This is a genomic window from Candidatus Pacearchaeota archaeon, from assembly GCA_038874355.1.
GTDB lineage: Archaea > Nanobdellota > Nanobdellia > Pacearchaeales > GW2011-AR1 > JAVZCO01.
The window spans coordinates 155,105-383,760 of the sequence record JAVZCO010000001.1 but is presented as its reverse complement, the minus strand read 5'-3'; the positions used below and the strand labels follow the sequence as shown (position 1 = coordinate 383,760).

At 23.3% G+C, this 228,656-nt stretch carries 268 protein-coding genes, 8 tRNA genes, 1 rRNA gene and 2 other RNA genes (1 of these 279 cut by a window edge); 171 read left to right on the top strand and 108 right to left on the bottom strand.

What is annotated here, in order from left to right; genetic code table 11:
• Positions 1-50, bottom strand: partial view of a hypothetical protein gene (locus QW117_02350; protein MEM3405792.1) — the 5' portion only. The gene continues 3,367 nt to the left of window position 1, outside the view; 50 of the gene's 3,417 nt are visible here — the first part of the coding sequence; the start codon lies at positions 48-50; the stop codon falls past the left edge of the window.
• A gap of 76 nt (positions 51-126) precedes the next feature.
• On the bottom strand, positions 127-2,094 hold the full coding sequence (locus QW117_02345; protein ID MEM3405791.1) for a C1 family peptidase: 1,968 nt from the start codon (positions 2,092-2,094) through the stop codon (positions 127-129).
• A 175-nt stretch (positions 2,095-2,269) separates the two neighbouring features.
• Between QW117_02345 and QW117_02340 the strand changes: the two genes are divergently transcribed.
• The 5 genes from QW117_02340 to QW117_02320 all read left to right on the top strand — a co-directional run bounded on the left by QW117_02340 (position 2,270) and on the right by QW117_02320 (position 4,438).
• Positions 2,270-2,518 (top strand): hypothetical protein, encoded by a 249-nt coding sequence (locus QW117_02340; protein ID MEM3405790.1) that lies wholly within the window; start codon positions 2,270-2,272, stop codon positions 2,516-2,518.
• Between the two features lie 358 nt (positions 2,519-2,876).
• Positions 2,877-3,317 (top strand): 30S ribosomal protein S19e, encoded by a 441-nt coding sequence (locus QW117_02335; GenBank protein MEM3405789.1) that lies wholly within the window; start codon positions 2,877-2,879, stop codon positions 3,315-3,317.
• Positions 3,318-3,452: 135 nt separating this feature from the next.
• The gene (locus tag QW117_02330) at positions 3,453-3,656 is read left to right on the top strand and encodes a hypothetical protein (protein MEM3405788.1); all 204 of its coding nucleotides are present in this window, start codon (positions 3,453-3,455) and stop codon (positions 3,654-3,656) included.
• 32 nt (positions 3,657-3,688) lie between these two features.
• On the top strand, positions 3,689-3,862 hold the full coding sequence (locus QW117_02325; protein MEM3405787.1) for a hypothetical protein: 174 nt from the start codon (positions 3,689-3,691) through the stop codon (positions 3,860-3,862).
• Between the two features lie 9 nt (positions 3,863-3,871).
• Positions 3,872-4,438: a 50S ribosomal protein L31e gene (locus tag QW117_02320; protein ID MEM3405786.1), complete on the top strand. Its 567-nt coding sequence runs from the start codon at positions 3,872-3,874 to the stop codon at positions 4,436-4,438.
• Between the two features lie 146 nt (positions 4,439-4,584).
• Here QW117_02320 and QW117_02315 read toward each other — a convergent pair whose 3' ends face one another.
• From QW117_02315 to QW117_02300, 4 genes are all read right to left on the bottom strand, one after another.
• Positions 4,585-5,079, bottom strand: a complete 495-nt coding sequence (locus tag QW117_02315; protein ID MEM3405785.1) for a L,D-transpeptidase — start codon at positions 5,077-5,079, stop codon at positions 4,585-4,587.
• Positions 5,080-5,086: 7 nt separating this feature from the next.
• A tRNA-Phe gene (locus tag QW117_02310) sits at positions 5,087-5,158 on the bottom strand.
• A 214-nt stretch (positions 5,159-5,372) separates the two neighbouring features.
• Positions 5,373-5,780, bottom strand: coding sequence for a hypothetical protein (locus QW117_02305; GenBank protein ID MEM3405784.1), 408 nt, complete (start codon positions 5,778-5,780; stop codon positions 5,373-5,375).
• Between the two features lie 100 nt (positions 5,781-5,880).
• Positions 5,881-8,958: a hypothetical protein gene (locus tag QW117_02300; protein MEM3405783.1), complete on the bottom strand. Its 3,078-nt coding sequence runs from the start codon at positions 8,956-8,958 to the stop codon at positions 5,881-5,883.
• Between the two features lie 134 nt (positions 8,959-9,092).
• Between QW117_02300 and rnpB the strand changes: the two genes are divergently transcribed.
• From rnpB to rnhB, 5 genes are all read left to right on the top strand, one after another.
• Positions 9,093-9,434, top strand: an RNA gene (rnpB, locus tag QW117_02295) — RNase P RNA component.
• Between the two features lie 139 nt (positions 9,435-9,573).
• Positions 9,574-10,329 (top strand): hypothetical protein, encoded by a 756-nt coding sequence (locus tag QW117_02290; protein MEM3405782.1) that lies wholly within the window; start codon positions 9,574-9,576, stop codon positions 10,327-10,329.
• 39 nt (positions 10,330-10,368) lie between these two features.
• Positions 10,369-10,848: a TspO/MBR family protein gene (locus QW117_02285; GenBank protein ID MEM3405781.1), complete on the top strand. Its 480-nt coding sequence runs from the start codon at positions 10,369-10,371 to the stop codon at positions 10,846-10,848.
• 46 nt (positions 10,849-10,894) lie between these two features.
• Positions 10,895-13,537 carry a cation-transporting P-type ATPase gene (locus QW117_02280; protein ID MEM3405780.1) on the top strand — a complete coding sequence of 881 codons (2,643 nt, stop codon included), beginning with the start codon at positions 10,895-10,897 and terminating at the stop codon, positions 13,535-13,537.
• Position 13,538: 1 nt separating this feature from the next.
• Complete coding sequence (rnhB, locus tag QW117_02275) at positions 13,539-14,228, top strand: ribonuclease HII (protein MEM3405779.1); 690 nt, start codon at positions 13,539-13,541, stop codon at positions 14,226-14,228.
• 27 nt (positions 14,229-14,255) lie between these two features.
• Here rnhB and QW117_02270 read toward each other — a convergent pair whose 3' ends face one another.
• The 4 genes from QW117_02270 to QW117_02255 all read right to left on the bottom strand — a co-directional run bounded on the left by QW117_02270 (position 14,256) and on the right by QW117_02255 (position 16,503).
• Positions 14,256-14,747 carry a hypothetical protein gene (locus tag QW117_02270; protein MEM3405778.1) on the bottom strand — a complete coding sequence of 164 codons (492 nt, stop codon included), beginning with the start codon at positions 14,745-14,747 and terminating at the stop codon, positions 14,256-14,258.
• 103 nt (positions 14,748-14,850) lie between these two features.
• Entirely contained in the window at positions 14,851-15,180 is a 330-nt protein-coding gene (locus QW117_02265) for a hypothetical protein (GenBank protein MEM3405777.1), read from the bottom strand.
• 280 nt (positions 15,181-15,460) lie between these two features.
• A complete protein-coding gene (locus QW117_02260; protein ID MEM3405776.1) occupies positions 15,461-16,321 on the bottom strand; it encodes a hypothetical protein in 861 nt (286 codons plus the stop codon).
• 106 nt (positions 16,322-16,427) lie between these two features.
• Positions 16,428-16,503 (bottom strand) — tRNA-Met (locus QW117_02255).
• A 98-nt stretch (positions 16,504-16,601) separates the two neighbouring features.
• Between QW117_02255 and QW117_02250 the strand changes: the two genes are divergently transcribed.
• The 9 genes from QW117_02250 to rbcL all read left to right on the top strand — a co-directional run bounded on the left by QW117_02250 (position 16,602) and on the right by rbcL (position 21,986).
• The gene (locus QW117_02250) at positions 16,602-16,838 is read left to right on the top strand and encodes a hypothetical protein (GenBank protein ID MEM3405775.1); all 237 of its coding nucleotides are present in this window, start codon (positions 16,602-16,604) and stop codon (positions 16,836-16,838) included.
• A 51-nt stretch (positions 16,839-16,889) separates the two neighbouring features.
• Positions 16,890-16,970, top strand: a tRNA-Ser gene (locus QW117_02245).
• Positions 16,971-17,159: 189 nt separating this feature from the next.
• On the top strand, positions 17,160-17,570 hold the full coding sequence (locus QW117_02240) for a secondary thiamine-phosphate synthase enzyme YjbQ (GenBank protein MEM3405774.1): 411 nt from the start codon (positions 17,160-17,162) through the stop codon (positions 17,568-17,570).
• Between the two features lie 183 nt (positions 17,571-17,753).
• Positions 17,754-17,975, top strand: coding sequence for a hypothetical protein (locus QW117_02235; protein MEM3405773.1), 222 nt, complete (start codon positions 17,754-17,756; stop codon positions 17,973-17,975).
• Positions 17,972-18,526, top strand: a complete 555-nt coding sequence (locus tag QW117_02230; protein MEM3405772.1) for a hypothetical protein — start codon at positions 17,972-17,974, stop codon at positions 18,524-18,526. The genes QW117_02235 and QW117_02230 overlap by 4 nt, the downstream gene beginning before the upstream one ends.
• Positions 18,527-18,697: 171 nt before the next feature.
• The gene (gene cysS / locus QW117_02225) at positions 18,698-20,080 is read left to right on the top strand and encodes a cysteine--tRNA ligase (GenBank protein MEM3405771.1); all 1,383 of its coding nucleotides are present in this window, start codon (positions 18,698-18,700) and stop codon (positions 20,078-20,080) included.
• Between the two features lie 36 nt (positions 20,081-20,116).
• Positions 20,117-20,329, top strand: coding sequence for a hypothetical protein (locus tag QW117_02220; GenBank protein ID MEM3405770.1), 213 nt, complete (start codon positions 20,117-20,119; stop codon positions 20,327-20,329).
• 31 nt (positions 20,330-20,360) lie between these two features.
• Positions 20,361-20,684: a hypothetical protein gene (locus QW117_02215; protein ID MEM3405769.1), complete on the top strand. Its 324-nt coding sequence runs from the start codon at positions 20,361-20,363 to the stop codon at positions 20,682-20,684.
• Between the two features lie 30 nt (positions 20,685-20,714).
• Entirely contained in the window at positions 20,715-21,986 is a 1,272-nt protein-coding gene (rbcL, locus tag QW117_02210) for a type III ribulose-bisphosphate carboxylase (GenBank protein ID MEM3405768.1), read from the top strand.
• Between the two features lie 20 nt (positions 21,987-22,006).
• On the opposite strand, the gene argS is transcribed toward rbcL, so the two are convergent.
• On the bottom strand, positions 22,007-23,689 hold the full coding sequence (gene argS / locus QW117_02205; GenBank protein ID MEM3405767.1) for an arginine--tRNA ligase: 1,683 nt from the start codon (positions 23,687-23,689) through the stop codon (positions 22,007-22,009).
• Between the two features lie 83 nt (positions 23,690-23,772).
• Here argS and ffs point away from each other — a divergent pair.
• The 13 genes from ffs to QW117_02140 all read left to right on the top strand — a co-directional run bounded on the left by ffs (position 23,773) and on the right by QW117_02140 (position 32,384).
• Positions 23,773-24,034, top strand: an RNA gene (gene ffs / locus QW117_02200) — signal recognition particle sRNA.
• 163 nt (positions 24,035-24,197) lie between these two features.
• On the top strand, positions 24,198-24,755 hold the full coding sequence (locus tag QW117_02195; GenBank protein MEM3405766.1) for a hypothetical protein: 558 nt from the start codon (positions 24,198-24,200) through the stop codon (positions 24,753-24,755).
• 12 nt (positions 24,756-24,767) lie between these two features.
• A complete protein-coding gene (locus QW117_02190) occupies positions 24,768-25,274 on the top strand; it encodes an archaellin/type IV pilin N-terminal domain-containing protein (GenBank protein MEM3405765.1) in 507 nt (168 codons plus the stop codon).
• Positions 25,275-25,329: 55 nt separating this feature from the next.
• On the top strand, positions 25,330-25,779 hold the full coding sequence (locus QW117_02185; protein ID MEM3405764.1) for an archaellin/type IV pilin N-terminal domain-containing protein: 450 nt from the start codon (positions 25,330-25,332) through the stop codon (positions 25,777-25,779).
• A gap of 42 nt (positions 25,780-25,821) precedes the next feature.
• Positions 25,822-26,310 (top strand): archaellin/type IV pilin N-terminal domain-containing protein, encoded by a 489-nt coding sequence (locus tag QW117_02180; GenBank protein ID MEM3405763.1) that lies wholly within the window; start codon positions 25,822-25,824, stop codon positions 26,308-26,310.
• A gap of 7 nt (positions 26,311-26,317) precedes the next feature.
• The gene (locus QW117_02175) at positions 26,318-26,854 is read left to right on the top strand and encodes a hypothetical protein (GenBank protein ID MEM3405762.1); all 537 of its coding nucleotides are present in this window, start codon (positions 26,318-26,320) and stop codon (positions 26,852-26,854) included.
• 1 nt (position 26,855) lies between these two features.
• Positions 26,856-28,376 carry a type II/IV secretion system ATPase subunit gene (locus QW117_02170; protein MEM3405761.1) on the top strand — a complete coding sequence of 507 codons (1,521 nt, stop codon included), beginning with the start codon at positions 26,856-26,858 and terminating at the stop codon, positions 28,374-28,376.
• A 56-nt stretch (positions 28,377-28,432) separates the two neighbouring features.
• Entirely contained in the window at positions 28,433-28,600 is a 168-nt protein-coding gene (locus QW117_02165) for a hypothetical protein (protein MEM3405760.1), read from the top strand.
• A complete protein-coding gene (locus tag QW117_02160) occupies positions 28,597-29,895 on the top strand; it encodes a type II secretion system F family protein (protein ID MEM3405759.1) in 1,299 nt (432 codons plus the stop codon). Before QW117_02165 ends, QW117_02160 begins: the two co-directional genes overlap by 4 nt.
• 1 nt (position 29,896) lies before the next feature.
• Positions 29,897-30,778, top strand: coding sequence for a type II secretion system F family protein (locus QW117_02155; protein ID MEM3405758.1), 882 nt, complete (start codon positions 29,897-29,899; stop codon positions 30,776-30,778).
• A gap of 11 nt (positions 30,779-30,789) precedes the next feature.
• Positions 30,790-31,524: a hypothetical protein gene (locus QW117_02150; protein ID MEM3405757.1), complete on the top strand. Its 735-nt coding sequence runs from the start codon at positions 30,790-30,792 to the stop codon at positions 31,522-31,524.
• Positions 31,525-31,564: 40 nt separating this feature from the next.
• Complete coding sequence (locus tag QW117_02145; protein MEM3405756.1) at positions 31,565-31,966, top strand: hypothetical protein; 402 nt, start codon at positions 31,565-31,567, stop codon at positions 31,964-31,966.
• Between the two features lies 1 nt (position 31,967).
• Positions 31,968-32,384, top strand: coding sequence for an archease (locus tag QW117_02140; protein MEM3405755.1), 417 nt, complete (start codon positions 31,968-31,970; stop codon positions 32,382-32,384).
• A gap of 40 nt (positions 32,385-32,424) precedes the next feature.
• Here QW117_02140 and QW117_02135 read toward each other — a convergent pair whose 3' ends face one another.
• The 3 genes from QW117_02135 to prtA are packed head-to-tail and all read right to left on the bottom strand — an operon-like array spanning position 32,425 to position 33,446.
• On the bottom strand, positions 32,425-32,547 hold the full coding sequence (locus QW117_02135) for a hypothetical protein (GenBank protein MEM3405754.1): 123 nt from the start codon (positions 32,545-32,547) through the stop codon (positions 32,425-32,427).
• Between the two features lie 22 nt (positions 32,548-32,569).
• Positions 32,570-32,923 (bottom strand): hypothetical protein, encoded by a 354-nt coding sequence (locus QW117_02130; protein ID MEM3405753.1) that lies wholly within the window; start codon positions 32,921-32,923, stop codon positions 32,570-32,572.
• Entirely contained in the window at positions 32,907-33,446 is a 540-nt protein-coding gene (gene prtA / locus QW117_02125) for a pacearchaeosortase (GenBank protein ID MEM3405752.1), read from the bottom strand. The genes QW117_02130 and prtA overlap by 17 nt, the downstream gene beginning before the upstream one ends.
• Before the next feature lie 51 nt (positions 33,447-33,497).
• Here prtA and QW117_02120 point away from each other — a divergent pair, with 51 nt between their 5' ends.
• On the top strand, positions 33,498-34,073 hold the full coding sequence (locus QW117_02120) for a phosphatase PAP2 family protein (protein ID MEM3405751.1): 576 nt from the start codon (positions 33,498-33,500) through the stop codon (positions 34,071-34,073).
• On the opposite strand, the gene QW117_02115 is transcribed toward QW117_02120, so the two are convergent.
• Positions 34,063-35,745, bottom strand: coding sequence for a putative S-layer protein (locus QW117_02115; protein ID MEM3405750.1), 1,683 nt, complete (start codon positions 35,743-35,745; stop codon positions 34,063-34,065). The two genes, QW117_02120 and QW117_02115, sit on opposite strands and share 11 nt — an antisense overlap.
• A gap of 179 nt (positions 35,746-35,924) precedes the next feature.
• Here QW117_02115 and QW117_02110 point away from each other — a divergent pair, with 179 nt between their 5' ends.
• From QW117_02110 to QW117_02070, 9 genes are all read left to right on the top strand, one after another.
• Complete coding sequence (locus tag QW117_02110; GenBank protein MEM3405749.1) at positions 35,925-36,275, top strand: hypothetical protein; 351 nt, start codon at positions 35,925-35,927, stop codon at positions 36,273-36,275.
• Between the two features lie 103 nt (positions 36,276-36,378).
• Positions 36,379-38,403, top strand: coding sequence for a minichromosome maintenance protein MCM (locus tag QW117_02105; protein MEM3405748.1), 2,025 nt, complete (start codon positions 36,379-36,381; stop codon positions 38,401-38,403).
• Between the two features lie 34 nt (positions 38,404-38,437).
• Positions 38,438-39,046 (top strand): OB-fold nucleic acid binding domain-containing protein, encoded by a 609-nt coding sequence (locus QW117_02100; protein ID MEM3405747.1) that lies wholly within the window; start codon positions 38,438-38,440, stop codon positions 39,044-39,046.
• Positions 39,047-39,167: 121 nt separating this feature from the next.
• Positions 39,168-39,575: a translation initiation factor IF-2 subunit beta gene (locus QW117_02095; protein ID MEM3405746.1), complete on the top strand. Its 408-nt coding sequence runs from the start codon at positions 39,168-39,170 to the stop codon at positions 39,573-39,575.
• An 11-nt stretch (positions 39,576-39,586) separates the two neighbouring features.
• Positions 39,587-39,793 (top strand): hypothetical protein, encoded by a 207-nt coding sequence (locus QW117_02090; GenBank protein ID MEM3405745.1) that lies wholly within the window; start codon positions 39,587-39,589, stop codon positions 39,791-39,793.
• The gene (locus tag QW117_02085; GenBank protein ID MEM3405744.1) at positions 39,771-39,914 is read left to right on the top strand and encodes a DUF5679 domain-containing protein; all 144 of its coding nucleotides are present in this window, start codon (positions 39,771-39,773) and stop codon (positions 39,912-39,914) included. The genes QW117_02090 and QW117_02085 overlap by 23 nt, the downstream gene beginning before the upstream one ends.
• 161 nt (positions 39,915-40,075) lie before the next feature.
• Positions 40,076-40,372 carry a DUF424 family protein gene (locus QW117_02080; GenBank protein MEM3405743.1) on the top strand — a complete coding sequence of 99 codons (297 nt, stop codon included), beginning with the start codon at positions 40,076-40,078 and terminating at the stop codon, positions 40,370-40,372.
• Between the two features lie 86 nt (positions 40,373-40,458).
• On the top strand, positions 40,459-40,785 hold the full coding sequence (locus tag QW117_02075) for a translation initiation factor eIF-1A (GenBank protein MEM3405742.1): 327 nt from the start codon (positions 40,459-40,461) through the stop codon (positions 40,783-40,785).
• A 10-nt stretch (positions 40,786-40,795) separates the two neighbouring features.
• Positions 40,796-41,311 (top strand): KH domain-containing protein, encoded by a 516-nt coding sequence (locus QW117_02070; protein ID MEM3405741.1) that lies wholly within the window; start codon positions 40,796-40,798, stop codon positions 41,309-41,311.
• On the opposite strand, the gene trmY is transcribed toward QW117_02070, so the two are convergent.
• The 6 genes from trmY to QW117_02040 form a co-directional block, all read right to left on the bottom strand.
• Complete coding sequence (gene trmY / locus QW117_02065) at positions 41,308-41,886, bottom strand: tRNA (pseudouridine(54)-N(1))-methyltransferase TrmY (protein ID MEM3405740.1); 579 nt, start codon at positions 41,884-41,886, stop codon at positions 41,308-41,310. The two genes, QW117_02070 and trmY, sit on opposite strands and share 4 nt — an antisense overlap.
• Positions 41,887-41,990: 104 nt before the next feature.
• A complete protein-coding gene (locus tag QW117_02060) occupies positions 41,991-42,236 on the bottom strand; it encodes a hypothetical protein (GenBank protein MEM3405739.1) in 246 nt (81 codons plus the stop codon).
• 19 nt (positions 42,237-42,255) lie between these two features.
• Positions 42,256-42,771 carry a hypothetical protein gene (locus tag QW117_02055; protein MEM3405738.1) on the bottom strand — a complete coding sequence of 172 codons (516 nt, stop codon included), beginning with the start codon at positions 42,769-42,771 and terminating at the stop codon, positions 42,256-42,258.
• Between the two features lie 35 nt (positions 42,772-42,806).
• Entirely contained in the window at positions 42,807-43,697 is an 891-nt protein-coding gene (locus tag QW117_02050) for an RNA-guided pseudouridylation complex pseudouridine synthase subunit Cbf5 (protein MEM3405737.1), read from the bottom strand.
• 158 nt (positions 43,698-43,855) lie between these two features.
• Entirely contained in the window at positions 43,856-44,284 is a 429-nt protein-coding gene (locus tag QW117_02045; protein ID MEM3405736.1) for a hypothetical protein, read from the bottom strand.
• A 69-nt stretch (positions 44,285-44,353) separates the two neighbouring features.
• Positions 44,354-44,707 (bottom strand): hypothetical protein, encoded by a 354-nt coding sequence (locus tag QW117_02040; GenBank protein ID MEM3405735.1) that lies wholly within the window; start codon positions 44,705-44,707, stop codon positions 44,354-44,356.
• Between the two features lie 136 nt (positions 44,708-44,843).
• Between QW117_02040 and QW117_02035 the strand changes: the two genes are divergently transcribed.
• On the top strand, positions 44,844-46,139 hold the full coding sequence (locus QW117_02035) for a tRNA (N(6)-L-threonylcarbamoyladenosine(37)-C(2))-methylthiotransferase (GenBank protein ID MEM3405734.1): 1,296 nt from the start codon (positions 44,844-44,846) through the stop codon (positions 46,137-46,139).
• A gap of 118 nt (positions 46,140-46,257) precedes the next feature.
• Here the strand turns inward: QW117_02035 and QW117_02030 are convergent, their stop codons facing one another.
• From QW117_02030 to QW117_02010, 5 genes are all read right to left on the bottom strand, one after another.
• Positions 46,258-47,064 carry a helix-turn-helix domain-containing protein gene (locus tag QW117_02030; GenBank protein ID MEM3405733.1) on the bottom strand — a complete coding sequence of 269 codons (807 nt, stop codon included), beginning with the start codon at positions 47,062-47,064 and terminating at the stop codon, positions 46,258-46,260.
• 97 nt (positions 47,065-47,161) lie between these two features.
• The gene (gene ileS, locus QW117_02025) at positions 47,162-49,993 is read right to left on the bottom strand and encodes an isoleucine--tRNA ligase (GenBank protein MEM3405732.1); all 2,832 of its coding nucleotides are present in this window, start codon (positions 49,991-49,993) and stop codon (positions 47,162-47,164) included.
• A gap of 34 nt (positions 49,994-50,027) precedes the next feature.
• Positions 50,028-50,639: a hypothetical protein gene (locus tag QW117_02020; protein MEM3405731.1), complete on the bottom strand. Its 612-nt coding sequence runs from the start codon at positions 50,637-50,639 to the stop codon at positions 50,028-50,030.
• Between the two features lie 62 nt (positions 50,640-50,701).
• Positions 50,702-51,418: a diphthine synthase gene (dph5, locus tag QW117_02015; protein MEM3405730.1), complete on the bottom strand. Its 717-nt coding sequence runs from the start codon at positions 51,416-51,418 to the stop codon at positions 50,702-50,704.
• A 281-nt stretch (positions 51,419-51,699) separates the two neighbouring features.
• Positions 51,700-52,206, bottom strand: a complete 507-nt coding sequence (locus QW117_02010; protein MEM3405729.1) for a hypothetical protein — start codon at positions 52,204-52,206, stop codon at positions 51,700-51,702.
• A gap of 53 nt (positions 52,207-52,259) precedes the next feature.
• Here QW117_02010 and QW117_02005 point away from each other — a divergent pair, with 53 nt between their 5' ends.
• The 5 genes from QW117_02005 (at position 52,260) to QW117_01985 (ending at position 55,989) form a co-directional block, all read left to right on the top strand.
• Positions 52,260-53,054, top strand: a complete 795-nt coding sequence (locus QW117_02005) for a TatD family hydrolase (protein MEM3405728.1) — start codon at positions 52,260-52,262, stop codon at positions 53,052-53,054.
• Between the two features lie 61 nt (positions 53,055-53,115).
• Positions 53,116-53,340 (top strand): zinc-ribbon domain-containing protein, encoded by a 225-nt coding sequence (locus tag QW117_02000; GenBank protein ID MEM3405727.1) that lies wholly within the window; start codon positions 53,116-53,118, stop codon positions 53,338-53,340.
• A gap of 57 nt (positions 53,341-53,397) precedes the next feature.
• Positions 53,398-55,128, top strand: a complete 1,731-nt coding sequence (infB, locus tag QW117_01995; GenBank protein MEM3405726.1) for a translation initiation factor IF-2 — start codon at positions 53,398-53,400, stop codon at positions 55,126-55,128.
• A gap of 9 nt (positions 55,129-55,137) precedes the next feature.
• On the top strand, positions 55,138-55,566 hold the full coding sequence (locus QW117_01990; GenBank protein MEM3405725.1) for a hypothetical protein: 429 nt from the start codon (positions 55,138-55,140) through the stop codon (positions 55,564-55,566).
• Between the two features lie 60 nt (positions 55,567-55,626).
• Positions 55,627-55,989 carry a hypothetical protein gene (locus tag QW117_01985; protein ID MEM3405724.1) on the top strand — a complete coding sequence of 121 codons (363 nt, stop codon included), beginning with the start codon at positions 55,627-55,629 and terminating at the stop codon, positions 55,987-55,989.
• Positions 55,990-56,023: 34 nt separating this feature from the next.
• Here QW117_01985 and kae1 read toward each other — a convergent pair whose 3' ends face one another.
• The 3 genes from kae1 to QW117_01970 are packed head-to-tail and all read right to left on the bottom strand — an operon-like array spanning position 56,024 to position 60,300.
• Complete coding sequence (gene kae1, locus QW117_01980) at positions 56,024-57,043, bottom strand: KEOPS complex N(6)-L-threonylcarbamoyladenine synthase Kae1 (protein MEM3405723.1); 1,020 nt, start codon at positions 57,041-57,043, stop codon at positions 56,024-56,026.
• A gap of 42 nt (positions 57,044-57,085) precedes the next feature.
• Positions 57,086-59,149 (bottom strand): AAA family ATPase, encoded by a 2,064-nt coding sequence (locus QW117_01975; GenBank protein ID MEM3405722.1) that lies wholly within the window; start codon positions 59,147-59,149, stop codon positions 57,086-57,088.
• Positions 59,146-60,300, bottom strand: coding sequence for a metallophosphoesterase (locus QW117_01970; GenBank protein ID MEM3405721.1), 1,155 nt, complete (start codon positions 60,298-60,300; stop codon positions 59,146-59,148). Before QW117_01970 ends, QW117_01975 begins: the two co-directional genes overlap by 4 nt.
• A gap of 136 nt (positions 60,301-60,436) precedes the next feature.
• Between QW117_01970 and QW117_01965 the strand changes: the two genes are divergently transcribed.
• Complete coding sequence (locus QW117_01965; protein ID MEM3405720.1) at positions 60,437-60,982, top strand: hypothetical protein; 546 nt, start codon at positions 60,437-60,439, stop codon at positions 60,980-60,982.
• Positions 60,983-61,022: 40 nt separating this feature from the next.
• Here QW117_01965 and QW117_01960 read toward each other — a convergent pair whose 3' ends face one another.
• The 3 genes from QW117_01960 to QW117_01950 all read right to left on the bottom strand — a co-directional run bounded on the left by QW117_01960 (position 61,023) and on the right by QW117_01950 (position 63,495).
• On the bottom strand, positions 61,023-61,586 hold the full coding sequence (locus QW117_01960; GenBank protein MEM3405719.1) for a methyltransferase: 564 nt from the start codon (positions 61,584-61,586) through the stop codon (positions 61,023-61,025).
• 1 nt (position 61,587) lies between these two features.
• A complete protein-coding gene (locus tag QW117_01955; protein ID MEM3405718.1) occupies positions 61,588-62,028 on the bottom strand; it encodes a hypothetical protein in 441 nt (146 codons plus the stop codon).
• A 129-nt stretch (positions 62,029-62,157) separates the two neighbouring features.
• The gene (locus QW117_01950; GenBank protein ID MEM3405717.1) at positions 62,158-63,495 is read right to left on the bottom strand and encodes an RNase J family beta-CASP ribonuclease; all 1,338 of its coding nucleotides are present in this window, start codon (positions 63,493-63,495) and stop codon (positions 62,158-62,160) included.
• 99 nt (positions 63,496-63,594) lie between these two features.
• On the opposite strand from QW117_01950, the gene QW117_01945 reads away from it, so the two are divergent.
• The 5 genes from QW117_01945 (at position 63,595) to QW117_01925 (ending at position 67,779) form a co-directional block, all read left to right on the top strand.
• Positions 63,595-63,990 (top strand): hypothetical protein, encoded by a 396-nt coding sequence (locus tag QW117_01945; protein MEM3405716.1) that lies wholly within the window; start codon positions 63,595-63,597, stop codon positions 63,988-63,990.
• 22 nt (positions 63,991-64,012) lie between these two features.
• Positions 64,013-65,242, top strand: a complete 1,230-nt coding sequence (locus QW117_01940; protein ID MEM3405715.1) for a S8 family serine peptidase — start codon at positions 64,013-64,015, stop codon at positions 65,240-65,242.
• The gene (locus tag QW117_01935) at positions 65,232-66,767 is read left to right on the top strand and encodes a hypothetical protein (protein ID MEM3405714.1); all 1,536 of its coding nucleotides are present in this window, start codon (positions 65,232-65,234) and stop codon (positions 66,765-66,767) included. The genes QW117_01940 and QW117_01935 overlap by 11 nt, the downstream gene beginning before the upstream one ends.
• 11 nt (positions 66,768-66,778) lie before the next feature.
• The gene (locus tag QW117_01930) at positions 66,779-67,051 is read left to right on the top strand and encodes a hypothetical protein (protein ID MEM3405713.1); all 273 of its coding nucleotides are present in this window, start codon (positions 66,779-66,781) and stop codon (positions 67,049-67,051) included.
• A gap of 83 nt (positions 67,052-67,134) precedes the next feature.
• A complete protein-coding gene (locus QW117_01925) occupies positions 67,135-67,779 on the top strand; it encodes a hypothetical protein (GenBank protein ID MEM3405712.1) in 645 nt (214 codons plus the stop codon).
• 178 nt (positions 67,780-67,957) lie between these two features.
• Here the strand turns inward: QW117_01925 and QW117_01920 are convergent, their stop codons facing one another.
• On the bottom strand, positions 67,958-68,335 hold the full coding sequence (locus QW117_01920) for a CBS domain-containing protein (GenBank protein MEM3405711.1): 378 nt from the start codon (positions 68,333-68,335) through the stop codon (positions 67,958-67,960).
• Positions 68,336-68,433: 98 nt separating this feature from the next.
• Positions 68,434-68,958 (bottom strand): dUTP diphosphatase, encoded by a 525-nt coding sequence (dut, locus tag QW117_01915; protein ID MEM3405710.1) that lies wholly within the window; start codon positions 68,956-68,958, stop codon positions 68,434-68,436.
• Positions 68,959-69,127: 169 nt separating this feature from the next.
• Here dut and pcm point away from each other — a divergent pair, with 169 nt between their 5' ends.
• Entirely contained in the window at positions 69,128-69,718 is a 591-nt protein-coding gene (gene pcm, locus QW117_01910; GenBank protein MEM3405709.1) for a protein-L-isoaspartate O-methyltransferase, read from the top strand.
• A 141-nt stretch (positions 69,719-69,859) separates the two neighbouring features.
• On the opposite strand, the gene QW117_01905 is transcribed toward pcm, so the two are convergent.
• From QW117_01905 to QW117_01860, 10 genes are all read right to left on the bottom strand, one after another.
• Positions 69,860-70,702: a hypothetical protein gene (locus QW117_01905; GenBank protein ID MEM3405708.1), complete on the bottom strand. Its 843-nt coding sequence runs from the start codon at positions 70,700-70,702 to the stop codon at positions 69,860-69,862.
• Positions 70,703-70,786: 84 nt separating this feature from the next.
• On the bottom strand, positions 70,787-72,202 hold the full coding sequence (locus tag QW117_01900; GenBank protein MEM3405707.1) for an RtcB family protein: 1,416 nt from the start codon (positions 72,200-72,202) through the stop codon (positions 70,787-70,789).
• 73 nt (positions 72,203-72,275) lie between these two features.
• Positions 72,276-72,755, bottom strand: coding sequence for a small multi-drug export protein (locus tag QW117_01895; GenBank protein ID MEM3405706.1), 480 nt, complete (start codon positions 72,753-72,755; stop codon positions 72,276-72,278).
• 11 nt (positions 72,756-72,766) lie between these two features.
• Positions 72,767-73,399 carry a hypothetical protein gene (locus QW117_01890; protein ID MEM3405705.1) on the bottom strand — a complete coding sequence of 211 codons (633 nt, stop codon included), beginning with the start codon at positions 73,397-73,399 and terminating at the stop codon, positions 72,767-72,769.
• Position 73,400: 1 nt separating this feature from the next.
• A complete protein-coding gene (locus tag QW117_01885; GenBank protein MEM3405704.1) occupies positions 73,401-73,982 on the bottom strand; it encodes a hypothetical protein in 582 nt (193 codons plus the stop codon).
• 38 nt (positions 73,983-74,020) lie between these two features.
• Positions 74,021-74,515 (bottom strand): hypothetical protein, encoded by a 495-nt coding sequence (locus QW117_01880; protein ID MEM3405703.1) that lies wholly within the window; start codon positions 74,513-74,515, stop codon positions 74,021-74,023.
• A complete protein-coding gene (locus QW117_01875; protein MEM3405702.1) occupies positions 74,512-75,024 on the bottom strand; it encodes a hypothetical protein in 513 nt (170 codons plus the stop codon). Before QW117_01875 ends, QW117_01880 begins: the two co-directional genes overlap by 4 nt.
• 1 nt (position 75,025) lies before the next feature.
• Positions 75,026-75,976, bottom strand: coding sequence for a hypothetical protein (locus tag QW117_01870; protein ID MEM3405701.1), 951 nt, complete (start codon positions 75,974-75,976; stop codon positions 75,026-75,028).
• A 152-nt stretch (positions 75,977-76,128) separates the two neighbouring features.
• Positions 76,129-76,641 carry a hypothetical protein gene (locus tag QW117_01865; protein ID MEM3405700.1) on the bottom strand — a complete coding sequence of 171 codons (513 nt, stop codon included), beginning with the start codon at positions 76,639-76,641 and terminating at the stop codon, positions 76,129-76,131.
• A gap of 4 nt (positions 76,642-76,645) precedes the next feature.
• Entirely contained in the window at positions 76,646-76,789 is a 144-nt protein-coding gene (locus QW117_01860) for a hypothetical protein (GenBank protein ID MEM3405699.1), read from the bottom strand.
• An 80-nt stretch (positions 76,790-76,869) separates the two neighbouring features.
• Here QW117_01860 and thrS point away from each other — a divergent pair, with 80 nt between their 5' ends.
• From thrS to QW117_01840, 4 genes are all read left to right on the top strand, one after another.
• Complete coding sequence (gene thrS, locus QW117_01855) at positions 76,870-78,612, top strand: threonine--tRNA ligase (protein ID MEM3405698.1); 1,743 nt, start codon at positions 76,870-76,872, stop codon at positions 78,610-78,612.
• A gap of 125 nt (positions 78,613-78,737) precedes the next feature.
• Entirely contained in the window at positions 78,738-79,235 is a 498-nt protein-coding gene (locus QW117_01850) for a hypothetical protein (GenBank protein ID MEM3405697.1), read from the top strand.
• The gene (gene tmk, locus QW117_01845; protein MEM3405696.1) at positions 79,232-79,843 is read left to right on the top strand and encodes a dTMP kinase; all 612 of its coding nucleotides are present in this window, start codon (positions 79,232-79,234) and stop codon (positions 79,841-79,843) included. Before QW117_01850 ends, tmk begins: the two co-directional genes overlap by 4 nt.
• Positions 79,844-79,908: 65 nt before the next feature.
• Entirely contained in the window at positions 79,909-81,279 is a 1,371-nt protein-coding gene (locus QW117_01840; GenBank protein MEM3405695.1) for a tRNA uridine(34) 5-carboxymethylaminomethyl modification radical SAM/GNAT enzyme Elp3, read from the top strand.
• 87 nt (positions 81,280-81,366) lie between these two features.
• Here the strand turns inward: QW117_01840 and QW117_01835 are convergent, their stop codons facing one another.
• On the bottom strand, positions 81,367-81,768 hold the full coding sequence (locus tag QW117_01835; protein ID MEM3405694.1) for an archaellin/type IV pilin N-terminal domain-containing protein: 402 nt from the start codon (positions 81,766-81,768) through the stop codon (positions 81,367-81,369).
• A gap of 108 nt (positions 81,769-81,876) precedes the next feature.
• Between QW117_01835 and QW117_01830 the strand changes: the two genes are divergently transcribed.
• From QW117_01830 to QW117_01820, 3 genes are all read left to right on the top strand, one after another.
• Positions 81,877-82,332, top strand: a complete 456-nt coding sequence (locus QW117_01830; GenBank protein ID MEM3405693.1) for a S6e family ribosomal protein — start codon at positions 81,877-81,879, stop codon at positions 82,330-82,332.
• A 1-nt stretch (position 82,333) separates the two neighbouring features.
• The gene (locus QW117_01825) at positions 82,334-82,537 is read left to right on the top strand and encodes a 30S ribosomal protein S27ae (GenBank protein ID MEM3405692.1); all 204 of its coding nucleotides are present in this window, start codon (positions 82,334-82,336) and stop codon (positions 82,535-82,537) included.
• A gap of 320 nt (positions 82,538-82,857) precedes the next feature.
• Complete coding sequence (locus tag QW117_01820) at positions 82,858-83,751, top strand: segregation/condensation protein A (GenBank protein MEM3405691.1); 894 nt, start codon at positions 82,858-82,860, stop codon at positions 83,749-83,751.
• 54 nt (positions 83,752-83,805) lie between these two features.
• Here QW117_01820 and QW117_01815 read toward each other — a convergent pair whose 3' ends face one another.
• The 7 genes from QW117_01815 to QW117_01785 form a co-directional block, all read right to left on the bottom strand.
• Positions 83,806-87,426, bottom strand: a complete 3,621-nt coding sequence (locus tag QW117_01815; protein ID MEM3405690.1) for a hypothetical protein — start codon at positions 87,424-87,426, stop codon at positions 83,806-83,808.
• 210 nt (positions 87,427-87,636) lie between these two features.
• On the bottom strand, positions 87,637-88,392 hold the full coding sequence (locus QW117_01810; protein MEM3405689.1) for a hypothetical protein: 756 nt from the start codon (positions 88,390-88,392) through the stop codon (positions 87,637-87,639).
• A 45-nt stretch (positions 88,393-88,437) separates the two neighbouring features.
• Positions 88,438-92,313, bottom strand: coding sequence for a hypothetical protein (locus QW117_01805; protein MEM3405688.1), 3,876 nt, complete (start codon positions 92,311-92,313; stop codon positions 88,438-88,440).
• Between the two features lie 224 nt (positions 92,314-92,537).
• Positions 92,538-93,329, bottom strand: a complete 792-nt coding sequence (locus tag QW117_01800) for a hypothetical protein (GenBank protein ID MEM3405687.1) — start codon at positions 93,327-93,329, stop codon at positions 92,538-92,540.
• Positions 93,319-93,543 (bottom strand): hypothetical protein, encoded by a 225-nt coding sequence (locus QW117_01795; GenBank protein MEM3405686.1) that lies wholly within the window; start codon positions 93,541-93,543, stop codon positions 93,319-93,321. Before QW117_01795 ends, QW117_01800 begins: the two co-directional genes overlap by 11 nt.
• A 1-nt stretch (position 93,544) precedes the next feature.
• On the bottom strand, positions 93,545-93,691 hold the full coding sequence (locus tag QW117_01790; protein ID MEM3405685.1) for a ribbon-helix-helix domain-containing protein: 147 nt from the start codon (positions 93,689-93,691) through the stop codon (positions 93,545-93,547).
• Between the two features lie 155 nt (positions 93,692-93,846).
• Positions 93,847-94,569, bottom strand: coding sequence for a hypothetical protein (locus QW117_01785; GenBank protein ID MEM3405684.1), 723 nt, complete (start codon positions 94,567-94,569; stop codon positions 93,847-93,849).
• A 55-nt stretch (positions 94,570-94,624) separates the two neighbouring features.
• Between QW117_01785 and QW117_01780 the strand changes: the two genes are divergently transcribed.
• Both QW117_01780 and cas4 read left to right on the top strand, forming a co-directional pair.
• Positions 94,625-95,857 (top strand): DNA primase small subunit domain-containing protein, encoded by a 1,233-nt coding sequence (locus tag QW117_01780; protein ID MEM3405683.1) that lies wholly within the window; start codon positions 94,625-94,627, stop codon positions 95,855-95,857.
• On the top strand, positions 95,854-96,654 hold the full coding sequence (gene cas4 / locus QW117_01775; protein MEM3405682.1) for a CRISPR-associated protein Cas4: 801 nt from the start codon (positions 95,854-95,856) through the stop codon (positions 96,652-96,654). Before QW117_01780 ends, cas4 begins: the two co-directional genes overlap by 4 nt.
• On the opposite strand, the gene QW117_01770 is transcribed toward cas4, so the two are convergent.
• On the bottom strand, positions 96,646-96,975 hold the full coding sequence (locus QW117_01770) for a hypothetical protein (GenBank protein MEM3405681.1): 330 nt from the start codon (positions 96,973-96,975) through the stop codon (positions 96,646-96,648). The two genes, cas4 and QW117_01770, sit on opposite strands and share 9 nt — an antisense overlap.
• A gap of 76 nt (positions 96,976-97,051) precedes the next feature.
• Here QW117_01770 and QW117_01765 point away from each other — a divergent pair, with 76 nt between their 5' ends.
• Together QW117_01765 and QW117_01760 are read left to right on the top strand one after the other, a co-directional pair.
• A complete protein-coding gene (locus QW117_01765; GenBank protein MEM3405680.1) occupies positions 97,052-98,944 on the top strand; it encodes a hypothetical protein in 1,893 nt (630 codons plus the stop codon).
• Positions 98,945-98,999: 55 nt separating this feature from the next.
• A complete protein-coding gene (locus tag QW117_01760) occupies positions 99,000-100,310 on the top strand; it encodes a hypothetical protein (protein MEM3405679.1) in 1,311 nt (436 codons plus the stop codon).
• A gap of 28 nt (positions 100,311-100,338) precedes the next feature.
• Here the strand turns inward: QW117_01760 and QW117_01755 are convergent, their stop codons facing one another.
• From QW117_01755 to QW117_01735, 5 genes are all read right to left on the bottom strand, one after another.
• Positions 100,339-100,863, bottom strand: a complete 525-nt coding sequence (locus QW117_01755) for a hypothetical protein (protein MEM3405678.1) — start codon at positions 100,861-100,863, stop codon at positions 100,339-100,341.
• A 1-nt stretch (position 100,864) separates the two neighbouring features.
• Positions 100,865-101,923, bottom strand: a complete 1,059-nt coding sequence (locus QW117_01750) for a hypothetical protein (protein MEM3405677.1) — start codon at positions 101,921-101,923, stop codon at positions 100,865-100,867.
• Between the two features lie 17 nt (positions 101,924-101,940).
• Positions 101,941-102,948, bottom strand: a complete 1,008-nt coding sequence (amrS, locus tag QW117_01745; protein MEM3405676.1) for an AmmeMemoRadiSam system radical SAM enzyme — start codon at positions 102,946-102,948, stop codon at positions 101,941-101,943.
• Between the two features lie 42 nt (positions 102,949-102,990).
• Positions 102,991-104,085: a cell division protein FtsZ gene (gene ftsZ, locus QW117_01740; GenBank protein MEM3405675.1), complete on the bottom strand. Its 1,095-nt coding sequence runs from the start codon at positions 104,083-104,085 to the stop codon at positions 102,991-102,993.
• A 73-nt stretch (positions 104,086-104,158) separates the two neighbouring features.
• Positions 104,159-104,779: a peptidylprolyl isomerase gene (locus QW117_01735; GenBank protein ID MEM3405674.1), complete on the bottom strand. Its 621-nt coding sequence runs from the start codon at positions 104,777-104,779 to the stop codon at positions 104,159-104,161.
• Positions 104,780-104,833: 54 nt separating this feature from the next.
• Here QW117_01735 and QW117_01730 point away from each other — a divergent pair, with 54 nt between their 5' ends.
• The 4 genes from QW117_01730 to twy1 all read left to right on the top strand — a co-directional run bounded on the left by QW117_01730 (position 104,834) and on the right by twy1 (position 108,015).
• Positions 104,834-105,226 carry a translation initiation factor IF-5A gene (locus QW117_01730; protein MEM3405673.1) on the top strand — a complete coding sequence of 131 codons (393 nt, stop codon included), beginning with the start codon at positions 104,834-104,836 and terminating at the stop codon, positions 105,224-105,226.
• Between the two features lies 1 nt (position 105,227).
• A complete protein-coding gene (locus tag QW117_01725; protein MEM3405672.1) occupies positions 105,228-105,392 on the top strand; it encodes a hypothetical protein in 165 nt (54 codons plus the stop codon).
• Positions 105,393-105,581: 189 nt separating this feature from the next.
• Positions 105,582-106,787 (top strand): site-2 protease family protein, encoded by a 1,206-nt coding sequence (locus QW117_01720; protein ID MEM3405671.1) that lies wholly within the window; start codon positions 105,582-105,584, stop codon positions 106,785-106,787.
• A 244-nt stretch (positions 106,788-107,031) separates the two neighbouring features.
• Positions 107,032-108,015 (top strand): 4-demethylwyosine synthase TYW1, encoded by a 984-nt coding sequence (gene twy1 / locus QW117_01715; GenBank protein ID MEM3405670.1) that lies wholly within the window; start codon positions 107,032-107,034, stop codon positions 108,013-108,015.
• Between the two features lie 159 nt (positions 108,016-108,174).
• Here the strand turns inward: twy1 and QW117_01710 are convergent, their stop codons facing one another.
• Complete coding sequence (locus QW117_01710) at positions 108,175-108,525, bottom strand: hypothetical protein (GenBank protein ID MEM3405669.1); 351 nt, start codon at positions 108,523-108,525, stop codon at positions 108,175-108,177.
• A gap of 242 nt (positions 108,526-108,767) precedes the next feature.
• Between QW117_01710 and QW117_01705 the strand changes: the two genes are divergently transcribed.
• From QW117_01705 to QW117_01690, 4 genes are all read left to right on the top strand, one after another.
• Positions 108,768-109,388 (top strand): hypothetical protein, encoded by a 621-nt coding sequence (locus tag QW117_01705; GenBank protein ID MEM3405668.1) that lies wholly within the window; start codon positions 108,768-108,770, stop codon positions 109,386-109,388.
• Position 109,389: 1 nt separating this feature from the next.
• Positions 109,390-110,157 carry a 50S ribosomal protein L10 gene (gene rplJ / locus QW117_01700; GenBank protein ID MEM3405667.1) on the top strand — a complete coding sequence of 256 codons (768 nt, stop codon included), beginning with the start codon at positions 109,390-109,392 and terminating at the stop codon, positions 110,155-110,157.
• A 10-nt stretch (positions 110,158-110,167) separates the two neighbouring features.
• The gene (locus QW117_01695) at positions 110,168-110,455 is read left to right on the top strand and encodes a 50S ribosomal protein L12 (protein ID MEM3405666.1); all 288 of its coding nucleotides are present in this window, start codon (positions 110,168-110,170) and stop codon (positions 110,453-110,455) included.
• Positions 110,456-110,568: 113 nt separating this feature from the next.
• A tRNA-Ser gene (locus QW117_01690) sits at positions 110,569-110,648 on the top strand.
• A 76-nt stretch (positions 110,649-110,724) separates the two neighbouring features.
• On the opposite strand, the gene QW117_01685 is transcribed toward QW117_01690, so the two are convergent.
• The 5 genes from QW117_01685 to QW117_01665 all read right to left on the bottom strand — a co-directional run bounded on the left by QW117_01685 (position 110,725) and on the right by QW117_01665 (position 115,844).
• Complete coding sequence (locus QW117_01685) at positions 110,725-111,300, bottom strand: hypothetical protein (protein MEM3405665.1); 576 nt, start codon at positions 111,298-111,300, stop codon at positions 110,725-110,727.
• Positions 111,300-111,572: a hypothetical protein gene (locus QW117_01680; GenBank protein ID MEM3405664.1), complete on the bottom strand. Its 273-nt coding sequence runs from the start codon at positions 111,570-111,572 to the stop codon at positions 111,300-111,302. The genes QW117_01685 and QW117_01680 overlap by 1 nt, the downstream gene beginning before the upstream one ends.
• 78 nt (positions 111,573-111,650) lie before the next feature.
• Positions 111,651-113,363: a cation:proton antiporter gene (locus QW117_01675; protein ID MEM3405663.1), complete on the bottom strand. Its 1,713-nt coding sequence runs from the start codon at positions 113,361-113,363 to the stop codon at positions 111,651-111,653.
• The gene (locus QW117_01670) at positions 113,360-114,829 is read right to left on the bottom strand and encodes a thymidine phosphorylase (protein MEM3405662.1); all 1,470 of its coding nucleotides are present in this window, start codon (positions 114,827-114,829) and stop codon (positions 113,360-113,362) included. Before QW117_01670 ends, QW117_01675 begins: the two co-directional genes overlap by 4 nt.
• 1 nt (position 114,830) lies before the next feature.
• A complete protein-coding gene (locus QW117_01665; GenBank protein ID MEM3405661.1) occupies positions 114,831-115,844 on the bottom strand; it encodes an AI-2E family transporter in 1,014 nt (337 codons plus the stop codon).
• A gap of 48 nt (positions 115,845-115,892) precedes the next feature.
• Here QW117_01665 and QW117_01660 point away from each other — a divergent pair, with 48 nt between their 5' ends.
• The 27 genes from QW117_01660 to pfdA all read left to right on the top strand — a co-directional run bounded on the left by QW117_01660 (position 115,893) and on the right by pfdA (position 130,152).
• Positions 115,893-116,555, top strand: a complete 663-nt coding sequence (locus QW117_01660; GenBank protein MEM3405660.1) for a hypothetical protein — start codon at positions 115,893-115,895, stop codon at positions 116,553-116,555.
• A 198-nt stretch (positions 116,556-116,753) separates the two neighbouring features.
• Positions 116,754-117,725: a 50S ribosomal protein L3 gene (rplC, locus tag QW117_01655; protein ID MEM3405659.1), complete on the top strand. Its 972-nt coding sequence runs from the start codon at positions 116,754-116,756 to the stop codon at positions 117,723-117,725.
• 1 nt (position 117,726) lies between these two features.
• A complete protein-coding gene (gene rplD / locus QW117_01650; protein ID MEM3405658.1) occupies positions 117,727-118,530 on the top strand; it encodes a 50S ribosomal protein L4 in 804 nt (267 codons plus the stop codon).
• A complete protein-coding gene (locus QW117_01645) occupies positions 118,520-118,762 on the top strand; it encodes a 50S ribosomal protein L23 (GenBank protein MEM3405657.1) in 243 nt (80 codons plus the stop codon). Before rplD ends, QW117_01645 begins: the two co-directional genes overlap by 11 nt.
• 1 nt (position 118,763) lies before the next feature.
• A complete protein-coding gene (locus QW117_01640) occupies positions 118,764-119,471 on the top strand; it encodes a 50S ribosomal protein L2 (GenBank protein ID MEM3405656.1) in 708 nt (235 codons plus the stop codon).
• Position 119,472: 1 nt separating this feature from the next.
• Positions 119,473-119,871, top strand: a complete 399-nt coding sequence (locus tag QW117_01635) for a 30S ribosomal protein S19 (GenBank protein MEM3405655.1) — start codon at positions 119,473-119,475, stop codon at positions 119,869-119,871.
• Between the two features lie 7 nt (positions 119,872-119,878).
• Complete coding sequence (locus tag QW117_01630) at positions 119,879-120,409, top strand: uL22 family ribosomal protein (protein ID MEM3405654.1); 531 nt, start codon at positions 119,879-119,881, stop codon at positions 120,407-120,409.
• A 3-nt stretch (positions 120,410-120,412) separates the two neighbouring features.
• Positions 120,413-121,087: a 30S ribosomal protein S3 gene (locus QW117_01625; GenBank protein ID MEM3405653.1), complete on the top strand. Its 675-nt coding sequence runs from the start codon at positions 120,413-120,415 to the stop codon at positions 121,085-121,087.
• Between the two features lies 1 nt (position 121,088).
• Positions 121,089-121,262 (top strand): 50S ribosomal protein L29, encoded by a 174-nt coding sequence (gene rpmC, locus QW117_01620; protein MEM3405652.1) that lies wholly within the window; start codon positions 121,089-121,091, stop codon positions 121,260-121,262.
• Positions 121,259-121,558, top strand: coding sequence for a stress response translation initiation inhibitor YciH (gene yciH / locus QW117_01615; protein MEM3405651.1), 300 nt, complete (start codon positions 121,259-121,261; stop codon positions 121,556-121,558). Before rpmC ends, yciH begins: the two co-directional genes overlap by 4 nt.
• Before the next feature lie 7 nt (positions 121,559-121,565).
• Entirely contained in the window at positions 121,566-121,952 is a 387-nt protein-coding gene (locus QW117_01610; protein ID MEM3405650.1) for a 30S ribosomal protein S17, read from the top strand.
• Positions 121,949-122,350 carry an uL14 family ribosomal protein gene (locus QW117_01605; protein ID MEM3405649.1) on the top strand — a complete coding sequence of 134 codons (402 nt, stop codon included), beginning with the start codon at positions 121,949-121,951 and terminating at the stop codon, positions 122,348-122,350. The genes QW117_01610 and QW117_01605 overlap by 4 nt, the downstream gene beginning before the upstream one ends.
• A gap of 1 nt (position 122,351) precedes the next feature.
• Positions 122,352-122,759 carry a 50S ribosomal protein L24 gene (gene rplX / locus QW117_01600; protein ID MEM3405648.1) on the top strand — a complete coding sequence of 136 codons (408 nt, stop codon included), beginning with the start codon at positions 122,352-122,354 and terminating at the stop codon, positions 122,757-122,759.
• On the top strand, positions 122,731-123,375 hold the full coding sequence (locus tag QW117_01595; GenBank protein MEM3405647.1) for a S4 domain-containing protein: 645 nt from the start codon (positions 122,731-122,733) through the stop codon (positions 123,373-123,375). Before rplX ends, QW117_01595 begins: the two co-directional genes overlap by 29 nt.
• Positions 123,372-123,878, top strand: coding sequence for a 50S ribosomal protein L5 (locus tag QW117_01590; GenBank protein MEM3405646.1), 507 nt, complete (start codon positions 123,372-123,374; stop codon positions 123,876-123,878). Before QW117_01595 ends, QW117_01590 begins: the two co-directional genes overlap by 4 nt.
• 65 nt (positions 123,879-123,943) lie before the next feature.
• Positions 123,944-124,105 (top strand): 30S ribosomal protein S14, encoded by a 162-nt coding sequence (locus tag QW117_01585; protein ID MEM3405645.1) that lies wholly within the window; start codon positions 123,944-123,946, stop codon positions 124,103-124,105.
• Positions 124,106-124,108: 3 nt separating this feature from the next.
• Positions 124,109-124,486, top strand: coding sequence for a 30S ribosomal protein S8 (locus QW117_01580; protein MEM3405644.1), 378 nt, complete (start codon positions 124,109-124,111; stop codon positions 124,484-124,486).
• A 2-nt stretch (positions 124,487-124,488) separates the two neighbouring features.
• Entirely contained in the window at positions 124,489-125,031 is a 543-nt protein-coding gene (gene rplF / locus QW117_01575; GenBank protein ID MEM3405643.1) for a 50S ribosomal protein L6, read from the top strand.
• A gap of 1 nt (position 125,032) precedes the next feature.
• The gene (locus tag QW117_01570; GenBank protein MEM3405642.1) at positions 125,033-125,398 is read left to right on the top strand and encodes an eL32 family ribosomal protein; all 366 of its coding nucleotides are present in this window, start codon (positions 125,033-125,035) and stop codon (positions 125,396-125,398) included.
• Entirely contained in the window at positions 125,388-125,786 is a 399-nt protein-coding gene (locus QW117_01565; protein ID MEM3405641.1) for a 50S ribosomal protein L19e, read from the top strand. The genes QW117_01570 and QW117_01565 overlap by 11 nt, the downstream gene beginning before the upstream one ends.
• Positions 125,783-126,268 (top strand): 50S ribosomal protein L18, encoded by a 486-nt coding sequence (locus QW117_01560; protein MEM3405640.1) that lies wholly within the window; start codon positions 125,783-125,785, stop codon positions 126,266-126,268. The genes QW117_01565 and QW117_01560 overlap by 4 nt, the downstream gene beginning before the upstream one ends.
• Before the next feature lies 1 nt (position 126,269).
• On the top strand, positions 126,270-126,998 hold the full coding sequence (locus QW117_01555) for a 30S ribosomal protein S5 (GenBank protein MEM3405639.1): 729 nt from the start codon (positions 126,270-126,272) through the stop codon (positions 126,996-126,998).
• A complete protein-coding gene (locus QW117_01550; protein MEM3405638.1) occupies positions 126,995-127,411 on the top strand; it encodes a 50S ribosomal protein L30 in 417 nt (138 codons plus the stop codon). Before QW117_01555 ends, QW117_01550 begins: the two co-directional genes overlap by 4 nt.
• A gap of 1 nt (position 127,412) precedes the next feature.
• A complete protein-coding gene (locus tag QW117_01545; protein ID MEM3405637.1) occupies positions 127,413-127,850 on the top strand; it encodes an uL15m family ribosomal protein in 438 nt (145 codons plus the stop codon).
• 53 nt (positions 127,851-127,903) lie between these two features.
• Entirely contained in the window at positions 127,904-129,310 is a 1,407-nt protein-coding gene (gene secY, locus QW117_01540; protein MEM3405636.1) for a preprotein translocase subunit SecY, read from the top strand.
• A 40-nt stretch (positions 129,311-129,350) separates the two neighbouring features.
• A complete protein-coding gene (locus tag QW117_01535; GenBank protein MEM3405635.1) occupies positions 129,351-129,755 on the top strand; it encodes an EMC3/TMCO1 family protein in 405 nt (134 codons plus the stop codon).
• 1 nt (position 129,756) lies between these two features.
• Positions 129,757-130,152: a prefoldin subunit alpha gene (pfdA, locus tag QW117_01530; GenBank protein ID MEM3405634.1), complete on the top strand. Its 396-nt coding sequence runs from the start codon at positions 129,757-129,759 to the stop codon at positions 130,150-130,152.
• Position 130,153: 1 nt separating this feature from the next.
• Here the strand turns inward: pfdA and QW117_01525 are convergent, their stop codons facing one another.
• On the bottom strand, positions 130,154-130,969 hold the full coding sequence (locus QW117_01525) for a hypothetical protein (GenBank protein ID MEM3405633.1): 816 nt from the start codon (positions 130,967-130,969) through the stop codon (positions 130,154-130,156).
• 50 nt (positions 130,970-131,019) lie between these two features.
• On the opposite strand from QW117_01525, the gene QW117_01520 reads away from it, so the two are divergent.
• The 8 genes from QW117_01520 (at position 131,020) to QW117_01485 (ending at position 139,729) form a co-directional block, all read left to right on the top strand.
• Positions 131,020-131,874: a stage II sporulation protein M gene (locus QW117_01520; GenBank protein MEM3405632.1), complete on the top strand. Its 855-nt coding sequence runs from the start codon at positions 131,020-131,022 to the stop codon at positions 131,872-131,874.
• 49 nt (positions 131,875-131,923) lie between these two features.
• Entirely contained in the window at positions 131,924-132,061 is a 138-nt protein-coding gene (locus QW117_01515; protein MEM3405631.1) for a rubredoxin, read from the top strand.
• Positions 132,062-132,112: 51 nt separating this feature from the next.
• Positions 132,113-134,875: an STT3 domain-containing protein gene (locus QW117_01510; protein ID MEM3405630.1), complete on the top strand. Its 2,763-nt coding sequence runs from the start codon at positions 132,113-132,115 to the stop codon at positions 134,873-134,875.
• Position 134,876: 1 nt separating this feature from the next.
• Positions 134,877-135,860, top strand: coding sequence for a glycosyl transferase family 4 (locus QW117_01505; GenBank protein ID MEM3405629.1), 984 nt, complete (start codon positions 134,877-134,879; stop codon positions 135,858-135,860).
• A gap of 12 nt (positions 135,861-135,872) precedes the next feature.
• A complete protein-coding gene (locus QW117_01500; protein ID MEM3405628.1) occupies positions 135,873-137,114 on the top strand; it encodes an oligosaccharide flippase family protein in 1,242 nt (413 codons plus the stop codon).
• Positions 137,115-137,179: 65 nt separating this feature from the next.
• Positions 137,180-137,968, top strand: a complete 789-nt coding sequence (locus QW117_01495; GenBank protein ID MEM3405627.1) for a glycosyltransferase — start codon at positions 137,180-137,182, stop codon at positions 137,966-137,968.
• Positions 137,965-139,038 carry a glycosyltransferase family 4 protein gene (locus tag QW117_01490; GenBank protein ID MEM3405626.1) on the top strand — a complete coding sequence of 358 codons (1,074 nt, stop codon included), beginning with the start codon at positions 137,965-137,967 and terminating at the stop codon, positions 139,036-139,038. Before QW117_01495 ends, QW117_01490 begins: the two co-directional genes overlap by 4 nt.
• A 1-nt stretch (position 139,039) precedes the next feature.
• Positions 139,040-139,729, top strand: a complete 690-nt coding sequence (locus QW117_01485; GenBank protein ID MEM3405625.1) for a class I SAM-dependent methyltransferase — start codon at positions 139,040-139,042, stop codon at positions 139,727-139,729.
• On the opposite strand, the gene QW117_01480 is transcribed toward QW117_01485, so the two are convergent.
• The 6 genes from QW117_01480 to QW117_01455 form a co-directional block, all read right to left on the bottom strand.
• Positions 139,726-141,276 (bottom strand): glycosyltransferase family 39 protein, encoded by a 1,551-nt coding sequence (locus QW117_01480; protein ID MEM3405624.1) that lies wholly within the window; start codon positions 141,274-141,276, stop codon positions 139,726-139,728. The genes QW117_01485 and QW117_01480 overlap by 4 nt on opposite strands.
• Positions 141,277-141,353: 77 nt before the next feature.
• Complete coding sequence (locus QW117_01475; GenBank protein MEM3405623.1) at positions 141,354-142,334, bottom strand: PfkB family carbohydrate kinase; 981 nt, start codon at positions 142,332-142,334, stop codon at positions 141,354-141,356.
• Between the two features lie 51 nt (positions 142,335-142,385).
• On the bottom strand, positions 142,386-143,267 hold the full coding sequence (locus tag QW117_01470) for a glycosyltransferase (GenBank protein MEM3405622.1): 882 nt from the start codon (positions 143,265-143,267) through the stop codon (positions 142,386-142,388).
• A 194-nt stretch (positions 143,268-143,461) separates the two neighbouring features.
• Positions 143,462-144,040 (bottom strand): class I SAM-dependent methyltransferase, encoded by a 579-nt coding sequence (locus QW117_01465; GenBank protein MEM3405621.1) that lies wholly within the window; start codon positions 144,038-144,040, stop codon positions 143,462-143,464.
• On the bottom strand, positions 143,982-144,140 hold the full coding sequence (locus tag QW117_01460; protein ID MEM3405620.1) for a hypothetical protein: 159 nt from the start codon (positions 144,138-144,140) through the stop codon (positions 143,982-143,984). Before QW117_01460 ends, QW117_01465 begins: the two co-directional genes overlap by 59 nt.
• 1 nt (position 144,141) lies before the next feature.
• Positions 144,142-145,257 carry a glycosyltransferase family 4 protein gene (locus QW117_01455; GenBank protein ID MEM3405619.1) on the bottom strand — a complete coding sequence of 372 codons (1,116 nt, stop codon included), beginning with the start codon at positions 145,255-145,257 and terminating at the stop codon, positions 144,142-144,144.
• A gap of 52 nt (positions 145,258-145,309) precedes the next feature.
• On the opposite strand from QW117_01455, the gene QW117_01450 reads away from it, so the two are divergent.
• Positions 145,310-146,338 (top strand): radical SAM/SPASM domain-containing protein, encoded by a 1,029-nt coding sequence (locus QW117_01450; GenBank protein MEM3405618.1) that lies wholly within the window; start codon positions 145,310-145,312, stop codon positions 146,336-146,338.
• Here QW117_01450 and QW117_01445 read toward each other — a convergent pair.
• The 3 genes from QW117_01445 to QW117_01435 are packed head-to-tail and all read right to left on the bottom strand — an operon-like array spanning position 146,324 to position 148,432.
• On the bottom strand, positions 146,324-147,091 hold the full coding sequence (locus tag QW117_01445; protein MEM3405617.1) for a polysaccharide deacetylase family protein: 768 nt from the start codon (positions 147,089-147,091) through the stop codon (positions 146,324-146,326). The genes QW117_01450 and QW117_01445 overlap by 15 nt on opposite strands.
• Positions 147,088-147,801 (bottom strand): class I SAM-dependent methyltransferase, encoded by a 714-nt coding sequence (locus QW117_01440; GenBank protein MEM3405616.1) that lies wholly within the window; start codon positions 147,799-147,801, stop codon positions 147,088-147,090. Before QW117_01440 ends, QW117_01445 begins: the two co-directional genes overlap by 4 nt.
• Positions 147,802-147,808: 7 nt before the next feature.
• Entirely contained in the window at positions 147,809-148,432 is a 624-nt protein-coding gene (locus tag QW117_01435; GenBank protein ID MEM3405615.1) for a CDP-alcohol phosphatidyltransferase family protein, read from the bottom strand.
• Between the two features lie 52 nt (positions 148,433-148,484).
• On the opposite strand from QW117_01435, the gene QW117_01430 reads away from it, so the two are divergent.
• Positions 148,485-149,096, top strand: a complete 612-nt coding sequence (locus tag QW117_01430; GenBank protein MEM3405614.1) for a peptidoglycan bridge formation glycyltransferase FemA/FemB family protein — start codon at positions 148,485-148,487, stop codon at positions 149,094-149,096.
• 92 nt (positions 149,097-149,188) lie between these two features.
• Here the strand turns inward: QW117_01430 and QW117_01425 are convergent, their stop codons facing one another.
• The 6 genes from QW117_01425 to QW117_01400 all read right to left on the bottom strand — a co-directional run bounded on the left by QW117_01425 (position 149,189) and on the right by QW117_01400 (position 154,448).
• Positions 149,189-149,839 carry a class I SAM-dependent methyltransferase gene (locus QW117_01425; protein ID MEM3405613.1) on the bottom strand — a complete coding sequence of 217 codons (651 nt, stop codon included), beginning with the start codon at positions 149,837-149,839 and terminating at the stop codon, positions 149,189-149,191.
• A gap of 24 nt (positions 149,840-149,863) precedes the next feature.
• Positions 149,864-151,366, bottom strand: a complete 1,503-nt coding sequence (locus tag QW117_01420; GenBank protein MEM3405612.1) for an oligosaccharide flippase family protein — start codon at positions 151,364-151,366, stop codon at positions 149,864-149,866.
• Positions 151,367-151,399: 33 nt separating this feature from the next.
• Positions 151,400-151,822, bottom strand: coding sequence for a hypothetical protein (locus tag QW117_01415; protein MEM3405611.1), 423 nt, complete (start codon positions 151,820-151,822; stop codon positions 151,400-151,402).
• 1 nt (position 151,823) lies between these two features.
• On the bottom strand, positions 151,824-153,344 hold the full coding sequence (locus QW117_01410; protein ID MEM3405610.1) for a hypothetical protein: 1,521 nt from the start codon (positions 153,342-153,344) through the stop codon (positions 151,824-151,826).
• Complete coding sequence (locus QW117_01405; GenBank protein ID MEM3405609.1) at positions 153,341-154,348, bottom strand: hypothetical protein; 1,008 nt, start codon at positions 154,346-154,348, stop codon at positions 153,341-153,343. The genes QW117_01410 and QW117_01405 overlap by 4 nt, the downstream gene beginning before the upstream one ends.
• Before the next feature lie 28 nt (positions 154,349-154,376).
• Positions 154,377-154,448, bottom strand: a tRNA-Gly gene (locus QW117_01400).
• A gap of 98 nt (positions 154,449-154,546) precedes the next feature.
• On the opposite strand from QW117_01400, the gene QW117_01395 reads away from it, so the two are divergent.
• The gene (locus tag QW117_01395; GenBank protein ID MEM3405608.1) at positions 154,547-155,032 is read left to right on the top strand and encodes a hypothetical protein; all 486 of its coding nucleotides are present in this window, start codon (positions 154,547-154,549) and stop codon (positions 155,030-155,032) included.
• Here the strand turns inward: QW117_01395 and QW117_01390 are convergent.
• A tRNA-Arg gene (locus tag QW117_01390) sits at positions 155,033-155,107 on the bottom strand. It abuts the gene before it with no gap.
• Positions 155,108-155,162: 55 nt separating this feature from the next.
• On the opposite strand from QW117_01390, the gene rrf reads away from it, so the two are divergent.
• Positions 155,163-155,276 (top strand): 5S ribosomal RNA (gene rrf / locus QW117_01385).
• 26 nt (positions 155,277-155,302) lie between these two features.
• Here rrf and QW117_01380 read toward each other — a convergent pair.
• Positions 155,303-157,723: a NosD domain-containing protein gene (locus QW117_01380; protein MEM3405607.1), complete on the bottom strand. Its 2,421-nt coding sequence runs from the start codon at positions 157,721-157,723 to the stop codon at positions 155,303-155,305.
• Between the two features lie 115 nt (positions 157,724-157,838).
• Here QW117_01380 and QW117_01375 point away from each other — a divergent pair.
• A tRNA-Leu gene (locus QW117_01375) sits at positions 157,839-157,922 on the top strand.
• Between the two features lie 28 nt (positions 157,923-157,950).
• Entirely contained in the window at positions 157,951-158,217 is a 267-nt protein-coding gene (locus tag QW117_01370; protein ID MEM3405606.1) for a hypothetical protein, read from the top strand.
• Between the two features lie 18 nt (positions 158,218-158,235).
• Here the strand turns inward: QW117_01370 and QW117_01365 are convergent, their stop codons facing one another.
• On the bottom strand, positions 158,236-158,433 hold the full coding sequence (locus QW117_01365; GenBank protein MEM3405605.1) for a DNA-directed RNA polymerase subunit N: 198 nt from the start codon (positions 158,431-158,433) through the stop codon (positions 158,236-158,238).
• Positions 158,434-158,542: 109 nt separating this feature from the next.
• Between QW117_01365 and QW117_01360 the strand changes: the two genes are divergently transcribed.
• From QW117_01360 to QW117_01290, 15 genes are all read left to right on the top strand, one after another.
• Positions 158,543-159,844: a serpin family protein gene (locus QW117_01360; GenBank protein ID MEM3405604.1), complete on the top strand. Its 1,302-nt coding sequence runs from the start codon at positions 158,543-158,545 to the stop codon at positions 159,842-159,844.
• Positions 159,845-159,946: 102 nt separating this feature from the next.
• Positions 159,947-160,141: a hypothetical protein gene (locus QW117_01355; protein MEM3405603.1), complete on the top strand. Its 195-nt coding sequence runs from the start codon at positions 159,947-159,949 to the stop codon at positions 160,139-160,141.
• A 20-nt stretch (positions 160,142-160,161) separates the two neighbouring features.
• On the top strand, positions 160,162-160,455 hold the full coding sequence (locus tag QW117_01350; GenBank protein ID MEM3405602.1) for a hypothetical protein: 294 nt from the start codon (positions 160,162-160,164) through the stop codon (positions 160,453-160,455).
• Between the two features lies 1 nt (position 160,456).
• Entirely contained in the window at positions 160,457-160,705 is a 249-nt protein-coding gene (locus tag QW117_01345) for a 50S ribosomal protein L21e (GenBank protein ID MEM3405601.1), read from the top strand.
• Position 160,706: 1 nt separating this feature from the next.
• On the top strand, positions 160,707-161,024 hold the full coding sequence (locus QW117_01340; protein ID MEM3405600.1) for a hypothetical protein: 318 nt from the start codon (positions 160,707-160,709) through the stop codon (positions 161,022-161,024).
• A 5-nt stretch (positions 161,025-161,029) separates the two neighbouring features.
• Positions 161,030-161,566 carry a DUF655 domain-containing protein gene (locus QW117_01335; GenBank protein ID MEM3405599.1) on the top strand — a complete coding sequence of 179 codons (537 nt, stop codon included), beginning with the start codon at positions 161,030-161,032 and terminating at the stop codon, positions 161,564-161,566.
• A gap of 4 nt (positions 161,567-161,570) precedes the next feature.
• Positions 161,571-162,056 (top strand): 30S ribosomal protein S13, encoded by a 486-nt coding sequence (locus QW117_01330; GenBank protein ID MEM3405598.1) that lies wholly within the window; start codon positions 161,571-161,573, stop codon positions 162,054-162,056.
• A 6-nt stretch (positions 162,057-162,062) separates the two neighbouring features.
• Positions 162,063-162,566: a 30S ribosomal protein S4 gene (locus QW117_01325; protein ID MEM3405597.1), complete on the top strand. Its 504-nt coding sequence runs from the start codon at positions 162,063-162,065 to the stop codon at positions 162,564-162,566.
• Positions 162,563-162,949: a 30S ribosomal protein S11 gene (gene rpsK / locus QW117_01320; GenBank protein MEM3405596.1), complete on the top strand. Its 387-nt coding sequence runs from the start codon at positions 162,563-162,565 to the stop codon at positions 162,947-162,949. Before QW117_01325 ends, rpsK begins: the two co-directional genes overlap by 4 nt.
• 34 nt (positions 162,950-162,983) lie before the next feature.
• On the top strand, positions 162,984-163,712 hold the full coding sequence (locus tag QW117_01315; GenBank protein ID MEM3405595.1) for a DNA-directed RNA polymerase subunit D: 729 nt from the start codon (positions 162,984-162,986) through the stop codon (positions 163,710-163,712).
• 41 nt (positions 163,713-163,753) lie between these two features.
• Positions 163,754-163,837, top strand: a tRNA-Leu gene (locus QW117_01310).
• A 5-nt stretch (positions 163,838-163,842) separates the two neighbouring features.
• Entirely contained in the window at positions 163,843-164,205 is a 363-nt protein-coding gene (locus QW117_01305; protein MEM3405594.1) for a 50S ribosomal protein L18e, read from the top strand.
• A gap of 2 nt (positions 164,206-164,207) precedes the next feature.
• Positions 164,208-164,624, top strand: coding sequence for a 50S ribosomal protein L13 (gene rplM, locus QW117_01300; GenBank protein ID MEM3405593.1), 417 nt, complete (start codon positions 164,208-164,210; stop codon positions 164,622-164,624).
• Positions 164,617-165,027 (top strand): 30S ribosomal protein S9, encoded by a 411-nt coding sequence (locus QW117_01295; protein MEM3405592.1) that lies wholly within the window; start codon positions 164,617-164,619, stop codon positions 165,025-165,027. The genes rplM and QW117_01295 overlap by 8 nt, the downstream gene beginning before the upstream one ends.
• 9 nt (positions 165,028-165,036) lie before the next feature.
• Positions 165,037-165,501: a hypothetical protein gene (locus QW117_01290; protein MEM3405591.1), complete on the top strand. Its 465-nt coding sequence runs from the start codon at positions 165,037-165,039 to the stop codon at positions 165,499-165,501.
• Here the strand turns inward: QW117_01290 and QW117_01285 are convergent, their stop codons facing one another.
• The 4 genes from QW117_01285 to QW117_01270 form a co-directional block, all read right to left on the bottom strand.
• The gene (locus tag QW117_01285; protein ID MEM3405590.1) at positions 165,502-166,065 is read right to left on the bottom strand and encodes a hypothetical protein; all 564 of its coding nucleotides are present in this window, start codon (positions 166,063-166,065) and stop codon (positions 165,502-165,504) included. It abuts the gene before it with no gap.
• A gap of 60 nt (positions 166,066-166,125) precedes the next feature.
• On the bottom strand, positions 166,126-166,725 hold the full coding sequence (locus QW117_01280; GenBank protein ID MEM3405589.1) for a recombinase family protein: 600 nt from the start codon (positions 166,723-166,725) through the stop codon (positions 166,126-166,128).
• Positions 166,726-166,727: 2 nt separating this feature from the next.
• A complete protein-coding gene (locus tag QW117_01275) occupies positions 166,728-167,543 on the bottom strand; it encodes a tyrosine-type recombinase/integrase (protein ID MEM3405588.1) in 816 nt (271 codons plus the stop codon).
• A gap of 445 nt (positions 167,544-167,988) precedes the next feature.
• Entirely contained in the window at positions 167,989-168,204 is a 216-nt protein-coding gene (locus QW117_01270; GenBank protein MEM3405587.1) for a hypothetical protein, read from the bottom strand.
• 554 nt (positions 168,205-168,758) lie between these two features.
• On the opposite strand from QW117_01270, the gene QW117_01265 reads away from it, so the two are divergent.
• Positions 168,759-169,394 carry a hypothetical protein gene (locus tag QW117_01265; protein ID MEM3405586.1) on the top strand — a complete coding sequence of 212 codons (636 nt, stop codon included), beginning with the start codon at positions 168,759-168,761 and terminating at the stop codon, positions 169,392-169,394.
• Positions 169,395-169,716: 322 nt separating this feature from the next.
• Here the strand turns inward: QW117_01265 and QW117_01260 are convergent, their stop codons facing one another.
• Positions 169,717-170,571: a hypothetical protein gene (locus QW117_01260; protein MEM3405585.1), complete on the bottom strand. Its 855-nt coding sequence runs from the start codon at positions 170,569-170,571 to the stop codon at positions 169,717-169,719.
• A gap of 54 nt (positions 170,572-170,625) precedes the next feature.
• Positions 170,626-170,886 (bottom strand): hypothetical protein, encoded by a 261-nt coding sequence (locus QW117_01255; protein MEM3405584.1) that lies wholly within the window; start codon positions 170,884-170,886, stop codon positions 170,626-170,628.
• 119 nt (positions 170,887-171,005) lie between these two features.
• Between QW117_01255 and QW117_01250 the strand changes: the two genes are divergently transcribed.
• From QW117_01250 to QW117_01240, 3 genes are all read left to right on the top strand, one after another.
• On the top strand, positions 171,006-173,597 hold the full coding sequence (locus QW117_01250; GenBank protein MEM3405583.1) for an ATP-dependent helicase: 2,592 nt from the start codon (positions 171,006-171,008) through the stop codon (positions 173,595-173,597).
• Between the two features lie 72 nt (positions 173,598-173,669).
• Positions 173,670-173,978, top strand: coding sequence for a hypothetical protein (locus tag QW117_01245; GenBank protein ID MEM3405582.1), 309 nt, complete (start codon positions 173,670-173,672; stop codon positions 173,976-173,978).
• 37 nt (positions 173,979-174,015) lie between these two features.
• Complete coding sequence (locus QW117_01240) at positions 174,016-174,762, top strand: metallophosphoesterase (protein ID MEM3405581.1); 747 nt, start codon at positions 174,016-174,018, stop codon at positions 174,760-174,762.
• On the opposite strand, the gene QW117_01235 is transcribed toward QW117_01240, so the two are convergent.
• From QW117_01235 to QW117_01220, 4 genes are all read right to left on the bottom strand, one after another.
• Entirely contained in the window at positions 174,731-175,810 is a 1,080-nt protein-coding gene (locus tag QW117_01235) for an aminopeptidase (GenBank protein ID MEM3405580.1), read from the bottom strand. The genes QW117_01240 and QW117_01235 overlap by 32 nt on opposite strands.
• 6 nt (positions 175,811-175,816) lie before the next feature.
• Complete coding sequence (locus tag QW117_01230) at positions 175,817-176,044, bottom strand: hypothetical protein (protein ID MEM3405579.1); 228 nt, start codon at positions 176,042-176,044, stop codon at positions 175,817-175,819.
• 171 nt (positions 176,045-176,215) lie between these two features.
• Entirely contained in the window at positions 176,216-176,623 is a 408-nt protein-coding gene (locus tag QW117_01225; protein MEM3405578.1) for a hypothetical protein, read from the bottom strand.
• Positions 176,624-176,745: 122 nt separating this feature from the next.
• Entirely contained in the window at positions 176,746-177,003 is a 258-nt protein-coding gene (locus QW117_01220; protein ID MEM3405577.1) for a PRC-barrel domain-containing protein, read from the bottom strand.
• A gap of 471 nt (positions 177,004-177,474) precedes the next feature.
• Between QW117_01220 and QW117_01215 the strand changes: the two genes are divergently transcribed.
• The 4 genes from QW117_01215 to QW117_01200 all read left to right on the top strand — a co-directional run bounded on the left by QW117_01215 (position 177,475) and on the right by QW117_01200 (position 184,123).
• Positions 177,475-178,680 carry an orc1/cdc6 family replication initiation protein gene (locus QW117_01215; GenBank protein ID MEM3405576.1) on the top strand — a complete coding sequence of 402 codons (1,206 nt, stop codon included), beginning with the start codon at positions 177,475-177,477 and terminating at the stop codon, positions 178,678-178,680.
• 1 nt (position 178,681) lies between these two features.
• Positions 178,682-180,265: a metallophosphoesterase gene (locus QW117_01210; protein MEM3405575.1), complete on the top strand. Its 1,584-nt coding sequence runs from the start codon at positions 178,682-178,684 to the stop codon at positions 180,263-180,265.
• A gap of 66 nt (positions 180,266-180,331) precedes the next feature.
• A complete protein-coding gene (locus tag QW117_01205) occupies positions 180,332-183,802 on the top strand; it encodes a DNA polymerase II large subunit (protein MEM3405574.1) in 3,471 nt (1,156 codons plus the stop codon).
• A 57-nt stretch (positions 183,803-183,859) separates the two neighbouring features.
• A complete protein-coding gene (locus tag QW117_01200; protein MEM3405573.1) occupies positions 183,860-184,123 on the top strand; it encodes a hypothetical protein in 264 nt (87 codons plus the stop codon).
• Between the two features lie 30 nt (positions 184,124-184,153).
• Here QW117_01200 and QW117_01195 read toward each other — a convergent pair whose 3' ends face one another.
• Both QW117_01195 and QW117_01190 read right to left on the bottom strand, forming a co-directional pair.
• Positions 184,154-185,368 carry a tripartite tricarboxylate transporter permease gene (locus QW117_01195; GenBank protein MEM3405572.1) on the bottom strand — a complete coding sequence of 405 codons (1,215 nt, stop codon included), beginning with the start codon at positions 185,366-185,368 and terminating at the stop codon, positions 184,154-184,156.
• Positions 185,365-185,706 carry a hypothetical protein gene (locus tag QW117_01190; protein MEM3405571.1) on the bottom strand — a complete coding sequence of 114 codons (342 nt, stop codon included), beginning with the start codon at positions 185,704-185,706 and terminating at the stop codon, positions 185,365-185,367. Before QW117_01190 ends, QW117_01195 begins: the two co-directional genes overlap by 4 nt.
• A 77-nt stretch (positions 185,707-185,783) precedes the next feature.
• Between QW117_01190 and QW117_01185 the strand changes: the two genes are divergently transcribed.
• On the top strand, positions 185,784-186,743 hold the full coding sequence (locus QW117_01185) for a tyrosine--tRNA ligase (protein MEM3405570.1): 960 nt from the start codon (positions 185,784-185,786) through the stop codon (positions 186,741-186,743).
• A gap of 94 nt (positions 186,744-186,837) precedes the next feature.
• Here the strand turns inward: QW117_01185 and QW117_01180 are convergent, their stop codons facing one another.
• Entirely contained in the window at positions 186,838-187,752 is a 915-nt protein-coding gene (locus QW117_01180; protein ID MEM3405569.1) for a GTPase, read from the bottom strand.
• A 32-nt stretch (positions 187,753-187,784) separates the two neighbouring features.
• On the opposite strand from QW117_01180, the gene QW117_01175 reads away from it, so the two are divergent.
• The 6 genes from QW117_01175 to QW117_01150 all read left to right on the top strand — a co-directional run bounded on the left by QW117_01175 (position 187,785) and on the right by QW117_01150 (position 192,309).
• Positions 187,785-188,498: a diphthine--ammonia ligase gene (locus tag QW117_01175; protein MEM3405568.1), complete on the top strand. Its 714-nt coding sequence runs from the start codon at positions 187,785-187,787 to the stop codon at positions 188,496-188,498.
• A 4-nt stretch (positions 188,499-188,502) separates the two neighbouring features.
• Entirely contained in the window at positions 188,503-189,060 is a 558-nt protein-coding gene (locus QW117_01170) for a hypothetical protein (GenBank protein MEM3405567.1), read from the top strand.
• A complete protein-coding gene (locus QW117_01165) occupies positions 189,057-190,271 on the top strand; it encodes a pitrilysin family protein (GenBank protein ID MEM3405566.1) in 1,215 nt (404 codons plus the stop codon). The genes QW117_01170 and QW117_01165 overlap by 4 nt, the downstream gene beginning before the upstream one ends.
• A gap of 2 nt (positions 190,272-190,273) precedes the next feature.
• The gene (thpR, locus tag QW117_01160) at positions 190,274-190,795 is read left to right on the top strand and encodes an RNA 2',3'-cyclic phosphodiesterase (GenBank protein MEM3405565.1); all 522 of its coding nucleotides are present in this window, start codon (positions 190,274-190,276) and stop codon (positions 190,793-190,795) included.
• A gap of 91 nt (positions 190,796-190,886) precedes the next feature.
• Positions 190,887-191,852: an aspartate carbamoyltransferase gene (gene pyrB / locus QW117_01155; GenBank protein ID MEM3405564.1), complete on the top strand. Its 966-nt coding sequence runs from the start codon at positions 190,887-190,889 to the stop codon at positions 191,850-191,852.
• A 1-nt stretch (position 191,853) separates the two neighbouring features.
• Positions 191,854-192,309 carry an aspartate carbamoyltransferase regulatory subunit gene (locus QW117_01150; GenBank protein ID MEM3405563.1) on the top strand — a complete coding sequence of 152 codons (456 nt, stop codon included), beginning with the start codon at positions 191,854-191,856 and terminating at the stop codon, positions 192,307-192,309.
• Here the strand turns inward: QW117_01150 and QW117_01145 are convergent.
• From QW117_01145 to QW117_01135, 3 genes are read right to left on the bottom strand one after another with little or no spacing between them, the layout of a single operon-like run.
• Positions 192,306-192,962: an ERCC4 domain-containing protein gene (locus tag QW117_01145; GenBank protein ID MEM3405562.1), complete on the bottom strand. Its 657-nt coding sequence runs from the start codon at positions 192,960-192,962 to the stop codon at positions 192,306-192,308. The two genes, QW117_01150 and QW117_01145, sit on opposite strands and share 4 nt — an antisense overlap.
• A 2-nt stretch (positions 192,963-192,964) precedes the next feature.
• Positions 192,965-194,551 (bottom strand): DEAD/DEAH box helicase family protein, encoded by a 1,587-nt coding sequence (locus QW117_01140; GenBank protein ID MEM3405561.1) that lies wholly within the window; start codon positions 194,549-194,551, stop codon positions 192,965-192,967.
• A 10-nt stretch (positions 194,552-194,561) separates the two neighbouring features.
• Complete coding sequence (locus tag QW117_01135; protein MEM3405560.1) at positions 194,562-195,515, bottom strand: hypothetical protein; 954 nt, start codon at positions 195,513-195,515, stop codon at positions 194,562-194,564.
• A 111-nt stretch (positions 195,516-195,626) separates the two neighbouring features.
• On the opposite strand from QW117_01135, the gene nth reads away from it, so the two are divergent.
• On the top strand, positions 195,627-196,292 hold the full coding sequence (gene nth, locus QW117_01130; GenBank protein ID MEM3405559.1) for an endonuclease III: 666 nt from the start codon (positions 195,627-195,629) through the stop codon (positions 196,290-196,292).
• Between the two features lie 67 nt (positions 196,293-196,359).
• Here the strand turns inward: nth and QW117_01125 are convergent, their stop codons facing one another.
• Positions 196,360-196,995: a hypothetical protein gene (locus tag QW117_01125; GenBank protein MEM3405558.1), complete on the bottom strand. Its 636-nt coding sequence runs from the start codon at positions 196,993-196,995 to the stop codon at positions 196,360-196,362.
• Positions 196,996-197,227: 232 nt separating this feature from the next.
• Here QW117_01125 and QW117_01120 point away from each other — a divergent pair, with 232 nt between their 5' ends.
• The 4 genes from QW117_01120 to QW117_01105 all read left to right on the top strand — a co-directional run bounded on the left by QW117_01120 (position 197,228) and on the right by QW117_01105 (position 199,364).
• Complete coding sequence (locus QW117_01120; protein ID MEM3405557.1) at positions 197,228-197,515, top strand: hypothetical protein; 288 nt, start codon at positions 197,228-197,230, stop codon at positions 197,513-197,515.
• 26 nt (positions 197,516-197,541) lie between these two features.
• Entirely contained in the window at positions 197,542-198,033 is a 492-nt protein-coding gene (locus QW117_01115) for a hypothetical protein (protein MEM3405556.1), read from the top strand.
• A 210-nt stretch (positions 198,034-198,243) separates the two neighbouring features.
• Complete coding sequence (locus tag QW117_01110) at positions 198,244-198,762, top strand: hypothetical protein (GenBank protein ID MEM3405555.1); 519 nt, start codon at positions 198,244-198,246, stop codon at positions 198,760-198,762.
• A gap of 128 nt (positions 198,763-198,890) precedes the next feature.
• On the top strand, positions 198,891-199,364 hold the full coding sequence (locus tag QW117_01105) for a hypothetical protein (GenBank protein MEM3405554.1): 474 nt from the start codon (positions 198,891-198,893) through the stop codon (positions 199,362-199,364).
• 1 nt (position 199,365) lies between these two features.
• Here QW117_01105 and QW117_01100 read toward each other — a convergent pair whose 3' ends face one another.
• The gene (locus QW117_01100; protein ID MEM3405553.1) at positions 199,366-200,073 is read right to left on the bottom strand and encodes a hypothetical protein; all 708 of its coding nucleotides are present in this window, start codon (positions 200,071-200,073) and stop codon (positions 199,366-199,368) included.
• Between the two features lies 1 nt (position 200,074).
• A complete protein-coding gene (locus QW117_01095) occupies positions 200,075-200,398 on the bottom strand; it encodes a hypothetical protein (protein MEM3405552.1) in 324 nt (107 codons plus the stop codon).
• 231 nt (positions 200,399-200,629) lie between these two features.
• On the opposite strand from QW117_01095, the gene QW117_01090 reads away from it, so the two are divergent.
• The 5 genes from QW117_01090 (at position 200,630) to QW117_01070 (ending at position 207,565) form a co-directional block, all read left to right on the top strand.
• The gene (locus QW117_01090; protein MEM3405551.1) at positions 200,630-202,912 is read left to right on the top strand and encodes an ATPase, T2SS/T4P/T4SS family; all 2,283 of its coding nucleotides are present in this window, start codon (positions 200,630-200,632) and stop codon (positions 202,910-202,912) included.
• 28 nt (positions 202,913-202,940) lie between these two features.
• Positions 202,941-205,109, top strand: a complete 2,169-nt coding sequence (locus QW117_01085) for a hypothetical protein (protein ID MEM3405550.1) — start codon at positions 202,941-202,943, stop codon at positions 205,107-205,109.
• Between the two features lie 117 nt (positions 205,110-205,226).
• Positions 205,227-205,352 (top strand): hypothetical protein, encoded by a 126-nt coding sequence (locus QW117_01080; protein ID MEM3405549.1) that lies wholly within the window; start codon positions 205,227-205,229, stop codon positions 205,350-205,352.
• Complete coding sequence (locus QW117_01075; GenBank protein ID MEM3405548.1) at positions 205,349-205,507, top strand: hypothetical protein; 159 nt, start codon at positions 205,349-205,351, stop codon at positions 205,505-205,507. The genes QW117_01080 and QW117_01075 overlap by 4 nt, the downstream gene beginning before the upstream one ends.
• Before the next feature lie 3 nt (positions 205,508-205,510).
• Positions 205,511-207,565 carry a phage tail tip lysozyme gene (locus QW117_01070; protein ID MEM3405547.1) on the top strand — a complete coding sequence of 685 codons (2,055 nt, stop codon included), beginning with the start codon at positions 205,511-205,513 and terminating at the stop codon, positions 207,563-207,565.
• Positions 207,566-207,571: 6 nt separating this feature from the next.
• On the opposite strand, the gene QW117_01065 is transcribed toward QW117_01070, so the two are convergent.
• The gene (locus QW117_01065; protein MEM3405546.1) at positions 207,572-207,874 is read right to left on the bottom strand and encodes a hypothetical protein; all 303 of its coding nucleotides are present in this window, start codon (positions 207,872-207,874) and stop codon (positions 207,572-207,574) included.
• 34 nt (positions 207,875-207,908) lie between these two features.
• Between QW117_01065 and QW117_01060 the strand changes: the two genes are divergently transcribed.
• Positions 207,909-208,505: a phage tail tip lysozyme gene (locus tag QW117_01060; GenBank protein MEM3405545.1), complete on the top strand. Its 597-nt coding sequence runs from the start codon at positions 207,909-207,911 to the stop codon at positions 208,503-208,505.
• Between the two features lie 5 nt (positions 208,506-208,510).
• Here QW117_01060 and QW117_01055 read toward each other — a convergent pair whose 3' ends face one another.
• Complete coding sequence (locus tag QW117_01055; protein MEM3405544.1) at positions 208,511-209,851, bottom strand: hypothetical protein; 1,341 nt, start codon at positions 209,849-209,851, stop codon at positions 208,511-208,513.
• 347 nt (positions 209,852-210,198) lie between these two features.
• On the opposite strand from QW117_01055, the gene QW117_01050 reads away from it, so the two are divergent.
• The 6 genes from QW117_01050 to QW117_01025 all read left to right on the top strand — a co-directional run bounded on the left by QW117_01050 (position 210,199) and on the right by QW117_01025 (position 214,465).
• Positions 210,199-210,750: a hypothetical protein gene (locus QW117_01050; protein MEM3405543.1), complete on the top strand. Its 552-nt coding sequence runs from the start codon at positions 210,199-210,201 to the stop codon at positions 210,748-210,750.
• Positions 210,751-210,942: 192 nt separating this feature from the next.
• Complete coding sequence (locus tag QW117_01045) at positions 210,943-212,151, top strand: hypothetical protein (protein MEM3405542.1); 1,209 nt, start codon at positions 210,943-210,945, stop codon at positions 212,149-212,151.
• 317 nt (positions 212,152-212,468) lie between these two features.
• On the top strand, positions 212,469-212,876 hold the full coding sequence (locus tag QW117_01040) for a hypothetical protein (GenBank protein MEM3405541.1): 408 nt from the start codon (positions 212,469-212,471) through the stop codon (positions 212,874-212,876).
• Between the two features lie 17 nt (positions 212,877-212,893).
• The gene (locus QW117_01035; protein ID MEM3405540.1) at positions 212,894-213,382 is read left to right on the top strand and encodes a hypothetical protein; all 489 of its coding nucleotides are present in this window, start codon (positions 212,894-212,896) and stop codon (positions 213,380-213,382) included.
• Positions 213,379-213,888 carry a hypothetical protein gene (locus QW117_01030; protein ID MEM3405539.1) on the top strand — a complete coding sequence of 170 codons (510 nt, stop codon included), beginning with the start codon at positions 213,379-213,381 and terminating at the stop codon, positions 213,886-213,888. Before QW117_01035 ends, QW117_01030 begins: the two co-directional genes overlap by 4 nt.
• The gene (locus tag QW117_01025; GenBank protein MEM3405538.1) at positions 213,878-214,465 is read left to right on the top strand and encodes a hypothetical protein; all 588 of its coding nucleotides are present in this window, start codon (positions 213,878-213,880) and stop codon (positions 214,463-214,465) included. The genes QW117_01030 and QW117_01025 overlap by 11 nt, the downstream gene beginning before the upstream one ends.
• A gap of 62 nt (positions 214,466-214,527) precedes the next feature.
• Here QW117_01025 and QW117_01020 read toward each other — a convergent pair whose 3' ends face one another.
• On the bottom strand, positions 214,528-215,373 hold the full coding sequence (locus QW117_01020) for a hypothetical protein (GenBank protein MEM3405537.1): 846 nt from the start codon (positions 215,371-215,373) through the stop codon (positions 214,528-214,530).
• A gap of 89 nt (positions 215,374-215,462) precedes the next feature.
• Between QW117_01020 and QW117_01015 the strand changes: the two genes are divergently transcribed.
• Positions 215,463-215,885: a hypothetical protein gene (locus tag QW117_01015; GenBank protein ID MEM3405536.1), complete on the top strand. Its 423-nt coding sequence runs from the start codon at positions 215,463-215,465 to the stop codon at positions 215,883-215,885.
• Positions 215,886-216,307: 422 nt separating this feature from the next.
• Positions 216,308-217,153 carry a prepilin peptidase gene (locus QW117_01010; protein MEM3405535.1) on the top strand — a complete coding sequence of 282 codons (846 nt, stop codon included), beginning with the start codon at positions 216,308-216,310 and terminating at the stop codon, positions 217,151-217,153.
• On the opposite strand, the gene QW117_01005 is transcribed toward QW117_01010, so the two are convergent.
• Complete coding sequence (locus QW117_01005) at positions 217,112-217,801, bottom strand: HIT domain-containing protein (GenBank protein ID MEM3405534.1); 690 nt, start codon at positions 217,799-217,801, stop codon at positions 217,112-217,114. The genes QW117_01010 and QW117_01005 overlap by 42 nt on opposite strands.
• Before the next feature lie 50 nt (positions 217,802-217,851).
• On the opposite strand from QW117_01005, the gene QW117_01000 reads away from it, so the two are divergent.
• The 3 genes from QW117_01000 (at position 217,852) to QW117_00990 (ending at position 219,731) form a co-directional block, all read left to right on the top strand.
• Complete coding sequence (locus tag QW117_01000) at positions 217,852-218,124, top strand: elongation factor 1-beta (protein ID MEM3405533.1); 273 nt, start codon at positions 217,852-217,854, stop codon at positions 218,122-218,124.
• A 70-nt stretch (positions 218,125-218,194) separates the two neighbouring features.
• Positions 218,195-219,148 carry a hypothetical protein gene (locus QW117_00995; GenBank protein ID MEM3405532.1) on the top strand — a complete coding sequence of 318 codons (954 nt, stop codon included), beginning with the start codon at positions 218,195-218,197 and terminating at the stop codon, positions 219,146-219,148.
• Between the two features lie 112 nt (positions 219,149-219,260).
• On the top strand, positions 219,261-219,731 hold the full coding sequence (locus QW117_00990; GenBank protein MEM3405531.1) for a metal-dependent hydrolase: 471 nt from the start codon (positions 219,261-219,263) through the stop codon (positions 219,729-219,731).
• 1 nt (position 219,732) lies between these two features.
• On the opposite strand, the gene QW117_00985 is transcribed toward QW117_00990, so the two are convergent.
• Positions 219,733-220,071: a hypothetical protein gene (locus QW117_00985; GenBank protein MEM3405530.1), complete on the bottom strand. Its 339-nt coding sequence runs from the start codon at positions 220,069-220,071 to the stop codon at positions 219,733-219,735.
• A gap of 176 nt (positions 220,072-220,247) precedes the next feature.
• Between QW117_00985 and radA the strand changes: the two genes are divergently transcribed.
• Entirely contained in the window at positions 220,248-221,258 is a 1,011-nt protein-coding gene (gene radA / locus QW117_00980; protein MEM3405529.1) for a DNA repair and recombination protein RadA, read from the top strand.
• Positions 221,259-221,270: 12 nt separating this feature from the next.
• Positions 221,271-221,522, top strand: a complete 252-nt coding sequence (locus QW117_00975) for an elongation factor 1-beta (GenBank protein MEM3405528.1) — start codon at positions 221,271-221,273, stop codon at positions 221,520-221,522.
• Positions 221,523-221,931: 409 nt separating this feature from the next.
• Here QW117_00975 and QW117_00970 read toward each other — a convergent pair whose 3' ends face one another.
• A complete protein-coding gene (locus tag QW117_00970) occupies positions 221,932-222,444 on the bottom strand; it encodes a nucleoside-diphosphate kinase (protein ID MEM3405527.1) in 513 nt (170 codons plus the stop codon).
• Between the two features lie 49 nt (positions 222,445-222,493).
• Here QW117_00970 and QW117_00965 point away from each other — a divergent pair, with 49 nt between their 5' ends.
• Together QW117_00965 and QW117_00960 are read left to right on the top strand one after the other, a co-directional pair.
• Positions 222,494-223,720 (top strand): endonuclease Q family protein, encoded by a 1,227-nt coding sequence (locus QW117_00965; GenBank protein ID MEM3405526.1) that lies wholly within the window; start codon positions 222,494-222,496, stop codon positions 223,718-223,720.
• A 167-nt stretch (positions 223,721-223,887) separates the two neighbouring features.
• The coding region (locus QW117_00960; GenBank protein ID MEM3405525.1) for a hypothetical protein at positions 223,888-228,656 on the top strand (4,769 nt) is incomplete at its 3' end.

Below are 228,656 nucleotides of genomic sequence, written 5' to 3'. Positions count from 1 at the left end.
AATATAAAAATTAAACTTGCACAAATAAAAAATCCTCTTTTTATTCTCATTAATATTTAGATATAAGAAAAATACTTTATAAATATTTTCTTTTTTTTATTTATATTTGTTTAAGAATTTTTCCTCTTATTTTATCTTTTTTATATCATCAATACACATACCTTTTTTCTCTATTTCTGTTTTTATAAAAGAAGGAATTTGAGATTCTGTCAATTTTTCTTCAGAGTTTAGACCGAGAGATATTCTTAAAATTAATATTGTATCATAAATATCAATAACTTTATCATCGTTTATATCGGCTTTATTAATCAGCCAATCGGGATATGGATACTCGTAGTTATTCCCTCTAATTGTTAAATTTAATTCAATTGCCATTCTTAATGTTAAGATAACATCAGAAATATCTACAATACTATCATCATTTATATCTCCTTTAATTCCACAATCTTCTTCATCTACTTCTCCATCACAATCATCGTCTATTTCATTAAAACATAATTCTCTTTTTGGGTCTCCTGGAATAACGTTACAAATTGTTTCTAAACCATTTGAAGAGCAAATAAAAATTCCTGTTCTTTTACAAAAACCAACTCCAACATCACAACTCTTTCCTTTATTTAAGAAAATTTCATCAATTAAGAAATTACAATCATTGTCTTTTTCATCGCATAATTCTTGAGCATTTGGATATATTGAACTATCATTGTCATTACAATCGCCAGAAATATAAGAATATCCTAATGGTAAATTATTTCCAGAACAAACATTGATAATATCTCCTGCCCCATAATTGTCTTTATCGTAATCTAGATATCCATTTAAGATTTGCCATTTACTTGAATCGTTATCATCACAATCATATTCACATTGAATATCATATCCGTCTAGGTCATTATCCGTTATAATATCTTGAGAAGAACAATAAGAATATTCTGTGTCTGGATTAATACAAGAGAATTTTTTATAAGTTCCATTATAACAATTATCTATTCCACAATCAGAATTTTTAGAACAAGTAATACTTCCATTTATTATTCCAGTAACAACTAAAAAAGTCCTATAGGATTCTATAATTCCATATTTAATCTTTCCATATCCATTCTCTCCCCAATAAGTCCCCCATGAATTTTTTACTATCCAGTATCCTTCTGTCATATTTGTTGTTTCATTAAAGCCAGTGTCATTCCATCCAACTAACACTACAGCATGATTCGCATATCCGGATTTTTCATCATTAAGAGGCTCATAAATTCCACCAATATAGAATAAAAAATCATCAGGAGCATACATAAGAACAGTTCCGGGTCCATATTTCATTAATATAGATTTCCAATATTCATTTGTGTGATTATAGAAACCGTAATTAAATCTTCCCTTTATTTTATATTTTTCTCCATTATAACATTTATTTGAACAATTATTATTTGTTGCAGTGTAAGGAAAACATGTCTCATTAACTATTCCTGTATTTATTGCATAAAGAAGCCCACCTCCTGCTGTTCCTCCGCCACAGCTTCCATATCCAGAACAAGAAATTACGTCTTGTTCAGATAAATCTAAATCAAGATCTGGATTGTTTTGATAAATATTGAAGGCAGCTTCAATAACTCCAACATCAGCAAATGCCCAACAGCTTCCACATAAAAACTGATTTTTAACAGGAGTCATCCAATTTACACCATCTTTATTTCTCCAATCAAAAGAAGAAGGTAAAGAATTTTCATAATATTTTAAATCAAAATTATTTATTTGTTCTTCTTCTGATTTTTCTATGTCTTTTACTTCTATGATTCCACTTAACAATTTTTTCCTTTGTTCTTTAGGTAATTTAGAAACTTCTGTTTCTCCAGCCTGCCAAGATAAATTTTTTTCTTTAATCTTTTTTTGTATTTCTGCTAGTTCATAATTATATTGTAATTTTTCATAATCAATAAAATAATTTTTATTTTTTATTAAATTGTTTATTGATGTAAGATAATTAATTTTATTTCTTGTTGTCTTTGCTTCAATGAGAATAAAATAGTGAAATAGAAAGAATACTAAGAATAAAACTAAGAAAATTATTTTTAAATTCTTTACTCTGTTTCTTTTCATCTTCGGGGTTTTTAGTTTTATTTATATTATCACCCCTTATTTTTAATAAAGATTATTATTTATAATTTTAAAAAAAGAAAGTACTATTTATAAATATTTTCTTTTTTTTATTTATATTATTTTTTATAAAAATATTCAGCAAAAACTTTATAATCTTATATTTTATCTTATAATAATGACAAAGGGACAAGTTTCTTTTAATATAGGAAAAGCAGGATATAAAGATAACTTAATTTTTACTTTAAAAAATGCTTTTAAGACAAGAGAAAATGTTAAAGTGGTTTTATTAAAATCAGCGGGCCATACAAAAGAAAATATAAATTTTATTGCAGAAAAAATAATTAATGAATTAGGAAAAAATTATAGTTATAAAGTAATTGGTTATACTATTTTTATAAAAAGATGGAGAAAGAAAATAAGATAAAAAATAAAAATCTTAAAAGATAATATAAAAATATTTTAATAAGTGTTAGGATTATTTTTTAAAATAACTTAAAAAAGATTTTTATGCATTGAGTATAATTAGATTCCTTCTTATAATTATTCAAGGGTTTTAAAAATATCATTCATCCTGTCAATTTTTATAATTAAATTCTTATTATTTCAAAAACGATATTTTAAAAATATCAAACAAAATATTTATAAACTCTCTGTTTGATTTAATTATGAGTTAAAAGCCAGTTTATGGCTTTTCTATTGCCGAAAGGCAAGCTCAAAATAGAAAATAAGGATATGAAAGGATAAAGTTTTTATAAATAAATAATTAAATAATAAAAATTGATATGGCAAGTATATATGAAATAGATCCTGCAGTTTATAATAAGTTTTTAGCAGAAGAATTAAAAAAAATTCAAGAATTTAAAGTTCCTAAATGGAGTTTATTTGTTAAAACATCTGTAGCGAGAGCAAGGCCTCCGGCAGAAAAAGATTGGTGGTATAAAAGAGCAGCATCTATATTAAGACAAATTTATATTAAAGGAGTTGTAGGAGTGAATAGATTAAAGACAAGATACGGCGGAAGAAAAGATAGAGGTATGAAGCCAGCTGAATTTAGAAAAGGTTCTGGTAAGATAATAAGAACTATATTACAACAAGGAGAAAAAGCAGGTTTTTTACAAAAATCACGAGGAAAAAGAAAGGGAAGAGAATTAACAAAAGAAGGAAAAAAATTTTTAGAAGATGTTGCAGAAAAAATAAAAAATAATAATCAAAATATTAAATAGGTAAGAATAAAAAAAATAAAAAATAAAGCTAAAAGATAAAACAAATGAAAATAAAAAAGCGAATAACTTTCGAAAAAATCAGCCGGAAAGTAGAAAATTAAATATGAAGATAAATAAAAAACAAATAAGCTTAAGATGGTAAAAAAATCAAGAACAAAAAAAATAAAATTAGCAGTATACAATAGGAGAACTAAGTGGGCTCCTATTTGGGCAGTTTTAAGAAAATATGGTGTAGGAAAAAAAATACACCCAAGTCAAATGACAAGATTAAAAAGACATTGGACAAGAACAAAATTAAAAATTAAACCAAGAAGAATTCATAAAAAACATTTAGGATAAAATTATATTAAAATGAAAGAAAAAATCAAAAAATGGTAATATCAAAAATTAGAAATAATTATGTTTATTTAGGAAAAATAGAAGGCAAAGAAATATATTATAACAAAAGAGACAAGATATTTTTAGAAGAAACAGATTATAGATATCTTATAAGAATAGAAAAATGTATGGGGTTATTAAATAAAATAATGGAAAATAGTATATAAAAAAATAAAATGACAGAAGAAAATATCATACTTGAAAGAGAGTATATTGTTAATTTAAGGAAATATTGGATAAAAAAAGCATATTACAAAAGAATCAATGCTGCTATAAAAGGATTAAAAAAATTTGTTGCAAGACATATGAGAGTAGAAGATAGAGATATAAAAAAAGTAAAATTAGATAAATGGTTAAACGTAGAAATTTGGAAAAGAAGCAGGAAAAAACCTCCTGCTAAAATAAAAATTAAAGCAAAAAAATTAGATTCTGGAATAGTTAAAGTTGAACTAGCAGAAATACCAGAATATTGGAAATATAGAATAGAAAAAGAAAAGAAAATTTTAGAAGAAGGAGAAAAAATAAGAAAAGAGAAAGAAGAGAAGAAAAAAGAATTAGAAGAAAAGGCAAAAGAAGAATTAAGAAAAGCAGAAGAAGAAGCAAAAGAAGAAATTGAAAAAGAAAAGGCAGAAGAAATAGCTAAGATAGAAGAAGCAAAAGAAAAACATAAAGAGATAAAACATGAAGCAAAAGTGAGCAAAATTAAAAAGCAACCTGTAACAAGAAAAGCATTACAAAAATAGATTGGATTTAAAATAAAAATAATAGAAAAGTCACAAAAGGAAGAAAGTGGAAAAATTATAGCAAAATCTTTTATTTTTCGGTTAATTTATATCAATAATTTTTTAGAATTTAATCTAATCGCACTATTTTAAATTTATTTTAAAATCTATTCTTGAATTATTACTTCGTCTCCAATAAAAAAATTATTTACAATGTACTCTAAACAATCTTTTTTTGCTCTGATACAACCATGAGAACTTTTTTTTCCTATTCCCATATCATTTCTATAACCATGAATTCCTATTCCATTTCCTAAATTAATAAAATAATACCTCAAAGGATTATAAGGATGATCATAAGGAATTACTCCTTTATCATTTACATACTTTTTTGCTTTTTTTGCCCAATCTTTTTCCGGAGGAATCCAATAAGGATCTTTTCTTATTTCTTTTATTTTAAATTTTCCAGTAGGAGTTTCATATTCTTCTTTTCCTATACCAACGAGAAAAGTTTTTATTATTTTATCATTTTCATAAACATATAATTTTCTATCGGATTTATCTATTACTATTCTTTTTAAATTTTTTCCCTTTAAATCTAAAGGAAGAAGGCTTGCTAAAGAAAAATAACCTAAAAACAACAAATTTAATATTTTTTTCATTTTATTATGGGAAGGGGGAGAATCGAACTCCCGACGCCACGGTCTTCAGCCGTGTGCTCTCCCACTGAGCTACCTCCCCATAAAATTTAAAAGAAAAAAAAGTTTTTAAATATATCTTAATAAGTTTATTTTTTAAAACTCTCATATCTTTTACAAAAATTTTTATAAACCTTTTTCACCATATTAATTATTTTTTGATGACTACTATATTAATTTCATTTGAAAAAATGTGATGGCCAATAAATTATTAAAATTTAGGATAGTAGAAATTTTATGTACTTTTATTATGCTTATTAATATATATTAATTTGAACTTCTTTTGTTATATCAATTCCATAAGTCTTTAATCTAACAACAACATACCATCTTACTAAATGAAAAGATCCTGTTAGAGTTCCTATAACATTTAGGATAGTTCTCCCTAAATTATCTTTAACTTGAGATATAATATTAGAAGGAATCATAATAGAGAAATTATAAGGTTCTGGGGTTGAAGTATATATTTTTTCTCCGTCTAATCTTTGGAAGAATTCAAAGACTTTATAACCATCAATATCATCTCCTTTCCTACTTCTTTGCTTTCCAGCAAGTCCAACTACTAGTTCCTCTGCTTTTACAGGTTTTTTTAAATTTAAAAATATTTGACCCTTTATTTCTTCTCCGGGTTTGAATTGAAACTTTTCTAAATTTATTGTTATCATCTTTTTCCTAGATTCAATAAATATAAAAATAACTATAAAAAATATAAAGATAGCAGCTAAAATAAAAATTCCAATCATTAAATCCTAATTCTATTTTTCTTTATAATGGTTCATAACCTACTTTTAATTTTGCTTTATATTTTCCTGATTGACGAAAAGTATGATTAAAATTAACACTGCTATAATAATTTTCATTCCAATCTCCATATATATTACCGTATAAGTTATTATCTTCTCTTAAAATAGTCCAATTAAACCATAAGTTATATCCTTGCAAAGGACTATTTATTGGCTGTGGTTTTGGCAAATCAAAACATTGTAATATTTCTGTATTGCTTGTTACATTATAGCATTCTTTATTAGAAGGACAATTTATACAGATATTATTTTCACATTTAGTACAATTTGATACATATGAAGAAGAACCGTCAAATTCTACTTTTGTTATATTTTGAATTATTATTTCTTTTTTAGGATCTGGTTTAGATATAACTGCAAATACATTTATTCCTTCTTTATAAATATATAAGGATATTGCATCTTCTGAATATTGTTCTCTATTCTTTTCTTTTGCTCTTACTTTTATTATCTTAACTCCAGGTGTATTAAAACTATGTTTTATTATATTACAATTATTATTTAAGCAATTAGTTAAAGTTGTTGTATTTTCATTATTGAAATTCCATGTTATTTCTAATTCGTCATCTACATCTTTATAGAAAAGATTAAAAGATATATCATTATTAACTAAGAATTTATCTTCATTTTCAGGAGATAATATTTTTATATATGGTTTTTCATTATTATAAGAAAGAATTTCTAGTATATCTGATTCATTTTTTATAGTATCATTTAATTTTGCTATAAAATAAACTCCATCACTTTCTCCATTAGAACAATATCTTGCTTTCCATAAAGCAATTGCTTTTCCATTAATAACATTTGCTTTTGCATATCTTGCTTCATTAGGCCAGTCACCAGAACAATCTACATCAAATAAACCTTTATCTACTTCATGAACTTCAAAATTAATTTCCTGTCCGTTATATTCTTCTCCTATATTGTATATCATTAATACACTATCATTTACATTAGTTTTATTTATATAATTTTGATTCATATCAGCCCAGTATGCTATTCCTTTTGGGATTTGTGGTATAGTTATATTACAATTATCTACAGTTATATATCTCACTAGAAGAGTAACATCAGATATATCTATTGTTCCATCATTATTTAAGTCACAAATTTTATTTGATGGACAGTTATTTAACTCTAAAGCAACCTTTAGTAAAAATCCTGTATCTGAAGCATCAATAACTTTATCATCATTATAATCATAAGGATGATTTTCACTAACATTACAACCAAATTCTGTTTGATTTGGTTCTTCTGTTTGATGATATGGTATATTTTCGGCTATTAATGACTTACAACAAATTTTTATTGGAAAAGTGTTATATAACAATAATTTTCCTAGAATATCTGATGCTATATTAGTTGTTTTATTTTCTTTCGTATCTGAAAAATAAACATTTACAAAAGGATTATTACTACTTACGATAAATTCTTGTGATAAATTAGAATTTTTTTCTAAATATATTTCTCCTCCTCTTAAATAAACGTCGCTTGTTCCAGCAACTTGAACGATAATAGTTTGATTACCAATAGGAGGATTATCTATTCTCATCTCTCCTATTCTAACCATACTCTTATCTAAAGAAGGCAGGTATAAATCTCCTCTGCTTTTATTATAATAATATCCTTTACAACCAAAATTATTAGGAATTATATAATCGCCGGTTTCATTATAATTTACATAATAAAGATGATGAAGAAACATATAATTGCTTTGATAACTTGAATTACATAATCCATTCGGTGTAGATATACACATTCTAACCATACCACAAATAGCAATTGTACTTGCTTTTTGAAATAATTTTATTGCTTTTGTATTATTATCTATATAAATATTAGCAGAACTGATTGTAACAAAATTATTAACATCTTTACTGCCACTATAAGAATAACCAACAAAATTATCCATTAAAGATTCGCTAATTACACTATCTGGAATTTTTCCAAATTTTTTTATTTCTTTTTCTGCATATTCTTTTCTTATTTCTTTTGATTCTTTTATTTTCTCAGAATATTCTCTTTTATCTTCTCTATATACTGCTGCTAATCCAACTTTGTTTGGTGTTCTAATTTGTGTAACATTATATATATTTATATCATTTTTGTATATACCGTAAGTAATGATAATATTACTTGATAATTGTTGTTTGTATAAAACTTTTATACTAACATTATCCCCTTTATTTGCTTGAAATGTTTTTGTAGTTTGCCGGTAAGGAAAATAAGAAAGATAATTAGAAGGAGGTTCCATAATATTTACATATGTATCGGTTTGTACAATCATGGTTTTATTTTCTATTTTATCTGTTAATATTATTGTTTTTTCATAATTTTTAACATGCGATATATTTTCTTTTGATGTTCCTTTAATCTCTAAAATAAATGAACTAAAATTAATTGGTATCTCTAAAAGAGCATTTGTCTCTTTAGATAATCTTATAATCTCTTTATAATTTGTGCCAAGAGAATCACAAGATTGATTTGTAGAGTTACATTCTAAATCTCCATAACAAACGTTAACCGGGTAATTATTTAGAGAGGGAATCTCTGCAAGAGCGTTTTTTGTCAAAGATAGCCCAATAACTTTATTATTTTTTATACATTCATGAGAATTTTGTTCAGGATAATTGACTCCGAATATATTTTGGTAACAGATTGGATAAAGATAATTTTCTGTTTCATTCCAAATTTCTGCATAAGCATTTGTTATATTAGAAACTTTCATTATGGTCTGATTATCTGAACAATTAAGTAAAGGACAGTTATTAGAATAAATCCAATTTTGAAGAAGATTAACATCAGATATATCTATTATTCCATCATTATTTAGGTCACAAATTTTATTTGATTGACAATTACTTAATTCAATAGATACTTGAAGTAAAGAATTAACATCATAAATATCAATTATATTATCATTGTTGTAATCATAAGAAGGATTAGAAGGAGGTATTAAACAAGTAGCTGTAATATTTTCTGGTAACAGTGCATATGAACAAATAAAACAAAATAATAACAATAATATCTCTTTTTTCATTTTATTATTATTTTAATAATAGAAAAATTAATTTATAAATTTTTGTTTTTTTATTTATATTATTTATTATACATTAAAAATACAAAGTCAAAAAAAAGAAAAACTTTTAAATGTAAAAGTACATTTTTTTATGCGAGTTGGATAGCCAACTTCGGAACCTGTTGTTAAATCAACAAGCCTTGAAAAAGTAATCAAGGCTGGTTCTGAGGAAAGTCCGCACACCTTGTCTCTTCTAAAAGAGACAACTCTTGTTAAAGAGGGCTGTCTTCCGAAAGGAAGATACTCGTGAGAGTAAGCTCTGGAACAGAAACGACACAGCTCTTGTAGAGTAATGAATTATGCAAAGAACTATGAAACAAGAGATATGATGAAACGGCCAACTCAGTCGGTGCAACTCTTTTAAGAGGCATAGTCGAATGTTGGCACAATCCGTCTGTTCAGGCAGGGATTGACAGAATGCGGCTTATATCCAACTCACATATTTAAATTTTTTATAATCATTTATTTTTGTAATATACAAAAGATGTATAAAAGTATCTTTAAGTTAAAATATATCTACAAAAGATAATATTGAAAATTAATAATTTTTTTAAAATCTACTTTATTTATTATTTTATGAAGAAAAATAAAAATGAAATAATAGAATTTTTTGATTATTTAATAAATACTCTCAACATTCCTGTATTAAGAAATAATAAACCAAATTTTATTATTGAAAGAGGAGATTTTTTGAATGTTATAGCCCAACCAATAAAAAAGCAATTAGAAGAAATAATAGAAAAAACTATAACAGAAGAAGAAATGGATTACATTATAAATTTTGGTGAAAGAATAAAAGAAATTTTAGAAAAGAATAATTCTCCTTATTTTTTTTATGAATTATTAAATAAAAATTTTTTAGGAATTATAGATAATGATTCTATTTTGAAAGATTATAATTTCTATAAATCAGAAATTTCTTCTATAGAAGAGGAAAAAGATATAAAAATAGTAAAAGTAAAAGTTTTAAATAGGTTAGAAAATGCAAAAAATATAAATTATATAAAAAAAGGGTCTAATTTAGAAAATTGTTCTAATACTTCTTGTTTAGTTGTTAATTCGGAAGGAAAAAATATTGAATATAGAATAGGAAAAGAATATGATGTACAAGTAACTGGAATAACAAAAATTGGAAATGTTTATGTAAGTTTTATAACAAAAGATTTGGGAAAAACTGTAGACAACAAAGAAGTAAATTTAAAAATAGTTTATAGATCTTATCCAAAGAGATTAAAATTTCCAACAAATATTAAAATAAAAGTAAAAAGAATAATAAATGAAAAAGATTTAATAAAAATAAAGGCATATCCTTCAAGAGAAGATTTATATTAATTAAAGAAGAATTTTTAAATAATAAAATCATTCAATAATATGGATAATAAAAAGAAAATTAATAAAATTTTTATATTTTTCTTTATTTTATTTATTGTTTTTTCTGTTGCTTTCATTGGAAGTGTATTCACTTCCTCTTCTGTTAAAACAGAATGGTATGAAAGTATAAAACCAGGAATAACTCCTCCTAATTTTATCTTTGTTATAGTTTGGAATATTCTATTTTTTTTAATATCTTTATCTATATATTTTTCTTGGATTTCTTCAAATAAAAATGAAAAGAAAATAATATTAATAGTATATGGAATTAATTTTTTTCTTAATATCTTATGGACTTTTATTTATTTTGTTTTAAAAAATCCATTATTATCTTTTTTTGAAATAATATTCCTCTTCTTTTCTATAATAATATTAATAAAAGTTTCTTATAAAATTAATAAAGTTTCTTCTTACCTTCTTATCCCTTACTTTTTATGGATAATTTTTGCTTCTTATTTAAACTTTCTTTCTATTAAATAATCATTAATTAGGTTAAATATTTAAATGAAAAATTTATTTTATGTATATGATTAATAAAAGAGGACTTAGTGAAGAACAAGCAAAAAAGAATTTAGAAATTTATGGATTTAATGAAATAAAAGAAACTTTTATCGTATCGCCAATAAGAATATTTTTAAGACAATTAATAAATAATTATATAATCTATTTATTATTAGTAGCGGCAATTTTATCTTTTATTGTAAATAAAAATATAACAGCATACACAATAATTTTTATAATTTTTCTTATAACATTAACTGGTTTTTTTCAAGAATTCAAAGCAGAAAAAGCAATAAAATCTTTGAAGAGCATATTAATGCCTGTTTCTATAGTAGTAAGAGATGGAAAGGAAAAAGAAATTCCTTCTAGAGAAATAGTACCTCAAGATATTCTTATATTAAGAAGTGGGGAAAAAGTTCCTGCTGATTGTATAATATTAGAAGAAAAAAATCTTTATGTTGATGAATCTATTTTAACTGGAGAATCAAAAGAAATTAAAAAATTTCCAATAAAAAGTGAAAAGAAATATTCTGAAAAAGAATGTCTATTTGCCGGTTCTTTAATTCTGAGCGGAAAATGTATAGCAAAAGTAATTCACACTGGAATGAACACAAGATTTGGAAAAATAGCAAATATGATCTCCAAAGCAGAAAAAGAATTGCCTTTACAAAAAAAAATAAATAAAATAGCAAAATATATGGTTTATGTTGCCATAATTTTTTCTGTCCTTACAGGAATTTTAATGATAGCGACACAACAAAAAACACAAACTCTTTTTATTGATGCTTTAATATTAATTATTGCACTTGCGGTTTCTGCTTTTCCAGAAGGATTTCCTGTTGTTTTAACTACAGCATTAGCGACTGGAGTTTATAGAATGTCTAAAAAAAATGCTATTGTTAATAGAATGTCTATAATTGAAACATTAGGAGAAACAACAGTAATATGCTCTGATAAAACTGGAACAATAACAACAGGAGAAATGACTGTAAGCAAAATATTTTGTAATAATGAAATTATTGAAGTTAGTGGAATTGGTTATGAAGGTAAAGGAGATTTTTTTATTAATGGAAAAAAAATAGATCCTCTAAATAATAATGTTTTATCTCTTTTGATAAAATCTTCTGTTTTATGTAATGATTCTTTTATTACAAGAACGGGTGAAGATTATGTATATAATATAAATGGAAGTGCTACAGAAGGCGCTTTATTGATTATGGCTGCAAAAGCATCTATTCATAAAGAAGATTTAAATGCAAAAAGAATAGAAGAGATTCCTTTTGATTCTAAAAAGAAAATGATGTCTGTTTTGTGTAATTTAGAAAATAAAAGTTATGTTTTTTCAAAAGGTGCCTTAGAAATAATATTGAGCAAGTGTAATAGAATACTAAGAGATAATGGAATTTTTAGTTTAACAAATATAGAGAAAAAAAATATTTTAAAAATGAATAAAAAATTTACTTCTTCTTCATTGAGGACTTTAGCAATTGCTTACAAAGAAATAAACTCTTTTGATAAAGACAAATTTGAAGGGGATTTAGTATTCTTGGGATTTGTTGGAATAGAAGATCCCCCTAGAGAAGAAGTAAAAGAGGCTATAAAATCTTGTTATAGGGCTGGAATTGAAGTAAAGATGATAACAGGAGATGATAAAGAAACCGCAATAGCAACAGCAAAAAAAATTAATTTAAGAGAAGGAAGAGTCATAACGGGTCAGGAACTCGAAGAAATTACAGACGAAGAATTAGAAAGAATAATAAAAGAAATAGTAATCTTTGCTAGAGTTAATCCAGAACATAAATTAAGGATAGTTAAAGCACTAAAAGCAAATAAGGAAATTGTAACAATGACTGGAGATGGTGTTAATGATGCTCCTGCTTTAAAAGAGGCTCATATTGGTGTTGCAATGGGAAAAAAAGGAACAGATGTTTCTAGGGAGGTTTCTGATTTAGTATTAAAAGATGACAATTTTGCAACAATTGTAGAAGCAATAAAAGAAGGAAGAACAATTTTCAAAAATATAAGAAAATTTGTTAGTTATCAACTATCTTGCAATCTTGCAGAACTTATGATTCTTTTTATTGGTGTTCTATTAGCACCTATTTTAGGATGGCAAATTCCTTTATTGTTAGCAATACAGATATTATTTATGAACCTAGTTACAGACGATTTACCTGCAATAACCTTAGCATTAACTCCTTACTCTAGTGATATAATGGAAGAGAAACCTAGAAAGAATAGAGATATATTAAATAAGGATTTGATAAAATGGTTTTGTAGTGCTGGTATTTTAATAGCGTTTTTTACATTAATCTCTTTTTATATTTCATTTAATATTTTAAAACAAGATGTTGTTTTTGCAAGAACAACTGCTCTTACTACTTTAATCTTATTAGAAATTTTTAATGCTTATAATTTTATGTCTTTTAGAAAAAAAGTTTCTTTTAAATCATTTAAAGCAAATATTTACTTATTTTATGCATCTATAATATCTTTGTTAGCGACTTTAGTTATAATTTACACTCCTTTAAATAAAGTATTTGAAACTATAAGTATAAAAAGAATAGATTGGATTATTTCTATTTTGTTTGGATTTTTACTAATTATTATATTTAATATTTTGAAAGAGCAAAATAATAAAAAATTATATTTTAAATTAGATAACTAAAATGTTAATTTTAGGAATTGACGATGCTGGAAGAGGTCCTGTTATTGGACCTATGGTAATAGCTGGTGTCTTAATAGAATGGGGGCAAGAAACTAAAATGAAAGAAATTGGAATAAGAGATAGTAAAATGCTAACTTCTAAAAGAAGAGAGTTTCTTTATGAAAAAATAAAAAAAAATGTTATTGATTATGAAATTATAAAAATAGAACCATTTGAAATAGACGGAAGAAATAGTGTGGGAATAAATCTCAACAAATTAGAAGCAATAAAAATGTCAGAAATAATAAATAAAATTGTAGACAGAGTTAAAAGATATGATGGAAAAGAAAAAATAAGAGTAATTATAGATTGTCCTTCTAATAATATAAAGCAATGGAAAGCATATTTAGAAAAATATATAGAAAAAAAAGAAATTTTAGAGATAAAGGCAGAGTGGAAAGCAGATGTGAATCATGTTGTTGTTGGGGCTGCTTCTATTCTTGCAAAGGTTACGAGAGATAAAGAAATTGAAAAAATAAAAAAACATGTAGGAATCGATTTTGGGAGTGGTTACCCAAGCGATCCTATAACTTGTAAATTTTTACAAGAACATTTTCAAAAGTACAAAAAAGACGGAATATTTCGAGAAACTTGGCAAACCTGGAAGGACTTATGTAATATTAAAAAACAGAAAAAATTGGATGATTTTTAAAAATTTTTAAGAAAAAATTATTGCTAATTATTTTTTCATACACATCTTGCATTTCCTATATCCTCTTTTCTTAAAAAATGATTCTGTGTTGCTATGCTCTTTATATTTATTCTTAATTAATTTTCCTAATTTACAATTTCTTTTATGGAATATTTTTGTCTGAGTTGAACCAACATAATCAAATTTAGGAATATTCAATTTTTTTGTTTTTTTGATATAAACATTTTTCCTAACAACAACTTTCTTTTCAACAGGTTTTTCAATTATTCTTGTTTCATAAACTTTCACTTCTCTTATCTTTTTTGTCCTGACTAATAAAGGAGAAATAATAAGATAAATTAAAATCAATATTCCAACAAATAACATTTTTTGAGCATCAGTAAAATCAAAAAGATAAAGAGTAATTATTGCTAGAAATATGAATAAACAAGCTACAAAAACAGATATAACAAATCCTATAAAATATCCAGAACTTTTTTCTCTCACTTCCGGTTCAGAATACTTAATTTCTTCACTCATGTAACTACTAAGTAATTACTATATTTAAATGTTTTGGTGAAGATAAAAGCCTAAATAGTGTAAATATTATATTGGAATTAAGAAATAATTGTTTGTTGAGTTCTTAATTTCTCGCCACGAATTCTTTTATTGGGAAATATATTATTCTCATGTATTTTAATTTATCAATCATATCGTCAACTTCTTTTTTGCTAAGTTTTGATGTTTTGTAAATCTCTTTAACAGGAACAAGATATCCATACTTATCTTCTAATTTTTTTATTAAATTAAGAATATCTTTTTCTTCTTTTTTCAAATCCGATTTTAATATTTTTTTGAATTTTATTTCCAGAAGTTTTCTCTCTTTAGATAGAAGCTTTTGCCATTTTCTTAAACTTTTGCTTGCTTCTATTCTTGTTTCTTTTATTTTTTTATTTAAGTTTTTCTCTTTCATTTTTTTATTATTCACAATTATTATCTTATAAACATTTTGTGATTATTATAGAGAGGTAGAAAGAAAAAATATATAAAAATAATTTTTATATTTATTAATTAATCACTTTTCAATTCAAGTATTCTTATATCTTTATCGTTTCTAATTTATTTTATAATTGAAAAATATTTATTAATAAGAATACTTTTCCTTCTTTTCTATTTTTTCAAAAAAATTTGAAGTTATTAATATATTTATGTATTTACTAATTTTAATTTATTTATGAATTAAATTGACACTTTTAATTTTTTTTCTTTAATTTTTCTTCTATTCCCTTAATCATCATTTCTCTACCAATCCCTTCGGCAGTTTCTTCTGCTAGAACTTGATTAATATCTTTTCCTTCTTTAATAGCTTTATCAATAGATTTCATTAGATTTAAAGAATAAAACAAGTGAGGACGAACAATTTCATCATTTCTAATATTTTCTAAGATATATAAATCAATAATTTGAGAATAAAATTCTGGTTTTAACTTATGTTGTCGCATAATATCGAGGCATCTTTCTATATATTCTTTTCCTTTGTTAGAATATTGTTGATTAGGTGGTTCAACAATATCAAATAATCCAGACTCTCTTGTAAGATAAGATGCGATATCATTAGTATCATATGTAGAAAATCTATTTGAAAAATCTACACTTGAACCATAAAATTTTATTTTATCTACATTTTTTTCTATAAACCCTCCTGCTGTTAAGAATCTTGAAAGACCTTCATGTAAAGGTATAAATTGTCTACTAATTTCCTTAGTTAAAATCTCTTCTAAATATTCTTCTACAATTTTTCTATGCATATCAAAAGGCAATCTAACAATATCAATTGTACTTAAGTCCCCTTCATCATAATATGTTTGTAAAATAACATATTTTTTTTCTTTTGATAATTTACCTTCTAAATCTGATAGCGCGATTCTTACAAGAATTAAACCTATATCTTCTGGTTTTGAAATAGAATTTTCAGATTTTAATAAATAGAAAGCATTTTTTTTAAAATCTAAATTATTCTCTTTACTATATTTATGTAAAGCCATTTCCCATGATTCTATTTGAAAGGAATACAATTCTTTGGCGTCAAATTTTTGAATCATTTTATTTACCATATATTTAATAAGAAATTAGGGTTTATAAAACTTTCTTTTTTTACTACTACAAAGGAATAAACAAATATTAACATATTTTTTAACTTTTCATAAAAATTAAAAATAATAGCGGGGGCGGGATTTGAACCACGCGACCTTGGGGTTATGAGCCCCACGAGCTAACCAGGCTGCTCCACCCCGCTATAAAAAGAATTTATATGAAAATATATTATTCTATACTTTTAAATCTTTTCTTTATTTAACAAATAAATTTATAATCATAAAAAAATTATATTTCAAAATGACAGGTAAAAGTGAAGGAAAATATGAATTAAAAAATGCTAAAGTTTATATTCATGAAGAAGGAAAAAGCAATGCTAAAATAACTCATATTGATATAGAACATCCTCTAATAAATGAAATAATAAAACCAAAAGAATCAACTTATGCTGCTGGAAAAGAAGGTGGCTGTTTTATTGGATTAAGAAAAGAAATGTTAGAAAGAGTAAAAAAGGTAATAAAAAAATTTCAAAAATAAAGTTAAATTAATAATAAAATTTAAAAGTAAAAAAAATTAATATAAAATTATGCCCGCATCGCATAGTGGTATTGCAGCGGATTGCTAATCCGCGCCCTTCGGGGCTCGCAGGTTCGATTCCTGCTGCGGGCGCTTGAAAATTTTCTAATTAAAAAACTTCTAAATACATTTTTTAAAACAAGATAAAATATTAGCTAGATACATTAAGAGTCTATTACTATTTTAAAAATAAAAAAGAAATATTTATATAGAGAATAAGATGAATGAAGTTTATATTAAATGAAAAAGAAAAATTGATATTATAAAGATTAATGATATAAAATGAAGAGTTATGTAAAATATTTAACAATAAGAACAGAAAAAAAGAAAGATTTTGTTAATATAACTGAAGAAGTCGAAAAAGCTGTTAGAGAATCTGATATTGAGGATGGTTTATGTTTGGTTAATAGTATGCATATAACCTCAAGTGTTTTTATTAATGATGAAGAATGTGGATTAAAAAAGGATTTTATGAATTGGTTAGAAAAACTGGCTCCAGAAGGAAATTACGAACACCATAAAACTGGAGAAACAAATGCAGACGCGCATTTAAAAAGAACAATTATGGGAAGAGAGGTTGTTATTGCAATAACTAACGGTAGATTAGATTTAGGTCCTTGGGAACAAATATTTTATGGAGAGTTTGACGGGCAAAGAAATAAAAAAGTTTTAATAAAAATTATAGGAGATTGAAATTAAAAAATTGAAGAATGGAGAGAATAAATAATAATTTTTATAGAATTTTAATAATAAAAAGTTACGAAAAATAATAAAATATAAAAAATAAAAAAAGCTTACAAAAAAATAAACAAAAACTTAAAATTTTTTTATTAAAGAAATATTTATAAACTTTAAAAATTTCTTTTTTAAGAAAAAATGGTAAAAAAAAGAGGGAATAAAAAAGAGTGCTGTTTAGAAATAAAAGATATTAGTTGTTTTAATCTTTTTTTAATTAAAGTTAGTGTTTTTTTCTTTACCTTATTTATTGTAAGCTTATTAAATATAAATGCTATAAATAATATAATAAAATTAAGATGGATATGGTTTATTTTATCTTTGATTTTTGTAATTAAACCTATAAAAAATTTAAAAAAATGAAAAAAAGAGCTGCTATTGAATTAAGTATAGGAACTATTGTTATAATAGTTTTGGCTATGACTATGTTAATTATGGGATTAGTTTTAATAAAAACGATCTTTTCTGGAGCAAGATATAATGTAGATACTATAAATGATAAAGTAAAAGAACAAATAAACAAAATGTTTTCTGAAGATGATTCAAATCCTATTATTACTTATTTAGCAAATAATAAAGCAACAGTAAAAAGAGGAAATGAATTTGGTGTTGCTATAGGAATAAAAAATTTAGATAGTGGTAATCAAGCAAGCAAGTTTAAATATGAAGTAAAATTAGGAGAAGATTCTAGTGAATTAAAAAAGCAATGTGGGATAACAGAAAAAGAAGCTATGGAGTTGATATTAAAAGGAAAAACAGATGAGTTTACAATTAGGCCTGGAGATTATAGCTATGGTTTAATAAGAATAGTTACAGAAAAAGAAAGTCCTATTTGTATGATAAGATATAGAATAGAATTGTATAAAAACGGTCAACCGTATGCTTCTACTTTTTTTGACTTAGAGATAAAATAGGGAAAATAAAAAATTTATTTTGTATATAAAAAAACTTAAAATAAATAGATTAAAATCCATATAAAACAATTGATTAATAAATTTTTTTTGATTTTATAAAAAATAAATAAATCAATTTTTTAATTTAAATATTTCAAAAAGATTTTTATATTCTTATTTTTTTATTGAAATATGAAAAAAACAAGAGAAAAAATAAAATTTTACAATACTTTATCAAGAAAAAAAGAAATCTTTAAGCCAATAAATGAGAAAGAAGTAACTATGTATAACTGCGGGCCAACAGTTTATTCTTATCAGCATATAGGAAATTTAAAAGCATATATTTTTGCTGATATATTGAGAAGAACATTAGAATATAATGGATATAATGTAAAACAGGTAATAAATGTTACTGATGTTGGACATTTAACAAGTGATGCTGATGAAGGAGAAGATAAAATAGAAAAAGCAGCAGAAAAAGAAAAAAAAACAGCAAAAGAAATAGCAGAATATTATTTTTCTATTTTTAAAGAAGATTTAAAAAAACTTAACATAAAAGAACCAAAAGTATGGTGTAAAGCAACAGAACATATTTCTGATATGATTGAATTAATAAAAAAATTAGAGGAAAGGGGATACACTTACAAGACATCTGATGGAATATATTTTGATACTTCTAAATTTAAAGATTATGAAAAATTAGCAAGATTAAAAATAAAAGGTTTGCAAGCAGGAAAAAGAATAAATATGGGGGAAAAAAGAAATAAAACCGACTTTGCATTATGGAAATTTTCTCCTAAAGATAAAAAAAGACAACAAGAATGGGAAAGCCCTTTTGGTAAAGGCTTTCCAGGTTGGCACATAGAATGTTCAGCTATGAGTATGAAATATTTAGGAGAAACAATAGATATTCATACTGGTGGTATAGATCATATACCGGTTCATCATACAAACGAAATAGCACAAAGTGAAGCAGCAACAGGAAAAAAATTTGTGAATTATTGGCTTCATGAAAATTTTTTAACATTCAAAGGAAAAAAGATAAGCAAAAGTACTGGCGGCTTATACACATTAAAAGAATTAGAAGAAATGGGTTTTGAGCCTATGATTTATAGGTATTTTATATTAAGAGGACATTATAGAAAACCTTTAGACTTTTCTATAGAGATATTAAAAAATGAAAAAAACTCTTATAAAAGATTAAAAAACATTATTTCAGAAGTAAAAGACGACGGAAAAATAAATAAGAAGTATCTAAATCAATTTATAAAAGCAATAAATGATGATTTAAACACTCCAAAAGCATTACAGGTTTTATGGAATTTAGTTAGAGATAAAAAAGCAAATGGAAAGTATAGAACAATTCAAGAGATAGATAAAGTATTAGGATTGAATTTATTAGAAAAAGAAAGAATAGATGTTTCAGAAGATATAAAAAAAATGATAGAAGAGAGAGAAAAAGCAAGAAAAGAAAAAAATTTTGAATTAGCAGACAAAATTAGAGAAAAAATAAGAGAAAAAGGATATATTATAGATGATACAAAAGAAGGGACAAAGATAAGGAAAATAAGTTAAAAAAATTTATAAGTTAAAAATTCTTAAAAAAAGAAAATGAAAAAAGAATTAGAAAATAAATTATATGATTGGAAAGATTGGATCCCAATTTGTGGTTGGTATAATTTAATGAAAAAAGTAGAAAAAGCACCAGAAGAGATAATAAGGGAAAAAAAATTTCAAGCTTATATTTTTCTCAATTCTATTTATTTTTCTTCCTGTTTTTATTCTATGTTTTATGAAATTATGAAAAATTTTTCTAATAAATAAATTTATAAATTAAAATTGTTTTATACAAACAATGATAATAAAAAAAGAAAGAACTAAGAAGTTATATTTATTATTATCATTTATTATCTTGCTAACTTTAATTTTTTTTATCTCTTTAAGAATTAATTTAACTGGAAATATTGTAATTAAACAAGAAAAAGTATATAATAAAGACGAAATAAAAAAACATGATAATGCCGGAGACTGTTTTGTAATAAATGGAAAAGATGTATATGATATTACAGGATTAATAGACAATAAATACTTTAAAGAAGAAAATTGTGGAAAAGAGATTTTTATTAATAATTATTTTAAAGAAATTTTAAAAGAAAGAAAAGTAGGAATAATATCTTAATTTTTAAGATAAATAAAAAAGAGGTAAAAGATGTATGATGAATATTTAAATCTAAAATACACACCAAAGGACGATATTGTTTGTTTATTTAGAATAGAACCGGCCAATAATTTAACAATTAAAGAAGCTGCAGAAAGAGTTGCAGCAGAATCTTCTGTTGGAACTTGGACAGAAATACCAAAATTTAACTATGTTAAAGATTTGAGAGCAAAAGTGTTTTCTATAAAAGGAGAATATGTTAAGATAGCATATCCTTCTGAATTATTTGAAAAAGGAAATATGGCTAATATATTAAGCAGTGTTGCAGGAAATATTTTTGGTATGAAAGATGTAAAAGCTTTGAGATTAGAAGATATTCAATTTCCTAAATCTATAATTAAAAGTTTTTATGGTCCTTTATATGGATTAAAGGGTATAAGAAAAATATTAAGAATAAAAAAAAGACCATTAGTTGGAACAATTGTTAAGCCAAAATTAGGATTAAAAACAGAAGAACATGCAAAATCTGCTTATGAATCATGGTTAGGAGGATGTGATTTTGTTAAAGATGATGAAAATCTTTCAAGTCAGGATTTTAACAAATTTGAAAAAAGATTATTAAAAACATTAGAAATGAAAGATAAAGCAGAAAAAGAAACAGGAGAAAAAAAAGCTTATTTGATTAATGTAACAGCAGAAACAGAAGAGATGATAAGAAGAGCAGAATTAGTAAAGAAACAAAATGCTAAATTCATCATGGTTGATATGTTAACTGTTGGTTTTTCTGCCTTGCAAACTTTATCAAAAGAAAATAGAAATTTAAAATTAGTTATTCACGGACATAGAGCAATGCACGCTGCTTTAACAAGAAATGAAAAACATGGTGTAAGTATGATGGTTTTAGCTGATATTGCTAGATTAATAGGATTAGATTCTTTACATATAGGAACTGGTATAGGAAAAATGGAAACCAGTATTAAAGAAGTTCATGAGATAGAAGAAGAAATAGAAGAAAATTATGTTAAAGAGACAAAAACAAGATTACAACAAAATTGGTATAAAATAAAGCCAATGTTAGCAGTTTGTTCTGGCGGTTTGCATCCTGGACACGTTCCGTTTTTAATCAAACATTTGGGGGATAATATTTTAATACAAGCTGGTGGAGGAATTCATGGCCATCCTTATGGTAGTATTGCAGGAGCAAAAGCAATGAGACAAGCTGTAGACGCGTGTATGAAGAAAATAAGTTTAGCAAATTATTCTAAAAATCATTATGAATTAAGAGAAGCTTTAAGAAGATGGGCTAGTGACGAATTGAAATAATTATAAATTAAAATAATTTTTTACATATTTTCTATAACTTCTATTCCTAATAAAGATAAAGAATTTTTTAGAACAATTCTAAATGCTTCAATAATTGCTATTCTTTTTCCTTTGTCTTTTTTTTCTGCTTTTAGAACATTACAATTATGATAAAATTCATTAAATATTTTACATAATTCGAAAGAATAATTTGCTAGAATTGATGGATTTAAATGTTTATAAGCTTCTTCAACTATCAAAGGAAAATCGGATAATTTTTTTATTAAATTTATTTCATAATCATTTAAATTTTCTATAGATATTTTTTTTATTTTTATTCTTGATTTTTTTATTATTGAAGATGCTCTTGCATAACTGTATTGTAAATAAGGGCCAGAATTTCCATCAAAATTTAAAGCATCTTTCCATTTAAAAATTATATTTTTATTAGGATCTTGTTTTATTATGGCATATTTTACAGCTCCATATCCTATTTTTTTTGCATCTCCTTTTGTTTTTCTTTTATTTATTTCTTCTTGTGCTTTTTTAACAGCTTCTTTCATAAAATCTTCTAGTAAAATTACATCTCCACTTCTAGTTGACTGTTTTTTTATCTTTCCATCTTCTTCTATTAAAACATAAGAATAATGAATAACTTTAGGTGCTTTTTTTCCTAAAATTTCTAAAGCAATTTTTAATTGATGAAAATAAATTTTTTGATCTTCTCCTAACACTATATAACTTTCATCGCATCTTTTCATTTTATCTATTGTATATGCTATATCTCTTAATGCATATAAAGCAGTTCCATTACTTCTTGCTAAAACTAAGACAGGAGATTTAATCTTTCCTTCTAAATTATAACCTTCTTCATTTAAAACAAATCTTCCATTTTCATCTATAAATAATCTTTTTGTTTTTTTGAATTCTTCTAAAATTTTTTTTGCTTTTTTAATATAAGAAGATTCGTAATCAAATCTATCAAAGATTATTCCAAATTCTTTAAGGATTTTTTTTTGTCCTTCTAATGCTATTTTTACTATTTTTCTAAATTTTTCTTTTACTTTTTTGTTTCCTTTTTCAAATTTTTCTAATAAATCAAAAACTTTATTTTCTAATTCAGGATCATTTTTTATTTCTTTATTTACTTTTATATATAAATCTAATAATTGAGAAAAATTTTCTTTACCTTTAAATTTTAATGCTATCATTGCTATCTGCTTACTTACATCATTTACATAATAATATGTTTCTACTTTATAACCTAAAAATTTGAATATTCTAGCAAGAGAATCTCCTATTATACTATTTCTTGCTCTCCCAACATGTGGAGAAGAATTTGGATTTAAAGAAGTATGTTCTATAGAAATCTTTTTACCAATATTTTTTGAACCATATTTTTCTTTTTCCTTTAAAATTTTATTTAAAATTTCGGTTGCAATAATTTTTTTATCTAAATAGAAGTTTATATAACCATTAAGTGCTTTTATATCTACATTCTTTATTTTTTTTATTAATTTTTTAGATAATTCCTCTGCTATAATAACAGGTTGTTTTTTTAATTTAGCTGCGAGGATAAAACATGGAAAAGCATAATCTCCATATTCTTTAAAATAAGGTTTTTCTAATTTTTTTTGTATTTCTTTTTTATCTATTTTTAATAATTTAGATAAATTTGAAATAATTTCATTTTCTATATCTTTGATTATTTTCATTTTCTTCATTTTTATAAAAACTAAATTAATATTTAAATCTATTGTTATATTTTTTAAAAATAAACTTTATAAACTTCTTTTTCTTTAAAATAATGCAGATCAGGTGGGCAGGTTAGTCCTCTGCCAATCGCAAATGGACTTATGGCGAGCCGTAAAGAAGCTGGTGAGATAGGAATTAATAAACCCTTGAGTTAACAATGAGTTCTTGTCCTACTCGATCTTGCTTTTACGAAACGTGCGAGGTCAGGAATGAAGCAGCACTAAGTAAAAGTTAAGATGCTTGTAGGGTTACAAGAACAAGGATACTCAAGATAAGTTTATTAATTCTTATGTAGCTAGCTTCCTGATCTGCACTCTTTGATATTTACTTTTTAATATTTTTATTATATTTAGGATATAAAATTTAATTTGTATTTCATTTATCTTTCAAATTTTTTTATTATCAATTGAGGTTTATTAAATATTATTGAAAATATTTATAAATAGAATTTATTTTTATATTTAATAAAAGGTAAAAATGAATAAAAAAAATCAATTTTACTTGATGGCTGCAATAATAATAATAGGAGTAATTTTAATAATAACTTTAAGTTTTAATTATATAAGGACAAAAGAGGAAAAATATCCAATTTATAGTATAAAAGATGTAATAGAATTAGAAACCGCAAAGGTTATTGACTATGGGATAGTTAATAAAAAAGATTTGAATTCTTTAATAGAAATTTGGATCACGAATTATACAGAATATTCGCAAAAATACGTAACAACAACAGAAGGAATTTACCCAACATGGCTTTTTATATATGGAGATAAAAATAATTTAAAGGCGATTATAATAAATTCTACTACTGGTGGAGAAATAAGTATGGAAATAGGAAGAGAAGGGGATCGTATTACCCAAAACACACAAATAAGAAGTATAATAATTTATGATATAACCCAAACCTTAGATGAAGAAGGTAAAATTTTAATAAATGTTCCAGAAATAAATTTTTATAAATCTTTTAACATAAAAGAAGGACAAAACTTTTATTTTGTAATCACAACAGGAAATCAAACAGTATCTTCAAAATAAAAAAATAGTAAAATGAAAAATAAAAAAGCAATAAGTGAAATAGTAGCTTATGTTTTAATTATAACAATAGTTTTATCTTTGAGTGTCTTGGTTTATACATGGATGAAAAGACAAATTCCTACAAAAACAGAAGAATGTCCAGAAACATTATCATTAATAATAAAGGATTATTCTTGTGATTCTTCTAATAAAATATTAAATTTAACCTTAAAAAATATGGGGCTATATGACATAAGTGGGGCAATAATAAAAGCATCAAATTCTACACAATTACCAATTATGTCTATAAATTTAAAAAATAGTTTTCCTCAAGGAAAAATAAGAAATATTAGTAGTTTTGAATATTATTTTCAAAATAATTTAAATGCGTCTGATAATGAAGAAGTTTTGGCTATTTTTGATTATTCTAATTTGAATTTAATAACAAAAATCAATGTAATTCCAACTCATACTATAAAGAATGATAAATTACTATGTTCGAATCAAAAAATAGAACAAGAAATAAAAAATTGTATATGAGATTTAGAAAAGTATTTAAATTAAAAATAATAATTTAATATAAAAAAGAGGGAAAATGATAAAAAAAGATAAAAGAGCAATATCTCCTGTAATTGCTACTTTGTTATTAGTAGTAATAGTAATAATTCTTGTATTAATAGTTTTTATATGGGCAAAAAGTTTTATAAAAGAATCTATACAAAAAAAAGAAAAACCAGCACAACAAGTATGTGGAGAAATAAGATTAGAAGTTTATTATAATAAAGATAGTGGAGAAATTAGTTTTTCTAATATAGGAAATTATCCAATTTATTCTTTACAATTAAGATTAAAAGAAAAAGGAAAAATAAAGAATTATGAAATAAATAAAAGCATTCTAATAGGTGCTGGAGAAAGTATAAAAGATGATTCATTAAAAAATAAAGATTCAATAGAAGTAATTCCTGTTATTTTAGGTGAAAATGAAAAAGGAAAAAAGACACAATATACATGTAAAGAGAATACTTTTTTAGCAGAAACCATATAAAAATTAATTAAAAATAATAATTTAATATAAAAAAGAGGGAAAATGATAAAAAAAAATAAAAGAGCAATATCTCCTGTAATTGCTACTTTGTTATTAGTAGTAATAACTATAATAGCAACATTAACCTTAGGAAAGTTTGTAAAAGAAATTATTAATAAAGATATAGGAAAATCTTCTTGTTATGAGTATATGGATTATATAAATATTTTAGATTCAGAATATACTTGTTCTAATAGTACATCTACATTAATACAAATTGAAAGAGGATCTGACCAAAAAGAAATAGATGGAATATACATATCTTTATCTTCAGGTGCAAGTTCTAAAGGATATGAATTAAAAAATGGAACTAATTTAAATGGTGTTAAAATGTATGATGGATCTTCAACAATAGTTTTACCAGAAAGAGGGGAAGCATTAACTTATATATTTTCTTTAGGAAATGTTAGTTATTCTACTATAACTGTTATGATTAATGGAAAAACTTGTGATATAACATCACAATCATATAACATTAAAAAGTGCACTTAAATGTAAAATGAAAATAAAAGGACAGGTATGGATAGAAACTGTAATTTATACTGTGATAATGCTTTCTATAATTGGAATTGTTCTTGCTGTTGTAAAACCAACTATACAAGAAAGACAAGATAAATTTATTATAGAAAACAGTATAGAAAGTTTAAATATAATAGAATCAAAAATTCAAGAATTACTTGTGTATGGCCCGGGAAATACTAGAGAAATAAGTGAGATAATGATAAAAAAAGGAAAAATGAGAATAAACTCAGAAAATGATACAATAGAATTTGAAATTGATAGTAAATATTCTTATTCCCAGCCTGGAAAAGAGGTTAAAAGAGGTAGCATAAACATTTTAACAGAACAAAAGGCAAATGATTATAAAATAAAATTGTATTTGAAATATAAAGAAAAAAATGTAAATATAACATATAACGGAAAAGAAGAAAATAAAGAACTAACACAAACACCGATTCCATATAAAATTTATATAAGAAACGTAAAGTATGAAGAGACAACAAGTAAATATCAAATAGATTTTATTTTATCTTAAAATGGAAATAAACTTAAAACCAACTATTCCGCAGCTTCCAAGATTTAGCGATAGGTCAAAAATAGATTTAAGATATGCATTAATACCTCCATACGTTTTTGTTCATATTTATTGGAATCATTCTGAACAAGAAGTATTATACGAAGTAGAAGAACCTATATTAAATGATTATGAAAAACAAATTCTTTCTAAATTAGAAGAAGGAATGAAAGAGATTATAAATATAAACTTACTAAAAGAAAGAACAATAGAATCACTTATAGAATATATTGATAAAACAGCTAAATTATTAATTTCTGAACTTGTTTTAAAAGTTTCAGAAGAAAGTTACAATAAAATTTTTTATTATCTTTACAGAAATTTTATTGGATTTAATGAAATAGAACCTTTATTAAATGATTATTTTATTGAAGATATAGAATGCAATGGAGTTAATACACCTATTTATATTGTCCATAGATTATATAGAAATTTAAGAACAAACATTATTTTTAGAGATATTGAAAATTTGGCAAGTTTTGTAGAAAAACTTGCACAAAGATGTGGTAGATATATTTCTTATGCTTCTCCATTATTAGATGGATCCTTACCTGACGGAAGTAGAGTTAATGCTACATATACTACTGATGTAACAAGTAGAGGTCCTACATTTACAATAAGAAAATTTACAAAAACTCCTTGGACTCCTATTCACCTTTTGTCTATGAATACTCTTTCTCCAGAAATGCTTGCTTATTTTTGGATTTTAATACAATATAAATGCAACATATTAATTGCTGGTGGAACTGGTTCTGGAAAGACTACTTTACTTAATGCAATTTCTTTTTTTATACCACCAGAAGCAAGAATAGTTTCTATAGAAGATACTAGAGAAATAAATTTATCAAAAGAGAACTGGGTTCCTGCTGTAGCTAGAACTGCGATTGGAACTGGGAATATTGGGGAAGTTGATCTTTTTTCTTTATTAAAAAATTCTTTTAGACAAAATCCAGATTATGTAATAGTGGGAGAAGTAAGAGGTAAAGAAGCTTTTGTTTTATTTCAAGGTATGGCTTCTGGGCACGCGTCTTTATCAACAATACATGCAGATTCTGTTGATACGGTAATAAAAAGATTAGAAACACCACCAATAGAACTATCTCCAACACTTGTAAATACTTTAGATGTTGTTACAATAATGAGTCATGTTATTGTAAAAAATCAAGAAACAAGAAGATTAAGAAGTATCTCTGAAATAATAAATGTAGATCCTGACGGAATAGCCACTACAAATACCCCCTTTGTATGGAATCCTGCAGATGACAAATTTTATTTTAAAAAAGAATCAAAAGTTTTTGATAAAATATGTCAAAGGCATGGTTTTACTAAACAACAAATATTAAAAGAGTTTGAGATAAGAACAAGACTGTTATATGAATTATTTAAAAGAAAAATATATGATTTTGAAACAGTACAGAAAGAAATAAATGAATATTATAAAAACCCACAAGCAGTAATGTTAAAATATAATCTCCTTTCTTAAATATATTCAAAAGATTTATAAAATTAACATCCTTTTATTTTAAAAAAGAGTGAAAAATGTTAAGTAAAGAAAGAATCTCTTTGTTGTATATTTTAATTAACTCATTAGAACAAATAAGTAGAAAATTAGAAGAATATTATACAAAGAAAGATATTGAAAATTATGAAAAAACTAAAAAAGAGATCATTAAAATAAATTCACAAATATCTAAACTTTTAACATGACACTAGAGGGATTATTATCAAATATTGAAAGAGAAAAAGAAATAATTAGCGAGGTAATATCTTTAAACGAAAAATTTTTTTTATCGAATAGCAAAGAAGAAAAAATAATTATAGAAAAAAAAATAAATTCTTTATTAAATCAATTAAAAATACTTAACGAGTCTATACCAAAAATAATAGAGAATATATCTCCTTTCAGAGAATTTCCACCTTTTAAAAATGAGGTAAAAGATAAAAAAAATTTAAAAAAAGAAAGCTCGCAAGAGCTTTCAAATATAAGTTATAATAGTAAAGGAAAACAAATTAACATAATAATTAATAAAAAAGATAAGGAAAAATTTTTGGAAGAATTAAGGATTAGTGAAGAAGCAATAGAAAGATTAAAAGAAAAAAAAATTAAAAATCAAGAAGATTATTCTATGAATATAGCAAAATCTAATTTTTATAAAAGAATTTCTAATAAAATGTTCCTTAATCTTTCTAATTCTCTTTTAAAAAAAGGATATTTTATTGATTTAGAAAAAAATTTAAAAAAAGCATCAATTCCATTTTTGACAAATTCTTATCTGTCTATGGCTTTTTTCTCTTCTTTTTTATCTTTTATACTTAGTATTTTTTTTTTGATTTTTGGTTATTTTTTCTTAAAATTAGATTTAATCAAATATATTTGGATAATTTTTTTATTACCCTTTTTTACTTTTTTCATTTTTTATTTTTATCCTGCTACAGAAAGTAAAAGTATAGAAACAAAAATAAAAGAAGAACTTCCTTTTGTTGTTTTAAATATGGCCGCTATATCAAGCTCAAAAGTAGAACCTTCTTATATATTTAAGATAATTGCTTTTGGTAAAGAATACCCTAATATAAAGAAAGAGTTTATTAAAGTTATGAATCAAATAAATTTATATGGTTATGATTTAGTTACAGCATTAAAAAACGTTGCAAAGATAACACCATCTAAAGAATTATCGGAATTATTTTTAGGGATAGGGGCAATAATAACTACCGGCGGAAACATAACAGAATTTTTGGAAAAGAGGGCAGAAACTTTATTTTTTGAATATAAAATAGAAAAAGAGAAATATACAAAAGAAGCAGAAACTTTTATGGATATTTATATAAGTCTTGTTATTGCTGCTCCTATGATATTTGGATTGTTAATAGCTTTAATGTCAACAAAAATAATAAATATAGGATTTTCCTCTGTTCTGTTATTATCTATTATTATAGGGTGTATCTCTATAATTAACATAATTTTCATATTATTTTTAAATTTAAAACAAACAAGTTATTAAAATGAAAATAAAAAAACCACACATTATAGGAATGATAGTTTTTTTTTTGATTATAGTATTTGGTTTTATTTTTTTATTTAAACAAGATAAAAATTTGTATTATTTTCTATTAAGTGTAGGATTCGTAATTGCTACTTTACCTTTTTTTGTTGATTTAGTATTAGAAACTAGCAAAGAACAAGAAAAAGGAAGGATGTTTTTAGAATTTTCTAGAGATTTAGTAGAAAGTGTAAAATCAGGAACTCCTATAAGTAAAGCAATAATTAATTTAAGAAATAAGGATTATGGTCCTTTAACATTTTATATACAAAAACTTGCAAATCAAATATCTATAGGAATTCCTGTTTCAAAAGCATTTGATACTTTTGCTAAAGATGTTAAAAGCAATATTGTAACGAGATCTATAATGTTAATAAAAGAAGCTGAAAAAGCTGGTGGATCAATAGAAGATATTTTAGAAAATGTTTCTAAATCTGTCAGGGATATAGAAAAATTAAAAGAAGAAAGAAAAGCAATAATTTATGGTTTAACAATAGAAGGTTATATAATATTCTTTGTTTTTTTAATCATTATGCTAATAATGCAATTCAAAATAATTCCATTAACAAGCGAATTATCTAATCTTGGAGAATCGAGTATTTTTTCAACAAATATAGATATTTCTTCTTATAATGTGACCAATCAAGAAAATAATCCGAACGAAGAAAAAGAGATTTCTGTATCAACAATGATGTTTGTATTACTGTTAGTACAAAGCTTTTTTGCTGGAATAATTATAGGAAAATTATCAGAAGGAAGTATAAAAGCAGGATTAAAACACTCTTTTATCCTTATCACAACATCATTATTAATTTATTTAGGAGCAAATTCATTCATAGGCTAAATTTAATTAAAATGATAAAAAATAAAAAATCACAAAGCCATCTTGAAATATTATTATCATTTGTAATTTTCATAGGATTTTTAATTTTTCTTTTAATATTTTTTAATCCATTTAAAAAAATGGGAAATGAACAAACATATTTAAATTTATTACAGCAAAGTATAGAAAAAGAATTGAAAAAAGAGATAATTATATATTCTATTAAATTAAATGAAAGTTATGAAGGATGTTATAATTTTGAGATTAAAGATGATGATAATTTAAGAAATAAGAATTTAACAAAAAAAGATTTAAATAACACAATTTACGATTCCATGCATACAATAAAAGAAAATAATTATGTTATATATTCTAATTTTTCTTCTCAGATAGATTTTTATTATATTTATTTTTCGGAAGATTTTTTAGAAAATAATCTAGATGGGAACAATTGTAATAGAAAAATTGATAAAAAAAATTATACTTTAGGTATGTTAAGAAGTTATTATTCTATTTCATTTAAATATTTAAATGAAACTTTCAAAAAAGAATACGAAACTAATTATTCAAAACTAAAAGATAGAATTGGATTACCACAAACAAAAAATTTTGCTATTGACTTTTATAATTTAGAGAGAACTAATAAAATAATAAGTTTAGGCAATACACCAGAAAAGGCAGTAGTATATTCAAGAACTATTCCAGAACAAATATTTTATCCTAATGGGACTTTTGAATATATTTTTATGCAAATAAAAGTATGGTAAAAGATATGATGAATGGGTAAATTTAAAATAAATTATTAAAATGAGAATAAGTAAAAATAAAAAAGGATGGGTAAGAATAATAGAAGCTTTTATAGCAGTATTACTAATATTTTCTCTTCTATTTTTTTTGTATGTGAAAAATGTAAATAGAGCAGACATTTCAGATGAAATTTACTCTTTACAAAAAGCCCTTCTTTTAGAAATATCTAATAATGAAGAATTAAGAAAAGAGGTATTAGAAAACAATACAGAAAAAATAATTATATTTTTAGAAAATAAAATACCTAAATCTTTTAATTATACAATAAGAATATGTTCATTAGATGAAATATGTTCAATGGATTTTTATAAAAAAGAAGTCTTTTCTTCAGAAACTGTTATTTCTTCTACAATTTACCAATATGAACCAAAGGTTATAAAAATTTTTATGTGGAAAGAATAAAATGAAGAAAAAATTTAGAATTTTAGAACATACAGCAGATGGAATGTTTCAAGCTTATGGAATAACTCTAGAAGAAGCTTTTAAGAATTCTGTTTATGCTATGTTAAGTTTAATAACAAAAAATAAAATAAAGGAAAGAATAAAAATAATCTTTAGTGTAAATGGTAAAAACTTAGAACAACTTTTATACAATTTTTTAGAAGAAATTTTAATTCTGATTTATTCAAAAAACTTTATTCCATCTAAGATTAAAAAAATAAAAATTGATAAAAAGAAATTAAAATTAAAAACAGAATTAATTGGAGATGAAACAAAAAATTATGAAATTTTTTCAGAAATAAAGGCAATAACTTATAATAATATGATTATAAAAAAGATTAAAAATAAATACATAATTCAAGTAGTAGTTGATATGTGAAAAATTACAAAAATAAAAATTTAAAATTAAAACTTATTTTTTATTTCTTTTTCTTTTTCCCGCCTCTGACCATCTTAGCTTCACAAACATTTCCTTTACCATCAACATAGTAAAGGTAACCTTCTTTTCTTTTTACAGCATTTTTTAAAATAACTTTTCCCATTTTTACCTCCCTTTTTATTAAATTAATTCTCAACGAAAGTATTTAAATCTTTTCTTTTTAAAATTTTTTTTATAGAAAGATAATATTTTTTTGTTAAGGGAATTTCCAATAATTTACAAAAATTTTTTTTGGGAGAATAAATTCCTAATTTATTTATTAATTTAACTTCAACAATCTCGTTGTTAATATTTAACCATACCGCCAAAAAAGGTTTACAAAAAAAAGAATGTATCTTTCTATTTACAGGGGAAGAAAATTCAAAAAGCAAAGCTTTTTTTGGGCTTTTTTTAAACATTAGACCAATAAATTTCTTTATACCGCTATATTTTTCTACATTTAATATAACTATTTTATTTTTTCTATTTTTTATTATCATTTTTTAAGATAGAAATAAATTTTTTTATATCTTCTCTGATTGGAAATTCTTTAATTTTGAATAATTTTATAGTAGAAAACCAAACAAAAAAAACTATTATTGCTGAAAGAAAATACCAAACTAACAAATGTAAAAATTCAAATAAAAAGAAATTATTTTTGAATAGAAAAGAAAAAATGAGAATTCTTAAAAGATTTATTATAAAAAATAGGGAAAAAGAAAAGAATAATGAGAATATTCTTTTTCTTGGTTTCATTGGTGTTGTAAAGTTTAAAATATAAATTAAAAAATATGCTGCACCGGCTATGCATGCTTCAACTAAAGTTATCTTACTATTATCTAAAAAAACAGAATTTTCATATAAAGATGCATTATTATAAAAAAGTTTTATTATAAAATAAAAAGAATGAAGAGTTATTGGAGAAAATATATAATAGAATATAAACAAACCATTTAAAGAAACAATTAAACAAGAAAGATATCTTAAAATAATAAAAAAAATTATTTTACTTTCTTTTCTCATAATAAGTTAAACAATGAAAATATTTAAATATCTTTTTACATAATTCTAAAAATGAAAAATTCTAAAAAAAAGAAAAAAATAAAAAATATCCAACTTAAATTATTTTCTTTAATATTATTAATAACTATTTTATTTTTATCTTTTATTTATGATTTTAAAATAGTTAATTTTTTTTACAATAATAAAAACAAATTTCTTTTTAATTTTATGTCTTTTATAAGTTCTTATAATTTTTTGATACCTTTTTTATTAAGTATATTTTTATTTTTAATATTTCAAAATAAAAAAAATGCAATAAAAATTCCAATTTCAGTTTTTTTAACAATAGTTATAATTTATTTTTTAAAGATAATATTTTTAAGAACTAGGCCTTTTTCTTTAGAAAGAGATAGTTTTCCCTCTTTTCATTCTGCTTTAGGTTTTAATTTTCTACCTTTTTTTGATAAAAATTACAAGTTTTTTTGGTTAATTTTTTCTCTTTTAGTAGCTTTTTCAAGATTATATTTAGGAGAACATTATTTAACAGATATTATTTTTGGTTCTATTGTTGGATATTTTATAGGTATTTATACTAATATTTTACTAGAAAAAAGAATAAAAAAGAAAAAGAAAAAAATTAACTTCTAGACACTTTTATAGCAACAATTATTATTAATATTATTAAGATAATATTAACAATTATTATCCAAAGTAAAATTTTATTTTCTTCAAATATCTTGGGTAATCTTATTGTAAATTTTGATTGTTGTGGTTCAATTTCTAAAGATATGCTTTTTTCTTCTGTTATTCCATCAAATAAAACTTTAATCTTGAAAGTTTGTTCCCCATAAGTATCTTTGTTTATCTTAAACTTCAATACAGCATCTCTGCTTTCGCTAGGGACTAAATTAAAAGATTGCGGTTCGAGGCTTATTAAATTTGCCCAATCTTCATAATCACTAGCCATGATTATATAAGAAGTTGTCTTATTTCCTGTATTTGTAAAAGTTATTTTTATTTCTACCTCATCTCCGGCTTTTATTTCTTCTTCATTCATCAAAGATGCCATTATCTTTACATTTTTTTCTTTTGTTGTTGTTATACAATTTCCTTTTACAGTTATAGATTGATAAAATTTTTTTTCTAAATCTGTTTTTGAATCTTCATCATAACAATATATATCTGTATCTTTATTACATTTTGAATTATCTTCATCATAATCATAATATGTAATAATTTCAAGATTGTATATTTTTTCTGTTGCATTCTGTGGTATTTCAAAGTTAAATGTTACATAGGTAGATTCTCCTTTTTCTAATTCTTCTATTACCTCATATAAATTTATTCCTAACTCTTTATTATATAAATTAACAAGGACTTTTTCTTCATCTTTATTTCCTATATTATATATTGGCAAATTTAAGATTATATTTTCTCCGCAAGTTGCTTGTATAGGATTTAATTCATATTCATCAATAATAACTGCTCTATCATATTCTTTTTCAATTTCTACTTCTTGATAATATATTGTTTCGCTGTTTATTATAGAAGTACAACCTTCATCTTCATCTTCATCTATGTATGCTTTAACAAATAATTTATATGTTCCTTCTTCAATATCTGCTGGAATTCTAAATTCAAAAGTTACGTCTTTTTCATCTCCACTGTCTATTTTCAATATTTTGTATCTTTCTATATTTTCTAAATCAAGTTTATTTTTTCCATTACTATCATATAAAGCATATTCCACTTTTATTTTTTTAGACTTATCGAATCCATTATAAACATCATTAACTTTTATTTTTATATTATCAAGAGGATGCCATATCCATTCATCTTCATTATCTTTTAATTCGTCTGTAACTTTATATATTTCTATTTTTCCTACTTCACCATATTTACAAAAATCATTAACAAAGTAAAGAGTTAAATTTTTATTATCTGTCCAATTAGAATAATTCCCAGTAAAGGTAATAATAGTTGAATACAATTTTCCTATTTTGAAGTTTTTCCAATTAGAAGGACTTTTTTGTAAAGATATAATAATTTTTGTACTATTTCCTTCTTCTAAAGTTGCGTTTTCTAAACTTATAGAGTAAGAAATTTCGTCTCTTAAGATTGTTCCAGAATAAATTGTTATTGTTGTTGGATATGTTATGGTTACAGTTTCATTTTCATTATTTGTTAAAATTATTTCTGTTGAGTTAATGGATTTTGATAGATAAACTGAATTTTGAGAAAAAATTAAACTTGCGCTAACAAAATTTAATATTGTTAAGCTAAACAAAATTGTTGCTAAAATTAAAAATTTACTTTTCATTTTTATTTATTTTTTAATTTTTGTTGTAATTTTTTAGTTACATCTATTTATAAATATTTCTATAATAGAGAATATATAATTAATTTTTTATTTTTTCCTTGTTTGTATTGTTTATTTTTTGAACATGAAAAGATTTATAAAATAAAGAAAACTTAATTTTAAAAACAAAAGGAGGTAAAATGCCAGCAAAAGCAAAAAAGAAAAATATAGTTGGTGCATGGGCTTTTTTAATAGGAGTTATTCTTGCTTTAATCTTAGGCCTATTTTCAGAACAAATTGCTAATCAAGCATGGATTCGAGTAGTTTTAGTTATTATAGGTATTTTGATAGGATTATTTAATATATCAGGTCAAGAATCCTTAAAGTTTTTATTAATTGGAACATCTCTTGTATTAGTAAGCAGCTTAGGAGGCCAATTCCTTCTTTCTTTAAATATAATTGGGCCTATATTTGCTTATTTGATCTATTTATTTACTCCTGCAACAATTGTTGTTGCTATAAAATCAGCTTTTGCCCTTGCAAAGGATTAAATTTTTTTATTTTATTTTTTTTTATTTTTTTTACTTATAAGTATAAAATTTATATATTTTTTATAATAGAAAATAATTTAAAACTAATTTTCTCTTTTTATCTATGACAAACGAAAATATAGAAAAAAAAGATATTGAAGATTTAATTTTTGAAGCGAAAAATTTTTTTGAATTTTACAAAAGGGAAATAGGAAAAAAGAAAAAAGAAGGAATTAATGTTGTTTATGTAGATTTTAATGAATTAGCATCTTTTTCTTATGAACTATCAGAAAATCTTATACAAAATCCTGAAGGAACACTACAAATACTAGAAATAGCATTAGATGAATTAGGATTAATAGAAAAACCGCGTATTAGAATATATAACTTCCCATATTTTGAAAAAATTCGTGATTTAAGAAGCAAACATCTTAATAAATTTGTTAAAGTTCAGGGAATAATAAGACAAACTTCTGAAGTAAGACCTCAAGTGGTTAATGCAAAATTTGAATGTCCTTCTTGCGGAACAAAAATAACAATATTACAAATAGATAATAAATTTAGAGAACCTTCAAGATGTAGCTGCGGGAGAAAATCTGGATTTAAATTATTGCTAAAAGAGATGGTTGATGCACAAAGAATAGTAATAGAAGAATGTCCTGAAAATCTTTCTGGAGGAGAACAGCCGAGGAGATTAGATGTATTTTTAAAAGAAGATTTAGTTGAGCCAAAAATGGAAGAAAAAACTACTCCTGGTTCTAGAGTTGAAATTGTTGGAATATTAAAAGAAATTCCTATAGTAAGTAAAACAGGAAGTTTATTAACTAGAAGTGATATTGCAATAGAAGCTAATAACATAGTCCCTTTAGAAGAATCTTATTCTGAATTAGAAATAGATGAAGAAGATGAAAGACAAATAAAAGAATTAGCATCCTCTCCTGATTTATTTAAAAAATTTATTAGTAGTATTGCTCCGAGTGTTTATGGTTATGAAAAAATTAAAGAATCCCTTGTTCTACAGCTTTTTGGAAGTTATAAAAAAATAAGATCTGACGGAACTAAAACAAGAGGTGATATTCATATATTACTTGTAGGTGATCCTGGTGTAGCTAAATCTGTAATATTAAAATTTATTTCTTCTATGGCCCCGAAAGGAAGATATGTCGTAGGAAAAAGTGCAACTGGCGCTGGTTTAACCGCCACTGTTGTTAGAGATGAATATTTAAAAGGATGGAGTTTAGAGGCAGGAGCAATGGTATTGGCTAATAAAGGAATTGTATGTATAGACGAAATTGAAAAAATGGATCCGCAAGATAGAAGTGCAATGCACGAAGCAATGGAACAACAAACAGTTACTATAAGTAAAGCTAACGTTCAAGCTTCTTTGAGAGCAGAAACTTCTGTTTTAGCAGCAGGAAATCCTAAAATGGGAAGATTTAATTTATATGATCCTGTTTCAGAGCAAATAGATATTCCTCCTACTTTAATTAATAGATTCGATTTAATATTTGTTTTACAAGACAAACCAGATAGAACAAAAGATGAATTAATAGCAAGTCATGTTTTATCAGAACACAGAAAAGCTAAAGAAAAATTATTAATAGAACCTGAATTATTTAAAAAATATATAGCCTATTCTAAACAAAAAATTTTCCCTGTTTTGACAGATGAAGCAATGGAAGAAATAAAATCCTTTTATGTAAATTTAAGAAATAATCCGACCACTTTTGTAGAAGAAACTATAAAACCAATTCCAATCTCTGCAAGACAATTAGAAGCATTAATAAGGTTATCAGAAGCTTCTGCAAGAGCAAGATTATCTGAAGAGGTAACAAAAGAGGATGCAATTAGAGCAATTGAATTAATGAATTATTCTTTACAACAAGTTGGTTATGATTATGAAACAAAAAGTTTTGATATTGATAGAATTGCGACTGGAATTAGTACAAGCCAAAGAAGTAAAATTTTACAAGTAAAGGATACGATAATAAGAATGGAGAGTAAATTAGGAAAGTTAATTCCAATAGAAGAAATAAAAAAGGAATTAGAAGGTAAAATGAGTGAAAAAGATATTGAAGAAGCCTTAGAAAAACTAACATTACAAGGAGATATTTTTCATCCAAGAAAAGGTCATATTCAAAGAATATAAACATATTTAAAAAGTATATTTAATAAAATTAAAAATGACAGAAATAATAAAAAGAGCAATAGCATATAAAGTAAGAATATCGGATATATTAAAAGAAAAACCTATTTTAGATGGAGAAAAATTTCTTTATGTTCCTTTTGATGGGAAACAATTAATAAGAGTAAATGTAGTTGCAAATATAATTGATAAATTTGAAAGCGAAAGTGAAGAAAAGAAATATTTATCATTTACAATAGATGATGCTTCTTCTCAAATAAGATTAAAAATATTTGGTAACGACATAGAAAAATTTAAAGAATTTTCTACAGGAGATACTATTGTTGTTATAGGAACTTTAAGATATTTTAATAATGAAATTTATATTATCCCAGAAATAATTAAGAAAAAAGAACCTTCTTATTTATTAATAAGAAAATTAGAATTAGAAAAAACAAGAAAAATAGATAAAAAAGAAATTTTAGATTTAAGAGAAAAAATTTTAGAAATGATAAAAAATGAAGATGATAATGGTGGTATAGATTTGGATAAAATAATTCTTGAAATAAAAAATGATCCAGAAACGATAAATAAAGAGATTATAAAACTTTTAGAAGAAGGAATAATTTATGAACCAAGACCTGGAAAAGTAAGAATTTTAGATTAAAATAATTAATTTTTTCTTTAAAATTTTAAAAGTTAAATTAATAAAATTTTTATTTTATAATTTATCATAAAGTAAATTTGAAAATCATTACTTTTATAAATATATTATTTTATTGATTAAAATGGAAACTTATGAACAAATGCTTGAAGAAGCATATTCAAAAATAAAATCAATTCCTATAGAAGGAGAGAGATTCAAGATTCCGGAAATAGAAGTAACACAAGAAGGGAAAAATACTATAATAATGAATTTTTCTAATATATGTTCCTATCTTAACAGAAATGAAGAACATTTAGAAAAATATCTACAAAAAGAATTAGCTACTCCTTCTAAAAAAATAGGAAACAGATTAATTTTACAAAGAAAATTATTAATAAAAGACATAAATGAAAAAATAAAATCTTATATAGAAAAATTTGTTATATGTAAAGAATGTAAAAAACCTGACACTAAATTAGAGAGAAAAGATTCATTTTATTTCATTCATTGTCTTGCTTGTGGCGCAAAACATTCTATACCTAAAATATAAAATTTATAAAAATGATAAATGAAGAAGAAATAAACATTTATTTAGGAAAAATCAACGGCTTATATTTATTTTACAATACAAAAAAAGAAAAAATTTTAAAGTATGATCCTAAAATAGATTCAGTTTTAGAAGTAAAAGAAAAAGAGATATTAAAAAGGACAAAAGGATTAATTAAAAGGTTGAAAGGAGGTAAAAATGACAGAGGGTTATTGTGTTAAGTGTAAGAAAAAAGTAGAAATAAAAGATGCAAAAGAAACAAAAACAGCAAAGGGTACAATTATGTTTAAAGGAAAATGTCCTAATTGCGGAACAACTGTATGTAGAATAGGCAGTAAATAGGTAATTTCAATCTATAAATAAAAAAGAATTATAAAGAAGATGTATTTAGGTATGTTTGTTGTTTTAGTTTTATTTTAATAAGGAATACATTTTCAAATTAAAAATAATTATTGAAAAGGTTTTTTGAAAAAATTTAAAAATTTTATTTTTCTTTTTGAGTTATGTTAGTTAAAATTCACAAATCTTATAGAAATGTTGTTTCAATATGTGATTCTGATCTATTAGGAAAAAAATTTCAAGAAGGTAAAATAATTTTAGATGTCAAAGAAGTTTTTTTTAAAGGAAAAGAAATTAATGAAGAAGAATTAATTGATATTATTAATAAAATGAAAAAAGAAGATGCTACTTTTAATATTGTTGGAGAAAAATCTGTTAATATAGCATTAAAATGCGGTTTAATAGATAAAGAAGGAATAAAATATTGTCAAGAAATTCCGTTTGCTCTTGTTTTGTTGTAAAAAGAGGAAAAAGTTATTATTTTTTTAATTTTTTATCTATTTTTTTACTTCAATAATTTTATAAACTGGATATTGATAATAATAATATGGATAAAAATAGTAAAAATGAAGAACAAGAAAATCAAGTAATAACTAGAGCTCCTCTACCCAAAGGAAAAGAAGTCATAGGTATAGTAGAGCAAAGAGTTGGAGGTATAAGAATGATTGTTAAATGTTTTGATGATAAAACAAGAAATTGTAGAGTTCCTGGTAGATTACAAAGAAATTTGTGGTTAAGAGAGGGCGACATAGTAATTGTTGAACCATGGGAATATGATGATAGCAAGGGGGATATTATTTATAAGTATAATAATTCCCAAATAGAATGGTTAAAAAGAAGGGGTTTCTTAAAAATAATAGAAGAAAAGATTTAAAAAATAAAAAATGCTATCTGTAAAAAAATCTACTATAAAAAAAGTATTAAAGGATAAGAAAAGATTAGAAAAAGAACTTAATGTAAAATTAAAAATAGATAAAAATAATAAACAGATTTTTTTTGAAGGAGATTCTGTAGATATTTATTCTGCGGAAAGGGTTATAGATGCTCTTGATAAAAATTTTTCAGAAGAAATATCTTTTTTACTATTAAATTCTGATTATATTTTAGAAAATATCCCAATAAAAAAATTTACAAGAAAAACAAGATTAATGAAAGATATTAAAGCGAGGATAATAGGAAAAAATGCAAAATCTATAAAATTAATAGAACAATTATCTGATTGTTACATAACATTGCATGATAATGAAGTTTCTATAATAGGAACTTTTGATAAAATAAGAGAAGCAGAGAATGCGATAAAAAATCTTATTTCTGGATATAAACATTCGAAAGTTTATAATTATTTAGAAAAGTCAAGAAAAAGGTATAAACCAGAATCTCTTGGATTAAGAAAATTTTAATTTTCTTCTTTTTTATCAAGTAAATAATTAATTATCGTAATAACATGACTAGCAAAATAAGTTTTTTTTCCAAGCGAAACTCTTTCTGCTATTTTTTTTAGTCTTTTAATCTCTTTTAGAGGCAAACCTTTATGATCACCTACAACAAAAACACAATCCTTATTTATATTTTCCTTTTCTATGCTTATTCCATCTTTATCTAAAATTATTATTCTTTTTTTTTCTTTTAATTTTTCTTCTATAACATCAAAAAAATTTTTTTTGTCTATAAAGCATCCAGGATATATCTCTTCTACATCTTTTCCTTTATATTTAAAAAGCATTCTTTTTATTAAACCTGCAACATCTTTTTTACTTATTGGAATATCTTTATTAGATATTAATGTTATATGTCTTGGTGGAGTTGGTGGCCCATAAAAAATTAAATGTAATTTTACGTCATCTCTTATATTATTACTTAGAAAAAAAGAGTTAATTATAAAATGAATGGCAATATCTAATCTTCCGGCTTTCATCAAATCTTTAAAATTACCAGAAGTGTGTGCTTTACTGCTAAAATAAATAAATTCTCTCATTAATAATAAAAATAAAATACATTTATAATCTTTTTTATATAATTTTTAATAAAATTTATTTTATTATTTAATAATTTTTGATATTTTTCTAATATTTAATATTTTCATTCTAAGTTATATTTATTTAAAATTTTCTTAGAATCTTTTAAATATTTTTTTATTTTTTCTTTTACTTCTTTTAAATAATTATCTTCTTTAAGAAGAGATAAAGATTCTAATCCCAACTCTGCAAATATATTTGTTCTTATTATATTTTCTCTATGCTTTTTTTCATAAGCTTTTGGAAAATCTCTATTTATAACATGTTCTAATAAAATAAGATTTTTTTCTATTTCCTTTTTGTTATACATTTTTTTCTTTAAATAAATTTTAATAAGATAAAAAAAGATCTTTATAACCTTCTAAAGGTTTTGAAATAATTATTCCATTAATTATTATAGGTTTTCCTTGTTGATAAGAAACTAATGTTTCTCTTGCAATAAAACTTTTTTCTAATTCTTTAGGATTATTTGTATCTATTGACATTTCAAAATATTTTTTTGCAGTTCTTCTTAATATTACTTCAATGTAAGGTATTAAAAAATTTTTTATTCCTTCTTCTAACATTTTTAATTTTCCTTCATAAGTCCTTGCTTTTTTTAAAATTTCTCCTAATTCTTTATCATAAATAGCGCCCATTCCAATCCCTTCACCTTTCTTTATTTTTTCAAAAAGATCTTCTTCAAGTTCTATTATTAATCCATCTTTATAACACAATCTTTTAAGTAGATTTGGCAATTTTTTAAATTCGTAAATTGTATTTTTATTTGCTAAGTTATAAACAGAAAAAAAACTCAATCCTTGATATTCTAAAAAATCTTTTTCATTATTATTTATTCTTTTCATTTTTTTTATAAAAAATTTTTGATTTATAAAGATTATTATAATGGTTTATATACGAATTCCGGAATTGCTAAAATATCTTTTTGATTTATTGTTTTATAAATACCTACAAATTTTTTACTATAAAATAAACAGAATATTTCATTTTCTTTTAATTTAAATTTTTCTTTTAGCATCTCTTGTTTTACTTTATAACCATTATAAAGTTTTTTTAATATTTCTTCATATTCTTTTATCTCTATGAAAGGTAAAATTTTACAAACAATTTCTGCTGGAATTAAAATTTTTCTTAAGAGATTTTCATTTCCTTTTTTGTAATCTTCTATAACTTTATCAAATTCATATAAATTGATAAATTCTTCATCCTCTTCAGAAAAAATACTTGCTTTTATTCTTCTTAATTCTGTCATATGTGCATTACATTTTAGTGATAGACCAACATCATGAATTAATTTTCTTATATAAGTCCCAGCTTCACATCTAACTTTAAATAAAACATCTTTATCTTTTTTTTCTAGAATTTCAAATTCATATATTGTTCTTATTCTTTCTTGTCTTTTAACTCTACTTCTTTTTGGAGGCAATTGTTTTATTTTTCCGATAAATTTTATTATTTCATCTTTTAAAATTTTTTCTTCTATATCTTTATGAAGATGCATTATTCCAACATAAGTTTTTTCCCTGTGAATAAAATATTCCATTAACCTACAAGCTCTACCCAAAGATATTGGCAAAACCCCTGTAACTTTCGGATCGAGTGTGCCAAAATGACTTGTTTTTTTTATGTTTAATTTTTTTCTTATATATTCATCTACAGAAAATGATGTTAATCCAGAAGGTTTATCTATATTAAGAATAGAAAATTGTAATAGTTCTTGAATTGGCTTTTTCTTTGCTTCTTTAATAATATTTTCAATTTTTTCTTTCATTTTTATTAATTTGTTGATATTAATTTAAATATTATATTATTTTTTATTTATATAATTGTATTTTTTAAATCTTTAAAAATAATTTTCTTATAATTAACAATAGAATAAATTTGTGTAGTTTTAAATAAAAAAATAAAATAAAAAAAAGAAAAAATAAATTAATCCTTACTCCAAGCGGCAATTCCTAATATTATTATATTAACAATTGGTATTAAGAAAAGTATAGCCCACCAACCAGGTTTATTTATTTTTTCAAATGTTTTCCATAACCAAATTATAGAAAAGACAAAAAGAACTGCTGATGCTATAATTCCTATTATTGGAATCCAATTAGCTAGAATTAAAAGAATTGGCCACCAATGCATCTCTGCTATTCTATTTATTATTATTAATGGCCCTATACCAGGAATCCATGCAATTGCAGGATATTTATAATTTGCTTTTCTTGCTATTGCCATATAAGCAAAAGAAAGGTAAACATACAAAGCAAGAATTATTACTAAAAATACCCAAAGAAAAGCAAATAACGCTCCAATTATTGGAATATCTGCAATTCCGCTTCCGTAACCTAAAGAATTTCCAAACATTTTACCTCCTTTTATTTAATTTTAATTTAAAAGAAAAATATGTTTATAAATTTTTTTATGTAAAATTATTTATTTTTTAATTATAAACCCTTTTTCTTTTAAAGAATTTTCTAAATATCTAGCCATCTCTTTTATCTCTCCATATTGAAAACATGAGATTCCATAAATATACTTCTCTAAGAATAATTCAGTGGCATGATTCATATTTCCTAAATTATATTTTTTGTTTTCTGTTTCTAGTATTAACTCATCATCTTTATTAGAAAGTATACCTTCTATTCTTTTTTTATTTCTTTTTTCTATATTAAGATGATAATTCTTTCCATTGAGATTCTTCAAGACATTTTTAACAAGTTTCTCATATAATTTCCATTCATTTGAAAGTTTTTCATATTTTTCCCAATATTTCTTCGATTTTTCCATATTAAATTAATCTTTAAACGGGGTATATAAATTTTACATTTTTTTAATTAATTAAGTTTATATTTATCCTTTTTATATAATAAAATAAAGAATAAAAAGTTTAAAAGAGAATTTTTTATAAAATAGTATAATTAAAATGTCAGAAATAAAAAATATATACATAGAAAGTTATGGTTGTTCTGCTAATCAAAATAATGCAGAAATTTTAAAAGGCATTCTAACAAAAAGTGGTTTTAATATTGTTATAAATGAAAGATTAGCTGATATTTTAATTATAAATACCTGTATTGTTAAAGGTCCTACAGAAAAGAAAATGGAAAGAAGAATTAGCGATTTATCTAAATTAAATAAATCACTTATTGTTGCTGGATGTATGCCAGAAGTAAGAAGTAAAGAATTGGGAAAATTAAAGAATGTTTTTTTATTAGGAACACATCATTATAAGGATATTTTAAAATTAATTTATGATATAAGAAATAAAAAATATAAAATAGAAGAATATCTTTCTTATAAAAAAGAAATAAAGCTTTGTTTAGAAAAAATAAAAAAAAATGAAGTAATAGGAATAACGCAAATTAGTGAAGGATGTTTAGGAAATTGTAATTTTTGCATAACTAAATTAGCAAAAGGAAAACTTTTTTCTTACCCTCAAGATAAAATAATAGAAAATATAAAAAAAGACTTAAAAAGTGGATGTAAAGAAATATGGATTACTTCACAAGATAATGCTTCTTATGGTTTAGAAAGAGGAAAAAGAGAATTGCCAGATCTTTTAGAAAAAATTTTATCACTAAAAGAAAATTTTTTTGTTAGAGTTGGTATGATGAATCCAAATAATGTTCTTCCTATATTAAATGATTTAATTAGAATTTATAAAAATGATAAGATGTTTAAATTTTTACATATTCCTTTACAATCTGGTAGCAATAGAATACTAAAAGAAATGAATAGGTACTACAAAGTTGAAGATTTTCTTTATATAGTCAAAAAATTTAGAAAAGAAATACCAAATATAACAATATCTACAGATATAATAGTTGCTTACCCTAGTGAAACAGAAAAAGATTTTAAAGAAACTATAAAGGTAATAAAAAAAATTAAACCGGATATTATAAATTATACAAAATATTGGCCAATGAAAGGAACAAAAGCGGCAAAAGAAAAACAAATTGATGTCAAAATAGCAAAAGAAAGAATAAAAAAATTGTCAGAGATTTGCAAAAAAATATCAGAAGAAGAAAATAAAAAATGGATAAATTGGAAGGGAAAAATCATTATAGATGAGTTTAAAAATAATTTACTTATAGCGAGAAATATTTTTTATAAACCAATTGTTTTAAAAACCGATGATAAAAAACTTTTAGGAAAATTTGTTAATGTAAGAGTAATAAATAGTTTTACAAATTATTTATTAGGAGAAATAATAAAATAAAACTTTCTATAAACAAAGAATAAAATTAAAAGGTATAGGGTATAAAAAATTAATAAAAATTTAGAATTTTATAAATAAAAAAATCTTTATTTACTTAACCTCTTTTTATTATACAAATTTATTTTATTGGTTTAAATGTTTTCCATGCCAATTCAAATAATTGTTCTAATGCACTAGCAAAAAATTCTGTATTAATCCAAACTCCAACATCATAACTTGGATGGGTTTGTTCATCATCCAATAACATAAACATAACTTGTTCAGAATCAACTATCATAAATCTTGCTTTTAATCCATCAGAATCTCTTACTTCTGCAACTTTAGATAATTCTTTTGCTATTTTTTGATTAGATGTATTGATAGGAGCGGCAATTCTTATTTTTACTCCTCTTTTTTTTGCTTTTTCTAAACTTGGTAATAATGATTCAAGCTTTCTATTTAAACCATCGGCAGTTGTTGTAATGATTATAGTTTTTTCAGCTTCTCTTATAAGCATGTCCATATGATTATAGATATTTTGTCTTCCTCTCAAACTTCCGCTTAACTCTGTTGGTTCAACATATTTAATACCTTTGTTATAAAGTTCTGTCAATTCTTTTAAAACATCTTCTCCTTTTAATGCTTCTAATCTTTTAGATTTTTCATGTGCTTCTTTTACAAGATTTTTTTTAACTCTTTCTATAACTTCTTCTGGTTTCAAAGCAACAAATTTTATTGGTTTTCCTAATTTCATCACAATAAATCCTTTTTTTTCCAAAGATTCTAATATATCATATGTTCTGCTCCTAGGAACATCGCTTATTGTGCTTAATTCTCCTGCTGTAGAGATACCTCTTGATAACAATGCTGACCAAACCTTAACTTCATATAAATTTAAATCAAAAATCTTTCTTAATCTGCTTAAAAACTCTTCTTTTACTATCATTTTAATTTTTTATATATGGTAAAGTGACTTTATAAATATTTTTATAAGGTATTACTATAATATGATTATATATTTATTATTATTTGATAATAGTAAATTATATTTTTTTAAAATATATTTTTATTTTTTCTTCTTTTATATTAAATTCTATACCTTCTAATAAATTTTCTTTAGTTATTAAAATCTTTTTTGCATTAACTTTTTCTTTAATGAATTTCTCAAAATTTTTTAATTTATAAAATAAATTTTTTGAGAGTTGTATTTTTAATTCTATAAAATCTTTTTTTATTAATCCTGCTTTTTTTCTTTCTTCTTGTATTCTTCTTGTTATTTCTCGTGCATAACCTTCAGATTCTAATTCTGGAGTTATTTTTGTATCTAAATCAACAGATAGTTCTTCTCCTCTTAAGATTTCTATTTTTTTTATATTAAGATATCTTAAAAGGATATTTATAATATCCTTTGAAAGAGAATCCTCTTTTTTTATTTTTATAATTGCTTTAGATAAAGGCCATTTTAATCCTGTTTTTTCTTTATCCCTTTCTCTTAATACAATTTCTATAATTTTTTTCGCTAAAAGAAATTCTTTTTCTATTTTTTTGTTTATAAGTTTATTATTTATTTTTGGAAAATTTGTTAAATGAATGGATTCTTCTTTAACTATTTTTTTATTTTTTAATTCTTGCCATATTTTTTCTGTTAAGAATGGTATTATAGGAGCAAATAATTTTAATAATCCGATTCTAATTTCGTTAGTAGTATAATAAATTTCATTACTTCTCGTTCGAGTAAGTTGAATGTAAGTTTTTGAAAAATCCTCTATTAAAAATTCTTCTAAATATCTAATAATCTCAAAAAATTTATAATTATTATAACTTTCTATAACATTCTTAATCAAGCTATTATATTTTGATAGAATCCATTTATCTTCTATTTCAATTTTTGATTTATTTTTTTCTAATTGATCAATATAATTATTTATATTAATAAAAACTCTAAATACATTTTTTATATTGATAAATTCTTTTTCATCAAAAGATATATCTTCTCCTTTTGAAATCTTTGCAAAATAATATCTTAAATAATCTCTTCCATATTTATCTATAATTTCTTGTGGGGTTATTATATTACCTAAAGATTTTGACATTTTTCTTTTTCCCAAATCTAAAACCATTCCATGAACAGAAATACTTTTGAATGGTTTTTTACCAAATTTGATAAAAGATAATATAAGTTGAGAATTCCACCATCCCCTTATTTGATCTTTTCCTTCTATATTTAAATCTGCTGGCCAATATTTTTTAAATTGTTTTTTATCTTTTAAATAGTTTAGAGCCGCCCAACTACTAACTCCAGAATCAAACCATACATCTAAAACTTCTGAAACTCTTCTCATTTGCCCGTTACATTTACATTTAATTGTTATTTCATCTATTTCTGGTTTATGAATTTCTTTTATTTTTTTACCAGATAACTTCTCTAATTCTTTTATACTACCAATAACTAGTCTTCTATTACAATTAGAACAAATCCATATTGGTAAAGGCGTACCCCAATATCTCATTCTAGAAACAGGCCAATCTCCTATTCCTTCAAGCCATGCTTTCATTCTTAATTTCATATATGAGGGTATCCATTTAACTTCCTCATTTTCTTTTAATAGTTCTTTTTGTATTTCACTTATCTTTAAAAACCATTGTGATAAAGAAACCATAAGTAAAGGGGATTTACATCTCCAGCACATAGGATAATCATGTGAATAAGAATGCTTATAAACAAGCATATCTTCTTTTTCTAAATCTTCAATTATTTCATAATCTACTATTCTCGCTTTTTTTCCTTTATATTTTCCAGCTTCTTCTGTTAATGAACCATCAAGAGAAATTGGAGATAATATGTCAAGATTATATTCTCTTCCTACTTCATAATCTTCTTTTCCATGACCAGGAGCAGAATGAACTAATCCTGTTCCCTCTTCTAAATTCACATACCTTTCACTCAAAACAACCTTATAAGCATTTTTTGTTTTTACATTTATATATTTAGAAAGGGGATTTTCATACTTCCATCCTTCAAGCTCTTTCCCTTTATATTCTTTTATTTCTTTGTATTGTAATTTTAACTCTGACATGATCTTTTTTACCAAATCTTTTGCTATTATCCATCTTTCTTTATTTTCTAATTCAATTTCAGAATAAATAAAATTAGGATTAATCATAACAGCTGTATTTCCTGGTAAAGTCCATGGCGTAGTAGTCCATATAATTAAGAAAGTTTTTTCTTTTTCCTTTAAAGGAAATTTAACATATATAGCTGTATCTTGTTGCTTAGAATATTCTATTTCATTATAAGCTACTGCTGTTTCACATCTCGGGCAAATATGAATTGGGTACTTACCTAAATAAAGTAAACCTTTTTTATCAGCTTCTTTAAAAACATCCCATATTGCTTCTATATAATCATTGGTTAAAGTTAAGTAAGGATTTTTAAAGTCCATCCATACACCTAAATTTTCAAATTCAGAATTCATTGTATTTATAAAGCGTGTTGCAAATTCTTTACATTTTTCTATAAATTTTTTTATACCATAATTTTCTATATCTTTTTTTGTTTTAGTTCCAATTTCTTTTTCTATTTGAAATTCTATTGGTATTCCGTGAGTATCATAACCTGCTCTATCAAATACATTTTTTCCTTGTAGTCTTTGACTTCTATATGCTATATCTTTTAATATTTTATTTAAGGCTGTCCCCATATGAATATTTCCTGTAGCATATGGAGGCCCGTCCATTAAATAAAAATACTTGTTTTTTTTATTCTTTTTTTTAGCTTTTTCATAAATTTTATTTTCTTTCCAGAAATTCAAAATTTCTAATTCTTGTTCTTGCAAATTTTTTTCTTTTATTTTTTTTTCTTCCATCTTATTCATTTTTATTTATTATTACATAAATTTTTAAATTTATTTAATTTCTCCATTCTCTTAATTTTCCTACTTTAATTTCAATTTTATCTGCTTTTCTTAAATTTTTGATCTCTTTTTTTGTTAAAATTTCATGATGTTTTACTTTTGTTAAATATTCTGGAATATACCAAACTTCATCTTCACTTTCCATCCAATTATATTTATCAAAAATTTTAAGATTTATAGGATTGCTAAATCTTCTCAATGTTTTATTTCCATTATTATCAGTGTATTCATGAAAATAACTCATAACTAGTTCTCTAATGTTTTTATAAATAGCATCTCTATATCTTAAAACAGTATGATTTGTTTTTGAAATTGCTCCCCATTTGTTATTTCTTTTAAAAAGAGCAATAACATGATCATAATCTTTTTTGGTTGCTTCTAAATCCAAAATTAATGGTTCTTGATTATGATATCTTAAAACAGCTGCTGCAAATATTGCTCCTTCTATACAATGAGCTTTTTTATATTTTAAAACAAGTTTTGGAGAATTACAAGTATCATTATATTTCCCATTTGAAATATTAGGATTCAATTTATTAAGAAAATCCTGAATTTTCGAAGGCGTATTTAATTTTTTTATTATTTTTAATTCTTTTTGTGTAAACATTTTATTCTCATTAATATTGTTAGTTTTTGTAATTCAAATAATTTTTTCATAGTGTTCTCTTTTTATTTTGTTAATTTTTCTAAAGCTTCTTCTTCTAAAAAATGAAGTTTAGCCGGTATTATTATAGAATATGGGGCTTTTATATTTAATTTTTTTAATTCAGCTATGCTGTTATAATATATTTTTTGATTTTTTGTTCCGAGTTGTGAGCATATTATAATTTTTTCTAATTTTATTTTATTTTTTGATGCTTTTTCTAATTGTTGTAAAGCTTGTTTGCTATTTAATCCTATATCAACTAATAATAAAGTATGTGCAGCAATTAACTGGTTTTGTTTTATTACATTAATAAAAGAAGTTGGTTTATAATTGTTTTCCCAAGTAGGTAAAGATGTTGTTTTTCCAAATTTATATATTTGCAATCCTACTTCACTTACTGCATCAAATATGCTTGCATTATGTATTATTTTATATTTTATTTTTCTTTTTTTACAAGAAATTATTAAAGAAATATGTGTTGTTGCTATTAAAGGAGATCCATAAACTAAAAGAACAATATCTTTTTCTTTTGCCTCTTCTATTATTTTTTCTTCTTCTACAAATTTTCTATCTGCTTCCAAAATTCTTTTTCCTATAGTTTCTTCTAATTTTTTTTTATCGTATGGAAAATTTATTGTATAATTTTCTAAAAATATTTTTTGTGCTTTTTTGCATATTTCTAAAGATTCCAAATTAATTGCTTTTTCGTCTAAACCCAAACCAATTAAATAAAATACCATTTTAATTTTTTATAAATTTTTTATCATAACTTAACCAAAATGACATAAAAGAAACAATCATTATGAATACTAAACTCAATATTATTGATAATTTTAAATTTTTTTCTATCTTTAAAAAAGAAAAAAATAAGATGATCGGGAAGGTAGTGATATATATATAAAAAAATATTTTTCTAAAACTTTCAAGTTCTTCTTTACAAATTTTAGCTAATAAATAACCTACAAAAAAGGAAGAAATTATTATTATCAAATAAATAAAAATTTTTATCATAGAATAAAGATTATTTAAATATTTTTAAATCTTCTTCTATTTTACATTTATACATTAAATTAATAATACTTCCAGCTTCTTCGAAATTAACTTCTACATCCTCTCTGTTATAACCTGCAAAACCAGCCCCATTATTAATAAAATATTTTTCTCTTTTAAGATATTTTTCTTGTACTTCCATATAATTGAATCCTTCACCAAAATCTTTTATTCTACTAACTATTCCTTCTCTTCCTAAATAGTAATTTATAATAACTGGTAATTCTGGATTATTTTTATTTCCTCTTAATAAAGCATTTTCTATTGCCCAACCTAAAATAAAACCAAAATCGCTTTTAGTTATTTTTCTTAAATCTTCTAAAAGAAATTTTCTATAATTATAATAAGAGATTACAGATTTCCATATGTTACTTTCTATATTTTTTATTTTTTTTGGAATTATTATCTCGCTATGAAAAAAACCATTCCACTTAATTTCTACTAGCATCTTTTCTAAATTTTTATTTACTATTACCATTTTTTATAAAAATATAACAAAATATATTTAAAATATATATATTTTTAATTTTTATGATTTATGATATACATTGCCATTTAGATTTATATGAAAATGAAGAAGAAGTGAAAAAAGTAATTGAAAATGCTAGAAAAAATAAAGTTAAATGTATTATAACTAATTCCGTAGATTTGACGAGTTGTAAAAAAAATTTAGAATATACAAAAAAATATATAGATATAGTAAAACTTGCTGTTGGTTTTTACCCAAAAGATGCTTTAGAAAGAGAAAATGAAGATATCGAAAAAAGAAAAAAAAGACAAAAAGAATCTTTTGAAAATTTAGAAGAATTTGCTTTAAAAAATAAAAAATATGTTTTTGCAATAGGTGAAGTTGGTCTTGATCTTTATAAAGGAAAAAATTTAGAAGAGCAAAAAGAACTTTTAAAAAAAGAATTAATTCTTGCAGAAGAATTGAACGTTCCGGTTATTTTACACTCAAGAAAGGCGGAAAAAGAAATTATAGAATTTACTAAAGATTTTAAATGTAAAAAAATACTCCATTGCTTTAATGGTAAGTTTTCTTTAATTAAGAATGCACTTTCTTTGGGTTATTATTTTTCTATTCCTACTAACATAGTAAAATTAGAACATTTTAAAGAAATGATTAAAATATTACCAAAAGAAAAAATTTTAACAGAAACTGATGCTCCTTATTTATCTCCTTACGCTGGGAAGAAAAATGAACCATCTTTTATTAAAGAAACCATAAAAGTTATTGCTAAAGTTTTGGATTTATCTGAAGAAGAAACAGAAAAAATATTATGGAATAATTTTGTTAAAGTCTTTGATTATAAAAATACAAAATAAAAATATTTATAAATGATAAATATCCAATTAAATTATAATAAAAATAATAAAAGAGGTATAAATGTCATCTGGAGGCTCTTGTAGAGATTTAAGAAAATATATAGATGATCCAAAAGTAGAAGAAGCTTTTGGAGTTTTAGTTTCTGGTAAAAGGGGTTATAAAACTATTATTGAAAAATCTCCAAAAGTATTAAGATGTTCTAATTGTAATAAAATCTTGGATGATGATGTTAAATTCTGTCCAGAATGTGGAACAAAAGTAATAAAAGAAGATAGTAAAAAATAATGTAACATTTTTTATTTCTTAGTTAGGTTTAAAAGTATCATTCTATGATATATTTTCATGACAAAAATAAGACAACCTATAGTAACTATAGTAGGACATGTTGATCATGGTAAGACTACTTTACTTGATAGTCTAAGAGGGTCAAACATTGTTGAAAAAGAAGCAGGAAGAATAACTCAAAAAATATATTTTAGTTTATTTCCTTTAGAGAGAATAAAAGAAATATGTCCTATAATAGAAAAAAAGAATATTAAATTAGAGATCCCTGGTTTATTATTTATAGACACTCCTGGTCATGCAGCTTTTACAAATTTAAGAAAAAGAGGCGGTAGTTTAGCAGATCTTGCTATTCTTGTAATTGATATTAATGAAGGAATTATGCCACAAACTTCAGAGTGTTTACAAATTCTAAAAGAAAACAAAACTCCTTTTATCATTGCTTTAAATAAGATAGATAACCTAAGTGGATGGAAAAAGAGAGATAATGATATAAAAAAAAATATAGAATCACAAAATTATATAACAAAAAATGAATTTGATGAAAAATTTTACTCTATTGTTTCTGCTTTACAATTTTATAATTTTGATGCTGATTTATTTTATAACATACAAGACTACACAAAAAAAGTTGCAATATGTCCTATATCAGCAAAATCTTTTGAAGGTGTTCCAGAATTATTATTAACTTTATGTGGTTTATGTCAAAAATTCTTAAAAAAGCAATTAGAATTAAAAGAAGATGCTAAAGGAATTATTTTAGAAGTAAAAAAAGAAAAAACAATAAATTATCTTGAAGCAATATTATATGATGGAAAATTAAAAACAGGAGATGAAATAGCAATTGCTTCTTTTGATAAACCTATAATAACAAAAATAAGAACAATAGAAGAAATAATTCCATTGGAAAATAAATTTAAATCTGTAAATGAAACAAATGCTGCAACAGGATTAAGATTACATCTAACAAATATGGAGGGTATTCTTGCGGGTATGCCTTTTTGTCTTTTAAATAAAAAAATAACAGAAATAGAAAAAGAATTTAATTTAGAACTAAAAAAAATAGAAACAGATAAACAAGGAATAATAATAAAAGCAGAATCTTTAGGAAGTTTAGAGGCACTTATATTTTTACTTAAACAATCCAATATAAAAATTTTGAAGGCGGGTGTAGGAAATATAACGAAAAATGATATTATTCTTGCAAAAACAAATGAAGAAAAAGATCCTTTAAATTCAATTATTGTAGGTTTTAATGTTTCAATTGAAGAAGATGCTTTAGATATGTCAAAAGAAGTAAAAATAATCTTAGGAGATATTGTTTATAAAATAATAGAAGAAATTATAAAATCAAGAGAAGAAAAACAAAAAGAAATTGAAAGGAAGAAATTAATGGAACTCACTTCTTTATGTAAATTACAAATTTTACATCAATATGTTTTTAGAAATAGTAATCCCGCAATATTTGGGGTTAGAGTTTTATATGGAAAATTAAAAATAGGAACTTTTTTAATTGATGATAATAATAATGAAATAGGAAGAGTAAAATCTATACAAAAAGAAAAAAATAGTTTACAAGAGGTTTCAAGTGGAGAAGAAGTTGCAATAAGTTTGCCTGGATTAAATTTCGAAAGACAATTAAAAAATATTAATTTTCTTTATTCTGAATTAACAGAAAGGGAATTTAAAAAATTTAAAGAGAATAAACATCTTTTATCAGAGGAAGAGATTAGGATATTACAAGAAATTGCGTCAATAAAGAGAAAAGAAAAAATTACATGGGGGGTATAAAATAGGAATATGGAAAATTATGAAAAAAAGATAAAAAAATTCAAAAAAAATGGAATAAAATTTAAAGAAATTGAAATAGACGAAGAATCTGATTTTGATTCTTCAATAAAATGCTCTAAAAATTATTGTGGATGTGTTGGAGTTGCTCTCTACTCTGAAAATGAGGGTGCTCTTTTACATTATTCTTATTTTCCTTCAATTTTAAAAAAGGAAATTGAAAAATATTTAAAAAGAATAAATAAAAAAGATTTAAGTGCAAAAGTCGTTTTATGTGGAAATTTTATAAAAGAAGAAAAAAAAGTTTTAGAAGAAATTTTTAAAAAGAATAAAATAAATTATAAGTTTCTCATTCTAGATTCAAAAAGAGATATAATATTTTATCCTTCTTCTGGAAAAATGGAAATTTTTTTTCCAGATAAGAATAAAATAGAATTTTAAATTTATTTTTATTAAAATTTTAATAGAAATATTTATAAATAGATCTTTTAATATTTCCACATGATAAATAAAAAAGAAATTTTTGAAATATTAAATAGAATAGTACAAAAAGAAAATAATAAATTTAGGAATTTATCAAAAATAATAAAATCAGAATATGTTATTAAAAAAGAAAAAAATAATATAGATTTATATAAAGATTATTTTATTGAATTAAGAAATAAAAAAATTAAATTTTTTTATAAAAAACCTATTTCTTTAAAAGAATACCCAAATAATAATGTAGATATTGAAGTTTTTTCAGAAAAATATATAGAAATGGCAAGTATATTAAAGTATTTAATAAATATAAATTACGGATTTGATAAAGCAAGGATAAAAAAAGAATATAATAGAGGAAAAAATTTATTAGAAATAAAATAATTAATTTAAATATTATCTTTTTAAAGATTATCTTTTATTTTTTCCAAACTACATTAACTTCATCAGCTCTTTGTCTGGGTAATATATCAATTTTATCTATTTCTTTTCCTTCATATTTAACCCCTGCATTATACATTATCTCTCCTAAATAAGCTATCATTGCTCCATTATCTACAAGTAATTCGTTAGACGGAATAAATAATTTTGCGTTTCTTTCTTCACACATTATTTTAGCCATTTCTTGCAATCTTTTATTACAAACAACACCACCGCCAAGTAAAAGTTCTGATTTATTTAAATGGGCCATTGCTCTTTCGGTGGCTTCTATTAAAATTGAAAATGCTGTCTCTTCTAAACTGTATGATAATTGTTCTGAAGTATATTTTTTTGTTTGTATTTTTTGTTTTAAATTTGTTAGAATACCAGAAAAAGCAAAATCCATACCTTTTATAGTATATGGCAAAAGAATATATTCTTTTTTTTCTTTTTCTCTGTATTTTTTAGATAAATCTTCTACTATTGGACCACCAGGAAAACCTATTCCTATATATCTTGCAAAACTATCAATAAAATTTCCTATACCTAAATCTAAGGTTTCTCCGAAAACTCTGTATTTTCCTGCTGCATAAGATATTATTTGTGTATTTGCTCCAGAACAGTAAAGTAAAACAGGATCTTTTGCATTAGTTATACTTCCTATTTCTAAATGAGCAATACAATGATTTACAGGTATTAAAGGTAAATTTAATTTTTTAGCTAAATCTTTAGAAAATTTCATCCCTACTATTAAACACGGGGGCAAACCTGGAGCTTGTGAAAATGCTATTGCTTTTATTTCTTTTTCATTTATATTAGCTTTTTTTAGTGCTTCTTCATAAAGTTTTTCTTTTATTTCTTCATGATGTTTTGCACTTTCAATAGGGATTAATCCACCTTCTGTTGTTTTATAAGAACTTTTAAGATTTACAATAATTTTTCCTTCTTTTACTATTCCAATTCCAAAAGTATGAGCAGTAGATTCTATCCCTAAAAAATATTCTTTTTTTTCTTTCATCCTTTTTTTACTAAATTTAAATATTTATATTTTATTTAAAAATTATTGAATATCTTTCTTTTCTATTTTAGAAATACCATTTTCTTTTTTAAAGCTTATTATATTTTCTACGAAATCCTCCATTTTATTTTCATGGCTAACAATAATAATTTGCTTTGCTTTTAGTTGTTCAAAAACATCTCTCATCTTTTCTAATTGTTGCTCTGAAAAACCGTCAGTAGGTTCGTCTAAAATTAATATTTCTTTTGTTTTTATTTTACTATGCAAAGAATTAAGAATTTGATTTAAAGCTAATCTGTAAGATAAAGCAACTGCCGTTCTTTCCCCGCCAGACATATAATCATAATCTAAAGTATATCCATTTTGTTCTATAATTGGTGTGAAAGTTTCATCTAGCTTAACAGAAAAATTTTCAGGAACTAATAAATTAAACCACTCATTAAATAACTTAGAGAATTCTTCTATTAATTTTAACATTATATTTCTTTCTATAAAATTAATTAAATCTAAAAAATTTGTAGATAACCAATTTTCAATTTCTTTTACATAATTTAATTTCTCTTTTAATTTCATTTTTTCTTCTATGCTTTTTTCTATTTCTTTCACTATTTTTAAAAGTAAATCTATCTCTTTTTCTAATTCTGCAATAACTATTTCAGAATTTTTCTCTTCTTTTAATGCATCTTTTAATTCAGAATTTTTTTTATCGAAAAGATTTTCGTATTTTTTAAAAGAAGAAACTATTTCTAACAAATTCTTTAATTGGGAGTCTAACATTTCTATATCTTTTTTTATTATCGAAATTTCTTTTTTTATTTTTTCTAATTTTCTTTCTTTTTCTTCTAAATCTTTTAATTTTATTTTTATTAATTTTAAATTTGTTATTTCTTTTTCTATATCAAATATTTTTTTATTTATTTCTTCTATCCTTTTTCCTAAAATCTTCTTTTCTGTTTCTTTTTCTTCTAATTCTTTTTTTAATTGTATAATATTATATTCAAAATTATTGATAACATAAACTTTATATTCCTCTTTTATTTCTTGCAAACATGTTGGGCAAACTTTTAATATAGAAATCTGATCTTTTTGTTTTTTTATTTCTTCTATTTTTAATTTTATAGAATTTATTCTTCCTGTAATTTCTAAATATCCTTTACTTTTTTCTTCTTTTTCTTTTTCTAAAGATTGTTTTTCTTTTTCTTTATTAAAAAGTTCTTCTTCTGAAAATTTTGTTAATTTTAAATTTGTTATTTCTTTTTCTATTTCTTCTTTTTCTTTTTCCTTAGAAGAAAAAATTTCTTTTTTTCCTATTAGCATAACTCTAATTTTTTCTGCTTCTTTTTCGTAATTTTCTTTTTCTTTAATCTTTTTTGTTAATTCTTCTATTTCTTTTTCTATATTTTTTCTTTTTTCTTTTTTTTCTTTTAAAATTAATTCTTCTTCTTTTAAATTAATTCTTATTTTTTCTATATCTTTTTTCTTTTCTTCTTTTTTTGTTTTTTCTTCTTCTAATGTCATTATTTGTCCTTCGTAATTTTTTATTATTTCTCTTAATTTTATTCCAATAATGGCTAAATTTTCTTTTACTCTTTTATATTTATCTATACCAAAAATGTGTCTTAAAGTATCTAATCTCAATTCTGCTGGTTCTAATATAATTTGTTTCATTTCTTCTTGAGGTGTATAAACAGTAAATCTGTAAAGTATATTTGTTTTTTTTATAAATTCTTTTGGATAATTCAAAATCTGAATTATTAGATTTTTTAATTCTGTGGTTGATAACTCTTTTTTTTCATTATCTACAATTATAAAACAATTAGATTGATTTACACCCTTAGAAGATGCTTTCAAATTTCTTTCAATAATTACATTTTTTCCATCAACTTCTATTTCTAAAACAACTTTTCCTTCTCTTTCTCCATTTCTTAAAAGAGAAGATCCTTTTTTTCCTGGTTGTAATCCAAACAAAGCAAATTCTATTGCTAACAATATTGTTGTTTTTCCCGAACCTATATCTCCTTCTAACAAAACAGAGCCTAAGGGAAATTCTATTTCTGCCTTTTCGTAACTTCTGATGTTTTCTAATATTATTCTTTTTATTATCATTTTATTTCTAATATTTTATTTACTTCTAAAAATAATCTTTCAGAAAAAGAATTATTTGTCTCTCCTTCATTTTTTTCTATAGATAGAGAGTTAATTATTAATGGGATTAATTTACTAAACTTTTTATTTTCATTTTGATATTTTTTTATTATTTCTTCTTCTAGTTTGTCTATATCTTGGATTTCTACATCAATTTTTGATTCTTCTATCTGTAATTTAGAAATATTTCTTAAAAAAGCATAACCTCCTTTTCTTTTTATTTTATCTTCTATTTCCTTGAAATTTATATCAGAAATATTTCCGTTTTTTATAGTTCCTCTTAATTTCAATAAGACTATTTTGTTAGCAATATCTCTTTTATCTAATTCTTTTAAGATAATATCTGCCGCTGTTAAGGTATTATCAATCAATAAATCTATAATTTCTACATCTTTTATTTTTAATAAAATTCTTCTAATATTTAAGGGATCTGTGTTTACTATGCAAAAAGAACCATACTTTAATTCCTCAAGTTCTTGAAAATTATTTGGAAAAGTTGGTCCGGCATAAACAAAGTTTTTATATTGATAATGAATATGTAAATGACCTAAAGCATAATAATCTGCTTTTGGAAGATCTTCTTCTGATATAGCCTCAATTGGTAAATCTTTAATTGCTCCTTTTATAGAGGTATGAAGAGCAAATATTTTAAATAAACCTGGAGCATCATTAAAAGAAACCCTCTTAAGTTCTTCTATTTCTAAAGAGGATTTTTTTCCAGGATAACCATATATGGCTACATTTTTATGAATTATTGGATGTAATATAATTTTATTATTTTTTTCTTCTTTTTTGAAACAAGATTTACAAAAACCTGCTTTTTCTAAAACATATAAAAAAGTTTTTCCAGATGCGGAAAAATCATGGCTTCCTGCAATAATATAACAATCTATAGAATTATCCTTTAATCTTTTTAGTTGAAAAAAACACTCTGCTAAAATATCTATTGGAGGATAAGCAGAATCAAATAGATCTCCTGTAATTAAAACAAAATCTACTTTTTCTTCTATACTTATATCTATTGCTTTCTTAAAACTTTCAAAGTTTAAAGATTGTAGTTCTGGATATCTCCATCCACCGAGATGACAATCTGCTATGTGTGAAAATTTCATTTTAATATAAAAAAACTTAAGTTTAAAATTATTATTATTTTTAAATATTTGGAGATAGAATAAAATACATTTTTAGTATTAATTTTTTAATTCCAAAAAACAAAAAATATTTATAGTTATATTACATATTTATAATATGAACATTTTTAATAGTAATAGTATATTTTTTAAAATTTTGGAAGGATTTATTATAATATCAGTTGGAATAATTATTGCAGAATTATTAGTTCGTTTTTTAAAAAAATTTATTAGAAGAAATGAAATAGATAGAATAATACATAAAAGTGCTATAAGTTTATTTTTAGTTATTATAAGATGGGGTATTTATATCTTATTTTTAAATTTAACTTTAATGAAATTGAATTTAGAACAATTAAATAATTGGATTATTCCTATACTAATGATAATTCCTTCTTTAGTAGGAGCTTTAATATTAATAATTATAGGATTTTTTCTTGCATTATACTTAAGAGATATTATTGAAGATTCAAAAATAGAAGAAGCAAAATTGTTATCTAGAATAATTTTCTATTTTATTCTTTATATTTTTACAATATTTGCTTTTAAAACAGCAATGATAAATCAAGATAAATTAACAACTAATATAATAATAATAATTCTAACGGCTATTAGTGCTATTGGAACAGCATTCCATTACATAAAGAAAAAGAATATAGTTTAATAGTAAATTGAATATTAATATAATTAAATTGTAAATAAATTTATTTCAATAATAGTTTATAAATAAATAAAGTTTCCATAAATAAATTTTTTTTATATATTTTTTCTATTTCATAATATTTTTTAATTTTATTTATTATCCTTTTTTTAGGAGTTAAAGATGAGAATAAGAGAAAAATTATTCCACTTCTACGTAGATATTTTTTTGCTTGATCCAAAAATTTTAATATTATTTCATCTCCTCTCTCACCACCACAAATATCTTTTTCATTATCATATTTATTACATGGCAGATAGGGCGGATTAAAAGCTATTATATCATATTTTCTATTTTTTAATCTTTTATTATTAAAGAGATTCGATCTTATTGAATTAAAATTAAGTTCTTTTGCTTTTTTTATAGCTTCTTTTTCTATATCAACACAAAAAATATTCTTTTTGTTTATAAATTTAGAAGCTTTTAATGCTTGTATACAAGACCCACATCCCATGTCTAAAAAAATTAGATTTTTTTTCTTATTATTAATTATTAATTTTAATTCTTTTTCTATTATCTCTGATAAAAAATAAGAATCTTCTTCTGGAATATAAACATAAAGAAACATTTCATTTATTAAAAAAAGAAATTATTTTATCTTTAAAGAAATAAGAAGCTCCTAATATTATTAATAAAAATACAATTATTCCAATAAGTATTTTTATTGTTTTATTTGAAGTTTTTTTTTCTATTTCTTGTTTCATTAAAGGAATTGTTTTTTGATTATTATAAGCAGGTTGTATAAGTATGTTCTCTTGATTTTCTTTTTCTCCATATTTTGGTATTTCTGGTAATTTCTTATTTTCTAATTGTGATGAATAATTTATTTTTTGGTTATCAATATTAAGATTTATACTTTTATTAGAAATTAATAATTGTAAATAATTTGCAGAATCTTCAACATCTGCAACAGGATAACCTGCATTTATAAAAGTTAATTTTGCTTTTTCTAAAGATTCTCCTCTTTCCATTGCTTGTTTTAATCCTGCAATTATATCCTCTTTTTTCATATTTATATTTAAAATATTTATATTAATAAATATTACGATAATTTTAAATTTTTAATCTATTTACTTTTAATTTACATTAAAATAAAATTTATTTTTTATTAAATATAAATTATAAATTTTAATCTTTGATTAGAGAGAGATATATTTTCCATTACATAAAATATAACAATTTTTTTCTTTTTTATAACCTAGTTCTTCTGCTAACTCGGCCAAAGAAAAAGTTTTTTTAATATCTCCGTGTGCTGGAATTATATTTTGTGGTCTTAAAATAGAAATAAAATCTCTTAAATCCTCTCTACCAGCATGTCCAGAAACATGAACATTATCAAATATTCTTACTTTAAGATTTTTTAATCTTTTTTCAATTTGTTGCCTATGTTGTTTATTTATTTCTGTCGGAATAACAGAAGAAGAAAAGATAACATGATCATTTTTATTTAATCTTAAAGGAAACTGGTTTCTAGAGATTCTATCTAAAATGCTACCAGGTTCTCCCTGGTGTCCTGTACATACAATAACATAATTTTTTTTATTTTGATTTACTTTTTTTAATTCTTTATCTATTCTGTTTCTAAAAGAAATTAATTTAATTTTATTTTTAAATGGGCATAAACCAACATTTATTGCTGCTTTTACATATTTATTTAGGCTTCTTCCAATAAAAATACACTGTCTATTTAATTTTTCACTTAATTCAACTATACTTTTTAACCTAGCAATATGACTTGAAAAAGTAGTTACAATAATTGCAGAATTTTTATTTTTGAATCCTAACATAACATCTTCTAATAATGATTTTGCAACTTTTTCAGATGGTGTTTTTCTGTCAGTATCTGCATAAGTACTTTCTACAATTAAAACTTTAATTCCTTTTTTGCTTATTCTTTTTAAAGCTTCATAATTTGGCCTTTCACCTATTTGCGGGTTATTATCAAATTTAAAATCATTTGCATAAACAATGATACCATCTGGTGTGTGCAATGCTATTATTGAACATTGTAAAGTAGAATGAGTTATATGAATAAATTCTATTAAATAGTCTTTTTTTCCTTTTATGACATAAGAAGAATTAGATTGTATTTGTTTTATCCTATTTTTTATTCTTATATTTGAATCAATAATTAACGATTTTAAAACTTCTATTGTGAATGGGGTTGAAATAATTTCTGCATTTGGATATCTATTCGCAATAAAAGGAACAGCACCAACATGATCTAAGTGAGCGTGACTTATTAATATTGCTCTAACTTTTTTATTTATTTCAAGCTTATCTAGTAAATGATCATCTGGTATTGCTCTTAATTCTCTTAATGTTTTTTCATTCATTATTCCTTCTCTTTCTTCTAATTCAACTATCGGTGGTAAATATAAACCGCAATCAAAAATTATTGCATCTTCTCCTAAATCAACAATGGTCATGTTTTTTCCAACTTCATTATAACCGCCAACAGCATAAATTTTTATCATTCTAAAAATTGTTTCTTTCTATTAATTATCTATTTATTAATTATAATTTAAAAAAGAGGATATAAAAATGTTTTTAAAAATAAAAAACTTTATTTTTTTATGAAAAAAACAAAAAAAAGGATAAACAACAATATAATAATCTTATTTCATAATAAAAAAATTTTTTATTTTATTATTTTTTTGGCCACAATATTAGCTATATTAATTTTTATTAGTATAGAAATTGAAAGAGATTTAAAAGAAAAACAGTATAGTAGTGAATTAATGAAAAGTGGAAATTATAAAAATTGTAGCAAAGATGAAGATTGTATATTACAACAAATAAGTTGTTGTTCTTGTAATATGGGGGGAGAGCAAAAATGTATTAATAAAGAGGAAGCTAAAAAAATTCAAGAAGAATTAAAGAAATGTTCAAAAGATATTATGTGTATTGCATTATATAATTGTAAAGATATTGAATGTAAATGTATTGAAGGATATTGTAAAGAAGTTTAAATTATAAATAATAACATTTAAAATGAAAAAAATAAAAGTATTTTTAATTTTATTATTATTTTTTATTTTTTTAGTAAATGTTTTTGCAATTAGCTTAGATAGTAAAATTATAAAGAAAAGTTCTTATTCTACAAATCAAAAAAATAATTTTGAAAATAAGATAGATATTAATATATTAGAACAATTTAATTCTGGGAAAGAAAAAGTTAAAGTTATAATAAAATTGAAGGATGAAGTTGAAGAGAAGGTTGATTTATTAAGTAGAGCAAAATTGAAAGTTTCTAAAGGAGAATTTATTCGAAATTTAAATATAGAAAACAGGGTTAAACATAAATTTATTTATAGCAATGCTTTTTCAGCTGAATTGACAAAAGAAGAAATTGAAAATATAATAAAAGACGATAAAGTAGAAAAAATATATTATGATTTTCCTGTTTATGCTTTTTTGCAAGATTCTACTAATATAATTAATGCAACATCATCATGGAACTTGCAAGTTAATGATATAAATTTAACTGGTAAGGGCCAGACAGTTTGCATAATTGATACAGGAATAGATTATAATCATTCTGATTTAGGTGGATGCTATGGAGAGGGATGTAAAGTTATTGGAGGTTATGATTTTGTAAATAATGATACAGATCCTATGGATGATAATGAACATGGAACACATGTAGCTGGAATTGTTGCTGCTTCTGGAAAAATATATGGAGTTGCTCCAGATGCAAATTTAGTTGCAATAAAAGCATTAGATGCTAGTGGAAGTGGTGACTTTTCTGATGTTGTTGCTGGAATTGAGTGGTGTGTTAGTAATGCTTCTATTTTTAATATTTCTGTTATAAGTATGAGTTTAGGGACAAAATATCCATATTTATTTAATAATTATTGCGATGAAAATGATACATTAACTGCTCAATCAATAAATCTTGCTCTATCAAAGAATATATCAGTCGTAATTGCTACAGGAAATGATGGTTATTATAATGCAATTTCATTTCCTGCATGTATTTATAATTCAACAAGAGTCACTTCAACAAATAAAGAAGATACCAATATCTCTTATTTTGCAAATACTTGGAATGATAGTTCTAAAATTATATTGGCTGCTCCTGGCGAGAACATAAATTCTACGGAAGTTGGTAGTGATTATATAGAAATGTCTGGAACTTCAATGGCAACCCCCCCATGTTTCAGGAGCAATTGCAATAATAAAACAATATTTAGCATTAACAAACAGAACAATGACATCTAAAGAAATAGAATTTTTATTAAATAACACTGGAAAACCTATTTATGATAGTTATGCTAATATGAGTTTTTCAAGAATTAATCTTTATTCTGCTTTGCTTGAAATTGATGTTACGCCTCCAATAATAAATATTTCTGGAATTGGAAATAATACAAAAACTTTTGAAAGAAATTTAATTTTTAATTATTCTGTTAGTGATTGGCAATTATCAAATGTAACTTTATTTTTATTAAATTCTTCAAATGAAGTTTTTTATAATGAAACAAGAAATGTTGAAGGAACATTTAATGAAAGTTATTTTTATGTTGAAAATTTAATCCCAGGAGATTATTCTTGGTATATCAAGGTTAGTGATAAAAAAGGAAATTCTGCAATTAGTGAAATAAGAATATTTGAAATTGAAGATGAATTTAATTTAATATTATATCCGGAAAATAATACTTATACCAATATAAATCAAACAATTTTTTATTGTAATGCTTCTTCTCAATTTTATAACTTAACTAATATAACAATCTACATATTTAATTCTTCAAATGATATTTTAAAAAATCAAATCTTTGAAGTTTCAGGAAATGAAAACTCTTCCTTTATAGAATATAATTTTACAGAAGAAGGAATTTATTTATGGGGTTGTGAAGTTCATAATGAAAATAATGAGAATAAATCTTTAAATTACATAATAATTTATGATATTACTTATCCAAAATTAATCAATACAGAAACTTTAGTAACTTCTAACTCAGCAACTATAACTTTTAATACAAGTGAAGAAACAAATGCTACAATTGAATTAATAGGAAAGGAAAATAAATCCAACTTTAATTATAGCACAATTCATATTTTTTCTTTTAATAATTTAGAATCATCAACTAATTATCAGTATAATATTACTTTTTGTGATAGAGCGGGAAATTGTAATTTTTCAGAAGGAAATTTCACAACATCTTCTGCTCCTTATTCTAGTGGAGGTTCTGCTAGTAATAGAGGAAGTAGTATAAGAACAATAGATCAGACATACAATCTTGAAGAATCACAATTGCAAGAAGGATATACAAGATTTTTAGTAGAAGATGATAAAATAATTTTTGATATTAAAAATAATAAACATTCTTTAACAATTAATAAAATAACAACAAATTATGTAATAATTTTGATACAAAGTAATATAATAAATCTAACTTTATATTCTGGAGAAGAAAAGAAAATTGATTTTGAAAATGATTTTTATTATGATTTATATATTAAGTTAAATAATATAAAAAATAATAAAGCAAATTTAACTATAAAAAGGATAAATGAATACTATAAAGAAGATATTACAATTTTTAATAAATCTGAAGAAGAAAATAAAACAGAAATAATAAAAGAAGAAAATATACAAGAAAATTTTTATTCATCTAATAAGAAATTAGATTTAATTTTAAAGAATAAAAGAAGGGTTATTTTAATAGCATCTATTTTAATAATTTTATTTTTTGTTCTATTAAAAAGAAAAAATATAAAAGTGAGAAAATTAAATAAATAGAATAAAGTAAAATGCCAGAAAAAAAATTAAAACCTTCTTTGAGAGAAAAAAAAAGGTATTTATTATTGGAAACTTCTTTAAATAAAGAAGAAATAGAAAATTTAATACTTGATTATATAGGTATTTTGGGTTATGCAAAAGCTGGAATTTATTTTTTAAAAAATAATATTCTTGCTGTAAATAGAGAAATGTTAAATGAAATAAGAGCATCTTTATGTTTTTCTGATGTAAAAGTTAGAAAAGTTTCTGGCTCATTAAAGAAGATAAAGAATTATTTAAAATAATTAATAAATATAAATTGATATTATAAGAGTAGAAAAATATTTAAATATAAATTGATATTATAAAATCAAAGAGGTTTAAAAAAATGAAAAATTTATTTTTTTTATTAATAGTGTTTATATTAGCAATTTCTCTAGTTTATGCAATACCACAAAACAATCAAAATATTGGTAATCAACAACAAATCGGACAACAAACACAACAAAAAAACCAAGGGGATGAAAAATTTATAGCAAATGAAATCCAATCTACAATTAGATTAGTTAATAAAGAAATAGAAATAGAGGGAAAAAAAGTTCAAATACTTGAAAAAGAACAAGATAGGACAAGATTAAGAATAAGGGTTGGAAATATTTCTGCAGAATGTGTTAATGAGTGTAATATAACTCAAGAACAAGATAAAGAACAGAATAGAACAAGATTAAGAGTTATGCTAAGTAACGGAAAAAATGCAGAGATAAAAATAATGCCTGATGTTGCATCAGAAGTTGCTTTAGAAAGATTGAGATTAAAAGTTTGCTCTGAAGATAATAATTGTTCAATTGTTTTAAAAGAAGTTGGTAAAGGAAATGAAACAAAGTTAGCATATGAAATGCAAATGGAAAGGCATGTAAGAATTTTAGGATTATTTAAAACAAAATCTAAAGTAAAAGCACAAGTTGATGCAGAAAATGGTAAAATTATTGAAGTAAAAAAACCTTGGTGGTCTTTTTTATCTAAAGAAGAATAAAATTTTATTCTTTATTATTTAAAACTAGATTCTTAATCAAAGGAAAAAAGTAATTTAAAAAGGGTGTTTAAAATAATTAAAAAAGTTATAGAGAAAATAAATTTCTATTTTTTAAATTTTATTTTTTTATTTAGATAATCGCTCTTCATGTAATAAATAAATACTATTCTTTGGTTTTTTAATCAAAAAAGAAATCTGTTTCAATTTCTTCGGAATGTGCTAGCAAATCTGTTGCTGTTATTATTCCTACTAGTTTATCATTTTCTAATACAGGCAATCTTTTTATTTTATATTTAGACATTAGACATGCGGCATTTTCTAAACTATCATTTGCATCAACAGTTATTATATTATCTTTTATAAAAGAAGAGACTTTTTTATCTAAACTAGAAGCATTATCTACTATATCTTTTTCTGTTATTATTCCAACAATTTTATCCTTCTTTAAAATAACAAGAGAACCTATATTTTTTTTTGACATAATTTTTGCAGCTTCTCTTAAAGAAATGTTATGTTCTATTGCAATTACTTTATTCATTATCTCTTTAACTTTCATTTTTTAAAAAATTTTTTTAATTTTAATTAATTCTACATTTCTTATTTTTCATTCCGTCTATTTTTTTATTTATATTCTTCCTCTTCACTATAAATACATCATAAATTCATTTCTTTTATATCTTGTAATGCCTTTGCTTTTTCTTTTAAACCTGTTGAACCAAATCCTTTATCATATCTATTTGTTACAGGTAAAGAATCAACTTCTTTCACTTTAACTTTTGTTACAGGTAAAATAATTAACTGTGCTATTCTCATTCCTTTTTCAATTTCTACTGTTTCATCCCCAAAATTAATTAATATAACAGAAACTTCTCCTCTATAAGCAGGGTCAAAGGTTCCTGCTGCTGTATGAACATTCATCTTACTTACTATTCCTGCTCTATCTCTAATTAATCCAACATGATTATCTGGAATTTTTATAGCAATTCCTGTTCTTACTACTTTTTGTTCCATAGGCCTTAATATAACATTTTCATTAGCTCTTAAATCTAAACCAACATCACTCTCTAACATATATTCTGGTAAAGAAACGTCATGAAATAATTTTTTCACTAATAAAATTTTTTCTTCTTTATTTTTTATTTGTTTTTTATTTTTTTCTTTTATCCTCTTTTTTTTCATAATACTTAATATGACATTAGATTTATAAATGTTTTTAGTAAAAAATTTATATTTTCTATTATTTTCTTCTTTAAAAACTTTTTTCAAAAGAATTAAATTTAAAATCTACTTCAAAAATCCATAAAGATAAGATTAATTAATCTTTATATTCTTTTAATTTTATGAAAAAATGAAAAAAGAAGAATTAATAGAAAGTTTGAAACAAAAAGGGTTTAATGAAAAAATAATAAATGCTTTTAACAAAGTTAAAAGAGAAGAATTTATGTTAGAAGAATTAAAAGATTACGCCTATGAAGATAATGCTTTCCCTATTGGATATGGACAAACTATAAGCCAACCTTATACTATTGCATTTATGTTATCATTGTTGGAATTAAAAGACAATTTAAAAATATTAGAAATTGGTTCTGGGAGTGGTTATGTTTTATGTCTTTTAAATGAAATTTCAAAAAATTCTAAAATAATAGGAATAGAAAGAATAAAAGAATTAGCAGAAAAATCAAAAGAAAAATTAAAAATATTTAATAATATAAAAATAATTTATGGAAATGCTTTAAAATTTAATTTAAAAGAAAAATTTGATAGAATCCTTGTTAGCGCAGCTTCAGATAAAATAGAAAAAAAGTTTTTAAATATGTTAAAAAAAGAAGGTATTTTAGTAATGCCCATTAAAAATTATATTGTTAAAATAAAGAAAAATAAGAAATTAGAAATAGAGAAGTATTATGGTTTTGTTTTTGTTCCTCTTGTGAAAGAATAATATTATTTATTTTAATCTCTTAAGTTATATTTTCATTTCTTTGTTATTTTTCTTAAAAGATTTAAATAAGCTAATTTTATTAACTTATTCTTAGGAAAGTAGAAATATAGGGGAAACAACAGAGAAAAACTTATTTAGAGATTATTTTTTAATTTTTATTCTTCTATTTTTATTTATTTTTCTCTTCTTTTTCTTTTTTAATAAGTAATAAATAACTATCAACAAAATTAAAATTATTATTGTTGCTATACTAAAAAAGGGCAAAATTGCTGTAGATAAGCATTTTATTCTTTGTTCTCCACCTTGACATTCTGGAGATGAAGAAGAGCTGCCTGTCCAATTAGCAGTCCATCCAATTTCAATATAACCTGTAGTGTTACATTTATTTTCTATTATAGTATTATAATAACAATATCCTGAATTTCCAGGATCGCAACTTCTTTCGGTATTCCATCCAGAATCACATTTGTTTTTAGTTGTATTCCAATAACAAAAACAATATGTAGAATTTTGACAACCTGATATAGTATAAACTACATTACAAAAATTGTTTCCTTTTTCTTTTAGTATTTCTACATCCTCTTCTGCAACATCTTCGTCATAATTTTCACAATCATTTTTTGTTTTATATTTTTTACAACCTTCTTCCAAATTTTGTTCTAATTCGCACTTATTTGTAGTTAAATTACAAATATAGTAAGATGGGCAACAAGTTACTAAATTATTATTTATTTCCTCATTTCTAGAACAATTATAAAAACTATTTACAGAAGAAATTTCTCCCTCTTCATTATTATATTCGTACCATAAACTAGTTGTTGAATTATAATAACAAGAAAAATTTGAAGAATATCTCGAAATTAAAGTGAATTCTACATCTGATGGATCGCTCCAAATGATTCCTGCCAATACTAATCCTAATGACAAGATAAAGATAATTGAGACAAATGGTATAATTATAATGGATACCTCATTTTTTTTCATTTCATTAAAAATAAATTCTATTTTATAAATTTATCTTTTTTATTTTTACTAAACTTTTTATTCATTTATCTTTCTTTATTCTTTTTATCCTTTCATTACAGCTAGAGGCTTCAATTTTGCTATTAAATTTCCTATTCCGGTTTCGTGACTTACCTTAACAATTTCATCTATATCTTTGTAAACTTGTGGTGCTTCTTCTGCAATACTTTTATAACTTAAAGATTTTATTTCTATATCTTTCTTTTGTAATTCTTCTTTTATTTTTTCTCCTCTTAATTCTTTTAAAGCTTTAGTTCTGCTTGAAACTCTTCCAGCTCCATGTGCAGTAGAACCAAAAGTTAATTCTTCTGCTTTTTTTGTCCCTACTAAAAGATAAGACGCTGTTCCCATTGAACCTGGAATTATTACTGGTTGACCAATATCTCTATAACAAAAAGGAATTTCTTTTCTTCCTGGACCAAATGAGCGAGTAGCTCCTTTTCTACAAATTAAAACTTCCTTTTCTTCTTCATTAATAATATGCTTTTCAAATTTAGCAATATTATGGCAAACATCATATATTACATCTATCTTACAAGGTAAAATCTTGTTAAAAGTCTCTCTAACCCAATGAGTTATCATCTGTTTATTACAAAAAGCAAAATTTGCAGCAGCACACATAGCAGAAAAATATCTTTTTCCCAATTCGCTTTTAATAGGAGCATTTACAAGTTCTCTATCGACTAAATGAGAAAAACCATATTTATTTTCCATTTCTTTGATGTAATCGCTTGCTACTTGATGGCCTAATCCACGAGAACCACAATGAATCATTATAGTTATCTGATCAACACTATTTATACCAAAAGATTTTGCAATTTGTTCATTATATATATTTTCAACTTTTTGAATTTCTAAAAAGTGATTTCCTGCTCCTAAACTTCCTAATTGAGGCATTCCTCTTTTTATTGCTTTATTACTTACATATTCGGATTTTGCCTCTTTCATACAACCATTTTCTTCTGTTTTTTCATAATCTTCTTTTTTACCATAACCCCGCTTTACTGCCCAAATAGCTCCTTCTTCTAATATTTCTTTAATTTCTTGATTAGAAAATTTCTCTTTTCCAGCTCTTCCAACACCAGAAGGAATATTAATAAATACTTTTTCAAGAATCTCTTTTCTTTTTTTTAAAAAATCTTCTTTCATTAAATCTGTTTTTAATAATCTAACACTACAATTAATATCATAACCTATACCTCCAGGAGATATAACTCCTTCTTCTATATCAAAAGCAGCTACTCCTCCTATAGGAAAACCATAACCTTGATGTGCGTCTGGTAAAGCAATAGAGTTTTTTAATATACCTTTTAATGTCGATACATTTTTAATTTGTTCTAAGGTTTTATCTTTTTTCATATCTTCTAATAATTTCTCACTTGCAAATATTAAAGCAGGAACTTTCATTGCATTTTGTTTTTCTATTTCCCATATATATTGAGAAATTTTTTTTATCTCCATTTTATTTATATATAAGATTTATATTATAAAACTTATTATAAAATTTTATTTACCTATAATAATTTTATTATTTTTAAATTTTAAAAAAACTCATAAATCCTAAAGTTGCTAATAAAACAATAATTCCTGCTAATAAAACACCAAAAGAAATACTGATTATGCTTTTTTTTCTATCTAATTTTAAAAACCAAGCGATTATACTTCCTGTCCAAGCACCAGTTGTTGGAAAAGGAACAGCAACAAATAACATTAATGCAATATATCCAATTATTCCTATTCTTCTTTCAATTATCTTAGATTTTTTTTCTATTCTTTTCATGTAAAATGAAAAAAATTTTTTATAAATTTTTATTTTCATAAAATTTTTATGTAAATAATCAAAAAATAAGAATACAAAAAATATGATAAGTATGTTAATAAAAACTACAAGAAAAAAAACTAATATAATAGGAATATTTTTTTTTAAAGCATAATTTATAGCAATAGGCAGCCCCCCTCTTAATTCACTAACAGGTAAAAAGGATAAAATTAATGCTAAAATTAGATTATTCATCTTTTTAATTTTTAATAAATTTGATTATTTAGTATTATATCTTTTTTGTTTAAATATGCGCCTAATAAAAATCTCTCAAAACTTTTTTCTATCTCACAATTTTTAATATAAATTATATATCCTTCTTCAATTTTTTCTATTTTTAATTTAGACAAAATACCAACTTTTCTTAAATAAATAATTGTTGTTTTATTTATATCATAATTAGAAAAATTTATCCCCTGAATACTTCTAACTTCTACTGATCCATTATTAACTTTTTGCAAAAAAACAGAAAATCCTATCGCATTTTCATAAAAATTTTCACATTTATCTACATCATCAGCAAAAATCATAACCTCTTTTTTTAATTCTATCTTTCCATTTATTTTTATTTCTTCTAGAGTATATGGATTATTAAAAAATCTATATGTAAATTTTTCTCCAAAATTGTCATAAAAAACTCCCTCATAAAAAATTTTATCTAAATAATTTTTCTTAAAAAAACTTATATTATGATAATATTCTAAATTTTTTTTATTTATTATTTTCAAAATTGAATAAAGAGACAAAGAAAAGATAATCAAAAAGATAATAATTATTATTATAATTTCTTTTATTTTATTTTTATTTTTTTCTGTAAATTTTAATTTCTTTTTTTTCATTTTAAATTATTTTTAAAAGTTTAAAGATAAAAGCGTCCGCTACTTTTAAATCTTCTGATTCTTTATAATAAAGATAAACACAACCCCCTTCTTTCATTATTAAAGAAACCTCTGATTCTTTTATTATTAATAAATTTCCATCTTGACATTTCTTTTCCACCCACGAACAATTTTCTCCTGGAAAGCAAAAATGATTTATTCTTTCAAAATAACTCCCTAAGTTATATAAAATTTCTTGTTCTGCTTGTTTATTATTTTCAAAATGAAGATATAAAGGTTTGTTATAGTAATTGCTTATTTCTAAAGAAGAATCTAAATTAAAAGGAGTATTCAAAGTTTCTTTTGGATTAAAATATGTAGAAAACTCTCTATTATCTAAATTAAAATGCCATCTATTATCTTGAAAAAGATAAAAATTTATTCCATTGTACTTAACTTTTTTTATAGATTCATTTGAAATATTTGAGAAAAATACATAACCGATTGTACTAATAATTAGTATAATGATCAAAATTATACTTAAAGTGATACTCTTTACTTTTTCTTCTTTCTCTTTTTCTTTTTTTGATTTTATTTTTCTCATAACAAAATTTTATTATTCTAATTTATAAAATTTTTTAATTAAAAATAAACTTTTAATTCTAGTATTAATTCTTCATAAGATGAAATAATCTTCTTATAAGAACTGTAATAGTTTATGGTTGAATTTCCTTTTTTTATCTCTAAAATTATACTTCCTGCAGAAAATATTTTAAAATTATATCCTTTATATTTTGACTCTTCATCTACTACAAAAGAATTTTCTAACAAAGAAGAAATTGTTTTATTTAGTACAAAACAGGTTTCTTCTCCATTACTACAATTCTTTTTATTTAAACAAGAATCTATTAAATATTGTATATTTAAAGGATTTGCTTTTTCTTCTAAATAACAAGAAGTTGTATGTAAAATTAAAGAATTAAGAAAACTTTCTATCTGATTACTATTTATATCTTTTTTTTGTTGTTTGCTCATTAAAAAAAGAAAAAATAATCCTATGATTATAATTAAAACAATAATTATTATAAAACCTACTATTTCTTCTTGTGCTTTTTTTTCTATGAATTTTTTTATCATTTTATTTCGTACCCTACATAAAATCTTGATAATTCACAATAATCATAAATTCCTTGCTCTGTTAATTCTTTTCTACATAAAACAACAAATGTCGATTGACTTATAATATCTTTCGTATTTTTGAATCGAAATTCAAAAGTGTTACAATTGGGGTAATTACTTAACTTACATAGTATCTCTTTTTCTTCACTTACCTTTTTTATTTTTATATAAGTGACTGGAAATATATTTTTATATTTAGTTGAATTAAAAAATAAAAGCTTATCAGAATCCAAACAATTTGTTGAGTATGGACAAGAGAATTCTGTCGATTGATATAAATAACGTGAAAGCAATTCTGCTTTATTCTCTTTTAAGATATTAATATTTTGTTTCAAAGAGTTCATATAAAAGGAAATAAAAAGAATTCCTATCATAGAAAAAAATATAGTCAAAAAAACTAACATAAATGCTGTTTGTTGTATTTTTAATTGTGCTTTTTTTGATTTTTTGTTTTTTTCCCTAATCATTTTACCATAAGTTACATAGTGCAATTTCATTTTTTTTATTTATATTTTTCATTTTATTAATTATATTAATTGACAGTTCAGAAGAGTTTTTTATATTAAAAAAATCTTCAGAAAACAAAAATAATTCTTCTTTAGGGATAGTTTGGCATTTAGTAGAGATAAAATAAGATTCTTCTGATAATAATTTGGCTTGTTGAGAAGCTCTGTACATTAATCTTTTAAAATTACATTCATAAATTTCTGGTGAAGAAAAAATTGCTCCGTATAAAAGAGAATCGCCATAATAATAAACTTCTTTTCCGTTAGAATGTTTAACTTTCCCATATTCATAATTTCCATATTCACAATCAATTTGACATAATGGAATTACTGTAATATTACAATTTACTCCAGAATAAAAACAAACTTTAATGTCGCTTGAGGAACAATTATTCAATTTAATATTCTTTATTTTCATAACTTCAATTTCTTCTTTTATGAAATCTGGTGTATTATAAAAACAATAATTCTCTGTTGAAATGAATATTAACTCTGAAACTTTAAATGGAAAATTAAATGGTTTAGAAAAAAAATGAATTTTTTTTCCTTCTTCAACTTGTGAAGAAAAAATGTATTTATTATAAATTCTTTGACCAATATTTTTTTCTTGCCATTTTCCTAAAATTTTTGAGGATAAAGAAAATTTTTGATAACCAAATTCATTATCATTGAAACATTCATTATATATTTTAGAATCTTCCTTTAATGAATATAATTCGTATTTTCCTGAAGATATTCCAGTTTCCATAGGATCAAAAAGAATTAAAAGTTGTGTTGTTTTAGAAGATTCTTGTTCTAAAGAACCTATACTAATTATTTTCATTGAAAAATATACTGCCAAAAGTAAAATAGCTATACCAACAATAATTGAAAATAAAACTGCAAAATTAAATTCTAACCCTCTTTTTTTCATATCTAATAATTAAAATTTTTTATATTATTAAATTTTGTGGTATAAATTTTATAAATTTAATTAATAATGTGAATTTTTTTTAGTTATAGATTAATTTTTAATTCACTTGTAATTAACAAGATAAATTTATCAAAATAAATTAATAGAAATTTCTAATCACAATTTTCTCCTATGCATACTAAGTTATTATTAGTTTTCTTTACGATTTTTATATTAACATTTTCTTTTGTAACTGGAATACAGTAAGGATTATTTTTTGAGGTTATTTTTTTTATATCTATATGTTTCAAAGTTAAAGTTTTAAAATCACATGCATACTTCATAGGAATAAAAAAAAAGTTATTATTTGTCAAACCATAATTTTTAAAATCTTTAAAATAATCTTTATATTCCCCTTTTTCTTTATTTTCTTTATCTCCAAAGCAGATATAAGTTATTTTAGAGGGTAAAGAGAAATTTTTTGTATAAACATATTCTCCAGAACCTGCCCATATTTTATCTATTTCATTTTGTAATTCTTCTTTAAAGATTCCAATTTGAGAACAATAAGAAAGATTAAGAAATTTTTTTATACCATAACTTGCAGCAAATATAAATATAATTATTAAAATTATAGAAAATATAGTACCAAAAGAAATCTCAATTACTGCTTTTTTATTTTTCATTTTATTATCCTATACAATCCGGTTTAGTTTTATTTTTTATGTGATATCTTATACACATATAATATATTCCATAATTTTTACAATAATCTTCTGAACAAGAACAATTTTTTTCTTTATCTTTTTTATTCAAACATATTTCTTTTTTCATTTTATTTTAAAGCGTATATAGTTTTTAAACTTGTCTTTGTTTATAATTAATTTTAAAAAGCTTTTTAATCTAATATTCTTATGAAAATACTATTGTTACACTGTGATTATATAAGATTTAAACCTGTAAAAAAAGCATTAAAAGATATTTCTGAACTAAAAAATGAAGAAAAAAAAGGAAAAGAAGTAAAAGAAACATTGGTTGTTTTAACTGCTGTTGAAAAAACAGATGAAGAAAACGAAGAAGAAATTCTAAATCTTTATATAAAAAATATAGAAGAGGTTATTAAACAAATAAAAGTAAAAAATGTAGTTATCTATCCATATGCTCATTTATCTTCTAATTTAGCAAATAGTTCTTTTGCTCAAAATATTTTAATTGAAGCTGAAAAAAAATTAAGTAAAAAATATAATGTTGTTAGAGCTCCGTTTGGCTATTATAAAGAATTTGAATTAAAATGTAAAGGACATCCTTTAGCAGAACTTTCAAGAGAAATAAAAATTTCTAAGGATATAAAAGAAAATGAAGAGAAAAAGCAAGAGAAAATTGTTGAAGAAAAATATGATTACAAACAATTATTAAATCAAATAAGTAAGTGTAAATTAGATACTTCAAGATTAAAAGACAATGATCATAGATTAATAGGACAGAGATTAAATTTATTTTCTTTTAATGAATGTGCTCCTGGAATGGTTTTTTTTCATAATAATGGGTTAATAATTTATAATGAGTTATTAAATTATTGGAGGGAAGAACATAAAAAGGAAGGTTATAAAGAAATATCAACTCCTTTAATTTTAGATAAAAGATTATGGCAAATTTCTGGCCATTGGGAAAAATATAGAGAAAATATATTTTTAACAAAATATGAAGGAAGAGATTTTGCAGTAAAACCTATGAATTGTCCGGGAGGATTACTAGTTTATAGAAATACAGTAAACTCTTATAAAGACTTACCTATAAGAGTTGCAGAAGTTGGAATAGTACACAGACAAGAATTATCTGGTGTTTTAGCAGGCTTGTTTAGATTAATAAAATTTACACAAGATGATGCTCACATATTTTGTAAAGATGAGAAACAAATAGAGATAGAAATAGAAAAAATAATAGAATTGACAGAAAGGATTTATTCTAAATTAGGAGTAAGTTTAGATCATATAGAATTAAGTACAAGGCCTGAAAAAAGGATTGGTAGTGATGAATTATGGGACAAAGCAGAAAAAATATTAGAAAAAGTATTAAAAAAAAGTAAGCTAGAATATAGAATTAATAAAGGGGAAGGAGCTTTTTACGGACCAAAAATAGATTTTCATATTAAAGATTCTCTTAATAGAAATTGGCAGTGTGGTACAATACAACTTGATTTTGCGATGCCTGAGAGATTTGATATTTTTTACATAGATGAAAAGAACGAAAGAAAAAGGCCAATAATGATTCATAGAACAGTGTTAGGAAGTTTTGAAAGATTTATTGGTATATTATTAGAACATTTAAATGGAAATCTTCCAGTTTGGCTCTCTCCGGTACAAGTTAGAATAATTTCTTGTACAGATAGAAATATAAAATCTGTCTTAAATTTAGAAGAAAAATTAAAAAAAGAAGGGATAAGAGTAGATATAGATATTAAAAGTGAAACAGTTAATAATAAAATTAGAAATTCAGAATTAATGAAAATACCATATGTTATTGTAATTGGAGACAAAGAAGAAGAAAATAATACCATTGCTATCAGAAAAAGAGGAAAGAATGAAAAACCAGAGTTTAATATTAGAATTGAAGATTTTATTAAAAAAATAAAAAAAGAAATTATAGAAAGAATCTAATTAAATTAATATATTATATTTTTAATATTATTTTATATATTCCCACTTGGAGAAGTATAAAAATCAATAATTAATAAATTTATTAAAAGGATTAATCTTTTAAAGTTATTTTAAATTATTAGTTTATGAAAATATATCAAATCATAAAATCAATTGAAAACAATAAAGATTTTCTTAACTTAAAAACAAAATATCCAAAAATGTTTCTTTATGCAATATTTTATGTCTTTGAAGAAAAAAATATTATTTGCGAATTTGATTATTATTTAGAAAGAGATAAAATTGCTATTTTTTCTATTAAAGAGAATATAATAAAGATGAAAATTTCTAAAATGAATGAAATAAAAAATATAAAAAAACCATCAAAATTAAAAAAGATATGTTCAAATTTTGAAGATATAAAAGAAATTATTTATAAAGAATTCAGAAAAAATGAAATAAGAAGTTTAATAGAAAAAATAATATTAATTTTGATCAATGAAAAGAATGAAAATATATGGAAAGTAAATTGTATAACTAAAAGTTTAGATATAATAAATATGGAAGTTTTAGATAAGAACAAGGAAATAAATAAATTTGATAGAAAAAGCTTATTTGATTTTATAAAATTTAATAAAAAATGAGAGGTAAATTTATAGTTTTTGAAGGAATTGACGGATGTGGTAAGACAACAGAACTTTTGTTATTATCTAAGTATATATTTTCAAAAAATAAATATAATAACATAATTTTAACAAGAGAACCATATAAGTTATTAAAAATAAGAGAATTATTAAACAAAATAAAAAGTCCTTATGAAAAAGAAAAGATTTTAATAAAGTTATTTATTGAAGATAGAAAAATTCATATAAAAGAAATTATTAAGCCTGCTTTAAAAAGGAATTTTTATGTTTTAAGTGACAGATACAAATATTCTACAATTGCCTATCAAGCAGCCCAAGGAGTTGATATAAAAAAATTAATTAATCTTAATAAAAATTTTATAATTCCTGATATAGTATTTATAATAGATGTTCCAGTTTCATTATCTTTGAAGAGAATGTTAAAAGAAAAAAGAACAAAACAAAAATTTGAAAATGATATAAATTTTTTAGAAAAAGTAAGGAATAATTATTTAAAATTGCCGCTTCTTTTTCCTAACGAAAAAATTTATATAATAGACGGAACAAAAAGAATAGAAAAAGTTTATAATAAAATTAAAAGTATTTATGAAAAAGAAATAGAAAAATAATACTTCAAAATAGCTTTTAAATAATTTTTCTTTAAATTTATAAATTATTTTTTTATAGAAATTATATGTTCATCCCTAAAAAAAACGAAATTCGAAAACCAAGTAAAACATTAGCAGGAGTTACTCCAATTGCAGTTATGACTTATCCAAGAAAATGTAATCATGGAACTTGTTTATATTGTCCTAGTTTAGATGTTCCGCAAAGTTATACTCCTTTATCTCCTCCTGTAATAAGAGCAAAAATGTTAAATTATGATCCATATAAACAAGTAAAAGCTAGATTAAAAGCATTTAAATTAATGAATCATCCTACTGATAAAATAGAAATTATTGTTATGGGCGGTACTTTTTTACAATATCCTTTAAATTATCAATATGAATTTATTAAAGCAATTTATGATGCTTTAAATGGAAAAAAATCAAAAAATTTAGAAGAAGCAAAAAAATTGAATGAAAAAGCAAAACATAGATGTGTTGCTTTATGTATAGAAACTAGACCGGATAGTTGTTCAAAAGAAGAAATAAAAAGAATGTTAGAATTTGGTTGCACTAGAGTTGAATTAGGCGTTCAAATACCTGATGATTACATTTATAAAAAAATTAATAGAGGACATACAGTTAAAGATGTTATTGATGCGACAAGAAGATTAAAAGAAGCTGGATTTAAAGTAGGATATCATATAATGCCTGGATTACCTTACAGTAATATTAAAAAAGATTTAATTCTTTTCAAGAAAATTTTTTCTGATGAAAGATTTAGACCAGATCAATTAAAAATTTATCCTTGTCAGGTTTTAAAGAGCTCTGCTCTTGTTGAATTATATAAAAAAGGAAAATATAAACCTTATACTAAAGAGCAAATATCTTCATTGTTAATTAAAATGTTAAAAGTTGTTCCAGAATATTGTAGAGTCATGAGGATAATGAGAGAGATCCCTCCAGTTTATCTGGTTGATGGGACAACAAGAATAGATTTAAGAGCAGAAATAGAATATTTACTCAAGAAGAATAAAGTAAAATTAAAAGAAATAAGATATAGAGAAATAGGATTTGCTATGAGAGATTCAAAAAAAGAAATAAATAATAAATTAAAATTGAAAAAATTAGAATATAAAGCATCTAAAGGAAAAGAAATATTTTTGCAATTTGTTAATAAAGATAATATTTTATTTGCTTTATTAAGATTGAGAATAAGAAAAAACTCTTCTATTGTAAGAGAGTTACATGTTTATGGGAAGGCAGAAAAAATAGGTAAAAAAAGTAAAGATGGAATACAACATAAAGGTCTTGGAAAAAAATTAATGAAAGAAGCAGAAAAGTTAACAAAATATTACAAAAAAAAGAAGATCTATGTTATTTCTGGGGTTGGAGTAAGAGATTATTACAGAAAATTAGGTTATAGATTAGAAGAATATTATATGGTAAAAGATTTATAAAAAATATAAAAAATAAAAAAGTTATTAACATATAAAATTAATTTTACAACTACACAAAATTCATTATAAAAAAAATAAAATAAAAATTTAAGTACAAGAAATTGTTTCTATAGTACCACAAACCATCTTTTTATCTTTGTCTAAATAAACAGTTAATGCTGCTTGTGTAGGATCTGTAATAGTGGTTGTTACAGTATTAAAACCAATTTGTAGATTTGATATTTCTTTGTTTTCTGATGCTGTTGAGTTTAAAAAGCTAACCATTGCTACTCCAACATTCCCACCAGTATATTCAATTATAGCATTTTTATTGGTCTTTGAACAACTTTTTAAATCAATCACTATATTTAGACAATCTGCTTTAACAAGATGTTCTGATTGTCCTTTTAGCATATTATTTACAACTGCCCAAACAACTAAAACTGCTGCGATTGCTATTAAAACAATAAGCAAAGTTGCTACAATTGTAGATAAACCTTTTTTGTTCATTTTTTACCTCCTTTTATATTTTTATTATTGATAAGATTAATATTTTTTTATTTATAAACTTTTCTAAAAAAACAAAATATTTATAAAACAAGAAATAGAGAATAGAACATGGGATTTATAGTAAATATATCAAGAAGAGATGGAAAAACTTTTCACATAGAATTAGAACTAGAAAATATTATAGGAAGAAAAATAAATGAAACAATAAATGGAGAAGAGATCCATTCTGACTTAAATGGATATATTTTAAAAATAACTGGCTTAAGTGATAAAGCTGGTTTTCCATCTTTACCAGAAGAAGAAGGATTTTCATTAAGAAAGAAACTACTAAAATATGGGAGAGGTATGAGAGAAAAGAAACCTAAAGGATTAAGAAAGAAAAAAACAGTAAGAGGTAATATTATATGTAATGAAACACGGCAAATAAACATGATTGTAGAAAAAGAAGGAAATAAAAAGCTTGAAGAAATTTTTCCTGATCAATGTAAACCAAAGGAAAAGAAAGAAGAAAATAATAAAAATGTTGAAGAAAAAATAGAAAATAAAGAAGAGGCAAATAAATAAAATGGCAGAAAAAAAAGAAAAAAAAGGGAAAAAAAAGCATATTAATAAAAAACCTAGTGAGAAATGGAAAAAGTATAAGATAGTAGGAGAAAAATTGGAAAAAGAAAGAATATGTCCGAGATGTGGGATTGGAGTTTTTTTAGCAAAGCATAAAAATAGAATATATTGTGGGAAATGTCATTATACAGAATTCTCTTCTAACTAAATTTTATATTTATAAAAAATCATAATAAAAAGAATAGAATCTAATATAAATGCTTTATTAAATAGAAAAAATTGGATAAACCTAATAATCTGAGGTAAATTTATATTTAAAACCCTAGAGGAGGCAAATTTAGCTTTCAAAAGAGATGCTAAATTGCCTCTTCTGGGGAAAAAGAGGTGATAATAATTATAATATATACAGGTTTATAAATCTTTCTATTTTATTGTCATTTTAAAGTTATAACAAAATCTTTATTTTTACCTAAAATTATAAAGAATAATATTTAAAAGGTTTTTGTTTTTTATTTAAAAAATAATACAATGGAAAAATTTGAAAAAGAATATTTTATTGACAGTAAAATTGGGTCAGAAGAATTTTATAATCTAATTACTGGAAAAGAAGTTTCATGGCAATCTATAATATATGATTTAATAAATACAGAAAAACTAGATCCTTGGAATATTGACTTAGTTTTATTAACGAATAAATATTTGGAAAGAATAAAAAAATTAGAAGAAGAAAATTTTTTTATTTCTTCTAAAGTTTTATTAGCTGCTGCATTACTATTAAGAATAAAATCAGAAATTTTAATTAATCGATATATAAAAAGTTTAGATGAAATACTTTTTGGAAAAGAAGAAAAACCGAAAATAAAAAAAGAATTTAATTTAGAAATAAAAGAGATCCCTCCTTTATTTTTAAAAACTCCTTTACCTAGGTATAAAAAAGTTTCTTTACAAGAATTAATAAATGCTTTAAATAAAGCTATATCTACAGAAAATAGAAGAATAAAGAAGGAATTAATAAAAAAACAAATTGAGTATGAAACAGAGATTGTTTTACCTAAAAAAACTTTCAACATAAGAGAAAAAATAAGAAATATTTATGCTAGAATCATTACTTCATTTAAGAAAAAGCAAAGTAAGATAAGTTATTCCGAATTAACAAATGATAATAAAGAAGAAAAGAAAATTTGTTTTTTACCTATATTACACTTAGATAGCCAAAAAAGAATTTTATTAGAACAAGAAAAACATTTTGATGAAATATATATATGGTTATATAAAGATTATAAAAAAAATTTTTTTAATAAAAATTTGCAAAAAGGAATTACAAAAAAAGAAGAAGAAAAGAAAAATTTAGATAAAACAGAAAATATTGCAAGTTTTGATGATCCTCTCGCAAATTTTTTTGAAGCTTTTGCATTAAAATAAGTTTATAAATTAAACTAGTTTAGTTTTCTTTATTTATCTAAATATTTTATAATTTTAAATAGATGGCATATTAATAGTTATAGAACATTGTGTATTATCTGGTTGATTATTTGATTCATCTTTACATTTTATATAATAAGTTTTTCCTTCTTTGAATTCTGCATAATGTTCTGTTCCTATGATTTTTCTCATTTCTATACCTTCTTCTATTATAAAATTACATTTTTGTTGTGAATTTAAAGAAAAATAGCAAGATGCATTTTCATTTGTCACTATTTTTAACCTTGAAGAATCTCTATAAACTCTAATTACTTGTGGTGGATCTTTATCAACATAGACATTAAAGTTAATTGACGTTGTTGCTAAATTTCCTGCCAAATCAATACATTTAAAATAATATTTATAATTTCCGGAAGGTAAGTCTTGATTTTGCTCATGAATGTTTGTACCTGTTTTAAACATTTTTACAAAAGAACCATTTTCATTATTTGAAAAATAACAAGTTGCGTCTCCTCTATTACTTTCTCCGTTTGATGTTTCTACTTTTAAAGTTACTGGAATAACTTTTGTTGAACCAGATATTGTTGTTGAATTAGGATAAACGCTAATTATATCTAAAGGAGAAGAACCTCTTAAAGTGTATACATAACTATCTGTATTTGTATTATTGAACATATCCTTACATTTAAAGTAAAAAATATTATTTTCTCTATTTTTTAATCCGGTTAGATTTGCTATACATCTGTAATACCCTCTATTATCTTGCTGATAAATTTGATTATAACATATCATGTTGTACTCCATTTGTTCATATCTCATGTCTACTCTACTCCATTTACATTCTGCTGGTTCGTTTGTAAATATAGTTACCTCTAGTGATTCTAGATTATATTGAAAAGGGGCATTATTAATTGGATTTACTTCTTCAATTTTAGGAGCAGTAGAATCAGGACCTTTTTCTACACAAAAAGAAACTGCAAATTCGTCAACATTATAATTTCCGTTAGCATCCTTACATCTTATATATAAAGTAAAAGTTCCGTCATGTTTTAATGTTGGTTCTACTGATGATAAATGCTCTGGTGAAGGAAGATTTAATGTTTGGGAATGATTATATTTAAATAAAGCACTATTTCCCATAAAATATTGCATATCTTCAAATTTAGTTGTGTGATTATAATCTATTTTACATTGCGTTGGTTCGTTTGTTGTTATTCCGAAAGTTATAGGAGAAAATGCTTTTAAGCATTTATCAGGAGATTTTTCATATAGTATCTTATATCCAATTGCTGGTGGCCTTACACTATTATCAGGAGCATAAATATGTTCTTTTGTTAAAATTTCTCTCCATGGTTGTATTACAGGAGAAGTAACATCTTTTGGATTTATCCATACACATTTTTCTTCTTTTGTTCCTTTGTTAATTAATTGACATGCTTGACCTAATGATTTACATCTATATTCACTACAAGGATATTTATCATTATTGCATTTTTCACAATCATTACCTCCAATTGGTGCTTCAAATGCATGACATTCAAATTTAACAATCTTTTTTGATTCTGTTTTATATGATAATAAGAAAACTATTATTCCTGCACTTATTCCAACTAATCCTGCATTTTTTCCTATCCAACCTTTATCTTTAAAAAACGTTTCTATCAATGTTTTTGTCATCATTCCTGAAAAAACTGCTAAAGATGCTGCATTAACTTGTTTCTCGTTTAATCCTAACATTCTTCCAAACATTTGCATTGCTGCTACAATTCCCATCGCATAAACAAATCCTTTAAGAATTTCTGCTGGTTTTCCTGTTAAACCAAGAAAAGGTTTAACTTGTTCTGAAGGGGGTTGTGGTTGTGTTGGAGAAGAAATTTCTATTGGTGAAGATGGTATATCTATTGGTTGATCAATTGGTGGAACTAAACTTAATGATAATCTTAATGTACCACTACTATAATTATAATAAATATCATCTGGGTTTGATCCTAATTGTATGTAACCATTTCCACTAACTAACTTTACATCTTTAAATAAAAATAAGACAGCATTGATAATAGGCAAGAATATTCTATTTGATATAGGATTATTAAAATTTCCTCTTGACGAATTTGATGAATAAGAAGATGTTTGTTTTCCTTGAGAGGTTGTTTTTGATTTTCCTTGAACTCCTAAAAAATTTACTTTACTTCCACAATCTCCTAATGCTTGACATTTCTGCTCTTGTTCTTTTCTCCAAGAATCACTTAAACATTCACAATTTTCTATACAATCTTTTCCACCTAATAAACTTTTTTCATACTTTACTATACATGTAATTGATGCTTGATTACATATTTGCTCTGCTTCATTATTCCAAAATTCAAAACCAGGAGCATCTAAAGGAACACAAGCAATAGTATCATTAGAGACTTCATTTTTATTAGAAATCCATTTACAATCTCTTTGATCTGTATTCAAGCAATCTTCTTTTTTAAGTTGAGATGTACAATCATGCCATCTATTTACACTACACGCTCCTTGAGAAAAATCTCCAAATTCTGTCTTTATTTTATCCTCTACACAAACTTGTTGCCTATAGTCTGCACAAGGTTCTATAATTTCTTCTCCATTTGCGCATATATGTCTATAATAACGAGAGCCAACAGAATCTTTATATTTATCAGTGCTACACCAAGTTTCTCCATGTTTGTAATTTTTTCCATCAATATTACAATTTAAATCCCTACATATATACTCGCCATAATTTGGCTTAATCCCTTCTTTTTGATAATTTCCACATCTGCTTCCTAACAAATAATTACAATTTCCACATGAAGCAGAATTAATATTACTTAAACCATAACCACAAGATTGCTCAACTGAAATAACTTTATCCCAATAAACTTTATCTTTTATTCTTGAGGAATCATAAATATTTGCTATATTTCCACAAGAATCAATAAAATGCACTCTTCCTTCATAACAAATTGTTTTTTCTGTCATTCCACAATTAGTTGCTAATTCTTCTGAAGAACATAATTTGTCTTTATAAAATGTAGCATTACTTGTTATTGTAGAATTTCCTACCCTTTTTTGTGTATTTATGTTATTACAATCATTTCTGGTTGTAAATTTGCATGTTCTTTCATAATCTATCTCATAAACACATGCTCCTCTATCTTCTAGGGATGCTAAACTTATACAATCTAACTCGTTTGTGATTGTTTTTCTAAAATCTACTGCAATACCATAAAAAGAAGATATTTTTTTACATCTTGTTAATGTAGTGAAAGCTGCTTGTCCATTTAAAACACAACATCCTAATTCACATTGTGGAATTGAACATGAAGAAGAATCTGACCAAGTTCCATTATTCATTAAACAAACTTTTTCAGGTGTATTTTCCATACATATTCCTTCTTGAGAATCATAACAACAACCTAATTTACAATAAGATGTTGATTCGCATGATGTTGGTGTAGATAAATAATTTGAATCACATTCTGTAGAGGGAGCATTTTGACACCACGCACCATTTTTAGTTCTTTCACAACAAGAAGTTACTTCTGCTGCTTTAACAGAAGAAATTTCTGAAGATGTAATTAAATAAGCAAAAGCAAAAGTTGCTGTTAAAAGTAAGAGAATTTCAAATATGCTTATTATTTTATCTTTTTTTCCTCTTTTATTTCTCATTTTTTATTCTGGATTTTTTTCTTTTTATTTTTCTTTATCACATCTTTTTTATTTTCTTTTATTGATTTTTACTTCTCTTAATCTTTTTTATACGCTTTTCTTTTTTATTTTATTTATTTTTTTGCTCTTTTTTACTTTTCTATTTTTTCTTTCTTGTATATTTTTTATTTTCTTCTCTCTCTTTTATTCTTTTACATCACCTCTTTTCCCCTAAACAACAATACCATAACCTCCAGGAAAATTTAAACTTCTTGTCGCAAATACTAATTTTTCATTTGTATTTTTATCTGTCAATATATAAATTTTAGTTCCATCATCTTGCCTATATTTTTCTATTTTTATTTCTGGATAATATATCATATAAGTTAAAATATCGGTATCACCATATTTAGCTTCTAGATTAAGTATTGATGAAGAAATTATAATCAAATCGTATATTTTTGATGGAATTTTTGATTCTAATTTTGTTATTCTAATTTTAGAATCTTTTTCTAAAACTATATCTGTATCTAAAGATAATTTAACATTGTTTTGTAATATTTCTATAGAAGGACTATTTTTTATATAATTTATTTTATAACCTTGAGATTCTGCACTTTTTTTAATATTTTCTATACACAAATTTATTTTTGGTTTTAATTCATCAATTAATTCTCTTTCTATATGTTGTTTTAATAAAGGCTGTTGCATAACACAAGTTTTATAATTTTCGTTAGTGTAACATAAATATTCTATTTTATCTCCTTGATAAGAATAATATAGTTTAGGATTTTTACTCCCTCCATTTGAAGCAATTAAAGAAATTTCTTTTTTCAAATCATTTTCTATACATTTTTGAAAATCAATTTCCGGGGAGGATGAGATAAAGATTGTTTTTACTTTTGGCCAAAAAATTATTAATAATAAAGCAACAATAAAAATAGAAATAATTATAAATAAAGTTAATTGTGCTTTTTTGTTTTTCATTTTAGTATAAATTCTTTCTTATTTATAAACATTTTTGTTAATTTATTATATATTTCTTATAATTATGCTACATTGAGAAGGTAAATTTCCATAAATATCCTTACATTTTATGTAATATGTTTTGCCATATTGAACTGGGGTAGTATGAATTTTCCCGTAATTTTCCATCGAAGTTCCGTTTTCATACATAAAGTTACAATTAGATGCAGAATAACTACAATAAGATTCTTCATCTGTTATTATTGTTAAAATTCCAAGAGAAGAATAAGTTCTAATTACTTTTGGGGCTTTTGTATCTGTCTGTAAGTAAAAAGTTGTGCTGTTTAAAGCAATATTTCCTGCCTTATCTATACACTTAACATATATTGTATAATCCCCTTCAATAATTTGATTAAAAGTTTGTTTGTGTTTTGTTGAACCAGTTTCATAAAACATTGAAAAATCTTTACCATTAAAAGAGTAATAGCATGTAGCTTTTCCATCAACCCCACCAGAAGTTGTTGCAATTAATTCTATAGTAAATGGAGATGTTCCTGCTAAAATTTCACCTTTAGGTAGAATAGAATCTATATTTAATTGAGATAAAGATTTTTTTATTGTATAACCATTTAATGGTTGAGGTTGTAAATTTACATTTCTTAAAGATTCATTTTCTTCTTCATACCATGGTTGATCTTTGCATTTTATAAATATTGTATAATTGTCTTTTGTATTTATTTCTGCATAACAAGGAAAACCAAATATTGTTTGCATAGAAAGATAAGAATTTAAAATATCTTCTTTTGTGTAAGATATCTCAGAAAAATTTATTTCTACTTCTGTTTCATCTTCTGTTTCGTTGATTGAAGAAAAAAGTTCTTCTGGAGAAAGTATTTTATTTGAGGAGCAACTAAAATTATATTCCATTTCATCATAATTTTTATTAATAAAACTATACTTACATTCTGCTGGTTCGTTTGTGAAAATTGTTAAAGAAAAATTATTTTTTTCAAAACCTAAATAAGCATTTTCTTCTTCTGGAGAAAATTTATTTATTATAGGTGGTGTTTTATCTGGTTCTGGTTTTACACATGTTTTTATTATATAATCTACAGTATTTTTATTTCCCCAATCATCTTGACATCTTATATAAAAATTAATTGTTCCTGTTCTAGTTGGACTAAAACCGATTGCTCCTAATAAATCTGCAGAAGGTAATTTATATAATAAAGTGTGATTTTCTTGGTAAATTGTATTGGGAAAATATTCTGGAATATTATCAAAATATGTAGGAGAACTTCCAGGATTTAAAGAAATTTTACATTGAGAAACTTCATTAGTTGTTATTCCTAATAAAATATCTTGCCATGCTTCAAAGCATTCGTTATTTTTTGTTTTTATTTCATAACCATTTTGAAGTTCATTATAAGTATAATTATCAAATTTTAATGGAGAAATGATTGGAGCAGTATGATCATTAATACTTGCTATACATTTTTCCTGTGGTGTTCCTTCATTTATGAATTTACATGCTGTTCCTAAAGAAGTACATTTATATCTATTGCAAGGGAGGTATTCATTTTTATTACAAAAATCGCAATTTTCTCCTCCAATTGGAACTTGATAAGGAGAGCATGTTGAAGTAACTTGCACTACTTTCTTTTTTCCTATTCCAAATAAAAAACTTAAAATTATTATAGTTAAACCAATAAATCCTAAAGTTGTAATGCTAAACCATCCTTGAGTAATTCCATAAAAAGCAACTACAGCTCCTATTACTCCAATTGCAATTGCTGCTCCTTCACTTAGCCCAAAAAATTTTGATAGCATATAACCTATTGAAAAACCTGCAAGAAGACTTGATAACTTTGAAAGAAATGGTAAAGAAAATATTGCTTCTTTAACAGTAGTAACTCCTGTGAATGCTAATTCAAATATTTGAGAAAGAGTTGCCCCAGTTCCTGCTAAATTATGTAAGGAAATAGCATAAAGTATTCCTGTTCCACCAATGATACTTCCTAAGAAAGAAGAGGAAAATAATTTTTCTGATTCTAACATTTCTGGAGGGATATTCATCCTATTGATAATATAACTTAAATTTTCAATACTAGCATATTCTCCTATCTCTATATTTAATAAATTTGAGTAATTAAGATTTTTTATATCTTGAGCGGTTATTGGTGGTGCTCGTGAAACTTTAAAACTACTTGTTGTAACTTCACCAGCAACATTAATTTGAGCTCCACAATCACCTAAACTTCTACAAAATTCATTCATTTTTAATGTAAATTCTTTTGTAAGACAATCACAATTGGCTTTGCATTTCCATCCAGAAAATTTTTTCACATAAATAACTTTACAAGTTTGAGATGCCATAGAACATATTTCTTTAGAAGAACCCTCTCTATTTGTTAAATCAAATGCTGGTTTATATTTAGGTAGACATATTGGAAAATTAAAATATTTATCTATATCTATTTGTTTCACATAACAAAATTCATTTTTTAAACACTCATTCATCATATCATTTGTTGTTTGCCCTTCTACATTATTATTAATTTGAAAATTATAATTTAAACAATCTTGCCATAAATTGACTATACATGAAGCAGAAGAAAAGTTTTCATTAGTTATGTTATTTATAATTATATCTGATTGAATACATATTTTATCTCTATATTCATCACAAGGCTGTATTGAAAATTCTCCATTATAACAAGTTGCTATATAATGACGAGAACCTACAGGATCACTTCCAGAAATTGTCTTGTGAACTATTGGAACATCCCTAGATATAAAAGGATTAATTCTTTCTCTTTTATACCCGATAATTAAATCTTGGGTTTCATTTCCAATTGTTGTTTCATAGATACACCATTGTTCCCCATGTTTTTTATCTCCTTTTAACAAAACTTCTCCTTTTGTGTTTATGGCAAGAGGAACATCATAACAATTTAAATCCTTACAATAAAAATTTCCATAATTTGGCTTAGCATTTTGTGGAGATCTTCCTTCAATATAATTTCCGCATCTACTACCTAATAGATAATTACAATTTCCACATGAAGCAGAATTAATATTTCCTGAGTTATTATTGCAAGATTCTTCTTTTGAAAAAATTTTTGTCCAATATTCTATAGAACTGTTGTCATTTGGATTATAAATTTTTGATGAATCGTAAATATTTGCTATATTTCCACAAGAATCAACAAAATATACTTCATCTTTTCCATCAACACAAGTTGTATTTGTTGTTGGATTACAAGTAGTGTTTAATTCTGCAGCTGTACATAAATAATTTTCATAAAAATAAGAATAACTCCCTGTTTGTCTTATACATTCCTCTTTTGTTAAAATTTTACAATTTGTTTTTTCATCTGTAACAAATAAACATGCTCCTTTAATTGTACTTTTTTCTAAGGCGATACATTCAATTTCTGTCATTCCCTGCCTGAAGTCATAATTTGTTATTGTTGATAATCCATTAAGCAAAGTCAAAATTTCACATTTTTTTGCGTTAACAAAGATTGTTTTATCTCCTATAATACAACATCCTGGTTTACATTCATTATAATTACAAGAAGCATCATCCTTCCATTCGGTATTAGATTCTCTACATAAAATTTCTGGTGTATTTGGAATACAATTTCCTTCTTGTTTATCTATACAACATCCTAATTTACATTCGCTAACTTCCGAACATCTTGAATATGAGCATAATTGATTACATTCTTCACTACATTTTGCATAAGGAATTTCTTGACATATTTGACCATTTTTTGTTTCTGGACAACAATTAATAATATCTTGGGAAGCACTTACAATAGTAATAGAATTTGTTGCTATTCCTATTAAATAAGCAAAAGCAAAAGTTGCTGTTAAAAGTAAGAGAATTTCAAATATGCTTATTATTTTATCTTTTTTTCCTCTTTTATTTCTCATTTTTTATTCTGGATTTTTTTCTTTTTATTTTTCTTTATCACATCTTTTTTATTTTCTTTTATTGATTTTTACTTCTCTTAATCTTTTTTATACGCTTTTCTTTTTTATTTTATTTATTTTTTTACTTTTTCTTCTCTTCACACATATTTTTCTATCTATTTTTTGTCACCTCTTTCCTATATGTTATTTTATTTTCTTTCTTCTACTTTTCTCATTTTTATTTTTTATATTCCAGGTGGGATTTCGCATCCACGAACAGCAAAATAAAATTTCTTACCACTATAAATATCTTTTAAAATATAAATTTTCCCTCTTTCTATTCTTTCTGGATTATTTAATGTTCTTAACGATGGAGTTACTTTAACTTCTATTCTTTGATATAACAAAGAATAACCTAAAACTGAAAAATAACAATACTTTGCTTCTTGACTTGCTATTTCTAATGCCAAATCTGCTAAATCATATATTGGAGAACTAATATATGTTTTAATCTCATCATACTTTTTTAAGCTATCTTCTTTTGATATAATTAATCCTTTTTGAAAAAGAATATTTATATCAACTTTATTTGGTTTTAATTTTATTTCTAATTTTGGTTGATCATAATCTATTTCATAACCTCTTTCCTTATAATTTTTAGATAAATTATAAAGACAATCTTTTATTTTAGGAAGAGAATAATCTATAATTTCATTTTCTATATGATTTACAAGTAAAGGATATTGTATAATACAAGAAGAATAATAATTTCTATTGTAACATAAAAAAGAAACTTTTTTATTTTCAAAAATAAGATAATTTTTTGGATTTAAATTTCCACCTTGATCTAATAAAATATTTATAGCATCTGTAACAGAATCTTTTGCACATTTTTTTATATATTCTTCAGGTTCTATATAAGAAATTTCTGGTTTTAATATTGTTTTTCCTCTTGTAATAAAAAAAAATAAAAGAATTGTAGAAACTATAAGAATTGATACTATAACAAACAAAGTTGTTTGAGATTTATTTTTCATTTTTTTCTATTAAGTTTTTTAATATTTCGTAATATTTTTTTTCATAATAAGATATTGATTCTATTCCATAATCTCTTTTACATTCATTTAATCCTATTCGAATTCTATCTATTAGTTTTTTATCATTTGGATTATGTTCTAATCTTGAAATTAATCCTTCTAAACAAGATATTTCCATTTCTTTTGTTATTCCTAAGAATTTTTTAAAGAGCATATTATCTTCCACCTTTATTTCTCTCATAAAAATCTTTTATTGCCTCCTCTATAAAATGAGATAAATTACGATACTTTCCTTTATTAAGAATTTTTTTAATTTTTTCTAGAGTTTCTTTTTCTATAGTTGCAGAAATTCTTAATTTCATTATTTTTCCTCTTTTTTATTCTAACTTCGTATTATTTTATATTACTTTGTAATATTTTATTTATTTTTTATTACTAAATAATACATAATAATAAAAATTATAAGTATATAAATCTTTCCAGGAATAGAAAGAATTAATTTATTTTAAATTAAAAATTAATCTTCTGTCTCAACTCTTGGGGCTAAAATAAAAATTAATTCAAAGGAAGAAGAATAAAATTTTAATTGTAATGGATAATCATCAGCAAAACTTATTGAAACACTATCTGTTAATTTGCAAGCTTTAGTAAATTTTTTTAAATATTCTAAAGAATATTTAGATTTAGCGATTCCTGCCACTTTAACTTCATCAGAGGAAAATTCTAATTTTGCTGAATTTAAGCTATGAGCTTCTATGACAAATTTATTATCTTTAATTATAAATGCACAAGATTCTGAAACTATAGAACAATCTTGTATTGCTATATCAAAATCTACACTACTCATTTGAACATTTGCTTTGAAATCTAAAGTAGGAATTGATTTTTCCTCTTCATCCAAACTTATTAATGCTAGATTAAAAGTCCTTTTTATTTTTTCTTGTATTTCTATGATTAGAGAATTTTCTTCTGTTTGAAAAATTAAATCTCCTGCTGAATATCTTTTAAGTATTGTTTTTAGATTATCTAAATTAACTCCTAATATTTCTTCTTCTTCAATATCTATAATAGAAAATGCGGATGGTGGAATTTTAAAATAAACCAGAGAAACATTAGCGGGATCTATTGCTATTATTGTTAAACCATCTTTATTTATTTTTATTTTCACTTCTGTGACTAATTCTGAAATTATACTTATTATATCTACAAATAATTTAGGATTAATAAATTTTAATAACATAATAAATAAATAAAAGGAAGAGTTTAAAAGCTTTGTTATTATTTTTTATATAAAAATGAAAAAAGAGAGTATAAAAGAAATAAGCAAGATTTATTATTCTAGAAAAGAGATACAAAAAGCAATAAAAGATTTTTGTAAAAACAGAGAAACGATAACAAAATATCAAGAAAATTTTGGAAAAAGGCCAAATATAATAGAATATGAAGATGAAATCTTACAAGAAGTTAAAAAAGGTGCTACAAGTTTCCATTGTTCCGAAGAATTATGGAAAAATCCTTTAGATTTAAGTAAAAATTTAGATAGAAAAGAAATGGATGAATTAAGAATTGGTTGGGATTTAATTTTAGATATCGATAGTAAATACTTTGAATATAGTAAAATAATGACTAAGCTAATAATAAAAACCTTAGAATTCCATGATATAAAAAATTATGGAATAAAATTTTCTGGAAGCAAAGGATTCCACATAATAATTCCATGGAAAGCTTTTCCAGAAAAAATAAACAATATTGAAATAAGGAAGATGTTCCCAGAATTTCCTAGGACAATAATTTCTTATTTACATAAGTTTGTTGAAAAAGAATTAATAAAAGAAATTTCAAGGATAACAACAAAAAAAGATTACATAAGGGACGAACAAGAAGCAAAAAGAGTTATTCCCGACTTAGTTCTAGTTTCCTCAAGACATTTATTCAGAACTCCTTATTCTTTACATGAAAAAACTGGTTTAGTTTCTGTTGTTATAGAAAAAAAAGAATTAGATTCATTTGAACCGAAGGATGCTCATTACTTAAAAATAAAAGTAAAAAATTTTTATCCAGAAGCTAGAAAAAATGAAGCAAAGGAATTACTAATACAAGCATTAGATTGGAAAGAAAGTATAAAAAAAGAAGAAAAAATTTATACAAAAAATTTTGAAAAAATAGAAATAGACAAATCTACAATATATTACCCTCCGTGTATAAAAAAAATATTAGAAGGCTTAGATGATGGAAGAAAAAGAGCTCTTTTTATTTTAATAAATTATTATAGAAGTTTAAATTTTACAAAAGAAGAAATATTAAAAAAAGTAGAGGAATGGAATTTAAAAAATAAAAAACCTTTAAAAGAAAATTATTTATTACAACAAATAAAATATAATTTTTTACACAAGGGAATATTACCTCCTAATTGTGATAAATCTTATTACAAGGATATAGATATATGTTATTCTGATGATTTTTGTAAAAAGATAAAAAATCCTATTAATTATACTATACTAAAAAATAAAATAATGAAAAAAAAATGAGATTTTTAAATGTTACAGAAATTGCTTCTTATCTATATTGCCCAAGAAAGATGTATATAAAAAGAATAATGAAAATTAAAGAAAAACCAACACCTAGAATGATTGAAGGAAAGATTAAACATGATATTTTTGATATATTTAATAAAAATGAAAAAGAAATAATAACAAGAATAAGAAAAAAAATAGGCAGAGAAGAAATATTAAAGATGTATAAATTTGAAGTATTAAAAATATTAAGTGAAATAATAAAAATAAATGAAGAAAAAATTTTAAAATATAATATAAATGTATTTGAATTAAAGAAAAATATTTTAAATAAATTAGAAAGGGAAATTTTGTTGAGAGTATCTTCTCTGGAAGAAGGAATAAATAAAGGATATTTTGAAGAAAAATTATGGGAAAATTTACCAAGAAAATATTATTCAGAAATTGAGATAATTTCTAAAAAATTATTTTTAAAGGGAAGAATAGATAGGGTGGAGATAAATGATAATATTATTCCTTATGAAATAAAAAATAAAGATAGAATTTATGAAGAAGATAAACTGCAATTGGTTGGATATGCCTTATTGTTAGAAGAGAAATTTGATAGAAAAGTTAATTTTGGCTTTATAGAAACAAAAAAAGAAGAAAAGAAAATTGAAATTAATGATAAATTAAAGAAAGAATTTTTAGAAATTTTGGAAGAAATTAAAAATGTATTAAAAGAAAAGAAAAGTATACCAATAATCAGTAATTTTAAAAAATGTCAAATGTGTAATTTTAAAAATATTTGTTTTAATGAAAATTCATTTTAAAAATTTGTTAATAAATGGATATTTATTTTTGTAATTTTCTATAACTTTATTCTCCAGATATTCTCTTAATTCTTCTCTTAAATTAAGAGTTTCAATAAAATTAATCAAATTTGATTTATTTTGAATTTCTTCATATTTTTTTAAACTGATATCTAAAGAGAATAAATAGACATTTGATATTTTAAAAAACGGATAAGTTTCTTGCACTATATTTTCTATATTTATTAATTCTCTTGTAATTTCTAATAAAGGATCTTTTAGATTTTCTTCTCCCTTTCTGTATTCTTCAAAAATTAAAGAGATTAAATCGCCGAGTCTCATGAAATTATATAGAATAATATATTTATAAAATTTTTTAAACGAAAGTATTTTAAATACTATTCTACTATAAATATTTATGAAAAAAAGAGTAAGTTTTATGTTATCCTTTCTTTTTATAATTTTTTGTTTAAATTTAGTAATAGCTACTTCTAATGAAACGATGGAAGAAAAAGCATATTCTTGTTTAAAACAAAAAGTAAATGAAAAAATAAATTCTTTATCCTTAGAAGAAAAAAGTTTTTCTTTACTTGCATTAGCTCATGATTCTTCTTTTAATTCCAAATTAGTTACAGAAATAAATAAAGAAAAATCTAATGACTGTTTCCCAAAAAATTCTTGTAAAGTTAAAGATACTGCTTTAGCAACATTAGCTTTACATTACTCCAATCAGAATACTTTAAAATTAGAAGAATGGTTAATAAGTAAAAAAATAAAGGCAAAAGATATTCAGGTTTATTTAGTAATAGATAGTGAAAAAAAAAGCAATTGTAGTGTTAAATGGAACAATGGCAATACAAAACTAATAATAAATGAAGATAAAAAAATTACTTTTACTTCTAGTTCTTGTTTAGAAATTGCAAATAATGGATATTGGTTAAGAATTAAAGAGAGTTGTTTCGACAATAATTTCACTATTTCTTGTAGCGAAAATTTTATTACAACTTTATTATACAAAAAATCTATAATTAGCGACGTATGGTATGTTTCTAGTGAAGTAAATTCCGGTTCTGCTAATAGCGAAGTCACTCATAATATTAACTATTTTTGTTTTTCTGATGATAAAAATAATTGTAATTATGAAGCTTCTTTATTTGCTTCTTTAGCTTTACAACAAGCCGGTTATGATATAAAAAATTTTATTCCATATTTAGTTATTTATTCTGATGATAATCAAAAATTATTTCCAGATGCTTTTTTGTATTATTTTACTAAAACTGATGATTACATAGAAAACATTCTTTCTTTACAAAAAAGTCAAGGTTATTGGGATTTAAATAGTGGAAAGGGAAAATTTTATGATAGTGCTATTGCTTTATTTTCTATAAAAACAAAGTCTTATGAATCATTTAATAAATTAGAAGAATGGTTAAAAGAAATGCAACAACAAGATGGATGCTGGAATAATGGTAATATAAGAGATACTTCTTTTTTACTGTGGGCTGGGTGGCCAAGACCATCTGTAGTAAGTAGTGATGAGATACCTCAAAAAGAAAATTGTATAGATAAAGGGTATTTTTGTTTGTCTGCATTAGATTGTGAAGATGTTGGAGGAGAAGTTTTAAGTCAATATTATTGTAGTGGATTAAATAAATGTTGCTCAAAAAATATAATTTTGAAAAAATGTTCCGAAATGCAAAAACTATCTGGTTATTATGGCTATGGAGAAATATGTAAAAATGATGAAATATGTTCTATTTCTACTGTTAATGCAGCTGATACTAATTATTGTTGTTTAGGAGAATGCGAAAAGAAAGAAGAAGAAAGTGAATGTGAAAGTTATAATTATACTTGTAGAATTTCTTGTAAAGATTATGAAGAAGAAAAAGATTATGAATGTAATGATAATAAAGTATGTTGTTCAGAAAAAGAAGAACCTAAGAAAGGAAAGGGATTATTAATCTTTTTATTAGTACTGATGATAATAATAGTAATCTTATTAATAATTTTCAGAAACAGAATAAGGATTGTTCTTTTTAAAAGAAGAAGTGGTTATAAAGAAAGTAGTGTTATAAAAACAAAAAGACCTCCATTTCCACCTTCAACTTCAACAACTTATCCTACTTCAAAATCTTATTTACCATTACAAAGATATGGTTTAGGAAGTTTGCCAAAACAGCAATATCAACAAAAACAAATTACTCCTTTAAGGACTATACAACAACCGATAAAAAAGCCTGCACAATCTTCTAAAAAAGATGAAGAATTAGAAGAAACAATGAAAAAATTGAGGGAATTAAGCAAAGAATAATATAATACCAATACCTATACAAAAAGTTTATTAATATATTCTTCTTTTTTCATTTATGAGAATAAAAATATTTTTTATTTTATCATTTTTCTTATTTGTTATTCCGTTAAGTTTGGGTATAGAAACTAATTTAAAGAATGAATATTCTCCATTAGAAACTTTAATAATAAAAATAGATGGTAATTTTTTAGAAAATATAAAAGCAGATAATATATTTTTTTATTCGGATGGAATTTTTATATCTATGATATATGATATAAATAAAATAGAAAATTCTTATTATTTATATGCTATTTTACCAAACAAAGAAAGAAATTATACATTAATAATAAAAGATGTATATTACTTTGAAGAGGGAAAAATAAAAAAAGAAGATTTAAAATTTAATTTTTCTGTTAAAGGAAATATTTCTTTGTGTAGTATAAATCCTGGCTTTATTATTACTAATAAAGATTTTTTTATAAAAGTTATTTCTAATAAAGGGAATATTAATGTAAAAACAACTTTTGAGAAAGAAATAAAAAATTTTTCTCTTAAAGCTGGAGAAGAAAAAAATATTCTTTTTTCTATAAAAGATATTAAAAATAATTCTATGAAAAAAATAATTATTGAATGTGAAAATCAAAAGTACGAAATCCCAATTCTTATTTACCCATACCATAATTTAACGAATAATAATATAGAAAATTTTTCTAATTTTACAAATATATTAATTTTTTACCCTTTAAATGAAACTATATATATTAAAAATAATTCTCAAATAAATAAAAAAATCTATCTTTTTAATAATGGAACATTTGACATTAAAGAAATAAAAATTACAATATCTTCTGAATTAAATGATTATGTCGATATATATCCTAAAAAAATAAATATTATTCCTTCTAAAAATTATTCAGAAATAGAAATAGGAATTATATCCCCACCAAATGATTTATATGGTAATATAGCAGCAGAAAGTTTTTATCCTTATTATTTTACAGAAATGAAATTTTTTATAAAATTAACAGAAAACGAATCTTTAGTTAATGAAAGTAAAGAATATTTGAAGCATTGTTATGAAATTGGGAAAATATGTAACCAAGATGAATATTGTAATAGTAGCTTAGAAAAAAGTTTAGAATATCCTTATGAAAAAAAATGTTGTTTAAATGCAGAATGTGTAAAATTAATAAAAGATAAAAATAATAAGAATACTAATTTTGTTGTATTTATTTTAATAATTATTTTAGGTGGTTTAATATTTTTTATTATAAAAAAGACGAAGATAAAGAAAAAAGAAGCAAAAGAAATATTAAAAGAAAGAACAAAAAGATATGAAGAAAAATTTGATTTAAAAGAGACGAAGGAAAGTTTAGAAAGATAGATGTTCTTTATTTTTCCATTACTTCTTTTTATTTTTTCCCTAACTTTTTTTTATTTTCTTTTGAAATATTATTTTTAATTTCTTTTTTTTCTTCATCTTTATTTATTTCTGTATTATTTCTTTGTGATTGGATATTCTTTTGTATTTGCTTCAATTGATTTATTAATATATTTTTTTCTAAAATAGATATTTTTGCTATTTCATCATATTGATGCAATCTTCTTGTCAATTCATTAAAAAAATTATTCAAATCATAATTTTTTATTTCTATGGAAGATGGGCTTATTAATTCTACATGAGAAGGCATATAATTAAAGATTAAAATAATTAAAGTTGTTACATCTTTTACTGATAATTCGATTTCTGCAAAACTAGAAAAAATATTATGTTCTTTATCAATTTCTTTTGGTTCTGCTATTTTTTTATTTATTAAACTAACACCATTTTCCTTTGATATACTTTCTATTAATTTAGATAAAGACTCTATTAAGTATTGTGGTGGTTTCCCAAGTATTTCTAGTATTAAAATTACTTCTAATTTTTGTTCTTCCATTTTATTTCTGTCTTATAATATATATTATAACAAAAATACAAAAAAGAGTAAAAAAGTATATTAAATACTCTTTTATGTATTCATTTTTTGATAAATAAAGTTTATTTTCTTTAGTTTTTAAATTTTCTTTTTTTGAATTTAATCTTATAATATCTTCATTTTCTTCTAAATAAGAAGCATTTTTTATATTTAAAGAAATATTACTTGTAATATTTTTTTCTTTAATTTTTTCTTTTTGGAGATTACTTTCTGAAATTTCTTTTTTTAGTATTTTTATTTCATTTTTATAAAAATAAATATAAGTAGAAGAATTGCTTCTTCTTATTTTTGCTTTAATTTCTGCATCTCCATAAAAATCAGAATAATCGGAATCTATTCTTACTTTAAAAATTTCTGATATATTTCCTTTTGTATAAAAAACATTTTTTACATAATAATTAGAAGATTTCCATTTTTCATCATTATAGGTCTCTGATATTATGTTTTCTGTATTTTTCTTCGTTATATAAATTTTTATATCATAATATTCTTCTTTTAGATTATAAGCTTTAACTTTAACTTCAAATTCTTTTCCATTTTCTATTTCTTTTTCATAATCTAAAGAAATAAAAATTTTCTCTTCATTATCTAGATTTTCTGTATCTTCTTCTATTTCTTTTTCTTTTTCAGTTTTGTTTTCCTCTTCTAAAGAATTATTTATATAAATTATATTTAAAAAGTAAGACCCAAATTTATATGTTGAAGATGTTGAAGATTTTCTTAATGTTATATTTATAATTGCTGTTCCATTATAAGGTTCTGTTATATTAAGATTAAAATTAGAAAAATTTGAAATAGAAGTATTAATAGCATTATTGACATAATAATAAGTTGAAACCCAATTTCCATTATTAAATATTTTTGATAATCTGCTTCCGTTTAAGCTAAAAATGTCAATTTTCACATCATAAACATCAGAAAAATTAATAAGTGTTAAATTTACAAAAAAATCTTTTCCATAATATACTTCATTTTGATATTCAAAAATTATATTTTCATTTAAAGAATAACAAATTGTCATTAAAAATATAATAAAAATTAATCCCAAATACCAGCAATTTCTCTTTTGCAAAAAGGACATTTTCCTCTCTTAATTTTATTCTCTATTATATTATATCTTCTTCTTATTATTAAAGGTTTTTTACAATCAGGACAATATGTTGTTTCTCCTTCTTCAAAGTTTATATTTCCTGTGTATACATATTTTAATCCTAAAGATAAGGCTATTTCTCTAGCTCTTATTACTTTTTCTTTTGGAGTCGGTCTAATATTTAGCATCTCATAATTTGGAAAAAAAGCCGAAAAATGTAGAGGAACTTCGTCACCTAAATTGCTTAAAACCCATGAAGATAATTTAAAAATTTCTTCATCAGAATCATTAAATCCAGGAATAATAAGATTAGTTAATTCTATCCAAACGCCTTCTTTTTTCATTAACTTTATAGATTCTAAAATAGGGTTCAATTTTGCATTACAAATAGTCTCATAAAATTCATTTTTTATACTTTTTATATCAATATTTGATGCATCAATATATTTACATAATTTTAACAAAGGTTCTTTATTGATGTAACCATTTGTTACTGTAACATTCCTTAATTTGGATTTATTTGCTTCTTTACATATATCTAACATATATTCATAAAATATCGTTGGTTCAGTATAAGTATAAGAAATTATTTTTGATTTATTCTTTATTGCATATTTTACTACATCTTTTACTTTAACTTTAAAACTTATTACGTTATTAGTTAATTGTGAAATTTCATAATTTTGGCAATGTTTACATTTTAAATTACAACCAAATGTAGCTATACTTAAAGTTTTTTTCCCTGGTAAAAAATGGAATAATGGTTTTTTTTCTATAGGATCTATAGCTAATGAGCATGGTCTCTCATAAACTAAGGAGATTAATTTTCCATTTTTATTAATTCTTACATTACACTTTCCTTTCTCTCCTTCATTTAAAGTACAATAATTAGGACATAATCTACATTGTACAATTTTTTTAGAAATTTTATTATAAAACAATGCCTCTTTTTCCATAAATAATAAAGAAAATTTGAGAATATAAATTTAACTAAAAAATTATAAATTTTTTTCTTCAAAAAATTCTATACCAAATTCATCTTCCATACTTTCTAATTCTTTTTTTGTTTTTGATAATTCTTTTCCAACTATCTGGCTTGATTTAACTCCTGTAACAATAATCATAACTCTTATTGCTTTTTCCATATCTTCACTAATTTGAGCACCCCATATTAATTTTGCTTCTGGATCTAATTTAGAACCAACTTTTTCTATTATTAGTTTTGCTTCTTCTAAACTTAGATCTGGACCACCCACTATATTTACTAAAGCTCCTGTAGCATTTGTTATATCTACATCTAATAAAGGATTTTCTAACGCTTTTTCTACAGCTTCTTCCGCTCTCTCTTGTGAATCTGATTCCCCCATACCAATTAAAGAAACACCTCCGTTAGTCATAACTGCTTTAACATCTGCAAAATCTAAGTTCACAAGTCCGGCTTTTGTTATTAATTCTGCTATTCCTTTTACAGCATTAGTCAATATTTCGTCTGCTACTTTAAAAGCGGTTTGTAAAGGTAATTCTGGAGCTAATTCTAATAATTTATCATTTGGTATTATTATCAATGTATCAACACAATCCTCTAATTTCTCTAAACCATAATTTGCATTTTCAATTCTTTTTCTTCCTTCTATTGTAAATGGGAATGTAACAACTCCTATTACTAAAGCTCCTTGTTTTTTTGCCATTTCTGCAATAACTGGAGCTGCACCAGTTCCTGTACCACCACCTAAACCGCAAGTGATAAAAATTAAATCTGTATTTGATAATTTTTTCTTTATTTCATGTTCTGATTCTTTTGCTGCTTCTTCTCCTATCTTAGGATTACTACCCGCACCCAATCCTCTTGTTAATTCTCTTCCTATTAGTATTTTATAATCAGCATTAGTATAAAGCAAATCTTGAGCATCTGTATTTACAGCAATCATTTCACATCCTTTTATACCTATTTCTTTCATTCTTGTTATAGTATTACCTCCACCACCACCAATACCAAATACTTTTATTCTAGAAACTTGGTTCTTTAATAATTCTTCTAATTCTCTATCAATTTCAGAAAGTTCGTTATTTAGCATATGCAATTCTGCTGCCATAATAAAAATAAATGTAATTAGTTTATAAAGTTTTATATTTTATAATTAATGTAAAAAAATTTATTTTTCTTCTTTATTTTTCTTTAATTTCTATTTCTAAATCAAGAATTCTCTTAAAATTATCTTTAAATAAATTAATAAAACTGAAAAAATTTTTTTCTGCTTCAATGATTAATTTTTTATCTTTAATTTCATATTCAAATTCTCTTTTAAAAAAATAATTCATTAATGCTTTTATTTTTTCATTTATATCTTCAATTTTTGATTTTATATTTATTTCATAAATAATATTTTTTCCTGCAAGAGGATTATTAAAATCAACTAATACCCTTCCTCCACTTATAGAAATTATTTTTCCTAAAATATTATCAAAAGAAAAAATCATTCCTGGTTGCAATTTTTCTTTTGAATTTTTAAAAACAGAAATAGGCATTAACTTTATTAATTCTTTTTTTCTCAAACCAAATGCTTCTTCTGGTTTTAATTTTAAGATATATTCTCCTAAATCTTTTCCTAATAAAAAATTATCTATTGATTTTAATATCATTCCTTCTCCTATACAAATGATTGTTTTTCTTTCTGAATCTATATTCATTTTTTTTAATTCTTCTTTAATATTTGTATCAAATATTTCCCCATCTTCTGTTTTTCCTAAAAATTCTATTTCAATAAAATCTCCTTTTTTTAATACCATCTTATTTTTTTGAATTCTAGCAAACTTTATAAACTTATTTTTTTAAGAACTTATATGCCACTAAGACTTATAGATGCCACTAATGTTAAAGAAGGTAATATAATAATGATAGATAAAGAACCTTGTATTGTAAAAAGTATAGATATAAGTAAAACTGGAAAACATGGAGCAGCAAAAGCTAGAATAGAAGCAATAAATATTTTTGATGGAAAAAAGAAAATTATTGCAGCTTCTGGACATGAGAGATATGAAGTTCCAATGATAAAAAAAGTTAGAGCACAAGTTTTATCTTTATATGGAAATAAAGCAAGTATAATGGATTTAGAAACATTTGAAACTTTTGATATTTTAATAGACGAATCTTTAAAACAAGATATAAAAGAAAATGATAATGTTGAATATTGGGATGTAGAGGGATGTGGTAAAATAATAAAAAGAAAATTATAAAATGGCAACAAAAATACAGGCTGCACAAATAAGGTTATTTAAAAATGTTTTTATTTGCAAAAACTGTTCTGCAAAAATAAGAGCCGATCCGAAAAAAATAATAGAAAAAAAAGTTAAATGTAGAAGGTGTGGGAAAAAAAATTTTAGACAAATAAGAAAAAAATAAATTAAAAATAAAATGAATTTTTATTTTTATGATGGGTTATTCTTTTTCCTTTTCGTAATTTTTTTTTCTATTTTTCTTTATAAAAAAAGAAAAAAGATAAAATTCGAAAAACCTTTCATTCTTTATAGAACAAAATTTGGCATAAAGCTAATAAATAAGATATCAAAAAAAGAAAAAATTTTAAATCCGTTGGAAAAAATAATAATAATAAGTGGTTTTATACTGATGATTATTGGAATATATTTAATTTATACTATTTTAAAAATTTTTATTTTTTCTCCAGAAACATATACAAATTTAGTAAAAGCTCCTCCTATCTTTCCTCTAGTACCTTATTTTACAGAAATTTTTAAAATTCAAATATTACCTCCATTTTATTTTACATATTGGATAATAATAATTGCAATAGCTTCTATAAGTCATGAATTTTTTCATGGAATATTCTTCAAAAAAGAAAATGTTAGAATAAAATCTACGGGATTTGCTTTTTTAGGTCCTTTTTTAGCTGCTTTTGTAGATCCAGAAGAAAAAGATATTAAAAAAATGAAAAATAGTAAACAATTGGCTGCAACAGCTGCAGGAACTTTTGCTAACCTTATTGTAGGAATTTTTTTTATTTTTATTTCTGTAATTTTTATACACTTAACATTTACTCCAATGGGGGCAACAATAACGGGTTATGGCGGTTCTTATATAAATGTTTCTTCAATAGATAAAATAACAAATAATACATTTATTATTGATAATCTAGAATTAATAGAAATAAAAGCAAATAACAAAAGTTATTTTATAGATAATTCTACATTAAAAAAAATATTAGAAAATAATATTTCTATTATTCCTGTTTTAGAAGATAGTCCTGCTTTAAAAAATAAATTGAGAGGTTATATTATTGAGATAAATGGAGAAAAAATAAAAGATTCTAAAGAATTAGAAAAAATTTTGAAAAATTATTCTCCTGGAGAAAAAATAAAAATAAAAACTTTATATAATAATACTATAGAAGACTATGAGATAATTTTAGCAAACCATCCTTTAAATAGTACAAAACCTTATATTGGTATATCATCTTACCAAATAAAATCTAATTTTATTTCTAAAATAATTTATAGTTTAATTCCATTTATTGATTATAAACCAAAATTTGCTCATAATCTAATTTTATTTATAAAGAATTTATTATTTTGGATAATTTTAATAAATATTGGAATGGCTTTTTTTAATATGGTTCCTTGTTCTGTATTAGATGGTGGTAGGTTTTTTTATGTTAGTATTTTAATTCTAACAAAATCAAAAAAATTTGCAGAAAAATTCTATAAAATCGTAAGTTCTTTAATACTTTTTATTTTTTTAGTAATCACTTTTATTTGGTTTTTTATTTCTTTTTTTAAATAAAATTAAAAATTTTTATCGACGGAATATAAGATAATGAAAAATTAAAAAGATACAAATAAAATAATAAAAAACAAAAAATATTTAAAGAATAGAATGTTTATTTTTTTAATAAAAAACAAAAAAGAGGTAAAAAATGGCAGCAAAAAAGAAAAAAGCGAAAAAGAAAAAGAAATAAAATTTTTTAATTTTCTATTTTTTTATTTTTTTTAGTTAAATTTATATGTTATTAATTTTTTAATTTTATATGCAGATTCCTAAAAAAATTTTAAAAATTTTAAAAAAACAACATTATGCTATATTCTATGATAGTTGTGGAATTCAAATATGTAGATGGACAAAAAAATCTTTATTAGGAAAAAATGTTTGTTACAAAGAAAAATTTTATGGAATAAAATCACATTTATGTTGTCAAATGTCTCCTGCAGTTATGTGGTGTCAAAATAAATGTTTACATTGTTGGCGTGCTATAGAATACAACTTAGGAAAAAAATTAAAAAAGTCTGAAGTTAAGAAACCAAAAGAGATTATAGAAGAAAGTATAAAACAACAAAGAAAATTGCTATCTGGCTTTAAAGGAAATAAAAGAGTAAATTTTAAAAAATTTGAAGAAGCACAAAATCCAAAACATTTTGCTATATCTCTTAGTGGGGAACCAACTATTTACCCTTATATTTCAGAATTAATAAAAGAATTAAAAAAAGAAGGGAAAACTTCTTTTTTAGTCACGAATGGTTTAAATCCTAAAAAAATATTAGAATTAGAAAGAAAAAATGCTCTACCAACACAATTATACATTTCTTTAAATACACCTAATAAAGAAATTTATAAAAAATGGCATAATTCTTTAGAAAAAAATGCATGGGAAAAATTTAACAAAAGCTTAGAAATAATGAATAGATTAACAAAAAAAGGACAAAGAACGGTGTTAAGAATGACACTTGTTAAAAATTTAAATATGAAAGATGAACAAATAAAAGAATATGTAAAATTAATAAAAAAAGCTAGTCCAATGTTTATAGAAGTAAAAGGTTATATGTCCGTTGGTTATGCAAGAAAAAGATTAGGTTATGAAACAATGCCTTCTCATAAAGAAATAAAACGTTTTGCAAAACTTCTTGAAAAAGAATTAAAACCAAAATACAAAATTCTCGACGAAAAAAAAGAATCAAGAGTTGTTTTAATAGGAAGAAGCAAAAAAGAAATGAAAATTAAACCTCATGAATTTTGACTTATTATTGTTTGGATAAGAGTATAAAATAAATAAGATAGGCTATTTAATTAGAGAGAAAATAAAATATTACGTCTTTGCAATTCAATATAATAAATTTTTTAAATTCTTTTTTTCTTTTCTTTTTTTAACTTTAAATGATAATATATTTTACTATTATTATAACCAAACAATTCCTTCTTTAGTTAATACAACAAATCGCACCCCAACTGGTAAAGATAATAAAGCAGAAATTAAAGCCATATGTTCTTTCCCTTCACCTGAAGCAATAGATAAAGCAACTTCTGTTCCCTTTATTTTATCTTTTAATTTACTTTGCATTTCTTCTTTTAAATTCATAATTCCTTGATTCATATTTATTTTAATAAAATCATGTTTTTTTTCACAAGAAAACTTTTCCGCAAAACTTGAACCTAACAAAATTATATTATCCCATTCTCCTCTGTTTATTAAACCAGCAACTTGGCCCCAACTTCCCTGTCCTGAAGATAATAAAGCTACAAATTCCATAAAAATAAATAAATTCTTAATTTATAAAGATATTTATATTTAAAATTAATAATTTTATTATTTTAATTTTATTTTTAATTTCCATTATTATGAAAAATAAAAAATTTAAAAAACAATAAATTTATAAATCAATAAAATAGATATAAAAATATCTAACTACATCGCCATATCTAACTACATCGCCGAAGCTAATTTTCTGGCGAAGGCGCGTTGGTAGTAGATAAATTAATAAAAAAATAAAAATGAATAAAGATAGAATTTTAGAAATAATTAAGACTCTAAAAAAAGAAGCGAAAGAAAGAAAATTTGATGAGAGTGTTGATTTAATTATAAATTTAAAAAATTTTGATGTAAAAAAAGATAGCATTAATATTATAATAAATTTTCCTTATGCTATAAAAAAGCCTAAAGTTTTTGCAATATTAAACAAAAAAACATCTATTATAGATAGTATAACTAAAGAAGATTTGAATAAGTATAATGATAAAAAAATTATAAAAAAACTTGTAAAAAGTTATGATTTTTTCATTGTTAGCAATAATTTAATGCCTTTAGTAGCTACAAAACTTGGAAAATTTTTAGGGCAAGCTGGAAAAATGCCTTCACCTCAATTAGGAATAACTACTAACGAAACAGAAGAGGAAATAAAAAAGATTTTATCTTTGATGGAAAGATCTGTTAGAATAAAAAGTAAAGAACCAAGTTTAAAATTTGTTGTAGGAAAAAGAAGTATGAAAGATGAAGAAATAGCAGAAAATATAATAAAAGCAATAAATGTTATTAAAGAAATTTTGCCAAAAAAAGAACAAAATATAAAAAATATTTTAATTAAATTAACAATGAGTAAGCCTATAAAATTATAAAATGGAACGAAAAAAAATTAAAAAAGTTAATGAAAAAAAAGTAAAATTACTTAATGAACTAAAGGAATTAGAAAAAAAATATAATACTATTTTAATTGCTTCTACTAAAAGTTTACCAGATAAACAGCTACAACAAATAAAAAAAGATATGAGAGAAAAAGCAATAATTAAGGTTATAAAAAAGAAAATTATGTTTATGGCTTTCGAGGACAAAAATCTAGAAAAATTGAAAGATTTTATAGAAGAAAATAGTGTTATAATATTTTCTAATGAAGATCCTTTTGATTTGTCTATAGAACTTAGTGAAAAAAAGAATCCTGTAAAAGCTAAAGTAGGACAAATTGCAGAAGAGGATATTTATGCTGAAGCTGGACCAACAGATTTAGTCCCTGGACCTGTTATCTCTGAATTAAATTCTTTAAAAATAAAATTTGTTATAGAAGATGGAAAGATATCTATAAAAGAAAGAAGTTTAATAGTAAAAAAAAATGAAATAATAACAGAAGAAAAAGCTGGACTAATGTCGAAACTAGATATAAAACCATTTTATGTTGGATTGAAACCAATTGCAGCTTATTATAAAAAAGAAAATAAAATTTATAATAATCTTAACTTTAGTAGAAAAGATATCATAGAAAAATTGATAACAAATAAATCTAAATCGTTAACTTTATCAATAAAGATAAATTATATATGCAAAGAAAATATAAAGTATTTATTAGCTAAAGCAAAATCACATTTTGATATTTTAAATAAATTAATTAAATAAATGATAAAAAATGGAATATATATATGCGGCTTTACTTTTGCATAAACTTGGAAAACCTATAGATGAAAATAATTTAAAAAAAATTATTGAAGCAGCTGGTGGGGAGATTGATGAATCAAAAATTAAAGCAATAGTTGCATCTTTAAAAGGGGTAGATATTGACAAAGAATTAGAATCTGCAAGTTTCGTAACCACAACAGCAACCTCACAACAAGAAATTAAAAAAGAAGAGAAAGAAGAAAAAGAAGAAGTAAAGCCAGAAGAAGCGGCAGAGGGATTGGCAGCTTTGTTCGGATAAAGTTTTTTTATTTTTTTATAAATATCCGAACAATTTCTTAATTTTAATTCTAATTAAATTTATTCCATATTTAAGAGAAAAATATAAAAATATAAAAATAAATTAAAAAATATGCCGCCGTGGGACAACGGTACTCCACCTGCCTTGAGAGCAGGGCCCTTCGGGCATCCCGGTTCGACTCCGGGCGGCGGCGTAAAATATTAATAATTTATAAAAATTTAAAAGATAAAAAATAAGGCAGTTATAATATTAAATAATATTTTTAATTTTTATACTAATAACCTTAATATATAAATTGTTGTTCCAGAAATTAAAGGAATAATTAAATTATCATCTATAGTGTTTTTAGATATTTTAAATTCTAAATGTTCTCCTAACATAGCAATAGAACACGCCAAAAAAGATTCTATAAAATTAACAAAAAAAGATGCTAATATTGTTCCTATTATTATACCTAAAATGGTTCCTTCTATTGTCTTATTTTCATTTAATATTTTAATTTTTCCAAATAAAGAACCAAAAATACATGCAAAAGAATCAGAGAAAGTTAATATAGTAATAGAAGCTAAAGCTATGTCTTTTTCAAATAGTTTCAAAACAAGTAAACTACCAAATAAGAAAAAAATAAAGCCTCTTCCAGGAGGCATTTCATTTTCTTTTTTATAATGAATAATTAATTTTTTTACAATAGGAATATCTATTTTTAAACTCAAAATAGATAAAAAAATACTTAATAAAAGAAAATAAAAAAGAATTCTTGTTGTTAATATATTCATATAAAATAATAAAATAATATTTATCCCAAACAATATATGAATTATTTTTCTTATAATTCTATTTTTCATTATATTTTAAATAATTTTTTTAATCTTGAAAAAAATCCTATTTTTTCTTCTTTTATTGGTTCAACTTTTTCTTCTTTTATTTCTTGTTTTTTTATTTCTTTAATCTGTTGTTCTTTTGATTTTTCTGCTAATTCTTTTATTGCTCTTGAAATAGCACTAACACTATATCCTTGTTTTTTTAGCTGTATTTTTAAATCTTCTAATTTATATCCTTTAACAAGATTTTTTTCAAGATATCTTTTTATCTCTTCAATATAACTTTTTGTTTCCATAAAAAAGAAAAAATATAGATATATATAAAGATTACTAATCTATAAAAATTATTTATTTTTATAAGGAAATATTATTAATTAATCTCTCTCTGTATATGGATGTTCTTGTTTTTCTATTAATCTTTTTTTTAATTCTTTTATATGCTTTATTTTTTCTTCTTCATATTTTTTTAAATTTATATTATATCTAGATATTAATTGAGAAGTATATTCTCCTCCTAAAAAATGTGGTAATATAACATAATCTGCCCCTTCTTTATACAATTCTAATGCTTCTCTTATTTGTCTTGCAGTTAATATAACAACAATATTTTTATTTTTCTTTTTTGTTCTTTCTAAAATTAATAAACTAATTTCTTTTTCTGGTATTGTAGAAACAACTAATTTTGCATTTTTAAGATTTAGATTATCTAAAAATTCTACATTCGAAACATCTCCATAAATACAATTAATTCCTTGTTTTTTTAATCTTGTTATTCTTTCTGGATTAAAATCTACAATAAGATAATTCTTATTTGAATTAATAAAATAATTCATTATAGAAAAACCTATTCTATTTTCTCCTAAAAGGATGTATTCATATTTTTTTTCTTTATCTTTATATTGTATTTCTCTTATTCTTTTTCTTTCAAATACAGACAAATATTTAGATATTTTAAAATAGATCTTTTCAGAATAAATTATTAAATAAGTAGAGCATAATATAGTAATTAAACCTACTGCGGTTACAAGAGAAAGAATATCTTCTGATATATGTCCTAATTTAACTCCCAAAGAAATTAATACTAAAGAAAATTCGCTTATTTGAGCAACTGTTAAACCACACATAAAACTAGTATTTCTACTATAACCAAAAATCCCCATTAAAATCATAACAATTAAAGGATTTCCTATTAGAATAAAAAAAGAAAAAATAATTATAGGGATAATGTGAACAGAAAGGTTAGGCAAAGTCATTTTACTTCCAAGAACAATAAAAAAAGAAATAATAAAAAAATCTCTTAGAGGTTTTAGTCTAGAACTTATTTCATAACTATAAGGAGAAGTAGAAATAATTATTCCTGCAACTAAAGCTCCAACTTCAATTGAGAATCCTAAATAAAAAAATAAAGAAGAAAAGAGTAGACCAAAGGATATAGCAAAAATAAATAATAACTCTTGTGATTTTGCAAAAAATTGACTAAATTTATTTATAACAAATATACTAATTGGAATGATTATTAGAATTATTAGTATTCCTCTTATTATCATCTTATAAAAAAAAATTAACGAAGTAGTTTGTTCTGAATAAGATGAAAGAAAAATCAAAAGGAACATTGCAATCAAATCTTGAACTAGTAAAAATCCTATCGATATTTTTCCATATAATTTATCAAGAGACTCTTTATCTGATAAGAGTTTTGTTATTATAATTGTAGAAGAAAAAGTTAATGCTATTGAAACATAAATAGAAGTTAATATTGAAAAATTTAATAGACGGGATATAAAATATCCTATTAAAGAAGTAAAAACAAATTGACCTATACCAGTTATTAAAGAAATTTTACCAAATTCTTTTATTTTTTTTGGATTTAAATACATACCAACTAAAAATAAAAGAAAAGAGACTCCAATTTCTGAAAATGTTAATATTATTTCATTATTTTTAACGGTGTTTAAGAAGGAGGGTCCTAATAAAATACCACACAATATATATCCTACTATTAATGGTTGTTTTAAAATTCTTAAGATAGTAGAAATAAATAAAACAATAAAAAGAATTAAACTAAGTTGTATAAAACTACTCATCATTTTATTATTATTGGATTATTTTCGTTATAAATTTTTATTACATTATTCAATTGTTCTTCATTTTCAGAATATATTGTTAATATTTTTTCTCCTTTCTTTACTTCTTGATTTAGATGTTTATGTAAATAGATTCCTGCATATTTGTCCATAGGGCATCCTGCTAAAATAGCGAGGTAATTAATTAATTTTATATTTATTTCTTTAATAATTCCTTTTTTTTCTGCTAGGATATCTTTTTTATATTGTGCTTCTTTAAACTTAAAATTTATATCTCCTTTCTGTGCTTTTATTATTTCATTAAATTTCTCAAAAGCTTTTCCTGAATACAATATTTTTTTTGCTAATTCTTTACCTTTTCCTATTTTTGCTTTTCCTGTCATTTCTAAAATAATTGAAGATAATTCTAAAGCTCTTTCTTCTAATTTATTGCACGAGTCTTTTAAAGATAAAACTTTTATTACATCTTGTATTTCTAGTGCTGGACCAATTCCATTACCAAGAGGCTCATTTATTTCTTTTAAAGAACATTTTAAAATTATTTTAAAATATTTTGCTATTTCTAAAAATTTTTTTTCTAATTTTATTGCTTTAGAAAAAGAAACTTTAGCAAATTTTCCGTAAGGAATATCTATAACAACATATTTTGCTCCTACAGCAATTTTCTTTGATATAATTGAAGCTAATAATTGAGCTTCTGGATCTAAATTAATTATTTTTTCTATCTGTATAATTTTATCATCTGCTGGGGCTAAATCTAAAGAACCGCCCCAAACAAAACATGCATTTGTTTTTTTTATTATTTCCTTTATTTCTTTCAAAGAAAAATCTACTTTACAGATAGTTTCTAATGCATCGGCTGTTCCAGAAGGGGTTGTTATTGCTCTTGAAGAAGTTTTTGGTATAGTTAATCCAGCTGCAGCACAAATAGAAACTATAATTGGAGTAACTCTTCCTGGAATTCCACCTATGCTATGTTTATCTACAACTATTTTATTTCCGAGATTTAATTTTTTTCCAGTTTCTACGATTGCTTCTATCATATAAATAAGTTCTTTAAAAGACATTCCACACTTATATACAGCAGAAACAAAAAAAGCAATTTCAGATTCTGTTAAAGCATTTATAGATATATCTTTTATTATACTTCTTATCTCTTCTTTATTAAGTTTTTTATTATTTAATTTTTTTAAAATATATTTAGTACTTATAGGTTTTTTTGCCAATGTTATTTTTATTTCTTCTCCTTCATGTATATTTAAATAATTAACAACTTCTGAAGATATTATTGCTTCATTTTCTTTAATGAAATTAGAAGCTAAATCTACAACTGCAATTATTTCTTTATTTTTATAGATTATATTAATTCTACTATCTACGTGAATTGCATTATTTTTAGCAAAAGTTTTATTTAAAATTATTATCGGCCTTCCTGCTGAAAAATTCAAAAATTTTACTTTTAAATTCATTTTAATTATTCTTTTTATTTTTATAAAATTCTATTAATAAAAATAAGTAGGATAATAATAATGGGCCAATTATTAATCCAATCAAACCTAAAGTTATTAATCCTCCTATCATTCCTATGAATACAGAAGCTGTTGAAACTTTTGATTTTTTTGAAACAATATAAGGTCTTAAAAAATTATCTATCCATGAAACTAATATAGCACCCCATAAGAAAATTCCAATTGCTTTTAGAATATTACCTGATAAAAAGAAATATGTACTTAATGGAATCCAAATAATCCATGGACCTAATATAGGTATTATTCCACAAATTATAGCTATTAGTGTTAAAAATAATGCTTGTGGGGTTTTAAAAATAAATAATCCTATACCAGTTAGAATCCCTTGAATTAAACCTATTATAATTTGCCCATAAATAACAGATTTTGTTATATCCCCAAAATTTTTTATTAATTTATCTTCTACATCCTTCTCAAATGGAGAGATAGATTTAAGAAAATTTTTTATATTTTCACTATCTCTAAGCCCAAAAAATAATAATATAAAGACAATTGCTATTTTCATTAATAAAAGGGGAATATTAAGAATAAAATTTGTTAAAGAATTAAAAAGTAAGTTAGCACTTGAAGAAAAAATTTTATTTATATTAATTATCAACTCTTGGTAAATTATTGTTGAAGTTAAATAAGGAACGAATCTGTTTAAAATTGCTCCTATATCCAACTTTTGTAAGTATAAATAAATTTCAAAAGATTGTTTTAATATTTTTGGGAATAAGAACCACATAGGTAAAATTAAAAAAAGTAAAATTATTAATATAATAATAAAAGCAGCTAAATTTTTTTCTTTCGTTATTTTTAATATTTTTTTGTAAAGGGGGTAAAATAAATAAACAAGTAAAAAACCAATTAAAATAGGTTGTAAAATTGGATATAACAAAATAATAGCTAAAATAAGTAAAATAATTATAATTATTATAATAGATATATTTTTAAATTCATTTTTTGTATTCATTTTAATTACTAAAGGAAAATTTTATTTATAAATTTTGTTAATTATAAAATGAGTTGTTTCATAAAAGATATTTTTTATGGAAAAGAAACTAAAGAAGCCCATAGACAATTTATAAGATTTGGAAAAGGAAAGTATGAAAATAGAGCTGTATTATCTATAAAAATTTCTAATAAAATTAAAATTTCTGGAAGTTTTGAATATGCAAATGATTTTGTTAATTTAGTTATGGAATTGGGAGATTTTAATTTTTATGGAAATATATTGAGTAAAGAAAAATTAGATTTAATTGGGAAAGAAAAAACAGAAATAAATATTTATGAATTTAAAGGAAATTCGGAAAAACTTAAAGAATATTCAAAAAAAGCATATTTTATGTTATTAAACGTAGATTCTGAAAAGTTAAAATTAAAAATAAAAAATAAATTGCCTAAGCCAGGAAAATCTGGAGAATTAAAAATAGATGATAAATTTTGTATCTTAGAAGCAGATTTAAAATATCTAGATAAAATTAAAGATTACTTTTTTTGGGATTTAAATAATTTTAAAGAAGCAAAAATATCTCATAATTATGAAATAAATCAAATAATTTTCCCACCAAATGAAAAAGATTTTGCAAAAATAAGAGAATTAGCAAAAAGAAAAGGAAAAATAATAAGAAAGATTATAGTAGATAAAAAAGAGAAAATAATAGAAAAAGAATTTGAAATCTAAGAAGAAAATTCATTTAAATTAATATATTAAATTGAAAATCTTTTTAATTTAATTAAAAAAGAATAAAATTTATAAAGCTACAAAATTTTAATTTTATTAAATTTGAGGGTTCACGGTTCTTTTATAGAAGGGCATATTATAAATATTTTTTAATATAAAATATAAAATAAAAGATTAAATAAAGTATATATTTATAAGATGGCATCATTAAGTAAAGCTAGAGATGGGAGCTTACAATATTGGCCTAGGAAGAGAGTAAGAAAAGTTTTACCTAGAGTGAACTGGGAAGCATTACAAAAAAAAGAAGAAGATAAAATTTTAGGTTTCTTGTGTTATAAAGTTGGAATGAAATCGGCTCTTGTAAAAGATAATACACCTGAAAGTTTAACAAAAGGAAAAAATATAATTTTACCAATAACAATTTTAGAGGTTCCTCCTATGAAAATTTTTTCTATTAGATTTTATAAAAACAAAAAGATAATAAAAGAAATTTTAAATGAAAATCTTGATAAAGAATTAAAAAGAAAAGTTAAAATACCTAAGGAAAAGAAAAAAATTGATTTAAATAAAGAATTTGAAGAAATAAAAAAGGAAATAGATGATATAAGAATAATAGTTTATTCTAATGTAAAGAAAACTGGAATAAAAAAAACTCCAGACATATTAGAAATTGGACTTAATGGTTCTTTAGAAGAAAAAATTAATTTTATTAAAGAATATCTTAATAAAGATATTTGTATAGGAGATTTTCTAAAGATTAATCAAACTGTTGATGTTAGAGGGATAACAAAAGCGTATGGAACAGCTGGGCCTGTAAAAAGATTTGGTATTTCTTTAAGACAACATAAGTCTGAAAAGGGTGTAAGAAGGCCTGGTAGTTTAGGTCCATGGAAACCTTCTCATGTAACATTTAGAACACCTATGGCAGGGCAACTTGGATATTTTCATAGAAGTGTTTATAATTTAAAAGTATTGGATATAGGAAAAATAGAACAAAAAGATATAAATCCAAAAGGAGGATTTGAACATTTTGGAAAAATTAGAACAAATTATGTAATAATAAAAGGAAGTGTTCCTGGCAACGAAAAAGCTTGTCTTATATTAACATTACCTTTAAGAGAGAATAAAAAATCAAGAAAAGAAAATTACCAACTAATAAAAATAATTTAAAATGAAAACAAAATTAATCAATAAAAAAGGAGAACTAGAAGGGGAAATAAATTTGCCTAATTTTTTTTCTTTTCCAATAAGAGAGGATATTTGCCAAAAGTATTTTCATTCTCTTGTTTATATACAACCTCACGCACCATATAAAGAAGCAGGAAAAAGACATAGTGCTTCTGGTATAATAAGAAGAGCTAGGCATAAATGGAAAACAAGTTATGGAAGAGAAATGTCAAGAACTCCTAGAAAGATATTATGGAGACGTGGTTCGCAATTTTATTGGATTGGTGCAGAAGTGGCAAATACTCGTGGTGGTAGAAGAGCACACCCTACAAAAATTGAACATTTTTTAGTAAAGAAAAAAATAAATAAAAAAGAAAAAGAGATTGCATTAAAATCTGCACTTGCAGCAACTGCATCTTTAGAAAAAATAAAAGAAAGGTATGAAAAATTAAAAGATATCAACTTAAAAATAAATCTTCCGGTAGTAATAAAATCTGACGTTTTGGAATTAAAAACTAAAGATTTCTTTAAACTTTTAGAGAAAGTATTTAAAGAATTAAAGGATATTGCAATTCAAAAAAAGAAAATTAGAGCTGGTAAGGGTAAATTAAGGAGTAGAAAATACAAGAAAAATTCCGGTGTTCTTTTAATATTAGGAAAAAATGAAAAATTTAAAATTAAAGGAATAGAAGTTGTAAAAGTAAATGAGCTTAATATAAAAAATTTATGGCCTTTAGGAAGATTAACAATTTATACAGAAAATTCTTTAAAAGAATTAAAAGAAAGGTTTGAAAAAAATGATAATTAAACCAATAGTAACAGAAAAAACAATAAGACTAATTGAAAGTGAAAATACACTTGTATTTGAAGTAGATAGAAGAGCAAAAAAAAATGAAATAAAAAGAGAATTTGAAAAGATTTTTAATTTTAAAGTAGAAAAAATAAGAACTCTAATAAAAGATAATAAAAAAAGAGCATATATAAAATTGAAAAAAGAAAATCTTGCAATTGACTTAGCAACTAAATTAGGAGTATTATAAAATGGGAAAAAGAATTATACAACAAGCAAGAGGGCATGGAAGTTTGACATATAGAGTTAGGCCTAGTGCTTACAAATATAAAGTGGCATATCCCTCTTCAAATTATAAAGGGGAAGCAAAAATAATAGAAATAATTAATTCTAGTGCACATACTGCTCCGTTAGTTAAAATTCAAACTTCTGATAGAAAAATATTTTATAATATTGCTTCAAATGGTTTATATGAAGGACAGATTATAAAAATTAATGAAAATGAAATAAAGGAAGGTAATATATTGATGTTAAAGGATATACCAACGGGAACAAATGTTTTTAATTTAGAAAATAATCCAAATGATGGTGGAAAATTTGTTAGAACTTCTGGAAATAGTGCTAAAATAACAAAAAAAGTAAATGGAAAAGTTGCTGTTCTAATGCCAAGTAAAAAAGAAAAATGGTTTAATGAAAAATGTAGGGCAACAATAGGAATTATAGCTGGCCAAGGAAGATTAGAAAAACCATTTGTAAAAGCAGGAAATAAATATTATAAAATGAAATCAAGAAATAAATTATGGCCAAGAACTTCTGCTGTAAAGATGAATGCTGTAGATCATCCATTTGGAGGGGGAAGAGGAAAAAGAATTAAAAGTAAAATAGCAAAAAGAAATGCTCCTCCTGGGGCTAAAGTAGGACATATAAGACCTAGAAGAACTGGTTTAAGAAAAAAATAAAATGATAGAAATAGAAAAGAAAAAATTTACATTAAGAGGAAAAACTTTAGAAGAATTGAAAGAAATGGATATTCGTGAATTTGCAAAATATATAACATCTAGGGAAAGGAGAACTATATTAAGAAATTTTTCAGAAATTGAAAAAATAATAAAAAGGTGGAAAAAATATAATGAAAAGGGAAAACCTATAAGAACTCTTTATAGAGATATGATAATAGTACCACAAATGGTTGGATTAACAATATATGTTCATAATGGAAAAGAATTTGTCGCTGTAAAAATAACAGAAGATATGTTAGGACATAGATTAGGAGAATTTTCCGTAACAAGAAAAGGTGTTAAACATGGGGCACCTGGTATCGGAGCTACAAGAAGCTCTGCTTTTATGTCAGTAAAATAATAATAAAATGGAAAATAAAGAAATAAAAGAAGAAGAGAAAGAAAAGATAGATGAAAATATAGAAAAAAAGAAAATTGATAGCAAGAATAAAGAAAATTTAGAAAACAAAGAATCACATAACAATGACACAAAGAAAGAAGAAAAAAAAATTAAAGAAGTAATTGTTAGAGGAAGAGATTTATCAATATCAACAAAACATTCGGTAGCATTATGTAAATTTATTAAAGGAAAAGAAATAAAAAAAGCATTAAAGGATTTAGAATTGGTTTTAAAATTTAAAAAAGCTGTACCAATGAAAGGAGAAATTCCACATAGAAAGAATATGAAAAGTGGCAGATATCCAATAAAAGCTACAAAAACTTTTATAAAATTATTAAAAAATTTAAATGCAAATGCTGTTTATCATAACATAGAAGAACCATTTATCTTTTTTGCAAAAGCAGATAAAGCTTCAAGACCTTATAGAAGATTTGGAACAAGAAGGTTTAAGAGAACTCATATTTTAATTAAAGCAAAAGGTAAATTAGAATTAGAATAAAAAATGGAAGAAAAAAAATTTATAACTTTAAAAAAAGATGAATATGGAATAAAAGAGTATATAAAAAAGTCTTTAGGAAAGGGAAGATTTAGTTCTATCAGTGTAGAATATACTCCTATAGGAGAAAAAATAATAATCTCTACAACAAAGCCTGGATTTATTATAGGAAAAAAAGGAGAGAAAATTAATGAATTAACAAATAATCTAAAAAAAATATTCAAATTAGAAAATCCTATAATAGAAATTAGAGAGATACAAAAACCGGAATTTGATGCTGTAACAATAGCTGATGAAATTGCCCTTTCTTTAGAGAGATTAGGAAGTTCAAAATTTAAATTAATAGCATATAAAACTTTAGAAAAAATACAAAAAGCTGGAGCATTAGGAGCTGAAATAAGATTAAGTGGAAAATTGCCTAGTGCAAGGGCAAAATCTTGGAGATTTGCTTTTGGATATTTAAAAAAAACTGGAGATACTGTTAAGGTAGTAAAAAAAGCAAAAGCAACTGCACAAACTATAGCAGGAACTATAGGAATAAAGGTTAGTATATTACCTCCAAATGAAAAAATACATGATCAAATATTGATAAATGAAGAAATAAAGAGAAAAATAGAAGAAAATATAAATAGAATAAACATAAAAGAAAAAGAAGAGAAAAATAAGAAGAGTAAAAAATAAAATGGCTGTTTTGAATAAAAAAGAAATAAAAAATATGAATAAAAAAGAAAGAGAAGAAAAATTAAAAGAATTAAGATTAGAATTAATAAAAAGAAAAAATCCTGCTAATAAACAAAATAAAATAAAAATAAAAGAAATAAAAAGAGCGATCGCGAGATTGCTTAGTATTAAATAATGGATATCTGTCCAAAGTGCGGATTACCAAAAAATATATGTATATGCAGTGAAATAAGCAGAGAAAATCAAGAAATTAAAGTAATAACAGAAAAAAGAAAATTTGGAAAAATAATAACAGTAGTTAGCGGATTTGATAAAAGTGTGAATATAAAAGAGATATTAAAAGAATTAAAGAAAAAACTTGCATGTGGAGGAACAATAAAAAATAATATTATAGAATTACAAGGGGATCATAGTAAAAAAATTAAAGAAATATTAATAAATCTTGGATTTAAGGAGGGTAATATAAAATAATAATAAAATGGAAAATAAAGAAATAAAAGAAGAAGAGAAAGAAAAGATAGATGAAAATATAGAAAAAAAGAAAATTGATAGCAAGAATAAAGAAAAATGTAATGATAAAGATTGTCCTATCCATGGATATCTAAAAGTTAGAGGAAGAAAATTTGAGGGGTATGTTATAAAAAAATTTCCGAGAAGAATTGTTATAGAATTTGAGAGAACAGTTTATATAAAAAAGTATGAAAGATATTTAAAAAAGAAAACAAGATTGCATGCTAGATTACCTAAATGTATGGAAGAAAAAGTAAAAATAGGGGATTATGTATTAATACAAGAGTGTAGGCCTTTAAGTAAAATTATTCATTTTGTTTTATTAGATATAATAAAAGAAGGAAATAAAAAATGAAAGCAATATCTTCAAAAATACCTAATGCATTAAATATAGGAAGTTATGTTATAGCTGCTGATAATTCTGGCGCAAGAATAGTTAAGATTATTGGGGTAAAGAAAAAAAAATCTAGAAAAGGTAGGCAAGCTCGTTGCGGAATTGGAGATTGGGTAAAGGTTAGTGTAAGGGAAGGTAATCCTGAAATGAAAGGAAAAGTATTTGATGCCGTTGTCATAAGACAAAAAAAACCAATAAGAAGAAAAAATGGAGAAAGAATAGCTTTTACAGATAATGCTGTTGTATTACTAAAAGATGAAAAGGGAAATCCAAAAGGGACTCAAATAAAAGGTCCTATACCAAGGGAAATTTCAGAAAGATGGAAAGAAATAGCTAAAATAGCATTAATAATAGTTTAAAATGAAAAAAAAATTTTCAATTAAGTGGAAATCGAGTAAGCAAAAAAGAAAACAAAGAAAGTATAGATTTAATGCTCCTCTTCACATAAGAAAAAAATTAATTTCGGCGAATTTATCAAAAGAATTGAGAAAAAAGTATAATAGAAGAAGTTTTCCTTTAAGAAAGGGGGATCTAGTTAAAATTATGAGAGGATCTTTTAAAGGGAAAAGTGGAAAAATAGAAAAAATTAATTTAAAAAAATTAAAAGTAAGTATCGAAGGAATACAAAAACAAAAGAAAGATGGAACTAAAATAAATATTTGGTTTGATCCATCTAAATTACAAATAATTGAATTAAATTTAGAAGATAAAAAAAGATTAAAAAAACTAGAAGATAAAAATGCACAGAAAAAGACAATCAATGCCTAAAACATGGCCTTTACCAAGAAAAGGTACTAAATATATTTCTTCTAGTGGAAACTTTCTCTCTATTCCTGTATATGTTATTATAAGAGATATAATAAGAATTGTTAATAATAGAAAGGATGTAAAAAAAATAATAAAAGAGGGAAGAATTTTTGTTAATAATAAAAAAATTAAAGATGAAAAATTTCCAGTACAATTGAAAGATATAATAGAAATAGATAAGAAAATTTATACTCTGGATTTAAACGAAAATAAAAAATTAACAATAAAAGAAATTTTAAATGAAAAAAAAGAAATTATTGCAAAAATTCTAAATAAGAAAAAGATTGATAAAAATAAAATACAAATAAATTGTACAAATGGAAGAAATTATTTAATAGATTATAAAGAAAATAAAAACATAAAGATAGGAGATTCTGTTTTATTTGATTTAAATAATAAAAAAATAATTGAGATATTACCATTAAAAGAAGGGAGTAAAGTTTTAGTAATTAATGGAAAACATATTGGAAAGAGAGGAATAATAGAAAAAATAGATAAAGAAAAAAATATAGCAACCATAAAAATTTCTCAAGAAAAAATAAATGCTTTGTTAGATTATATAATGGTAGAAAAATGAAAAATAATAATATAATGAGAAATATAGAAATAGAAAAAGTTGTTTTAAGTATAGGTGGTAGTGGAGATAAACTTGAAAGGGGAGTAAAATTATTAGAAAGAATTACAGGAAAAAAACCAAAAAAAGTAAAATCAAAAAAGAGAATACCTTCTTTAAATGTTAGACCGGGATTAGAAGTTGGAGCTTTTGTAACACTAAGAAAAAAAGAAGCAATTGAATTACTAAAAAAATTATTAGTTGCAAAAGATAATACTTTAAATAAAAAACAAATTTCAGAGAACTCTTTTTCTTTTGGAATAAAAGAGTATATAGAAATACCTGGAATATCTTATCAAAGAGATGTAGGAATAATAGGATTGGATGTTAGTGTAAGTTTTTGTAGAAGTGGAAAAAGAGTTAGTATAAGAAAAATAAAAAAAGGAAAATTACCTGCTAAACAAAATGTCTCTAAAGAGGAAATAATTAAATTTATGGAGGAAAATTTTAAAACAAAAATAAAATGACAGCAAGTGATTGGAAAAAAATATTAAAACAAATAGAAAAAAAACCTGCAAAAAAAGAAAAATTTATTAGACATAATAAACCAAAAGAAAGAAAAACCGGAATAGCTTCAAAAAAATGTTTTAGATGTGGAAGATTTGGTGCACATATATCGTCTTACGGGTTAGATTTGTGTAGGCAATGCTTTAGAGAAATTGCTAATGAATTGGGATTTAAAAAATACTCATAGAAAATGTCACATGATGTTGTTGCTGATGGATTATGTAAGATAATGAATGCGAAAAAAGCGAGAAAAAAAGAAGTTTTAGTTAGTTATTACTCCAAACTTCTTTTATCTATTTTGGAATTAGCTAAAAAAAATAACTATATAAAAGATTATTTTATTGATAAAGAAAAAAAATTAAGAATTACAATAGGAGAATTAAATGAGTGTAAAGCAATTAAACCTCGATTTGATGTACAAATTAAGGATATAGAAAAATATGTTAGGAGATATTTGCCTGCAAGAAATTTTGGAATTATTATTATATCTACAAGTAAAGGGATAATGACACATTATGAAGCTTTAGAAAAAAACTTAGGCGGTTCTCTTATTGCATATTTTTATTAAAAATGAAAACAAAAATTGAAGAAATAATAGAAATACCAGAAGGAATGAATTTTGAAATAGATGGGAAAATATTAAAAATAAAAAGTAATGATAAAGAAGATAAAATATTATTGAAAGGAAATTTTGATATAATAAAAGAAAAAAATAAAATAGTCTTATTTAAAGAAAAGGCAACAAGAAAAAATAAAAGAGATATAAAAACAATTAAAGCAAAAATAAAAAACGCTATAGAAGGATTAAGAGAAAAATATGTTTATAAATTACAGATTTGTTATGTCCATTTTCCGATATCCGTTAGTATTAAAGATAATTATTTGATAATAAAAAATTTTCTTGGAGAAAAAAAAGAAAGAAAAGCTCTTATATTAGATGACGTTAATGTAAGAATTGAAAAAGATATTATAATTGTAGAAAGCCATGATAAAGAAAAAGCTGGCCAAACAGCAGCAAATATAGAACAAGCTACTAGAATAACGAAAAGAGATAGAAGAATTTTTCAAGATGGAATTTTTATTATAGAAAAATGTAAAGGGAGGAGAAAATAAAATGAAAAGAAAATTTCTAAGAAGAGGAACAACTTATTATATAAGATTAGGAAAAAGGCAGAAAAAAAAACAAAAATGGAGAAGACAAAGAGGAAGGCATAGTAAAATAAGAGTAAGAAAAAAAGGTAGGTTAAAAAAAGTTCAAATTGGTTTTGGAAAAAGTAAAAAAAATAAATTTTTACTTAAAGGAAAATTACCAATCTTAGTAAATAATATTTATGATTTAAAGAAAGTTGATAAAGAAAAAAATATAGTTATAATATCTTCAAAAATTGGAAAAAAGAAAAGAAAACAAATTATAGAAGAAGCAAAGAACAAAAATATAGAAATCTTAAATATAAAAAAAGGAGAAAAAAATGAATCTTAAAAAAAAGAAGAAATTAGTTGCAAGGGTTATGAATGTCGGAATAGATAGAATTATATTCAATGAAACAAGATTAGATGAGATAAAAGAAGCAATAACAAGAAAAGACATAATCGATTTAATTAAAGATAAAGCAATTATAATAAAAGAAAAAAAAGGGAGAAGAAAAAAAGAAAAAAGAAAAAGAAGGAGAGGGCCTGGAAAAATAAAAAAGAAAATAAAGAATAGAAAAAAAGAATATGTTATAAGGGTAAGAAAACAAAGAAATCATTTAAAAAAATTAAAAGAACAAGGAAAAATATCAAAAGAAAGGTATAATGAAATAAGAAAAAAAATAAAACAAAATAAATTTAAAGATATTAAGCACTTAATGGAGGAATTAAAAAAATGAAGATTGTAGTAAAAATGAAAAGAAGAAGAGAAGGAAAAACAGATTACAAAGCAAGAATAGAGATGTTAAAAAGTAATTTACCGAGGATAGTTTTTAGAAAAACAAATAGGTACATAATTGGATCTTATGTAATATCAAAAAATGCACAAGATTTTGTTATTGTAAGCGTTAATTCAAAAGAATTAAGAAAATATGGATGGAATGATTATAATGCCAAAAATCTTACAGCTTGTTATCTAAGCGGATTTTTATTAGGAAAAAAAATAATAAAAAAAGATATTAGTAAAGAATGTATATTAGACATAGGATTATTAAGAAATATTAAAGGTTCAAAAATATATTCTTTTGTTAAAGGATTAAAAGAAAGCGGTATAAAAATTAAATGTAAAGAAGAAATGTTTCCTAAAGAAGAAAGAATAGTAAAAAATAAATTTTTTGAATATATAAAAAATAAAATAGAAAATGAATTTGAAGGAAGATAAAATGAATGATAAGGAAGAAGAAATAGAGGAAGTTTTAAAGGAAGTAGATAGTAGTATTGAAGAATTAGAAAAAGAAGAAATAGAAGAAAAGGAAAAAATAAAAGAAAGATTAGTTAATTGGAAACCTAAAACAGAAATAGGTAAGTTAGTAAAAGAAGGAAAAATTAAAGACATTGATGAAATTTTAGATAAGTATAAGATATTAGAAGTAGAAATTATAGATTCTTTATTAGATCTTAAAATAGAATTATTAAAAATAGGACAATCAAAAGGAAAATTTGGTGGTGGAAAAAGAAGAATTTGGAAGCAAACACAAAAGAAAACAGCAGAGGGTAATGTTCCTACTTTTGCATGTATGGCTGTTGTTGGAGATGAAAATGGACATGTTGGAATTGGTTACGGAAAAGCTAAAGAAACTTTACCTGCCAGAGAAAAAGCAATAAGGAAAGCAAAACTAAATATAATAAAAATAAAAAGAGGGTGTGGTAGTTTTGATTGTAATTGTAAAGAATCACATAGTATTCCATTTAAGGTTAATGGTAAATGTGGAAGTGCAGAGATTATTTTAATACCTGCTCCTCAAGGTACAGGTTTGGTTGCTGGGGATGAAATAAAAAAGATATTAAGATTAGCTGGAATAAAAGATATTTATAGTAGAAGCTTTGGGCAAACAAGAACAACAATAAATTTTGCAAAAGCATGCATAAATGCTTTAAAAAAATTAAAATGATAGCTATAATAAGAATAAGGGGCTTAGTAGATGTAAGAAGAGATATAAAAGAAGCTCTTTATAGATTAAGGCTAAGAAAAAAATTTTCTTGTGTAGTTGTTAATGAAAATAAACAAATAGAAGGAATTTTAAAAAAAATAAGAAATTATGTTACTTATGGAAAAATAAATGAGGATACTTTAAAATTATTGATAGAAAAAAGAGGTAAAAAAGTTGGTAATAAACTAGTAAAAAAAGAGGAAATAAATAAGATTATAGAAGAAATAAAAAATAATAAAATAAAAACAATAAAACCATTTTTTAGATTACATCCTCCTCGAGGTGGATTAAAAAATATAAAACAACACTATCCTAAAGGAGATTTAGGTGACAGAAAAGAAAAAATAAATGAATTAATAAAAAGAATGTTATAAAATGAAATTAGTAAAAAGAAAAAGATCTAGAAGATTTCATGGAACAAGATTGTGGGGAAAAAATTCAAAAAAAGCTAAGGGCTCTGGAAATAGAGGTGGAAAGGGAATGGCCGGAACTGGAAAAAGAGCAGACCAGCGAAAAACATATATTTTAAGATATTATGATAATTATTTCGGGAAAAGAGGATTTAAATCAAAAAAAGAAAAAAAAACAACAATTAATATTGATGAATTACAGGATAAATTAGAAAAATTTATTAAAGAAGGTAAAGCAAAAATAACTAACGAAGGAATTTTTTTAAATTTAGAAGATTATAAAATATTAGGTAGAGGAGATATAAAAGATAAATTAATAATCAAAGCTTATTCTTTCTCAAAAAAAGCAAAGGAAAAAATAGAAAAAGCTGGGGGTAAATGTGAAAATTTAAAAAAAGAATAATTTTAATATTTATAATATTATTAGAGAATTAAATTTTTTATGATATTTTGAAAATGGTGCTTGAGAAGATATTGACCTTTATACCAGAAGTAAAAAAACCTTCAGAGAAAAGATTAGCTTTCAACATAAAATTAAAATGGACATTAATTGTTTTGGTATGTTTTTTTGTTTTAGCAAATATTCCTTTATTCGGATTAAAAGAAAATGCTTTACAAAGATTCCAATATCTTGCGATTATATTTGGAACAGATTTTGGTAGTATAATTAGTTTGGGTATAGGGCCAATAGTTATGGCTTCTATTGTATTACAATTACTCGTAGGAAGTAAAATATTAAATATAGATTTAACAAAAGAAGAAGGAAAAAAATACTTTCAAGGTTTACAAAAAATAGCTATAATATTTTTTATAATATTTGAAGCATGTGTTTACGTTTTAATGAAAGGTTTAGAGGCAATTCCTGGTTATACAGCAATAGTTATATTTCAACTTATTCTTGGAGGTTTAGCAATAATGTTATTAGATGATTTAGTACAGAAATGGGGTTTTGGTTCTGGTGTAAGTTTATTTATTGCTGCTGGAGTTGGATGGAGATTATTTAATGGATTATTTCAATTTATTAGTATTGATGGTGGAAATTGTTTAATTAAATTTAGTGGGCAGTCTGGAGAAGTTGTAGAATGCGGTGGTAAAGTTTTAGTTTTTTTACAATCTTTAGTAAATCAAAATCCACAAGGTGCATTACAAGCTTTAATAGTAATAATTGTTACCACCATCATATTTGGTATTGTTGTTTGGGCACAATCTTTAAAAGTAGAGGTTCCTTTAAGTTTTGATAGATTAAGAGGTTATAGTATAAGATGGCCTCTCGCTTTTTTTTATACATCGGTTATACCTGTTATTCTAACAGCTGCTTTAATTGCTAATTTGCAATTATTTGGAGGATTACTTCAAAACTGGAGAGGTCATGGAACTTTTCTAGGAGTATTTGAAGGTGGAAAAGCTGTAGGTGGTTTAGCATATTGGATATCTGATCCAAATCCTAATTTGATTCAACAAATGATAACATCAACTCTAAATGCAAGAAGTGTTTCACAAATGATAATTCATATTTTGTGTTATATTTTCTTCTCTGTTTTATTTGCATTTTTTTGGGTTAAAACTTCTGGATTAGATGCTGCTTCTCAAGCAAAAAATATAATTTCTTCTGGATTACAAATACCTGGTTTTAGAAAAGACGAGAGGATTTTAGAAAGTGTATTAGATAGATATATCCTTCCTTTAACAATTATGGGAGGTGCTGCTATAGGATTATTAGCTTCATTAGCAAACATGTTAGGAGCGATAGTCTCTGGAACAGCAATTTTATTAGGTGTAATGATAATATATCAATTTTATCAGAATATTGCACAACAACATGCAATGGATATGTATCCTGCTTTAAAGAGATTTATACAATAAAAGCAATTATTTAAAAACTAAAAAAATTTTAAAAATAAAAATGAACATAGAAGAATTTATAGGAAAAAACCCAAAATTAGGTATCTTAATAATTTCTTTAATAGTTACTATTATCGTAACTTTAATAAATAAATATACTACTAATCAACAAAAGATAAAAGAAATAAAAGAAAAACAAAAAAAATTACAAGAAGAATTAAAAAAAAATAGAAATAATAAAGAAAAAATTTTAGAAATACAAAAAGAAATAATGTTATATAGCAGTGAACTTATGAAGTATAGTTTTAAACCTATGATTTTTACTTTAATTCCCCTATTAGTTTTATTTAGTTGGTTAAAAAATGTTTTTATTAATACACCATTAGAAAAATCTTGGATTTGGTGGTATATTCTTTTTAGTTTAATTTTTAACTTAATATTTAAAAAAATTTTAAAAACAGAATAAAATGGTAAATGAAAATTATATTTTACAAATAAGTTTAATACAAGAAGAAGCAAGAAAATTAGAAGAACAACTTTCAATAATAAATCAACAAATAATGGAATTTATGAGTATAAAAGAATCCTTAAAATACATTAAAGAAAAAAACAAAAAAACTTTGTTATCTTTAGGAAAGGGTATATTTGTAGAAACTGAGATAAAGAATAAAGAATTATTTGTTAATGTTGGAAATGGTGTAGTTTTAAAAAAAACTATAGAAGAAACAAAGGAAATTATTAACAAACAATTAGAAGAACTTGAAAGATTAAAAAATCAAATAGTTATTAACATAGAAATATTAAGTTTAGAATTAGAAAAAATTATTGAAAAAATTAATGAAAATAAAAAAATAAAAAATTAAATTATTTATTTTTAACTTTTTTTAAAAATTTATCATAACTCAATATTCCATATTCAGAAATTATTGCTTTAATATATTTTTTATTTACTATTTCAAAGGCAGGATTTCTTATTTTTACATTTTTTGGGGCATTATTCCAAATCTCATTTATATTTCTTTCTTCTATTTTTATTTTTTTAGGATAATATTTCCAAGAATCTGCTAAAAGATAAACTGGAATTTTATTATAAAAAGCTAACTTAGAAATTACTTCTGATCCTACTTTATTTATTACAAAATTATCTAAGATGGCATCTGCTCCTAAAAAAACTTTATTAACTTTTTTTGTCCCTTGTTTTTTTTCTAGCGCAATATTTATTGCACTATCAATAAACATAGTTACTTTTATTCCTACTTTACTTAACTCTTTTGAGGTTTTTCTTCCCTGATACAATGGTCTAGTTTCTGTATTATAAACCTGAAATTTTTTTCCTTTTTTCTTACAATAAATTAAAGCTTGGACAACTGAAGTAGAATGACAATGAGTCATAATAATATCTCCATCTTTTATTAATTTAAAAACAAAATTATTAATTTTATTTTGTGTTTCTATAAAATGATTTAAAATTTCTTTTTTTGTCATACCTTCGTCAAATTTTTTTAAAATATTAATAAGTAAAGGTTCTGTAGGTCGTGCATTTATTAATTTATTTTTTGTTTTTTTTGTTTTTGATAAAGAATATGCATAAAGAGCAGATTTTGCAATATTTGTTGCTCCTTGAATCTTTACAGATTTTATATCTTTTATTATTTTATTTATTATTTCCTCTTTTTTCATTTATTTAATAGATAAACAAGATTTAAATATCTTATTTATTTTGTTAATTTATGTTAGAAATGCTTTTAAGTCCAATTAAAGCAAAACAAAAAAGTTGGTATATGTTTTTTATTGGTTTATTTTATGGTATTATTTCCGTTTTATTAGCAAGATTTTTTTTTGCACATGATATTATAATGGCTAAGCATCTTGGTATTATAATTGTTACTTTTAGTGTAATGTTTTGCACACCTTTCGTTTATTTTTTGTTTAGAATAGAAGAAAAAAAAGAATTTATTGAAGAAAGTTTTTTTAGAGTTTTGAAAGAACATCAAAAAAGTATGGCTGCTTTATTATTTTTATTTTTAGGGTTATTAGTAGGGTATAGTTTAATGTATATTGGATTATCAAAAGAAACTTTTGCTACACAAATAGAGACTTATTGTAGTATAAATAAACCAAATAATTTCCAAAATTGTATAAAAGAGTATGGATTAACATCAAAAACTACCGGTTTTGTAACATCAAAAGATAGATTTTTAGCCATATTCTCTAATAATATATATGTATTAATATTTACTATTATATTTTCATTAATTTTTGGTGCTGGTGGGATGTTTGTTCTCGCATGGAATGCTTCTGTTATTGCTGCTGCTATAGGAATATACACAAAATCTCAATTTAATAAAATTTTTTTGGGCCTCGGAAGATATATGATCCATGGTATTCCTGAAATTGCTGCTTATTTTTTTGGACTTTTAGCTGGAGGAATTTTAAGTATAGCAATAACAAAAAAAGATTATAAAACAGGGAGATTTTTTAATATCTTACAAAATATTTTATTATTAATAATATTAGCTGTTATTATTTTAATTATTGCTGGATTTATAGAAGTTTATATTACTCCTTTAATTTTTGAAAAATAACAAATTGATTAATAATTAAATTTAAATATTAAAAAAATTTTTGATAAGAATGGGAAGATTTGTATGCAAATCCTGTAACTACAGATTTGAAAGAGAAAAAAAACCTTTAAAATGCCCTTATTGTGGTGAATCTTCTATTAAAGAAGAAGAAACAGCAGAAGAATTATTAGAAGGATTGGAAGAGTAAAATAAAAATTAATTGAAATAAATAAAAGATATCTTAAATAGGAATATAAAAATGAATGAAGAAGAAAAAATTATTGAAGAAAGAAAAAAGAGGTTAATTAATTTTTTAAAGAATGGTAAGTTTCTAATTATTTTTTTCTTATTAATTGCTATAATTTTAGGAATTTATATTAGAAGTTTACCTATGAAAGATCATAATGGAAAACCTGGTTTGTGGGATATAACAACAAATACTTGGACATTAGGACCTGATTTAGATCCTTTTCTTTTTTTAAGATATGCTAAAACTATAGTTAATAATAACGGATATTTACCAATTCATGATGAAATGAGATATGTTCCTTTAGGATTTGATACTAGAGAAGAAACGAGATTACTTCCTTACATGATAAGTTGGACCTATTTTTTTATAAGCAAATTTAAAGATATAAATGTAGAATATGCTGCTGTTGTATTTCCTGTTATTATGTTTTTTTTTACAATTATTGTCTTTTTCTTTTTTGTGAGAGAGATTTTTTTAATTAATAAAAAAGATAAAAAAGCTGATATTATTGCATTAATCTCTACATTTTTTATGATTGTAATTCCTGTTCTTTTACCAAGAACCATAGCTGGAATTCCAGAAAAAGAATCTGCTGGATTTTTATTTATGTTTCTTAGTTTTTTCCTCTTTCTAAGAGCATTAAGATCTAATAAGGGATATAGTTACATAATATTTGGTATATTATCTGGAATATCTACTTCTATAATGGGATTGATTTGGGGAGGAGTAATATATATTTTTACTACTATTTCTATATTTATTTTTATTTCCTTTATATTAAACAAAATTGAAAAAAAAGAATTTATTGTTTATAGTCTTTGGATTATCTTTTCTTATATGTTTCTTTTAATTTTTTCAAAAAAATATTCTTTGAAAGGATTATTGACTTCTCTGGATAGTGGATTATCTTTTATTATTTTTTTTATCCTTTGTATTCATTTTATTTTATGGAAAACCCCTTTAGAAAAAAAAATAAGAGAAATAAAAATACCTAAAAATTTATTTTCTTTAATAATCTCTTTTATTTTAATTTTAATTATTATCATTATTTTTTTCGGATTTTCTTTTATTATTGAAAAAATAGATGCTTTAAATCATATATTATTTAATCCTATAACAGGGAGATGGTCTACAACAGTTGCAGAAAATAGACAGCCTTATTTTAATGAATGGGCTAATGAATTTGGTCCTATCATAGGAAAATTTCCTATAATATTTTGGTTATTTTTTATAGGATCTATATTATTATTTTATAATGTAATAGGGAATCTAAAGAAAAGAGATAGAAATATTTTAACTTTATTCTATATTTTCTTTTTAATTGGATTAATATTTTCTCGCTATTCTGAAGATAGTATTTTTAATGGAACTAATTTTATAAGTAAATTATTTTATTATTCTTCTTCTTTATTATTAATAAGTTTTTTACTATATTATTATACAAAGTATTATAAAGAAAAAAATAATGCATTTGAAAAAATAAAATTTAATTATATATTTTTGTTTTCTTTTTTTATTTTATGTTTATTTACGGCAAGAAGTGCAGTAAGATTAATTATGACATTAGCTCCCGTCGCTGTTATTTTTGTTGCTTATTTAATAACAGAGACATTTGATAAAGTTTTAAATTCAAAAAAAGATTCTAAAATACTTTATATGTTGTTATTTATTTTAATTTTTTATTTAAGCTTTTTTGCTTTTATTAGTTTTTTAAAAGAAAGTAAAAAACAGGCATATAATTATGTTCCAGATTCTTATAGATATCAATGGCAACTTGCAATGAAATGGGTAAGAGAAAATACATCGGAAAATGCTGTTTTTGCTCATTGGTGGGATTATGGATATTGGACGCAGTCAATGGGAAATCGAGCTACTGTAACTGATGGGGGTAATGCTATAGTTTGGTGGAATTATTTAACAGGAAGATATGTTTTAACAGGAAACAATGAAAAAGAAGCGTTAGAATTTTTATACAACCACAATGCAACTTATCTTCTTATAGATTCTACTGATATTGGAAAATATGGGGCTTTTTCAAAAATTGGTAGTGATAAAAATTATGATAGATTCTCTTATGGGCCCTTAATTGCTTTAGCAGATAAAAAGAACATACAAGAAACGAAAAATGGAACAATTATTTATTATTACTTAAATGGTATAGTAGAAGACGACATTAATTACCAAGAGAATAATAATAAAATTTTTATTCCTGGTGTTTATTCTGATTCTAAAGATAATATAAAATTTAATGCCTATATTATAGGTATAATATTAGAAAGTATTAAAAGTAATAATACCATAATATCATTTAAACAACCGATAGTAATTTATTATTACCAAGGAAAACAGTATAAAATTCCTTTAAGGTATATATTTTATAAAGATGAAATATTAGATTTTAAATCTGGATTAGAAGGAGGTTTTGTGTTAATACAAGAATTTTATCAAACTGAAACAGGTAATATTAAAATGGAAGAAATTGGAGCTGGAATATATTTGTCTCCTAGAGTTATGAGGACTTTTTTTGCTCAAAAATATATTTTGAATGATCCTTTTAATAGATTTGATAATTTTGAATTAGTACATAAAGAAGATGATCTTTTAGTTAGTTATTTAAGACAAAATTCTGATATTTATGTTGGAGATTTTATTTATTATTATGGAATAAGAGGGCCAATAAAGATATGGAAAATAAATTATAACGGAGATGAAAAGATAAATGAAACTTATTTAAGAACTTCTCAACCACCTGAAATAACCTGGAATTTTTAAAATGGAATATCTAATTTTATTTCCTGTTATGTTAAGTTTTTTTTTAACTTTAATTATTCTTCCAAAATGGATAAAAAAAGCTCATGAAATAGGTTTAAAATGGAAAGATTGTAATAAAAATAAAGAAGTATATGTTGCTGGTTCTGGTGGTATTATAGTTCTATTTGTTTTTGTTATTTCCACTTTATTATATGTAGCAATAAAAACTTTTTATTTTAAAACTACAGAAAATGTTATAGAAATATTAGCACTATTAACATCTATTTTATTATTGGGAATGACTGGTTTAATAGATGATTTATTGGGTTGGCATAGGAAAGGATTAAGTAAAAGAATAAGGATTTTTTTATGTATTATTTCTGCAATACCTCTAATGGTTATTAATATAAAAAATGGATATGGTTTTTTTTATTTATTATTTATTGTTCCGATAGGTATAACTGGATGTGCTACAACTTTTAATTTTTTAGCTGGAATGAATGGACTAGAAGCAAGACAAGGAATACTTCTTCTAGGAGCTTTAGCTATTGCTTCTTATTTTACTAATGTAAGATGGGTTTCGTTAATAGCATTAACAATGATATCTTCTCTTATTGCATTTTTATTCTATAATAAATACCCTGCAAAAATTTTTCCAGGAGATATTTTAACTTATTCGGTTGGCGGATTAATAGCAATAATCGCTATTTTAAGCAGATTAGAAAAATTTGCTTTATTTATTTTTATTCCTTATTTTATAGAAGTATTTTTAAAATTAAGAGGAAATTTAGAAAAACAATCTTTTGGTAAGCCAAAAAAAGATAATAGTCTAGATTTATTATATGATAAAATTTATAGTTTAAATCATTTAGCTATAATTTTATTGAAAAAAATAAAACCAAGTAAAAAAGTTTATGAAAGAGATGTTGTTTTAGCTATAAATATATTTCAAATAATAATTATAATTATTGCTTTTATAATTTTTAGGAATCACATTTTTGGTTAAAGATTTTTTAAAATGTTTAATAAGATAAAAAATTTAAAGAAAGATGAATTATTAAAAGGAAGTTTTTTATTAATTTTTTCAATTTTTATTTTTAATCTGTTTAATTATTTTTTTCATATGTTAAGTGCGAGAATGTTAGATGCTGCTGATTATGGTATTTTGGCTTCTTTAATGGCTTTGATTTATATTTTTAGTATACCTTCAGAATCTATACAAACAATAATAACTAAAAATGTTAGTTTTTTCAATAAAAAGAATGATGGAAAAATAAAAAATTTATTAAAAAAGATTTTAAAAAAATGTCTTTTTTTTGCCTTTGTCTTTTTTATTTGTTTTTTATTTATTTCTTTATTTTTATCTTATAACTTAAAGATAAATTTTTTATTGCTTTTTTTAACTGGTATTTTTATTTTTATTAGCTTTATTACTCCTGTAATTAGAGGTATTTTACAAGGAAAGAAGAAATTTGACCTATTAGGATTTAATATTATCAGCGAAGGATTAATAAAAATAATATTAACTTCTATTTTTTTGTATTTTGGATTAAAAGTTTATGGAGCAATAACTGCTGTAATTTTATCTTCTTTCCTTTCTTTTCTTTTAGGTTTTTTATTCATTAAAGATATTTTATTAAAAAAAGAAGATAAAGCAGAAATAAGGAATAATAACTTTGATAATTGTATAATTCTTTTAATTACAATGATAATTACTATTTTTTACAGCTTGGATGTTTTATTTGCTAGAAAATTTTTTGATCCGACTTTATCTGGTCAATATTCTTTTGTTTCTTTAGTAGGAAAAATTAATCTTTTTATAGGCTTTTCAATAGGAAAAGTAATGTTTCCTTTAAGTTTAGAAAAATTTAATGGAAAAAAACAAACTAAAAACTTATTTAAGAAGGCAATTTTATTAAATTTATTAATCTCTTTTGTTATTCTTTCTCTTTATTTTTTTGTTCCTAAACAAATTATTAAAATATTATCTTTAGGTTCTAATAAGTATTTAGAAGCATCAAATATTTTATTTATTTTAGGAATTTCTTTTGTTTTTTTATCTTTCTCTTATATAATTTTTTTATATCTTTTTTCTATAAATAAAATAAAAAGATTTCCTTTTTTCACTATTTTTATATTATTTTTATTTATCTTATTATTAAATTTATTTCACTATAATATTTTCCAATTTTCATTAATAATTCTATTTTGTTGTTTTTTAATTTTTGTTTATAGTTTAATTTATTTAATAAGAAAATAGTTTTATTTTTTGATATTTTAGTAATATATTTAAATTAGATAATAAAGAATAATAGTAGTAAAAAAATGAAAAAGTTGAGTATAATAATTCCTGCATATAATGAAGAAAAAAGAATAAGTAAAACATTAAAAGAATATTGTTCTTTTTTTCAGGAAAAGAAAAAAAATAAAGAAATTGATTTTGAAATTATTGTTGTAATAAATAACACAACTGACAGAACAGAAGATATAGTTAAAAATTATCAAAAACAATATAAAGAATTAAAATACTTAAATTTTAAACAAGGCGGTAAAGGTTTTGCGATTATTGAAGGATTTAAAGAAGCTTTGAAAGATAAAAAAAATTTTTTTATAGGTTTTGTGGATGCGGATGCTTCAACATCTGCAGAAGAATATTATAAGTTATTAAAAAATATCAACGATTATGATGGAATTATTGCTAGTAGATATGTTAAAGGATCGATTGTTAAACCAAAACAATCTATACAAAGAATAATCGTTTCAAGAATTTTTAATTTTTTAGTAAGATTTTTGTTTTTATTGCCTTATAAAGATACTCAGTGTGGAGCAAAAATATTTAAAAGAAAAGTTATAGAAAAAATTTTACCACAAATTGGAATAACCGAATGGGCTTTTGACGTTGACTTGTTGTATAAAATACAAAAATCAGGATTTAAAATTAAAGAGCATTTTACAATTTGGGCAGATAAAAAATATAGCAAGATAAATTTAAAAAAAGCTAGCTTACAAATGTTTTTTGCAATTATTCAATTAAGAATTTTAAATTCAAAAGCAAAAATATTTTATAAAATATTAAAACCTATTGGAGGATTTATATATAGAAAATTAAAATGAGAATTTTAATTTTTAATTGGAGGGATTTAAAAAACCCACAAGCTGGGGGAGCAGAACTTTATTTAAATGAGCAAGCAAAAATATGGACAAAAAAAGGACATAAAGTTAGTTGGATTTGTGGAGGTTTTAAAAATTGTAAAAAAAGAGAAATTATTGATGGAATTGAATTTATAAGAATTGGAAATTCTTTTAGTTTATATTTTCTTGCACCATTAATGTATTTAAAAATAAGAAAAAATTTTGATATTATAATAGATGCTGAAAATGGAATTCCTTTTTTTACTCCTCTTTTTGCTAAAAAAAAGAAAATATTAATTATTCACCATATACATAAAGATGTTTGGAAAAAAGAAAAAAAATTTCCTTTATCTTTAATAGGATATTTTTTAGAAATGAAATTGATGCCATTAGTATATAAAAATGTAAGAATAATTACTGTATCTTATAGTAGCAATGAAGAAATAAAAAAATTATTCAAAAAAGAAGCTGAAATTATATACAACGGGGTAAACCTAAATAAGTATATTCCTGGGAAAAAAGCAAAAAATCCCGAAATAGTTTTTATAGGTAGACTAAAAAAATATAAAAGTGTTGATATTTTATTAAAAGCTTTAAGTTTATTAAAAAAAGAAAATTTAACTACATATATATTAGGAAGTGGAGATGATGAAAAAAGATTAAAAAAAATAACAAGAGAATTAAAATTAAAAAATGTTATTTTTAAAGGATTTATAGATGAAGAAGAAAAAATAAAAAGATTACAAAAAGCATGGATTGTTATAAATCCAAGTATGATTGAAGGATGGAGTATAACTAATATAGAAGCAAATGCTTGTGGAACAGTAGTAATAGGAAGTAATGTTAATGGAATTAAAGATTCCATAATAAATAATAAAACAGGCTTATTATTTGAATATGGAAATTATAAAGAACTTGCAGGAAAAATTAAACTATTAATAGAAAATAAAAAATTAAGAAAAAAATTAGAAAAAAATGCAATAAAATGGGCAAAAAATTTTTCTTGGAAAAAATCTGCAAATAAATTTTTAGAAATAATGAAAAAAATATAAAATGAAGAAACAAACATGGAATAAATTTTGGAAAGAATACGAAAAACCTTCTGAAGCAGAGAATTGGTTAATAGAAGAAAGACATAAAGTTTTAATGAAGTTAATTAATTTAATTAATAAAAAAAATAAAAGAAGAATAAAAATTTTGGAAGTGGGATGCGGATTTGCTTCAAATAGTAGACTTTTATTAAAAGAAAAATTTGATGTATATTGTTTAGATAAAAGTAAAGTTGTGATTAATAAAATTAAAAAGGATTTAAAAAATTCTTTTGTTGGTAATGCATTTAACTTACCTTTTAAAAATGAAAGTTTTGATATTGTTTTTTCAGCAGGATTATTAGAACATTTTCATAAACCAGAAGGAATAATAAAAGAAATGATTAGGGTAACTAAAAAAGATGGAATAATATTAAATTTTGTACCCGGCAGATACAGTTTATGGCAATTATTTAGATTTTTTCATGGGAAGAATTGGAAACATGGTTATGAAGAAAATTATACTCACAATAAATTATTTCAAAAAACAAAAAATAATATTAAAGATATAAAACTTATTTTGAAAGGTGGTTTAGATCCTTTCTCTATCAATGGCTTATTTATTAAAATTTTTAAAAGAAGATTTATTTTTAAGATACCTACTTTTAATGAAAATGCATTTACTGAAATTTATCAAGCATACCAAAAATTTTAGTAAATAATTTCATAAATTATAGTTGAAACTTGTTTTTTTTCTTTATCTAAAAAATAAACTTGTATTATCCTAACTTTATCAGAATTATTTTCTGGCCAAACATAAGCCCAAGGAGGGGATTTTTCCCAAATTGATAAAATCATATACTTTGGTTTTTTCTCTTCTAGAAATGATAAAAATTTGCTTTCATTTTCTGGAAAGTTATAAGTTGCTCTTTCACTATAATAAGTTATTTGAGGAATAGCTGTAGAAATTATAATATCATCAGGATTGGAGTTTTCTTTTATCCACAAACCAGCAAATTTTAAGTCTTGATATGAATTTAATTTTATTCTTATTATCTCATTTGAATGATTATACATTTGGTATATTCCAAATAATAAAATTGCTAAAATAATTAATATAGAAAAAAATTTTCCTAGATATTTTTTTATAAAAGAATATGTATTTTCTATTCCTTTTGAAGTTAAGATAAAAATACAAGGTAAAGCAATAGCTAAATATCTATCTTCAAAATGATTAACAAAAAAACCAAAATAAATTAATGGAATAATAAAGGCTAAAAAAAGCCAAAGATATTTTTTAAGTTTTTTACTTTCTTTTATTTTATCAAATCCTAAAATAATCTCCAATAACAAAAGAAAAAATCCTATTAAGAAAAAAATGAATAATAAAATGTTAGTATAATTAGGTAGATATTTTATATAATCTATAAATACCTTTATTGGAGTATCTCCTATTGCTCTATCTTTAGTACTACCAATTAATACAGATATTATTACATAAAACGGATTATTATATTTAATATAAGAATAAATAGCATATGGTAAAAATAAAAGAATCCCAAGAAAGATAGAGATATACCATTCACGAATTTTAAAAAATTTAAAATGATTAGTAAATATGAAATAAAAGAATAAGATTATTACAATAAGACCAATTGTAAACCTAATTAATGTTCCAATAATAATTAAAGGAAATATAAAATATATTAATTTTTTAGATTTGTTATAAAATTCTGTTTCTAAAAATAGAAAGTAAACAAAAAGTGAAAAAAAGATTTCTGGAAGATTGACTAATAATCTGTTAGTATAAAATAAGTCTATATAAGAAAAAGATATTAATAATGATGAGATTAAACCTACTCTTTTATTAAATAAAATTTTTCCTATGGTATAAATAAAAAAAACATTTAGAGTAGATATTAGAACAAATAAAAATCTAATTCCAACTTCATTAAATCCTAATTTAAAAAAAAAGGCAGAAATTAATGGAAATAATATAGGTCTTCCATACCACCATCCAGTATCTGGAGTATTAAATGCTATATTTTTAGCTTTTAACATATATTCTGCCTCATCCCACCATAAAGGCTGATTTCTTGTTAGAAAGAAATAATATAAACGCAAGGAAAAAGCAAATAAAAGAATTATTAAAAATGCAAGGTTATAAGGATCTTTTAACCAAACCTTTATTTTTTCTTTTTTTAATTTTTTTTCCTTATTTTCTGCTTTATCTTCTTTTTCTTCTTTAATTTCTTCTTTCATAAAAAAGAAAAGAAAATATAGTTTTTATTCTTTTTTATTTTATTAATTGCAAATAAATTTCTAAGGGTAAAGAAAAATTATTTTATATTATTATAAAGTTTTATATCATAAATTACTTCTTCTAAAGAAACTGGTTGTACTCCATATTTTTGAACTTTAACTCCTGCTGCATGATTTGCCAAAAAAATTGAATCTTTTATCTTTAATTTATTTGCAATACCAACAGCTAAAGATGCCACAACTACATCTCCTGCACCAGAAACGTCTCTAACTTCTCTTTTGTGTGTAGGAAAATGTTTTTTTAATTTTTTAGAATAATAATAAATTCCATTTTCTGAAAGAGTTAATAAAACATTAGAATTAAGAAATCTATATAATTTTTCTGCTAATATCTCGGCATTTTGCAAATTAAATTGAAAATTCAATTTCAACATCTCTTGTGCTTCTTTATAATTTGGAGTTATAAAGGAAGCATTTTTATAATATAAAGTATTTTTTGGTTTAGGATCTATTATTATTGTTTTTTTTGTTTTATTACCTTCCTCAATTATTACTTTTAGTAAATATTTTGTCACAGTTCCTTTTCCATAATCAGAAATAACAATGACATCTGAATCTAAATTATCATAAAATGAATTAATCAAATATTTTTCTTCTTTTTTTGACAAAATTATTTTATCATTTTTGTCTATTCTACATATTTGTTGATTATTAGAAATAATCCTTTCTTTATTTATAGTCCTATTATTTTTTGAAGTTAGGATATAATTATATTTTATTTCATTATTTTCTAATAAATTCTTAAAAATTTTGCTTTCTTTATCATTTCCCAACACCCCGATTAGAATTGGTTCTGAATTTAATTTTTTTATATTCAAAGAAGTATTTCCAGCTCCTCCTAAACAATAAACTTGTTTTTGAAAATTAATTACCGGAACTGGTGCTTCTGGAGATAATCTTTCTGAATACCCTTCTATATATTCATCTAAAATTAAATCTCCTATTACTAATATCTTTTTTGATTTAAAATTTTTTATTTTTTCTATTAAATTTTTCATTAAGAAGTAAAAAAAGAATTATTTAAAAAGATTTATTCATATTATTATATATTATTTTGTACTCTCTATTCTTTTCCATCCATCTTTATAAGGTTGTTTTTTTATTTTTATATGATAGAAAGTTAATAACCAAATATATAATCTTAAAGGAAATAATATTAAAGTAAAGAGAAATTCTTTAAAATTTTTTGGATAAAATAATAAAAAATAAGAATTTTTTATTTCTGAAAAAAAGGTTTTCATTCTTGGTGGATTTTTTACATGTAAAGATAAAGATTCATGTCCTTTAATATTTCTTTTTTTCTGTTCAATAAAATCATGTAAATTATTTGGGTTTTTTACATAAACCTCTGCTTTTTCAGCATAAGCAATTTTATATCCCTTTTTCCAAAATAATATTGGCACAATTGAATCTTCACTAACATTAATAGGAAAATCTTTAATAATTCCATTTCTAAATGCCCATAAATAACCAGAACATTCTATAAATTTTCCTTGTTTATAATTTTTTAATCTTAATTTATGAGCAGCATCAAATAAAACATGAGACCAATAACCAAATAAATCATTTTTAGAATTAATAGATATTGGTCTTCCTGTTACACACCCAATTTTATCATCTTCAAATTTTTCTAAAATCTCATTAATAGAATTTCTAGAAACATAAACATCTCCGTCACTTAAAATTATTATTCTTCCTTTAATTTTTGGCAATAACAAATTTAAAGCATAACTCTTTCCTTTTCCAGGATCTTGAAAAATTTTTATCTTTTTATTTTTTTTAGAATATTTTCTTGCAACATTTAATGTTTCCTCATCAGGAGCGCAAACAATTAATTCATATTTTTCTTTTATTTTTTGATTGATAAAAGATTCTATAGCTTTTCCTATTGTTTTTGGTTCTTTAAATGAAGTTATAATTATACTTATCATAATTTTATAAAATAAATAAAATATTTAAACTTTAGTAGTTTTAAAAAATTATAGAAATATTTTCATCTAAAATTGTAGATAGAGCAATAACAATTAGAGAATTAGACAAACAAAGAATTTCTATAAAAAATAAAATTGTAGAAGAAACTGGGATTGGTTTTAAAGATATTAAAATTAATCATGCATCTGAATAATTATTTTTCACAAAGCCAAATCATAAAATGCCCTCCTTGATCAAATAATAAAAGAGGTTTATCTAAAATTCTTAATATTATTCCTACAAAAGGATATTTTCTTCCTTTTCCTACTTCTACTTTATAAAAATCTTTAATCTTAAATCCTTCTTTTATAAGAATTTTTTCAAATTGATTTTTAGTAAAACTTCTTTCATATCCAGCTCTCCATATTTTTTTATGAAGTATCTTCCCTAATAAAATTTGTAAATATTTGTTAATTTCGAAAAAAGTTATCTTATTAGGAACGGAAATCATTGCTTTCCCATTTTTCTTTAAAACTCTATATAATTCTCTTACTCCTTTTTCTGAATCTGGAAAATGCTCAACAACACCATGGCAAAAAACAATATCAAAACTTTCATTTTTAAAAGGCATTTTTTTAATATCTCCGAGAATTAATTTTGCTTTTACTTTATATTTTCTACAATTTTTTCTTGCTATATCTAATCTTGATTTTGAAATTTCAATTCCTGTAACTTTATAACCATATTTTGAAAAAATAATTACATAATTTCCTACGCCACAACCCCGCTTCAAGTAGTTTTCCTTTTCCTTCTTTAAACCATCCTTTAAAAAGAGTGTTTATATTTGGGAGTTCTTTTAATTCCCAATCTTCATCTCCTTCAAATCCTTCCATTTTAAAATAAACTTATTAATTTATTAATTAAATTATCTAAATTAAATTCGTATGCTTTTTTTCTTGCATTTTTTCTTATTTTTTCTATTATTTTTGAATTTTTTTTATCTAAACAAAATAAAATTTTTTCTGAAAGTTCTTTTTCATTACTTATATTAAATAAAAATCCATTTTTTCCATCTTCAATTATTTCTTTTCCACCATCTGTTTTAGAAGAAATTACAATTTTTCCCAAAGACATTGCTTCAATTAATGCTTGTGGCATTGCTTCTCTAATGCTTGGCAATACAAAAATATCAGAAAAATTTAATTTTTTAATTTTTTGATTTAAATCATAAATTGGAGGTAAAAATTTTATTGATTTGAAATTGTCTTTAATGTTATAGCCTTCTTCTATAGGGCCGATTATTTCTAATTTTATTTTTTTATTTTTATTATAAACAATTTCAAATGCTTTAAATAAAGTTTCGAGATTTTTTATAGGTGCTATTCTTCCTAAAAAAATTATGTTCTTAAATTTATATTTATTAGGTTTTGTTTTAAAAAATTCATTTGGTATGCCATTTGGAATATAAACAATTTTTTCTTTTTTTGTTCCTAATTTTAATAGATGTGGAATTTCCCATTTTGTTATTGTTATTACTCTATCGAATTTATTCAAGTTTTTAGAATAAAAAAAATCATAAATTTTTGTTAATAATGTTAATTTTAGCCCTCTTATTTCTTGAGAAACGAATGGTGCATGAGTTACTAAAAATATTTTACAATTTTTTCTTTTTTTTAATATTTTAGCAAGTTTTAAAGCTTGGTTTGTATGAGGGTGTCTATATACGTGAGCTATTATTATATCTGGAGAAATCTCTATTCCTTTTTTTAAAAAATCCCAAAATAAAGCATTTTCTCCTATTCTAAATTTTATAGGAAATCTATATATTTTTATTCCTTCTACTTCTTCATAAGAAGAAACTATTTTATTTGTTCCTTTTTCTATATTAGAAGAAAAAACATAAACATCATATCCTCTTTTAACAAGCTCTAAAGATTCTTGTTTTACTCTTGTCCATACTCCACATATTCCAGAAGAAAATTCACATAATTCTAATATCTTTTTTGTCATTTTATTAGATAAGAAAAGATATCTTTAAAAATATTTAGAGCATATAATTTTTATGTATTTATCTTATCTTGTAAAAGAAGCAAAATACTATAGAAATCTTGGTAAAGGTCACTTAAGGAGGATGTTAATCAAATTTTTACTAGCAAAAACTCCTCTTTCTTTTACAGTTAATTCTTCTTTTTATAATTTATTTTATAATTCGTTAATAAAAAATAAGGGAAAAAAATTAAATCCCTCTATTCTCCAGATAGAAAATACTAATATTTGTAATGCAAGATGTATTATGTGTCCTCATATTTATATGAAAAGAAAACAAAAAATTATGAAGCAAGAACAATTTGTAAAAATTTGTAAAAATGTTTTACCTTATTCAAAAATAAATTTAATAACATTAACAGGGTTCGGAGAACCGTTAATAGATAAAGAATTGGACAAAAAAGTAAAGTGGATAAATGAAAATTATCCTAGCATTGATATTGATATATATACTAACGCTTCTCTTTTAAATTCAGAAGTGACTGAAAGATTACTTAAATTAAGATTACACAAAATAAATTTTAGTATAAACGGTACAGAAAAAACATATAAGAAAATTATGGGATTAGAATATGAAAGAACTAAAAAAAATATTTTAAATTTTCTTAAAAGAAAAAAAGAATTAAAAAAGATTTATCCTTTAACAAATATTTCTTTAATGATATTAAAAGAAAATAAAAAAGAAATTAATAAAGTTATAGATTTTTGGGAAGATAAAGTTGATTCGGTAATGGCATATACAGCATCTGACTGGGCCGGCCAATTGAAAAATAAAAGAATTATCATAAAACCTTCTTTCAAAAACAAAAGATGGCCCTGTATAGCTTTATGGAAAAATATTACTGTAGATGTTGAGGGTAATGTTATAATATGTTGTAGAGACTACGAATCAAAAGTTAAATTTGGGAATTTACTTAAAGATAATTATAGAGAAATTGAAAAGAAAATAAAAATAATAAGAAATAAACATCTCAAAAATGATTTTAGTATACCTCTTTGTAATAATTGCGATAACTCATTTGATTCAAGTCTAGATTGGTGGTAAATTATTTAATGTAACAAATTTTCTTTTTTTTGAGAAAAATAATAATAAAATTTCTAATTGAGATATAAACTTTTCTTTTTTGGATAATTTATAAATTTTTGAATTAGGAATGTTAATTAGATCCCATGAATGTATCATAAATATAGGTTTTTTATAAATAGATATAAAAAATAAATAAATCATTAATAGGTATTTTGGCAATATTCTTAAAGTCACTGAAGAAAAGGGCATTATAAAAGAACTTATAGGTATTTCTTTTAATCCTCCCCAAAAATGAGGTTTCATTTTCCTAAAATTATGCACGAGTTTTAATTTTATTTTCCAAAAGAATAATAAATGATAAAAATTCCATGGAGTAATACTTGAATCATATTCAAATTTATATTTTTTTAATAAGAATAAAGTTTCTTTATCTATACTGTGCTGAGGTGCTCTGAATCCTTTTGGTTTTATTTTAAGATATTTTTTAAAACATTCTATGGATTTTTTTATATTTTCTTCTTTTTCTTTATAAGTTAACTCATCAAATCTTACATGTCTATAACCATGTAAAGCAATTTCGTGACCTTCTTTTATTAATTTTTTAAACACTTCTGGATATTTTTCAATACAATCGCATGTAACAAAAAAAGTTGCCTTTATTTTATATTTATTTAATAAGCTTAAAATTTTTGGAATCCCTTCTGTTATACCTTTATAAGTATTAGAATGTAAATCCGGTTCAACATCTATTGTAAAAGATATTATTTTCATTTTTTTATAAAATGAACATAATAGACATAAGATAATTCGGGAAATAATTTTAATAAAAATGAATTAAGTTTTATTGAAAGTTTAGTAAAAGATTTTGGTAGGAACATTGGAGAAAAAATAACCGTTCCTCTTATTTGTTTAATTTCGAGATTATTATCTTTTGCTATTTTAAGTATTTGTTTTTTTGTAAATAGATTATAATATCTCAATTTTCCTTTTAATAACCTTATTTTTGTGGAAAGGTAAGATAAAGAATATTTATTTGGAAAATCAATAATAATAGATCCTCCCTTTTTTGCCACCCTTACCATTTCTTTTATAACTTTCATATAAAAAGGGGTGTGCATTATAAATTGAGAAGTAATTACAACATCAAACATATTATTTGGAAAGGGAATTTTTTCCGCATCTGCAATTACAATTTTTTTAACACCTTTCTTTTTTCTCGCTTGTTTTAACATATCCGGAGAAATATCTATACCATAAATTTCTCTAGGGGTATAAAGTCCAAAAAATCTACCTGTCCCACAAGCTACATCTAAAATATTTTTTTTCCCAGTATCTTTTAAAAAAGAGGATGTTATTTCTTTTTGTATTTCAATTACAGCTTTTCTTCTTGGATCTTTTTCTCTAACATAATCATATTCTTCGGCTTCTTTTCCAAAATATTGATTTGCTAATTCTTCTTTAATCTTCTTTTTTGATTTCATTTTTAATTTATTTATAATTTGAAATAAAGGTTATTCGTTTAATTTTTATAAGTAAAAGTAATATATACAGGATAGTATAAAAAATTATAAGAAAAGAAATTAAATTTAATAAAACAAGAAAATAAAATATATTGAATGGGTTATCTATTCCAAAAAAAGAATAGAAAGGAAATGATGTTCTATTATTTTTGTTTTGTTTATTATTTAATCTTATTTTTTTAAAATTTATTAATTCAATAAAAAAAGATGAAAGAATTAATAAAAAACAAAAAAGTCCACTATAAAGTAGAATAAAATTTTTAGTTTTTATGAAATATGATAATGATATAGATAAAATAAAAAAAGAAGAAATAATATAATGAGATAAAATATCTATTTTTACCCATCTTAAAGAAAATCTTCTTTGGTATCTTGCTAATTTACCATCTATATAGTCTAATAGGAATATAAATTGGTATATTGTAAGAGATATAATTGAAAGAATACGATTACCTAACAAGAGAATTATAGAAACATAAATAGCAAAAATTATTCTAAATAAAGTTAAGATTTCAGAAGGTATATTTAGTTTTTTGAAGAGTGGTAATATTCTTTCTGTAATTTTTCTTAAAAATCTTTCTTTTATATCCATTATAAGTATAGGATAAACAACATTTATAAATATAATTGGACCATTACTTTATATGAAAGATATTAATGCTACAGTAATTGTTGATTTAACACCTAATGAAGAAGAAATAATGAAAAATCTTGATAAAGATGCGCGTTGGGGGATAAAAAAGGCAATTAAAAATAATTTAATAGTAGAAGAAACTAATAAAGAAGAAGATTTGAAAGAATTTTATAAAATCTATGAAAAAGAATTGAAAGAAAAGATAATAAGAGTTGAAACATTTGAGCATTTAAAAGAAAATATGGACATTTTATTTGTTTGTAAAAAAGATAATAAAATAATTGCTGGAGCTACTCTAAAAATAAAAAATAACATTCCAACATTAACAAGAAATGCTTCATTGAAAGAGTATTTAAGTTTTCATCCTAATAATTTATTATATTGGAATTTAATATTGTGGAGTAAAAAGAATGGTTATAAAAAATTAGATTTAGGAGGATATCAAATAAAACCAAGAGGAAATCTTATTGGAATAAATAAATTTAAAGAAAGGTGGGGGGAAATAGTTTATTATTATGATGACTATCCTTTTTATAAAGCAATTGGAAGAAAACTTATAAGAAATTTTGGTTTCTTTTGGTGGTTAAATAAAAAGATGAAAAGAAAAATAAGAAGAAAATAATTTTTCATTTTTAAATTTAAAAAAGCATTAATTTTTACTAAAAAATATTAAAGACTTTTTTGAAAATAAAATTTTTTTAGATATATAAGATTTTATTTCTTTTCTGCGATTATTTTAAGCTCTGAACTCCCTAAAAGCCTACCAATTAAAGTAGTTAATGATAAGTAAAGAAAAAACCTTATCCTAGCTAAAAATTTGAGTTTATGATATGCTGTTCCATAAAAAACTTCATTTCTTAAAACTTTGAAACCTGCTTTATGAAGGAGATTATTAATTGTTTTAAAAGTCCAGGAGTAAAGATGATAATTTTTAAGATCTGGATTTAAAGAAGATTTATTATTTTTTTCTAAGGGAATTATCAGTATTAAAAGTCCTCCTTTTTTTAATTTTCTATTTAAGAATTTTAAATTATTTAATGGATTCTCTAAATGTTCCAGAACATGACTACTAAGTATTATATCATAAAAATTATTTTTAATAAATTTTTTATTATTTATTATTTTAATTCCTTTCTGTTTACAAAATTTTAAAGCAAATTTTGAAATATCATATCCTTTTGCTTGATTTTTTATTAAAAAAATATTTTGACCCATTCCACAACCATATTCTAATATTTTTTTATTCTTTAAAGGGATATTAGAAAAATATCTCAAAAAAGAGATTTTTGCTCTAATTAAATAATATTCTATATCATTAATTAAGTAATTATGAACACAAGAGTGATAAAATTGATTATATTTCATTTTATTTTTCTATTTTCATCATATTTATATCTTTTTATTTAATAAAAGCATAATATCTTCTTTTTTTATTACTTTAAAAATAAAAACAAATAAAGCATAAATTATCATATAAAGGATAACTAAAAGAAGTCCATAAATTAAATTCATATCAACAATTTTTGATTTAATAAAGAATAAAATTATTGCTGAAACTAAACTTGCAATTAGTTGCTTAATAAAATTAAATTTTAAATTTATTTTTAGTTTTTCTTTTGTTATTTTTAGCACAAAAAAAAGATAAAAATATCTGCTTATTATTGTTGCTATTGCTGCTCCATTTATTGCAGCAAGCTGAGAAATTCTTAAAAATCTTGTTATTAAAATATAATTTAATAAAATATTAATAAAAGTAGATATTAAGATTGGTTTAATTAGCAAATTTTGTTTATCTTTTGCTGTAAAAAGAGAGGATAATAATTGAGTTATAAAATATTCTATGATCAATAAAACAGATATTTTTAATGTTAAAGAAGATGATAAATAAGAATAGCCAAATAATAAATATATAATGTAGTTTGAAAATAAAAATATTAAAAAGATTACAGGAAAAACTAAAATAAATGAATAGTATAAAAGTTTATTTATTATTTTTTCTAATTTTTTTTCTTTAAGCTGAGTAAAATAAGGTAAAAATAAAGAATGAAAATAGAATAAAGCAACTAAACTAAAAATAACAGAAAAAGCAGCTCTATAATAACCGATATATTCTGATGTAACAAAAATTCCAAGCATAATTGTATCTATATAAGAAAAAAATATTACAGATATATTTATTATAGTTAAAGTTAAAATTAAATTTTTTATTTTTTTCTTTTCTTCTATTGTTAAGAAATATTTTTCTTTTTCAAATATATAAGGAAAGAATTTTTTTTGATAAAAAATAGAATAAATTATAATTAATAAAGATATAAAAATTAAGCCAAAAAACAATCCTTCTACTCTATATTTTTCTAAAATAAAATAAAATAAAAATAAAGCTAAAAATATTCTTCCAAGTTGAAATATTGTTTCTTTAATTGTTATATATTTCACTTTTTTTATAACATAAAACAAAGATGTAAAAAAATTCTCAAAAGATAAAATAAAAACATAAAAGCCGCTTATTAATAAAGGCAAATAAAGATTTGGTTTATTAAAAACGAAATTAGATAAAGGATAAGATAAAAATATTAATAATAAAGAAAATGACAAACTTAAAATAAATTTTAGCCTTATAAGATAATTAAAATAAGATTTAATTTTCTTTTTATTTTTTAAAGATAAATAAGATAATGTTTTAACAAGAACAGCGTTAATTCCTAAATCTGCAAATGTTACAAAAAATAAAGATAAAGAAATAGCAAGATTATAAATTCCATATTTTTCTGGTTGTAATATTCTGGCTATTAATATTGTAAAAATTACAGCGCCTAATTTACTTAAAAATGAAGAAAAAAAATTCCAACGTGTATTTGTTATTATTTCCTTTTTTAAGATTTCATTTTCCATATTTATTTTAAAAAAAGAGAGATATATAAATACCTATCTCTTCAATAATGCTTTAATTAAAAGGTATTCTCTGGTATTATAAAGTTTTCTTCTTTTCATGTCTTTTAAGTCTAAAAAAGAATGAAAAATTAAGCCAAAAAAAATCCATAAAAATATCTTAAAGAAAAAAGATAAAATAAATGTAAGCAAGATAAATTCAAAAGTATGAAAGATATGTAAAAAAGGAATTTCTTTATTTCTTTCTTTTTCATTTTTATTTAACATCATATGCCATCTCCAAGAATTAAGCAAAGAAAAATCTTTTTTTCTATACACATAAATAAAATAATGATCTATGTCAATCAAAACAGAAGACAAAAATATTATAATATAAGGAAAAATTTCTCCATAAGGAAGAATTATATAAAAGACTAAACAAAGAATAAAACTATATAATATATGTTTTGAAGGAAACATTTTATTTTTCTAATTTTGTTAAAATTTCTGCGAAAGCTGGTCTGGTTATAAACACTCCTATAGTTATTCCTAATATTGTTGTGAAAGCAAAACCTCTTAATAATCCTGCGCCAACCCAGTATAATGGGATTAATGATGCCAAGACAGTAAAATAAGCTCCAAAAATAATGAATAGTGCTCTTTTTATTTTTTGTATAAAGGAAATTTCTTTTTTTGATCTGGTTTCATCAATAATAATTATTTGTTGATCTACACCTGTTCCAATTGTTGTTAATATAGCTGCTATACTTGCTAAATCTAAATTCCATTTTATAAATGCTGCAAATCCTAAAATTATAAATATTTCAGAAAAACTAGTTAAAAGGATGGCTAAAGATATTTTAATTTTTCTGTAAACCAAGAAAATAATAAAAGAAACTCCTAACAAAGAAAAAATAGCAGTATATAATAAGTATTTTAAAAATGAAGAAGAAAGTTTAGGCGATATTGTATCTATTTTAACTATTTCTAATTTATAAGGTAAACTTCCTGTTATTAAAATTGTTTGTAATTTATTCATATTCAAACGAGCGTTTTTTATTGCTTCTTCTTGTGTTTTTCCAACACCAGAACCAGAAACAGCAATTTGTGTTGTTATTTTTCCTTTTAAATCTTCAGATATCAATAAAGAATCTGTTAATTTATCATCAACATATAAATCTAATTTTTTATCTAAATATCTTTCATTTCCTTCTGTTATATTAGCATTCAAATTAGAAGTTATTTGCGCGTGTCTTTTTGCTGCTTCTTCGCTTAAAGTTATAGAGAATTGAAATTTGCAAATATATCCTTCACTATATTGTTGGCATGAGTGTATTCCAGAACATGTTGCATCATTTCTACAAACATAAGTTATATCTTTTTTGCTACCAACAAAAACTGTTTCATTTTCTATTTTTGCTTCAAATTTTCCTTGTTTTCCAACAAGATCTTGTAGTTCTTCTTGAGACATTCCAGCTATTTCTATAAGTATATAATTATTTCCTTCTAAATCTGTTACAGGTTTAATAGAAACATCTGTTATTCCATAAACATTCAATCTTTCATTTGTAATTGCAATTAATTCGTTAATCTCTTGTAAAGACAATGAAATATTTTCTGGTTTTACTAAAGCTCTTGCACCACCTTGTAAATCAAGCCCTAATTTTAAGTTATTTCTTGGTATATCTGCTACATTTATTTTCAGTGATTCGTTTTTAAAAATATAAAAAGTTTGATATTTGGTTGTTATTTCTATTTTTGTGAAATTTTCAAAATTAATATTAGATAAAACAAAGGAATAATCTTTTACATTATTTATTTTGATCCCGTTTATTTCTTTTATTATCAATCCCGGTTTTAATCCGCTTATTTCTTCTTGAGAATCTTTTTCTACACTTTTTATAATAACTCCTTTTTCAAAAGAAGGTTTTATGGATATTATTGAAAAAACTAAAAAAAAGATTAAAATCCATGTTCTTATACCTATTTTTATTCTTTTCATTTTCTTCTTTCCATATAAAGTTTAATTAAACCTGCATTAGTAAACCATGTATTCATTATATCAAATAAAAGTCCTATTATTAATATAGTAAAAATTTGTTTTAATACAGGAGAGAAATTTTTAGTAACAAAAAAAGAGATTATTACTGCGCAAAGAGTTGTTATTGTCATTAAAATTCCTGTTTTAAATGCAGAGTATATTTTTTCATTAGTATTTCCTTCTTGTGATCTTAAAACTCTTGTTGTTAATAATATATCGGAATCAACAGAATAGCCAACAAGCATTAATAAAGCAACAATTCCTGCTGTTGAAATTTTTATTCCTAAAATATTAATCAAAGTTAATGTCATAAAAATATCTAAGATAACACATAGTACTATAAAAAAAGAAGGAACATTTTTTTTAAAATAAATAAATAAACATATAATTAAACAAAGAATAGAAACAAAAAAAAGATTATTTATAGAAATTCCTAAAAAAAATAAAAATAAAGGCAAAATAGATAAAATAAAAACGAAAAATTTTATTTTTAATCCCTTTGAAAAAATAAAGAATACAACCATCCCCATTAAAGATAATGCCAATAAAATTGAAAACAAGGCTTGTCTATAAAAACCCGCTCCAATAGAAGAACCTGTAAATTCTATAGAAGAATTTTCTTTTGTCAGAGTAGAATTAATATATTTTTCTATTATAGGTTTTATTTCTTCTGGATTTAAAGATACTTCTATAATTACTGCTTGTTGTTCTTTTGTTATTAAATCTGAAATTTCTCTTATATTAAAATCTTTAATATTATTAGAAGAAAGGTAACGGGATAAATCATTAATATCAATTTTCTGATATAGGGTAATAGAGGTCCCTCCTTTAAGAGTTATGTCTTTATAAAAAAAATCTTTATTAATTTTATAAAAATTTACCATATATACTAGTGAAAGAAAGAATAAAATTAAAGGAATTACTATTAATATTTTATATATTCTATCATAATTTATTTTTCTCATTTTTCATATAATAATTTTATTAATAAAATGCACCGACCGGGATTCGCACCCGGGTCACCAGCTTGGAAGGCTGGTATACTAACTGCTATACTATCGGTGCTTTTTTTACATAAAGATATTAAAATAGAATAGTTTTAAAATCTTGCTAAAAACAGCAATATTAGAAAAATTTATGAATTGAAAATTTAAGAGAGTATTATGCGGGATGGAGAAGATATTTTTTTGAATATAGAATTAATTATTTTCTTAATTATGGGAATTATAACCTTAATTGAATTTTATAATTTTAATATATTTGAAAAATTTTTTCTTTTAATTAAGCCCTATGTTTCTTGGTTTATTAGTATAAGTTTTGGTTTTGTTTTTAGACAAAGCTTAAATCCTTTTAAAAAAAAGATAATCTCTAATAAAAAATTTGAAGATAAAAAAGAAAATTTTCTATTTTTCAGTTTGAATTTAATAATAATTTCAATTATTATCTCTTTCACTCAAAAGATTGTTATTTCTTTCTTTAATTCTTTATTAATATACTTTCATGTTCTTTTTCTTCAATGGATAATTTTAATATATATTGCTTTTAAATTAAGTAATGGTTATGTTATCTCAAAAAAATATTTTATAACAAATGAAATAATAGCAATAATTTATTCTGTTTTAATTTATTCTTATTTTAAATTTTTTTAACGCGCCTGGAAGGATTTGAACCTTCGACACCAAGGTTAGGAACCTTGTGCTCTATCCTGACTGAGCTACAGGCGCTTTTATAATATAAAGCAATAATAAAGTTTAAAAATACTTATTTTCTTTTATTATAGAAAACGGCCATAGTAAGCTGGAAACACCTGTTCCCATTCCGAACACAGAAGTTAAGCAGCTTACGTTTATGGTTTTAGTTTCAAACAGAAGCGAAGCCATAAAGCTGTTTTCACTTTTTATATTATTATTTTAATTTCTTTATTTGTTAATTATTATTACTCTTGATTCTGTATTATTCAGATTTTTTTTAATATCTTTTGCAAAACCTTGATATGTGTATGTTCCAACAGATAAATTTGATTGATTTGTTATGAATTGCCATTTATCTTTGTCATATTTATATAAATTAGAATAATAGAGCTGTTTAATTTCATCTGCTGATAGGCTTCTATTGTAGATATAAACTTCATCTATATTTCCTTGAAAATAAAAAGAATTACTTCCTTGCTGCATAGAACCTACTCTTTTCTCATTAAATGTTCCTGATGTTATTAAGGTATTTGAACTACCAACATAATTTCCATCTACATAAAGTTTATGGTCATTAAAAGCATTTTGAATGGCAACAATATGATGCCAATTTCCATCATTTTTGTTGTCTGTTGTAGATATGCTAAATGCACTGCCAGAATTTCCTCTGCCAAGATAGGTTACTTTCCCTGAATTAATTCCTACTCCTAAAAACGGATATGAATTAGCAGAGTTTCCCTCGGCATATGCCCACTGATTTCCATCAGAAGAAGTTGTCTTTACCCACAAAGAAATAGTATAAACTGAATTTGCAACACTAATCGGAACACTAACATAATCCCCATTTCCGTCAAAACTCATAGCAGAGCCATATTTTCCATCTGTTGTCCATACAGCATTAATTATAGTTCCATTATTTCCATACTTGCTTAAATCAACAGCTTTTGTTGCATTCTCGCCTAAAGCAGAAACATTATTAAAGTTAAACATTAAAACTAAAGAATCATCATATAAGCTGTAATTTGTTCCGTTCCAATTCCAGATAAATGTATTTAAATTTTCTTCTATTATGCTTATATTTACTATTATGCTTGTGTTTGATGTTATTGTTCCATTTGTAGGAGTTGGGTCTACAAATGAGATTTGAGGTGGTGTAGTATCTATATAAGTCAAAGGCAAATAATCTATGTTATTAGAAGCAAGAGTATAAGCAGAATCACAAATTCCATCTGAATCAGAATCAGAACAAGTTTCGCTAAATCCTGTTCCATCTGGTTTTGCCCAGAAGTTACCACCTAAGTATGGTCCATTTACTATATTTGTTCCTGATGTTTTTGTTGTGTTCCAGTTATTAGCATATATTATTCCATCAAAGTAGAAGTTGTTTGTGTTATTGAATAAATTATTATAAATTAAATTATTTGAATCTGAATAAAGATAGATACCATATTGTGAATTATTAGTAATAAAAGAATTTAATAATTCTGTATAATCACTTCCTAATCTAAGTCTTACCCCTATTTGATTATTATTAAAAGAACAATTTATAATCTTATTATTTTGAGATCTTATTTGAACCCCATCGTTGTTATAAGAAGAGGAACAGTTAATTATTTTATTATTTGGTGATGTTGGTGAAGTATATATAGAAATATAATTTGAATTAGAGATTATTCCCTCTAATATATTACTTTCTGCTCCATAAAAATAAATTCCATAATACCAATCACTAACAATACAATTTTTTATTTTTATATTTGTATTTTGAGCTGAACTTCTATAAATGTAAATTCCATTTGTGTTTGAAGTATCTTTTCCGCCTATAGTATGGCCTTGACAATCTAATATTACATTATTTGCTTGTATGTTAATACATGTTGTTGCTGTTGAATCAATTATATCAGCAGTTAAAGTGTATTCTCCTGATGATGTTATTGTAGTACAAGATGAAATAGGTATTCTTGTATCAATACTAAAACTAACTTGTTCTTTATTATTTATATTTCCATTTGTATCATTACACCAGAATTTTGCTGTGTAGCTTCCATCGTCTAATTGAGTTATGTTATAGAAATAAGTGTCATTTAATTTTGTCATGCTTATATTTGTTTGCCAGTTGTTTAATGTATATATGCAAGTATCTAAATTTTCATCTGCTGTTATGTTGAAGTTAATTGTGTTTGTATTGTAGGTTGTGTTTTGAGGTGAGATTATTAAAAGATTAAATGATAATGAAATAAGATTTTCTTTTAATATTTCTTTTGAATTTAAAACTTTATTTTTATAAACTAATAAAGCTAGTTTAGGAGAGATTAAATTAATTTCTTTAGTAATAATATTTATTCCTGAAGTTAGGTTTATACTAAAAGATTGAGAATTCGATTCATTAGTTATTACTAAATTTAAATTATTTATATCTTTTTGCGTATTTGTTATTATAATTTTTGTTGTATTTGTTTCTTCTTCATATTTTGCTTCATTTATTTTTATAGATTGAGATAAAGTTAAAATATCTAAAGAAGATTCAATTTCTTTTGATGTAGAGGTAGTTTGTTTATTAATAACTTTCCAAACAACTAAAACTGCTGAAATTGCTATTAAAACAATAAGCAAAGTTGCTACAATTGTTGACAAACCTCTTTTATTCATCTTTAATTTAAAATGAAATTTTATTTATAAAGATTATTATTTAATATTCTTTTATTTTAATGAAAAGATTTTAAATGTTATTATCTTAATTAAAATTAGATACAATTAAGTATAAGCAGGGATACCGAAGCGGTCAAACGGGCATGGCTAAGGACCATGCGGCTTAGTGCCTTCAGAGGTTCGAATCCTCTTCCCTGCATAAAAATGAAAAGTAAGACAAAAATATAATGGCAAAGAGGAAACTGAATAAAAAAAATGTTGAAAAAATAATAAATTATTTTTTTTCTAATACAAAGGATAAAACATCTAAAGATATTAAAAAAATAAAAAGATTAGCTATGAAGTATAATATTAAATTAAAAGATAAAAGAAAAAAATTTTGTAAATACTGCTTAAATCCTTATTCGGGAAAAGAAAGAATTAGAATAAAAAAGAAAATGAAAATAATAATTTGTGAAAAATGTGGAAAAGTAAACAGATGGGAAATTTCCTAAGTAATTAAGAATGCGATATTAAAACTTCTTAAATTTATTAATCTCTTGTAATAAATCAACTTGCCCTAAAAACATTGCTCTACAACAATATCTTTCTAATCCTAATTCATCTAAAACTTTTTTAGTATTTTCTCCTTTCTCTATTCTTTTTTTATATTCTTCCCACAAGTGTGCTATAGGCTTACCACATGAAAAACATCTTACCGGAATTATCATATTTAATTTATAAAAAGACCATTTAAAAAATTTTCTATATAATCTTTTTTAGTTTGAATTAATTTGAAGTTAAAAAAAGATTTTTAAAGGTCTTTTTATTCTAAGATTAATGAGTAAAAAAATAATAATAAGTATTATAACTCTTTTTATGATTTCTGCAATTGTAACAGCAGTTATTTTTCTTTATCCATATGAACCTAAACAACCTCCAAAAGCAGATGATACCGGCTTTACTCAACAAGGGATTCAAGAAGTAATTAATGCAAATAACCAATTTGCTTTTGATTTATATAATCAATTAATTAATGATCCTAAAAATAAAGGGAAAAATATTTTTTATTCTCCTTATAGTATTTTCTCTGCTTTAGCATTAGTATATGAAGGAGCAGAAGGAAAAACAGCAGAAGAAATTAAATCTGTTTTTCATTTTCCAGAAAACAGTGTATTAAGACCAAATTTTGCTGCAATCTATAATGAGATTAATGAAAGAAATAAGGATTATGAATTAAGAACAGGAAATGCTTTATGGGTTCAAAAAGATTATAATTTGCTTGAAGATTATAAAAGTAGAGTTGAAAAATATTATGGTGGAAAAGCAACAAATTTGGATTTTGTTAATGAAAGAGAAAAATCAATACAAACAATTAATAGTTTTATTGAAGAACAAACTAATGATAAAATTAAAGATATAATCAAAGATTTAAGTCCATTAACTAGATTAATAATTACAAATGCTATTTATTTTAAAGGTAGTTGGGAGAAGGAATTTAATAAAGAATACACTAAAGAGCAAGATTTTAAAATAACACCTGAAAATATTGTAAAAGTTCCTATGATGTATAGAAAGGGAGGGTATCTAAATTATTTTGAAACAGAAAAAATGCAAATATTAGAGTTACCTTATAAAGGGGATAAAATTTCTATGTTGATATTATTACCAAAACAATACGAAGAATATGATTATGAAAGGAAAGAAAAAATTGTTTATAATTACACGCTTGAAGATATAGAATTTTCTTTAGAAAAACTAAATGAATACAAGTCTCAAATGAAAAAAACAGATATAGACAGTATTTATTTACCTAAATTTGAATTTGAAACAGAATATCATATGGAAGAAACTATGAAGTCTTTAGGAATGATAACTGCTTTTAGTTATAATGCTGATTTTTCTGGAATGAGAAAAGAAAAGGATTTATTTATTGATTTTATAATTCATAAAGCATATGTTAAAGTTAATGAAGAGGGAACAGAAGCAGCTGCTGCGACTACTGTTAGGAAGATGGGTAGTTCCGCATATCCATTAAGAAAAATATTTAGAGCAGATCATCCTTTTATATTTATAATACAACAAAAAGATACAGGAAATATTTTATTTATAGGAAGAGTTATTGATCCTACAAAAAAATAATAAAAATATATAAAATTAAATTTTCTTTTAAAGATAATAAAGAAATTTGATTAACTTTATAATAATAAAAAGATTTAAAAACATTAAAAAAGAACAAGATTTATGGTAAAGAAATGCGTTTATTGCAACAAACATATAGATGAAAACTCTGTTATAGATGTTTGTGATATATGTGGAATTAAGGTTTGGGGAGAAAGAATGTTTAATGCAATTAAGAGTAATATGAATGAAGCAAATAATAAAGGAAATTTATTTCAAGGAAGCATAACAGAAAATATAAACACAAAAATTAAATAATATTTTCTTGTAAGATTATAATGGAAAAATTAAAATTAATAGGGTTTGATTTAGAAGAAATTGAGAAAGAAAAAATAAATAATATATTGAATAATTATTTAAAAAAAATTGAAAATATAGTAGATTATAAACAATTATCAATAAGATTAAAAAAATCTAAACATGGAAAAATTTTTTTACATGAAATAGAAACAAAATTAGAAACTAAAGAAAAAATATTTAATTCTAAAATTACGGATTATAATATATTTAATGCTTTAAAAGAAACGTTGAAAAAAATAATAAATGAATTAAAACATTATTATAAGAAATAAAATGGCAAAAATAAAAAAAGCTACTAGAGAAAGTGGAAAGATAAAGACATCTAAAATATTATATAATTATAAAGAGGGGGATAAAGTAGTAATAAAAATAGATATAAGTCATCCTATAAATTTCCCAAAAAGATTTAATGGAAAATCTGGAAAAATAATTGGAAAAAAAGGAAAGATTTATATTGTAGAAATAAAGGATTTTAATAGAATAAAAAAATTATTAATCAACCCGATTCATTTAAAATATTAAAATGAAAATAAAAGAAATGAAAAGTTTAAGCATGGCAGAAAGTTTGAATTTAATTGAAAATATAGAAATGGATGAGGAAAAAAGAAAGGAATTAAAGGGTTTTATAAAAAAATTTATTAAATTAAAAAATGAAGATGCAATAAGTTTAAGAAAAGAATTAGAAAGTTTAGATTTAATAAAAATTAAATCAGAGCATATTTCAAAAATAATAGATTTCTTACCTGAAAATGTTTCAGAATTAAATAAAATATTAGTAGATGTTGTTTTAAATGAAGAGGAAACAAATAAAATTCTTGACATTGTCAAGAAATACAAATAAAGAAAATGATAAAAGAAGAATATGCAATTATATTAGATTTTTTACCATATGGTTATCCTTTAGAAAGAAGGGGAATGGCTGTAGCTCAGGCTATATGTGAAAATGAATTAATATTATTAGAATTAATACCAAGAAGAGGAATAACATTAGAATTAAAAGAAAGAGTTTATATAGGAGAAGGGAAAAGAGATAAAATTCATTTTATAAAAGGAAGACTATTAAGAGAAAAATTAACAGAAACCGCAAAAAAAAATTTAGAAGAATTTATAAAGGAGATGGTAGAAAAAAAAGAAAAAAAATTTGTTGAATTTTTTAATAAAGCTCAACCAATAAATACGAGAATTCATCAATTAGAGTTACTTCCGGGTTTTGGAAAAAAACATAAAGAAGATATAATAAGAGCAAGAGAAGAAAAACCATTTGAAAGTTTTGAAGATATAAAAAAAAGAATACCTAGCTTACCAGATCCAAAAAAAGCTGTAGAAAAAAGGATATTTGAAGAATTAACAGAATTACAAAGGCATAATTTATTTGCTAAATAAAAAAATGGATAAGATAATAAAACAAAATAAAGAAGAAAAAGAAGAAAACTTAATTAGAATTCTATCTGTTGATATACCATCTAATATGAGAGTTTATCCTGCTTTAACAAAGATAAAGGGAGTTTCATGGAGTTTTTCTAATGCTGTATGTAATATTTTAGATATAGATAAAAATAAAAGAATTTCTGAATTAACAAAAGAAGAGATAGATAAAATATCAAATTTTATTCAAAATCCAGATTTGCCTTCTCATTTATTTAACAGAAGAAATGAGAGAGAAAGTAAAGAAGATATTCATTTAATTGGTTCTGATTTAGATTTAAGAAAAGAATTTGATATAAAAAGATTAAAGAAGATAAGATCTTACAGAGGATTAAGACATGCTACAGGTCAACCTGTAAGAGGACAGAGAACAAAATCTCATTTTAGAAAGAATAAGGTAGTTGGAGTTCAAAGAAAAAAACAACAACCAACTAAATCAAAAAAATAATAAAAAATGATAAGAAAAAAGAAAAAATATTCAAGACCAAAAAAACCTTTTGATAAATTAAGAATTGAAGAAGAAAATAAAATAAAAGAAAAATATGGATTAAAAAACAAAAGAGAAATATGGAAAGCAGAATATAAAATTAATAAAATAAGAGAAAAAGCAAAAAAAATATTAACAGCATCATACGAAGAACAAAAAAAATTTATAGAAAAATTAAATAAGATAGGTTTAAATGTAAAGAGTATTTCTGATGTTTTAGCATTAAATAAAGAAGATTGGTTAAAAAGAAGGTTACAAACAATTTTAAGTAAAAAATATAATATTACTCCTAAATTAGCAAGACAGCTTATAGTTCATAAACATGTTAAAGTAGGAGGTGTTAGAGTAAATTCTCCTAGTTACATAGTGAAAAAAGGAGAAGAAGAAAAAATTGAAATTACTTTAAAAAAGAAAATTTCAGAAGAAAATAATAAAAAACTAAATGAAAATATTTTTATAGAAGAAAAATGAAAGAAAAAGAAGAAATAATTGGTGTGGTATATATTTATACATCTTTTAATAATACAATAATTAACTTAACTGACTTAACAGGTAAAACTATAGCTAGAATATCTGGAGGGCAAGTCACAAAGCAGGATAGATTAAAAGCAAATCCTACTATAGCAATGTTTGTAGCAAAAAGGGTAGCAGAAATAGCTAAAGATTTAGGAATAAATTCTCTTTTTATTAAAATAAAAGCACAAACAGGAATGACAAGTCCAGGTCCAGGAGCATATTCTGCTGTCAAAACTTTCGGAAAAGAAGGATTTAAAATATTAAATGTAATTGATATTACTAAAGTACCAAGAGGTGGTCCTAAGAAAAAAGGTGGAAGAAGGGGAAGAAGAGTTTAATTAAATTTAAAAACAAAGAAAAATAAAGAAAAAAATGAAAGTATTAGAAAATAAAAAAGAAAAAATATCTTTTTTATTAGAAATAGAAGATAGTTTAGCAAATGCTATAAGAAGATCTTCTTTAGAAATTCCTATATTAGCAATAGATGAGGTTGAATTTTATAATAATGATTCTGTTTTATATGATGAAGTATTAGCACTAAGGTTGGGTTTAATACCATTAAAGACTCCTAAAGATATGGAATTAAAAGGAGAATGTAAATGTAAAGGTAAAGGATGTAGTTTATGTGAAATAGAATTAAAATTAAACGCTAAAGGTCCATGTATTGTTTATTCTTCTGATTTAAAAGGAAAGGCAGAAGTAGTATATGATAAAATTCCTATTGTAGAATTAGCAAAAGATCAACAATTAAATTTTTTAGCAATAGCAAGATTTGGAAAGGGAATACAGCATACAAAATTTTCTCCTGGTTTAGTTTATTATTCTTATACACCAATAATAGAGAAAGTTAGTAAAGATAAAATTGAAAAAGAAAAAATAATTGAAGTTGATAAAGAAACTTTTGAGAAAATAAAAAATAAAGATAAAATAGCATTTGATTTTTTAGATGAATATGTAAAATTTAATGAAGAAATAGTTTACGTTAAACCAAATGAAAAAGAAATTTTATTTACTATAGAATCATTCGGCCAAATAGAAGCAAAAGAAATTATGATTAAATCTATTCAAATATTAAAAGATAATTTAAAAGAAATTAAGTAAAATTTAAAACTGCTTTTGTATCCCTATATAAATAAATGTAAGCAGGGATACCGAAGCGGTCAAACGGGCAGCGCTCAAGACGCTGTGGCTTAGTGCCTTCAGAGGTTCGAATCCTCTTCCCTGCATAAAAATGAAAAGTAAGACAAAAATAAAAAAACAAATAAAGAGAAAAACAAATATTTTTTTAGTTGATAGTGTAAAAGAATTAATAAAAGGAAAAAATAAAGAGATAGCAGAATTATTATCAAAACCAAGAAGAAAAAAAATAGAAATTAATATTAGTGAAATAGAAAAAAAAGCTAAAGAAGGAGATATTATTATAGTTCCTGGGAAAGTTTTATCTTCTGGAGATATAACTAAAAAAGTAAAAATAATTGCTTTATCTTTTTCGGAAAAAGCAATTACAAAATTGAAAAAAGCTGGATGTGAAATATCTTTTATAGGAGATGAAATTAAAAAAAATAAAGAAATTAAAGGTAAAATAATAACTTAAAAATGGAAGAAGAAATAATAATTGATGCAACTAACTCTCCTTTAGGAAGAATAGCAAGTTTTGCTGCAAAAAAAGCTTTATTGGGAAATAAAGTTATCATAGTAAATACAGAAAAAGCAATTATAACAGGAAAGAAAGAATCTGTATTAGAGGAATATTTAAAAAAAAGAAGAAAGGGAGGTGATATTCAAAAAGGCCCATTTTTTCCTTCTAATGTAGAAAAGATAATGAAAAGAACAATAAGAGGAATGTTGCCTTACAAACAGTATAGAGGAAGGGAAGCTTTAAAAAAAATAAAATGTTATGAAAGTGTTCCGAAGGGATTAGAAAATAAAGAAAAAATTTCTTTAGAAAATAAAAAAGAAAAAGGAATAACTTTATTGCAACTAACTAAATTATTAAAAGGAAAAAATGAATAAAGAACAATCTATAGTTGTTTCTGGGAAAAGAAAAAGAAGTATAGCAAGAGCAACAATAAAAGATGGAACAGGCAAGATAATAATAAATAAACAACCTTATGAATTATTACCTTTAATAAAAAGGTTAATGATAGAAGAACCATTAGAAATAGCAAAAGAAAAATTAGGTAAATTAAATTATGATATTGAAGTTTTAGTTAAAGGTGGCGGTTCTAATTCTAGAATAGAGGCTGCTAGGTTAGCAATTGCTAAAGCTTTAGTAGAAAAAACAAAAAATAATGAATTAAAAAAAGCGTTCTTATCTTATGATAGAAATTTATTAGTAGCGGATGTTAGGAGAAAAGAAGCTTATAAACCTAATGATAGCAAAGCGAGAGCGAAAAGACAAAAGTCATATAGATAATTCTAAAAAATGAATAGGAAAAAGCATCATGTCTATTATAAAAAAATAAAAAAAGATATTCACGACAGATTAGTAGAAAAGATTTATTCTAATATAGATTTAATAAAAGACAAAATTGATAATTTTGTTTATTTTGAAAAATATCCAAAAATAGGAAATTATGTTCCTGATTTAGCTTTTCTTTGTAAAACAAATAAAACAGAAAAAGAAGGATTATACAAATTATTAATTGTAGAAGTTAAATCTAATGGTTATGGAAAATCTTATCGCGAAGCTGAAATTAAATTATATAAGATTTTAAATTCTTTTATAAAAGAAAAAGAAGACCTTATAAAAAAATATTCCGAAGTAATAGAAAAACTTAAAGAAAGAAAATTAGTTTCTTTATATTTTGGGTACAGAATTGCATTTGAAGATTATTTTTATAATATAAATGTAGTAAAACCAGTAACTTGGGAAGACAGAGATCCTTAATTAAAGAATTAATTCTTTTCTAATTGAACAATATTTTTCTGAAATAATATCTTCTAAAGTTTTTTTTCTAAAAAGAAAATGCGCTATTTCATCTGCATAATTTACTATTAAAATATGTTCATCAAATTTAATTCCAGAATATAAAAAAATGTTTTCTTCGGGTATTCTTTCTATTTTAGAAATTAAACTCTTTGTAGATTTTAATTCTTCTATCTTTAAATCTCCGTCAATTAAGATTTCTAAAGAATAATCTTTATAATAACGAGTAATTCCTTTTAATAAACTAGAGAAAACTATACTTCTTACACTTAAATTTATTCTTTTATCTTTTTTTATTACTTCCTTCATCCTATTTATATCATATTCTTGTAAAATTAGAAAATTATAACGTACTTTTCTAAGTTTTTCATTTAATTCTAAATGTTTTCTATCTTTTTTAATAGGATTTTGTAAATAAATGGAATATTCTTCTTTATTAGAATAAGCTGCAACAAAAATTTCAGGATATTTTCCGTGATTTGATTCGTCTATTCCTACAAATAGTTTTCTTTTTGATATAAGCATAAAAATAAAAATAATAGTTGTTTATAAAAATATATGAAATAAGAAAAATATTTTATATTATTATTTTTCTTCTAATTTTTTTTGAACTCTATTAAAAATTTCATGAGAAATTAAAAGTGGATGTTTTCCGTCTATTAAATTTCCTTTAAATTTTATCTTTCCAACATAAACAAAATTTTTCAATATTTTTTTTAATCCATTAACAGATAAATTATATTTTTTCGCTAATTTATTTAAGCTTATATTTTCATTTAAGAAGGTTTGAAATATTTCCTGGACAATCAATTTTTTTTCTTCATCAACAACAAGTTTTTTATCAATTATTTTATATCCTAATGGTGGTCTTGTTATTATATTTCCATCTTCAAATTTTTTATTCATTCCTTCAATATTTGGGTTATTTTTTCTATATTTCCTAAATGTTTCTAAAATATCAGAATTTATCTTTTCTCTTATATATTCTTTAAATTCTTCTTCTTTTGTTGGAGCATAATTATTACATATTTCACATAAAGTAATTAGATTTTCTTTAGATGGCTTTTTTTCTTTATTTATTATGTGAATTTTTAGATTTTCTTCATCACCTTTATAAAAACATTTTTGGCAACTAAAGTTGTCTCTTTCTAAAATCTCTTTTTTTAATGAATTTGATATATACATTTTTATAAATCATCTAATGGATTTTTTATTTTTTTAAGTTCTTGGGTATTTACATGAGTATAAATTTGGGTTGTATTAAGATTTTCATGCCCTAATAAAGTCTGAATAAATCTTATATCTGTTCCTGATTCTAATAAATGAGTGGCAAAACTATGTCTTAGTACATGAGGAGTTACTTTTTTGTTTATTTGTGCTTTTTCTGCTGTCTTTTTTATAATCTTCTGTATGTTTCTTGTTGTTAATGGTTTTTCTTTAGAAAAAAGATAAAGATTTTCTTGATTATTATTAAGGTATTCTTGTAAATCATTAGCAAGTTTTTCTGAAAGTATAAAGATTCTATCTTTTTTTCCCTTTCCTTTTTTAACTATTCCTATTCTTTCTTGAAAGTTTATATCTTCTTTTTTAAGATTAACTAATTCTGAAACTCGCAAGCCAGTACTATAAAGGAATTTTACTATTAATTTTGATTTTTTTGTTTCTATAGTTTCTATCAATTTTTTTATTTCTTCTTTTGTTAATACTTTTGGCAAAGATTTTTCTTTTTTAGGCCTTTCTATATTTTCTGTTAAGTCTTTACCTAAAATTTTTAATGTTGAAAATTTTATTGCTGATATTGCTAGAAGTATGGAATTTGGGCTTTTTTCAGAAATATAAGCTAAAAATTTTTTTACATCATCTTTTGTTAATTGCTCTATATCTTTATTACAATATTCTAAAAATTTTAAATTAAAATATTTGTAGTTTCTTATTGTTAGTTCAGATTTTTTAGTTAATTTTAATTCAACTTCTAATTTTTCTATGAATTCCTCTTTTTTCATAAAAAAAATAAAACGAACTTCTTTATAAATTTTTTCAAATTTTATTATAAATAATGGTTCGTTTAATAACTCTTGTGCGAACTTTTTATTATTTTTCTAATTTTTTCTACTATAGGTTATTAATATTTTTATTTTTTTGCACTAAGGTTAACTTAGTTAAAATCATTATATTTATTATTTAATTATTCTATTATTTTTTTATAATCTTTCTAATATAAATTTTTTTAATTTTTATTTTATTCTTAAATATTATTTTTTTATTTTTGTTTTGTTTTTCATTTTTTATTTTTTGCTATTTTTATTAAAAAAATTATAATATGGATCTTATTTTTTAAAAATTGTATAAGTTACTTATTTAAAATTTTTATTTTCTTTATTATTTTTTAACTAAGGTCACCTAAGTGAAAATAAAAATTTAAATAAACTAATCTAAAGTCAATAAAATTTATTTTTTTCTTTTATTTTTAACTTCTTTTTCTTGTTTTTTATTATTTTTTTGATTGAATGTCAAAAGGACTATTGCTAAAACCAAAACAACTAAAGAGATTATTAGTTGAAACAAAGGATTAGATGTTTCTGTTATGTTTATTCTTAATAAATTAAGCAAAGATAAAATAGCAATTATCCATCCAAATATTTTTATTGCTTTTGTTTTTTTCATTTTTTATTTTCTCACCTCCTTTCAATTTTATCATTAAATCTTTTTATTATAAATAAATTAATAACCCTATTATTTAATAATCTTATTATCAGTAAATAATCAAAACTTATCAAATCTTTTTTTATTTATCAAATTTATATTATTTTATTTAATTAATTACTTTACTTATAATAATTAATTTTAATTTAAAAATCTTTTTATTAAAAAAATATTTTTTAATACACTTATCAATTATTCTTAAAAATAATATTTTTATTAATTTTAACCTATTTTTAATAAAATTTAAAAGATTTTTTAATTTATTTTATAATATAGGGTGTTTAAAGGTGTTTAAATAAAATTTTATGGTGTTTAAGGGTGTTTAAACAGCTGTTTAAATAAAATTTTATGGTGTTTAAGGGTGTTTAAACAGCTTTTTATATATATCGATTATAAGAATAAACATTTATCTTTTTTATAAAAAATTAAATATTTTTTAAATAAAATTTTATAATAAATACGACGAAAAATTGAAAAATAAAAAGATTTATAAATAATATTTATGTGATTAAATTATGTTTAGATGGATATTTAAAAGAAAAAAAGATGAAGAAATAAAGAAAGAGGAGATAAAAAGAAGCTTTGAAGCTGTAAAAAAGGATATAAACAACCTTGGTTTGTGGGTTGAACATTTGAATAAGAAGGATGAAAAAATAGAAAATGATATTTCTGATATAAAACAGCAAATATCGTCGATAAAAAATGAAATAGAAGGATTAAAAAATATTGTTGATACTATTGATAAAGAGCTGTTTAAACAGCTGTTTAAAACACCTGTTCAAAAAATTGAAAAACAAACAGCTGTTGAAGGTGTTTGTTTAGGTGTTCAAACACCTGTTCAAACAGGTGTTTATGGCATTTTTAAGAATTTTAGTGCTATGGAAAGAGCAATAATTTGGGTATTGTTAAATACAGACCTAAAATTAAGTTATGATGATCTTGCTGCAATGATGGGAAAAACAAGAGCTACTATAAGAGGGCAAATAAACTCAATAAAACAGAAAAGTGAGGGTTTAATTCAAGAGATAATTGAAAAAAATGGTAAAAAAAGGATATTTATAGAGGATAGTATAAAAGAAAGAATATTAAAAAACGTAAAAGTGAGAGATAATAAAAAGAAAAAAAGTGAAAAAATAGAGGAAATTGAGTGATAATTAATAAAAAAATAAAAAGTGTGAAATAAAAAAATAGCTTTTTAAAGCTTAAAAAATAAAAAATTAAATTAATTAATAATTGTGTTATTTAAAAATTTAGATATTAAGAAAGTTAGAGAATTAAATAAAATGTAAAAATTTTTTATTTATAAGGCTTAATAATAGAAATATATATAGATCATTTTATAATATAAGATATTAATAATTAAATAATCGTTACAACGAATAATATTAACATAAATATATTATCATAATTTATAATTTATATTAATAATATTAATAAATTTAAAACGAACTTTTAATAATTATAATTAATTTTTTAAATATTTCTTAATTTAATTATTGTTTCTAAAGGTGTTACTTCCTTTAGTTCTTTACTTATATGAAGAATGACCTGTTTATTATTTATTTTTTCTTTTATTATAGGAATTCCTTTTTTTATTAATTTTCCTACGTAATCTCTTACGGAAGATTCTGTCAAATTTAATTTTTCTGAAAGTAATTTATAATCTACTAAAAATCCTTTTTCCTCTAAATCATAAATATAAGAAAAAACCTTAAATTCTTGTTCTGTTAATCTTTTAAATTTGTTTCTTATTTCTTTTTTTATGATATCTAAACTATTTAATATTTTTAATATTTCTTCAAAATCATTTTTTATTGTTATGTTTTCTTTATTTTTATCCACTACATTTAAATTTTTATATTTTTCTTTATAGTAATTAGGCACTACTGATATTTCACTAATATTATTTTTATTATCTATTTTATTTATTTTTTTATTATTTTCTTCTATATTTTTTGTTTGTTCGTTTGTCTGTCTGTCTGTCTGTCTGTCTGTTGGAACCCCATTATTTCCTATGGAAACATTATAATTTTCTTTTTTTAAGCCTTTAAAATATATTTTATCTGCCGAATCTTCTTTATTTGTCTTTATATCACTGTTATTTGTCTGTATTTTTTCTTTTTGTGTTGGAATAAATAAATTATTATTTTTATTTTTTATTTTTGAATTATTTTCTAATATATTTAGTTTTAATTCTGTTATCTCCTTATTTATTATTTCTAAAAACGAATTAATTTTAGAAATAGATTCTTCTAATTTTGAGATTTTTTCTCCTAAAAAAAAGATATCCTCTTTTACTTTTTGAAAAGATTTTTTTATTTTATCCATAAAAAAAATTAACAATATAGTTTTATAAATATTTATTTATTATAAAATATTTTTTTAACTCTGATAAGCAAAATAAGCTTGTTTAGATAAACACCATCTAATTCTTTTTGAATAAGGCTTTCCTTTTGGATTTTTTACTATTTTTGAAACTATTCTTTTTTCTTCTAAATCTTTTAATAATTTTAGTGTAAATTCTTCGTCTCTTGCAATTTCTCTTGCAATTTCTGCGGTAAATTTAGAAGAAGGGTAAATAGTTAATAAATAAGATATTATTTGTTCTTGTATTTTTTCTTTTTTGTTTTGAGAAAGTTTCATAGAAGAACTATTTTTTAATAATTTATATATTTTATCATAAGTTATTATTTTGAAATTTATATCTTTAAAGAGTATAAAATTAAATTTAAATATAACTATCATTTAATTTTTTGATTAAAATGGAAGAATATAAAATAGAATATGCCAAAGAGGTAAGCAAAGAAAAAATAAATGAAATTTTACACCCTTTAGTTAAAGAATGGTTTTTTTCAAAATTTGAAAATTTTAGTAAAACGCAACTATATGGTGTTATTCCTATATGGAAAAGAAAAAATACTTTGATTTCTGCTCCTACTGGTGGAACAAAAACTCTTACTGCTTTTTTAAGCATTTTAAATTATCTTATTATTCTTGCTGAAAAAAATGAATTGGAAGATAAAGTTTATGTCATATATACTTCTCCTTTAAGAGCATTAAGTAATGATATATATGTAAATTTAATAACTCCTTTAAATGAAATAGAAGAAATAGCAAAAAAAAGAAATATAAAACTGCAAAAAATAAGAATTTCGTTAAGAACAGGAGACACAACAATAAAGGAAAGACAAGAGCAGTTAAAAAAACCTCCACATATATTAATAACCACTCCAGAAACTCTTTCTATAATAATAACTTCAAAAAAGTTTATTGAAAAATTAGATAATGTAGAATATGTAATTATAGACGAGATTCATTCTTTAGCTAATAAAAGAGGCACACATTTATCATTGAGCTTAGAAAGATTAAAGGAAATAAGTTATGATTTTGTTAGAATAGGGTTATCTGCTACAATATCTCCTTTAGAAGAAATAGCTAAATTTTTAATTGGAAGCTCTAACGAATGTGTAATAGCAAATGTTAATTTTGAAAAAAAATTGGATGTTAATGTTTTATATATTGGTGATATTTTTAATGAAAATAAAGAAATAAATAAATATCTTTATGAGGTAATTGATAATTTAATACAACAAAATAAGACTACCTTAATATTTACAAATACAAGAAGTGCTACCGAAAGAGTTGTAAATCACTTAAAAGAAATTTTTCCAAATAAATATTTAGATGATATAGGTGCTCATCATGGAAGTTTAAGTAGAGAGTATAGATTTGATATTGAAAAGAAATTAAGAGAAGGAAAATTAAAAGTTATTGTGTCTTCTACAAGTTTAGAGTTAGGAATAGATATAGGCTATATAGATATGGTGATTTTATTAGGAAGCCCAAAATCTGTTGCAAGAGCATTACAAAGAATAGGAAGGGCCGGTCATAAATTACATGACACTATCAAAGGAAGATTTATTGTTTTAGATAAAGATGATTTAGTAGAATGTAGTATAATGTTAAAGAATATAATAGAAAGAAAAATAGATAATGTAGAAATTCCTAAAAACTGCTTAGATGTTTTGTCCCAACATATCTATGGAATGGCTATAACAAAAAAATATAATATAAAAGATATGTTTAATATAATTAGAGGGAGTTATTGTTATAAATACTTAAGTTATGAAGATTTTCTTTCTGTTATATCTTATTTAGCTGGAGAATATGCTTTAGAAGATAAAAGAGTTTATGCAAAAATTTGGTATGATGAAAAAACAGGAGAAATAGGTAAAAAGGGAAAATTGGCAAGAATGATATACATGACAAATATAGGAACAATACCAGAAGAATCTTTTATTTCTGTTATCTTAAGAAAAGATGGAAAAGAAATAAAAATAGGAAATATAGATGAAAGTTTTTTTGAGAGAATGAAGAAAGGGGACGTTTTTGTTTTGGGTGGTAATAAATATGTATATATGTTTAGTAGAGGAATGAAATTATATGTTAGCCAAACTATTGATAGGCCTCCTACGATTCCTTCTTGGTTTTCAGAAATTTTACCTTTATCTTTTGACCTTGCTTTAGACATACAAAGATTCAGAAAATTAATTAATGAAAGAATAAACAAAGAAGAAAAAGAAGATATTATTAAATTTATTGAAAAATTTTGTTATATAAAAAAAGAAATAGCAGAGGAAATTTATAATTATTTTTTATTACAAAATGATTATATTGGTATTCCTCATTTAAATAAAATAATAATAGAAAATTATAAGGTAGAAAAAAATTATTATATTTTTCATTCTTTATTTGGAAGAAGAGTGAATGATGCTTTATCAAGAGCTATTGCTTTTATTTTAGCGAAACAAAATGTAAGGGATATTGAGATTGGAATAAATGATAATGGCTTTTATTTAATTGGGGAAAATATAAATAAGGAAAAAATTGAAAAAACTTTAAATTTTATTAATGAAAATAACTTAGAAGAAATTTTAAAAGAAGCGATTGAAAAATCAGAGATATTAAAAAGAAGATTTAGACATTGTGCTTCTCGTGCTTTGACGATATTAAGGAATTATAAAGGTAATAAAAAATCTATTGCAAAATTACAATTAAAATCTTCTTTTTTAATTGATAGCGTGAGAAGATTAGATAATAATTTTCCTATTTTGAAAGAAACAAGGAGAGAAATATTAGAAGATGTTATGGATATAAAAAATGCAAAAAAAGTTATTAATTGGATAAAAAATAAAGATATTAAAATAGAATTTAAGGAAACAAGGATATGTAGTCCATTTGCTATAAATTTAATTTTACAGAGTTATTATGATATTATAAAAATAGAAGATAAATTAAATTTCATTAAGAGAGTTTATGAAGAAATAAAAAAGAACTCTATAAAAAATTTATAAATAATTGTAATGCTTATAATATATTTTTTATAAAATAGATTTATTTTTAAACTATCTTTCTATTTTAAAATTATGAAAAAAAACAATTTTTTATTAATAACAAAATATAGTGAGGAAAGTATAAATGGAAAATTGAAAAAATTAGAAAATATAATAAAAAATTTTAATAAGAATGGAGATTATTCTTGTTATGCATATATAAAAGATAAAAAAGAAAATCTAAATTTTGGGTATTACAAAATCTATATTTATGGAAGTAATATAAAAGATATACAATTTAAACAAAGTAAATTGGAAATAGAAATAGGAATTATGAACGAATTTACAATTTATGAAGAAGAAGGAAATAATAAAAAAATAATAATTTCTTATAAAAAATAAAAGTTATTTTTATTAAGTTTTCTATATTCATAGGATTATGATATTAGATAAAAATATAAAAATTATTGGAAAATCTTTATTTTTAATAAAAGAGAAGATTTTAGTTATTAGTGATTTACATGTAGGATATGAACAAATTTTTTTAAAAAATGGTTTTTTTGTACCTAAAATTATTAAAGAAGAAATAAAAAAAGATATATTTTATATTTTAAATAAGACAAAGCCAAATAAAATTTTAATATTAGGGGATTTAAAACATGATTTTGGCAGAATAAATAAAAATGAAAAAGAGGAGATTTTAGAAATTTTATATTTACTAAAACAAAATTGTAAAGAAATTATTTTGATTAAAGGAAATCATGACAATTCTTTAGAATATCTAATAAAAAAGTTAAAAGTAATTATAAAAGACTTTCATATCGAAAAAGAATATGCTTTTTTTCATGGAAATAAAATTTTTAAGGAATTATTTAATAAAAAAATAAAGTTCTGGATTGTTGGGCATAATCATCCAGCAATAACAATAAAAAAATATGTAAAAAAAGAAAAATATAAGTGTTTTTTAATCGGGAAATATAAAAGTAAAAAAGTTATAATTCTTCCAAGCTTTTTTCCTTTAGTAGAAGGAGTTGATATATTTGAAAATGAAGATTTAAATTTAGATTTTAAAATTAATAAAGAAAATTTTAATATTTATGCTATAAGTGATGATAATAATTTATATGATTTCGGAAAATTAAAAAATATAAAATCTATATTCTCCAAATCCCTTTACTTTGAATAACTTTATTATCAACAATTATCTTTCCATTTTTCATATCTTTTACAAGATCCCAGTGTAAGGCAGAATTATTATATGAACCATTTTCTTTATAAGACATTCCTAAAGCAAGATGTATTGTTCCTTCAATTTTTTCGTCAAATAATAAATTTTTAGTAAACTTATTTATTTTTGGATTACATCCAATTCCAAATTCTCCTACATATTTTGCATTTTCATCTATATTTAATAAAGAATAAAGATGATTTTGATTTTTTTCTGCTCTTGCATTTACAACTTTTCCTTCTTTGAATTCTAAATAAATACCAGAAACTTCTTTTCCAGCTTCTATTGCAGGATAGTCAAATTTTACCCATCCATTTAAACTTTCTTTAAATGGTGCCATAAAAATTTCTCCAGCAGGCATATTTTCAAAAGTATTTGTATCACATACTGCTTTTTCTCCATGAACCCTGAATTTTAAATCTAAATTAGGGCCAATTAAATGAACAAAAGAACCTTCTTTGAATAATTTTCTTATTTTTTTCATCTTTCTTATTAAAACAGGCCAGTTTTGCAAACAAGAAGAGTATACAAAATTTTCCCATTCTGTTAAAGACATTTCAGCTTCTATTGCATGAGCCAAACAAGGATAAGCTATAGTTAATCTTCTTATTTTGTCTCTATTGTTTACTATATAATCAGAAATTGGATTTAATATTTTTTTTCTTATAGAGATTCTTTCTGAATTTACAGAGGTTAATTCTCTTGTATTCAAATCTGTATAGATTCCAATATAAACTTGTGCTGATTTAACTGTATCAAACCAATATTTAGGAAAATTTTTTAATTGTTCTTCATTAGCATATTTATAAAAGAAATCTGATATATTATTTGGAATCATTCTTATTATTGGATGAGCTCCTGCAAGAATAACTTGTTTATAAAGTTCTATTATGAAAGGCTCTGATTCACTTGAACCTGATATAATTACATTTTCTCCTTTTTTGACTTTTGTACATAATTTTACTGCTAATTTTGCTAATTCTCTCGCTCTTAAATCAGTTGGCATCTTAATTTATATTTGCTTTTTACAGCCGTAGCATTCTCCTTTATTTAATTTATAACAACTTATATTAGTATTATTTTTTCTTTTTTCTCTTATTTCTATTGCATCTTTAATACACCTTTCTAGATTTCCTTCGCAACCTGTTTTTAAATTTACTAATCCACAAAAATGAAAATTTGGATTATAACAACCACAAATCTTATTTTCTATATAATTTTTTATTTTTTGTTCTTCCATTCTATTTAATAAAAGTTTATTTAAACACCTCTTTCCCCAGAAGAAATCTTAATAATTTATGGAAAAAAGAATTTATAAATTTTTGTTTTATTATTTAAAAATAATTAAAATAGTTATCAAATAAAAAATAATTAACAGATAAAAATTTAATTTGCTTTTATCTTTTTACTTTTATTCTTTTTGCTTTTTTATTCTTGGGAATGGAATGTGATAAGGTAAGTTAAGTTCTTCTTCTAATTGTAAAGCTTTTAAACTAACTTTTGTTATAATAAAATTTAAAATTATTAATTTTATAGAGTCTTCTATTTTTTTATCTTCCCAGTCTTTTAAAATTTCTTTAAATTCTTTTTTGTCTGTTGAAATAACAAGATAACCATCAATATTTACATATCCTATATTCTCTAGATAATTTACTGAAAAAGAAAAAGATATTTTTAGAGGATAAAAATCTTTTAAAGATTCTATTTCTTCTTTTACTATTTCTTTTATTTCTACATTTGTGTTTATTTTTAAATCATCTTTTATATTATCTAATTTTTTTGCTTCTATTCTTGTTAAACCAAAACCTATAATTTTCATTAAAATTCTTAGAAATGATTGTTTTTAAATTTTTTCAAAAAGATTTTTTAAATTAAAAAATAAAAAAAGAATTATTTATTTAAAAAAATTAATAAAATTATATTTAGAATTTTTTGTTTATTTTATATAAAATCTTCTTCACTGACAACTATAAAGTCTCCTATGGCTATTATAGAAGTATAAGGAATTAAAATTTCTTTATTTTTTGTTTGTTCTAAATTTAAACTTCTTGCATATGGTGTTGGTTCTTTTATTATTAATTGAATTAATTCACCTGTAGTTGTTTCAAAAGTTATATCTTTTGCTATACCTAATCTTTTTCCTTCTTTTGTCACAACAAGCTTTCCTATTATTTCATTAAAAGGTCTTTTATCAACCATGAAATTTAAAAATGTGTTTTATTTATAAATCTTTCTATTTATTGGTTTTATGAAGTTATTAAAAAATATAATAATATATTTAAGTTTATTAAAGTTTTGAATAATAAATTTTTTATTTTTAAACCACCAACCCCTCTATTTCTTATGGAGAAAGATTTATAAATAAATATAAAAATTGAGTGATATTAATTTAATTTAAAAATATATAATATAGTATAATATATATTTTATAGTATAATTATTGTTTTTTCCATAAGAAGTTTTTTATAAAAAAGTCACTTTAAAATAATAAAAAATATTTTATATAAAAAAAATTCGACGAAAAATTATTATTAGAAATTTTCTATGAGAAATAAAGGTGTTGGTGTTATTTTTTGAAATGAAAATATATTTTACAAGAAACAAATCTTTAAAAATATTTATTTTATATTACATTTTGTTAAAAATTAAAATTAAATAAAAAAGAGAAAAATGTCAATAAATTTAGATAAAATTTTTGATTCAGTTTCTAAAAGTTTTATTTTTAAAAATAAATTTATTCTACAAAGCAATTATAATCCCGAAGAAATACCTTACAGAGAAAAACAGCTAGAGCAAGTTGCTTCTATCTTAGCACCTGCTTTAAGATTAGAAAGACCAAGTAATTTATTTGTTTATGGACAAACAGGTACTGGTAAAACATTATGTATACAATATATAAGTAAAGAAATGATGGAAAGAGCAAAAAAATTAGATATTCCTTTAAAAATAGAATATCTGAATTGTAAATTAAAAAAAATTTCAGATACAGAATACAGGATTTTAGCAGAAATAATAAAAAAATTAGGATATGAAGTTCCAATTACTGGCTTGCCGACACAACAGATATACTCAAAATTTATTGAGATATTAGAAAAAGAAAAACAGTTATTAATTTTAATTTTAGATGAGATAGATCAAGCAGTAAAAAAAATAAATAGCGATTTTTTATACAGTTTGACAAGACTAAATTCTGAATTAACAAAAAGCCAATTATGTTTGATAGGTATAAGTAATGATTTACAATTTTTAGATAACATAGATCCAAGAGTAAAAAGTTCTTTATCTGAAGAAGAAATAGTTTTTCCTCCATATAATGCACAACAACTTTATGAAATTTTAAGAAAAAGAGCAGAACATGCTTTTAATGAAAATGTTTTAGGAGAAGGTGTTTTATCAAAATGTGCTGCTTATGCTGCTAGAGAGCATGGGGATGCAAGAAGAGCTTTAGATTTACTAAGGATTGCTGGAGAAATTGCAGAAAGACAAGGAAGCAAAAAAGTAACTTTAGATCATGTTGATGAGGCAAGAGAAAAATTAGAAAGAGATAAAATAATAGATATTATAGAAGCTGCTCCTAAACAATTTCAACTTGTTTTATTAAGTATAATAAATTTAGTAGAAAAAAAACAATTAGAAAATATTTTTACAGGAGATGTGTATAATGTTTATTATGATTTGTGTAAAAAAACAAAATTCGAAATCTTAACTCAAAGAAGAATATCTGATATAATAGCAGAATTTGATATGTTAGGTTTGATTAATGCCAGAGTTATAAGTAAAGGCAGACATGGAAGAACCCGTGAAATAAAATTATCTATTCCAGAAAAAATAATACCAAAAATTAAAGAAATAATATATAATTCTTTAAATTTATAAAATGGAACAAAATACAGAATTAAAAAAAGAATTGCTAAAATTATGTTTCGAGAAAAAAATTTTATTAGAACCAGAAATTTTTAATATATTATGTAATTTAAACTTAGAAGATGCAAAAAAAATTATCGAGTTAATTTCTTGTTTAAATGAAAAATTAATAACTAAAACAATTTTAGAAAAAAATGTAGAACTTATAAAAAATAAAATATCCGATCAAGAAATAATAAAAAAGATAAAATTAACTTTAGGTTTAGAATTAGAAATCAAAGAGAAATATAAAGAATTAGAAAATAAAGAAAAAATTTCTTTAGAAAATAAAAAAGAATCATTTATAAATAAAAATGTTAAAATATTATATTCTTTGATTAACATAACAAAAAAAATAAAGCCAACAGATTTTGTTGTTCATTTCAGAAATAGATATCTTGAAATAAAAAAATACTTACAAGAAAGAAAAGAACTTGAAAATTTAATTTCTATAAATAGAATTAATGGAAAAAGACAAACAATTAGTATCATAGGAATTATTTTAGAAAAAAGAATAACTAAAAATAAAAATATTATTTTAGTTGTAGAAGATCTAACAGGACAAATAAATGTTTTAATTAATCATGAAAAAAAAGAAATTTATGAAAAAGCAAAAAACGCACTCTTAGACGATATAATAGCTATAAAAGGTTTTGGGAATAATGAAATTTTATTTGCCAATGAAATTTATTATCCAGATATAATGTTAATAGAAAAAAATTATTTGGAAAGAGACGAATCTATAGCTTTTATTTCAGATATTCATGTTGGTAGCTCTTTATTCTTAGAAAATAATTTTTTAAAATTTATAAATTGGATTAATGGTAAAGTAGGGGATGAAAAGCAGAAAGAAGAAGCAAATAAAGTAAAATATCTTTTTATTGTTGGGGATGTTGTTGATGGTGTAGGAGTATATCCTGGTCAAGAAGATTTATTATCAATAAAAGATATAAAAGAACAATACAATAAATTAGCGGGATATTTAAAAAAAATAAGAAAAGATATAACTATAATTATTTTACCAGGCCAACATGATGCTGTTAGAGTTGCAGAACCTCAACCACCTATAGGAAAAGATTACGCAAATTGTTTATATGAATTAGATAATGTTATTTTAGTAAGTAATCCTTGTATGATAGAAATAAAAAATAATTCTAAACAGGGAATAAAAATTTTATCTTATCATGGAGCTAGTATGAGTTATTTTGTTAATGAAATAGAAGATTTAAGATTATCTAAAGCTCATGATAATCCAGCAAGAGTTGTTAAAGAATTATTAAAAAGAAGACATTTAGCTCCTTCACATTCTTCTGTTATTTATATACCTAATGAAAAATACGATCCTCTAATAATAAGAGAAATTCCAGACGTAATTGTTACTGGAGATTTTCATAAGGCAGATCATGATTATTATAATAATATACAAATTATTTGTTGTAGCTGTTGGCAATCAATAACCCCTTTCGAAGAAAAGGTTGGGAATCATCCAGATCCATGTAAAGTTCCTTTACTAAATTTAAAGACAAGAAAATTAAAGATATTAGATTTTTCAGAATAATAAAATTTACAAAAAGAATTCAAATAAAAATTAAAATAATTAATATTATTAAAATTATAATAAAAAATGAGAATAGAGGAATATTTTAAGGAAATAGAAGATAAAGTAAAAGTAATTTATAGTGTTGCAGAAGAAGCAAGAAAAAAAGGATTAGATCCTAAAGAAATAGTTGAAATTCCAATAGCAACAAGTCTTGCAGGAAAAGTTGCTGGTTTAATTTCTACTATTTATCCTCAATTAAATAATCAAACTATTATTAAGAGAATTAAAGAATTAGAAAAAGAATATGGAATATTAGATCCGGCTGTTTGTTTAAAAATAGCAGAAGAGGTTGCAAAAGAAAAATTTTGTAAATTTAAATCTTTTTTAGAAGCAATTGATGCTGGAATAAGAATTGCTTTTGCATATTTCACTTTAGGTGTAGTTTCTTCTCCTATAGAAGGATTTACAGAATTGAGATTAGGAAAAAGAAAAGATGGAAAAGAATATTTTATCTTATATTATGCAGGTCCTGTAAGAAGTGCTGGAGGCACTGGAGCTGCTTTTTCTTTAGTTATTGCAGACTATCTAAGAGGAATTTTTGGTTATGAGAAATATGATGCTAATGAAAAAGAAATAAAAAGAACAATAACAGAAATTTATGATTATCATGAAAAAATTACTAATTTACAATATTTACCAACAGAAGAAGAAATAGAATTTTTAGCTAAACATTTACCTATACAAATAAATGGAGACCCTTCGGAGGATAAAGAAGTTTCTAATTTTAAAGACTTAGAAAGAATCGAAACTAATCTAATAAGAAGTGGTTTTTGTTTAGTTTTTGCAGAAGGACTTGCACAAAAAGCTCCAAAGATATATAGAATAATAAAAAAGTTAAAAGAAAAAGGTTTTAAATTAAAAGACTGGGATTTTCTAGAAGAATATATAAAAATTCATGAAAAAAGAGAAAAAGGAATTTCTTCTAATTCGCCAACATATATTACAGATCTAGTTGCTGGAAGACCGGTTTTAGGCCATCCTTCTCGTTCAGGAGCATTTAGATTGAGATATGGTAGAGCAAGAAATAGTGGTTATAGTTGTTTAGCAATTCATCCAGCAACAATGATAATGTTGGGAGAATTTATTGCTATTGGAACTCAAATTAAAATAGAATTGCCAACAAAAGGAGGGGTTGTTGCAAGTTGCGATACAATAGAACCACCAATAGTAAAATTAAAGAACGGAAGTGTAAAAAAAGTATATGATTTAGAAGAAGCCAAAATTCTTTATAAGGATGTAGAGGAAATAATTTATTTAGGAGATTTATTAATACCTTATGGAGATTTTCTTAATAGAAATCATAAATTAATGCCACCTGGATATTGTGAGCAAGAGTGGTGGCAAGAATTAAAATTAAAAGCAAAACAAAAAGAAAAATCTTTAGATATAGAAAATATTTATGATGTTTCTTTGAAAGAAGCTATTTTTCTTTCTAAAGAAATGGATATAGCTTTACATCCATCTTATATTTATTATTGGTCGCAAATAGATTATCATTTATTTTTATCTTTATTAGAATGGCTCTCTTTTTCTAAAATTTCAAATAGTAAATTAATAATGCCTTATAATAAAGAAGAAAAAACAAAATTTAAAGATGGTAAAAGAGCTTTAGAATTATTAGGAGTTTTACATGATGTCTCTATAGAAAATGTTGTTTTATCACAAAAAGAAACATTTTCTTTTTTATTTAATTTAGGAATAGAAAATTTAGAAAATTTTGAAAATGAAATAAAGAATATTAAAGAAAAAATACAATATATAAAAAGTGAAAATGTTTTAGAAATAGTAAACAAATTATGTTCTTGTGAAATTAAAGATAAAGCAGGTACATTTATTGGGGCAAGAATGGGAAGACCAGAAAAAGCAAAAATAAGAAAATTAGAAGGATCTATAAATGTTCTTTTTCCGGTAGGGGAAGAAGGAGGAAGATTAAGAAGTATTAATGAAGCAATGAATGTAGGTTATGTTAAAGCAGATTTTCCTATTTATTTTTGTGAAAAATGTAATAGAGAAACAATATACAGAAAATGTGAAATATGTAAAGAAGAATGCAAAAAAATTTATATTTGCAAAGAATGTGGTCAGAAAGTTCATTCTGAAAGATGTCCTATGCATCCAAATATTCAAACATTAAATTTTTATGAAAGAAAAATACCAATAAAAGATTATTTTGAAAATGCTGTAAAAAATTTAGACTTATTACAGGAAGAAATTCCAAATTTAATTAAAGGTGTAAAAGGAACTAGTAATAAAGATCATATACCAGAGCCGTTAGAAAAAGGAATTTTAAGAGCTTTATTTAATTTACAAGTAAATAAAGATGGAACTATAAGAATAGATGCTACAGAAATGCCTTTGACTCATTTTAAACCTAAGGAAATTTCTATCTCTATAGAAAAATTAAAGGAATTAGGTTATACAAAAGATATTTATAATAATCCTTTAGTTGATGATGAACAAATAGTTGAGTTAAAGCCTCATGACATAATTATACCTTGTTGTTATGAAAGTGAAGACGAACCAGCAGACGAAATATTAATGAGAGTTGCTAATTTTATAGACACTTTATTAATTAAATTCTATAAGATGAAACCATTTTACAATATAAGAAAAAGAGAAGATTTAATAGGACATTTAGTTGCTTGTATAGCACCACATAATTGTGCAGGTGTAGTTGGTAGAATAATAGGTTTTTCTAAAGTACAAGCTTTAATAGCTCATCCATATTTACATGCCGCTATGAGAAGAGACTGTGATGGAGATGAAGCATCAATAATGTTATTGTTAGATATGTTAATTAATTTTTCTAAAGATTTCTTACCAGCACATAGAGGAGCAACACAAGATGCACCTTTGGTATTAAATATAAAAATAAAAGCAGGAGAAATAGATGATATGATATTTGATTTTGATATTAGTAGGGAGTTACCTTTGGAGCTATATGAAGCAGCTAGAAAATTTAAACAACCATATGAGATAAATTTACCGAGAGTTAAAGATAGATTAGGGAGAGACGAATTCAATAATTTATGGTACGAATATGAAGTTTCTGATATAAATAAAGGAGTAATATGTAGCAGTTATAAAAAATTAATAACTATGCAAGATAAAGTTATGAAACAAATGGAAATAGCAGAAAAGATAAGAGCAGTTAATACAAGTGATGTAGCAAGATTAATAATAGATAGGCACTTTATAAGAGATATAAAAGGAAATTTAAGAAAATTTTCTCAACAAGAATTTAGGTGTAGTAAATGTAATACAAAATATAGAAGACCCCCTTTAGTTGGAAGATGTTTGAGATGTAAAGGGAATATAATTTTTACAATAGCAGAGGGTTTTATTATAAAATATTTAGAGCCGGCTTTGCAATTAGCAGAAAAGTATGATGTTCCTTCTTATATAAAACAAAATCTAGACTTAACAAAAAGTTATATAGAAAGTATTTTTGGAAAAGAAAAAGAAAAACAGCAAGCAATAACAAGATGGTTTTGATTGAAATATATGTTTTTTTGTAATAATATTTAAAAAATAGAATAACCTTTATTTATTATGGTAATAGAAGATATAAAAAAATATAATTTATTAGCAGAAAGAAAAAATGTTTTAGGAGATAAAATTCTTTTAAGAGAAAATAATTTTGTTGTTGGATGGTACAATATAGATTCTCTGATATCTTTTTTAAAAGAGAAATATAGAGATAAAAGAGTAGATTTAGTTGTGAAGGGGTTCAATAATATAGAAAAAAAAGAAATTATAAATGGAATAGAAAAACTCTTAAAAGAAAATAAGAATTTTTTAATAGAATTTATTTAATAATATATATTTATAACTTTCATTAATATTTTATATTGGAAAATATAAAACTAAAGAAGGTAACATTAAACAACCCATCATTAAAGTTCTTCTTTCTCCACTAAATATTGTATATAAGCCAAGAAAAGTAGAAGTTAAAAAAATTGAGAAACCTATAAAAGAAGAAAAATAAAAAACTAAAATAGACATAAAAAATAAAACAAAAAAAGAAATTTTTCTATAGTTTATTTCATGAATTTTTAAAGAAAAAAATTTTGCTAATTTACAACCAATAAAAAAACTTATTATTCCAGAAAAAATAATAACTAAAATAATAATATATAAGTAATTTAATGAAAAGTTTTCTAATATTTTAGAAATAGCAACAACACTGCCATTTCTTTTAACATTTAAAGAATATAAAGAGATAAAACTTAAACCCATTATAATAGTATTTATGCTTCCAAGAGTTATTAAAAATTGTTTTTTATCTTTTTCTTCTATTAAATCAGAAGAAATAACAGCTGCTTGTCCTGAACCTAAAGCAGGTAAAAAAGAACATAAAGGAGAAGCTAAAGAAGTAGCTAAAACAGAATTTTTTATTTCTTCTTTTGTAATTTTTACTTTAGAAACTTTTTGTTTTGGTATTTTTTGTTTTTTTATAATACTTATTATAAGAGAAGAAGAACCAAAAAATCCGCTAAGCATTGGTAATAATGGTTCTTTTGAGTTTAAATTAAAAACAACTAATCCTATAAAACCCGACATTAAAAAAATAATTAATGAATTAATTTTATTTTTTTCTCTAAAGATTAGATATAAAGAAGAAAATAATAAAATAAAAAATAAAATTTTTTTTAGATAAGTATAGATTTTTGGCAAAATAGAAATAAAAATTGGGGAAAAGAAGAGAATAGTAAAAATACCTATTAAACTTCCATATAATGTACACATTACTGCTTCATATCCTTTACCTTTTAAAAGTAAAGAATGCCCTGGTAAAATAGATAATGAAGTATCTTCATCTGGAGCACCTAAAAAGATAGAAGGAATAAAATCAATAAAAGTATGTGTTATAGACATAGAAACAATAAAAGAAATAATTGCTATTATAGGAAGATACTGCAACAATAAAGGAGAAAAACTGACTATTAAAACAGAAATCATGTTTATATGTAATCCTGGAGTTAGGCCTGTTATTGTTCCTATTACACAACCAACAAGCAAAGCAAGAAAGATTTGTAAAATTAATATTGTTTCTATCATTTTATTTCAATAATTTTTTCCGCATTTATCTGCGTCTTATTTTTATAATAAGAAATTTTTCCAATAACTTCAATATTTTTATTAGTAAAATTTTTACAATTACAAATTATTTCTAATTTACAAGAAGAATTTTCTAAAATAAGCAAATAAAAATTTTTAGCAAGTTCTCTTTCTTCTATTACTTTACCATAAACAGAAACGTATTCATTTTCTTTCAATTTTTCTATTTCACAGATATTTATTACTTTCGGAAAAGTTTTTTCCTGTATATAAAAAAGAATTAATAATCCAAATATACATAATAATAAAAATATTTTTGCTTTTCTTTCTTTTTTCATTTTTATCATCTTAATTGTGAATTAATTTTAAATAAAATATAAGATAAATTTATTAAGCTTTATTATTTATTTTAAAAATGGAATTAAGAGAAAAATTAGAATTAATCAAAAAGAATACTGTAGAAATTGTAACAGAAGAAGAGTTGATAGATTTACTCCAGAAGAAAAAAAATCCTATAGCATATTGTGGTTATGAACCTTCTGGCCCATTACATTTAGGTCATTTAGTAACAATAACTAAATTGCAGGATTTAAGTAAAGTAGGATTTAAAATTAAAATATTGCTTGCAGATGTTCATGCTTATCTAAATAAAAAAGGAAGCGAAGAAGAAATAAAAAAAGAAGTTGAAAACTGGAAAAAAACTATTAAAGCTTTGAATATAGATGCAGAGATTATTTTAGGAAGTTCTTTTCAATTTAAAAAAGAATATATTTTGGATGTTATAAAATTAGCGAGAGCTTCTACAATAAATAGAGGGTTAAGAAGCATGCAAGAAATAGCAAGGGATATAGAAAATGCTGCTATTTCTCAACTTTTATATCCTTTAATGCAAGTTGTAGATATAAAATATCTTAATGCAGACGTTGCAGAAGGTGGAATAGAACAAAGAAAAGTTCATATGATAGGTAAAGATATGAAAGAAATAATTAATTATAATTTTGTTGCTATACACACACCTTTAATAACTAGTTTGAAAGGACCTGGAGAAAAAATGTCAAAAAGCATACCAGGATCAGGAATTTCAGTTACAGATTCATATGAAGAAATAAAAAGAACAATAAAAAATGCTTATTGTCCTGAAAAAAAATCAGAAAATAATCCTATTTTAGAAATTTCTAAATTAATAATTTTTCCAAGAGTAAAAAAATTTATAATAAAAAGAGATAAAAAATTTGGCAGCGATATAGAATTTAATAATTATGAAGAATTAGAAAAAGAATATATAAAAGGAAATTTACATCCTCTTGATTTAAAAAATACTGTAACTGATTATTTAGAAGAGATTATTTCTCCTATAAGAAAGAATTGGAAATAAGTTTATAATTGCGTTATAATCCTGTATTATGTTCTTAAGCTAAAATAAAAATACGGAATTTTATAGACAAAGATAAAATAAGCTTAATAAAAACTTATTTAAATTTAAATTCAATAATATCTTTATCTTTTAATTCATGATCTAAAGAAACCAATTGATTAGGAAATTTGCTTGATGGTCCGGTTACTCTTGCTTCTTTTATGCTTAAAGATAGCCCATTTCTTATTTTTTCTGCCACATCTTTAACATTAGATCCAACATTTAATATTATCGGATCTTTAGAAGGTTCTTTTCCAGGTTCTTTAGTATAAATCCTTATTTTTTCAAAAGAAAGAAAAATTTTTTCTTTTAATTCATTAATTCCTTCTAGTGTTTTGCAAGAAACAGCAATAAAATTATATTTTTTACTTTGTAAAAAAGAAGTGTACTTTCTTAATTCTTCTTTGCTTAATAAATCAATTTTATTTAAAACAATTAATCTTTTTGCTTTGGATTTAGTTAAGTAAGATTCTATCTCTTGTATCTCTTTTGGATTTATTATTACTATGATTAACAAATCCGTAACATTTGCTATACTATAATCAAAATTTTCAAAATTTATAGCAGGCATATCAATAATTTGTATATTTGCTCCATTATAAACTAATGTACCTACTATAGGTTCTTTTGTCGTGAATTCAATAGGAGATATTAAAGGATTAGCATTAGTTAAACAAGAAAGTAAAGAAGATTTTCCAGAATTAGTAAATCCTATTATAACTGCTTGCATATCCTCTTTTTTTATCCCTTCCTTTTTTCCAGATTTCTTTTTTTTCAACTTTTTAAATTCTATTTTTTCTTTTAATTTTTTATATCTTTTTCTTAATTCTGCTCTTAAAGCTTCTGCTCCTTTGTGTTTAGGAGCATTTCTTATCATCTCTTCTAGCCAATAAATTTTTTCTTCATCAGTTAAAGCAGATAAGTATTTTTTTTGTGCAGCAATAAATTCAGGAGATTGATTTGTTGCCATAACATTTTAAAGCAATAAAATTTTATAAATTTATGGCAAGAAAAAAGTTAAGATTAGGAATTTTATTTTCTGGTGGTAAAGATTCTTGTTTAGCTTTAGATTATGCTTTAAAAAATGAAAAAGTTTGTTGTTTAATAACAATAATTTCAAAAAATAAAAATAGTTATATGTTTCATACACCAAATATAAGATTAGTAGAAAAACAAGCACAAGCAATAGGATTACCTTTAATTATAGAATATACAGAAGGAGAAAAAGAAAAAGAACTTTTTGATTTAGAAAAAGCTATAATTAGAGCAATAAAAATATATAAAATAGACGGAGTTGTAACAGGAGCGATAGCAAGTATTTATCAATCTTCAAGAATACAAAAAATATGCAATAAACTAAATATAGAATGTTTTAATCCTTTATGGCAAAGGAACCAAATAGAGATATTAAATGAAATAGTAGAAAAGAATTTTGATGTTATAATAACAGGAGTTTATGCAGAAGGTTTAGAAGAACTTATAGGAAAGAAAATAGATATTTCTTTTATAGAAAAAATAAAAAAATTACAAGAAAAGTATAAAATAAATCCGGCAGGAGAAGGAGGAGAACTAGAAAGTTTTGTTTTAGATACAAATTTTTTTAAAAAGAAAATTATAATAAAAGATTTTGGGATTTTTGATGATTATAAGGGGGAGATAATAATGAAAATAAAGGATGTATATCTTATTAATAAAGAGAAAGATAAAAAGAAATAAAAAAATGGAAGAAAAAATTTTAATAATAAATTTATGTTATAATAATTTACATTATTATGAATTTGTTAAACCTGTAGAAGATATAATAAAAATTACAAACAAAAAATATAAAACAATTTATTACAAAAAATTAAATCAAAATACAATAAAAAGATTTAAAAAAATAATCCTTTGCGGCACTTCTTTAAAAGATAACGAATATTTTGAAAATATAAAAAATTTTGAATGGATAAAAAATTATAATGGAAAGATATTAGGTATATGTGCAGGGATGCAGATACTATGTAAAATATTTAATTGTAATATAGAAAAAAATTTAGATATAGGATTAAAATTGGTAAATTTTAAAAAAAATTTTTTAGGGATAGAAGGATGGAAAGAAGTTTATGAATTACATAATTATGAAATTTCTTTTAGTAGCGTATTAGAAAGAGAATTTGAAATTTTTTCTCAAGGTAGTATAGATGCATTAAAGCATAAAAATAAAGAATTTTACGTTACTTTATTCCATCCAGAAGTAAATCAAAAAGAAATAATAATAAATTTTGTAAATTTAAAATGAAATCAAAAATATTTAATTTTTATAGAGAAAAATTAAAGAATGGAATTACAATACTTTTTGAAAAAAGAAGTACCCCTGTTATTAGTACAGCGGCTGCTATAAGAACAGGAGCAATAAATGAAAATGAAAAAAATAAAGGAATTGCGCATTTTGTTGAACATATGCTTTTTAAAGGGACCAAGAAAAAAAACTATGAGGTAATTTCTAGAGAAATTGAAAAAAAAGGAGGTATTCTAAATGGATATACAGATGAAGAAAGAACAGTATTTTGGAATAAACTACCTTCTAAATATTTAATTACTAGCTTAGAAAATCCGATACAAATAATATCTAATCCCGCTTTTAAGGAAAAAGAATTTGAAAAAGAAAAAGGAGTCATTATAGAGGAAATTAAAATGTATAAAGATAATCCTATTTTTTATTCTATGGATAAAATAAAAGAATTGTTGTATGGAAAACCATTCGGTTTAAGCATAATAGGAAATATTCCTAATATACAGAATATCAAAAGACAAGAATTAATAAAGTTTTATAAAAATCACTATTCAGCAAATAATATTATTTTATCTATTGTTGGAAAAGCAGAATTTTATGATATAAAAGAACAATTAGAAAAGATTTTTGTAAAAAAAAATATAAGAGAAATTATTAAAACAAAAAAAATAAAAATAGAATGTATAAACAAAAAACAAAAAGAAAAAAGAAAAGGACTTGAACAAACACACCTTGTTTTTGGTTTTCATACACCTTTATTAAATGATATAAGAAGATATGCATATGAATTAGCCCTAACACACTTAACAGAAGGAATGTCCTCTGTACTTTTTAACAAAATAAGAGAAAAACGTGGAATAGCATATTCTGTTAAAGGAGGAATAAATATCGGGAAAAATTATTCCTATGCTACAATTTATGTAGGAACTAGAAAAGAAAAGATAGAAGAAGTAAATAAAATAGTAATAAGAGAATTAAAAAATTTAAAAAATTTCAAACAAAAAGACTTAGAAGAAACCAGAGAGCAATTAATAGGTTCCAGAAGATTATTAGAAGAAGATTCCACAGAAGTTATGAATCGTTTATTAATAGAAGAAGAAGGTTTTGGGGCAGAAGAATTTTATAATTACGAATCTAGATTACAGAATTTAAAATTGCAAGATATAAGAAATATAAAAATAAAAAAACTTTCAATTTTTACTTTACTTCCCGAATAAAAATGAGAGTTTTTATTGCTTTGGATTTACCAGAAGAAATAAAAAAAGAAATAGAAAAAATACAAGGCGATTTACCAGATTTTAAAGGAAAAAAAACAGAATTAGAAAATTTACATTTGACTTTGAAATTTTTAGGAGAGATTGATAAAGAAACATTAGATAATGTAAAAAAAAGGTTAAGAGAAATCAATTTTAAAAAATTTAAAGCGAAATTATCTAATTTAGGAGTTTTTGATGAAAATTTTGTAAAAATAATATGGATAAAATTAGAAAATTGTGATGGATTACAAAAAGAAATTGATTATAAATTAGAAGATTTATTCGAAAAAGAAAAAAGATTTATGTCACATATAACAATAGCAAGAGTAAAGAACATAGAAAATAAAGAAAAATTTTTAGAAGAATTAAAAAAAATAAAAATAACAGAAAAAGAATTTTTAGTAAAGAATTTTAAGTTAAAAGAATCTATTTTAAAAAGAGAAAGAGCAGAATATAAAGATTTAGAAGTTTATTTTTTAAAATAAAAACTAATTTATTTAATTATTTGTATATTTTTAAAAATATATTCTAATTTACAATTGTATTTATAAACAATTTAATTATATATTCTTTTTGATGATATCTAAATTTAAAGGAAGAGATGTAATATCTGTTAATGATTTTTCAAGAGACGAGATAGATTTTATTCTTGACTATTCTTCTTTATTTGAATTAAAGAAGGAAGGAGTAGAAGAATTAATGAAAAATAAGATTATGTTACCAGCATTTTTTGAAAACAGCTCTAGAACAACTTTAAGTTTTGATGTTGCTATGAGAAGATTAGGCGGACAAGTTTCTGATTTTGATCCAGAAAGAAGTTCTAGAGGTAAAGGAGAAAGTCTTTGGGATACAGCAATTACAATAAACAACTACTCTTTTGATGTTGTTGTTGTTAGAGAAAGGAGAGATGGTGTTGCTAGATTATTTGCAGATATTATTGAAGCTCCTGTTATTAATGCTGGAGATGGAATTAATGAACATCCAACTCAAACTTTTTTAGATCTTTACACAATAAAGAAAAAAATTGGGAGAATAGATGGTTTAGAAATCGCAATAGTAGGAGATTTAAAATATGGAAGAACAGTGCATTCTCTTGCAAACGCTTTAAAAAAATATAAAGATTGCAAAGTTTATTTTATTTCTCCTCAAGAAACTAAATTAACAGAATCTTTTGTTAATCAATTAAAAGAAGATAAATTAAATTTTGAAGAATTAGATATTAAGAATTTAGAAGATATTCTAGGAAAAATAGATGCTATTTATATGACTAGAGTTCAGAGAGAAAGATTTCCAGAAGGAGTGGAAGGAGAATTTCAATATAAAAAAGTTATTTCTCAATACTGTTTAACAAAAGATATGCTTGATAGAGCTAAATTAAGGAAAAATTTTATTATTTTGCATCCTAGACCAAGAAGACAGGAATTACCAAAATCTTTAGATAATACACCATATTCTGCATATATTAAAGAACAAGAAAAAGCAGGACTTTATGTAAGAATGGGTTTAATAAATTTAATCGCAGGAGATAAATTTTTATGTTAAAATGGCGAAAGAATTAATAGGGTATATAGAAAATGGAATTGTGATAGATCATTTACCTCCAAGTATAGTTTGGAAAGTTGCAAGAATTTTAAAAATTGAAAATCAAAAAGAAGGAAGAATCTCTTTAGGAGACCATTATTTTAGTACTAGAATGGGAAAAAAGAGTTTTATTAAAATAGAAGGAAGATCTTTAACACCATATGAAATTAATCTCGTTGCATTAATTGCTCCAGACGCTACAATAAATAAAATAATTAATGGAAAAGTAAAAGAAAAGACAAAAGCGGTTATTCCAGAGAGATTAGAAAATATAGTTTTATGTAATAATCCAAATTGTATAACAAATGATCCGACAGAACAAGTAGAACCTATAATTTATTATAAAAAAGGAATTTTTTCTTGCCATTATTGTGATAGTAAATTTTTAAAATCAGAACTAAAGATAAAGGATTTTTAATATTCTGAATTTATAATTTTTAAGAATAAATCTGTTTTTTTTCCAAGGATTTTTCTTAATTCTTCTTCATTTGCATTTATAACATTTTTTATTGTCTTGAAATTTTTTAATAATCTTTTTGCTGTTATAGGGCCAATAGTAGGAAATCCTTCTAATATAAATTGTAATAGTTCTTTCCTGTTCATATTTTTATTTTTGAATCTTAAAGAAAAATTTTTTCTTTTTTTCTTTTTTGCTAAAATATATAAAAAATTACTAGTTTCTTCATAATCTTCTGTAAAAAGAATAGGAATTTTTCTATTTATTAAAACAGAAAGTAAAAATCCATTAATTGCGTTTTGGTTAATTTTTCTTTCTGAAATTTCTTCTTTACATCCTTCAATAATTAAAAGTTTTTTTTCGCATTTTTCTAAATTTTCTAACTGCTCTATTAATCTTTTATTTATTATGCTGTTGATAAAATCGTTATAAGTTTTTCTCTCAATAATAACATCATTTACTATATAATCTCCGACACAAAGGTTTTTTAATTCTAATAAAATTCCTTTACTTACTAATTCTGCAACTACTAAAGAATTTTTTTCTCTAAAATCTACAATTATTCTTAATTTTTCTTTGCTTTTTCCTTTATCTTTTTTAAATATATCTAACATTTTTAATAATCAAATAAATTCTTTTCTTTTTTTATTATTGTTTTTTTATTATTTATTTCTTTATTTATATCATTTATTACATTATACATCTTTTTTTCTTTATGAAAAGAAGCCCAATAATAATATTCATCTCTTGTTTTTTTTATCATTAAAATTATAATTTTTCCTGGTCTTAATCTTGCCGTTCTTCCGGCTCTTTGTATTTTTCTTATTGCAGAAGGTATGGGTTCATAAAAAATTACAATATCTACTTCAGGAATATCTAAACCTTCTTCTCCTATTGAAGTAGATACCAAAATATTTGCTTTTCCAAGAGAAAATTCTCTTATTATTTCTTGCTGCTCCTTTTGCGTCATTCCAATTTCTTTTTTTATTGTTTGTCCAATAAAAATTTTAGCGTTAACATTTTCTATGTTATTTAATTCTTTACAAATCTTAATAACACTATCTCTATATTGAGAAAAAACTATTATTTTTGAATTTTTTTTGTTTTTTAATTCTTCAATTATTATTTCTTTAAGTTTTTCTAACTTTGGATTTTCTTTTTTTCTTGTTAATAATTCAATTAAATAGTTATAAGCTTGATTAAATTCTTTACTTTTTACTATTTGCTTTACTGCTTTACTTTTTTCTTTTTCTGACTGTCTAAATAAATCTTGCAAATATTCAAAAGCAGAAACTAGAGTTTGTGTTTCTATAAGTTCTATAGCATGTTGTATTTTTAGTGCAACAGCACAGGCGCTTGCCCCAGAAAGGAGATTGAAATGTCTGTTGCCGGTAGATATTGCTTTCATAATTTTATGTTGGGTTTCTAATAAATTCTTTTTTGTAGCTTTGCCAAACAATAATTTTCTTTTGATAAGTTCTTCTATTTTCTTATCATATACTTTTTTTAATATGTTTCTTAATTTTTGTAATTCTTCTGGGAAATCTAATTTTATAACTTCAAATTTTAATTTTTGTAAATATTGCTTAACATCTTCACTTTCTCTATTTCTTAATTCAACTTTTTCTATTTCTAAATTTTGACATATTGTTCTTATTTTTTCTTTTTCGCTTCCTGGACTCGCAGTTAAACCAAGAATTTTAAAATTTTTTGCCTGTTCTTTATATTTTTTTGCTATATAAGTGTAAGAATAATTTTTTATACATCTATGACATTCATCTTCTATTAATAAAGAAACTTCTTGTAAAGAATACAAATTATTTTTTATATCATTAGAAATACATTGTGGAGTAGAAAAAATTATATTTGCATTTTGCCATTGCTCTTTTCTTTTTTCTGCTTTTATTTTTCCTGTAAATAAAATCATATCGGCAAATAAATCTGGAAGATATTTTTTAAAATAATTATAATGTTGTTCTGCTAAAGGTCTTGTTGGGGCTAAAAACAAAATTTTTGAATTAGGAAATTTTATTAATCTATGTATAGATAGCATTAGAGCAATTAAAGTTTTTCCTAATCCAGTAGGCAGAACAACTAGAGTATTATTTTTTACAGCAGTTAAAAATATCTTTTCTTGATAATCTCTTGGTGTAATAGAAACCAAATACTTTCTCACTTCTTTTAATTCATTTTCCTCTTCCATCTTATATCTTTTATAATTTATTTTTTACTAAAGAATTTAGATATTCTTTAAATAAAGAAGGATTTTTTCTTTTAAATTCCTTTGTTATTTCATTGTTTAAAGGATTTGTCCAAATTTTAAGATTAAAATTTCTTGCTTTTTTAATCATTTCTTTTGATTTTATTTCTGATATAACAAAATAATTTAAATTTCTAAATTCACTTGGGGTCAATTCTATTACCGGAACTTTATATTTTTTATAAACTTTAATTTTCTTTCTTTTTTTTCTTTCTGCATCTGGGTGTTGGCCATAAACTTCTATAAAAACATTAAATTTTGGTAAATAAAAGTCAGGAACACAGAACATTTCAGGAAAAAATAAAGCATATCTCTCATATTTTGCGTTTATTTTATTTAAATAGAGAAAATTTGCTAAATTTTTTTCATACTTGCTTTTGACTACATATCCAGAAAGAGTTTTTAGTCTCTCTATATTTTCTTTTTTTCCTAGAAGTTTTTTTAAATTATAATTTAATAAATAAAGTTCCAAAGCTTTTTTACATCTTTCTTTTAAATAAGGTTTTTGTTTCCAAATCTCTTTTGCTTTCTGTTTCGCTTTTTTTATCTCTTCTAGATTTCTTTTTATTTTTATTAACTTCAAAGCAATTTTTGCTCTTAATTCCTGATTTTCATAAACTTTTTTCATTATCTTAGAATGTTTTTTTCTTTCTTTTTTGTTTTTCCATCTTTTTTTCATTATTTTTTTATGTTTGTTAATTAATTCTTTATTTTTCCATGTTTTTATATTACTTCTTTTTAATTTTTCTTTATGTTCTTTAGAAAAATGCTTTCCTGACCATACTTTCTTATGCCTTCCTTCAAGATAAGCTTTTTTTAAAGAAAGAGAATTTTTAAGTCTTACAGATAAAGGTTGCTTTTTTCCTTTCCAAAACAAACCAATATTATATTTTTTTGATTTTTTCATTTAACTTATAAATGATTTTATATTTAAATACTTTAAACTATCTTATTTCTTATTTTAGTTTAAACATTTATTTTTCAATAATAATTTAAATCATAATTTATTATATAATAAATGATGTTAAGTCATAATAAAAAAGATATAAGTAAAGTTATGAATATTCTTCTTAAAAGATATAAAAATAAAAGACAACCAACATTGAGGAGAACATCAAAAAATTTAACACCATTTCAGGTTTTAATAGCATGCTTAATTTCTTTAAGAACACAAGATAAAAATACAGAAAAAGTTACAGAAAAGTTATTTAAAATAGCAAAAACTCCAAAACAATTTTTAAAAATGGATATAAAAAAATTAGAAAAATTAATTTATTCTTCTGGTTATTATAGAAAAAAAGCAAAAACTATAAAAGAAGTTTCTAAAGAAATTTTAAGAAGATTTAAAGGAAAAGTTCCAGAAACAAAAGAAGAATTGTTAAGTATAAAGGGAATAGGGCAAAAAACAGCAAATATAGTTTTATCATTTGCTTATAACAAGGATTATATTCCTATAGATACGCATTGTCATAGAATTCCCAATAGATTGGGATGGATAAAAACTAAAAATCCAGAAGAAACAGAAAAAGAAATAATGAAAATTTTGCCGAAAAAATATTGGAAAGAATTTAATACAATAATCATTTTATTTGGAAAAGAGATTTGTTTGCCAATTTTACCCAAGTGTAACATATGCCCTGTGAAAAAATATTGTAAAAGAATTAATGTTAAAAGATATAGATAGTTATAAATTAAAAAGTTTATTTAAAAATTTTTTATAATTAAAATTTTTAGGAAATATAATCTGATAATTATAACAAAATAACAAAAGCTAAACTAAAAAAAGTTAAACAAACTAAAAATAACCAAAATTTAAAAGAACCTGCAAGAATTTTCATTCCATTTAAATTTCCTATTGGTAATAAATTAAATAAAGCAAAATAACAACTTATCTTTGGTAAAATAGTTAGAATTGGAAAGAAATTAGATATGACTTTTATTATAATGGACAAAAAAAATAAAGAAATTATTGGTATGCCACATATTAAACTAATATTCCATTCTGTAAGCTTGGGATAACTATAAAAAAAGTGTTTTCTTGCTACTCTTGACTTTTTTTCTTTTAATTCAGTTTGAGTTAAAGCAAACCATTTAAAGTAGCCAGAACTTATTAAAGGCAGTATAAAAGATAAGATTACTCCATAAGGAACACCAAATTTAAAATAAGATTTTTCATAAAAACCATATCTTTTTTCTTCCCAAAATTTTATTTCTGATGCTGTTTCAAAATAATATGCTGCTATTTTTTCTGTTAAAAAATAAACAAATAAAACAATTAAGGCAAAAACAAAGGATAAGATAAAGGATAAGTTTTTGCTTAAAAAATATGGAAAAGCAATTAATAAAGAGGATATTAATATTACTATTATTTCCTTTAATCTAAACATAATTCAATTAATAATTTATTTCTTATAAATCTTTTCTTTAAAAAATATAAACTGTAATATTAAATAATAAGAAATAATAAATAGAAAAAAATCTTAAAATAAAAAATTATAAATTAATAAAAAACATTATTATAATAAATACCGAAAAAATAAAAAAGAAAAACAATAAATTTAAAAACTCAGAATAGAAAACTATATAAACTAGGATTATATAAAATTAAATAGATATAAAATGAAAATAAAAAGAATTTCAGAAGTTTTAGGAAAGAATGTATTTACTGATGCAGGAGATTTTATTGGCCAAATAGAAGAAGCAAATTTAGTAGATAATAAAATTGATGGGTGGAAAGTTAGAGTTAACAGCCAAATTTCAAGGATGATTGGAGGAGCAAGAGGTTTGATAGCACCTCATAGTTTTGTTAAGTCAATTGGAGATGTTTTTGTTATGAGTAAAACAGTATTACCTATAAGAGAAGAAATAGACATACCATCTAATGAAGAATTATCAGAAACCTATTAAAAAATAAAATCTTTTTAATCTAAATAATGGCATCAGAAACAATTTTAAGTTCCCCTATTTTTCAAGATTTTATTCTACCTTTTATACTTGTTTTTTCTGTTGTTTTTGCTATACTAGATAGATCAAATATTCTAGGTGAGGGAAAAAAACAAGTAAATGCTTTGGTAGGTTTAGTAATTGGTTTATTATTAGTATCTTTTCCTGAATCTAGAATTATTGTAGTAAAATTAATGCCAATTTTAGCTGTTATGGTTGTTATTTTATTAGTTTTTTTAATAATTTATGGTTTTGCAAAGCAAGAAAAAGAAATAAAATTACCAAGAGGTGCTATTTCTGTTATTGTTTTTATTTCAATAATTGTTGTTGCTATAAGTTTATTAAAAATAACAAATAGCTGGGATAATTTTATAGATTTTTTTAGTAAAGAAAAAGGGAAAAAAGTTTTAACAAATCTTATTTTCATTATAGCAATAATTGTTGCTATGATAAGTGTTTGGAAAATGAAAGGAAAGGAATGAAATAAAAAACATTTCTTGGTATAAAATTTAAAATAGAAAATCTTTCTTGAGAAAAAATAGAATATAAATTTATTCCTTTAATACTTTAAATTAAAGATAATTACTAATTTATTAATAAAATAAGATTAAAAAAATAAATGAAAAATAAATTCTTAAATTTACAAAACTAATAAACGAAAGATATTTAAATTAAAAAATATTATTTGGAATATGTTAGGAATCTTATTGCAATGGGCAGGTAGCACATCTATTGCAGATGTTTTAAATGATTTAGCAGATTTAGGATTTTTCTCTTATGTTTTGCCATTTTTATTAATATTTGCTTTAGTATACACTATATTATCAAATTTGTCCTTATTTAAAGAAAATAAAGGAGCTGCTTTAATTATATCTTTAGCTATAGGTTTATTATCTTTGTTATATGATGCAGTTCCAATCTTTTTTTCTAAATTATTTCCTTACTTAGGAAAAGGCCTTGGAGTTTTAATAGTTGCTTTAATTTTATTGGGAGCTTTTGTTGAAACAGGGAGCAAATGGCAAAAATCTTTATTTTTAATTATAGGTGGTGTAATATTTCTAATTGTTATAATAAATGCTTTTAGAGATACAGGTTATATGGGTTATTCTGAATTTGAATCTTGGTGGGAAAGATATGGAGCTGTTACTCTTGTTGCTGGTATATTAATTTTTGCTATTGTTCTTGTTATTAGAAAAAAAGATGAAAAATAAAAATGTTCTTTTCCTTCTAGTGCAGAAAAAATAATGAAAAGAACAATAAGAGGAATGTTGCCTTACAATTAATTTAAGATATTTTTGAAAACAAAAAACTTTTAAATAAAAAAAAATTATCTTATATGATGGTATTTGAAATTTCCTTTGCTGAATATTTTATGCCTTTATTTATGTTTCTATTTGTTTTTATAATAATCTTTCTTATATTAGAAAAAATAAAAATTGTTGGAGAAAATAAGTTTGCCCATCTTTTAATTAGTTTTATCATATCAATTATATTTTCAACAACAACAAAGCCGAAAGAATATATTCAAACTATAACTCCATGGGTAGTTGTTTTTGTTATCTGTATATTTTTTATACTCTTAGTTATAGGAATGAGTCAACAAAAAGCAGAAATTGTTTTTAAACCATCTATTGTTTGGTTTATAGTTATAGTTTTAATAATAATTTTTTTAATTTCAGCAAATATGGTCTTTTCTAATTTTATGTTTTTAGATAAACTTAAATCAACAATAAGTGAAAATACAAAAATTTTTGATTTTATAATTTTAGTTATAGTAGTAGTGGTAGTCTCTTGGATTTTAACAAAAAAATAATCTATTTCTTCTTCTTTTCCTTACCTAAAGAATTTTTGATACTTTCCAAAACACTACTGAAAGAATCTTGCATCATTTCCATTTCTTTTTTGATGTCTTGTAAATTTTCCCCATAACTACTTACTTTGCCAAGAATTTTTATTTCTAATTCCTGAATAAAATTTTCTATTTTTCTTAACCTTACATCTATATTTCTTATTTTTTTTTCAACTAGTATTTTAAAAGAATTTAATTCTATAACTTTTTTTCTGGTTTTGTTTATTTTTTCCTCTACTATCTGATCTATTATTTCATTAACATTTTCGTTATAAGATGGCTGGTAAATAGGATATTGCTCTTGATAATAGTTTTGAGGAGGATAGTATTCTTGTTGTTGTATAGATTCTATAGGATATTGTTGTTCATATTGTTCTTCTGGGATATTTTCTGAAATTTGTAATTGCTGATCCGGTTGTGGTAAAAGAGGTAAATTATTTTCATTTGATTGCTCCATTATACTTTGTTGCATATTTTTTATCAATTCTGTATCAAAATTATCTTCTTGAGGTAAATCTGAATTTAAATCAGAAATTGCTGCTTTTATTTTAGATTGCTCTATAGCTTGATTTATTTCTAATGGAGAATAACCCGCTTCTTGTAATTTTTTTATAATATCCATTTCTGTCATCCCATTTTCTCTCATTTTTTTTATTTGATCTATTATTGTCATTTTATTCTTCTTTTGATTTTAAAGGCTCAAACATTTTTATTTGCTTTTTTATTATTTCAAGTTCAGATTTTCTAGCTTTTTTTTCTAATTCATTACTTAATGTTAGCAAAGCAGATTTTATTTTTTCTACAGATTTTTCTATTTCTTCTAATCTTAATTTTATTTCGGTCATTTCTTTTGATTGTTCTTCTCTTAATTCAATAATATTTTTACCTACTAATATAATTCTATCTCTTAATAATCTTTGCTTTTCTTCTATATCAGATATTCTTAAGTTAAAATCAGAAATTATAGAAGTTATAAAATTATTAGTCTTTTCTTCCATTTTTTAATCCCCTTTTATAAAAGTATAATATACAAATGGGTTTAAAATATTTATCTTTTAAATTCTTTTCATTTTATTTAATCAAAATAAATTTCAATTTATAAGATGATAAAATTTTTTTAAATATAAGATGTCTTAAATATAAAAATTTTATCTAATAAGTATAAATTTAGAAAGATATTTAATACTCAATTTTCTTATTTTTTTATAAAAAAATTGTTAAAAATTAAGATGTTATTTAAAAAAGGTACTCCGTTATATTCTTATGAAATTGTAAGAGAGACTGGAATAGATGTAGCTTATGTAAACTATATGGGTTCTTCTCTTATTCCAAATATTTCTGAAAATAAAGAGTCTATGGAAAAAGCAATAAGTTTATTAATAGAAAATCCAAAAATTTCAAGAATAGTTTTTGTTCAACAAAGAAACTATGTTTATGATTTTAATCAAATATCCTTATTAAATGAGATAGCAAGAATCTATATACATTTAGTAAAACAAGAAAGGATTTTATCTCCAGGAAGATTAGTTCTTAATTGTCAGCAATGTTTAGGAAAAAGATATGATGTAGTTAATAATTTTATTAATTTATTAAAACAAGATCCAATAGGAGCTTATATTTTTATTAAAAAAATCCTGTCAGAACAAAGAAATAATTTAGAAAAAACATATCAATGTAAATTTTGTTTGATGAATTATATAAGATTATTAGAAAAAATAACTCTTCTTTTAGAAGGAACAAATTTAATAAAAGAGGCACAAAAATATATAGAAGAATATTCTTTTAATAATAGGGAGATATATAAAAGATTCTTTAGACCAGAAATAATACCAAATTTTACATTTACAAGACTAATCTTAAAACTTCCAGAAGATGCAGAAATAATAGATGAATATGAAATAGGAGAAGAAAAAGATAAAGCTCATGTTACAATATTAAAAAAAATAAACGAACCAAAATACATTTATCATATAACACCTCCAGAATATATTCTTAATGAAGATCATCAAATGCTTTTAAATTTAGCTAGAAACGTTTTAATTGAGCATCAACCAAAAGCAGAAGAATTTATTGATTTAGAAAGAACAAGACAAACTTTTTTTAATATTGCTAAAGATTTAATTCAGGAATTAGCTAATTCTAAAAATATAAATTTAAGTTATCTGGAATTAAATAAATTAGCGAAGATATTAATAAGACATACTATAGGTTTTGGTTTAATAGAAGTTCTTTTACAAGATGAAAATTTGCAAGATATTGTTTTAAATGCTCCTATATCTCAAAATAATATTTTTGTTAGGCATCAAGAATATGACGAATGTTTAACAAATATAATTCCTAGCCAAGAAGATGCAGATAGCTGGGCAGCAAAATTTAGAATGCTATCTGGCAGACCATTAGATGAAGCAAATCCTATATTAGATACAGAATTACTTTTAGGAGAAACTAGAGCTAGAATAGCTGTTATACAACAACCTTTATCACCATATGGATTAGCATATTCTATAAGAAGGCATAGAGACAAACCATGGACTTTAACATTATTTATGAAAAACAAAATGATAAATTCTTTATCAGCCGGATTATTAAGTTTTTGTATTGATGGGGCAAGAACTTTACTTGTAGCAGGAACTAGAAGCGCAGGAAAAACTTCTTTGTTAGGTAGTTTAATGCTTGAAATAGTACCTAAATACAGAATTATTGTTGTTGAAGATACTTTAGAATTACCTGTAGATTCATTAAGAAAATTAGGGTACGATATTTTAAGAATGAAAGTTAGATCAGCTTTATTACAATCTAGTAATGAGGTTGCAGCAGATGAAGGAATAAGAACTAGTTTAAGATTAGGAGATTCTTGTTTAATAGTTGGAGAGGTAAGAAGCATAGAAGCAAAAGCATTATATGAAGCTATGAGAGTTGGTGCTTTAGCAAATGTAGTTGCAGGAACAATTCATGGAGCTTCTCCTTATGGAGTTTTTGATAGAGTAGTTAATGATCTACAAGTTCCTGTAACAAGTTTTAAAGCAACGGATTTAATAGTTGTGGCTAATTTAATTAAATCTCCTTCTGGAATAAGGTCTTGGAGAAGAATAACACAAATAAGTGAGGTTAGAAAACATTGGATTAAAGATCCGTTAGAAGAAAAAGGTTTTGTAGATTTATTTAAATATAACCCAGATAAAGACGAATTACAAGCTACAGACGAATTAATAAATGGTGATTCAGAAATAATAAAAAGTATAGCGGCTAATGTTAAGGGATGGGCAGGAAATTGGGATGCGGTTTATGATAATATTTTATTAAGGGCAAAAATAAAAGAAGAAATATTAAATATGTATAAAAAAACTTCTATACAAGATTTATTAGAAGCAGAATTTAATTTTAAATGTAATACAATTTTTCATGAAATTTCAGAAAAAATAAAAGAAGAAATAGGATTACCAGAATCAAAAAGAGTCTTACCTTTAGTTAAAGAATGGATGAAAAAAGAAATTAAAAAAATGAAAAAATAAATAAAATTAAATAAAAAAAGAGGTGAAAATGGAAAAAATAAAGGTAGAGGATATATTAAAAAAATATGGAGCAAAAATAGAAAAAGAGATAAGATCAGATATTATACCTTATAAGGATTTTAGTAGAGATTACAAAAAATTTAAAGAAGAGATGTATTATGAATTAAATTGGTTTGAGAAACTTTGTAAAGGAATTGGTAATAGTGTCAAAATTAAACCTTCAAAAAAAGATTATGAAAAAATAAAAAAAGAAATAGAAAAAGCAAGATTAGACATAACACCAGAACAAGTTGCTTCTTTATCTGTTGTCTCTTTATTTTTAACTTTTTTTTTCGGTACTTTATTAAGCATTTTGATTTTTTTATTAACAGATGTCTTTCCATTTATTTTATTATTTTTCTTTTTACTTTTTTCTATATTTTTGTTTTATTATTTTTATACAACTCCAAATAGATTAGCAAATCAAAGAAGATTAAAAACTTCTTCTCAAATGGTTCCATGTATTTTGTACATAATTGCTTATATGAAACATACAAGTAATTTAGAAAGAGCAATTTCTTTCGCAGCTAAACATTTACAACCTCCTTTATCTTTAGATTTAAAAAAAGTTTTTTGGGATGTTGAAATAGGAAAATATTCTAATCTTAAGGAAAGTTTAGAAGCTTATTTAGAAACCTGGAAAGATGATAATATAGAATTTGTAGAAGCTTTTCATTTAATTGAATCAAGTCTATATGAGATAGAAGAAACAAGAAGAATTACTATTTTAGAAAAAGCTCTACAAGTTGTTTTAGATGGTATTTATGATAAAATGTTGAAGTATAGTAGAGATATTAGAAGTCCTTTAACAAATATTTATATGTTAGGTATAATACTTCCTACATTAGCAATTGCTTTGCTACCTTTAGCTTCTACTATGTTAGCAGGAATAATAAAATGGTATCATGTGTTTTTTATTTTTAATGTTATAGTTCCTTTTTTTGTTTTTTTTATGTCTAATGAAATTCTTTATAAAAGACCAGGTGGCTATGGAGAAACAGAACTTTTAGAATTAAATAAAGATTATAAAAAATTTATAGATAAAAAACCTTTTCTAATTTCTTTTTTCCTTATTCTTCCTCTGTTAATGATTGGTTTTTTACCATTTATTTTTCAAACTAATTTTATTAATAATTTAGGTTTAAAAAATGATTACACTTTTAGAGAAATTGGTTTTAGGTTAGTTGGATTTGAAGATCTAAAGATTTTTGATTTTAAAAATGTTGGGAAAACAAAAACAGGACCATTTGGTATTATCGCTTTAATTTTAAGTTTATTTATTCCTTTATCAATAGGGATATTTTTTTCTTTTGCTTATAATAGAAAAACAAAAGATTTAATTATTGCAAAAGAGAAAAGTAAAAAATTAGAAGATGAATTTGCTTCTTCTTTATTCCAGTTAGGTAATAGATTAGGAGATGGAATGCCGGCAGAAATTGCTTTTTCACACGTTGCTAAATCAGTTAAAGGACAAACAACAGAAGGATTTTTTAATATAGTAAATCAAAATATGCATCAGTTAGGTATGAATTTAGAAGAAGCCATATTTAATAAAAGAAGGGGTGCTATAATTTATTATCCATCAGCTTTAATCGCAACATCTATGATGATTTTAATAGAATCTGTAAAAAAAGGATTAAAAATAGCAGCCTCTTCATTAATGTCTATAAGTGAGTATACAAAAAATGTAAAAAAAATAGAAGAAAGATTAAAGGATTTATTAGCAGAAATAACAAGTGACATGAGAAGTAATATGACATTTTTAGCACCATTATTAGCAGGAATTATTATTGGGCTAACAGGAATGATAACAAATATATTAACAAAATTAAATATTTCAATTTCTGGCATAGGAGCCGAAGAAGTTTCTGAAGCAATTGGAGGGTTTGGAAATATCTTAAGTATATTTAATTTACAAGCTATGATTCCACCTTATTTTTTACAAATAGTAATAGGAATATATATTATTGAAATTACTTTTATTTTGTCATATTCTTTAGTAACAATAGAAAATGGATATGATAAGTTAAGAATTGTTAATGAAACTGGAAAGAATTTAAAAAGAGGAATAATAATGTATTTTATTATAGCTTTTATGGCGATATTAATTTTATCATTATTGTCTTCATTTGCACTTTCAGCGATGAATTTAGGATAATCTAAATTATAAAAATTATTTCTAATTTATTAAGTTTATTTAATTTATTTTATAACTTTCTTATTAAATAATAAGATAAAAAGATAAATTTATAATATTAAAAAATTTAATGATCTAATGAAAAAAAGAGCAGAAGAAGAAAGTCAAGGATTAAAAAAAATATTGATTATATTATTATGGATAATCTTATTTGGGATCGCTTTTTTTGCAATAAAAAAAATATTTTCAAATATTATAAAATGAAAAAAATAAAAAAAGCAGATTTAGAGATGGATTTTTTAGGAAAGATAATCTTAATTTTAATATTTTTGTTTTTAGTACTTGTTGCTTATGGAATATTAAGCGGAAAACTAAAAGGGATGGTTATAAATTTAAAAAATTTATTTAGATTTGGTTAAAAAATGGTTCAGCAATCAATGGAAAAAACTATTTATTTAGTTTTAATAATTTTAGTAATTGTTTTTGTTATAATACTTTTAACAAGACCACAAATAATAGATTTTTTTAAAAATTTACCTTATAACGAAAGTGATCATTTAATAAATGTTACGAAAGATGAATATGCAAAATTAGGAATTTGTATTGGAGAGGATTATGTTGGAAATATTAAGTTAGATTTTATTTATATCTATGATAATAATAAAGAAATAAAAACAGATTTTTATATAAAAGATAATAAAATTTATAAAGCAGGTGGAAAGTTTCTTAGAGAATTATATGTAGGATATCTTTCAAATCAAAAACAAATAAAAATAGATAATTATTATTTATCTTATAACAATAAACTCGATTATACAGAAGTAGATATTTTAAGAAGAATACATAATTCTTATTTTTCTTTAGATAATAAATTATGTAGACCATTGATAACTTTTATTTGTGATGATAGATACATTATAAGAGAATCTCCTTCAGAAATAGAAAAATATTACGAAAATGAATCTTTAAAGTTTTTAGTAGAAAATATTGTTAAAGAATATCCAAGAATTATGAATAAAGAATCTTTTAAAGCACTTTTAATTTCCATAATCAATGAAAAAAATTTTAATACGAATGAAGAAGAAATAAAAAATTTAGGAGAAGAATTAAGGAATGCATTTGACAACAAAAATGAAAAATATGAAGAATGTTATAATTCAATAACAGAAGAAGAAAAATTCACTTGTATTCTTTCTATATATAAAACAGGAAAAAATTATCATAATCGAGAAACAGAAGAAACTTTAAAGAGTATAGGGCATGAATATTCACAAAAAATAAAAATGATTTATAGAAAATGGCAATACCAATTTTGTATGGGAGAGAATGAAGAAAAAACAAGAGAAGGAGAAACAGAAAAAGAAATAAGTGAAGTAGAATATTATATAAATTTTTTAAAAAATTTTATTTCTTCACTTAAAGAAAATACAGTTTTGAAAGAAGAAACTTTAATTATTTACTACTACTTAAAAGATTTGGGATATGAAGATGAACAAATAGCGGGTATAATAGGAAATTTAATCCAAGAATCAAATTTAGACCCTTTTTTAGAAGGGGATTGTAAAAATAATAAATGTACTTCTATTGGATTAGCACAATGGCACAACGAGAGAAAAGATGCATTATTAAAAGATTGTCCGAAAACAAAAACTCCAGAAGGTCAAAGAACAAATGAAATAAAATTAAAAATGATCTTTTGTCAACTTGATTTTTTGAATAAAGAGTTAAATAAAGAACCATATAAAAGTAGAGTTTTAAAGAGAATGGAAAAATTGAAGAATGTTAGAGATATAACAATTCTATTCCAAAATGAATATGAAAAATGTAATTCGAAACTTTGTAACACAAATAAAAGAATAGAATATGCAGAAGCTTTCTATAATATAATAAGACACAAAGAAAGAGAAATAAGTGGAATAAGAAATGTTTTATTAAATCTATTCACTTTTTTTCAGGATAGAAACTATAAAATTGATCCCTCTTCTTACGATTATCTTGCTTCTAATATAGGAGAAGGAAAGAGTAGAGATATTCTTAGAATAGCGAATAGTTATATTGGTAAAGATACTATAAGATATGGTTGTAAGGATAAAGCAAGGAATTGTAAAGATTTTGTTTGCGCTAGATTTGTGAGTAATATTTTAAGAGAAGCTGGAATTAATATAGAGATAAGGGATTCTGTTCCTCTATTAGAAAAAGAGATATTAAAAAATGGAGGGGTAAAAATTTATGATTATTTGATAAATGGAGAAATAAATACAAACAATAAAGAACAAATTAATGAAATATTAAAATCAGGTTATATAGGTGTTTTTAGAAGTGAGGTTTCTAATAGCGGTTATCATATTGTTATCTTGAATGGTTACGATCCAAAAACAAAAAAAGTTTTATTTATTCATGATTCTGGTTATAAAAAACCTGTAAATTTTGGTAGCGAAAGTATAAAGAAATTAAGAGCTGTTTATAAAATAACTTAATTTATATTATCTAATTTTTTCTAGATCAAATTTTTTTAAATAATTTTTTGTTATTATTTCTTCTTCTCGATTAATCAATTCTACTATCATTCTTTCTTTTTTATTTATTAATACACTACTTCCAAAATCTTCAATATCATCTATTATAAATTTTTCATCAATTTCTTTAGAATATTTAATTATTTTTATAATAGAATGTTTATTATAAATCTGTTCTTTTTCAGTATCTTTATAAATTATTAAAAATAAGCCATCTTTATTAAAAGGATCTAGAAATAGAAAATTCTTTATTACTAAAGTTTGGGCCAATCATAAAAATATAAGTTAAATCTATCAATTTTGTATGGGAGAGAATGAAGAAAAAACAAGAGAAGGAGAAAAATATAGTTTACAAAACGATATAAAAAACTTTTTAGAGCATCCTGTGGAAACAACGCGTGTAAATATTAACTATGAAAATAAAGTAGATCTCATTTATGAATATTTTAAGAATATAAAGAATATAACCTTAACAGATGAACAAATAGCGGGTATAATAGGAAATTTAATCCAAGAATCAAATTTAGACCCTTTTTTAGAAGGGGATTGTAAAAATAATAAATGTACTTCTATTGGATTAGCACAATGGCACAACGAGAGAAAAGATGCATTATTAAAAGATTGTCCGAAAACAAAAACTCCAGAAGGTCAAAGAACAAATGAAATAGAGAAGGAAGTATTATTATGTCAATTAAACTTTTTAGTAAAAGAACTTCTAGGAACTGAAAAAGAAGCTTATTATCATTTAAAATACCAAAATAATGTTAGAGATGCTACAATTTCCTTTCAAGATAAATTTGAAAGGTGCCATCCTGATTATTGCTCTACTGAAAAAAGAATATCTTATGCAAAAGCTGTCTATGATAGAATTTTAAGAAATAAAAAAAATGATATAACTTAAAATTATTAATCTAATTTTCTCTTTATAGAGTATTTCTCTTTATTTTCTTCTAATCTTAATCTTTTCAAATATTCTGGAGAAACTTTTATGTGTTCAACATCTTTACCCCAACTATTTAAAAGTTCTATAACAATTCCATCTTCTTTATTTTCATATATTTCATCTCTAATATCAACATCTTCATAAAAAGTTGATTCTTTTAAATCTTTATAATATTTTATCATTCTAACCATAAAAATAGATTCTTTTGACATTTCCTTTTTATTATTTTTTATATCTTCATAAATCATAATCACATCAAATTCTTTATTAAAAATTTCTTTTAATTCAGAATATCTTTTCATTCCCAGTCCAGAAGAATACCACAAACTTATTAATCTATAATTATTTGGTATATCTTCTTTTTGAAAAAAATATTTTTTTATGGATAATGGAATTCTTCCCAAATACTTACGCCATTCTTCTTTATCTTCATAATCAGTCAAAGTTGCTAATATTTTATCATCAAGTGTTTGCTCTTGTACTTTTCTTTCTCTTTCACCCGGAACAATAAAACTAATTTCTCCATTTGCAGATAAAGAAGCTATTGGACTTCCTGAAGAGCCCATTTTTATATCATAAAATAAAATAGTTTTTTTCTCTGTTTCTGGATTTGTTCTTAATTTTATATTTATCTTTACAGCAGTATTTCTTGTAGCAAATAATCCTTCTGCTGTTCCTATTTCAATTTCTCTGACTTCATAATCCTTTCCTATAGTATATGCTATCTTTTCTAATTCAACTTCTTTTTTTAGTTCAGAATATTCCAAAATTTCTGTTATTATAGGTATAAAATTAGGAATTTTTGTTTCTTTTATGAAATTAGATAATGCTTTTTTTCTTATAAGAATTTTTAATTTTGCATCAGGATTTTTTTCGAAATCTATTAATTTTTTCCATTCCCCAAAAGAGTTTCTATTCTTATCTAATTCTATAAAATAACCTTCTGATGTTATATAATCAAATTCGAAATTTTCTCTTTTACATATCATATAAAATTTAGAATCGTCTCTTATATTTATGTATTCTTTGTCCAAATCAGCAACATTTTCTTTCTTTTTATTCCAATCAGGAGTATAGATTTCAAAACAAATTTCTTTATTTTCTGGATTATAATCTAATTTTAACTCTAGAGTTCCTTTAACTTTATTAAAAATAGAGTCTTTTATTTCTGCTTTTCTTAAAATTGGTTTTTCTAAATGCAAATATCTTTTTTGTTGAGGATAAGCAGCAGGATTAGGAAATAAAAATGTTGTTGCTAATCCCAAAGTTGCTATCCATTTATTTATTTTTTTATTAAAATTCATAAAAAATAAAATAAAAAGAATCTTTTAAATTTTATTATACTTAAAATACATTATTTCATTTATTCTTATTTTAATTTGTATTATTTTATTTTTTAAAAATTATAAGAATTTTACTAATAAATGAAATTACTAACATAATATTTATATTTTTAATGATTACTATCTTTACTTTTTTATTGGTTGTATAAATTTTTGCGGTTTAAACCCTAATAAATATGTATACGAATTTTTTATCTTCTTTTTTATTTAGTAATTTAAAATTATCTCTTTTTATTCTTATTGTTTATATTCTTTATTTAATTTATTAAAAAGAATAAATTTATAATTGCAATAAGATTAATAATAAAATGAAAAATAAAAAAGCAAGTTCTACATTATTGCCAGAAGAAACTCTTAAAATAATAATTGCAATTATATGTATAGTTTTTCTTGTTATTTTATCAATTTTAATTTTTAATATGTTTATACAGAATACAAAAATTCAACAAGCAAAGTCTACTTTAGAAATTATAGAGGGGAAGATTAAAGTATATAAAGAAAAAAATCAATCAATAAGTTTTATTATTAGCGCACCAAAAGATTATTATTTTTATTTTAATACAACAAATATTTGCAATGGAAAATATTGTTTATGTTTGGCTCCACATTCTTCTGCTGTAAAGAACCCTTGGAATGCTTTAAATGGTTATTTAGACGAATCTAAAGCGGTATGTAAAGTTGTAGATGACTACTTAGTAATAAAAAATAAAAATTATGAAGAGAATGTTATTGCAATTTATCAATCAACACCCTGCACAATAAATAAAAATAAGGAAGGGCATATTTCTATTGTTTGTGATACAGGTCCAACATCAGAACTTCAAAGATTTTTTAATAATTTATTAATAAATAAAAAATAAATTCCTATTTACTAGTAATTAAGATAAAAAAATAGATTTTTTATTAAGTAGAATATTAAAAATCAACTCATCGAAAAGATAATAATTTGACTTGATATTTTAGAATTCCTTTAAGTTAATTAATCTTTATTTCTATTTAAGAATAAAAAATAGAAAAGTTAAATTTATAACTATAATACTATTGAATTTAATATGAATAAAAGAGGAATTACTTTGTCTACATTAGTAGCAATAATTTTATTAATCTTAGCTTTTGGTATTCTTTTATTCTTTATTATAAATTTGAACTTAAGTCAAAGAACAGATAGAGAAGCATGTAAACAAAGTGTTATAATGAGGGGAACTATTGCTAGCCTTCCTGTATTAGATGCTGGCAAATCTTATGCCCCTTTACAATGTAAAGAAAAAAAAGTTTGTATTACAAATAGTGTTTTTGGTAATTGTGAAGAATTTACTGGAGAAAAAGGAGTAGAAAAAGTTATTGTTAAAGATAAAGAAGGAATTGAAAAAGTTATTTCTCAAGAAATTTTAGAATGCTGGAATATGATGGGGCAAGGAAGATTAGATTTATTTTCTCAGTTTATTGCAACAAGATATGGTTTTGGATTGGTGTATCCTTCATGTATTATTTGTTCGAGAATCGCAATAGATGAAAGAATAAGTTTGGATGAAATAAAAAAAGTGAATGTACAAGAATACATGGCAACACATGCTGTCCCTGGAAAGAGCGTTTCTTATTATACCTATATGTTAGGAAATGATATTTCCGCAGGAGAAGATTTCGCAAAAATATCATTTGATGTTTTAAATAATATAAATTACAAAAAAGATATAGAAAAGATAACTAAAGAAGAGGAAGAGCAGGTTGAAATAGAATTTGTTTCAAATGAAACTAAAAACAATATAATAAATAATTCTTTTTTGTATGTATCAGAATTATCAGAAGACACTAATTCAGAAAAAGAATCCTCTTTAGCAATAGATCAAATTAAATACTCTTTTGGTGGAGAATTACCAGAATGGAATGGAGAACAATTGGCAATTGTTTTTATGCAGATTAGTGCTCCTAAAGTAGCAGATTCTTTAATGAATTTAGCTAAATTAGGAGGATTAATGTATGGAGGTTCTTTTGTTTTATCTCCTAGAAATACAATTAGTTTTACTAAATCTTGTTTAACAAATCCTTATTGTTTAAAAATAGCTTTTGTTTTAGGAGGAGTAATAGCAGGAGCTCAACAAGTTAATGTAGCATATAATAGGCATGTATCAATGGGTTATTGCGGAGACGTTTCTTCATCTTCAAAAAATGCAAGAAGTGGTTGCAGTGTTGTAAGAGTTGTAAAATATGAACCACAAGCAATAAATACTTATTGCTCTGGAAATATAGAAAGCATTCCTTAAATTTTTATATTATGAATAAAGATTTGAAAAAAATTAGAGGCACACTTAAAAAATAAGTAGAAGGTAGAAGATCTAATAAAAATAGTTTAAAAAAAATTAAAAATAAAATCAATTTAAAGGATATAAAAAAATTTATGGAATTTAAGCAGTAGAGAAATTTAAAATTATATCTGTATAACAAAGTAATAAGGAGAGAAATAAGATTGATAAAAATCAAGACGATTCGAAATAAAAAAGAATCTTTTTATAGATTAATTAAATTTTTTTATTTTGATTTTTTAAGAAATATTTATTAATTATAGATTTTTTATTACTCTATGAATAAAAAAGGTCAACAATTATTAGAAGAAAATATTATCTTTTTAATTTTGAATATGATAATTTTTGTCACGTTATTAATTTTTGTTTATAATTCTTCAAATGGTAAATTAATAGATGAACAATATTATGCAAAAGAAATTGCTTTGTTAATTAATTCGGCAGAACCCAATACAACAATTTATTTTGATTTAAGTTATTTATATAAAAAATATGAAAAAGAAATTGAAAAAGGTATATTAAAAAAAGAAAATTTAATAAAAATAAACAATGAAAAAGGAATAGTTTATTTTTCTTTAAATCCACAAACATATTATTCATATTATTTTTTTAATAATGTTAAGATTAATACATACTTTGAAGATAATCATCTTATATTAAAAATAGAAAGTTATGATAAAAAATAAAACAAATTTAAAATAAAATGAATAAAACTGCTATAGAAAAAATAATGACAATATGGTGGTTTTTTATATGGATAATTGTTATAGTTGGAGTTATAAGTAATATTTATATTTTTACAAATAAAGAAATTGATTATAGGAGTTTAGATAGTAAAATATTAAATAAAAAAATTTCTCATTGTTTGCAAAATAATTATTTCAATTTTTCTAAGAGCGAAGAAGAAATAAAAAAAGATATTTTAGAAATTTGTAATTTGAATAATAATACTTTAAACAGCGAACTTTTTAGTGCTAAAATCGAAGTCGTACAAGAAAATAAAAAAATTATATTAGGACCAGAATCTATGTTTATACAATGCGAAATAAAAGAAGAAGCAAATGCTATTAATTATCCAATTTGCGTAAAAAGCGAAATAAATGTATCCAAAGAAAATAAATTATATAATTTAATAATATTAACATCTTCTAATGCTAAAGGAAAAAGAATTTTACTAAGCGATATAAAATGAAAAATAAAAAAGCACAAATAGGAGAAACTTTAACATGGTTTATAGCATTCATCATCATATTTTTTATCATAATTATTTTCACTATTGTTACTATTGCTTTATCTTTAAAGAATGTAGAAGAAAATATAGAAAAATTAAAAACAGAATCTTTAAATTATGAAAAAATAATTTCTATATTAAATTTAAAAGTAAATTATAAAAGTGAAGAGTTAGTTTTTAAAGATTTAATAAAAGAATATTATTCTTCTGATAAATTAGATGAAGATAAAAAGAGGTTTATAGAAAATACATTAAAAGAAAATTTAAAAGAATATAATTATAAAATTGAAATAAAAAAAGGAGAAGAAGACAATAAAAAAATTTACCTCGAATCTAGTCTTCCTTATAGAGGTTCTGGTTATTATTATTCTAAAGTTGAATATCCTGATTTAGAAAAGAAAAATGAAATATATATTATTGGAAAAGAAAAAATAAAAATAAGTTTTTATTTAAAAAATGAAAAATAAAAAAGCAGACATTAATGTTACTTTAATAGTTTTTTTCGTGATTACATTATTTTTAAGCATGTTATTTATTTTTATCATTTCTAAAAATAAAATAGAAAGAAATATTTTAGAGGATTATGATTTAAATAATTTTATAAAACAAGAAGAAAATTTGATAAAATTTTATCTTTCAGATTTAGTAGAAGAAACAATAAAAAATATAAGTTTAGAAGAAAAAGAAAACGAAAATTTTGAAAATATTTTTGAAAAAAATTTTAAAATTCAATTAGAAAAATATTCTTATATAGATTATGTTAATAAATTAAATAATAAATATAGGAATGACGAAATAGAAGTTAGTTATAATCAAGAAAATAAAGAAATAGAAGTTATAGTGAAAAATTATAGAATGATCTTATTGATATCTTATGAAGTACAAAATAAAGAAATAGAAAAAATTGAAAAAGAGTTTATAGAAAAAAGGGGCAAAGAAACTAAGATAATAAGAGCATTACCATACAACTTATATAAAGAAAAAATGATAAAACCTATCGGAATAGAAAAAATAAAAGATATAAAGATTATAAAAAAATTATAATCTTATTTCAATTAATAAAATTCTTACATTTTTTTATCCTTAAAATTAATTAAAAAAGAATTTTAATCAAATTTTAATTTTCCAATTTCATCTAAATATTTTTCTAATTCATCATATGCTTTATTCCCGTTAGGAAAATATAAATTTAATCTTTTTGAGTAATTTTTTATATTAAGTATGTATTCTTGGACTTCTTTTACTAGATCCTTTCTTCTATTTTTTTCTTCTTCACCTTCAACTCCAGGCGGGTATGAAGAAATTCCTTTTAAAATAAGAGACATATTTACTAAATAAGATTCTAATCTTCTATCATGAAGTGCTATTGAAATATTATTTTTATTATTCCCATCTTTATCTTTATTATATTTAAAAAAATGTAGTGTAGAAAAAGTTGATCCACCACTTAAAAATTCTCCATACTCGTCAAGACCCTTTGATGGACTTATATCATTATCATATCTCCATGCGCGGATTCCAATATCTCTATTTTCATTTTCACTATGGTAAATTATTTCAATAATATCTTCTATATAAAGAGGAAGTTTCGTATTCTTTCCAAATTCTGTTTCCACTTCTTTTGGATTAAGGTAATCAAACCCTATTAAATAGAAACCTTTAGGGATTTCATTAGGACTGAAAAATACTTCTTGGAAATAAGAAGGAATTTTATCATACTTTTTGATTAATTCTTCTTTTTTTTCTTCTGAAAAAGTTTTAATAACTTCTTTTTTATTATTATAATTTTCTTTAATAATATTTATTAATTTATTTCTTTTACTATCTTCCTTCTTAGTTATATCTTCTGATTTATGTTTCATTTTAATATCAATAGAAAAATTATTTCCAAAATATACACCAGTAATAAAAGAGGTTAAAATAAAAAGAGTTGTTTTTAATTTTTGATTCATGGTTTAAAAAACTAATAATAATTTATAAATTTAATCTTTTTGAAAGATAAAAACATAACATTTATAAATAAAAAAAATATTATTATCTTATGATAAAAAGAGGAAAAAAGAAAGCAGATGCAAATATGATTTGGATTGTGATCGGATTAATTCTTGCTTTAGTAATAGTTGCCATTGTTATAATATATTTAGGTAAAGGGACTCTTAATTTAGGTGATTGGTTTAAAAATATTTTTTATAGCGAAAACATAAATAATGTAAAAAGTGGATGTGAAATTGCATGTAATTCCTTAGGGAACATAAACGGATGGTGTAAACAAGAAAGAAAAATAAATTTTAAAATATTAACCCCAGAAGAAGGGGAAAAAGAAGGAAATATGAAATCTGTTATAGTTACTTGTGAATCTTGGAGTAAAAATAAAAAAATAGAAAATAAACAACTTGTTAATATTGATGACGAATTAATGAATCTTCTAACAGAATGCCCAAATATAATTAGTTGTCCTACTTAAAAAGATCATTAAAAAATAAATTAAAAATGGGATTCTTATAAATTTTCTATATAAAAATTTAAAAAATGGAATATGGCTATTATGAAAAAAGAAAAAAGAAAAAGGATAAATTCAAAGAAAAAAAGAGACATCCTTACAAAAGAGGTGGAAAAGAAAGAACAAGAGAAAAAATTAATTAATAAAATAAGACATAATAACTTCTTTAAGAAATATACGTTTATAAATAAAAATATTTTTTCTCAAATAAAAAATTAAAAGAACAAGGAAAATAAAAATTTTAAAACTTATTTAAAAAATAAATTTTTTTATTTTGTTAATTAAATTGTATTTGAAAAAAGTAGAAAACTTAAAGAATAAATAACATTTTTTTGCAACAAAAGATAATCAGAATAATTTATAAATTATTCAAAATTAAATAAAATATGGATAAGAATTTTTTTTTAATATTGTTAGCATTCATTTGGATTATTTTGGCTATAATACAAGATATTAAAAAAAGAGAAGTAGAAAATTGGATTAATTTTTCTTTAATAATTTTTGCTCTTACTTATAGGTTATTTTATTCTTTATTTTTTGATGAATGGAGATTTTTTTTATATGGGGTAATTGGTTTATTTATATTTTTAGTTTTAGGAAATATTTTTTATTATTCAAGAATATTTGCTGGCGGTGATGCTAAATTGCTTATAGCACTAGGAACAATTTTACCATTTTCTTTATACTTTAAAGAAAACATAAAAATATTTTCTATTTTTATTCTGTCTTTATTACTTTTTGGAGGAATTTACGGATTTATTTATAGTTTTTTTATAATTTATAGCAATAAGAAAAAATTTTTTTTCTTTTTCAAAAAAGACTTGGAAAAAAGAAAGTTTATTTTTATTTTTTCAATTATTCTTGCTTTAATTCTCTTCATTTTTTCTTTATTTATAAATGAAATATTCTTTTCTTTTTTTTCTTTTTTATTTATAATTTTTCCTTTAATTTATATTTATTCAAAATCTCTAGAAGAACTTATGGTAAAGGAAATAGAAACAAAAAATTTAACAGAAGGAGATTGGCTTTATGAAGAAATAAGTATAAATAAAAAAATAATAAAACCGAATTGGGAAGGTTTAACAAAAGAAGAAATAGAATTATTAAAGAAACATAAAAAGAAAGTAAAAATAAAACAAGGGATACCATTTACACCCTCTTTCTTATTTGCTTTTATTTTTACATTAATATTATGGTATTCTTCTAGGAAATTTATAAATTTCTTTTTCTGATTTTTTTTCTTTTTCTAGTTTTTTGTCTTCCTTTTTGTCTTCTCTTTTTGTTTTCTCTTTATTTTTATATTGAGTTAATACTTTCTGTAATTCTTCTAATTCTTCTTTTTTTGCTTCATATCTTTTACCAGTTTCATTTCCGTAAAAAGGAACAATATTTATTATTCCATGATTAGAAAAAGAGGAGGTATTTATAGATATCTCTTTTGGTTTTAGTCTTTTCTTTATCCTTTTTGCTATTTCTTTTGCAAGAGAAAAAGCAGAAATTGGAATTTTATCCACATTCAAATGTTTTTTTGGTATTATTATAACATGCCCTTTTGAAATTGGTTTTATTTCTAAAGTTGCTAAACTTAATCTATTTTCCCCAATTTTATAAGAAGGAATTAAATTATCAACAATTAAACAAAAAACACAATCTTTTTTTATTTCTTTATTTATACTTCTTATTTCCTTTTCCTCTCCCTTTTTTTCAAAATTTTCATTTTTTATCATATTATTTTGAATAAGAAATTCTTCAAGACCCTTTTCATCTAAACTTAGGATATAATTCTTTAGTTTCTCTTTATCTTCTTTATTAATATCTAAATTTTCTATTTGCGAGAAAAGTTGTTTTTTTATTTGTTGTGCTTGTTCCTTATTCAGCATAAAAAAGATAAGATGAATAACTTTTTAAATCCTGCTTATAATAAAAGAATATGGCCTTAACATTATTAAAAATTAAAGTTTTGCCAGAAAGTCCTAGTGTAGATCTAAAATTAATAAAATTAGAGATAGAAAAAAATATAAAAAAAAATAATGGGAAATTAGAAAAATTTGAAGAAGAACCGATTGCTTTTGGTTTAAAAGCTTTAATTGTTACAATAAGTTGGCCAGAGTCACAAGATACAAATTTAGTAGAAGAAATGATAAAGAAAATAAAGAATGTTTCTTCTGTTGATATAATTGATTATAGAAGAGCTTTTGGTTAATTTTTATTTTATGGTTTTAATATTTTTATAATATAGTAATACTTTTAAACTATATTAATTTTTTTGTTTAATGATAAATGATTATTACAGAATTTTAAAAAAAGTTTCTGAAATAAGTGGAAAAAGCGAAGAAGAAATTAATAGATTAGTAGAGGCAAAAAGAGCAAAATTATCTGGTCTGATTTCTAGAGAAGGAGCTTTACAAATAATTTGCGCAGAACTTGGAGTAAATTTTGAAAAACAAAAATACAAAATTAATGAAATAATACCCGGAATGAAAAAAATAAACACTTTTGGTAAGATTATTAAGTTATTCCCTGTAAAAGAATATAAAAAAAATAATAGAGAAGGGAAAGTTGTTAATTTTGTTTTAGCTGACGAGACGTCTAATATAAAAGTTGTTTTATGGGACACAAACCATATATCTTTAATAGAAAAAGGAGAAATAAAAGAAGGAGATTTTGTAGAGATAAATAATGCTTCTTTAAGAAATAACGAAATTCATCTTACAGGTTTTTCAGAAATAAAACTGAGTAATAATTATATAGAAAATATAAGAACAGAAGTTCAATATGTTAATAAAAATATATCTGATTTAAGAATAGGGGAAAATGTTATGATTAGGGCATTTATAGTTCAGATATTTGAACCGAAATTTTTTGAAGTATGCCCTGAATGTAAAAAGAAGGTTATATCTACTGGTGAGATATATATGTGTGAAGAACATGGCAGAGTTATACCAGAAAAGAAAATTTTGTTATCTATTATTTTAGATGATGGAACAGAAGTTATAAGAGCAATTGTTTTTTCTGACAACATAGAAAAATTAGGGACTAACCTAAAAGATTTAGAATCTTCTTTTTTATATCAAAGAGAGATCTTATTAGGAAAAGAATTTATCTTTTTTGGTAATGTAAGACAAAATAAACTATTTAATAATATAGAATTTATTATTAATGACTTAAAAGAAATAGATAACGAATTATTAATCCAAGAATTAGAATCAAGTAAAGAAATCGTTTAAGAAATAAATAAATTTACTGTATCTTAAGAAAAATCTTAAATAAAAGATACTTGTTTTATAACACATTTCTTATTAGTTAGTTTTATAAAAACCACTTTCTTTTATTATAAAAATGATGTTTAAAACTCATTTAACAATAACTCTTTTTTTTATATTATTGTTATTAGGAAGTATTTCAAATAATATTAATAAATTTATATTTTTCTTTTTTACTTTAATTTCAAGCATTTTACCAGATATTGACATAAGATATTCTATCATAGGAAAAAATAAGATGGCAAGACCAATACAATTTTTTACTAAGCATAGGGATTTTATACATAGTTTTACTTTTTGTTTGCTTGTTACTATTATTTTAATTTTTATTTTTCCAATTTTGGCATTATCTTTTTTTGTTGGTTATTCTATACATTTATTAATAGATTCTTTTACACCAGAAGGAATAAAATTCTTTTGGCCATCTAAAATAAAATCTTCATGGAAAATAAGAACAGGTTCTTTAATAGATAAATCTTTATTTTTCATATTCTTATTTTTTGATATATTAATTGTAATATTCAAAATTATTATCCTTTTTAATTAATTTATTTTAAAAAGTATAGCAGAATAAGAATTATAAACAAAATTATTTCTGTAATAGAAATTTTTAGGATTATTTTATTCTTTTTCTTATTCATTTTTTTTCTTAAATTAATTTCTTTCATTTGAATTTTACATAAAGTTATAGAAAAAATACAAGATATAATAAATATAACAAAAAAAATAGGAAAATTTTTATGAAAAGTTTTATTAAAGAACATATAACTTTTAGGATAAAAAAATGGAACTAACAAACTTACAAATATTATAATAAAAAAAATTAAGGATATAATAAAGGAAATTGTATTAATAGTTTCTAATAAATTTTTTTCTTTTTTTTCCATATAATTATATGTTTTTTTTATTATATAAATCTTTTTAATTAAAGATTATTGAATTCTAAAAAAGAATTTTAATTTTTTGTAAAAGTAATAAAATAAAAAAACTTATTTTAGATATAAAGTAAAATATATCTTGCAAATAAGTAATATTTATAAATAAAGATCTTTTTTGTATAAAAATGGTTAAAGAATCAAAAGAGGAAAAAGAAAATATTTCTTCTGAGGAAAAAGAGGAATTAAAACTTACAGATTTACCTGGAATTGGACCGGCAGTTGCTTCTAAATTAGAAAGTGCTGGAATATACGACTTAATGGGTTTGGCTGTAATGTCCCCATCAGAGTTATCAGAATTAGCAGGTATAGGAGAAGCTGTTGCAAGAAAAGCAATTCAAGCAGCAAGAAAAATGATGAATTTAAGTTTTGTTGATGGATTAGAATTTGCTAAAAAAAGAGAAAATATAAGTTATATAACAACCGGAAGTAAGAATTTAGATAACTTATTTGGAGGTAAAGGAATAGAAACAAAAGCAATAACAGAAGCTTATGGAGCTTATGGTTCTGGCAAAACGCAGTTAGGTTTACAATTAGCTGTTAATGTCCAACTGCCAAAAGAAAAAGGAGGTGCTAATGGAAAAGCTGTATGGATAGATACAGAAGGAACATTCAGGCCAGAAAGAATAAAACAATTAGCAAAATCAATTAATGCAGATGAAAATAAGGTTTTAAAAAATATTTTTGTTGCAAGAGCTTTTAATAGTGATCATCAAATATTACTTTTAGATAAAATAGGAGAAATGATAAAAGAAGGAGAACCAATAAAATTAATTGTTATTGATTCCTTAACAGCTCATTTTAGAGCAGAATTTTCTGGAAGAGGAATGTTAGCAGACAGACAACAAAAATTAAATAAATACTTACATAATTTAATGAAATTAGCAGAGCAAGCAAATATAGCGATTTATGTTACAAATCAGGTAATGGCAAATCCTGCTATGATGTTTGGAGACCCAACAACAGCTGTTGGTGGTAATATTGTAGGGCACGCTTCTACTTACAGAATATATTTAAGAAGAGGTAAAGGAGGAAGCAGAGTAGCAAAAATGATAGATTCTCCTAATTTGCCAGAAAATGAAACAATTTTCTTTTTATCAGAAAGCGGAATAAGCGATACAGGAAAAGAAGAAGATTGAAAATTATTAAAAATTAAAGTTTTGCCAGAGAATCCTAGTGTAGATCTAAAATTAATAAAATCAGAGATAGAAAAAAATATAAAAAAAAATAATGGGAAATTAGAAAAATTTGAAGAAGAACCGATTGCTTTTGGTTTAAAAGCTTTAATTGTTACAATAAGTTGGCCAGAGTCACAAGATACAAATTTAGTAGAAGAAATGATAAAGAAAATAAAGAATGTTTCTTCTGTTGATATAATTGATTATAGAAGAGCTTTTGGTTAATTTTTATTTTATGGTTTTAAAATATAACTAAAGAAGAAAGAAAATTACTTTAAAAAATGAACTAAAAATGCCCCTACGAGGAGTCGAACCTCGATCCCAACCTATTCGCGAGCTCTCCTTTTCTTTGAACTCGCTCACCGCAAGGTTGTATTCTATCCATTAAACTATAGGGGCTATTCTATTATAATATAAAATTATTTATTATAAATTTAATCTTTGTATATTTTAATTATACATTAAAAAAATAAAAAATGCGATAACAAATTTATTTCAATGATAAAAATATCTTTAAACTCTAACAAAAATAAAAAATTATTTTAAAGAATTTAAATTTTATCTCATCTAACCAAAAAAATTCAATCATGATTAAATCTTTATAAAGAAAATAAAAATAAATTTTTTTATATTATTAAGCCCAAATAAGTTCTTTTCTATTTTTTATTTCTATTTCTTTAACAGGATAAATTATTTCTACAAGTTCTTCTGGTTTAAACCATAATTTTATTTCTTTTTCTGCATCTTTTTCAGATTCAGAAGCATGAATAACATTTTCATAAACACCTGTTTTACTGTTTATTCTTCCATATCTTCCTCTTATAGAATCAGGAGATGCTTCTTCTGGATTAGTAGAACCACAGATTTTTCTTATTTTCTCTATTGCATTCTCTCCATGATAAACAAGAGCTAAAACTCTTTTTGTATGAAATTCTCCCATTAAATACTTAACAGCTTGTTCAAAGACATTTGGTTTTTTTTCTTTTAAGTTTTTATAATGTTCTTCTGCTAGTTCTTTAGAAACTTTCATTACTTTTGCTCCAACAATAATTAATTTTGTTTCAGATAAAGCAGTAAGAATATTTCCTGTTAAGCTTTTAACTAATCCGTCTGGTTTTATTATAACTAAACATTGCTGTATTGCCATATAAGAAATTATCGATTACATTTTTAAATCTTTTCTTCTTGAGATAAAAATGAAAGATAAAATAATAGCAGACTTGCATATCCATTCACGTTATAGCAGAGCAACAAGTAAAGATTTAACAATTAAAAACTTAGTAAAATGGGCTAAAATAAAAGGAATAAATTTGTTAGGAACAGGAGATTTTACACATGATAAATGGTTAGAAGAAATAAGAAATGAGCTATATGAAGAAAATGGTTTTTTAATTCCTAAGGAAGATAAAAATAGCAATATAAAATTTATATTCTCAGGAGAAATTTCTTTAGTATATAGTAAAGATAATAAAGGAAGAAGAGTCCATCTTGTTTTATTAGCTCCTGATTTTGAAATAGTTAATAAAATTAATAAGTATTTAGATAAAAAAGGAAGAAGAGATTATGATGGAAGGCCGATTTTTAATATTTCTTGTAAGGATTTTGTTAAAGATATAAAAAGTATATCTGAAGATATAGAAATAATTCCTGCACATTGTATGACTCCTTGGTTTGGAATTTTTGGAAGCAAATCTGGATTTAATTCTTTAAAAGAAGCTTTTGAAGAACAAGAAGATAAAATTTATGCAGTTGAAACAGGAATGTCTGCTGATCCAGAGATGTTATGGAAATTTTCTTTTTTAAACAAAAAAACAATTTTAAGTTTTTCTGATAGTCATAGTTATTGGCCTTGGCGCTTAGGAAGAGAAGCTACTATTTTTAATCCTATTAGTAATTATAAAGATTTAATTGAACAAATAAGAAATAATAATATATATGCAACTATAGAAGTTAATCCAGCTTATGGAAAATATCATTATGATGGTCATAGGTTTTGTAATTTTTCTTGTAACCCAGAGATAACAAAAGAATTAAATAATATATGCCCTAAATGCAATAAAGAACTAACTATAGGAGTAGAAAACAGAACTTTGCAATTAGCAGACCAAGATAGCTATATGTTTCATAGTAAAAAACCTTTTTTTAAAGTTTTGCCATTGCATGAAATAATATCTCTAGTATATGAAATTAAAATGAATTCTAATAAGGTTTGGAAAATTTATAATGAGATAATAGATAAATTTGAAAATGAGTTTAATGTTCTTTTAAATGTTAGCAAAGAAGAATTATTAAGAAATAAATTTGAAGAAAAATTAATTAACGCTATAATTGATAATAGAATAGGAAACATAAAAGTTATTCCAGGTTATGATGGTGTTTATGGAAAAGCTATATTGAAAGGAGAGCAAAAAACTTTATTTTAGATTATAATAAATTTAGATTATAATTAATGTGGAGTAACTAAAAATTCTTTTTTGAAAAGGAAATAAAAATATAATTGTTATAAATTATTTTATGATCTTTATCTTATTTTTGTAGAGTAACTAAAGAAAGATATTTAAATACAATTTATTTAATAAGTAGAAATAGAATGGTTTATAAAAAATATATAAAAAGAGGGAATAAAGTATTTGGTCCTTATTATTACGAAAGCTATAGAAAAGGAGAAGATATAAAGAAAAAATATATTGGAAAAAAAGAAGATTTAAAAAAAATAAAAAGAATAAAAAATTATCTTCTTTTCTTATTTGGATTTTTATTTATTTCATTTATGATATATTCTTTTATATATCATCCTAAAATTAGCGGAAAAGCAATAGTTAAATTAGAACCAATTTATAAAGAAAATGAAACAATTGAAGGAAATCTGAAGATTATTTTAAAAGAAGGAGAATTAATTCCAAAAGATTCTTTTATAAAAATAAAGCTTAATGAACAAGAAAAAATAATACCAATAAGCGAACTAATAAAAGAAGAACCTAAAGAAGGAAATTACTATATAGAAAACACAAATATAGAAGGTTTTGGAGAAGGATATGGTTTTTATGGAACAAAAGAGATATACCCAGAGATTAGTTTTACACTAAAAATAAAAGAAAAAACAAAAGAATCGCCTATTAAAAATGAAGAATCAACACGAGAAACACAAGAAGAATCGCAAGAAGAATTCATAAAACAAACAGAAACAACAACACAAGAAGAAAAGAGCGAATCAATTTCATCGGAAGAGCCACCAGAAACAGAAAAACAAGAACAACAAGAAAAAAAAGAAAAGGAAAGTTCTATTACTGGAGCGGCAATAACAACAACTAAATATACTACTGAAGGCAAGGTAATAAAAGGGAATCCTTTTATTTATAATTTAAACGAAGATGAAACAGCAGAAATTGTTAAGGGAAGTGTTAATATCTTTGGAGAACCTTTAGATGAAAAATATTTAAGTTTAGATATAAAAGACAATAAAGTAATAATAAAAACAGAATATGTTTTATTTGAAAAAGGATTTGGTAAAGATTATTTAAATGATAGAAGTAAAGAATTAAAAATTTCATTAAAAAATTTTGATTTAAAAGCAGAAAAGGGAATTTTAAAAGCAGAATTATTATATAATAATGAAACAATAGAATCAACAGAAATAAATATTCTAATAAAAGAAAAAACAACAGAACAAGAACATAATATAACAGAAGAAAAAATAACTTTAAATTTGTTAAAAAATATAGAAGATATAACAATAGAAAAAAATTCTGAATATAATTTAAATTTATCAAACTACTTTTACAGCAATAAAGAGATAGAATATAAAATAATAATAAATAAAAATATAGACACAAAAATAAGGGATAATATTCTAACTATCATTCCTAATAAAAATTATAAAGGAACTTCAACAAGCAAAATTATAGCTAAACTAAAAGATAATGAAAATATAACAACAGAAAGTAATGAATTTAATATTATAGTAACAGAAAAAAACACATCTATTAATATAGAGACAATACAAGTAGCAGGAGCAAAAATAGGTCAGCCAGTTAAATTCGTAAAAAAAGTAAAGATAAATAAAACAACACAAATAAGTAACTTATCTCTTGCTTTTCCTATTGAAGCTGAAAATATTTCTGTTAAGAAAATAATTAAACAAGAAGATGATGAAAATAAAAAAGAAATTCAAGAAACAAAAAAAATAGACATATCAATAACAGGAAATGTAGCTTTAGAGATTGAATTAAAAAAAGAAAAATCTCCTATTATTTTATTTATAGAATATTTAAAAAATATACCTAAAAAAATTTTAGGAAAAGTAATAGAAGAAAAAGAAAACATCGAACAAGAAATAAAAGAAATAATAATACAAGATAATGCTACAGAATATGAAATTGAATTTGAAATGCCTCCTGCTATTGCAAATGAAACAATAATAAATGAAAATAAAAAAATAATAACAATAACAGGATCAGATAAAATTCATTATGTTAATATAACAGCATATACTTTCTTAGATAAAGAAATAGAAGAAAAAAACATACATAAAATAAAATTATATAAATATTTAGAAGATGGAAGCAAAGAGTTAGTCAATTTTGATGCTTATGACACAAATGATAATGGCTTGATTGATTATATTGAGTGGATTATACCAAAATTATCAGAACAGCAATATGAATTAATTATAGAGATAAGCAAGGCAGAACATCTTGATGAGAAAAGAAATTTTGTTGAAGATATTTATGATTTTGTTAAAGCATTAGACAATATAACTTATGTTATTCCTAAAGAGAATTATGTAAGAGTTGAGTTTAAAGAAGAATTATGCAATAAAAACGACATAACTATTTATGCAAACGGCTCTGGAAAAGTAGAGGTTTATCTTAAAGATAGCGACGAGAAAATTGCTGATTTCGGCTACATAACAAAATTTGACAAGTATAAAATAAGATTGACTAATTTAACATCAAAGCAGAAATATTTTGATTTGAAAGTAACAGATGGTTATGTAGAATTTGATTATATTGTAGACCCAGACCCTATATGCAGCGGAACATTAGTAAAAGATTGTGGTTTTGATAACCAAGCAGAATGTGAGGCCGCTGGTTGTTTTTGGTATAATGATGGCGGGGGCTGGTGTAGTTCTCCAGCTGATATTTGTTCTAGTTATGGTTGGGGAGTGCCAAACACAGACCCATCTTATTGTTTAGGTTATGTTAAAGAATATTATAATAGCTCTCCTTATATTTATGGATTTGTTTGCGATAGATTAGAGCAATGTGATTCAAAATGTTGGCAATATACAACAGAAGAAGAATGCCCTACAGATTATTGTACTTGGTTTGGAGATACTTGCCAACCACAAAATCCAATGGAATGCGGTGCTTCTTCAAATTGCAGTGAAAACGAGCATTGTGTTTTTTCATTTTATTTATGCCCAGGTGCATATTCTTCTAGTTGTTCTTTAATTAATTACAACTTAACAATATCTGTTAATCCTTCTGGAGCAGGAACGACTAATCCTTCTATTGGTTCACATGAATATCCTGAAGGAATGAATGTTACAGTAACAGCAACTCCGAATGAAGGATATAATTTTAGTTATTGGTCAGGAGATTGTTCTGGTAATGGTAGTTGTGTTGTTAATATGAATTCTGATAAAAATGTTGTTGCTAATTTTGTTTCATCTTCTTGTAACGTTTCATTAGTCAATACAACAAAATCTGAATGGCAAAACATAGGTTGTGTAGGTTATGATATGAATCAAAGCAGGTATTGGACACAATATGATGAGAATAATTGCGGTGAAGTGGAAAATGTAACATATTATGAATATCAATTATTAGAAGCAAATCTAATGAATACATCTTGGAGTGAATGGCAAAATTTAACTTGTGTTAATGAGCAAATGAATCAATCTCGTTACTTAACTCAATATGATGCTAATAATACAGGCTGTTATGAAAATAATACAGAATATGAATATAGATTAGATGGACCTATATTACAAAATACAACGTTTGGAGAGTGGCAAGAAGATACCTGTATAGGAAATCAAATGAGATTAAAGCAAAGTGCAACTCAATATGATTTATATGGATGTAAAGCAAATGAAACAATATATAATTATACCTTTGTAGGACCTAATTGGACTTATACTGATTGGAGTGATTGGCAGAATGTTGGTTGTGCTGGCTATGATATGAACCAATCAAGAAGCAGAATAAAATATGATTTATATAGTTGTGGTGAAAATGTGACTGAATATGAATATAGGTTATTATATGCTAATATAATTTATACTGGCTGGACTGATTGGCAAAATGTAGGATGTATTGGCTATAATATGAATCAAAGCAGATATAGAATACAATATGATGCTAATAATGTTGGATGTTTTGAAAATCAAACTGAATATGATTATAGGCTGAATAGTTGTAATTCTGGTTATGTATGTAGTAATGGCGTTTGTGTTATTTCTTCATCTAGTGGAGGTGGTGGTAGTAGTGGAGGCAGCAGTACCACAGAGCCGTCTGAACCTCAATGTATTCCAGGAGAATTAACAAAAACATGTACAGAATTGAAAAAATGTCCTAGCGAAGAAGATTATATTGGAATTATAAAAAGACCTGAAACAAATAATATTCTTAGCGAGAACTCATTAACAGGAAATGTAGTAAAAGATAGTTTTGATAAAAAATCAAATAATTTGATAACAGGATTTGCAATATTAAATCTTTATGAAGGAAAGTGTTCTTCTTATAATTCCTGTAATTCTGAAGGAGAAATAAGATGTATAACTACATCTGCTTATCAAATATGTCAAAAAGATAAAAACAATTGTTTGAAATGGTCATCTCAACAAAAAGTTAGTCAAGGAATGATATGTAAAGATGATAAATTCATATGTTCTTCTTATAATTCCTGTAATTCTGAAGGAGAAATAAGATGTATAACTACATCTGCTTATCAAATATGTCAAAAAGATAATACAGGATGTTTGAAATGGTCAGGTAATCTTAACTGTAAGAATGGAATGCAATGTGAATCAAATAAAGGATGTTTACCAAAAGAAGAAGCAACAGAAGGATTCTGCAAAGAAGGAGAAAAAAGATGTTATAATAATGCTGTAATAGAATGTAAAAAAACATACAATTCTAAAACAAGAACTTATTATTACATGTGGAGTGGTGTACAATCTTGTCCTAGCGGAACTACTTGTGAAGAAGGAATTTGTAAATCAAATACAGAAGGATTCTGCAAAGAAGGAGAAAAAAGATGTTATAATAATGCTGTAATAGAATGTAAAAAAACATACAATTCTAAAACAAGAACTTATTATTACATGTGGAGTGGTGTACAATCTTGTCCTAG

Bases quoted from the DNA above. Each gene is read 5' to 3' on its own strand.
- QW117_01215 (MEM3405576.1), top strand. From the start codon at position 177,475: ATGTCAATAAATTTAGATAAAATTTTTGATTCAGTTTCTAAAAGTTTT.
- QW117_01100 (MEM3405553.1), bottom strand. From the start codon at position 200,073: ATGACAATAATAGATCAAATAAAAAAAATGAGAGAAAATGGGATGACA.
- QW117_01380 (MEM3405607.1), bottom strand. From the start codon at position 157,723: ATGAATAAAAGAGGTTTGTCAACAATTGTAGCAACTTTGCTTATTGTT.
- QW117_01120 (MEM3405557.1), top strand. From the start codon at position 197,228: ATGAAAATAAAAAGAATTTCAGAAGTTTTAGGAAAGAATGTATTTACT.
- QW117_01860 (MEM3405699.1), bottom strand. From the start codon at position 76,789: ATGAAAAAAGAAATATGTTTGAATAAAAAAGATAAAGAAAAAAATTGT.
- QW117_02145 (MEM3405756.1), top strand. From the start codon at position 31,565: ATGAGAATAAGTAAAAATAAAAAAGGATGGGTAAGAATAATAGAAGCT.
- QW117_02045 (MEM3405736.1), bottom strand. From the start codon at position 44,284: ATGTTTGGAAATTCTTTAGGTTACGGAAGCGGAATTGCAGATATTCCA.
- QW117_01075 (MEM3405548.1), top strand. From the start codon at position 205,349: ATGAAAAAAATAAAAAAAGCAGATTTAGAGATGGATTTTTTAGGAAAG.
- QW117_01195 (MEM3405572.1), bottom strand. From the start codon at position 185,368: ATGATAGAAACAATATTAATTTTACAAATCTTTCTTGCTTTGCTTGTT.
- QW117_01125 (MEM3405558.1), bottom strand. From the start codon at position 196,995: ATGTTTAGATTAAAGGAAATAATAGTAATATTAATATCCTCTTTATTA.
- QW117_02285 (MEM3405781.1), top strand. From the start codon at position 10,369: ATGGATAATAAAAAGAAAATTAATAAAATTTTTATATTTTTCTTTATT.
- QW117_01560 (MEM3405640.1), top strand. From the start codon at position 125,783: ATGAAGATTGTAGTAAAAATGAAAAGAAGAAGAGAAGGAAAAACAGAT.
- QW117_02075 (MEM3405742.1), top strand. From the start codon at position 40,459: ATGGATAAAAATAGTAAAAATGAAGAACAAGAAAATCAAGTAATAACT.
- QW117_02330 (MEM3405788.1), top strand. From the start codon at position 3,453: ATGGTAAAAAAATCAAGAACAAAAAAAATAAAATTAGCAGTATACAAT.
- amrS (MEM3405676.1), bottom strand. From the start codon at position 102,948: ATGGAAAAAGAGGCATTGTTTTATAATAAAATTTCTAAAAAAATTGTA.
- QW117_01880 (MEM3405703.1), bottom strand. From the start codon at position 74,515: ATGATAAAAAAATTCATAGAAAAAAAAGCACAAGAAGAAATAGTAGGT.
- QW117_01405 (MEM3405609.1), bottom strand. From the start codon at position 154,348: ATGAGAAAAATAAATTATGATAGAATATATAAAATATTAATAGTAATT.
- QW117_02170 (MEM3405761.1), top strand. From the start codon at position 26,856: ATGGAAATAAACTTAAAACCAACTATTCCGCAGCTTCCAAGATTTAGC.
- QW117_01800 (MEM3405687.1), bottom strand. From the start codon at position 93,329: ATGAAAAATAAATCTCAAACAACTTTGTTTGTTATAGTATCAATTCTT.
- QW117_01770 (MEM3405681.1), bottom strand. From the start codon at position 96,975: ATGAGACTCGGCGATTTAATCTCTTTAATTTTTGAAGAATACAGAAAG.
- QW117_01510 (MEM3405630.1), top strand. From the start codon at position 132,113: ATGAATGAAGAAGAAAAAATTATTGAAGAAAGAAAAAAGAGGTTAATT.
- QW117_01395 (MEM3405608.1), top strand. From the start codon at position 154,547: ATGCGGGATGGAGAAGATATTTTTTTGAATATAGAATTAATTATTTTC.
- QW117_02335 (MEM3405789.1), top strand. From the start codon at position 2,877: ATGGCAAGTATATATGAAATAGATCCTGCAGTTTATAATAAGTTTTTA.
- QW117_01010 (MEM3405535.1), top strand. From the start codon at position 216,308: ATGGATAAGAATTTTTTTTTAATATTGTTAGCATTCATTTGGATTATT.
- pfdA (MEM3405634.1), top strand. From the start codon at position 129,757: ATGGTAAATGAAAATTATATTTTACAAATAAGTTTAATACAAGAAGAA.
- QW117_01225 (MEM3405578.1), bottom strand. From the start codon at position 176,623: ATGAAAATTATAGGTTTTGGTTTAACAAGAATAGAAGCAAAAAAATTA.
- QW117_02250 (MEM3405775.1), top strand. From the start codon at position 16,602: ATGACAGGTAAAAGTGAAGGAAAATATGAATTAAAAAATGCTAAAGTT.
- QW117_02150 (MEM3405757.1), top strand. From the start codon at position 30,790: ATGATAAAAAATAAAAAATCACAAAGCCATCTTGAAATATTATTATCA.
- QW117_01250 (MEM3405583.1), top strand. From the start codon at position 171,006: ATGGAAGAATATAAAATAGAATATGCCAAAGAGGTAAGCAAAGAAAAA.
- QW117_01570 (MEM3405642.1), top strand. From the start codon at position 125,033: ATGAAAAGAAAATTTCTAAGAAGAGGAACAACTTATTATATAAGATTA.
- QW117_02000 (MEM3405727.1), top strand. From the start codon at position 53,116: ATGTCATCTGGAGGCTCTTGTAGAGATTTAAGAAAATATATAGATGAT.
- thpR (MEM3405565.1), top strand. From the start codon at position 190,274: ATGAGAGTTTTTATTGCTTTGGATTTACCAGAAGAAATAAAAAAAGAA.
- QW117_01505 (MEM3405629.1), top strand. From the start codon at position 134,877: ATGGAATATCTAATTTTATTTCCTGTTATGTTAAGTTTTTTTTTAACT.
- QW117_00985 (MEM3405530.1), bottom strand. From the start codon at position 220,071: ATGGAAAAAAAAGAAAAAAATTTATTAGAAACTATTAATACAATTTCC.
- QW117_01645 (MEM3405657.1), top strand. From the start codon at position 118,520: ATGATAATTAAACCAATAGTAACAGAAAAAACAATAAGACTAATTGAA.
- QW117_01710 (MEM3405669.1), bottom strand. From the start codon at position 108,525: ATGGAATTTGTAGCTTTATTATCTTCAGGACAGGGAAGTTGGGGCCAA.
- QW117_01425 (MEM3405613.1), bottom strand. From the start codon at position 149,839: ATGAAATATAATCAATTTTATCACTCTTGTGTTCATAATTACTTAATT.
- rpmC (MEM3405652.1), top strand. From the start codon at position 121,089: ATGGCTGTTTTGAATAAAAAAGAAATAAAAAATATGAATAAAAAAGAA.
- QW117_01340 (MEM3405600.1), top strand. From the start codon at position 160,707: ATGAAAATAAAAGAAATGAAAAGTTTAAGCATGGCAGAAAGTTTGAAT.
- QW117_01525 (MEM3405633.1), bottom strand. From the start codon at position 130,969: ATGAAAAAAGAGGAAATAATAAATAAAATAATAAAAGATATAAAATCT.
- QW117_01750 (MEM3405677.1), bottom strand. From the start codon at position 101,923: ATGACAATTTGTTATTCTTTAAATGAAAATATAATTTTTGAATATCAA.
- QW117_01565 (MEM3405641.1), top strand. From the start codon at position 125,388: ATGAATCTTAAAAAAAAGAAGAAATTAGTTGCAAGGGTTATGAATGTC.
- pyrB (MEM3405564.1), top strand. From the start codon at position 190,887: ATGATATCTAAATTTAAAGGAAGAGATGTAATATCTGTTAATGATTTT.
- QW117_01685 (MEM3405665.1), bottom strand. From the start codon at position 111,300: ATGAAAAATAGAATTATAAGAAAAATAATTCATATATTGTTTGGGATA.
- trmY (MEM3405740.1), bottom strand. From the start codon at position 41,886: ATGAGAGAATTTATTTATTTTAGCAGTAAAGCACACACTTCTGGTAAT.
- argS (MEM3405767.1), bottom strand. From the start codon at position 23,689: ATGAAGAAAATGAAAATAATCAAAGATATAGAAAATGAAATTATTTCA.
- QW117_01220 (MEM3405577.1), bottom strand. From the start codon at position 177,003: ATGGTTGATAAAAGACCTTTTAATGAAATAATAGGAAAGCTTGTTGTG.
- QW117_02080 (MEM3405743.1), top strand. From the start codon at position 40,076: ATGTTAGTTAAAATTCACAAATCTTATAGAAATGTTGTTTCAATATGT.
- QW117_01580 (MEM3405644.1), top strand. From the start codon at position 124,109: ATGTCACATGATGTTGTTGCTGATGGATTATGTAAGATAATGAATGCG.
- QW117_01110 (MEM3405555.1), top strand. From the start codon at position 198,244: ATGTTAGGAATCTTATTGCAATGGGCAGGTAGCACATCTATTGCAGAT.
- QW117_01535 (MEM3405635.1), top strand. From the start codon at position 129,351: ATGAACATAGAAGAATTTATAGGAAAAAACCCAAAATTAGGTATCTTA.
- QW117_01555 (MEM3405639.1), top strand. From the start codon at position 126,270: ATGAATGATAAGGAAGAAGAAATAGAGGAAGTTTTAAAGGAAGTAGAT.
- QW117_01270 (MEM3405587.1), bottom strand. From the start codon at position 168,204: ATGAAAAAAACAAAAGCAATAAAAATATTTGGATGGATAATTGCTATT.
- rplX (MEM3405648.1), top strand. From the start codon at position 122,352: ATGAAAAAAAAATTTTCAATTAAGTGGAAATCGAGTAAGCAAAAAAGA.
- ileS (MEM3405732.1), bottom strand. From the start codon at position 49,993: ATGAATAAGATGGAAGAAAAAAAAATAAAAGAAAAAAATTTGCAAGAA.
- QW117_01895 (MEM3405706.1), bottom strand. From the start codon at position 72,755: ATGAATAATCTAATTTTAGCATTAATTTTATCCTTTTTACCTGTTAGT.
- QW117_01870 (MEM3405701.1), bottom strand. From the start codon at position 75,976: ATGAAAAAAAGAGGGTTAGAATTTAATTTTGCAGTTTTATTTTCAATT.
- radA (MEM3405529.1), top strand. From the start codon at position 220,248: ATGGTTAAAGAATCAAAAGAGGAAAAAGAAAATATTTCTTCTGAGGAA.
- QW117_01005 (MEM3405534.1), bottom strand. From the start codon at position 217,801: ATGCTGAATAAGGAACAAGCACAACAAATAAAAAAACAACTTTTCTCG.
- twy1 (MEM3405670.1), top strand. From the start codon at position 107,032: ATGCAGATTCCTAAAAAAATTTTAAAAATTTTAAAAAAACAACATTAT.
- QW117_01260 (MEM3405585.1), bottom strand. From the start codon at position 170,571: ATGGATAAAATAAAAAAATCTTTTCAAAAAGTAAAAGAGGATATCTTT.
- QW117_01295 (MEM3405592.1), top strand. From the start codon at position 164,617: ATGAATAAAGAACAATCTATAGTTGTTTCTGGGAAAAGAAAAAGAAGT.
- QW117_01730 (MEM3405673.1), top strand. From the start codon at position 104,834: ATGCCACTAAGACTTATAGATGCCACTAATGTTAAAGAAGGTAATATA.
- QW117_02130 (MEM3405753.1), bottom strand. From the start codon at position 32,923: ATGATAATAAAAAATAGAAAAAATAAAATAGTTATATTAAATGTAGAA.
- QW117_01345 (MEM3405601.1), top strand. From the start codon at position 160,457: ATGGCAAAAATAAAAAAAGCTACTAGAGAAAGTGGAAAGATAAAGACA.
- QW117_01920 (MEM3405711.1), bottom strand. From the start codon at position 68,335: ATGAAAGTTAAAGAGATAATGAATAAAGTAATTGCAATAGAACATAAC.
- QW117_01795 (MEM3405686.1), bottom strand. From the start codon at position 93,543: ATGCTCTTTAAAAAATTCTTAGGAATAACAAAAGAAATGGAAATATCT.
- QW117_01205 (MEM3405574.1), top strand. From the start codon at position 180,332: ATGAGAATAGAGGAATATTTTAAGGAAATAGAAGATAAAGTAAAAGTA.
- cas4 (MEM3405682.1), top strand. From the start codon at position 95,854: ATGAGATTTTTAAATGTTACAGAAATTGCTTCTTATCTATATTGCCCA.
- QW117_01165 (MEM3405566.1), top strand. From the start codon at position 189,057: ATGAAATCAAAAATATTTAATTTTTATAGAGAAAAATTAAAGAATGGA.
- QW117_01175 (MEM3405568.1), top strand. From the start codon at position 187,785: ATGGCAAGAAAAAAGTTAAGATTAGGAATTTTATTTTCTGGTGGTAAA.
- QW117_01360 (MEM3405604.1), top strand. From the start codon at position 158,543: ATGAGTAAAAAAATAATAATAAGTATTATAACTCTTTTTATGATTTCT.
- QW117_01265 (MEM3405586.1), top strand. From the start codon at position 168,759: ATGTTTAGATGGATATTTAAAAGAAAAAAAGATGAAGAAATAAAGAAA.
- QW117_01940 (MEM3405715.1), top strand. From the start codon at position 64,013: ATGAAAAAAATAAAAGTATTTTTAATTTTATTATTATTTTTTATTTTT.
- QW117_01760 (MEM3405679.1), top strand. From the start codon at position 99,000: ATGAGAATAAAAATATTTTTTATTTTATCATTTTTCTTATTTGTTATT.
- QW117_01835 (MEM3405694.1), bottom strand. From the start codon at position 81,768: ATGAACAAAAAAGGTTTATCTACAATTGTAGCAACTTTGCTTATTGTT.
- cysS (MEM3405771.1), top strand. From the start codon at position 18,698: ATGAAAAAAACAAGAGAAAAAATAAAATTTTACAATACTTTATCAAGA.
- QW117_02220 (MEM3405770.1), top strand. From the start codon at position 20,117: ATGAAAAAAGAATTAGAAAATAAATTATATGATTGGAAAGATTGGATC.
- QW117_01635 (MEM3405655.1), top strand. From the start codon at position 119,473: ATGATAGAAATAGAAAAGAAAAAATTTACATTAAGAGGAAAAACTTTA.
- QW117_01590 (MEM3405646.1), top strand. From the start codon at position 123,372: ATGAAAAATAATAATATAATGAGAAATATAGAAATAGAAAAAGTTGTT.
- rpsK (MEM3405596.1), top strand. From the start codon at position 162,563: ATGAAAGAAAAAGAAGAAATAATTGGTGTGGTATATATTTATACATCT.
- QW117_02320 (MEM3405786.1), top strand. From the start codon at position 3,872: ATGACAGAAGAAAATATCATACTTGAAAGAGAGTATATTGTTAATTTA.
- QW117_01625 (MEM3405653.1), top strand. From the start codon at position 120,413: ATGGAAGAAAAAAAATTTATAACTTTAAAAAAAGATGAATATGGAATA.
- QW117_01550 (MEM3405638.1), top strand. From the start codon at position 126,995: ATGATAGCTATAATAAGAATAAGGGGCTTAGTAGATGTAAGAAGAGAT.
- QW117_01365 (MEM3405605.1), bottom strand. From the start codon at position 158,433: ATGATAATTCCGGTAAGATGTTTTTCATGTGGTAAGCCTATAGCACAC.
- QW117_01460 (MEM3405620.1), bottom strand. From the start codon at position 144,140: ATGGAAGGATTTGAAGGAGATGAAGATTGGGAATTAAAAGAACTCCCA.
- QW117_01370 (MEM3405606.1), top strand. From the start codon at position 157,951: ATGGCAAAGAGGAAACTGAATAAAAAAAATGTTGAAAAAATAATAAAT.
- QW117_01470 (MEM3405622.1), bottom strand. From the start codon at position 143,267: ATGATAAGTATAATTATAACTTCATTTAAAGAACCAAAAACAATAGGA.
- QW117_01045 (MEM3405542.1), top strand. From the start codon at position 210,943: ATGAATAAAAGAGGAATTACTTTGTCTACATTAGTAGCAATAATTTTA.
- QW117_01490 (MEM3405626.1), top strand. From the start codon at position 137,965: ATGAGAATTTTAATTTTTAATTGGAGGGATTTAAAAAACCCACAAGCT.
- QW117_01780 (MEM3405683.1), top strand. From the start codon at position 94,625: ATGAAAAAAGAGAGTATAAAAGAAATAAGCAAGATTTATTATTCTAGA.
- QW117_02050 (MEM3405737.1), bottom strand. From the start codon at position 43,697: ATGAAAGAAAAAATTGAAAATATTATTAAAGAAGCAAAGAAAAAGCCA.
- QW117_01420 (MEM3405612.1), bottom strand. From the start codon at position 151,366: ATGGAAAATGAAATCTTAAAAAAGGAAATAATAACAAATACACGTTGG.
- QW117_02165 (MEM3405760.1), top strand. From the start codon at position 28,433: ATGTTAAGTAAAGAAAGAATCTCTTTGTTGTATATTTTAATTAACTCA.
- QW117_02100 (MEM3405747.1), top strand. From the start codon at position 38,438: ATGACAGAAATAATAAAAAGAGCAATAGCATATAAAGTAAGAATATCG.
- QW117_01025 (MEM3405538.1), top strand. From the start codon at position 213,878: ATGAAAAATAAAAAAGCAGACATTAATGTTACTTTAATAGTTTTTTTC.
- QW117_02280 (MEM3405780.1), top strand. From the start codon at position 10,895: ATGATTAATAAAAGAGGACTTAGTGAAGAACAAGCAAAAAAGAATTTA.
- QW117_02160 (MEM3405759.1), top strand. From the start codon at position 28,597: ATGACACTAGAGGGATTATTATCAAATATTGAAAGAGAAAAAGAAATA.
- QW117_02030 (MEM3405733.1), bottom strand. From the start codon at position 47,064: ATGATAGTAAAAGAAGAGTTTTTAAGCAGATTAAGAAAGATTTTTGAT.
- QW117_02270 (MEM3405778.1), bottom strand. From the start codon at position 14,747: ATGAGTGAAGAAATTAAGTATTCTGAACCGGAAGTGAGAGAAAAAAGT.
- QW117_01240 (MEM3405581.1), top strand. From the start codon at position 174,016: ATGATATTAGATAAAAATATAAAAATTATTGGAAAATCTTTATTTTTA.
- QW117_01485 (MEM3405625.1), top strand. From the start codon at position 139,040: ATGAAGAAACAAACATGGAATAAATTTTGGAAAGAATACGAAAAACCT.
- QW117_01950 (MEM3405717.1), bottom strand. From the start codon at position 63,495: ATGATAAAAATTTATGCTGTTGGCGGTTATAATGAAGTTGGAAAAAAC.
- QW117_01170 (MEM3405567.1), top strand. From the start codon at position 188,503: ATGGAAGAAAAAATTTTAATAATAAATTTATGTTATAATAATTTACAT.
- QW117_01305 (MEM3405594.1), top strand. From the start codon at position 163,843: ATGAAAAGTAAGACAAAAATAAAAAAACAAATAAAGAGAAAAACAAAT.
- kae1 (MEM3405723.1), bottom strand. From the start codon at position 57,043: ATGAAAGAAAAAAAAGAATATTTTTTAGGGATAGAATCTACTGCTCAT.
- QW117_01115 (MEM3405556.1), top strand. From the start codon at position 197,542: ATGGCATCAGAAACAATTTTAAGTTCCCCTATTTTTCAAGATTTTATT.
- QW117_01080 (MEM3405549.1), top strand. From the start codon at position 205,227: ATGAAAAAAAGAGCAGAAGAAGAAAGTCAAGGATTAAAAAAAATATTG.
- QW117_01815 (MEM3405690.1), bottom strand. From the start codon at position 87,426: ATGAGAAATAAAAGAGGAAAAAAAGATAAAATAATAAGCATATTTGAA.
- QW117_02020 (MEM3405731.1), bottom strand. From the start codon at position 50,639: ATGTTTACACAAAAAGAATTAAAAATAATAAAAAAATTAAATACGCCT.
- QW117_02115 (MEM3405750.1), bottom strand. From the start codon at position 35,745: ATGAAAAGTAAATTTTTAATTTTAGCAACAATTTTGTTTAGCTTAACA.
- QW117_01595 (MEM3405647.1), top strand. From the start codon at position 122,731: ATGCACAGAAAAAGACAATCAATGCCTAAAACATGGCCTTTACCAAGA.
- QW117_02290 (MEM3405782.1), top strand. From the start codon at position 9,574: ATGAAGAAAAATAAAAATGAAATAATAGAATTTTTTGATTATTTAATA.
- QW117_02105 (MEM3405748.1), top strand. From the start codon at position 36,379: ATGACAAACGAAAATATAGAAAAAAAAGATATTGAAGATTTAATTTTT.
- QW117_00995 (MEM3405532.1), top strand. From the start codon at position 218,195: ATGATAAATGATTATTACAGAATTTTAAAAAAAGTTTCTGAAATAAGT.
- QW117_02005 (MEM3405728.1), top strand. From the start codon at position 52,260: ATGATTTATGATATACATTGCCATTTAGATTTATATGAAAATGAAGAA.
- QW117_01840 (MEM3405695.1), top strand. From the start codon at position 79,909: ATGTTCATCCCTAAAAAAAACGAAATTCGAAAACCAAGTAAAACATTA.
- QW117_02190 (MEM3405765.1), top strand. From the start codon at position 24,768: ATGAAAAATAAAAAAGCAATAAGTGAAATAGTAGCTTATGTTTTAATT.
- QW117_01675 (MEM3405663.1), bottom strand. From the start codon at position 113,363: ATGATGAGTAGTTTTATACAACTTAGTTTAATTCTTTTTATTGTTTTA.
- QW117_01140 (MEM3405561.1), bottom strand. From the start codon at position 194,551: ATGGAAGAGGAAAATGAATTAAAAGAAGTGAGAAAGTATTTGGTTTCT.
- QW117_01445 (MEM3405617.1), bottom strand. From the start codon at position 147,091: ATGAAAATAATATCTTTTACAATAGATGTTGAACCGGATTTACATTCT.
- QW117_01000 (MEM3405533.1), top strand. From the start codon at position 217,852: ATGGCCTTAACATTATTAAAAATTAAAGTTTTGCCAGAAAGTCCTAGT.
- rplC (MEM3405659.1), top strand. From the start codon at position 116,754: ATGGCATCATTAAGTAAAGCTAGAGATGGGAGCTTACAATATTGGCCT.
- QW117_01930 (MEM3405713.1), top strand. From the start codon at position 66,779: ATGCCAGAAAAAAAATTAAAACCTTCTTTGAGAGAAAAAAAAAGGTAT.
- nth (MEM3405559.1), top strand. From the start codon at position 195,627: ATGATGTTAAGTCATAATAAAAAAGATATAAGTAAAGTTATGAATATT.
- QW117_01200 (MEM3405573.1), top strand. From the start codon at position 183,860: ATGGTAATAGAAGATATAAAAAAATATAATTTATTAGCAGAAAGAAAA.
- QW117_01965 (MEM3405720.1), top strand. From the start codon at position 60,437: ATGAACATTTTTAATAGTAATAGTATATTTTTTAAAATTTTGGAAGGA.
- QW117_01415 (MEM3405611.1), bottom strand. From the start codon at position 151,822: ATGTTTCCTTCAAAACATATATTATATAGTTTTATTCTTTGTTTAGTC.
- QW117_02235 (MEM3405773.1), top strand. From the start codon at position 17,754: ATGGTAAAAAAAAGAGGGAATAAAAAAGAGTGCTGTTTAGAAATAAAA.
- rbcL (MEM3405768.1), top strand. From the start codon at position 20,715: ATGTATGATGAATATTTAAATCTAAAATACACACCAAAGGACGATATT.
- QW117_01905 (MEM3405708.1), bottom strand. From the start codon at position 70,702: ATGAAAAAAAATGAGGTATCCATTATAATTATACCATTTGTCTCAATT.
- QW117_01820 (MEM3405691.1), top strand. From the start codon at position 82,858: ATGGAAAAATTTGAAAAAGAATATTTTATTGACAGTAAAATTGGGTCA.
- QW117_01955 (MEM3405718.1), bottom strand. From the start codon at position 62,028: ATGAAAAAAGAGGATATAATTGCAGGATTAAAACAAGCAATGGAAAGA.
- QW117_01695 (MEM3405666.1), top strand. From the start codon at position 110,168: ATGGAATATATATATGCGGCTTTACTTTTGCATAAACTTGGAAAACCT.
- dut (MEM3405710.1), bottom strand. From the start codon at position 68,958: ATGAAAAAAAAGAGGATAAAAGAAAAAAATAAAAAACAAATAAAAAAT.
- QW117_01030 (MEM3405539.1), top strand. From the start codon at position 213,379: ATGAAAAATAAAAAAGCACAAATAGGAGAAACTTTAACATGGTTTATA.
- QW117_01190 (MEM3405571.1), bottom strand. From the start codon at position 185,706: ATGAAAAAAGAAAGAAAAGCAAAAATATTTTTATTATTATGTATATTT.
- QW117_01605 (MEM3405649.1), top strand. From the start codon at position 121,949: ATGAAAGCAATATCTTCAAAAATACCTAATGCATTAAATATAGGAAGT.
- QW117_01325 (MEM3405597.1), top strand. From the start codon at position 162,063: ATGATAAGAAAAAAGAAAAAATATTCAAGACCAAAAAAACCTTTTGAT.
- QW117_02215 (MEM3405769.1), top strand. From the start codon at position 20,361: ATGATAATAAAAAAAGAAAGAACTAAGAAGTTATATTTATTATTATCA.
- QW117_01020 (MEM3405537.1), bottom strand. From the start codon at position 215,373: ATGAATCAAAAATTAAAAACAACTCTTTTTATTTTAACCTCTTTTATT.
- prtA (MEM3405752.1), bottom strand. From the start codon at position 33,446: ATGAGAAAAGAAAGTAAAATAATTTTTTTTATTATTTTAAGATATCTT.
- QW117_01680 (MEM3405664.1), bottom strand. From the start codon at position 111,572: ATGGAAACAAAAAGTTATATTGAAGAGATAAAAAGATATCTTGAAAAA.
- QW117_01990 (MEM3405725.1), top strand. From the start codon at position 55,138: ATGGAAAATTATGAAAAAAAGATAAAAAAATTCAAAAAAAATGGAATA.
- QW117_01315 (MEM3405595.1), top strand. From the start codon at position 162,984: ATGAAAGTATTAGAAAATAAAAAAGAAAAAATATCTTTTTTATTAGAA.
- QW117_01245 (MEM3405582.1), top strand. From the start codon at position 173,670: ATGAAAAAAAACAATTTTTTATTAATAACAAAATATAGTGAGGAAAGT.
- QW117_01105 (MEM3405554.1), top strand. From the start codon at position 198,891: ATGGTATTTGAAATTTCCTTTGCTGAATATTTTATGCCTTTATTTATG.
- QW117_02260 (MEM3405776.1), bottom strand. From the start codon at position 16,321: ATGGTAAATAAAATGATTCAAAAATTTGACGCCAAAGAATTGTATTCC.
- QW117_01735 (MEM3405674.1), bottom strand. From the start codon at position 104,779: ATGGTATTAAAAAAAGGAGATTTTATTGAAATAGAATTTTTAGGAAAA.
- rnhB (MEM3405779.1), top strand. From the start codon at position 13,539: ATGTTAATTTTAGGAATTGACGATGCTGGAAGAGGTCCTGTTATTGGA.
- QW117_01230 (MEM3405579.1), bottom strand. From the start codon at position 176,044: ATGGAAGAACAAAAAATAAAAAATTATATAGAAAATAAGATTTGTGGT.
- QW117_02060 (MEM3405739.1), bottom strand. From the start codon at position 42,236: ATGTATAACAAAAAGGAAATAGAAAAAAATCTTATTTTATTAGAACAT.
- QW117_02095 (MEM3405746.1), top strand. From the start codon at position 39,168: ATGGAAACTTATGAACAAATGCTTGAAGAAGCATATTCAAAAATAAAA.
- QW117_00965 (MEM3405526.1), top strand. From the start codon at position 222,494: ATGAAAGATAAAATAATAGCAGACTTGCATATCCATTCACGTTATAGC.
- QW117_01785 (MEM3405684.1), bottom strand. From the start codon at position 94,569: ATGTTATTAAAATTTATTAATCCTAAATTATTTGTAGATATAATAAGT.
- QW117_01350 (MEM3405602.1), top strand. From the start codon at position 160,162: ATGGAAAAATTAAAATTAATAGGGTTTGATTTAGAAGAAATTGAGAAA.
- QW117_01830 (MEM3405693.1), top strand. From the start codon at position 81,877: ATGGGATTTATAGTAAATATATCAAGAAGAGATGGAAAAACTTTTCAC.
- QW117_02315 (MEM3405785.1), bottom strand. From the start codon at position 5,079: ATGAAAAAAATATTAAATTTGTTGTTTTTAGGTTATTTTTCTTTAGCA.
- QW117_02300 (MEM3405783.1), bottom strand. From the start codon at position 8,958: ATGAAAAAAGAGATATTATTGTTATTATTTTGTTTTATTTGTTCATAT.
- QW117_01500 (MEM3405628.1), top strand. From the start codon at position 135,873: ATGTTTAATAAGATAAAAAATTTAAAGAAAGATGAATTATTAAAAGGA.
- QW117_02340 (MEM3405790.1), top strand. From the start codon at position 2,270: ATGACAAAGGGACAAGTTTCTTTTAATATAGGAAAAGCAGGATATAAA.
- QW117_01480 (MEM3405624.1), bottom strand. From the start codon at position 141,276: ATGAAAGAAGAAATTAAAGAAGAAAAAGAAGATAAAGCAGAAAATAAG.
- QW117_00990 (MEM3405531.1), top strand. From the start codon at position 219,261: ATGATGTTTAAAACTCATTTAACAATAACTCTTTTTTTTATATTATTG.
- QW117_01810 (MEM3405689.1), bottom strand. From the start codon at position 88,392: ATGAAAAACAAAAAAGCACAATTAACTTTATTTATAATTATTTCTATT.
- QW117_02035 (MEM3405734.1), top strand. From the start codon at position 44,844: ATGTCAGAAATAAAAAATATATACATAGAAAGTTATGGTTGTTCTGCT.
- QW117_01660 (MEM3405660.1), top strand. From the start codon at position 115,893: ATGAGTTGTTTCATAAAAGATATTTTTTATGGAAAAGAAACTAAAGAA.
- QW117_01875 (MEM3405702.1), bottom strand. From the start codon at position 75,024: ATGATTAGGGAAAAAAACAAAAAATCAAAAAAAGCACAATTAAAAATA.
- QW117_01450 (MEM3405618.1), top strand. From the start codon at position 145,310: ATGTATTTATCTTATCTTGTAAAAGAAGCAAAATACTATAGAAATCTT.
- QW117_01285 (MEM3405590.1), bottom strand. From the start codon at position 166,065: ATGCTTATATCAAAAAGAAAACTATTTGTAGGAATAGACGAATCAAAT.
- QW117_01055 (MEM3405544.1), bottom strand. From the start codon at position 209,851: ATGAATTTTAATAAAAAAATAAATAAATGGATAGCAACTTTGGGATTA.
- QW117_01925 (MEM3405712.1), top strand. From the start codon at position 67,135: ATGAAAAATTTATTTTTTTTATTAATAGTGTTTATATTAGCAATTTCT.
- QW117_01755 (MEM3405678.1), bottom strand. From the start codon at position 100,863: ATGGAAGAACAAAAATTAGAAGTAATTTTAATACTAGAAATACTTGGG.
- QW117_01410 (MEM3405610.1), bottom strand. From the start codon at position 153,344: ATGAAAAGAATAAAAATAGGTATAAGAACATGGATTTTAATCTTTTTT.
- QW117_01085 (MEM3405550.1), top strand. From the start codon at position 202,941: ATGGAAAAAATAAAGGTAGAGGATATATTAAAAAAATATGGAGCAAAA.
- QW117_02155 (MEM3405758.1), top strand. From the start codon at position 29,897: ATGAAAATAAAAAAACCACACATTATAGGAATGATAGTTTTTTTTTTG.
- QW117_01040 (MEM3405541.1), top strand. From the start codon at position 212,469: ATGAATAAAAAAGGTCAACAATTATTAGAAGAAAATATTATCTTTTTA.
- QW117_01440 (MEM3405616.1), bottom strand. From the start codon at position 147,801: ATGAAATCAAAAAAGAAGATTAAAGAAGAATTAGCAAATCAATATTTT.
- QW117_01090 (MEM3405551.1), top strand. From the start codon at position 200,630: ATGTTATTTAAAAAAGGTACTCCGTTATATTCTTATGAAATTGTAAGA.
- QW117_02110 (MEM3405749.1), top strand. From the start codon at position 35,925: ATGCCAGCAAAAGCAAAAAAGAAAAATATAGTTGGTGCATGGGCTTTT.
- infB (MEM3405726.1), top strand. From the start codon at position 53,398: ATGACAAAAATAAGACAACCTATAGTAACTATAGTAGGACATGTTGAT.
- rplM (MEM3405593.1), top strand. From the start codon at position 164,208: ATGGAAGAAGAAATAATAATTGATGCAACTAACTCTCCTTTAGGAAGA.
- QW117_02040 (MEM3405735.1), bottom strand. From the start codon at position 44,707: ATGGAAAAATCGAAGAAATATTGGGAAAAATATGAAAAACTTTCAAAT.
- QW117_01610 (MEM3405650.1), top strand. From the start codon at position 121,566: ATGGAAAATAAAGAAATAAAAGAAGAAGAGAAAGAAAAGATAGATGAA.
- QW117_01255 (MEM3405584.1), bottom strand. From the start codon at position 170,886: ATGAAACTTTCTCAAAACAAAAAAGAAAAAATACAAGAACAAATAATA.
- QW117_01670 (MEM3405662.1), bottom strand. From the start codon at position 114,829: ATGAATTTAAAAGTAAAATTTTTGAATTTTTCAGCAGGAAGGCCGATA.
- QW117_01150 (MEM3405563.1), top strand. From the start codon at position 191,854: ATGGCGAAAGAATTAATAGGGTATATAGAAAATGGAATTGTGATAGAT.
- QW117_02325 (MEM3405787.1), top strand. From the start codon at position 3,689: ATGGTAATATCAAAAATTAGAAATAATTATGTTTATTTAGGAAAAATA.
- rplF (MEM3405643.1), top strand. From the start codon at position 124,489: ATGAAAACAAAAATTGAAGAAATAATAGAAATACCAGAAGGAATGAAT.
- QW117_01960 (MEM3405719.1), bottom strand. From the start codon at position 61,586: ATGTTTCTTTATGTTTATATTCCAGAAGAAGATTCTTATTTTTTATCA.
- QW117_01290 (MEM3405591.1), top strand. From the start codon at position 165,037: ATGAATAGGAAAAAGCATCATGTCTATTATAAAAAAATAAAAAAAGAT.
- QW117_01335 (MEM3405599.1), top strand. From the start codon at position 161,030: ATGATAAAAGAAGAATATGCAATTATATTAGATTTTTTACCATATGGT.
- QW117_01665 (MEM3405661.1), bottom strand. From the start codon at position 115,844: ATGAATACAAAAAATGAATTTAAAAATATATCTATTATAATAATTATA.
- QW117_01985 (MEM3405724.1), top strand. From the start codon at position 55,627: ATGATAAATAAAAAAGAAATTTTTGAAATATTAAATAGAATAGTACAA.
- QW117_01900 (MEM3405707.1), bottom strand. From the start codon at position 72,202: ATGGAGATAAAAAAAATTTCTCAATATATATGGGAAATAGAAAAACAA.
- QW117_01945 (MEM3405716.1), top strand. From the start codon at position 63,595: ATGAAAAAAACAAAAAAAAGGATAAACAACAATATAATAATCTTATTT.
- QW117_01035 (MEM3405540.1), top strand. From the start codon at position 212,894: ATGAATAAAACTGCTATAGAAAAAATAATGACAATATGGTGGTTTTTT.
- QW117_01765 (MEM3405680.1), top strand. From the start codon at position 97,052: ATGAAAAAAAGAGTAAGTTTTATGTTATCCTTTCTTTTTATAATTTTT.
- QW117_01015 (MEM3405536.1), top strand. From the start codon at position 215,463: ATGATAAAAAGAGGAAAAAAGAAAGCAGATGCAAATATGATTTGGATT.
- QW117_01545 (MEM3405637.1), top strand. From the start codon at position 127,413: ATGAAATTAGTAAAAAGAAAAAGATCTAGAAGATTTCATGGAACAAGA.
- QW117_01135 (MEM3405560.1), bottom strand. From the start codon at position 195,515: ATGAAAAAATCAAAAAAATATAATATTGGTTTGTTTTGGAAAGGAAAA.
- QW117_02305 (MEM3405784.1), bottom strand. From the start codon at position 5,780: ATGATAACAATAAATTTAGAAAAGTTTCAATTCAAACCCGGAGAAGAA.
- QW117_01495 (MEM3405627.1), top strand. From the start codon at position 137,180: ATGAAAAAGTTGAGTATAATAATTCCTGCATATAATGAAGAAAAAAGA.
- QW117_02195 (MEM3405766.1), top strand. From the start codon at position 24,198: ATGAATAAAAAAAATCAATTTTACTTGATGGCTGCAATAATAATAATA.
- QW117_01435 (MEM3405615.1), bottom strand. From the start codon at position 148,432: ATGGATATAAAAGAAAGATTTTTAAGAAAAATTACAGAAAGAATATTA.
- QW117_01185 (MEM3405570.1), top strand. From the start codon at position 185,784: ATGGAATTAAGAGAAAAATTAGAATTAATCAAAAAGAATACTGTAGAA.
- QW117_01050 (MEM3405543.1), top strand. From the start codon at position 210,199: ATGAAAAATAAAAAAGCAAGTTCTACATTATTGCCAGAAGAAACTCTT.
- QW117_02135 (MEM3405754.1), bottom strand. From the start codon at position 32,547: ATGGGAAAAGTTATTTTAAAAAATGCTGTAAAAAGAAAAGAAGGTTAC.
- QW117_01705 (MEM3405668.1), top strand. From the start codon at position 108,768: ATGAATAAAGATAGAATTTTAGAAATAATTAAGACTCTAAAAAAAGAA.
- dph5 (MEM3405730.1), bottom strand. From the start codon at position 51,418: ATGGTATTTTATTTAATTGGTTTGGGTTTAGACGAAAAAGCAATTAAT.
- QW117_01885 (MEM3405704.1), bottom strand. From the start codon at position 73,982: ATGAGAAAAATAAAATCAAAAAAAGAAAAAGAGAAAGAAGAAAAAGTA.
- QW117_01520 (MEM3405632.1), top strand. From the start codon at position 131,020: ATGTTAGAAATGCTTTTAAGTCCAATTAAAGCAAAACAAAAAAGTTGG.
- thrS (MEM3405698.1), top strand. From the start codon at position 76,870: ATGAAAATACTATTGTTACACTGTGATTATATAAGATTTAAACCTGTA.
- QW117_02240 (MEM3405774.1), top strand. From the start codon at position 17,160: ATGAAGAGTTATGTAAAATATTTAACAATAAGAACAGAAAAAAAGAAA.
- QW117_00970 (MEM3405527.1), bottom strand. From the start codon at position 222,444: ATGGCAATACAGCAATGTTTAGTTATAATAAAACCAGACGGATTAGTT.
- QW117_01355 (MEM3405603.1), top strand. From the start codon at position 159,947: ATGGTAAAGAAATGCGTTTATTGCAACAAACATATAGATGAAAACTCT.
- QW117_02140 (MEM3405755.1), top strand. From the start codon at position 31,968: ATGAAGAAAAAATTTAGAATTTTAGAACATACAGCAGATGGAATGTTT.
- QW117_02120 (MEM3405751.1), top strand. From the start codon at position 33,498: ATGAAAAATTCTAAAAAAAAGAAAAAAATAAAAAATATCCAACTTAAA.
- QW117_01970 (MEM3405721.1), bottom strand. From the start codon at position 60,300: ATGAAATTTTCACACATAGCAGATTGTCATCTCGGTGGATGGAGATAT.
- QW117_02180 (MEM3405763.1), top strand. From the start codon at position 25,822: ATGATAAAAAAAAATAAAAGAGCAATATCTCCTGTAATTGCTACTTTG.
- QW117_01275 (MEM3405588.1), bottom strand. From the start codon at position 167,543: ATGAAAAAAGAGGAATTCATAGAAAAATTAGAAGTTGAATTAAAATTA.
- secY (MEM3405636.1), top strand. From the start codon at position 127,904: ATGGTGCTTGAGAAGATATTGACCTTTATACCAGAAGTAAAAAAACCT.
- QW117_02230 (MEM3405772.1), top strand. From the start codon at position 17,972: ATGAAAAAAAGAGCTGCTATTGAATTAAGTATAGGAACTATTGTTATA.
- QW117_01630 (MEM3405654.1), top strand. From the start codon at position 119,879: ATGGAAAATAAAGAAATAAAAGAAGAAGAGAAAGAAAAGATAGATGAA.
- QW117_01095 (MEM3405552.1), bottom strand. From the start codon at position 200,398: ATGGAAGAAAAGACTAATAATTTTATAACTTCTATAATTTCTGATTTT.
- ftsZ (MEM3405675.1), bottom strand. From the start codon at position 104,085: ATGGCAGCAGAATTGCATATGCTAAATAACGAACTTTCTGAAATTGAT.
- QW117_02345 (MEM3405791.1), bottom strand. From the start codon at position 2,094: ATGAAAAGAAACAGAGTAAAGAATTTAAAAATAATTTTCTTAGTTTTA.
- QW117_02070 (MEM3405741.1), top strand. From the start codon at position 40,796: ATGCTATCTGTAAAAAAATCTACTATAAAAAAAGTATTAAAGGATAAG.
- QW117_01235 (MEM3405580.1), bottom strand. From the start codon at position 175,810: ATGCCAACTGATTTAAGAGCGAGAGAATTAGCAAAATTAGCAGTAAAA.
- QW117_01935 (MEM3405714.1), top strand. From the start codon at position 65,232: ATGACATCTAAAGAAATAGAATTTTTATTAAATAACACTGGAAAACCT.
- QW117_02185 (MEM3405764.1), top strand. From the start codon at position 25,330: ATGATAAAAAAAGATAAAAGAGCAATATCTCCTGTAATTGCTACTTTG.
- tmk (MEM3405696.1), top strand. From the start codon at position 79,232: ATGAGAGGTAAATTTATAGTTTTTGAAGGAATTGACGGATGTGGTAAG.
- QW117_01515 (MEM3405631.1), top strand. From the start codon at position 131,924: ATGGGAAGATTTGTATGCAAATCCTGTAACTACAGATTTGAAAGAGAA.
- QW117_01475 (MEM3405623.1), bottom strand. From the start codon at position 142,334: ATGAAAAATTTAATAGAAAAAATAAAAAATTTTAAATCAAAAAAGATA.
- QW117_01070 (MEM3405547.1), top strand. From the start codon at position 205,511: ATGGTTCAGCAATCAATGGAAAAAACTATTTATTTAGTTTTAATAATT.
- QW117_01850 (MEM3405697.1), top strand. From the start codon at position 78,738: ATGAAAATATATCAAATCATAAAATCAATTGAAAACAATAAAGATTTT.
- QW117_01145 (MEM3405562.1), bottom strand. From the start codon at position 192,962: ATGTTAGATATATTTAAAAAAGATAAAGGAAAAAGCAAAGAAAAATTA.
- QW117_02090 (MEM3405745.1), top strand. From the start codon at position 39,587: ATGATAAATGAAGAAGAAATAAACATTTATTTAGGAAAAATCAACGGC.
- rplJ (MEM3405667.1), top strand. From the start codon at position 109,390: ATGGAACGAAAAAAAATTAAAAAAGTTAATGAAAAAAAAGTAAAATTA.
- QW117_01725 (MEM3405672.1), top strand. From the start codon at position 105,228: ATGGCAACAAAAATACAGGCTGCACAAATAAGGTTATTTAAAAATGTT.
- QW117_02085 (MEM3405744.1), top strand. From the start codon at position 39,771: ATGACAGAGGGTTATTGTGTTAAGTGTAAGAAAAAAGTAGAAATAAAA.
- QW117_01330 (MEM3405598.1), top strand. From the start codon at position 161,571: ATGGATAAGATAATAAAACAAAATAAAGAAGAAAAAGAAGAAAACTTA.
- QW117_01280 (MEM3405589.1), bottom strand. From the start codon at position 166,725: ATGTATATATCAAATTCATTAAAAAAAGAGATTTTAGAAAGAGACAAC.
- QW117_01455 (MEM3405619.1), bottom strand. From the start codon at position 145,257: ATGACAAAAAAGATATTAGAATTATGTGAATTTTCTTCTGGAATATGT.
- QW117_01890 (MEM3405705.1), bottom strand. From the start codon at position 73,399: ATGAAAAAAAAGAAATTAAAATTTACAGAAAAAAATAAAAATAAAATA.
- pcm (MEM3405709.1), top strand. From the start codon at position 69,128: ATGAAAAAAGAAGAATTAATAGAAAGTTTGAAACAAAAAGGGTTTAAT.
- QW117_02010 (MEM3405729.1), bottom strand. From the start codon at position 52,206: ATGGTAATAGTAAATAAAAATTTAGAAAAGATGCTAGTAGAAATTAAG.
- QW117_01975 (MEM3405722.1), bottom strand. From the start codon at position 59,149: ATGATAATAAAAAGAATAATATTAGAAAACATCAGAAGTTACGAAAAG.
- QW117_01805 (MEM3405688.1), bottom strand. From the start codon at position 92,313: ATGAGAAATAAAAGAGGAAAAAAAGATAAAATAATAAGCATATTTGAA.
- QW117_01180 (MEM3405569.1), bottom strand. From the start codon at position 187,752: ATGGCAACAAATCAATCTCCTGAATTTATTGCTGCACAAAAAAAATAC.
- QW117_01060 (MEM3405545.1), top strand. From the start codon at position 207,909: ATGGGAGAGAATGAAGAAAAAACAAGAGAAGGAGAAAAATATAGTTTA.
- QW117_01430 (MEM3405614.1), top strand. From the start codon at position 148,485: ATGAAAGATATTAATGCTACAGTAATTGTTGATTTAACACCTAATGAA.
- QW117_01790 (MEM3405685.1), bottom strand. From the start codon at position 93,691: ATGAAATTAAGAATTTCTGCAACTATAGAAAAAGAAACTCTAGAAAAA.
- QW117_02175 (MEM3405762.1), top strand. From the start codon at position 26,318: ATGAAAATAAAAGGACAGGTATGGATAGAAACTGTAATTTATACTGTG.
- rplD (MEM3405658.1), top strand. From the start codon at position 117,727: ATGAAAACAAAATTAATCAATAAAAAAGGAGAACTAGAAGGGGAAATA.
- QW117_01640 (MEM3405656.1), top strand. From the start codon at position 118,764: ATGGGAAAAAGAATTATACAACAAGCAAGAGGGCATGGAAGTTTGACA.
- QW117_01825 (MEM3405692.1), top strand. From the start codon at position 82,334: ATGGCAGAAAAAAAAGAAAAAAAAGGGAAAAAAAAGCATATTAATAAA.
- QW117_02265 (MEM3405777.1), bottom strand. From the start codon at position 15,180: ATGAAAGAGAAAAACTTAAATAAAAAAATAAAAGAAACAAGAATAGAA.
- QW117_01210 (MEM3405575.1), top strand. From the start codon at position 178,682: ATGGAACAAAATACAGAATTAAAAAAAGAATTGCTAAAATTATGTTTC.
- QW117_02055 (MEM3405738.1), bottom strand. From the start codon at position 42,771: ATGAAAAGAATAAATAATAATGAAAAAGATTTTTTAGAATATCAAGGA.
- QW117_01865 (MEM3405700.1), bottom strand. From the start codon at position 76,641: ATGAAAAATAAAAAAGCAGTAATTGAGATTTCTTTTGGTACTATATTT.